The organism is Streptococcus sp. cx1, from assembly GCF_052384325.1.
Classification (GTDB): domain Bacteria; phylum Bacillota; class Bacilli; order Lactobacillales; family Streptococcaceae; genus Streptococcus; species Streptococcus salivarius_G.
On the sequence record NZ_JBQSUN010000005.1, the window covers coordinates 1 to 213,486 of the forward strand.

The 213,486-nt window shown below is 38.8% G+C and carries 211 protein-coding genes, 11 tRNA genes, 4 rRNA genes, 2 other RNA genes, 4 pseudogenes and 1 other annotated feature; of the genes and pseudogenes, 75 read left to right on the forward strand and 157 right to left on the reverse strand.

Translation table 11 applies throughout. The features are described from left to right. From ACT170_RS07185 to rplK, 19 genes are all read right to left on the reverse strand, one after another. A 16S ribosomal RNA gene (locus ACT170_RS07185) occupies positions 1–126 on the reverse strand; the annotation flags it as partial. Between the two features lie 416 nt (positions 127–542). Beyond that, a complete protein-coding gene (gene tgt, locus ACT170_RS07190; RefSeq protein WP_013991220.1) occupies positions 543–1,685 on the reverse strand; it encodes a tRNA guanosine(34) transglycosylase Tgt in 1,143 nt (380 codons plus the stop codon). A 206-nt stretch (positions 1,686–1,891) separates the two neighbouring features. Continuing rightward, positions 1,892–2,026, reverse strand: coding sequence for a 50S ribosomal protein L34 (gene rpmH, locus ACT170_RS07195; RefSeq protein WP_002885866.1), 135 nt, complete (start codon positions 2,024–2,026; stop codon positions 1,892–1,894). A gap of 195 nt (positions 2,027–2,221) precedes the next feature. Next, positions 2,222–2,785, reverse strand: coding sequence for an NAD(P)H-dependent oxidoreductase (locus tag ACT170_RS07200; RefSeq protein ID WP_175063845.1), 564 nt, complete (start codon positions 2,783–2,785; stop codon positions 2,222–2,224). Then, positions 2,782–3,378 (reverse strand): TetR/AcrR family transcriptional regulator, encoded by a 597-nt coding sequence (locus ACT170_RS07205; protein ID WP_084869382.1) that lies wholly within the window; start codon positions 3,376–3,378, stop codon positions 2,782–2,784. The genes ACT170_RS07200 and ACT170_RS07205 overlap by 4 nt, the downstream gene beginning before the upstream one ends. Before the next feature lie 132 nt (positions 3,379–3,510). After that, complete coding sequence (gene jag / locus ACT170_RS07210) at positions 3,511–4,554, reverse strand: RNA-binding cell elongation regulator Jag/EloR (protein ID WP_129852289.1); 1,044 nt, start codon at positions 4,552–4,554, stop codon at positions 3,511–3,513. Positions 4,555–4,565: 11 nt separating this feature from the next. Further along, on the reverse strand, positions 4,566–5,372 hold the full coding sequence (locus ACT170_RS07215; RefSeq protein ID WP_037605452.1) for a membrane protein insertase YidC: 807 nt from the start codon (positions 5,370–5,372) through the stop codon (positions 4,566–4,568). Between the two features lie 115 nt (positions 5,373–5,487). After that, positions 5,488–5,823 (reverse strand): ribonuclease P protein component, encoded by a 336-nt coding sequence (gene rnpA / locus ACT170_RS07220; protein WP_002891957.1) that lies wholly within the window; start codon positions 5,821–5,823, stop codon positions 5,488–5,490. Between the two features lie 84 nt (positions 5,824–5,907). After that, positions 5,908–7,293 carry an argininosuccinate lyase gene (gene argH / locus ACT170_RS07225; RefSeq protein ID WP_037601513.1) on the reverse strand — a complete coding sequence of 462 codons (1,386 nt, stop codon included), beginning with the start codon at positions 7,291–7,293 and terminating at the stop codon, positions 5,908–5,910. 326 nt (positions 7,294–7,619) lie between these two features. Beyond that, positions 7,620–8,819 carry an argininosuccinate synthase gene (locus tag ACT170_RS07230; RefSeq protein ID WP_002885646.1) on the reverse strand — a complete coding sequence of 400 codons (1,200 nt, stop codon included), beginning with the start codon at positions 8,817–8,819 and terminating at the stop codon, positions 7,620–7,622. A 944-nt stretch (positions 8,820–9,763) separates the two neighbouring features. Continuing rightward, complete coding sequence (locus ACT170_RS07235) at positions 9,764–10,507, reverse strand: response regulator transcription factor (protein ID WP_002885796.1); 744 nt, start codon at positions 10,505–10,507, stop codon at positions 9,764–9,766. 1 nt (position 10,508) lies between these two features. After that, positions 10,509–11,825: a GHKL domain-containing protein gene (locus tag ACT170_RS07240; protein ID WP_410534369.1), complete on the reverse strand. Its 1,317-nt coding sequence runs from the start codon at positions 11,823–11,825 to the stop codon at positions 10,509–10,511. A gap of 23 nt (positions 11,826–11,848) precedes the next feature. Further along, positions 11,849–13,129, reverse strand: coding sequence for a hypothetical protein (locus ACT170_RS07245; RefSeq protein WP_002885700.1), 1,281 nt, complete (start codon positions 13,127–13,129; stop codon positions 11,849–11,851). A gap of 21 nt (positions 13,130–13,150) precedes the next feature. After that, complete coding sequence (locus ACT170_RS07250; RefSeq protein ID WP_002885882.1) at positions 13,151–14,041, reverse strand: hypothetical protein; 891 nt, start codon at positions 14,039–14,041, stop codon at positions 13,151–13,153. Positions 14,042–14,100: 59 nt separating this feature from the next. Further along, a complete protein-coding gene (locus ACT170_RS07255) occupies positions 14,101–15,408 on the reverse strand; it encodes a GHKL domain-containing protein (RefSeq protein ID WP_002885760.1) in 1,308 nt (435 codons plus the stop codon). A 452-nt stretch (positions 15,409–15,860) separates the two neighbouring features. Then, positions 15,861–17,315 carry a glutamate--tRNA ligase gene (gene gltX, locus ACT170_RS07260; protein ID WP_037611119.1) on the reverse strand — a complete coding sequence of 485 codons (1,455 nt, stop codon included), beginning with the start codon at positions 17,313–17,315 and terminating at the stop codon, positions 15,861–15,863. 235 nt (positions 17,316–17,550) lie between these two features. Continuing rightward, entirely contained in the window at positions 17,551–19,521 is a 1,971-nt protein-coding gene (locus ACT170_RS07265) for a peptide ABC transporter substrate-binding protein (RefSeq protein WP_444818162.1), read from the reverse strand. A gap of 179 nt (positions 19,522–19,700) precedes the next feature. Further along, complete coding sequence (rplA, locus tag ACT170_RS07270; RefSeq protein WP_002885800.1) at positions 19,701–20,390, reverse strand: 50S ribosomal protein L1; 690 nt, start codon at positions 20,388–20,390, stop codon at positions 19,701–19,703. Positions 20,391–20,489: 99 nt separating this feature from the next. Further along, positions 20,490–20,915 carry a 50S ribosomal protein L11 gene (rplK, locus tag ACT170_RS07275; RefSeq protein WP_002885648.1) on the reverse strand — a complete coding sequence of 142 codons (426 nt, stop codon included), beginning with the start codon at positions 20,913–20,915 and terminating at the stop codon, positions 20,490–20,492. 171 nt (positions 20,916–21,086) lie between these two features. Between rplK and ACT170_RS07280 the strand changes: the two genes are divergently transcribed. Beyond that, positions 21,087–21,440 carry a DUF3397 domain-containing protein gene (locus ACT170_RS07280; protein ID WP_002885872.1) on the forward strand — a complete coding sequence of 118 codons (354 nt, stop codon included), beginning with the start codon at positions 21,087–21,089 and terminating at the stop codon, positions 21,438–21,440. A 96-nt stretch (positions 21,441–21,536) separates the two neighbouring features. On the opposite strand, the gene ACT170_RS07285 is transcribed toward ACT170_RS07280, so the two are convergent. From ACT170_RS07285 to ACT170_RS07305, 5 genes are all read right to left on the reverse strand, one after another. After that, on the reverse strand, positions 21,537–22,034 hold the full coding sequence (locus ACT170_RS07285; RefSeq protein ID WP_002885818.1) for a beta-class carbonic anhydrase: 498 nt from the start codon (positions 22,032–22,034) through the stop codon (positions 21,537–21,539). A gap of 151 nt (positions 22,035–22,185) precedes the next feature. After that, positions 22,186–22,881 (reverse strand): TIGR00266 family protein, encoded by a 696-nt coding sequence (locus ACT170_RS07290; protein WP_037598509.1) that lies wholly within the window; start codon positions 22,879–22,881, stop codon positions 22,186–22,188. A gap of 88 nt (positions 22,882–22,969) precedes the next feature. Beyond that, positions 22,970–24,331 carry a DNA repair protein RadA gene (radA, locus tag ACT170_RS07295; protein WP_073686093.1) on the reverse strand — a complete coding sequence of 454 codons (1,362 nt, stop codon included), beginning with the start codon at positions 24,329–24,331 and terminating at the stop codon, positions 22,970–22,972. Then, positions 24,328–24,795 carry an isochorismatase family protein gene (locus ACT170_RS07300; protein ID WP_064520944.1) on the reverse strand — a complete coding sequence of 156 codons (468 nt, stop codon included), beginning with the start codon at positions 24,793–24,795 and terminating at the stop codon, positions 24,328–24,330. The genes radA and ACT170_RS07300 overlap by 4 nt, the downstream gene beginning before the upstream one ends. A 10-nt stretch (positions 24,796–24,805) precedes the next feature. Further along, positions 24,806–25,252 (reverse strand): dUTP diphosphatase, encoded by a 447-nt coding sequence (locus ACT170_RS07305; RefSeq protein WP_021144669.1) that lies wholly within the window; start codon positions 25,250–25,252, stop codon positions 24,806–24,808. Positions 25,253–25,459: 207 nt separating this feature from the next. Here ACT170_RS07305 and ACT170_RS07310 point away from each other — a divergent pair, with 207 nt between their 5' ends. The 6 genes from ACT170_RS07310 to galU all read left to right on the forward strand — a co-directional run bounded on the left by ACT170_RS07310 (position 25,460) and on the right by galU (position 30,881). Continuing rightward, positions 25,460–26,062: an NADPH-dependent FMN reductase gene (locus ACT170_RS07310; protein WP_021144670.1), complete on the forward strand. Its 603-nt coding sequence runs from the start codon at positions 25,460–25,462 to the stop codon at positions 26,060–26,062. A gap of 18 nt (positions 26,063–26,080) precedes the next feature. Continuing rightward, positions 26,081–27,331: an NAD(P)H-dependent oxidoreductase gene (locus ACT170_RS07315; protein ID WP_347101252.1), complete on the forward strand. Its 1,251-nt coding sequence runs from the start codon at positions 26,081–26,083 to the stop codon at positions 27,329–27,331. Positions 27,332–27,447: 116 nt separating this feature from the next. After that, positions 27,448–28,239: a formate/nitrite transporter family protein gene (locus ACT170_RS07320; RefSeq protein WP_002885797.1), complete on the forward strand. Its 792-nt coding sequence runs from the start codon at positions 27,448–27,450 to the stop codon at positions 28,237–28,239. Positions 28,240–28,247: 8 nt separating this feature from the next. Next, on the forward strand, positions 28,248–28,808 hold the full coding sequence (locus ACT170_RS07325) for an MptD family putative ECF transporter S component (protein WP_002885657.1): 561 nt from the start codon (positions 28,248–28,250) through the stop codon (positions 28,806–28,808). A gap of 118 nt (positions 28,809–28,926) precedes the next feature. Then, a complete protein-coding gene (locus ACT170_RS07330; RefSeq protein WP_037611126.1) occupies positions 28,927–29,949 on the forward strand; it encodes an NAD(P)H-dependent glycerol-3-phosphate dehydrogenase in 1,023 nt (340 codons plus the stop codon). A gap of 17 nt (positions 29,950–29,966) precedes the next feature. Beyond that, entirely contained in the window at positions 29,967–30,881 is a 915-nt protein-coding gene (gene galU, locus ACT170_RS07335; protein ID WP_084915260.1) for a UTP--glucose-1-phosphate uridylyltransferase GalU, read from the forward strand. A gap of 45 nt (positions 30,882–30,926) precedes the next feature. Here galU and ACT170_RS07340 read toward each other — a convergent pair whose 3' ends face one another. The 7 genes from ACT170_RS07340 to ffs form a co-directional block, all read right to left on the reverse strand. Next, complete coding sequence (locus ACT170_RS07340) at positions 30,927–31,601, reverse strand: rhomboid family intramembrane serine protease (protein ID WP_002885775.1); 675 nt, start codon at positions 31,599–31,601, stop codon at positions 30,927–30,929. Then, entirely contained in the window at positions 31,592–32,119 is a 528-nt protein-coding gene (locus tag ACT170_RS07345) for a 5-formyltetrahydrofolate cyclo-ligase (protein ID WP_038676845.1), read from the reverse strand. Before ACT170_RS07345 ends, ACT170_RS07340 begins: the two co-directional genes overlap by 10 nt. A 68-nt stretch (positions 32,120–32,187) precedes the next feature. Further along, entirely contained in the window at positions 32,188–33,321 is a 1,134-nt protein-coding gene (locus tag ACT170_RS07350; protein ID WP_084915258.1) for an N-acetyldiaminopimelate deacetylase, read from the reverse strand. 76 nt (positions 33,322–33,397) lie between these two features. Continuing rightward, positions 33,398–34,096, reverse strand: coding sequence for a 2,3,4,5-tetrahydropyridine-2,6-dicarboxylate N-acetyltransferase (gene dapD / locus ACT170_RS07355; protein ID WP_048674201.1), 699 nt, complete (start codon positions 34,094–34,096; stop codon positions 33,398–33,400). Between the two features lie 85 nt (positions 34,097–34,181). Beyond that, positions 34,182–34,934 (reverse strand): HAD family hydrolase, encoded by a 753-nt coding sequence (locus ACT170_RS07360; protein WP_048674203.1) that lies wholly within the window; start codon positions 34,932–34,934, stop codon positions 34,182–34,184. A gap of 112 nt (positions 34,935–35,046) precedes the next feature. After that, a complete protein-coding gene (locus tag ACT170_RS07365; protein ID WP_048674205.1) occupies positions 35,047–35,886 on the reverse strand; it encodes a methyltransferase domain-containing protein in 840 nt (279 codons plus the stop codon). 14 nt (positions 35,887–35,900) lie between these two features. After that, an RNA gene (gene ffs, locus ACT170_RS07370) (signal recognition particle sRNA small type) lies at positions 35,901–35,986 on the reverse strand. Positions 35,987–36,307: 321 nt separating this feature from the next. Between ffs and ACT170_RS07375 the strand changes: the two genes are divergently transcribed. From ACT170_RS07375 to ACT170_RS07385, 3 genes are read left to right on the forward strand one after another with little or no spacing between them, the layout of a single operon-like run. Beyond that, positions 36,308–36,466, forward strand: coding sequence for a class IIb bacteriocin, lactobin A/cerein 7B family (locus ACT170_RS07375; protein ID WP_002885650.1), 159 nt, complete (start codon positions 36,308–36,310; stop codon positions 36,464–36,466). A 19-nt stretch (positions 36,467–36,485) separates the two neighbouring features. After that, positions 36,486–36,653, forward strand: coding sequence for a class IIb bacteriocin, lactobin A/cerein 7B family (locus ACT170_RS07380; protein ID WP_002885883.1), 168 nt, complete (start codon positions 36,486–36,488; stop codon positions 36,651–36,653). A 47-nt stretch (positions 36,654–36,700) separates the two neighbouring features. After that, complete coding sequence (locus ACT170_RS07385; protein ID WP_038676855.1) at positions 36,701–36,955, forward strand: hypothetical protein; 255 nt, start codon at positions 36,701–36,703, stop codon at positions 36,953–36,955. Between the two features lie 84 nt (positions 36,956–37,039). On the opposite strand, the gene tadA is transcribed toward ACT170_RS07385, so the two are convergent. The 7 genes from tadA to ACT170_RS07420 all read right to left on the reverse strand — a co-directional run bounded on the left by tadA (position 37,040) and on the right by ACT170_RS07420 (position 41,860). Then, positions 37,040–37,558, reverse strand: coding sequence for a tRNA adenosine(34) deaminase TadA (tadA, locus tag ACT170_RS07390; RefSeq protein ID WP_049553956.1), 519 nt, complete (start codon positions 37,556–37,558; stop codon positions 37,040–37,042). A 761-nt stretch (positions 37,559–38,319) separates the two neighbouring features. Next, positions 38,320–38,712 (reverse strand): single-stranded DNA-binding protein, encoded by a 393-nt coding sequence (locus ACT170_RS07395; protein WP_002885697.1) that lies wholly within the window; start codon positions 38,710–38,712, stop codon positions 38,320–38,322. Between the two features lie 427 nt (positions 38,713–39,139). Beyond that, on the reverse strand, positions 39,140–39,817 hold the full coding sequence (locus ACT170_RS07400; protein WP_070576695.1) for a CPBP family intramembrane glutamic endopeptidase: 678 nt from the start codon (positions 39,815–39,817) through the stop codon (positions 39,140–39,142). A 264-nt stretch (positions 39,818–40,081) separates the two neighbouring features. Continuing rightward, on the reverse strand, positions 40,082–40,705 hold the full coding sequence (gene ytpR / locus ACT170_RS07405; RefSeq protein ID WP_002885779.1) for a YtpR family tRNA-binding protein: 624 nt from the start codon (positions 40,703–40,705) through the stop codon (positions 40,082–40,084). A gap of 31 nt (positions 40,706–40,736) precedes the next feature. Further along, entirely contained in the window at positions 40,737–41,261 is a 525-nt protein-coding gene (locus ACT170_RS07410) for a hypothetical protein (protein ID WP_270282277.1), read from the reverse strand. Between the two features lie 3 nt (positions 41,262–41,264). Next, positions 41,265–41,579, reverse strand: coding sequence for a thioredoxin family protein (locus ACT170_RS07415; RefSeq protein WP_444818163.1), 315 nt, complete (start codon positions 41,577–41,579; stop codon positions 41,265–41,267). Next, entirely contained in the window at positions 41,576–41,860 is a 285-nt protein-coding gene (locus tag ACT170_RS07420) for a DUF4651 domain-containing protein (protein WP_444818164.1), read from the reverse strand. The genes ACT170_RS07415 and ACT170_RS07420 overlap by 4 nt, the downstream gene beginning before the upstream one ends. A gap of 99 nt (positions 41,861–41,959) precedes the next feature. On the opposite strand from ACT170_RS07420, the gene pepA reads away from it, so the two are divergent. Together pepA and proC are read left to right on the forward strand one after the other, a co-directional pair. Next, positions 41,960–43,027 (forward strand): glutamyl aminopeptidase, encoded by a 1,068-nt coding sequence (gene pepA / locus ACT170_RS07425; RefSeq protein ID WP_444818165.1) that lies wholly within the window; start codon positions 41,960–41,962, stop codon positions 43,025–43,027. A 15-nt stretch (positions 43,028–43,042) separates the two neighbouring features. Further along, the gene (gene proC / locus ACT170_RS07430) at positions 43,043–43,813 is read left to right on the forward strand and encodes a pyrroline-5-carboxylate reductase (protein ID WP_444818166.1); all 771 of its coding nucleotides are present in this window, start codon (positions 43,043–43,045) and stop codon (positions 43,811–43,813) included. A gap of 26 nt (positions 43,814–43,839) precedes the next feature. On the opposite strand, the gene ACT170_RS07435 is transcribed toward proC, so the two are convergent. The 17 genes from ACT170_RS07435 to pbp1b all read right to left on the reverse strand — a co-directional run bounded on the left by ACT170_RS07435 (position 43,840) and on the right by pbp1b (position 62,825). Next, a complete protein-coding gene (locus ACT170_RS07435; protein ID WP_444818167.1) occupies positions 43,840–44,502 on the reverse strand; it encodes a lysostaphin resistance A-like protein in 663 nt (220 codons plus the stop codon). A gap of 112 nt (positions 44,503–44,614) precedes the next feature. Beyond that, positions 44,615–45,061: a CAAX protease gene (locus ACT170_RS07440; protein ID WP_444818168.1), complete on the reverse strand. Its 447-nt coding sequence runs from the start codon at positions 45,059–45,061 to the stop codon at positions 44,615–44,617. A gap of 73 nt (positions 45,062–45,134) precedes the next feature. Beyond that, on the reverse strand, positions 45,135–45,791 hold the full coding sequence (locus ACT170_RS07445) for a lysostaphin resistance A-like protein (RefSeq protein WP_444818169.1): 657 nt from the start codon (positions 45,789–45,791) through the stop codon (positions 45,135–45,137). A gap of 11 nt (positions 45,792–45,802) precedes the next feature. Further along, positions 45,803–46,000, reverse strand: coding sequence for a helix-turn-helix transcriptional regulator (locus tag ACT170_RS07450; protein ID WP_444818170.1), 198 nt, complete (start codon positions 45,998–46,000; stop codon positions 45,803–45,805). A gap of 250 nt (positions 46,001–46,250) precedes the next feature. Then, the gene (locus tag ACT170_RS07455) at positions 46,251–47,444 is read right to left on the reverse strand and encodes an acetate kinase (RefSeq protein WP_444818171.1); all 1,194 of its coding nucleotides are present in this window, start codon (positions 47,442–47,444) and stop codon (positions 46,251–46,253) included. A gap of 56 nt (positions 47,445–47,500) precedes the next feature. Next, positions 47,501–48,457 (reverse strand): class I SAM-dependent methyltransferase, encoded by a 957-nt coding sequence (locus ACT170_RS07460; RefSeq protein ID WP_037601477.1) that lies wholly within the window; start codon positions 48,455–48,457, stop codon positions 47,501–47,503. Positions 48,458–48,501: 44 nt separating this feature from the next. Then, positions 48,502–48,819, reverse strand: a complete 318-nt coding sequence (comGG, locus tag ACT170_RS07465) for a competence type IV pilus minor pilin ComGG (RefSeq protein WP_060971590.1) — start codon at positions 48,817–48,819, stop codon at positions 48,502–48,504. Then, positions 48,797–49,234 carry a competence type IV pilus minor pilin ComGF gene (comGF, locus tag ACT170_RS07470; RefSeq protein ID WP_444818172.1) on the reverse strand — a complete coding sequence of 146 codons (438 nt, stop codon included), beginning with the start codon at positions 49,232–49,234 and terminating at the stop codon, positions 48,797–48,799. Before comGF ends, comGG begins: the two co-directional genes overlap by 23 nt. Beyond that, the gene (gene comGE / locus ACT170_RS07475; RefSeq protein WP_444818173.1) at positions 49,221–49,511 is read right to left on the reverse strand and encodes a competence type IV pilus minor pilin ComGE; all 291 of its coding nucleotides are present in this window, start codon (positions 49,509–49,511) and stop codon (positions 49,221–49,223) included. Before comGE ends, comGF begins: the two co-directional genes overlap by 14 nt. After that, positions 49,483–49,911: a competence type IV pilus minor pilin ComGD gene (comGD, locus tag ACT170_RS07480; protein ID WP_444818174.1), complete on the reverse strand. Its 429-nt coding sequence runs from the start codon at positions 49,909–49,911 to the stop codon at positions 49,483–49,485. Before comGD ends, comGE begins: the two co-directional genes overlap by 29 nt. Then, a complete protein-coding gene (comGC, locus tag ACT170_RS07485) occupies positions 49,871–50,197 on the reverse strand; it encodes a competence type IV pilus major pilin ComGC (protein WP_070576715.1) in 327 nt (108 codons plus the stop codon). The genes comGD and comGC overlap by 41 nt, the downstream gene beginning before the upstream one ends. Next, positions 50,194–51,294: a competence type IV pilus assembly protein ComGB gene (comGB, locus tag ACT170_RS07490; RefSeq protein ID WP_444818175.1), complete on the reverse strand. Its 1,101-nt coding sequence runs from the start codon at positions 51,292–51,294 to the stop codon at positions 50,194–50,196. Before comGB ends, comGC begins: the two co-directional genes overlap by 4 nt. After that, the gene (gene comGA, locus ACT170_RS07495) at positions 51,176–52,117 is read right to left on the reverse strand and encodes a competence type IV pilus ATPase ComGA (protein ID WP_002885658.1); all 942 of its coding nucleotides are present in this window, start codon (positions 52,115–52,117) and stop codon (positions 51,176–51,178) included. The genes comGB and comGA overlap by 119 nt, the downstream gene beginning before the upstream one ends. 80 nt (positions 52,118–52,197) lie before the next feature. Next, complete coding sequence (locus ACT170_RS07500; protein ID WP_270282292.1) at positions 52,198–52,560, reverse strand: DUF1033 family protein; 363 nt, start codon at positions 52,558–52,560, stop codon at positions 52,198–52,200. Positions 52,561–52,722: 162 nt separating this feature from the next. Further along, on the reverse strand, positions 52,723–56,361 hold the full coding sequence (rpoC, locus tag ACT170_RS07505) for a DNA-directed RNA polymerase subunit beta' (RefSeq protein WP_002887020.1): 3,639 nt from the start codon (positions 56,359–56,361) through the stop codon (positions 52,723–52,725). A 99-nt stretch (positions 56,362–56,460) separates the two neighbouring features. Further along, positions 56,461–60,042, reverse strand: a complete 3,582-nt coding sequence (gene rpoB, locus ACT170_RS07510) for a DNA-directed RNA polymerase subunit beta (protein ID WP_002885744.1) — start codon at positions 60,040–60,042, stop codon at positions 56,461–56,463. Positions 60,043–60,401: 359 nt separating this feature from the next. Continuing rightward, a complete protein-coding gene (pbp1b, locus tag ACT170_RS07515; protein ID WP_444818176.1) occupies positions 60,402–62,825 on the reverse strand; it encodes a penicillin-binding protein PBP1B in 2,424 nt (807 codons plus the stop codon). 101 nt (positions 62,826–62,926) lie between these two features. Here pbp1b and tyrS point away from each other — a divergent pair, with 101 nt between their 5' ends. Beyond that, positions 62,927–64,183, forward strand: a complete 1,257-nt coding sequence (gene tyrS / locus ACT170_RS07520; RefSeq protein WP_347095249.1) for a tyrosine--tRNA ligase — start codon at positions 62,927–62,929, stop codon at positions 64,181–64,183. Between the two features lie 151 nt (positions 64,184–64,334). Here the strand turns inward: tyrS and ilvC are convergent, their stop codons facing one another. From ilvC to treP, 17 genes and pseudogenes are all read right to left on the reverse strand, one after another. Beyond that, entirely contained in the window at positions 64,335–65,357 is a 1,023-nt protein-coding gene (gene ilvC / locus ACT170_RS07525; RefSeq protein ID WP_002885764.1) for a ketol-acid reductoisomerase, read from the reverse strand. Positions 65,358–65,432: 75 nt separating this feature from the next. After that, positions 65,433–65,909, reverse strand: a complete 477-nt coding sequence (ilvN, locus tag ACT170_RS07530; RefSeq protein ID WP_002887025.1) for an acetolactate synthase small subunit — start codon at positions 65,907–65,909, stop codon at positions 65,433–65,435. Continuing rightward, the gene (locus ACT170_RS07535) at positions 65,902–67,602 is read right to left on the reverse strand and encodes an acetolactate synthase large subunit (protein ID WP_444818177.1); all 1,701 of its coding nucleotides are present in this window, start codon (positions 67,600–67,602) and stop codon (positions 65,902–65,904) included. The genes ilvN and ACT170_RS07535 overlap by 8 nt, the downstream gene beginning before the upstream one ends. 133 nt (positions 67,603–67,735) lie before the next feature. Beyond that, a complete protein-coding gene (ilvD, locus tag ACT170_RS07540) occupies positions 67,736–69,457 on the reverse strand; it encodes a dihydroxy-acid dehydratase (protein ID WP_151404347.1) in 1,722 nt (573 codons plus the stop codon). A gap of 203 nt (positions 69,458–69,660) precedes the next feature. Beyond that, positions 69,661–70,083 carry a hypothetical protein gene (locus ACT170_RS07545; protein WP_444818178.1) on the reverse strand — a complete coding sequence of 141 codons (423 nt, stop codon included), beginning with the start codon at positions 70,081–70,083 and terminating at the stop codon, positions 69,661–69,663. A 31-nt stretch (positions 70,084–70,114) separates the two neighbouring features. Continuing rightward, complete coding sequence (locus tag ACT170_RS07550) at positions 70,115–70,699, reverse strand: hypothetical protein (protein ID WP_444818179.1); 585 nt, start codon at positions 70,697–70,699, stop codon at positions 70,115–70,117. After that, on the reverse strand, positions 70,683–71,447 hold the full coding sequence (locus tag ACT170_RS07555) for a hypothetical protein (RefSeq protein ID WP_444818180.1): 765 nt from the start codon (positions 71,445–71,447) through the stop codon (positions 70,683–70,685). The genes ACT170_RS07550 and ACT170_RS07555 overlap by 17 nt, the downstream gene beginning before the upstream one ends. A gap of 401 nt (positions 71,448–71,848) precedes the next feature. Beyond that, the gene (locus tag ACT170_RS07560) at positions 71,849–73,516 is read right to left on the reverse strand and encodes a DAK2 domain-containing protein (protein ID WP_014635125.1); all 1,668 of its coding nucleotides are present in this window, start codon (positions 73,514–73,516) and stop codon (positions 71,849–71,851) included. Then, a complete protein-coding gene (locus ACT170_RS07565; RefSeq protein ID WP_002885694.1) occupies positions 73,516–73,881 on the reverse strand; it encodes an Asp23/Gls24 family envelope stress response protein in 366 nt (121 codons plus the stop codon). Before ACT170_RS07565 ends, ACT170_RS07560 begins: the two co-directional genes overlap by 1 nt. A 111-nt stretch (positions 73,882–73,992) precedes the next feature. Beyond that, the gene (locus ACT170_RS07570) at positions 73,993–75,279 is read right to left on the reverse strand and encodes an MATE family efflux transporter (RefSeq protein WP_073689512.1); all 1,287 of its coding nucleotides are present in this window, start codon (positions 75,277–75,279) and stop codon (positions 73,993–73,995) included. 60 nt (positions 75,280–75,339) lie between these two features. Further along, positions 75,340–76,824: a threonine synthase gene (gene thrC / locus ACT170_RS07575; RefSeq protein ID WP_064523535.1), complete on the reverse strand. Its 1,485-nt coding sequence runs from the start codon at positions 76,822–76,824 to the stop codon at positions 75,340–75,342. 159 nt (positions 76,825–76,983) lie between these two features. Then, a complete protein-coding gene (locus ACT170_RS07580) occupies positions 76,984–77,961 on the reverse strand; it encodes a hypothetical protein (protein ID WP_444818181.1) in 978 nt (325 codons plus the stop codon). 25 nt (positions 77,962–77,986) lie between these two features. Further along, entirely contained in the window at positions 77,987–78,832 is an 846-nt protein-coding gene (locus tag ACT170_RS07585) for a hypothetical protein (protein ID WP_444818182.1), read from the reverse strand. 160 nt (positions 78,833–78,992) lie between these two features. Next, positions 78,993–81,605 (reverse strand): annotated as a pseudogene (gene adhE, locus ACT170_RS07590) (bifunctional acetaldehyde-CoA/alcohol dehydrogenase); the annotation flags it as partial. Positions 81,606–81,720: 115 nt separating this feature from the next. Further along, positions 81,721–83,616, reverse strand: coding sequence for a M13 family metallopeptidase (locus tag ACT170_RS07595; protein ID WP_444818183.1), 1,896 nt, complete (start codon positions 83,614–83,616; stop codon positions 81,721–81,723). An 81-nt stretch (positions 83,617–83,697) separates the two neighbouring features. Further along, positions 83,698–85,323 carry an alpha,alpha-phosphotrehalase gene (treC, locus tag ACT170_RS07600; protein WP_444818184.1) on the reverse strand — a complete coding sequence of 542 codons (1,626 nt, stop codon included), beginning with the start codon at positions 85,321–85,323 and terminating at the stop codon, positions 83,698–83,700. Positions 85,324–85,377: 54 nt separating this feature from the next. Then, entirely contained in the window at positions 85,378–87,327 is a 1,950-nt protein-coding gene (gene treP / locus ACT170_RS07605) for a PTS system trehalose-specific EIIBC component (RefSeq protein WP_048790854.1), read from the reverse strand. A 156-nt stretch (positions 87,328–87,483) separates the two neighbouring features. On the opposite strand from treP, the gene treR reads away from it, so the two are divergent. Then, positions 87,484–88,194 (forward strand): trehalose operon repressor, encoded by a 711-nt coding sequence (gene treR / locus ACT170_RS07610; RefSeq protein ID WP_048790853.1) that lies wholly within the window; start codon positions 87,484–87,486, stop codon positions 88,192–88,194. Positions 88,195–88,247: 53 nt separating this feature from the next. Here treR and ACT170_RS07615 read toward each other — a convergent pair whose 3' ends face one another. From ACT170_RS07615 to ACT170_RS07840, 46 genes are all read right to left on the reverse strand, one after another. Continuing rightward, entirely contained in the window at positions 88,248–88,808 is a 561-nt protein-coding gene (locus ACT170_RS07615) for a TIGR01440 family protein (RefSeq protein WP_048790852.1), read from the reverse strand. Between the two features lie 15 nt (positions 88,809–88,823). Then, positions 88,824–89,162 carry a hypothetical protein gene (locus tag ACT170_RS07620; RefSeq protein ID WP_080978435.1) on the reverse strand — a complete coding sequence of 113 codons (339 nt, stop codon included), beginning with the start codon at positions 89,160–89,162 and terminating at the stop codon, positions 88,824–88,826. Positions 89,163–89,194: 32 nt separating this feature from the next. Then, positions 89,195–89,551 (reverse strand): hypothetical protein, encoded by a 357-nt coding sequence (locus ACT170_RS07625; protein ID WP_021144704.1) that lies wholly within the window; start codon positions 89,549–89,551, stop codon positions 89,195–89,197. 300 nt (positions 89,552–89,851) lie between these two features. After that, complete coding sequence (locus ACT170_RS07630; RefSeq protein ID WP_002887043.1) at positions 89,852–90,733, reverse strand: class II fructose-bisphosphate aldolase; 882 nt, start codon at positions 90,731–90,733, stop codon at positions 89,852–89,854. A gap of 145 nt (positions 90,734–90,878) precedes the next feature. After that, positions 90,879–90,964 (reverse strand) — tRNA-Leu (locus ACT170_RS07635). 191 nt (positions 90,965–91,155) lie between these two features. Continuing rightward, on the reverse strand, positions 91,156–92,451 hold the full coding sequence (locus tag ACT170_RS07640; protein WP_048790851.1) for a glutamyl-tRNA synthetase: 1,296 nt from the start codon (positions 92,449–92,451) through the stop codon (positions 91,156–91,158). A gap of 249 nt (positions 92,452–92,700) precedes the next feature. Beyond that, the gene (gene rplQ / locus ACT170_RS07645; protein WP_002885709.1) at positions 92,701–93,087 is read right to left on the reverse strand and encodes a 50S ribosomal protein L17; all 387 of its coding nucleotides are present in this window, start codon (positions 93,085–93,087) and stop codon (positions 92,701–92,703) included. A gap of 17 nt (positions 93,088–93,104) precedes the next feature. Then, positions 93,105–94,043: a DNA-directed RNA polymerase subunit alpha gene (locus ACT170_RS07650; protein ID WP_002885793.1), complete on the reverse strand. Its 939-nt coding sequence runs from the start codon at positions 94,041–94,043 to the stop codon at positions 93,105–93,107. 48 nt (positions 94,044–94,091) lie between these two features. Further along, the gene (gene rpsK, locus ACT170_RS07655; protein WP_002885718.1) at positions 94,092–94,475 is read right to left on the reverse strand and encodes a 30S ribosomal protein S11; all 384 of its coding nucleotides are present in this window, start codon (positions 94,473–94,475) and stop codon (positions 94,092–94,094) included. 26 nt (positions 94,476–94,501) lie between these two features. Further along, complete coding sequence (rpsM, locus tag ACT170_RS07660) at positions 94,502–94,867, reverse strand: 30S ribosomal protein S13 (RefSeq protein WP_002885820.1); 366 nt, start codon at positions 94,865–94,867, stop codon at positions 94,502–94,504. 17 nt (positions 94,868–94,884) lie between these two features. Next, on the reverse strand, positions 94,885–95,001 hold the full coding sequence (rpmJ, locus tag ACT170_RS07665) for a 50S ribosomal protein L36 (protein WP_000868345.1): 117 nt from the start codon (positions 94,999–95,001) through the stop codon (positions 94,885–94,887). Between the two features lie 25 nt (positions 95,002–95,026). Continuing rightward, entirely contained in the window at positions 95,027–95,245 is a 219-nt protein-coding gene (gene infA, locus ACT170_RS07670; protein WP_001040189.1) for a translation initiation factor IF-1, read from the reverse strand. A gap of 117 nt (positions 95,246–95,362) precedes the next feature. Next, a complete protein-coding gene (locus ACT170_RS07675; protein ID WP_073949444.1) occupies positions 95,363–96,001 on the reverse strand; it encodes an adenylate kinase in 639 nt (212 codons plus the stop codon). A 131-nt stretch (positions 96,002–96,132) separates the two neighbouring features. After that, positions 96,133–97,428, reverse strand: coding sequence for a preprotein translocase subunit SecY (gene secY, locus ACT170_RS07680; RefSeq protein WP_002892081.1), 1,296 nt, complete (start codon positions 97,426–97,428; stop codon positions 96,133–96,135). 16 nt (positions 97,429–97,444) lie between these two features. Continuing rightward, positions 97,445–97,885 (reverse strand): 50S ribosomal protein L15, encoded by a 441-nt coding sequence (gene rplO, locus ACT170_RS07685; RefSeq protein WP_002885849.1) that lies wholly within the window; start codon positions 97,883–97,885, stop codon positions 97,445–97,447. Between the two features lie 127 nt (positions 97,886–98,012). Further along, complete coding sequence (gene rpmD / locus ACT170_RS07690; RefSeq protein ID WP_002885773.1) at positions 98,013–98,195, reverse strand: 50S ribosomal protein L30; 183 nt, start codon at positions 98,193–98,195, stop codon at positions 98,013–98,015. A gap of 14 nt (positions 98,196–98,209) precedes the next feature. After that, on the reverse strand, positions 98,210–98,704 hold the full coding sequence (gene rpsE / locus ACT170_RS07695; protein ID WP_002885626.1) for a 30S ribosomal protein S5: 495 nt from the start codon (positions 98,702–98,704) through the stop codon (positions 98,210–98,212). Between the two features lie 18 nt (positions 98,705–98,722). Next, positions 98,723–99,079 (reverse strand): 50S ribosomal protein L18, encoded by a 357-nt coding sequence (rplR, locus tag ACT170_RS07700; RefSeq protein ID WP_002885810.1) that lies wholly within the window; start codon positions 99,077–99,079, stop codon positions 98,723–98,725. A gap of 89 nt (positions 99,080–99,168) precedes the next feature. After that, a complete protein-coding gene (gene rplF / locus ACT170_RS07705; RefSeq protein ID WP_002887056.1) occupies positions 99,169–99,705 on the reverse strand; it encodes a 50S ribosomal protein L6 in 537 nt (178 codons plus the stop codon). A gap of 126 nt (positions 99,706–99,831) precedes the next feature. Next, the gene (gene rpsH / locus ACT170_RS07710; RefSeq protein ID WP_002885642.1) at positions 99,832–100,230 is read right to left on the reverse strand and encodes a 30S ribosomal protein S8; all 399 of its coding nucleotides are present in this window, start codon (positions 100,228–100,230) and stop codon (positions 99,832–99,834) included. Positions 100,231–100,352: 122 nt separating this feature from the next. Continuing rightward, on the reverse strand, positions 100,353–100,538 hold the full coding sequence (locus tag ACT170_RS07715) for a type Z 30S ribosomal protein S14 (protein ID WP_001085699.1): 186 nt from the start codon (positions 100,536–100,538) through the stop codon (positions 100,353–100,355). A 17-nt stretch (positions 100,539–100,555) separates the two neighbouring features. After that, on the reverse strand, positions 100,556–101,098 hold the full coding sequence (gene rplE / locus ACT170_RS07720; RefSeq protein ID WP_002887058.1) for a 50S ribosomal protein L5: 543 nt from the start codon (positions 101,096–101,098) through the stop codon (positions 100,556–100,558). A gap of 26 nt (positions 101,099–101,124) precedes the next feature. Then, on the reverse strand, positions 101,125–101,430 hold the full coding sequence (gene rplX, locus ACT170_RS07725; protein WP_002885874.1) for a 50S ribosomal protein L24: 306 nt from the start codon (positions 101,428–101,430) through the stop codon (positions 101,125–101,127). Positions 101,431–101,510: 80 nt separating this feature from the next. Further along, a complete protein-coding gene (gene rplN / locus ACT170_RS07730; protein ID WP_002885711.1) occupies positions 101,511–101,879 on the reverse strand; it encodes a 50S ribosomal protein L14 in 369 nt (122 codons plus the stop codon). Positions 101,880–101,903: 24 nt separating this feature from the next. Next, a complete protein-coding gene (rpsQ, locus tag ACT170_RS07735) occupies positions 101,904–102,164 on the reverse strand; it encodes a 30S ribosomal protein S17 (protein WP_002885836.1) in 261 nt (86 codons plus the stop codon). A gap of 27 nt (positions 102,165–102,191) precedes the next feature. Further along, positions 102,192–102,398, reverse strand: coding sequence for a 50S ribosomal protein L29 (rpmC, locus tag ACT170_RS07740; RefSeq protein WP_002885754.1), 207 nt, complete (start codon positions 102,396–102,398; stop codon positions 102,192–102,194). Between the two features lie 9 nt (positions 102,399–102,407). After that, a complete protein-coding gene (gene rplP, locus ACT170_RS07745) occupies positions 102,408–102,821 on the reverse strand; it encodes a 50S ribosomal protein L16 (protein WP_000960950.1) in 414 nt (137 codons plus the stop codon). A gap of 3 nt (positions 102,822–102,824) precedes the next feature. Further along, a complete protein-coding gene (rpsC, locus tag ACT170_RS07750; RefSeq protein ID WP_002885727.1) occupies positions 102,825–103,478 on the reverse strand; it encodes a 30S ribosomal protein S3 in 654 nt (217 codons plus the stop codon). A 12-nt stretch (positions 103,479–103,490) separates the two neighbouring features. Further along, positions 103,491–103,835 carry a 50S ribosomal protein L22 gene (gene rplV, locus ACT170_RS07755; protein ID WP_002887063.1) on the reverse strand — a complete coding sequence of 115 codons (345 nt, stop codon included), beginning with the start codon at positions 103,833–103,835 and terminating at the stop codon, positions 103,491–103,493. Positions 103,836–103,850: 15 nt separating this feature from the next. After that, positions 103,851–104,129 (reverse strand): 30S ribosomal protein S19, encoded by a 279-nt coding sequence (gene rpsS, locus ACT170_RS07760; RefSeq protein ID WP_000533765.1) that lies wholly within the window; start codon positions 104,127–104,129, stop codon positions 103,851–103,853. Between the two features lie 93 nt (positions 104,130–104,222). Then, on the reverse strand, positions 104,223–105,056 hold the full coding sequence (gene rplB, locus ACT170_RS07765; protein WP_002887065.1) for a 50S ribosomal protein L2: 834 nt from the start codon (positions 105,054–105,056) through the stop codon (positions 104,223–104,225). A 17-nt stretch (positions 105,057–105,073) separates the two neighbouring features. After that, positions 105,074–105,370 (reverse strand): 50S ribosomal protein L23, encoded by a 297-nt coding sequence (locus ACT170_RS07770; protein WP_002887066.1) that lies wholly within the window; start codon positions 105,368–105,370, stop codon positions 105,074–105,076. Continuing rightward, on the reverse strand, positions 105,370–105,993 hold the full coding sequence (gene rplD / locus ACT170_RS07775; RefSeq protein WP_014635142.1) for a 50S ribosomal protein L4: 624 nt from the start codon (positions 105,991–105,993) through the stop codon (positions 105,370–105,372). Before rplD ends, ACT170_RS07770 begins: the two co-directional genes overlap by 1 nt. A 24-nt stretch (positions 105,994–106,017) precedes the next feature. Continuing rightward, on the reverse strand, positions 106,018–106,644 hold the full coding sequence (rplC, locus tag ACT170_RS07780) for a 50S ribosomal protein L3 (RefSeq protein ID WP_002885755.1): 627 nt from the start codon (positions 106,642–106,644) through the stop codon (positions 106,018–106,020). Positions 106,645–106,758: 114 nt separating this feature from the next. Next, positions 106,759–107,067, reverse strand: coding sequence for a 30S ribosomal protein S10 (rpsJ, locus tag ACT170_RS07785; RefSeq protein WP_002885653.1), 309 nt, complete (start codon positions 107,065–107,067; stop codon positions 106,759–106,761). A 243-nt stretch (positions 107,068–107,310) separates the two neighbouring features. Further along, entirely contained in the window at positions 107,311–108,312 is a 1,002-nt protein-coding gene (gene ruvB / locus ACT170_RS07790) for a Holliday junction branch migration DNA helicase RuvB (RefSeq protein WP_002887068.1), read from the reverse strand. An 80-nt stretch (positions 108,313–108,392) separates the two neighbouring features. Beyond that, complete coding sequence (locus ACT170_RS07795; protein ID WP_038676887.1) at positions 108,393–110,216, reverse strand: acyltransferase family protein; 1,824 nt, start codon at positions 110,214–110,216, stop codon at positions 108,393–108,395. Next, positions 110,213–110,623 carry a membrane protein gene (locus tag ACT170_RS07800; protein ID WP_002885750.1) on the reverse strand — a complete coding sequence of 137 codons (411 nt, stop codon included), beginning with the start codon at positions 110,621–110,623 and terminating at the stop codon, positions 110,213–110,215. Before ACT170_RS07800 ends, ACT170_RS07795 begins: the two co-directional genes overlap by 4 nt. Further along, on the reverse strand, positions 110,620–111,054 hold the full coding sequence (locus ACT170_RS07805) for a low molecular weight protein-tyrosine-phosphatase (protein WP_014635146.1): 435 nt from the start codon (positions 111,052–111,054) through the stop codon (positions 110,620–110,622). The genes ACT170_RS07800 and ACT170_RS07805 overlap by 4 nt, the downstream gene beginning before the upstream one ends. Before the next feature lie 275 nt (positions 111,055–111,329). Further along, the gene (locus tag ACT170_RS07810) at positions 111,330–112,622 is read right to left on the reverse strand and encodes an adenylosuccinate synthase (protein ID WP_014632520.1); all 1,293 of its coding nucleotides are present in this window, start codon (positions 112,620–112,622) and stop codon (positions 111,330–111,332) included. A 235-nt stretch (positions 112,623–112,857) separates the two neighbouring features. After that, positions 112,858–113,364: a DNA topology modulation protein gene (locus ACT170_RS07815; RefSeq protein WP_049528623.1), complete on the reverse strand. Its 507-nt coding sequence runs from the start codon at positions 113,362–113,364 to the stop codon at positions 112,858–112,860. 498 nt (positions 113,365–113,862) lie between these two features. After that, positions 113,863–115,008, reverse strand: a complete 1,146-nt coding sequence (locus ACT170_RS07820) for a low temperature requirement protein A (RefSeq protein WP_021152654.1) — start codon at positions 115,006–115,008, stop codon at positions 113,863–113,865. Between the two features lie 214 nt (positions 115,009–115,222). Continuing rightward, positions 115,223–115,639, reverse strand: a complete 417-nt coding sequence (locus ACT170_RS07825; RefSeq protein ID WP_071788307.1) for a helix-turn-helix domain-containing protein — start codon at positions 115,637–115,639, stop codon at positions 115,223–115,225. Between the two features lie 28 nt (positions 115,640–115,667). Next, the gene (locus ACT170_RS07830; protein ID WP_002916827.1) at positions 115,668–116,273 is read right to left on the reverse strand and encodes a DUF1269 domain-containing protein; all 606 of its coding nucleotides are present in this window, start codon (positions 116,271–116,273) and stop codon (positions 115,668–115,670) included. 686 nt (positions 116,274–116,959) lie between these two features. Then, on the reverse strand, positions 116,960–117,475 hold the full coding sequence (locus ACT170_RS07835) for an HdeD family acid-resistance protein (RefSeq protein WP_003004261.1): 516 nt from the start codon (positions 117,473–117,475) through the stop codon (positions 116,960–116,962). A gap of 223 nt (positions 117,476–117,698) precedes the next feature. Next, positions 117,699–118,211, reverse strand: coding sequence for a helix-turn-helix domain-containing protein (locus ACT170_RS07840; protein ID WP_002919839.1), 513 nt, complete (start codon positions 118,209–118,211; stop codon positions 117,699–117,701). 438 nt (positions 118,212–118,649) lie between these two features. On the opposite strand from ACT170_RS07840, the gene ACT170_RS07845 reads away from it, so the two are divergent. The 3 genes from ACT170_RS07845 to ACT170_RS07855 are packed head-to-tail and all read left to right on the forward strand — an operon-like array spanning position 118,650 to position 120,968. Beyond that, on the forward strand, positions 118,650–119,627 hold the full coding sequence (locus ACT170_RS07845) for a hypothetical protein (protein ID WP_002927018.1): 978 nt from the start codon (positions 118,650–118,652) through the stop codon (positions 119,625–119,627). 11 nt (positions 119,628–119,638) lie between these two features. Next, positions 119,639–119,827: a DUF3173 domain-containing protein gene (locus ACT170_RS07850; RefSeq protein WP_000369785.1), complete on the forward strand. Its 189-nt coding sequence runs from the start codon at positions 119,639–119,641 to the stop codon at positions 119,825–119,827. Position 119,828: 1 nt separating this feature from the next. Beyond that, on the forward strand, positions 119,829–120,968 hold the full coding sequence (locus ACT170_RS07855; protein WP_444818185.1) for a tyrosine-type recombinase/integrase: 1,140 nt from the start codon (positions 119,829–119,831) through the stop codon (positions 120,966–120,968). Between the two features lie 86 nt (positions 120,969–121,054). On the opposite strand, the gene ACT170_RS07860 is transcribed toward ACT170_RS07855, so the two are convergent. The 3 genes from ACT170_RS07860 to ACT170_RS07870 all read right to left on the reverse strand — a co-directional run bounded on the left by ACT170_RS07860 (position 121,055) and on the right by ACT170_RS07870 (position 122,678). Next, positions 121,055–121,127, reverse strand: a tRNA-Lys gene (locus ACT170_RS07860). A 1-nt stretch (position 121,128) separates the two neighbouring features. Beyond that, a non-coding RNA gene (ssrS, locus tag ACT170_RS07865) (6S RNA) lies at positions 121,129–121,323 on the reverse strand. A gap of 86 nt (positions 121,324–121,409) precedes the next feature. Continuing rightward, a complete protein-coding gene (locus tag ACT170_RS07870) occupies positions 121,410–122,678 on the reverse strand; it encodes a replication-associated recombination protein A (protein WP_410536698.1) in 1,269 nt (422 codons plus the stop codon). 169 nt (positions 122,679–122,847) lie between these two features. On the opposite strand from ACT170_RS07870, the gene rpmB reads away from it, so the two are divergent. The 9 genes from rpmB to nrdG all read left to right on the forward strand — a co-directional run bounded on the left by rpmB (position 122,848) and on the right by nrdG (position 129,754). Further along, complete coding sequence (gene rpmB / locus ACT170_RS07875; protein WP_002885786.1) at positions 122,848–123,036, forward strand: 50S ribosomal protein L28; 189 nt, start codon at positions 122,848–122,850, stop codon at positions 123,034–123,036. A gap of 126 nt (positions 123,037–123,162) precedes the next feature. After that, entirely contained in the window at positions 123,163–123,429 is a 267-nt protein-coding gene (locus tag ACT170_RS07880; protein ID WP_002885737.1) for an IreB family regulatory phosphoprotein, read from the forward strand. After that, positions 123,429–123,848: a Holliday junction resolvase RuvX gene (ruvX, locus tag ACT170_RS07885; protein ID WP_022496180.1), complete on the forward strand. Its 420-nt coding sequence runs from the start codon at positions 123,429–123,431 to the stop codon at positions 123,846–123,848. Before ACT170_RS07880 ends, ruvX begins: the two co-directional genes overlap by 1 nt. Positions 123,849–123,953: 105 nt before the next feature. Then, positions 123,954–124,259, forward strand: coding sequence for a DUF1292 domain-containing protein (locus tag ACT170_RS07890; RefSeq protein WP_002887079.1), 306 nt, complete (start codon positions 123,954–123,956; stop codon positions 124,257–124,259). A gap of 212 nt (positions 124,260–124,471) precedes the next feature. Further along, positions 124,472–126,118, forward strand: a complete 1,647-nt coding sequence (locus ACT170_RS07895) for a hypothetical protein (protein ID WP_038676894.1) — start codon at positions 124,472–124,474, stop codon at positions 126,116–126,118. A 98-nt stretch (positions 126,119–126,216) separates the two neighbouring features. Then, entirely contained in the window at positions 126,217–128,421 is a 2,205-nt protein-coding gene (gene nrdD, locus ACT170_RS07900; RefSeq protein WP_002885751.1) for an anaerobic ribonucleoside-triphosphate reductase, read from the forward strand. Positions 128,422–128,510: 89 nt separating this feature from the next. Further along, positions 128,511–128,642 carry a hypothetical protein gene (locus ACT170_RS07905; RefSeq protein WP_002885877.1) on the forward strand — a complete coding sequence of 44 codons (132 nt, stop codon included), beginning with the start codon at positions 128,511–128,513 and terminating at the stop codon, positions 128,640–128,642. A gap of 1 nt (position 128,643) precedes the next feature. Continuing rightward, complete coding sequence (locus ACT170_RS07910; protein ID WP_444818186.1) at positions 128,644–129,144, forward strand: GNAT family N-acetyltransferase; 501 nt, start codon at positions 128,644–128,646, stop codon at positions 129,142–129,144. A 4-nt stretch (positions 129,145–129,148) separates the two neighbouring features. Continuing rightward, the gene (nrdG, locus tag ACT170_RS07915) at positions 129,149–129,754 is read left to right on the forward strand and encodes an anaerobic ribonucleoside-triphosphate reductase activating protein (RefSeq protein WP_002885801.1); all 606 of its coding nucleotides are present in this window, start codon (positions 129,149–129,151) and stop codon (positions 129,752–129,754) included. A 28-nt stretch (positions 129,755–129,782) separates the two neighbouring features. On the opposite strand, the gene yaaA (ACT170_RS07920) is transcribed toward nrdG, so the two are convergent. From yaaA (ACT170_RS07920) to ACT170_RS07955, 8 genes are all read right to left on the reverse strand, one after another. Then, positions 129,783–130,514: a peroxide stress protein YaaA gene (gene yaaA, locus ACT170_RS07920; RefSeq protein WP_410536694.1), complete on the reverse strand. Its 732-nt coding sequence runs from the start codon at positions 130,512–130,514 to the stop codon at positions 129,783–129,785. 86 nt (positions 130,515–130,600) lie between these two features. Then, positions 130,601–131,542, reverse strand: a complete 942-nt coding sequence (locus tag ACT170_RS07925; RefSeq protein WP_002885781.1) for a YitT family protein — start codon at positions 131,540–131,542, stop codon at positions 130,601–130,603. After that, positions 131,535–133,286 (reverse strand): aspartate--tRNA ligase, encoded by a 1,752-nt coding sequence (gene aspS / locus ACT170_RS07930; protein ID WP_002885629.1) that lies wholly within the window; start codon positions 133,284–133,286, stop codon positions 131,535–131,537. Before aspS ends, ACT170_RS07925 begins: the two co-directional genes overlap by 8 nt. 109 nt (positions 133,287–133,395) lie before the next feature. Then, positions 133,396–133,818 carry a hypothetical protein gene (locus ACT170_RS07935; RefSeq protein WP_002885776.1) on the reverse strand — a complete coding sequence of 141 codons (423 nt, stop codon included), beginning with the start codon at positions 133,816–133,818 and terminating at the stop codon, positions 133,396–133,398. Between the two features lie 7 nt (positions 133,819–133,825). Then, complete coding sequence (gene hisS / locus ACT170_RS07940) at positions 133,826–135,106, reverse strand: histidine--tRNA ligase (protein ID WP_002885861.1); 1,281 nt, start codon at positions 135,104–135,106, stop codon at positions 133,826–133,828. 152 nt (positions 135,107–135,258) lie between these two features. Further along, positions 135,259–135,489: a hypothetical protein gene (locus ACT170_RS07945; RefSeq protein ID WP_080611024.1), complete on the reverse strand. Its 231-nt coding sequence runs from the start codon at positions 135,487–135,489 to the stop codon at positions 135,259–135,261. A gap of 62 nt (positions 135,490–135,551) precedes the next feature. Continuing rightward, the gene (locus ACT170_RS07950; protein WP_444818187.1) at positions 135,552–136,619 is read right to left on the reverse strand and encodes a PTS transporter subunit EIIC; all 1,068 of its coding nucleotides are present in this window, start codon (positions 136,617–136,619) and stop codon (positions 135,552–135,554) included. A 65-nt stretch (positions 136,620–136,684) separates the two neighbouring features. Beyond that, positions 136,685–137,797, reverse strand: a complete 1,113-nt coding sequence (locus tag ACT170_RS07955) for a vitamin B12 independent methionine synthase (RefSeq protein ID WP_002885813.1) — start codon at positions 137,795–137,797, stop codon at positions 136,685–136,687. Between the two features lie 230 nt (positions 137,798–138,027). Between ACT170_RS07955 and rpmF the strand changes: the two genes are divergently transcribed. The 11 genes and pseudogenes from rpmF to ACT170_RS08010 all read left to right on the forward strand — a co-directional run bounded on the left by rpmF (position 138,028) and on the right by ACT170_RS08010 (position 150,310). Then, positions 138,028–138,210: a 50S ribosomal protein L32 gene (gene rpmF, locus ACT170_RS07960; RefSeq protein ID WP_002885630.1), complete on the forward strand. Its 183-nt coding sequence runs from the start codon at positions 138,028–138,030 to the stop codon at positions 138,208–138,210. A gap of 15 nt (positions 138,211–138,225) precedes the next feature. Then, positions 138,226–138,375 (forward strand): 50S ribosomal protein L33, encoded by a 150-nt coding sequence (gene rpmG / locus ACT170_RS07965; protein WP_002262412.1) that lies wholly within the window; start codon positions 138,226–138,228, stop codon positions 138,373–138,375. 388 nt (positions 138,376–138,763) lie between these two features. Then, positions 138,764–140,269, forward strand: a complete 1,506-nt coding sequence (locus ACT170_RS07970; RefSeq protein WP_444818188.1) for a serine/threonine-protein kinase — start codon at positions 138,764–138,766, stop codon at positions 140,267–140,269. Positions 140,270–140,621: 352 nt separating this feature from the next. Then, positions 140,622–142,055, forward strand: a pseudogene (locus tag ACT170_RS07975) (IS1182 family transposase). 827 nt (positions 142,056–142,882) lie between these two features. Then, the gene (locus ACT170_RS07980; protein WP_129852299.1) at positions 142,883–143,113 is read left to right on the forward strand and encodes a hypothetical protein; all 231 of its coding nucleotides are present in this window, start codon (positions 142,883–142,885) and stop codon (positions 143,111–143,113) included. Further along, complete coding sequence (locus tag ACT170_RS07985) at positions 143,061–143,669, forward strand: DeoR/GlpR family DNA-binding transcription regulator (RefSeq protein ID WP_037620461.1); 609 nt, start codon at positions 143,061–143,063, stop codon at positions 143,667–143,669. The genes ACT170_RS07980 and ACT170_RS07985 overlap by 53 nt, the downstream gene beginning before the upstream one ends. Positions 143,670–143,698: 29 nt before the next feature. Then, positions 143,699–143,932: pseudogene (locus ACT170_RS07990) on the forward strand (PfkB family carbohydrate kinase); the annotation flags it as partial. Positions 143,933–143,953: 21 nt separating this feature from the next. Beyond that, positions 143,954–144,991 (forward strand): sensor domain-containing diguanylate cyclase, encoded by a 1,038-nt coding sequence (locus ACT170_RS07995; RefSeq protein ID WP_014635176.1) that lies wholly within the window; start codon positions 143,954–143,956, stop codon positions 144,989–144,991. A 102-nt stretch (positions 144,992–145,093) separates the two neighbouring features. Further along, positions 145,094–146,158: a bifunctional glycosyltransferase family 2/GtrA family protein gene (locus tag ACT170_RS08000; protein ID WP_037601258.1), complete on the forward strand. Its 1,065-nt coding sequence runs from the start codon at positions 145,094–145,096 to the stop codon at positions 146,156–146,158. Next, entirely contained in the window at positions 146,148–148,373 is a 2,226-nt protein-coding gene (locus ACT170_RS08005) for a glycosyltransferase family 2 protein (RefSeq protein ID WP_444818189.1), read from the forward strand. The genes ACT170_RS08000 and ACT170_RS08005 overlap by 11 nt, the downstream gene beginning before the upstream one ends. Further along, positions 148,370–150,310, forward strand: coding sequence for a hypothetical protein (locus tag ACT170_RS08010; protein WP_195187459.1), 1,941 nt, complete (start codon positions 148,370–148,372; stop codon positions 150,308–150,310). The genes ACT170_RS08005 and ACT170_RS08010 overlap by 4 nt, the downstream gene beginning before the upstream one ends. A 112-nt stretch (positions 150,311–150,422) precedes the next feature. On the opposite strand, the pseudogene ACT170_RS08015 reads toward ACT170_RS08010, so the two are convergent. Further along, a pseudogene (locus ACT170_RS08015) lies at positions 150,423–150,614 on the reverse strand (DNA polymerase); the annotation flags it as partial. A 328-nt stretch (positions 150,615–150,942) separates the two neighbouring features. Between ACT170_RS08015 and ACT170_RS08020 the strand changes: the two are divergent. The 3 genes from ACT170_RS08020 to ACT170_RS08030 all read left to right on the forward strand — a co-directional run bounded on the left by ACT170_RS08020 (position 150,943) and on the right by ACT170_RS08030 (position 153,142). Further along, entirely contained in the window at positions 150,943–151,875 is a 933-nt protein-coding gene (locus ACT170_RS08020; RefSeq protein ID WP_444818190.1) for a hypothetical protein, read from the forward strand. A gap of 1 nt (position 151,876) precedes the next feature. Beyond that, positions 151,877–152,143, forward strand: a complete 267-nt coding sequence (locus ACT170_RS08025) for a hypothetical protein (protein WP_444818191.1) — start codon at positions 151,877–151,879, stop codon at positions 152,141–152,143. Positions 152,144–152,641: 498 nt separating this feature from the next. After that, positions 152,642–153,142 carry a hypothetical protein gene (locus tag ACT170_RS08030; protein ID WP_444818192.1) on the forward strand — a complete coding sequence of 167 codons (501 nt, stop codon included), beginning with the start codon at positions 152,642–152,644 and terminating at the stop codon, positions 153,140–153,142. A gap of 235 nt (positions 153,143–153,377) precedes the next feature. On the opposite strand, the gene ACT170_RS08035 is transcribed toward ACT170_RS08030, so the two are convergent. Next, positions 153,378–153,986, reverse strand: a complete 609-nt coding sequence (locus ACT170_RS08035) for an NUDIX hydrolase (RefSeq protein WP_014635184.1) — start codon at positions 153,984–153,986, stop codon at positions 153,378–153,380. 162 nt (positions 153,987–154,148) lie between these two features. Between ACT170_RS08035 and ACT170_RS08040 the strand changes: the two genes are divergently transcribed. From ACT170_RS08040 to ACT170_RS08050, 3 genes are read left to right on the forward strand one after another with little or no spacing between them, the layout of a single operon-like run. Continuing rightward, positions 154,149–154,475, forward strand: a complete 327-nt coding sequence (locus ACT170_RS08040) for a PadR family transcriptional regulator (RefSeq protein WP_014632494.1) — start codon at positions 154,149–154,151, stop codon at positions 154,473–154,475. Beyond that, complete coding sequence (locus ACT170_RS08045) at positions 154,462–155,046, forward strand: DUF1700 domain-containing protein (RefSeq protein ID WP_014635185.1); 585 nt, start codon at positions 154,462–154,464, stop codon at positions 155,044–155,046. The genes ACT170_RS08040 and ACT170_RS08045 overlap by 14 nt, the downstream gene beginning before the upstream one ends. Then, a complete protein-coding gene (locus ACT170_RS08050; protein ID WP_080568076.1) occupies positions 155,043–155,888 on the forward strand; it encodes a DUF4097 family beta strand repeat-containing protein in 846 nt (281 codons plus the stop codon). The genes ACT170_RS08045 and ACT170_RS08050 overlap by 4 nt, the downstream gene beginning before the upstream one ends. A gap of 37 nt (positions 155,889–155,925) precedes the next feature. Here ACT170_RS08050 and ACT170_RS08055 read toward each other — a convergent pair whose 3' ends face one another. Further along, complete coding sequence (locus ACT170_RS08055; protein ID WP_014635187.1) at positions 155,926–158,295, reverse strand: YhgE/Pip domain-containing protein; 2,370 nt, start codon at positions 158,293–158,295, stop codon at positions 155,926–155,928. Positions 158,296–158,423: 128 nt separating this feature from the next. Here ACT170_RS08055 and ACT170_RS08060 point away from each other — a divergent pair, with 128 nt between their 5' ends. Next, positions 158,424–158,963, forward strand: a complete 540-nt coding sequence (locus tag ACT170_RS08060; protein WP_048790837.1) for a TetR/AcrR family transcriptional regulator — start codon at positions 158,424–158,426, stop codon at positions 158,961–158,963. A 76-nt stretch (positions 158,964–159,039) separates the two neighbouring features. Here the strand turns inward: ACT170_RS08060 and ACT170_RS08065 are convergent, their stop codons facing one another. After that, entirely contained in the window at positions 159,040–159,402 is a 363-nt protein-coding gene (locus tag ACT170_RS08065; protein WP_021144746.1) for a DUF1304 domain-containing protein, read from the reverse strand. A 115-nt stretch (positions 159,403–159,517) separates the two neighbouring features. On the opposite strand from ACT170_RS08065, the gene ACT170_RS08070 reads away from it, so the two are divergent. Beyond that, complete coding sequence (locus ACT170_RS08070) at positions 159,518–159,706, forward strand: hypothetical protein (RefSeq protein WP_002885644.1); 189 nt, start codon at positions 159,518–159,520, stop codon at positions 159,704–159,706. A 214-nt stretch (positions 159,707–159,920) separates the two neighbouring features. Here the strand turns inward: ACT170_RS08070 and rpsD are convergent, their stop codons facing one another. The 18 genes from rpsD to yfmF form a co-directional block, all read right to left on the reverse strand. After that, a complete protein-coding gene (gene rpsD / locus ACT170_RS08075) occupies positions 159,921–160,532 on the reverse strand; it encodes a 30S ribosomal protein S4 (protein ID WP_002885833.1) in 612 nt (203 codons plus the stop codon). 198 nt (positions 160,533–160,730) lie between these two features. Further along, entirely contained in the window at positions 160,731–161,033 is a 303-nt protein-coding gene (locus tag ACT170_RS08080; protein ID WP_002885699.1) for a Veg family protein, read from the reverse strand. Between the two features lie 29 nt (positions 161,034–161,062). After that, complete coding sequence (gene dnaB / locus ACT170_RS08085) at positions 161,063–162,424, reverse strand: replicative DNA helicase (RefSeq protein ID WP_002885809.1); 1,362 nt, start codon at positions 162,422–162,424, stop codon at positions 161,063–161,065. 43 nt (positions 162,425–162,467) lie between these two features. Further along, entirely contained in the window at positions 162,468–162,926 is a 459-nt protein-coding gene (rplI, locus tag ACT170_RS08090) for a 50S ribosomal protein L9 (RefSeq protein ID WP_002885729.1), read from the reverse strand. A 1-nt stretch (position 162,927) separates the two neighbouring features. After that, a complete protein-coding gene (locus ACT170_RS08095; RefSeq protein WP_013991330.1) occupies positions 162,928–164,892 on the reverse strand; it encodes a DHH family phosphoesterase in 1,965 nt (654 codons plus the stop codon). A gap of 73 nt (positions 164,893–164,965) precedes the next feature. Further along, positions 164,966–166,867, reverse strand: coding sequence for a tRNA uridine-5-carboxymethylaminomethyl(34) synthesis enzyme MnmG (mnmG, locus tag ACT170_RS08100; protein ID WP_048790838.1), 1,902 nt, complete (start codon positions 166,865–166,867; stop codon positions 164,966–164,968). Between the two features lie 181 nt (positions 166,868–167,048). Beyond that, complete coding sequence (locus ACT170_RS08105; RefSeq protein ID WP_021144748.1) at positions 167,049–167,660, reverse strand: MarC family protein; 612 nt, start codon at positions 167,658–167,660, stop codon at positions 167,049–167,051. A 19-nt stretch (positions 167,661–167,679) separates the two neighbouring features. Beyond that, a complete protein-coding gene (gene mnmA / locus ACT170_RS08110) occupies positions 167,680–168,801 on the reverse strand; it encodes a tRNA 2-thiouridine(34) synthase MnmA (RefSeq protein WP_021144749.1) in 1,122 nt (373 codons plus the stop codon). A 144-nt stretch (positions 168,802–168,945) separates the two neighbouring features. Further along, complete coding sequence (locus tag ACT170_RS08115) at positions 168,946–170,655, reverse strand: hypothetical protein (protein ID WP_444818195.1); 1,710 nt, start codon at positions 170,653–170,655, stop codon at positions 168,946–168,948. 135 nt (positions 170,656–170,790) lie between these two features. After that, the gene (locus tag ACT170_RS08120) at positions 170,791–171,489 is read right to left on the reverse strand and encodes a transglycosylase SLT domain-containing protein (RefSeq protein ID WP_021144751.1); all 699 of its coding nucleotides are present in this window, start codon (positions 171,487–171,489) and stop codon (positions 170,791–170,793) included. Positions 171,490–171,672: 183 nt separating this feature from the next. Beyond that, positions 171,673–172,245: a LysM peptidoglycan-binding domain-containing protein gene (locus tag ACT170_RS08125; RefSeq protein ID WP_021144752.1), complete on the reverse strand. Its 573-nt coding sequence runs from the start codon at positions 172,243–172,245 to the stop codon at positions 171,673–171,675. Between the two features lie 300 nt (positions 172,246–172,545). After that, a complete protein-coding gene (locus tag ACT170_RS08130; RefSeq protein WP_048790840.1) occupies positions 172,546–173,340 on the reverse strand; it encodes an energy-coupling factor transporter transmembrane component T family protein in 795 nt (264 codons plus the stop codon). After that, entirely contained in the window at positions 173,333–174,175 is an 843-nt protein-coding gene (locus tag ACT170_RS08135) for an energy-coupling factor transporter ATPase (protein WP_002885654.1), read from the reverse strand. Before ACT170_RS08135 ends, ACT170_RS08130 begins: the two co-directional genes overlap by 8 nt. Then, complete coding sequence (locus tag ACT170_RS08140) at positions 174,151–174,981, reverse strand: energy-coupling factor ABC transporter ATP-binding protein (protein ID WP_002885731.1); 831 nt, start codon at positions 174,979–174,981, stop codon at positions 174,151–174,153. Before ACT170_RS08140 ends, ACT170_RS08135 begins: the two co-directional genes overlap by 25 nt. 12 nt (positions 174,982–174,993) lie before the next feature. Continuing rightward, the gene (gene pgsA, locus ACT170_RS08145; RefSeq protein ID WP_002885640.1) at positions 174,994–175,536 is read right to left on the reverse strand and encodes a CDP-diacylglycerol--glycerol-3-phosphate 3-phosphatidyltransferase; all 543 of its coding nucleotides are present in this window, start codon (positions 175,534–175,536) and stop codon (positions 174,994–174,996) included. Positions 175,537–175,548: 12 nt separating this feature from the next. Beyond that, positions 175,549–176,406, reverse strand: coding sequence for a helix-turn-helix domain-containing protein (locus ACT170_RS08150; RefSeq protein WP_444818193.1), 858 nt, complete (start codon positions 176,404–176,406; stop codon positions 175,549–175,551). A 58-nt stretch (positions 176,407–176,464) separates the two neighbouring features. Then, on the reverse strand, positions 176,465–177,742 hold the full coding sequence (yfmH, locus tag ACT170_RS08155) for an EF-P 5-aminopentanol modification-associated protein YfmH (protein WP_444818194.1): 1,278 nt from the start codon (positions 177,740–177,742) through the stop codon (positions 176,465–176,467). A 1-nt stretch (position 177,743) separates the two neighbouring features. Next, the gene (yfmF, locus tag ACT170_RS08160) at positions 177,744–178,994 is read right to left on the reverse strand and encodes an EF-P 5-aminopentanol modification-associated protein YfmF (protein ID WP_021144760.1); all 1,251 of its coding nucleotides are present in this window, start codon (positions 178,992–178,994) and stop codon (positions 177,744–177,746) included. Positions 178,995–179,071: 77 nt separating this feature from the next. Here yfmF and yaaA (ACT170_RS08165) point away from each other — a divergent pair, with 77 nt between their 5' ends. Both yaaA (ACT170_RS08165) and recF read left to right on the forward strand, forming a co-directional pair. Further along, complete coding sequence (yaaA, locus tag ACT170_RS08165; protein ID WP_021144761.1) at positions 179,072–179,449, forward strand: S4 domain-containing protein YaaA; 378 nt, start codon at positions 179,072–179,074, stop codon at positions 179,447–179,449. A 2-nt stretch (positions 179,450–179,451) separates the two neighbouring features. Further along, a complete protein-coding gene (gene recF / locus ACT170_RS08170) occupies positions 179,452–180,552 on the forward strand; it encodes a DNA replication/repair protein RecF (RefSeq protein ID WP_048790844.1) in 1,101 nt (366 codons plus the stop codon). A 181-nt stretch (positions 180,553–180,733) separates the two neighbouring features. Here the strand turns inward: recF and guaB are convergent, their stop codons facing one another. After that, positions 180,734–182,215: an IMP dehydrogenase gene (gene guaB / locus ACT170_RS08175; protein WP_013991341.1), complete on the reverse strand. Its 1,482-nt coding sequence runs from the start codon at positions 182,213–182,215 to the stop codon at positions 180,734–180,736. Between the two features lie 178 nt (positions 182,216–182,393). Then, a complete protein-coding gene (gene trpS / locus ACT170_RS08180; protein WP_002883969.1) occupies positions 182,394–183,416 on the reverse strand; it encodes a tryptophan--tRNA ligase in 1,023 nt (340 codons plus the stop codon). Between the two features lie 44 nt (positions 183,417–183,460). After that, positions 183,461–183,699: a binding site (T-box leader), on the reverse strand. Positions 183,700–183,843: 144 nt separating this feature from the next. On the opposite strand from trpS, the gene ACT170_RS08185 reads away from it, so the two are divergent. The 3 genes from ACT170_RS08185 (at position 183,844) to ACT170_RS08195 (ending at position 189,049) form a co-directional block, all read left to right on the forward strand. Then, on the forward strand, positions 183,844–184,716 hold the full coding sequence (locus ACT170_RS08185) for a YitT family protein (protein WP_045772059.1): 873 nt from the start codon (positions 183,844–183,846) through the stop codon (positions 184,714–184,716). Positions 184,717–184,782: 66 nt separating this feature from the next. Then, the gene (locus ACT170_RS08190) at positions 184,783–186,405 is read left to right on the forward strand and encodes an ABC-F family ATP-binding cassette domain-containing protein (RefSeq protein ID WP_014632476.1); all 1,623 of its coding nucleotides are present in this window, start codon (positions 184,783–184,785) and stop codon (positions 186,403–186,405) included. Between the two features lie 49 nt (positions 186,406–186,454). Beyond that, entirely contained in the window at positions 186,455–189,049 is a 2,595-nt protein-coding gene (locus ACT170_RS08195; protein ID WP_104021434.1) for a YfhO family protein, read from the forward strand. A 101-nt stretch (positions 189,050–189,150) separates the two neighbouring features. On the opposite strand, the gene ACT170_RS08200 is transcribed toward ACT170_RS08195, so the two are convergent. After that, positions 189,151–189,224, reverse strand: a tRNA-Asn gene (locus ACT170_RS08200). Between the two features lie 22 nt (positions 189,225–189,246). Beyond that, positions 189,247–189,318, reverse strand: a tRNA-Glu gene (locus tag ACT170_RS08205). A 186-nt stretch (positions 189,319–189,504) separates the two neighbouring features. Here ACT170_RS08205 and ACT170_RS08210 point away from each other — a divergent pair. Further along, positions 189,505–189,578, forward strand: a tRNA-Arg gene (locus ACT170_RS08210). A gap of 24 nt (positions 189,579–189,602) precedes the next feature. On the opposite strand, the gene ACT170_RS08215 is transcribed toward ACT170_RS08210, so the two are convergent. Both ACT170_RS08215 and rlmH read right to left on the reverse strand, forming a co-directional pair. Beyond that, entirely contained in the window at positions 189,603–190,286 is a 684-nt protein-coding gene (locus ACT170_RS08215; RefSeq protein WP_073687258.1) for a YoaK family protein, read from the reverse strand. Between the two features lie 15 nt (positions 190,287–190,301). Beyond that, complete coding sequence (gene rlmH / locus ACT170_RS08220) at positions 190,302–190,781, reverse strand: 23S rRNA (pseudouridine(1915)-N(3))-methyltransferase RlmH (RefSeq protein ID WP_022495861.1); 480 nt, start codon at positions 190,779–190,781, stop codon at positions 190,302–190,304. Positions 190,782–190,986: 205 nt separating this feature from the next. Here rlmH and ACT170_RS08225 point away from each other — a divergent pair, with 205 nt between their 5' ends. The 24 genes from ACT170_RS08225 (at position 190,987) to ACT170_RS08340 (ending at position 213,482) form a co-directional block, all read left to right on the forward strand. Further along, entirely contained in the window at positions 190,987–192,222 is a 1,236-nt protein-coding gene (locus tag ACT170_RS08225; protein ID WP_037611167.1) for a S1C family serine protease, read from the forward strand. A gap of 66 nt (positions 192,223–192,288) precedes the next feature. Further along, positions 192,289–193,056 carry a ParB/RepB/Spo0J family partition protein gene (locus tag ACT170_RS08230; RefSeq protein WP_118189715.1) on the forward strand — a complete coding sequence of 256 codons (768 nt, stop codon included), beginning with the start codon at positions 192,289–192,291 and terminating at the stop codon, positions 193,054–193,056. Between the two features lie 238 nt (positions 193,057–193,294). Then, positions 193,295–194,659, forward strand: coding sequence for a chromosomal replication initiator protein DnaA (dnaA, locus tag ACT170_RS08235; RefSeq protein WP_049553505.1), 1,365 nt, complete (start codon positions 193,295–193,297; stop codon positions 194,657–194,659). 154 nt (positions 194,660–194,813) lie between these two features. Continuing rightward, on the forward strand, positions 194,814–195,950 hold the full coding sequence (gene dnaN / locus ACT170_RS08240) for a DNA polymerase III subunit beta (protein ID WP_014633747.1): 1,137 nt from the start codon (positions 194,814–194,816) through the stop codon (positions 195,948–195,950). A 51-nt stretch (positions 195,951–196,001) separates the two neighbouring features. Next, positions 196,002–196,193, forward strand: a complete 192-nt coding sequence (locus ACT170_RS08245) for a DUF951 domain-containing protein (protein ID WP_002886272.1) — start codon at positions 196,002–196,004, stop codon at positions 196,191–196,193. A 209-nt stretch (positions 196,194–196,402) separates the two neighbouring features. Beyond that, on the forward strand, positions 196,403–197,518 hold the full coding sequence (gene ychF / locus ACT170_RS08250; RefSeq protein ID WP_002883967.1) for a redox-regulated ATPase YchF: 1,116 nt from the start codon (positions 196,403–196,405) through the stop codon (positions 197,516–197,518). Positions 197,519–197,590: 72 nt separating this feature from the next. Next, the gene (gene pth / locus ACT170_RS08255) at positions 197,591–198,160 is read left to right on the forward strand and encodes an aminoacyl-tRNA hydrolase (RefSeq protein WP_013989873.1); all 570 of its coding nucleotides are present in this window, start codon (positions 197,591–197,593) and stop codon (positions 198,158–198,160) included. Beyond that, the gene (mfd, locus tag ACT170_RS08260; protein ID WP_059749056.1) at positions 198,153–201,659 is read left to right on the forward strand and encodes a transcription-repair coupling factor; all 3,507 of its coding nucleotides are present in this window, start codon (positions 198,153–198,155) and stop codon (positions 201,657–201,659) included. Before pth ends, mfd begins: the two co-directional genes overlap by 8 nt. Before the next feature lie 185 nt (positions 201,660–201,844). Beyond that, positions 201,845–202,120: an RNA-binding S4 domain-containing protein gene (locus ACT170_RS08265; RefSeq protein ID WP_002883975.1), complete on the forward strand. Its 276-nt coding sequence runs from the start codon at positions 201,845–201,847 to the stop codon at positions 202,118–202,120. Beyond that, the gene (locus tag ACT170_RS08270) at positions 202,104–202,475 is read left to right on the forward strand and encodes an FtsB family cell division protein (protein WP_002886276.1); all 372 of its coding nucleotides are present in this window, start codon (positions 202,104–202,106) and stop codon (positions 202,473–202,475) included. The genes ACT170_RS08265 and ACT170_RS08270 overlap by 17 nt, the downstream gene beginning before the upstream one ends. Continuing rightward, positions 202,475–202,606, forward strand: coding sequence for an SP_0009 family protein (locus tag ACT170_RS08275; RefSeq protein ID WP_021144772.1), 132 nt, complete (start codon positions 202,475–202,477; stop codon positions 202,604–202,606). Before ACT170_RS08270 ends, ACT170_RS08275 begins: the two co-directional genes overlap by 1 nt. Then, complete coding sequence (locus ACT170_RS08280; RefSeq protein WP_021144773.1) at positions 202,603–203,895, forward strand: serine hydrolase; 1,293 nt, start codon at positions 202,603–202,605, stop codon at positions 203,893–203,895. The genes ACT170_RS08275 and ACT170_RS08280 overlap by 4 nt, the downstream gene beginning before the upstream one ends. Continuing rightward, positions 203,895–205,160 carry a tRNA lysidine(34) synthetase TilS gene (tilS, locus tag ACT170_RS08285; protein WP_021144774.1) on the forward strand — a complete coding sequence of 422 codons (1,266 nt, stop codon included), beginning with the start codon at positions 203,895–203,897 and terminating at the stop codon, positions 205,158–205,160. Before ACT170_RS08280 ends, tilS begins: the two co-directional genes overlap by 1 nt. Before the next feature lie 81 nt (positions 205,161–205,241). After that, the gene (gene hpt / locus ACT170_RS08290) at positions 205,242–205,784 is read left to right on the forward strand and encodes a hypoxanthine phosphoribosyltransferase (RefSeq protein WP_002883962.1); all 543 of its coding nucleotides are present in this window, start codon (positions 205,242–205,244) and stop codon (positions 205,782–205,784) included. A gap of 19 nt (positions 205,785–205,803) precedes the next feature. Further along, on the forward strand, positions 205,804–207,783 hold the full coding sequence (ftsH, locus tag ACT170_RS08295) for an ATP-dependent zinc metalloprotease FtsH (RefSeq protein WP_002883966.1): 1,980 nt from the start codon (positions 205,804–205,806) through the stop codon (positions 207,781–207,783). 363 nt (positions 207,784–208,146) lie between these two features. Beyond that, a 16S ribosomal RNA gene (locus ACT170_RS08300) occupies positions 208,147–209,694 on the forward strand. Positions 209,695–209,748: 54 nt separating this feature from the next. Beyond that, positions 209,749–209,821: transfer RNA gene (locus ACT170_RS08305), tRNA-Ala, on the forward strand. Between the two features lie 146 nt (positions 209,822–209,967). After that, positions 209,968–212,867, forward strand: a 23S ribosomal RNA gene (locus tag ACT170_RS08310). A gap of 83 nt (positions 212,868–212,950) precedes the next feature. Beyond that, positions 212,951–213,066, forward strand: a 5S ribosomal RNA gene (rrf, locus tag ACT170_RS08315). Positions 213,067–213,071: 5 nt separating this feature from the next. Then, a tRNA-Val gene (locus tag ACT170_RS08320) sits at positions 213,072–213,144 on the forward strand. Between the two features lie 2 nt (positions 213,145–213,146). Further along, positions 213,147–213,219: transfer RNA gene (locus ACT170_RS08325), tRNA-Asp, on the forward strand. Positions 213,220–213,237: 18 nt separating this feature from the next. Beyond that, a tRNA-Lys gene (locus ACT170_RS08330) sits at positions 213,238–213,310 on the forward strand. Between the two features lie 5 nt (positions 213,311–213,315). Next, positions 213,316–213,397: transfer RNA gene (locus ACT170_RS08335), tRNA-Leu, on the forward strand. A gap of 12 nt (positions 213,398–213,409) precedes the next feature. Beyond that, a tRNA-Thr gene (locus tag ACT170_RS08340) sits at positions 213,410–213,482 on the forward strand. Positions 213,483–213,486: the final 4 nt, after the last annotated feature.

Below are 213,486 nucleotides of genomic sequence, written 5' to 3' on the forward strand. Positions count from 1 at the left end.
CCTACGCGTTACTCACCCGTTCGCAACTCATCCAAGAAGAGCAAGCTCCTCTCTTCAGCGTTCTACTTGCATGTATTAGGCACGCCGCCAGCGTTCGTCCTGAGCCAGGATCAAACTCTCATTAAAAATTTTAATAATTGTTCGAGCGTTAACTCATTACCGTCGTCTGACGATTTATTCTTGTAAATTGACAGGTTATAATTCTTCTATCATAACCCTGCACTTGGTTTCTTATTCAGTTCTCAAAGGTCTTTGTCTCTCTTAAGACAACTTCTATATTCTAGCAAATCTAGAATGCCTTGTCAACACTTTTTTTGAAGTTTTTTTCACTTCTCGTGTCTGCTGTCTCTCGCGAAACAGCTTATTTATAATATCATCTCTGACCTGTCTTGTCAATAACTTTTTTAAAGTTTTGGAACCTTTTCAAGTTTGTGGCAAGTCAGTTAAGACAACTTTTATATCTTATCACCCAAATCAATACTTGTCAATAGATTTTTGAAAAAAATAAAGCAGTACAATTATGTACTGCTAAATTAAGTTATTTAAAAATTTCTTTTACTTGACTTGTAACCATACTTTTCTATAAAGTCTTGGCGGAACTCTAGTAAATTGTCATCTATAATAGCTTGTCGTACCTTGGCCATTAAATTTACCAAGAAGTAGAGATTATGATAACTAGTCAGGCGAATTCCAAACGTTTCATCTGCTTTCAACAAATGTCTCACATAAGCACGTGTGTAATTCTTACATGTATAACAATCACACTCAGGATCTATAGGGCTAAAATCTTCTGCATACGCCGCATTTTTAACCACGAGACGTCCTTGACTCGTCATACAAGTTCCGTTACGAGCAATTCGTGTTGGGAGGACACAATCATACATGTCAACACCACGAATAACACCGTCAATCAAACTATCTGGTGCCCCTACCCCCATAAGATAACGTGGTTTATTCTCAGGAAGTAAAGGCACGGTAAAGTCTAGAACTGCATTCATCTCTTCATGAGTTTCTCCTACTGCAAGACCTCCAATTGAATAACCTGGAAAATCCATGGAAACCAAATCCTGTGCAGATTGTCTACGAAGATCTTCAAAACCTGCTCCCTGTACGATTCCAAAAAGACCTTGGTCATGTGGACGACGATGTGCCTTCAGCCCTCGTTCTGCCCAACGACTTGTACGTTCAATAGAATTTTTCACATAGTCGTATGGTTGGTAAAATTGAGGGCATTCGTCAAAACTCATCATAATATCTGAACCGAGATTGTTCTGAATCGAGATTGCTTTTTCAGGAGATAAAAACATCTTACTTCCATTAAGGTGATTTTTAAATGTCACACCTTCTTCCGAGATGTTTCGTTTTTCGGCCAATGAATATACTTGGAAACCACCGCTATCTGTAAGAATCGCTTGGTCCCAATTCATGAATTTATGGAGTCCTCCAGCTTTAGCAACGAGCTCATCACCCGGTCTTAGCCATAAATGATAGGTATTGGCCAAAATAATCCCTGAACCCATCTGTTTTAATTCTTCAGGAGATTGCGTTTTTACTGTAGCTTGGGTACCTACAGGCATAAACATCGGTGTTGGAAAAGTTCCATGAGGCGTGATAATTTCCCCCAGGCGTGCTCCTGTGTGTTTTTCTTTCTTTATAAGACGATATTTAATAGGAAAATCAGTCATTTATACTCCTTACATTAGGAAAAACAGTCCTAAGTATTTTTTAGTCAGTGGTCATTATTCACAACCGCTTTAGTTTATCAAAAATTACAAGAATTGTCAGCTTTATATTTTCAAACTTTGGTTGAATAACATCAAACATCAACACTTTCATTTATAGCAAAAAACAAAAAGCAACAGTCTCGAGCACTGTTGCTTTCAATAATGTCTTAAGCTGAAAGAACTTTACGTCCTTTACGACGACGAGCTGCAAGAACACGACGTCCGTTTTTAGTTGACATACGGTGACGGAATCCGTGTTTACGTTGACGACGGATTTTACTTGGTTGATAAGTACGTTTCACGTTGAATACCTCCTGATAGATTTTCGTATTCGTTTAGCCGGCTATTTTTGATCAGTTACTAAACATACCATACTATTTTATAGCAATAGCTTAATCTTGTCAAGAATTACTTAGATATTAATTTCATTATATCTTTGAACTCCTAAGGCTAGTGATAACTGTAAACTACAATGCCGTTCCTATATCATCGCTTGCTCATAACCTTCTTGCTATTTTAGCTATTTTCTTGAGTACCTCTTTTCGCTTATGGTCACTCATATACTCAACAGGTGAAACCTGGGTAACTTTGACCGGTTTAATACCACAAGGTTTTAGGACTTGAAATTTTAGGACTTTGCTATAATCTTGAACTAAAGGTAGAACTATCTTTGGTGTATTGTGGGTTGTAATAATCCAAGCTTTCCCAGTCAATTTACCATCCAATCCACGGGGTGTATTTTCATAGGCAAAGCCAGCAACAAAAACGCGTTCAATAAATCCTTTCAAGATAGCTGGCATGCCGCTCCACCAAGTTGGAAAAATAAAAATCAACTGATCTGCCCAAGTTATTAAATCTCGATAGCCTTTCATAGCTACATCGTGCGCTAAGTCTCTTCTCCTATATGTTGTATCAAAACGTAAAACAGGATCGAACATTTCTTTATACAAATCTAGAATCTTTAACTCATGTTTAGACGATAAATTTTCTTTAACAGTCTCTAGTATAGAGGCATTGTAGCTCTTGTCGTTTGGGTGGGCGTAGATAATTAAGGTTTTCATTGTTTAGCTCCTTTAACATAGATGTCTAACATAGTACTAACAGTCTCTTCAATAGTGTTACTATTGAAATTATCACCAATAGGACTCCTTACCAAAACGGCTAATCCAGTAATAAAACTCCAGATATGAACTAATATTTCTGCCTCACTACCAGAAATATTCATGTTACTTTTCAGCTTCAGAACCACACTCTTAAAGTGCTCAAACCCTGGTAAATGGGCATTAACAGAGATACTGTCCCGAGTGAGCTCCATATAATTGAAAGGAAACTTAATAAACAAGGCCTCAAAACTATTTGTTTCTTTTTGAGCAAATTCCACAAAATTACAGCCCATTAATACTAATTGACCTCTTACATCAAGCGAAGAGTCTACCCCTTGTGTCAAACACTTCAAAAAGATCTCAGATAAACGCTCTAAAACTACCTGAAGATAGACATCCTTATTTTCAAAGTGCTTATAGGGCGCTCCATGGGTGACCCCACATCTTTGAGCCACTGTTCGGATAGATAGTTGATCAACACCTCTTGTTCTTATTTCCTCGACTCCAGTTTCGATTAACTTTTCCTTCAATTCAGCAGTATTACGTTTCATTTTGACTCCTATTTCCATCTAAGTAGACAGCGACTACCTTTTAAATAAAGTATACACCGTCTACTTTTTATTGTCAAAAAAAACCAGCCTTCAAATAAGACTAGCTTCTGTAAGCAATAAACGCTATTTTAACTATACTTTTGTCACAACAACGTAACGATTAGGATCGTCTCCTTCTGAGTGACTTTCAACACCTTCAATTTGAGAAAGTGCCTTATGGATAATTTTTCGTTCGCTATTCGTCATTGGATCCATAACGTACTCTCGACCTGTTTCTTTTACTTTAGCCGCCGTTTTTTCTGCTAGATCAATCAAAGTCTCTGTGCGTTGCTCCAAATAATCACGAACATTAAGAACAACACTAAAACGTTTAGAATGACGATCGTGCAAATAATTTTGCGCTAAAAGTTGCAAAGACTTGAGAACCTTGCCATGATAACCGATAACACGACCAGGTTGGTCTGTTTCAATCTGAATGATAATATTGCGACGATTGTGACTAACCTCTAGACTAGCATCAACATCCATTTCATAGATAATTTTTTCGAGGTAAGATAAAACATCATCTGCAGCCCCTTGAATATCTTCTAAATTATTTTCAGAAGACTCATCTGAACTAAACTCAGAGGACACTAAAGAACTGAAAGCCCCTTCAGAAGTCCCCGAAGTTTGAACTTGAGTAACCGGTTCTAGTTGGGGTTCAAGCGAATTTGCCATAGATTCTGTCGCACCCTCTTCTGATAACTCACGTTTAACAGATAGCGGAATAATTGTTGCCTTTGGTTGCTCCTGTTTCTTATCTGGCAACTCTTCATCAAGAGTCTCTGTAGAAACTGGTTGCTTTAAGTCTTCATGTGCAATTTCCTTATTATCTGAAACCGTAACGAGTTTTGTCACTTTATTGAAAGCAATCGTTTCGTCTTTGGGACTTGCGACAGAATCGTCTAATTGTTTTACAGCATCGGGAGCCACTTTAACGGTGTTTTGATCTGCTTCGTGAGCTATCTTTTCATTTATTGGTTCAACACTAACTCGAGCTGGTTTCTTTCCGAACCCTAGAAAACCTTTTTTCTCACGAGAAATCACCTTAATATGAGCCTTCATACGGGGTAAATTAAGATCTTTCAAACCTTTTTCGATAGCTTGTTCGACTGTTCGTCCAGAATAGACAACCATAATAAGCCTCCTTATTTACGTTTATGCGCCTTTTTCTTGGCACGACGAATCTTAGCTTTACGTTCTTTTTCTTCCGCTTCCAAACGATTACGTTCTTCAATGATTTTAAACGGATTATTAAAAACCAAAATCTGAACAACTTGGAAGGCGTTCGAAACTGCCCAGTAAAGTGCTACCCCTGAAGAAATCTGAGTTCCAAACCAGAAAATAAAGATTGGAAGCATGATATTCATAACAAGAAGCATTGCACTACGATCTTTAGCTGCCTTATTTGTCAACCAAGTTGAAAGGAAGGTGAAAGCAGCCGCCAAAATCGGAAGAATAAAGTAAGGATCTTTCTGACCTAGGTCAACCCAGAGGAATGTTCCTTCTCGCAACTCTGGCACTCGCGTGAGCGCTCCATAAAGAGCCATCAAAATAGGAAATTGGATCAAGAGAGGAACGAAGCTTGCGTAAGGATTTACACCATGCTCTTTATAAAGATCTTGTTGTGCATAAGCAAGAGCTTCACGATTCTCGCGTCCAGGATACTCACTCTGCAAGCGACGTAACTCTGGCTGCAACTCTTGTAGTTCACGGCTTGACTTAATTTGGCGATTATAAAGAGGAATCATTACAGCACGAATTAAAATCGTGAAAATAATAATACCTAATCCAATAGAACCACCAAATGAGAGCCCTTGAATAGCCTTCCCAAACATTAAAATAAGACGTTCCCAAAGGCCTGTGGAGTGACTTGTAACATCACTTCGTCCACACGCGGACAAAAGCAAGAGAGCTCCTGCACCTAAAACAGATATATTAAGTTTTTTCTTCACTAAAAACTCCTTTTTAATACGATAAAGAACTGCTTCGCTTCCATTCATTAAGAGTATCTCAAAAATCAGGAGTGATTTTAGTTTATCCTACAATGTAAAGAAGCAAAATAATTTTTTAGTCCTTATATAACTTTGCTATTTTTAAGACATGAACGAGATTGCTATAAATGTCTTGATAACTTAAGTCTTCGACACCTTTACGAGCAATAACGACAAAATCTTGATGTTCTAACTGAGATGACATGTCCATCAGTGCATGTCGTAGACGACGTTTTACCCGATTCCGAGTAACCGCATTACCAAGACGCTTACTGACTGACAAACCCACTCTAAAATGAGGCAGATCACGATCCAGACAGTAGACAACAAATTTCCGATTAGCAACACTGTGCCCTGCATCAAATAATGCTTTAAAGTCTTTCTCTTTCTTAACGCGATAAGATTTTTTCAAAATGCGACTCCAAACTCAAAATTAGTACTATTATATCATAAATAGCAAAAAAGCCCAAAACCTTATGGTTAGGGCCTTAGAGACTTATTTTTTTAGAGCTTTTTGAGCTTCTTTGATTTGCCATTTAACCTGGTCAAAACCAGTTCCACCAAGGGAATGACGACGTTCAACAGCTGTATGAGATTTAAGTGTCTCATAGATGTCCTCTTCAATTAAATCTGAAACTTCTTGATAACGTTCGAGAGGAACATCTTGAAGGTAATAACCAGCTTTGGTACACTCAAGGACAAGTTTTCCAACAATCTCATGTGCTTCACGGAATGGTAGGCCTTTAGATGCAAGATAATCAGCCAACTCTGTAGCATTTGAAAAATCTTTCTCTGTTGACTCTGCCATATGTTTGTCGTTAACAGTCATTGTATTGAGCATGCCTGCGAGAATATCAATAGCGACAGTAATCGTCTCTACCGTATCAAACATACCCTCTTTATCTTCCTGGAGATCTTTATTGTAGGCCAAAGGTAATGACTTCATCACGGTCAACAATCCAATCAAGTTGCCATAGACACGACCTGATTTCCCACGAATTAGTTCTGCCATATCTGGGTTTTTCTTTTGAGGCATAATGGAAGAGCCTGTTGAAAAAGTATCAGATAGAGTTACAAACTTAAACTCGTTAGAACACCAGTTAATGATTTCTTCACAAATACGTGTCATATGCATCATGAGAATACTTGAGTTTGACAAGAATTCGAGAATAAAGTCACGATCGGAAACAGCATCCAAGGAATTGCTATATGGTTTTGCAAAGCCCATTAAGTCAGATGTCATATTACGATCAATTGGGAAAGTTGTTCCGGCTAGAGCAGCAGCTCCGAGTGGAGAGATATCCGTATGCTTGATATTAAATTCAAAACGTTCGGCATCACGTGTAAACATGTTGTAATAAGCCATCAAGTGGTGACCAAAAGAAATCGGTTGTGCATGCTGCAAGTGGGTGTAGCCTGGCATAATCGTGTAGGTATGTTTGTCTGCTAGATTGACCAAAGTACCACGTAAATTATCAAGCTTCTCAATAACTTCCACTAGTTTGGCTTTTAGATACAAGTGCATATCCGTTGCCACTTGGTCGTTACGTGAACGTGCTGTATGAAGTTTTCCTGCTACTGGTCCAATTTTAGCCGTTAAAAGACTCTCCATATTCATATGGATATCTTCATTGGAAACATCAAATTCTAGTTTACCAGCCTTATATTCCTCAAGCAGTTCTTCCAAGCCCTGTTTAATTTGCAATGCTTCCTCTTTGGTAATAATTCCTGTCTCACCAAGCATCGTAACATGGGCAATAGACCCTTTCAAATCAAACTCTGCCATCTTTTGGTCAAATGAGATTGAAGCACCAAATTCTTCTACCCATTTTTCAAGACTAGCTTCGAACCGACCGCCCCATAGTTTATGATTTTCTGCCATAGTTTTATTTTGAAGATTACCCCACACTGGGATAATCTTCCATCCTTTCTTAATACTTATAACAAGCAACGACCTCTTTGGTCACAATAACTTAAATGAAAAAAGCTAGATAGTATTTGTCTAGCTTAATTTGTCTCTCTGGACACTTGTTTTCCTAAAACCCGATCTCTGTCGTAGTTTATTTAGGCTCGTGACGCCTCTCAGAACGCCTTAACGATAATAATATAAGTTATAAGAAAAGAGTATCAGATGTGGCTCTCTGTCCACTTTTATCTGATAAGAAGCGTTTTTCTTCTAATAGCCTACTTTTCTTATGTAATCTGTCATTAATTGTCAAATGGATGGTTAACTTGTGAATTAACCTGAGTTGGAAGACCCCAAAGCTTGATAAATCCAATTGCAGCATCCTGATCAAAGCTGTCAGCTGATGTGTAAGTAGCCAAGTTTTCATCATACAATGAATTAGCTGATTGACGTGCTACTACTTGAGCATGCCCTTTGTAAAGCTTAACTTTAGCGATACCATTAACAACTTTTTGTGTTTCCTTAATATAAGCAATGATAGCTTGTGTTGCTGGGCTAAACCACAAAGCATTGTAGATAAGGTTTGACAATTCATTTTCAAGAATTGGTTTAAAGTGAGAAACTTCACGTACCAAAGTTAAGTCCTCAATTTCTTTATGAGCTGTCAAAAGGGCGATAGCTCCTGGACATTCATAAATTTCACGAGATTTGATACCTACAAGACGGTTCTCAACGTGGTCGATACGTCCGACGCCATGCTTACCAGCAATAACATTCATTTCTTGGATAAGGTCAGCCAATTTCATTTCTTTACCGTTAAGAGCAACTGGTTTCCCTTCTTTAAAGGTTACATCGACATATTCAGCTTCATCTGGCGCAGACTCTGGTGAATTGGTAATCCCAAAAGCTTCTTCTGGAGCTTGATTCCAAGGATTTTCAAGAACACCACACTCGTTAGCACGTCCCCAAAGGTTTTGATCGACTGAGTAAGGATTATCAAGGTCTGCTGGAACTGGAACACCATTAGCCTTAGCATACTCAATTTCTTCCTCACGAGACCACTTCCATTCACGTACTGGCGCTACTACTTTAAGACTTGGGTCTAGGGCAGCAATGGCAACTTCGAAACGAACTTGGTCATTACCTTTACCAGTACAACCGTGAGCGATAGTCGTTGCTCCTGTTTTATGAGCAATCTCAACCAATTTTTTAGCAATGATTGGACGACTAAGTGCTGAAACCAAAGGATATTTTTGTTCATAGTAAGCGTGAGCTTGAAGTGCTGGAAGCACATAATCTTCAGCAAACTCATCTTTAACATCAAGCACGTATGACTCGACAGCTCCAACTGTCAAAGCTTTGTCATGGATAAACTCAAGGTCTTTACCTTCACCGACGTCCATACAAACGGCGATAACATCGTAATCTTTTTTAAGCCATGTAATAGCGACTGAGGTATCAAGACCTCCCGAATAGGCAAGAATAACTTTCTCTTTTGACATAATATTTTTCTCTTTTCTTATATTTTCTTGTGGTTGCTATCTCTATCAACCTTACGAGATTAATTATATTGCATATTTATTCACTTGTCAACACTTTTTTGTTATTTTTTTATATTTATTTAGTTTTTATTTGTTTTTACTTATTCTTTTGACCTAAAAAGTGCTTAATTCTTAATTTTTATTCAATTTTATGCAAGAAGTAATGAAAAATAAAAAACACTTTTGAAACTATACAAATAGATTCAAAAGCATCTTTAACTATTTATCTTCTAAAATGCCAAAAGGCCTGTACAAAGTACAGACCTTTTGAACAACAGCATCATCGGTAGAGAACACAACAGCAATTTTAGATAGAATGAATGAGGGAAATTATTATGTTTAAGGGACTAACTTAAACCATACATTCTTCTTGCTCTCTAACCTTGATTACATTATAGCATGCAATCCCCAAATGTATATCTTCATTTCCTAAAATGTCGAATTTCACTCACAGAATGTATTTTTTTATCCTAATCTGTACTAATGCCCTTAAAAACAAAAAAACGGCTTGATTTCTCAAGCCTATTAATTTCTATAAAAAAGATATGTAATTGGACGAGCGGCCAATAAAAAATGGGGATTAGGAAAAAGTTATATAAAAGTACATTATTTATTTTCATAAAGTGTATGTAGATTTCAATAAGATTGACGATGTCTCATTTCCGAATCACATATCTTGATTATATATTAACTTTTTTCAATTTAATTGTCTATACGATTTCATAGAATGTCGTTTTTTCATCCTGAACTGCATTTTTTTTAGTCATTTTTTTATAAATCTCTAAATTTTATCACTAAAGGACATCTATTTTGTGTTTTTACAGAATTTGTTCACTCATAAGATAATCAATCACCTATGAAATAAACACATGCTTTTTTAGACTAAAAAGAACATTAGTCATCGACTAATGTTCTTTTACCTCTGACCATTTTTTAAGCAGAGCCTTCATTTTCAAACGTGAAACTGGACAAGAATCACCATTTTCAAAATAAATCATCAACTGAGTCTTATCAATACGAGATATGTTATCCAAATTAACTAAAAAGGAGCGATGACAAGAAAAGAGTTTTTTATTTACCGAAGTAATATCTCCAAGATTGGCATAAAACTCCAAACGCTCTGTTTTAGTAATCAGCATCACCTTATGAGGTGTCACAGCAGTCGCAAAATAATAAATATCTCTCATAGGGACTTGGATCCGAGACTGAGCGGTTTCAAACACAAAAATCTCATCATCATCCACATCTCCAACTTTTTGGTTCACAAAAGTCAATGTTTGTTTTAGTTGTTGTTTGAACTCTGCATTAGAAACTGTCTTATCAATGAAATCTAGTGCAGAAACCTTGTATTTAAAACTAATCGGTGCAAACTCTGAGTGAGTTGTTACAAAAATAATAACTGCATTAGCATCTTGTTGACGAATTTCTGAGGCAACTTCTAGCCCCTTCTTTCGCTCACCATCAATATCGATATCTAAAAGGAAAACCTGATGGTTGCCCTTTTCATTGATACTGGACAATAGTTTGTGAGGTTTAGAAAAAACTTCAAGTTTTCGTACGGAAAACGTGCCCTCTGAAACCAATTCTCTGATGATGTCACTAATACGTGTTTGCTGCATTAAGTCATCTTCTAAAATGTATATATTCATATTAGGGCCTCATTTCTAGTATTTGCATCATTTTATGATTCTGACTACGGACAGAGAAGGACGTGTTCGGATAACGTTCCAAAATATCTTGAACAGCATTAACACCTATACCACCCTCAGGATGAGAAAGCTGGGTACTCATCATTGAAAGTGGCACTTGCTCTTCTGCAATTGTACTTTCAATAATAAAACTCTGGCAATCCTCTTCATCAAAATAGGCCAGACTAATAAAACCTTCACTGGCTTTACGAGCACCATCAATAGCATTATCCATGAGGTGACCCAAAACAACAGCTAAATCTAAATCAGTTAGATAGTTATTAATCACTGGATCTGGAATCTCTGCATGAATATTGAGGCGATGCATCTGAGCTTCATGATATTTTGATGAAAGTAGACTATGAATACTTGGATTTTGGATATTATCCAAATCAGTGACCTGAGTTGAAAAACTATGCTGATCTCGATTGACATAAAGATCAACCAAATCTTTTTTATAAGAACGAATATCCCCTGTTCTTTCAATATCTCTCAGATTATTAAGTAGGAAATTATAGTTAGAGCGAACATGCATCAAGTCTCTATACAAACCTTCTACCCTAGTATTCTCACGCTTCAAATCATCAAGATAGTTAGCCTGCTTCATCGCTAAATCCTGCTCTATTTTCTCCTTAGCAAACTGGTTTACAGCACCAAGTACAAAGAGGAGTAAGTAGAGATATCCCATTACTAATGGCAACCTAAATCTACTCTCAAGATGTAACTCTGGAAAATAAGTATCAAATGTCGACACTAAAAAGATAACTAAATAATAAAGCAAAAGAAGCATGTTGACCAAACCCAGACGGTTCTTTTTTTCTTGTTGGGCAGCAACTTTCAAGATATCTGTAAAATCTAGACGTAAAATAAAATCTACTATTCTGACCGTCAACATGACGAAGGAAAGTGGTACCATAGACCACCAAATATTAGTGTTTAAAGTATCAACAGTTATGCCAAGTATCGGTGGAAAGAAGAAAGTAGCCAAAAAACGTCTTGCCAAATCGACTAGTACCACTGGGTAAAAACCTAGAAAAAAGCGCTCTACGGAGGTGACACTTTTATTCAATTGGTAACTAAATGTCAATGTTACAATGGCTACTAAGGGAGGTACTATGCCTATATAGCGTCCAATGAGTTGTCCCCAAATGCATAGAGCAACATCAAATAACAAATAAAGTATACGATTTTTAAGATTAGTGTTTTGTCCACCAATACGTAAGTAGATATCCCAAATAATGATAAACATCAAAATTTGAAATAGGATGTTACCCAGCATAGTTATCCCTCTCCTTTCTACGATTATAGTCCTACCGTGACAATTTGATAGGTTTTAAATAATTCTTTTTTATTTGTTAAACCGATACCGTTTGACCAGCAAAACTGGGCAAAATCACGACTAATAGCCAGACTACCATCGAGTTTCGGATCAGCTTCCTGATTGGTATTCTCAAGAATAAAGCTGAGATTACCATGCTCATTCTGTTGAATAAGGAAACCAATATCTGTCTCCGGCTCCTTGGCCCAAAGTTTTTCAGCTAAATTCATGCAACGTTCTAAAACTCTAATAAGAACTGCAATATTTAAATTGTTAGGATAAGCATCAACATTGACATCCAGCCTAACGGTGATACCTTTTTGTTCCAAAGGAATGATTTGGTTTACAATCCAACTTCTTAATACCGGATAAGGAATCTCAAACAGAGGGGCCAACTTATCATTTAAGTCCAAATTATCAAGTTTAAGATGATTCAAATGCTCATGATAAACGGATAAAACCTCTGATAATTGATTTTTAGCCAATGGGGTCTCAAGAGCTACCAAAAGACTCTCAAAATCTTTTTCAATAGGTTTTACTTTTGTAAAAAGATCCTCAATATGTTTATTATAGACTTCCAAGTTATAGACATAAGTCTCCACAGCTTCCTTACTACGTTCTCTGACAAATTTATGAGAGTAGCGATTCAAGGTTGTTACCATTAGGAGATAAACTGCCATCGCAATAAAAATTGGCCCTCCCACATCACTACCTGTTGATACCAAAAGAGTACTACAAATAATGTAGAGTGCAAAGGTCAGATCAACGGCTATCAACAGACGTTCACGACCACGTGAATAAATCAATTCCTTGACCTTATCAACATCTGAACTGGAAAGATAATTGATATAGAGAAAGAATGGGTAAATCATCACATAAGATAACAATTTAAGCAAGAAGTTTTCTTGAATCTCACCCAAGGTCATATTTGTGAACAGATTATTGAATACATAAAATGGGGTAAAAGTCGCAAATAAATCTGTAAAAAGAACCGAGAAGGCTCCAAAAAAGAGGCTTGCCCAGAGCGTCAAACGATGTTCCCGCCGTTCCTTTAAGGCCAAAGCTAAAAAGATAACAACTTGATAATAGAAGCCATCACCTTTACCAAGTGATACCACTATACCTAAGAGACTTAAACAAAATACTTTCCAGTAAGCTAATGTGCTCCTTGTTAGTTTTTTATAAATAAACCAGGTAATATGAAAACTAATAATCTGAATAATACTATTTTCAAGGGATACCATGGTCCAAAGCTGTAAGTTCATGATAATATTTCCTGTTTATACTCAAGAGACATTTTCGTCATCTTCTTCAATGAGTTCTTGACCTGCCTTTTTCAAAATATCCTGATAGGTTTGTTCAATAAGGTCAAAATCCCCACTATCAATACTTGTCTGCATACTAATGAGTATGTTTTCATAATCATGTTTAAACGAACGTACACTCTTATAGGCAGTTTCGATTTTTTCATTATAAGCTTCCAGACTCCTCAAGTGCTCCTCTTGTTCTCTGAGAATTTTGCTATCTCGTACGTCTTTACCGTAGGAAACAAAACGAACAAGAATATACATGTGTATAAGGAAACCAACCCAAATATAAATTTGAGGGTAACCTGGGAGGTAGGTCTGACTCAGAAGCAAGGAGAATATCTCCTGTTTAAAGAGGATAAGCAGATAACTGATAATTAAAATAAGATCAACTTGCAAGAGCATGCTCTTATATTTATCCTGCAAGTCCTGATAGGGTTCCTGGAAGAAGCTATCTAAACCGAACATTTTTTGCAAACCTAGAAAGAAGGGAAGAACAACACTATCTACAGCTAGGATTCCTAAATGGTTTGGAACCAACTCGACCGGCTTATTAAAGAAAACTCGGAAAAGATAAAAACTAAAGAAACTTGTAATCAAAGTCCAAAAGACAGGGGCAAAGAAAGCATAAAAATACTTTTCTTCTCGTAGAGCCTGAGGTTTTTCAAGAAAAATAAAGACTAGGAGATAAATTGCATCTGGAATATCAATTTGCCATAGCACCTTGGCTAACCACTTAACGGCAGTTACTACGATTACATAAGGAATGTAACGGTAAGTAAAAACATCTAGATAAGCCATTCTAGCTAAAATCACAAGATGTGAAACGACAACAACCAAAGCAATAAGGCCATCAATCGCAAGTTGCATATGCTTTTCCCCTTTCTATTTCCCTTATCCTATTCCCCACAAATAGTATCTTTGATTTATCAATTATCCTGAAAAGAGAGGACCTGTGTAAAATGATGGTCACAACTACGAGTCTCAAGATTTACTTTTGGATAGCGATTAAGTATATCTGCGACCTTAGACAAACCAAGCCCTCGGCCTTCACCTTTGCTAGAAACCCCTTCATCAAAAATCCTTGACACAGGAATACGTTCTTCTCTGGTTGTATTGTCAATAACCAAGATAAGATAACCTTGATTTTTAAAGAAAGATATAGTTAAAGTAGGATCTTCAGAATCCACCGCCGACTCAATAGCATTATTTAAGAAGACAGAAGAAATCACAACCAAATCTAAGGCCTCTATCTGAGTTGACGATATGACATCTGGCAACTCCAAGTTAACCTTAATTCCTAAGTTCTCTGCCTCAAGCACTTTAGCAGAAAAGAGACTCTTGAGAGATGTGATTTCTAAGTTGATCAAACGTGATAATTCATAATTTGATAACGTTAAGCTATTACCAGATTTCTCTAAAAGTTCTGCATACTCTTGTTTCAAAGCAGGTAAGTCTCGACGTTGGATACTAACCTCCATTGTTTTAAGCCCTTCGAGATAATCCTTCTTCACCTGAGAAATATCATTATAGAGTTTTTCTAAACGGTGGCTATATTCTTCTAAACTTTCCTCGTGTCTAGCCATTTCTTCAGCCAACTGATCCTTCACTCTTCTCTTAGAATAAATATTAAGCTGAGCAAAGAGCAAAATAAAGAGGATGGAGTAGACAACCGTAATACTGCCTGCTAAATAAATAAAGAGGCCTGTGTAAGGAAAGATGTTACTAGCATAGAAAATAATTAAAGATAAAATAATATAAGCCAGAGTCACCCCAACCAATAAGCGTTGTCTAACTTGGTAAGTATGGTTATTTCCCATAACATTGAGAGCACCAAAGTCAATAAAGAACACTTTGACAATCAGATGAAAAATTGGGTAAATCAAGAGATAAGACAAAGCAATGAGTACTGGGGTGTCTTTGACCTGTAAATAATTAATTTGAAAAATCCATGGGAAAAAATAAAGTTGAAGCAGTTTCGAGGTGACTTCAACAAAAACCCACGGCAAAAAGGTGAAAAGAAAAGAATTCTTTTCACTACTTGATATTTTATTTAAGAAAAGATAGCAGAACAAAAGTGCTAAGAGCGACCCTGTAATGCCTCCAACAAATAGAGAGAGCAAGAGACTCCCTGCGATAAACCAGCATTTACTCTTCCAAGTTTTGAGCAAACCTGACATATCGTGACTAACAATTAAAATAGCCAATAGACGTAGAACCGTAAATAAAACGATCATCTCTAGACTCCCCCCTTCCTTTCAAAATCAACCTACTTTATTGTAACATAAATATATAATTTAGCGTCACTCCTATTAGAAAAAGCTAAAAATATAAAGCTATTTTTTCCTGATTGAGAACAATCTAACATCAGACGACCCCACATATCCCTTACTTTTCATAAACATAAAAAAGAGCTTAGAAAAACCAAGCTCTTCAACTGACTCATTACCTCTTTTTATGGGTACATGCCGATAACGTAGTAGAAATACCAACCAAATCTTCTCATAATGCTCACTCCTCCCTAATTTTTATTACCAATCTATTATAAAACTAATTTAAAGTTTTGAAAATGATGATATGGTTACGAAATATCATCATTATATTACAAAAGTAGGATTAGCAATTATCATATAATCATTGACATATCGCTTATGTGCATTCGAAAACCCAACAATTGTTGGGTTTGTTTTTATAGTGTTGCAAGAACTTGATCAATATGTTTGATTGACTTTTCACGTCCGAGCAAGAAAATAGTATCTGGCAATTCTGGACCGTGCATTTCTCCTGAAACAGCAATACGAATTGGCATGAAGAGATTTTTCCCTTTGATTCCTGTTTCTTTTTGAACAGCCTTAATTTGTGGGAAAATATTTTCAACAACAAACTCATCATCAGACATAGCTTCAAGTTTGGCTTTAAAGGCTTTAAGTACTGTTGGTACTGTTTCACCAGCCATAACTTCTTTTTCAGCCTCTGTCAATTCTGGGAAATCTTCAAAGAAGAGATCTGTAAGAGGGACAATTTCTTCTGCTGCTGTCATTTGTGGTTTGTAGAGTTCCACTAATTTTTCAGCTTTATCTGTCAAACGACCAGCTTCTTCCAAGAAAGGTTTGCAAAGAGCAAAGACCTTATCGAAATCTGCATTCTTAATGTAGTCGTTACTCATCCAGTCCAATTTTTTCTGGTCAAAGGCCGCTGGTGACTTGCTTAGACGGTTTTCATCAAAAAGTTTAATGAGTTCTTCACGAGAAAAGATTTCGTCTTCACCGCCAGGATTCCAACCAAGAAGAGCAATGAAGTTAAAGACTGCTTCTGGAAGGTAACCTTTTTTACGGTAATCTTCGATAAATTGAAGGGTGTTAGTATCACGTTTAGACAACTTCTTACCAGTTTCAGAATTGATGATAAGGGTCATGTGTCCAAACTCAGGGGCTTCCCAACCAAGAGCTTCATAAACCATAAGTTGTTTTGGTGTATTGGCAATATGGTCATCTCCACGGATAACGTGTGAAATTTGCATATCATGGTCATCAACAACTACCGCAAAGTTGTAAGTTGGGTATCCATCTTTCTTCTGGATAACCCAATCACCACCGATATTACCACCTTCAAATTCGATATCTCCCTTAACGATATCATGCCATTTATAAATCCCTGACTCATTAACCGCCAAACGAACTGTAGGTACAATACCTGCCGCTTCACGTTCTGCGATGTAGGCAGCTTTTTCTTCTTCAGTCATGCCAAGGAACTCGTTAATGTAACGAGGAGTTTCACCAGCTGCTTCTTGACGTTCACGCTCTGCAGCTAACTCTTCTTCAGTTACGTATGACTTATAGGCTTTACCTTCTGCCAAAAGTTGATCAATATATTTTTGGTAAAGCGGTAAACGTTCTGATTGACGATAGTTTTCGTGTGTTTCAGGACTTTCATCCCAGTCAATTCCCAACCAACGCAAGTTATCAAGCTGTGAACGCTCACCATCTTCAACGTGACGTTTACGGTCAGTATCTTCAATACGGATAATGAATGTACCTCCATGATGACGTGCATAAAGGTAGTTAAACAATGCTGTACGAGCATTACCAATGTGTAGAAGCCCTGTTGGACTTGGTGCGTAACGAACGCGGATATCTTTAGCCAAGATAAATCTCCTTTTTTTGTTCCATTCTTCAGTCTTTGGATACCTATTAAGCCTAAAGTCCCTTCCTTAGGACTAACTTAAGATGATAAGTACCAGTAGGCAACTCTATCCCCCAAACTTTCCAAATAAAAATCTAGAAGCGAGTACCAATCTTTCTTATTATATCACAATCTAGGGGTGGTTCGAGAAATTTTGTTAAAAAAACGACTACCTAAAGGTAGACGTTTTCAATAGATTACTTAACGTGTTTGGCAAGATCTTTTTGAGCTTTGTCATTAGATTTCGCTTTTTCTTTAAGCCAATCTTTATAAGCTGAATCATATTGTTTCTTAGTCACAATATCATCTTGAGATTTAAGATACTTGAAGTAGTATGTAGAACCTTTATCACCGGCTTGAGCATAAGCTCCTGAGAATGGCTTAATACGAGAAACTACAGCGGCTGCACCGTTATAAGTAGTCGTTGGGATATAAAGTGCACTATCCGTCAACCATGCCTGAGCTTTTGCATATTTTTCATAACGAGCCGTCAAGTCTGTTGTTTCCTTAGAAGCATCATCAACCAATTGGTCATATTCTTTAAGACCTACTTTTTCAACCGCTTGACTATTTGGATCGTCATAACCCATGAAAGATTTAGTATTTTCACTATTTGTAGTCTTCAAAACATCAAGATAAGTTGATGGATCAAGGTAATCAGGCTCCCAAGCCACACCTACTGACAAATCCCAATCCTCTGCCGCTGCATTTGAAGCAGAGTAGGTAATGTTATAGAAATCATCAGTTGACAATTGGTGAAGATCAAGTACAACATTATCTTTTCCAAGAGCTGATTCAATAGATTGTTTAAGTGACTGCACTTGGTTCACAAAGATTTTATTTGACTGATTGACAGGAACATCCAAATGGATTGGGAACTGAACCCCTTCTGCTTGAAGAGCTTCTTTGGCTTTAGCAAATTCAGCCTTAGCTTTTTCTGGATTATAAAGACCATCTTGACTATCTGCAAGATTCACACCAGACCACTCATCACCATAAGCTGGAAGTTGATCCATTACCATTGTTCCGAAATCCTTACCATCTGCTTGAACAAAGTCTGGTTTAACATAGATATTACGAACGGCAGTACTACCACCCTCTTTACCGTTAAGTTGTGCGGCGTAATTTGTACGGTCAATGGCAAAACCTAATGCTTGACGGAAATCTTTGTTAAGAAGAGCTGTCTTAGTTGATGTCTTTTGTTGATCATTTTCTTTAGATGTATGGTCATAAGTTTGACGATCGATATTAATACCGACACCTTCTACAGCTGCTCCAGGTTGTGTATAGAAAATATTGTCTTTGTACTGTTTTTCAACTTTAGAATAGTTTGAGCTAGTTGGGTATAGACGAGCTAAGTTATAGACTCCATCAGTGAAGTTACGTTCCAAGGATTCTTGGTCTGTACCATCATCGTAAGTCAATTTAACTGTATCAAAATAGACATTATCCTTATCCCAGTAGTTTTCATTCTTGGTGAACTCAATAGAAGATTTCGTTGTCAAAGATTTAAGAAGATATGGACCGTTATAAAGAATAGATGTTGGGTCTGTTGACTTACCAAAGTCTTTACCTTTAGATTTCAAGAAATCTTCATTAACAGGCCAAGTAACAGAGTAGGTCAATTTTGAATTCCAGTAAGGTTCTGGTTGGCTAAGCGTATATTGCAAAGTGTAATCATCAACTGCTTTGATACCAACATTTGAGAAGTCCTTGTTGGCACCTGAAAGGTAATCATTCAAGCCCTTAACTGAGTTTTGTAGCAAATAAATCGCTTCAGAATTAGTATCAGCAGCATGCTTAAGACCTGTTACAAAGTCTTTAGCTGTTACATTGGCATATTCTTCACCATCTGAAGTGTACCATTTGACACCCTTACGAATCTTGTAAGTATATGTCAAACCATCTTGAGAAACAGACCAGTTTTCAGCGACAGAAGGTTTTAGATTCCCATATTGGTCATTTTCAAACAAACCATCAACACCGTTACTAACGGCTGTCGTCATGTTTTTCTTATTTGTAGAAACATAGTCTAGGGTTGCAGGATCGCCACCGTAAACATAATTATAAGTCTTACCAGACGTCTTACTTGATGACGAGCAAGCCGTTAAAACACCTACAGATAACAGGCCTACGGTTGCTAGTAAAAATACCTTACTCTTTTTCATTCATTGCCTCCTTAATTCGCAACGTAAAAAGTTCAAAATCAATAATTATGTGTATACGCTTAAATTATACCATAAATTCGAAAAAGCAGCACTACTTTCTGAATATTTTTTATTTTCTACTCAAATTTCGTGTCTAGAGTAAGAAAAAAACCTATCCGAAGATAGGTTTTTTACTACTCTTACAATGAGTTAGGATCAACTTTGATACCAGCACCTTGTGTAGTAGTGATTGAAAGGTTTGTGATGTAAGTACCTTTCGCTGTAGCTGGTTTAGCTTTTTGGATTGCATCGTTAAATGCTTTGAAGTTTTCAACCAATTTTTCAGTTTCGAATGAAACTTTACCGATGATAGCTTGTACGTTACCTGCTTTATCAGCACGGTAAGTGATTTTACCACCTTTAGACTCTTCAACTGCTTTAGCAACGTCCATAGTTACTGTACCAGTTTTAGGGTTTGGCATCAAGTTACGTGGTCCAAGGACACGTCCAAGACGACCAACGATTGCCATCATATCTGGTGTTGCAACAACAACGTCAAAGTCAAGCCATCCACCGTTGATTTTAGCAACGAGTTCGTCTTCACCAACGAAGTCAGCACCTGCTGCTTTAGCTTCTTCAGCTTTAGCACCACGAGCAAATACAAGAACGCGTTGAGTTTTACCAGTACCGTTTGGCAATACCATTGCTCCACGGATTTGTTGGTCAGCTTTCTTAACGTCGATGTTAAGGTTGTATGATACTTCAACAGTAGCATCGAATTTTGCGAAGTTAGTTTCTTGTGCAAGAGCTACAGCTTCTTCTACGCTGTAAGCTTTTGTGCTGTCGATTTTCTCAAGAGCAGCACGCATTTGTTTGCTTTTTTTAGCCATGTTAATTATTTCTCCTTGTGTAATGTGGTCATAACGACTTTCATCTTCCACGTCACTCAGCGAAGTGAGACGACGTCTGTGGTTTTCTTGTTAACTGAATTAGTCAGTAACAGTGAATCCCATTGAACGTGCAGTACCTTCGATCATACGCATAGCTGATTCGATGTTTGCAGCGTTCAAGTCAGGCATTTTAGTTTCAGCAATTTCTTGTACTTGTGCACGAGTTACTGAAGCAACTTTAACTGAGTTTGGAGTACCTGAACCTTTTTCAACACCTGCAGCTTTTTTCAAAAGAACAGCAGCTGGTGGTGTTTTAGTGATGAAATCAAATGATTTATCTTCATACACAGAGATAACAACTGGGATGATCATACCAGCTTGATCAGCTGTACGAGCGTTAAACTCTTTAGTGAATCCCATGATGTTGATTCCGGCTTGACCAAGAGCTGGTCCAACTGGTGGAGCTGGAGTCGCTTTACCAGCAGGAATCTGAAGTTTTACGATGTTTTCGACTTTTTTAGCCATTTTGTAATTTCCTCCTATTGTGGTTTTGGCGGTAAGTAAGTTTTGTTACCTCCCACAAGTATGTTTTTACATACCTTATCTATTATACAGAAATTCTTTTTAGATGCAAGAATTTCTTATTAAGTTTAGGAAAAAATTTACATAAAGGACTTTTCGAGGTAAAATAGACTTATGATTCTATATAAATTCTTTGCTATAGCTTTTTTGATTTTAACACCTATCTTTGCTTTTATCATCCACCGATTCTTTAGTTTAAAATACCTCGGGCTTAATTTTGCTGACCTTACCTTCCCACTTTATTTTATTGAGGTGGTTGCTGTGTCAGCCCGTTTCTTCACCCATAGCTTTCTGCCTTACATCACTATCTTATTATCCTTGGCGGCTATAATTATCACAATTCAGATGCTAAGAAAAACACAATCTTTCAAGTTTAAACGTTTTCTTAAGTTATTCTGGCGTATCAGCTTTTTTATCACCAGTCTTTTCTATTTAGGGACTGTGATTCTCATTTTTATCGTTTCTTAAAAACTAGATTAACTCAGCATTTATATTTTATGCTGAGTTTTTTTTATGTCAAACCATGAAAAAAGCAGGCAATCATGCCTGCTAAACTTTTCGGTATTAGGGATGAACTTGAGTCATTCGACCAGTATCTACATCATAAACCGCACCGGAGATGATAACATCCTCAGGGATAAGCGGTGACTGACGAAGAATAGCCATATCTTCACGAACACTCTCTTCTACATCTGTGAATGGAAGAAAATCTTGATCAGAAACATCAACACCAAGTTCTTTATTGAGATAGGCGGTAAACTCATCGTTCTTAAAGGTCTGAGCACCACAATCTGTATGGTGAAGAACTACGATTTCTCGTGTCCCCATCTGTTGTTGAGAAATGACCAAAGAACGAATCATATCTTCCGTCACACGACCACCCGCATTACGTAAAATATGAGCGTCACCTAGGGCCAACCCCAAAGCCTGAGCAACGTGAAGGCGTGAATCCATACAAGTCACAATAGCCACCTTAGTCTTTGGTTTCAAGGGAAGATGGGCTGTCCCGTGGAGGTCAACATAGGCTTTGTTGGCATTGAGAAAGTTTTCAAAATAAGACATAATAACTCACTTTCTAATGAAGAAAATAATTTGACTATCAAATTATTTACACACTATCTTATCATCTTTTTATTAACTTGTCAGCTATTGAGTTCGCAACATAAAAAAGGAGAATAAATGCTAACAAGCATCCATCCTCCTTCAATTTATATTATGAACGTTTTGGCAAGTATCTATTAAGCAAGCCTGCAAAGGTTTGAAGATTGAGACTTTGAACATAAATTTCACCTGTTCCTCTAAAGGTATTCACAACACCCTCTCCTGTCCCAATAGACTGCCAGAAACCATTTTCCAGGTGAATATTATAATCAAGTGTCTGACTCCAGGCAACGACATGAGCATTATCAATAGTCACTTCTTGATTGTTTAGCTCAATTTTTTTAATAGAGCCATAAGCATTTGCCAAGAGAGTTCCTTGGCCTTGGGTAGTCATTACAAAGAAACCACCCTGACCACCAAAAAGAGCCTTACCAACAGACTGAAGCTCCATTGTATAGTAAGCTGTGCCATCAAGTGCTAGAAAGGCACCGTCGTTTAGTCGGTACTGTTTTTCACCTAAATAAAGTGGAATCACTTGACCTGGAGAATCAGGGGCCAAGGCTATATAGCCGTTATTGGACTGCGAGACAACCTGAGTAATAAAGCTACTTTCGCCCGAAACCATTGAACGCCCAACTGCTTTTACAAAGCGACCTAAACCTGATCCACTGGCATTTAATTTGGTACTCAGTGTCACATTCGGTGTGTGATATACCATACTGCCACGCTGGATAAAGACTGTTTCACCTTGATTAAGAGATAACTCTACTAGCGGGAATTGCATATTGCTGTCTGTAAAAAATTGCATAATAAATACCTCCCTATTCTTAAGAAAAGTATAGCATCGAACAGGTACTTTTGCAAGCGCTTCCAAACACTTGTTTTGAGGCCTCTTTTTAAGAAAAGACTTTTTTGAGTACTTCTCCTACCGTCGTGACCCCAATAACCTGGATACCTTCTGGAATCTTCATGCCATGAAGCGAATTTTTAGGAGCATAAATCTTAGTAAAACCTAATTTAGCAGCCTCATTAATACGCTGTTCAATGCGAGTTACTCGGCGAATCTCTCCAGTCAACCCAATTTCTCCTATAAAAGCTTCTTGTGGATTGGTTGGAAGCTCCTTGTAACTAGAAGCAATCGCAACGGCTACAGCAAGGTCAATAGCTGGCTCGTCTAATTTGACACCACCAGCCGATTTGAGATAGGCATCTTGATTTTGGAGAAGAAGGCCACAACGTTTCTCTAAAACAGCCATAATGAGGCTGACACGGTTAAAGTCCAGTCCCGTCGTTGTCCGCTTGGCATTACCAAAGACGGTTGGTGTCACCAAGGCTTGAACTTCAGCTAAGATAGGTCTGCTACCTTCCATTGTCACAACAATGGCAGAACCTGTAGCACCGTCTAGGCGTTCCTCTAAGAAAACCTGGCTAGGATTTAGCACCTCTACCAAACCACCAGACTGCATCTCAAAAATCCCAATCTCATTGGTTGAACCAAAACGGTTTTTGACTGCTCGTAAAATACGGAAGGTATGATGACGTTCCCCCTCAAAATAGAGCACAGTATCCACCATGTGTTCCAACATACGTGGTCCAGCCAGCTGTCCCTCCTTGGTCACATGCCCAACAATAAATGTGGCAATGTTATTGGTTTTGGCAATCTGCATGAGTTCAGCAGTGACTTCACGAACCTGAGATACAGAACCTTGAACGCCAGAAATCTCTGGACTCATAATGGTCTGAATAGAGTCGATAATGAGGAAATCGGGTTTTATGGCCTCTACTTGACTGCGAACGGCTTGCATATTGGTCTCAGCATACAGATAAAATTCGTTATCAATATCGCCTAAACGTTCACTCCGCAATTTGATTTGCTCGGCAGATTCTTCTCCAGATACATAGAGGACTGTTCCCTTGTTAGCCAGTTGCGTTGACACCTGTAAGAGAAGGGTTGATTTCCCTATCCCTGGATCTCCTCCAATAAGAACCAGACTGCCCGGAACCACACCGCCACCTAAAACACGGTTAAACTCGTCCATATCAGTCTTTATGCGGGCATAATTGATTGAGGATACTTCTTTTAATTTAGTTGGTTTAGACTTTTCACCCGTCAAACTGACACGGGCATTTTTTACCTCCTGCACCTCAACCTCTTCTTCAAAAGAGGACCAAGAAGAACAGTTGGGACAGCGCCCTAGATATTTGGGTGAATTGTAGCCACATTCTCGACAAACAAAAGTTGATTTTTTCTTTGCTATGATAATTCTCCTTCTACGATTACTCCGACAGAATGCCACTTATGCAATGTTTTTGTAAATTTCTTCTGGTTGGCAACTCCGACAGCGGACAAATCGACAGAAACCTGATAATTCTCCTTGACAGCTGCCAAAATGGAAGCCTTGACACAGCCATTGCCATCTACCCCTATAAACTCTATGCTTTTAGCACCATTTCCCTCTAAAAAATCTTTTAAATCTGAATTAGTAAAGCAAGAAGCCCGACGCTTCTCAAAGATACGAGAAGATACAAGCAGCAAGCCGGTCGCAAATTTCTTCTTTCTATCTTTTCTCTCCCAGAAAAAACGATTGAGAATATAGATAACCCGGTCGCTAGGATAGCTAGCAATTTTGTCATTTACAGCTACAATCAGTTCTTCATGATATGCTTTTCCTACAGCAACATAATCTGACTGCATATCGATTACTAACAAATAATCTGCCACTTTGCTTCCTCTACTGTCCAGTCGATCCAAAGCCACCTGTACGAACACCATCAGCTTCGTCTCCATCTACAATCAAGAAGGGCATAAAGACACCTTGAACGATGCGTTCGCCAACTTCAAGAGTCACGGGCTGATTAGTAATATTTTTCATCTGGGCGAAGATATGACCTTCATTTCCTGGATTTCCATAGTAATCGCCGTCAATAACGCCAACTGAGTTAATCAAGACCAGACCTTTTTTGCGAGGGTTTGATGAACGGTCATAGAGATAGAGAACCTCACCAGGTTGCATGTAAGCCTTAACACCTGTTGGGACGAGAACAATTTCCCCAGGAGCAATGACAATGTTCTCTGCCACCTTTAAGTCATAACCTGCAGCATGGGCTGTCTCACGTTTTGGAAGCAATTCCTGATTGTTATAGGTTGATACGAGTTCAAATCCACGAATTTTTGTCATTATTTTTCCTTTCGATACATCTATTGACTAGTATTTGTATAAACTAGCCATGCTAGCTTCAGACTTTTAAATCTATCCTATTATAATCTATTCGAAATAAGATGACAAAGGTAATAGTCTAATCACTTTCTCATTAAACGAAGATTGACTTTTAACCAGGAAAACGCTAACATAGTACTAGATATAATACTTTTAAGGAGAATTGTCATGAAATTCATCGGACTTGTTGGTACGAATTCAAAACGTTCAACTAATAGACAATTATTGCAATATATTCAGAAACATTTTGCAGATAAGGCAGACATCGAACTTGTTGAAATCAAAGACCTTCCTATCTTTAACAAACCCGCTAACAAGAAATTGCCAGAAAGTGTCCTTGAAATCGTTAAAAAAATCGATGAAGCTGATGGTGTTATTATTGGAACACCTGAGTATGACCACTCAATTCCTGCCGTTCTCATGAACGCTTTAGCTTGGGTATCATACGGCGTTTTCCCTCTTTTGAATAAGCCAGTTATGATTACAGGGGCATCTTACGGAACACTCGGGGCTTCTCGTGCACAGTTACAACTTCGTCAAATCTTGAATGCTCCAGAAATCAAAGCTAATGTGCTTCCAGACGAATTCTTACTTTCACATTCCCTACAAGCTTTTGATAGCAATGGTGATTTAGTCGACCTTGATGTCATCAAAAAACTAGATGCTATTTTCGATGACTTCCGTCTCTACGTCAAAATTACTGGTAAACTCTCACATGCTACAGAGTTGCTACATAAAGAAGCTGAAGACTTCGACTGGGAAAGCCTATAGGACAGGAGAATAGAAACTATGAAATTTGTTGGACTCGTTGGAGCAAATTATGACCAATCATATAACCGTAAACTGCTCGAATTTATCAGAAGACATTTTAAAATAAAATTTGAACTTGAAGTTTTGGAAATTGATGAAGTTCCTATGTTTAACCAAGATGAAAAATGGGATGACAGCTTCCAACTTCGCTTACTTAATAACAAAATTACACGCGCTGACGGTGTTATCATTGCAACACCTGAACATAACCACACTATCTCTGCAGCACTTAAGTCAGTTTTAGAGTGGCTCTCATTCGAAGTGCACCCTTTTGAAAACAAGCCTGTAATGATTGTTGGTGCTTCTTACTACGACCAAGGAACTTCACGTGCCCAAGTGCATTTGCGTAAAATCCTTGAAGCACCTGGTGTCAATGCCTATACACTTCCAGGTAATGAATTCTTGCTTGGAAAGGCTAAAGAAGCCTTTGACCTTGAGGGTAACATTACTAACGAAGGTACTATTAACTTCCTTGAACAATGCTTAGATAATTTCATCCAATATGTAGGAGTGGTTTCTAAATTGAAAAAACCAAAACCAATCGAACCTGAAGACTTGGATTGTAACAACCCAATCGCTACAACTGTTACTGAGGTCGACCCTGATGATCCTGAATGGGTAGAAAAAGTAGCTGAAATTACTGGTGCGGTATCTGGCGATACCTACGTAAAATTGGACCACGGTATTTTGACAGTTAATCAAATTGACATGTTCCTCAAGGCAATGCCGTTTGAATTGACCTATGCCGATGATAATAACCAGTTCCTCTACTACAATAACGCCCATCAAGATCCTGACACTATGTTTGCCAAACGTGTGCCACCTCAATCTGGTAGCCGTATGTCAACTGTTCACGGCTCACTTCCACCAGCTCGTATGAAAAATGTAGAATGGGTTATCGGTACACTTCGTAATGGTAACCAAGAATACGTTCGTACGATTGTTCCAGGGTCACCTGAAGGAGTTATCAATACGCATAACTATCAGGCTATGTACTATGATGATGGTTCTTATGCAGGAATCAATGAAATCGTCTTTAACTTTAAACCATGGCTTGACTGGTATCTCGAAACAACTGGTCAACGCCTTGTCGGAGGAAGCGGTCCTTTTGCACCAGCTGCAGCTAGTCATGGCGGTAGCGACGCCACATCTGGTGCATCAGATGCGGGTGGTCATGGTGGCGACGCAGCCCCAGCCGCAGATGCAACATCTGGAGCATCCTCATATTAAGACTTGGAAAAGTTGGGACAACTGTCCTGACTTTTTTTCATGGTCATCTTAGATTCATTTTCACTCGAGTTTGCGCATTTGCCATGCTCCAAGCCACACATTTTAGAGGTAAACCTATGTCTCAATTTCAAGAAAAAGTATTCGCTGCTTGTGCTAAAAAAGAAGCTCTCTTTGACGAAAGTCTGGGGCGCTATGCCTTGCGTTCTATGCTTGCAGGAGCTTATCTTACCATGTCGACTGCTGTAGGAATTATTGGTGCGGATGTTATCGCAACAGGTATTCCAGCCCTTTCTCGTTTTGTCTTTGCCTTTATCTTTGCCATCGGACTGGTCTTCGTTCTCATATTCAATGGAGAGTTGGCTACTTCAAACATGATGTTCCTGACCAGTGGTGCCTATTATGGTAAAATCAAATGGAGCAAGGTGTGTACCATCCTCCTCTACTGTACCTTCTTTAATTTTGTCGGTGCCCTTATCTTGGCCTGGTTCTTCAACCAATCCTTCTCTTTCCAACATTTGACTGACAAGAGTTTCTTAGTTACTGCTGTCTCAACCAAGCTTGGAAAAACAGATTGGATGAACTTTACAGAAGGTATTACAGCTAATATGTTTGTTAATATTGCCATCTTGGGCTACATGCTCCTCAAAGAAGAATCTGCTAAAATTTTCATTGCGCTATCAGCTATCTTTATGTTTGTGTTTTTGATTAATGAACACTTGATTGCGAACTTTGCTTCTTTCATGTTGCTCGGTTTCAACGGTGTGCGTGATGCTGTGGATAATTTCACTTTAGCAAATATTCTACGTCAGTGGGTAGTCGTTTTCTTCGGCAACTGGATTGGCGGAGGTATTTTCATTGGTTTGGCATACTCTTGGCTCAATAAAACTAAAACACCTCACATTGATTAGGAGACCACATGCGTCAAAAAACATTCATCAAACAAACCAGCCTAGCTATTCTACTGTATTTTATTTGCCTAGCCCTTGCAGTTGCCATTGATTTAATCTTTTTCAAAGTCAAAAATATGTATCATACACCTGCCTTAGCGGCTATCTTTGCAGGCTGGGTCTACTTGGGGCTTATCAGAAAGACAAAACAATTTGGAGCGATTACCTGTCTGGGTATCTTTATATCCCTCTTCTTCTTTGCCTCTGGGCACTTTGTTCTAGCCTTTCTTCCTAGCTTTCTGGCTGGCCTTGTCGCTGACTTTCTAGCTAAGAAAGGGAACTATGAGAATAGTAAACTTAATTTACTTTCCTATATGATCTTTTCCCTAGGGAACTTAGCACCCATTATCACCATGTGGCTTGCGCCCAAAGCTTATATCGCACAGCTCCTAGCCAAAGGGAAAACTCAAGATTATGTAAATCAAGTTATGGTTCCCTTTACAGCCAGTCATGTCTTAATCCTGATTGGAGGAACGCTCATGGCTGCTCTCATTGGGGGCTACATTGCCCAAAATTGGCTGAAAAAATAAATAGCCATCAGCCCTCCTAACAGAGAGTACAAGACAAACATGCTTTTCTTATGTTATAATGAGAAAGAATACAGTCTTTTTCTACTTTGTTAGAAAGGACCTAAAGGGAGACCTAATGATGAAAAAACAAAAAATCGCTGTCTTGGGCCCTGGTTCATGGGGAACTGCCCTTGCTCAGGTACTCAACGACAACGGACACGAGGTCCGTATTTGGGGAAACATCCCTGAACAAATTGATGAAATTAACGAGAAACACACCAATACCCGCTACTTCAAGGATGTGGTTTTGGATGAAAACATTAAAGCCTACAAAGAGCTATCTGAAGCCCTAGATGGTGTCGACGCTGTTCTCTTTGTTGTTCCAACCAAGGTCACTCGCTTAGTTGCTAAGCAAGTTGCTGAACTTTTGGACCACGAAGTTGTTGTCATGCATGCTTCAAAAGGTTTAGAACCTGGAACACACGAACGTCTTTCAACAATCCTTGAAGAAGAGATTCCTAAGGAACTTCGTAGTGAGATTGTTGTCGTATCTGGTCCAAGCCACGCTGAAGAAACTATTGTTCGCGATATCACTTTGATTACAGCAGCATCTAAGGATCTTGAAGCGGCACGCTATGTCCAAGGTATTTTCAGCAATAGCTACTTCCGCCTCTACACCAATTCAGATGTGATTGGTGTTGAAACAGCTGGTGCTCTTAAAAACATTATCGCGGTAGGTGCTGGTGCCCTCCACGGTATGGGATATGGGGACAATGCTAAGGCAGCCGTTATTACTCGTGGCCTTGCGGAAATTACTCGTCTTGGTGTGAAACTTGGGGCTGATCCTTTGACTTACAGCGGTCTATCTGGGGTTGGTGACCTTATTGTTACAGGAACCTCTATCCATTCACGTAACTGGCGTGCTGGGGATGCGCTCGGTCGTGGAGAAAAGCTAGAAGACATTGAACGTAACATGGGAATGGTTATCGAAGGTATTTCAACCACAAAGGTTGCCTATGAAATCGCCCAAGAACTCGGCGTCTACATGCCAATAACAACAGCAATCTACAAATCTATCTATGAGGGTGCTGATATCAAGGAATCTATTCTCAATATGATGTCCAACGAATTGCGCTCTGAAAATGAATGGGATAAAAAATAAAAATCTGAGGAGTTCTCATGAAGAATCAAAAAGTTAGAAAAGCTATCATCCCCGCTGCAGGACTCGGAACACGCTTTTTACCAGCTACTAAGGCCTTGGCCAAAGAAATGTTGCCAATCGTTGACAAACCAACCATCCAATTTATCGTTGAAGAAGCCCTCAAATCAGGTATCGAAGATATCTTGGTGGTTACTGGTAAGTCAAAACGTTCTATCGAAGACCACTTTGATTCAAACTTCGAGTTAGAATACAACTTGGAACAAAAAGGTAAGACAGACCTGTTGAAATTGGTTAATGACACCACTGCTATTAACCTCCACTTTATCCGCCAAAGCCACCCACGTGGCCTTGGAGATGCTGTTCTTCAAGCCAAAGCATTTGTCGGAAATGAGCCATTCGTTGTCATGCTTGGTGACGACCTCATGGATATCACTAATGACAAAGCAGTACCTTTGACTAAGCAGCTCATTAACGATTATGAGGAAACACACGCATCAACCATTGCAGTTATGCCTGTACCTCACGAGGAAGTGTCTTCTTATGGTGTCATCGCCCCTCAAGGCAAAGGCGAAAATGGACGTTATAGTGTTGAAACTTTCGTTGAAAAACCAAATCCAGAGGATGCACCAAGTGATCTTGCTATCATCGGGCGTTACCTTCTAACACCTGAAATTTTCGGTATTTTGGAAACTCAAGAACCAGGTGCTGGAAATGAAGTCCAATTGACTGATGCTATCGATACACTTAACAAGACACAACGCGTCTTTGCCCGCGAATTTACGGGAAACCGTTATGATGTCGGTGACAAATTCGGATTCATGAAAACATCTATCGATTACGCACTTAAACATCCTCAAGTTAAAGATGACCTCAAGCAATACCTCATTGACTTGGGCCACAAACTTGAAGGCAAAGCAGCTAAAAAAGACTAATATAAAAACCATCGAACATGACATTCGATGGTTTTTTCATATAATTTAAAAATAAGTGAATCCTAGAAGAATCAGCAATAGTAACATGTAGGTTAAAAGGGCTGTAGAACGCCAACCTTTACTAAATAAGCGGCTTTCAACCTTGTTGGCCAAAAAGATCGCCGCAAGAGCACCTCCAACTAAACCACCGAGATGGCCTGTAATCCCAACACTAGGTGTAAACAGGTTGAAAATTAAGTTAATGACAATCAAAGCCAAGTAATTGCGACCTAACTGATTAAGCAAAGGACTATGACTATAATAGCCAAGAATCACAACAGCCGCAAAAAGTCCAAACAAGGATGTCGAAGCACCAGCTGCAATAACATTAGGCGTAAAAAGTAAGGTAAAGGCATTTCCCATAACACCAGCCAACAAATAGAGCCCTAGAAAACGTAGAGTCCCAAAAATCTGCTCAGCCATTTTCCCCATAAAGTAAAGGGCAAGCATATTAAATAGAAAATGCTCAACACCTATATGCACAAAAATCGGTGTTACAAGACGCCAGAGGTTCAGTGGGCTGTACTGAACAAAAGCACCGTACATGGCCCCCATCTTAAAGAGGCTCAAAGGTGAGGTCGCTTGAAAGCCATTTAAGAGATATTGACAGATGAAAGTCAGCGTCGTAAGCCCCAACAATAGATAGGTTGCTGGGTATTTCTTCCACTCATTTACTTGCATGTAACAACCTCCTTAACAGGAATATCATAGCTATCTGGTTGAAAATCATGTTTCTGGCAAGGATAAACCGTACTAACGGTCTCCCCTTCAAAATCAGACAAATAGCGGTCATAGTAACCTGCTCCGTAACCAATGCGATAGCCTTCATCATTGAAAACTACTCCTGGCACATGAATTAAATCAATCTCTGATTTTTCCACAGCCAAATCAGACACAGGTTCCATCAAGCCAAAAGAGGTTGCAACAAGATTATCTGGATCATAATCCACAAAAATCATTCGACCTTGTTTATATGTTTTAGGAATCAAAAGTCGTTTACCATCCTTTAAAGCCTGATTGATTAAAAGACCGGTATCATATTCATGAGGAAAAGACAAATAAGTCGCAATCACCTGGGCATCTTTATAAGCAGGTAAGGCAATCAATTGCTCCAAAAGATATTGATCTATCTTAGCCTTAGTCTCAGGATCTTGTGAAGTTAACTGAGCCAAGACTGTTTTTCTAAGTTCATTTTTCATAGGTTTATCATATCAAAAAAGCTACCAAAAGTCAGACTTGGTAGATTTTTTAGCTGTATCAACTATGGTTAGGCTTCTGCCTTGTGTTTAAGGAATTTTCCAATTTCAGCCACTGCAAAAGCGAGGGCATCTTCATTTGGACTCATCTTAGGATGGTGAAGTACATATGGCGTGTCAATTCCCAACCAGAACATGACACCAGGAACCTTACTAAGCAAATAACCAAAGTCCTCTCCAGTCATAGCTGGTGGACAATCAATCAGGTTAACCTCTGGGCTAGCATCAAAGAAAGCCATCAACTCTTTGGCCAAGGCTGGATTATTTTCCACAGGAAGATAACCACCTTGTTTCAACATGATATCCACTTCCATACCAAAGCTAGCTGCCACGCCCTCTGCAATCTGGCGCACGCGCTTCTGGATAAGGAGACTCATTTCCTGAGTAAGGGTACGAATAGTTCCATAAACCTCTGCAGTTTCAGCGATAACATTGTTAGTAGTTCCTGCATGGAAAGAACCAAAGGTAACTACCCCACCCTGGATAGGGTCAACATTACGACTGACAATTGTTTGCACCTGAGTAATAAAGTAAGAAGCTGCTACAAGGGCATCATTGGCCTCATGTGGAAAGGCCGCATGTCCACCTTTCCCCTTGAAAGTAACGAGGACTTCACAAGTCCCAGCAAAAAGGGTGCTTGTGTTAGTCGCAATATCACCTACCTTGAAATCTGGACGGACGTGGAGGCCATAGAACTCATCTGGCAACCAGTCTCCAAAGGCACCGTCCTCATACATAAGCATACCACCAGCTTCATTTTCTTCAGCCGGCTGGAAGAGGAAGAGCATGTTATTTTTAGGCTTTACTTGAAGCATCTGGTCCAAAAGACCAAGCGCTGTAGTCATGTGCATATCGTGTCCACAAGCATGCATACGACCTTCATGAGTAGACTTGAAGTCAAGACCTGTTTCCTCTACGATTGGGAGACCATCAATATCTGTACGCCAACCAATAGTTTTTTCAGGAGCATGCCCGTGAAGATAGACAAGGATCCCTGTACGCCAAGTACGTTGCTCCACAAAGTCCTTACCTTCAGTCATTTCAGCAATACGCTCTAAGAGATAAGCCTGAGTTTTAAATTCTTCCAAACCAATTTCAGGAATTTGGTGAAGGTCTCGTCTGATTTTAATTAAATCAAGTGTCATGTTTTTATCCTTTTTATTGTCTTATTTTATAGAGAATCTAGAAATAGAGGCCTTACAGGCCTCTACTATCAATATGTTATAAGTTACGCAAAGCGTCTTCGAGTGCTGTTTTTTGTTGTGTTTTTTCATCAATTTCCTTGATGATACGAGCTGGAACACCAGCTACAACCACATTTTCAGGAACATCTTGAGTAACGATAGCTCCAGCAGCAACGACTGAACCGTTACCAACTTGAACACCTTCAATAACAACAGCATTAGCACCAACAAGAACGTTATCACCGATACGAACTGGGTCTGCTGAAGCTGGTTCAATCACACCAGCAAGGACTGCACCCGCACCGATATGGCTGTTTTTACCAACAGTAGCACGACCACCAAGGATAGCACCCATATCAATCATAGTACCAGCACCAATTTCAGCACCGATATTGATTACAGCACCCATCATAACGACAGCATTGTCTTCGATAGTTACTTGGTCTCGGATAATAGCACCTGGTTCAATACGTGCATTAAGGTGACGTTTATCAAGCAGTGGAACAGCTGAGTTACGGCCATCTTGTTCCACAACATAGTCCTTGTTTTCAGTCAAATTCGCAAGAAGTGGTTCGATATCTTTCCAGTCTCCGAAAAGAATGTTACCAAGTTTAGTGACAGAAGCTGGAACAGTAGTTGCCAATTCCCCTTCAAAAGTTACTTTAACATTCGTTTTCTTTTCAGCATTACCGATAAAAGCAATAATTTCTTGTGCAGACATTTTTTGTGCAGTCATGAGATTCTCCATTCACATAAAGTTAGGAATTATTATACCAAAAATTCTGATAATTGTCTTTGCTTTTGCCAAATAGAGTGTATTTTTATGTAAAATTGGTCTTTAGAGTCTCTATATCAGTAATCACTCGGTCTGGCTTGATTGGGGAATTCTCCAGTTCTCGACGAGAATAAGGGAAGGTATTGAGCAAGATACTATCGATCCCAACTGCTTCAGCCACAGCAATATCAGTCGTCAAGTCATTTCCAATCATGACAGTCTCAGACGGGTTTAACCCATGATCATCCAAAACTTGCTTTAAAAATTCAGGTTGTGGCTTACAGATACCGGCATCCGAAGACAAGTAAATAGCATCAAAATAAGGTCTTAACGCCATTAGGTCAATCTCAGCGTTAGTAAAGGCTGCTTGAGCATTAGACAAGAGATAAATCCGACAGCCCTGCTCTTTTAGAAAGGCTAGCACCTCCTTGGTATGGGGATAAGCCGTCACATGTTTGCGAGATAAGACGCGAAAGACCATTGCTATCAATTGTCCCCAATCTTCCGGCTGATTAGAACTACTAGACTGAGGCCGAGCATCTACATAAAGCTGGTTAAAAATGTGGGCTAAATCAATTTCTGGATAAGCAACTCCTTTGAGATCTATTAACTCCTTACGGGCCTGATCCACGCGCTTAGCATAAGCCTTTTTAAGAGTCTCGCCCTCATAAGCCGCTCCATAAGCCTGATATAGTTGGCATAGTTTATCCCATAACACAGGATCCTTCTCATCGGTTAGGATATCAACCAAGGTACCATAAAAATCAAAAATGTAGTTCTTATAGGCTCTATTTTTCATCGCTTTTTACCCATTACTGAAACTTTCTTACTTATTGCTCTCATCATACTCCTTTTAGGAAGACCAAACAAGCTAACTGAGACATTTCCCATCAAAAAAATCCCAACGATTGTTAGGATTGCTTATCATCTCTAATACGGCCAATCAGCAGTTCTCCCGCAACGGTTAATTGCGTCACTGAAGTCAAGTCCAAAGTATCCTTATTGGCATGGAAGAAAAGAGGTGTCATCTCGGCAAATGTTTGAACATGCTCTGATGGCATAGACCAAGTCTTAGCAATCGTCACACGCTCCAAAAGGTCGCAGGACTCTTGAAAATGTTCCAGAACATCCTGGTTCGAATAAGCCTGCACCTCCGGTAACAATTGGCGAAACTCTTTAAGATGATCCTCATGAGGAATAACCTTAAAAATCAAGCCATGGTCAGACAAAAGTCGTCCAAATTCTTGATAATTAGCTGGCGAAAAGATATCTAAAATCACATCGATACTGTGTTCACGTAAAGGCAATTGAGCCAAATCGCCAACAAACCAAGCTACATTTTTATGAGGATTTTGACGAGCCGCAAGAAGGATAGAATCCTTAGACAAATCAAAGGCCATGAAATCCTTGTCAAACTCTTGAGCCAACTGACGGCTATAATAGCCCTCACCACAGGCAACATCTAGAACGTGCGAGTGTTCAGGAAGGTCACGCAAGCGCTCTGAAATCACCTCCAGGATAGGATCGTAATAGCCTGCCGCAAGAATCTGACTCCTCTTTTCAAAAGAAGCCATATCATAGTTCTTATCTCCCTTAGTCTGTCTCAAAAAATTGACAAAGCCCTGCTTGGCGATATTAAAGGTATGCCTATTCTGACAAACCAAGCTAGACAAATCCAAATGCATTGGCGCTTGACAGATAGGACAAGCAAAAAGACTCTCTTGATCTTTAAAAACACTAAATTTGGCCATAAATCCTCCTCGACACAAAAAAAGAGCACACACCTGAAATCGCTTAGGGCTGCTGGATTCCTCCCCTGACCCGCTTCACGCACAGATGTTGCTCCGAAAAATATTATACCATAAATTGCAGTGATTGCAAGTAGAGAACTTATGATAAGACTAGCTAGACCTATCCCCTATCAATCCCTATTATTTCCTTCGGTCAGTCTAAACTTCGATAAAACATAAGACTTACCATGGTGACATTTATGTCACTACTTTTTTATTTCTCGACACCTTATAATAAATCCATAGCTTGAGGAAAGCACCAAAAGCTAGTGACATGGCTGACTTTATTTAAAGGAGAAGTCATGTTTAACATACCTCTTAACTCGTGGTGAGAGGGTATGAGATTTAAAAACTCACCAAAAATAAAAAAAGGAGAATGACAGTGATTAACAAAGAAATGAAGGCAGCTGACCTAGCCTCAGTAACAGGAGGCGGATGGAAGACTAACCTTGCCATTGGAGGGCTCTGCCTAGCTTCAGGACCTATTGGAACTATGGTATGCCTTGGAGCCTACAATGGCTACATGGACTCTGCGCGATAAAAGAAAGGACATATGAACAATGACTAAGACCATTAACAATCGTAAAAACATGACTACTCAAGAACTTGAAGCTGTATCAGGTGGAGTGGTTCCTTGGGCCGCTATTTCTGTTGGCATTGCTGCTGCAAAACTGACTTATGACCTTAGCTATGCTGCAGGTAAGTCTTTCTATAACCTCACCCACTAACTAACAGAACTCAGCTGACATCTCAAAGATTTTGAGGATGATAACTCATGAAACATACAAAAAATCAAACAAATGATACTACTGCTAATCAATCACCTAAAACGAATAACTATTTACTCGTAAAAATAGCTTTAGCTGGAATTATCGGTAGCCTACTTCTGATACTCCTAATCAACCTTATCTTTCATGTACGATTAGGAACACCAATTATTGATGCTAATTTGAAGTCCGCTTTTGGTACTCTGATCCTCTTTATGCCTATTTTTCTTTTGACAAGAGAGAAAGAAAAAAATAAAGCATAGAAAGAGTGACCTAAATTGCCTTCAGGAAAACAAAAACTCATCTTCCATTAAAAAGTGCAAGGCCAAAGGGCCTTGCACTTTTGTTTACATATCTTGCCTTGTTTCCAATTTAGCCAATCGTTTGGCTTCTTTTTTACGTTCACGACTCTGACGGAAAAAGTCTTGCATAATCTTAGCACACTCTTCCTCCATGACACCAGTCTCTACTTCTACGCGATGGTTGAGGCGCTCGTCTCTTAGGATATCGTAAAGGCTACCCGCACCACCAAACTTTTGATTGCTTGCTCCATAGATAACTTTAGGAATACGAGCCAAGCCAATTGCCCCACTACACATTACACAGGGTTCGATGGTTACAAAGAGGGTACAATCTAACAAACGCCAATTGCCCACAGTCCTATTAGCCTCCTGAATAGCCATGACCTCCGCATGCATGATAGCTTGATTGAGCTCCTCACGTGCATTGTGCCCACGACCTAAGACTTCTCCATCTTTAACGATGACACATCCAATTGGAATCTCTGCTTTATCTAGAGATTTTTCGGCCTCCTTAAGAGCTTCAGACATAAAAAAATCTTTCTCTTCTTGGGTAAAGTCAAGCATTAGTGTCACTCCCGTTCCAAGATTTGCGAGACAATATCTCGCCTAGTCCTTCTATTATAGCATAAGAATGATATTCCCTTTCTAAAGGACACAAAAAAAGCTAAGACGAATCATCCTAGCTTCAAACACATTAGTCTGGTGAGTCTTAGGAATCACACCAATGTGTTCCCCCAAGGCTAGACGAAAAGTCAACGACCGCTTAACATCCTAATTCATATGTCAGTCGGAGTGTCATAGTCAATTGTCTGTGAAATCATTATATAGGCCTAAGGCCTCACAACGATAAACAAAAATGCAACTGTCTCAAACAATTGCAAGGATAGCGTTATAGTTGTGATATTTCACACTTTCCTTCCAAACAAATAATGCCTACTATAAAAGTAACTTTTATAGCTTTTTCCTTACCCATCTATAGTTTATCATGAAACCTCTATCATTTAATTTAAAAATCGGTAATAAAACAATGATATGCATTAGAAATAACTGTTAATTGTATGCATTGTTTTGAATATTTTGCTTAACATTTAAAACGTTGATATATCAACATTTTAAGGCTTCCTAAACTATTTTTTCTAGTCTATCTACACTATTAAACACCTATCATCCTAAGTCTTATCTAATTTTACTGTTTATTAGTCTAACAAGTGTTTAATATTTCGTCTCCAGCAATTCTTCAAAACAAGGTATGGAACAAGATCATGATTTTTTTGGAGTGATTGCTTCAAAGATAGAAGACTTAAATAGCTAGTCCAAAGGATAAACTAAAAGGGAAGTTCTTCTTCTAAAACGAGGTCAGCCAAGTCATTGTCAGGATTATTTTCCCTAACAGCACGCTGAGCACGACTCTCCAGAAGTTGGAAAGAGGAACAAAGCACCTCAGTAACGTAATGGGTTTGGCCATCCTTATCGTACTTACGGGTACGAAGCTCACCATCAAGAGAAATTAAACTCCCCTTGCTAGCATAAGAGGCTAAGGTCTCAGCCAAACGCCCCCAGACAACCACTGTAATAAAGTCAGCCTCACGCTCACCATTTTGCGTCTTATAGCGACGATTAACCGCAACTGTGACACGTGTAAAAGACCTATCACTAGCAGTCTTAACCATTTCAGGAGTAGCTGTCAAACGTCCAATTAAAATAACTTTGTTATACATTTTTTTACCTCCACCTATCTATTCGTAAGAGGAAGTAAAAAAAGTGACAGATTTTGAAAAAACAAGAATAAAAATAAGATATATATCACATTATTGACTTCAATTAAATAGAAAAAAGTAAAATCTATTCGGTTGAAAAGCAGGATGAGTTCTGCAATAAATGTACTTGTCACTAAATATTAGACATCTGAAGATGAGCTGAGCTACTAGCAAAGGAAGTAGGAAGCTTGGTATGAGCTGTCGATTCAAAGAACAGTTATTGCCATACAAACTTGTCATTAGTTTACTTACTCAAATCATCCTCTGCTAACCCAGAGTTACCACTTAAAATAATTTTAACACTCCGTTTTGAAATTGTTTTATTGATAGAAGAGAGACGAGAGTCCTTTGCCTTTTTCTTTGTAAGCTGAAATAGTTTGGAATCCACTTATTGCATACTACCAATGACCAATACTATAAAAGATAAAATATTTCCTAGCACATGAACCATCAAGGGATAGTAAATATTTCCTTTTTCATTCACATAAATAATTGAAAGGGCTACTCCGCCACCTAAGTAACCAACTGCACTGACCCACTCTGATAAAGACAAACTGTGCATATGGGTAAAGGCGAAAACAAATCCTACCACACAAATGCTTAGCCAGCTTGGCAAATGTCTCTGTAAACAATGCAATAAATTTTGACGGAAAAAGAGTTCTTCCACCAAAGGTCCAATGATACAGGCGAAAACTACTATCAGTAGTGGTTGTTCTTTAAAGGTGCTTTGTATATTAGCCTCGTTTAGTCCTTGTTCACTTAGTCCCAAAACCTGCCTCAATATTGCCGATAGTAGTCCAAAGAAAATGGTCACCAGGACAAGTAAGAGCCAGCCTTTTAAAACCCCCAAGAAAAATTTTCTTTTAGAACTTCTGACCTCTTCCCACTTTTTGAGCAATTCAGACTTAAATAGGAAGCAACCATACAAAAACATGATGGTATAAACTAAATAGGTCGTTAAAGAAGAAGGTAAGGGAGCATCAAATACTCGTATACCATCAAAAACAAAAAGGACTGTATAGAGAATCATAAAAACAAGGACTCCCTTATGTTTGTTGTAAGTCATTGAACTTTCCTTTCTTTTATAATCATCACCAAATCTGAGTCTGACAGATAAATAAAACACAACTTGATTAATAAACTTGAAGCCACATTTTTTAGATAATTGCTCGGATAAAGTTGTTTTGGCAAATAATAGAGATTGAGAGCAATACTATTATATTTTGATGATGAACTTGGTAAGTATAAAGAGGTTCTCGAAAATTTTGAACCATTTGCCAGGATGAGCTCTCCTGAAAAAAAGCGGCTTACTTACCGCTTCTTGTCTTATTTACCCTTTCCAGTGTTTGGCTGGATCAAAAGCCTCGCCGACTACTGCTGAATCATCAAGTTCAATAATCCCACGTTTTTGTGGCGCATTTGGAAGGGCCAACTCACGTGGGGCACACATCATACCATAACTATCTTCACCACGAAGTTTTCCTGGGAAGATAAGGGCACCACTAGGCATCATAGCACCAGGGAGGGCTACGATAGTTTTAAGACCAAGCGCTGCATTTGGTGCTCCTGCTACGATTTGGACCTTCTTATCACCGATGTTCACTTGGCAGATGTTAAGATGGTCACTGTCTGGATGTGCAACCATTTCATCAATTTGTCCAACCACAAAAACTGGACCTTGTGTATTTTCCAAACGCTCTTCAAAGCCCTCTTTAGCCAATTCCTCGTTCAAAACAGCTACATCTTGGTCTGACAAGAAAACTTGACCGTTACCTTCGATATCAATGAGGCTTGATGCTTCAAAAATATTCCAAGCAAGAGTCTTGCCTGTTTCATCAGCTGTGACACGCGCCACCTTACCTTTACGTTCTACGCTACGTTTGATGTCTTTAGTATCTTCCAAGATAACCAACAAAACGTCGCCAACTTGTTCCTTATTGTATGCAAAAATCATGGGTTCTCCTTCAATAGTTCTTTTATAGATTTTAAAATCGACTGACATGCCAAGAATCGTCATTACTACCATAGCGATAACTAATCTTGTCAATTTTCCAGTCACTCTCTGTTAATTTTACGATAAATTGTTTATGGTACCAAAAATCATTCCCATAGGAAAATTCGAGAAACATCTTAGCCTTACTCTTCATAATAAACTTAACTCGACAGGGCTCTAACACAAAATCATAGGTGCCTGGAGAACCAAAAGAAGCTGAAAAACCTCTTTTATAACAGTTATCAGTCAAGTGTTTTTGAGCTAAAGGAGTCAACTTCACTTTAAATTCATCAAATAACTCCATTTCTCCAGGAATAGTTTGATGTGTAGGAAGATTATTTTCCTTTTTGTAGGTGTTTATTTCTTGGTGTTTTAGGAAGATATCACTTTCAATTTTGGAATGCTCTACTAAAACTTGGCATAATTCTTCGATGATCCTCTCATTTTTTTCTGTCAGATACTTTTCTTTGGTTTCTGAAATATCAAGAGAGATATTAGGAAAGTGATTGATTTTCATCTTTTAAATCTCCGACAAAAAGGCATTGATTTCTTCTTTGGTTTTACGAGCTTTATTGACCAAGCGCCCCAATTCCTGACCTTTCTGAGTCACAACAAAACTTGGGATACCAAAAATATTCCAAGTTTGTGCCAAAGCCATATAATCATCACGATTAACACGCACAAAGGTCATATCTGGATGGAGGGCTTCGATGTCAGGCATAACGGGATAAATGAACTGGCAGTCTGGACACCAATCGGCGGTGAAAAAGAAAACCACCTTTTGATTACTTTCAACATAGCTTGCCAGTTCTTCAAGATTCTTAGGAATAATCATGCCTGCTCCTCCTCATAGGTCAAGATATCCTCTGCATAAACAAAGCTATAGGCACGTCCATCCTCTAAGACGACACCTCCTGTAAGCCCTGGATTTTCCTTTTCAGTGGGATTTGTATAAAGGACTGCGATAGTCCCCAAGTGAGATAATTCTTGTCTAATATCTTGGATTAATGCAGCCTGCTTCATTTCTGCACGTGACTGTCTATATTTCTCTGCCATTGCCAAAAGACCTAAAGCTCCTACGCCTCCAGCAAACAAGGCCAATGTTTTACGTTTCATATGAAACATTTTACCATATTTTTAGACGAATGGGGAGAGGCTACCTATCTCTTAAGAATCGTGCTAAAATAGTAGCAAGTACTACTCAAGGAGGATTTTATGACTACCCTATTTGACAAGATTAAAGAAGTAACTGAACTCAGTGCCACTTCAGGATTTGAAGCGCCAGTACGCGACTACCTTCGCCAAAATATTACACCACTCGTAGATGAGGTCCAAACAGATGGTCTCGGTGGTATTTTCGGTATCAAACATAGCCAGGCGGAAAATGCCCCTAAGGTGCTCGTGGCTGCCCATATGGACGAAGTTGGGTTTATGATTAAGGAAATCAAGGCAGACGGGACTTTCCGTGTCGTCGAACTTGGCGGTTGGAACCCACTGGTTGTCAGCTCACAACGCTTCACCCTACACACTCGTGATGGCCGTATCTATCCTGTCATCTCAGGTTCGGTGCCACCTCATTTCTTACGTGCTAGTGGCGGGACTTCAAGTCTTCCTAGTGTCTCTGATATCGTCTTTGATGCTGGTTTTGCCAACCAAGAAGAAGCTACTGCCTACGGTGTTTTCCCAGGTGATATCATCATTCCTGAATCAGAAACGATTCTCACAGCCAATCAAAAAAATGTGATTTCTAAAGCTTGGGACAACCGTTATGGTGTTCTCATGATTCGTGAACTCTTGGAAAACGTTAAAGATCAAGAACTCAATAATACTCTAATTGCTGGTGCCAACGTTCAAGAAGAAGTTGGTTTACGTGGTGCCCATGTTTCTACCACTAAATTTGATCCTGAAGTTTTCTTTGCCGTGGACTGTTCTCCTGCAGGTGATATCTATGGTAATCAAGGTAAGGTAGGTGATGGTACCCTTATTCGTTTCTTCGACCCAGGTCACATCATGTTGCCAAATATGAAAGATTTCCTTTTGACTACAGCTGAAGAAGCTGGTATCAAATACCAATACTACTGTGCTGCAGGTGGAACAGATGCTGGTGCCGCTCACTTGCAAAATGCTGGTGTCCCATCAACAACTATCGGTGTTTGTGCCCGTTATATCCACTCGCACCAAACCCTTTATGCGATGGATGACTTCCTAGAAGCACAGGCCTTCTTACAAGCTATTGTTAAGAAGTTGGATCGTTCAACAGTGGATTTGATTAAAAACTACTAAGACAAGGAGTAACCCATGATTATTGGTTTTATTGGCGTTGGAAAGATGGCGACAGCCATTATCAACGGCCTAAATACAAGCTCACATCGTATCATTATTTCAGGGTCTTCCTTGGCTCGTTCACGCCAAATTGCAGAGGAACTAGAGGTTGAAGCTGCTGCTTCCCATCAAGAATTGTTGGATAATGCTGACTTAGTCATTCTTGGCATCAAACCTCAAATGTTTGATAAGGTACTAACTGACCTCAATTTCCATCAACCTATCATGAGTATGGCTGCTGGAGTGACCTTAGAACGCCTTGCTTCCCTCACCAGTCCAGACCTTCCTCTTATTCGTATCATGCCGAACCTTAATGCTCAAATTCTCAAAAGCACTACTGGTCTTTGTACTAATGATAAGGTATCCGAGGACCTTTTGGCAGTTGCCAAGGAAATCACAGACAGTTTTGGAACCACTGTTGAATTGGCTGAGAAGGACTTTGATACCTTCACTGCCCTAGCTGGCTCTAGTCCGGCCTATATCGCCCTCTTTATCGAGGCTCTGGCTAAGGCTGGCGTCAAAAATGGCCTAAGTAAGCAGGTCGCTCTGACCATTGCCACACAGACGGTTCTAGCTACCGCTGAAAATCTCAGTCTTGGTAGCGACAGCCCACATGATCTTATTGACAAGATCTGTAGCCCTGGTGGGACCACTATCGCTGGTCTCATGGACCTTGAGCGTACAGGCCTCACCCATAGTGTAGTTTCAAGTATTGATACAACCATTGCTAAAGCTAAGAAACTATAAGAAAAAAGCTCGGAATCTTCCGAGCTTTATTTGATATATGGCGCTAAAAATTGCAAGAGTAACAACATTGAAACCGCAATACTATTGTTAATAATATGCGCCATGATACAGTATTCTAACTTTTGAAACTTACGATATGCTATCCCAAGGGCGAACCCCATACCTGCATATACAATCCAAACACCGATGCTATTAGGCATATGAACAAGGCCAAAAAGTAAACTACTAACGATCAAGCCAACAATAGAATCTGGATTAAAGACACGTCCCATGAGGAGCCCTCGAAAAACCAGCTCTTCCACAATCGGTGCCATAATTACCGTAAACGTTATGAGGAGGAAGGGATTCATATGGGCATTTTCTATGGCGGCCTGATTGGTGCTATTACTAACACCTTCCATCATCATGACCATAGAACCAATCCTAGTAACGATATAAATACCTAGGTAGGTCAAGCCAATCATCCCCCAGGCCTTCAGGGAAGAAAGGGCCTTAAAGCCTTCGAAAAGCCCAAGACGTTTTCCTAAGAAAAGAGCTCCTGCGCTCATGAGAAGCAAGACAAAAATTAAGAGACAGACTAACCTGGTATCTTTGACACCTAAATAGATGGTTGGAACTTGATCAATAATTAGTATTAGGAAAGCTAGTAAAAAATAGAGAAAGCGTTTGAGAATTGACTCTTTGTTCATGAGAAGCCACCTCTTTTCATCATTTATTTGTATCCTTATTATAATACAACGTAACTTATTTGACAAGATAATAAGCGAACGAGAGGTGAATTTTTCAAGATAATATGGGCTCTCATCCTATTTTAGATAGAATGAGACGAATAAGGGCAAATCCCAATACTAAGCCATAGAGCAAGATAGATAAGACTGTAACATAGGGCAACTGAATATTGACAAAGGCATATAGGGCGATTAAAGCAAAGATAAGCAAAAACTCTAGAATCAGAGTTGCGACTGCTGACGCCATTAAAATCTGTTTATTTCGCTCATCGTAAGCTACAATATACATCCGATGAAGACGTTTTGGATGGGTAAGTGTCGCAAAATAATAGATTGACAAGGCATAAACCCCAATGGTAAGTCCCAATACTAAGCCTAGAGCATAATCACTAAGACTGTTAGAGCGAACAACAAACAATCCCAAAACACCCAAAGACAAAAAAGAGCAGGCTACTCGTGTAATGTATTTCTTAAATTCGGCCTCTGTTTTTCTCTTTCCTAATAACATTTTTATTAACATATCTTAATACTCCCTTCATTATTCTTTATAAGAGCAATATAAATTTTTTCAATGATAACCTTAAACATTCACCTTAAACGAAAAGAATGAGTAGTACAACTATGCTATTGTTTAAGATATGGACCCCCATACTGTACTCGATATGCTTAGTCTTATAATATGTTATCGCAAGACCAGCTGACATAATACCATAGATGATAATTGTCTGAAGCGTAAATGCTGAGTGACCAGCCATAAAGAGAAGACTGGAAATAACAAGACCCGTCTTAAAGTATTTTCCAAAGAGCACCTTGGCTAAGAGTCCCCTAAAAATGATTTCTTCCATAATCGGAATAATAAAACCGGCGACTACTAGGTAAAGATAGAATGGTACATGAATAAATATCTTATTTAAAGCATCTTGATTTTCCATAGTCGCATTGTGTGTTAACTGACCAACAAAATACCCTAGAATATCACCTAGGAAAAAGATGACGAGATTAAGAGAAGCAATCGCAACGAGACGTCTCCAATTAATCTCTTTAAGCGATAAGAGTTTAAATCTATAAGCAATCACGATAAAAATAGCCAAACTCCCTAATGCCCAAACACCGTAACCTATTTGCTCCACAAGTGAAAACTTACCATCCTGAGTAAGTAGCGGGAAAGCACCTAATAGTGTTAAATCTAAGATTAGTAGAGTGAGCGCTAAAACAATAACACCAATTTTCTTCATTACTTGTTTAAACATATCTTTTCTCCTTAATCTTCCTCAAAAATAAAGACTTCTTCAATAGTCTTTCCAAAATACCTAGCAATTTTAAAAGCTAGTTCCAACGACGCATTATAGCGACCTTTTTCGAGTGAAATGATGGTCTGCCTCGTGACTCCTATCTCATCTGCTAACTCTGCCTGACTAATCTTATTAGCCTTACGAAGTTCCTGAATTTTTGTTTCCATGTGGTACCTCAACTTTATCGTTTATTCTCAAATGGTTAAACTCCTTGCTTTTCTTTGTTAAGTTAACTTTACATGTATAGTATAGTCTACTTTACATATTTTGTAAAGCCTCTTTTACATTTTTTGTAAAGTTTTCTTTACTTATTGAATTACACATATATAGCCATAGGCGAATGATTCTGTCAGAGCATTCAAAAAAGCTGGCCAATCACTCAGCCAACTTTTCTGGTCTTATCAAATTTTTGATAACTTATTTAGTTTTAAGGCGCTCAACATCACGCGCAATCACCAACTCTTCATCTGTTGGGATAACAAATACTTTAACAGCTGACTCTGCTGTTGTAATGTCGCCTACATGTCCGAAGACATTCTTTTCAGGATCCACTTCAATACCAAACCAAGTGAGACCATCCAAAACTGAAGCGCGAACTTCTGCAGAGTTTTCACCAATACCTGCTGTAAAGACGATAGCATCCGCTCCGTTCAACACACCGAAGTATTGAGCGATGTATTTACGCAAACGATCCACATAAAGATCATAGGCCAAGGCACATTTTTCATCGCCAGCATTCTTACCAGTAATGATATCACGCATATCACTTGATTTTTCAGAAATACCAAGAAGACCTGATTCCTTATTAAAGACGTGACGGATACGCTCAGCATCTGCCATTTCAGGCTCACGGTCGATAACAAATGGAATAATCGCAGGGTCAAGATCCCCAGTACGTGTTCCCATCATAACGCCACCAAGTGGTGTCAACCCCATTGACGTGTCTACTGATTTACCACCATCAACGGCAGTAATTGAAACACCATTTCCCACATGGGCTGTGATAATCTTAGTTTCTTCAATTGGCTTACCTAACAACTTAGCTGCTTCTTGAGAAACATATTGGTGGCTAGTTCCGTGTGCTCCATACTTACGGACTTGGTAGTCTGTATAGTAACGATTAGGCACTGGATAACGGTAGGCCACTTCCGGCATAGACGTATGGAAGGCTGTATCAAAAACAGCAACACTCGTAATATCTGGGAGGAGCTCCTTAAAGGCCCGAATCCCTGAAGCTGCACCTGGATTGTGCAAAGGTGCTAAGGCTGACAATTCTTCAATCTTAGCCAAGGCATCTTCATCCACCAAGCTTGATTCTTTGAAATATTCTCCACCAGCAACCACACGGTGACCAACACCTGTAATTTCATCATAGCTCTTGATAATATCAAAACGAATCAAATCATCAAGCAAGATTTTTACTGCCTGAACATGGTCAGCAATATCTAGGGTTTGCGATTCTGAACGGTCATCAAATTTTACTGTTGAAACAGAATCTTTCAAGCCGATACGTTCAATCAAACCCTTAGCAAGAACAACTTCATCTGGCATCTCATATAGTTGCCATTTCAAGCTTGAGCTTCCTGCATTAATTGCTATTGTTTTTGTCATAAGCCACCTCTTTGTAAAACGCTTTCAATAATATAGTCCTATTCTAACATGTTTTGCTAGAAAATGGAATTATCTGATTTCCATTTTTGGAAATTATCTGTGAAATCCTTGAGGATCTCTGGATTTTGCAAATCGCTAAGTGGATAAACGAAGGTCTCTGGAGCATTTTCAGTTTGTTTTTTAAGCACGAAGATAGACTTCATGTTATGTTTATTGCCAAAAGCTGCTTCTGGAAGAGTGATAACGGCAATAATATCAGCATATCCTGATAGCCATTTCTTAAGCAAGTCACTTTGTGGGCTTGTCAAAAGATTAGTTGGTGCCAAAAGAATAGCAATACCATCTTTCTTCAGGTACTTGAGTGATTGCTCCATGAGAAGGTGATGGGCATAGGTGTGTTCACCAGTTGCTGCAACCTTGAAACGACTCGCAATCTCATCATTTGGGTAATAACCAACAGGTAGGTCACTAATAATAACATCACTCTCTTTGAGAATGTGTGGTCGAACAGCATCTTCTTGGATGTAAACTGCACTTGAATTCACCACATCAGCAATACTAGCTGACAAATCGATAAGGAGATCGTCAACTTCCATTCCCATATAATTAAGGGTTTTCTGACTATTATTTAGAAGGGTTTCAGCTAAGTTTCCTGTCCCTGAACCAATCTCTAAAATATCTAATTGGTCGTCCTTGGTCAAACCTTCGAGTAGGTAAAGAATGATAAATCCAATAGCATCTGGTGTAAATTGGTGATTGGCTTGTAAAGCTTCCAATTGCCCTAGTTTGATAAACAAGAACTGAAAAGCACGACGCCACTCCTCTTTACTTAGATCAAGAGCACGTAATTTCTCGTTGTTTTTGATGATGACTTCATTAGCTACCTCAGCCCCCAAATAATAGGAATTTTGCTCAATAAGTGCATCGTAAGCATGGGTTCCAAGATCATTTTCAATGGTTTGGACATTTTCTAACAACAGCTCAAAAGCTGTCTCAATTGCTTCAAAATTCATGATTTCCTCCGTCCTTATATCATATCAAAAAGGGAAGAGAATTTCTATTTATGCTCCTGTTTCTTCACATAACGATAGGTCTTGATTTGGCCTTTACTGGCAACTCTAACAATCACTTGTTTGTCCTTAACCTCGTAGGTCGTAGTTCCCTGAGAAAAACTAAAAGCACCTGCTTCCTTGTCCACTAAGTCCATGGTCATTTCTGCCATGAGACGACTTTGACTGGAGGTCATTTGCGCTTGATTTTGTCTAGAGCTAGCAACCACCCGCTCCAGATAAACATGAAGAAGAAGTGTGAAAATGCCAGCCATAAAAAGAGCGTAAAGAAGAACGCCTCCCCTAACCTGTTTTTTCAAAAGCATAAACAAAACTCCTTTGTAGCCCATTTTTTAGAGTCACTTGGATGGTGACTATCTGGTTATTTTGACTTATCGTACTAGATTTCACATTGAAAAGCATGGGTTGGTAACCTCGACCGTCAGCATTTGTTTTTCGAAAATCATAGGCACTTGAAAGACCAAAAGCCAAGTCTTGATTATCCTGCTTGACATAGAGTTTGTTCCCCTCTACCTTGACCAACTGACAACCTTCTAATTCTGCCTCCATTTGTTGAACAAATAAAAGCCAGTCTTGGTTTTCTTGTTGCTTGACCTGCTTAACATTGCTCACCAATACTGTGGTCAGACCTTGATAAACTTGAATTGAACCAGCAATCACCAACAAGGCTACTAGACATTCCAAGAGGGTAAAGGCGCGGACCTTACTATTTAGAGACATAAATAATCTCCTTTCCTGATTCATAAACCGCGATACCTTGCTTGCTACGTTTTACTGTCACTGTGATACCATTTAAGGTCAACTGATCCTGTTTGGTCTGAACTGCCATGGTTGCCACACTCAAAACCTCCTGTTGGTGGAGATTCCTAGCCATTAACCTACGATTGGTATTGATTTGACCTAATATAAGACCACTGACAAGTACTAAAACAGCCATTGCTACCAGACTTTCGATAAGAATATAGCCTCTAAGAGACCGTCTTTTTATATTTACCACTGCCCATGTTAAGCTGATAGGTCACCACCTCCTTATCACTTGAAAAACGAATCTTGGTGAGGCTTGAGTTACCTCCTTTGGCATCAAACACTAGCGTCTGCCCCTTATCCAGATGAATATTTTTAGGAATCACAAAACTGGATTTTCCGTTACTGATTTTATCCTTGGTCAACTGCAATTCAACATTGGACCCTGCCGTCGCTGCCAAGCGCTGACTATCTCGGTATAGGTACTCAAAGCGCAGATAAAAAAGGTTAGTTTCAACCTGTTGAAAAATACCTGTCACTGACCCTGACAAACTCAGAGTGAGAAAGGCAACCACTGCTAGTGTCACCAGACTCTCCAACAAGGTGAAGGCTCTAATTGGCCACTGAGCGGCTTTCGCCACCATGTTTCGCATAGTAATCATTGTATGAATCTGCCTGTTTTTGCGTGATTTGACCTTCTGAAACAAGAGCTGCTAAGCTAGCTGTCTTGTTATTCTTCATTTCATAAAGTTCTGCTTGAGAATCCACGACCTTGACCACAGCCGCATTTCCAGTCTCTTTAACAGAATCCTTCTGCTTACTCAAGTTAGGAACAAAAAGCAAGAGGAGAATACTGATAATGAGAAGCACGACTAGCATTTCAATTAGCGTAAAAGCTCGTAGTTTAACGGCATTCAATTTTTTAAACATCATTTTCATGACATCATTCCTTCCATATTTTGATACATTGGTAATAGCATGGCTGCATAGATCATTACAATCACGACAGCAACAATAATAAAAATGAGGGGTTGCACAAAGGTTGTTGCCTTATTAAGACGGTTAAAGAAAGCCTGCCAAACCTCTTCAGCATAGACTTCTAACTCATAGCCCAACCTAGCATTAGCCTCACCATAAGCAATAATCAAGGATAGTTCCTTAGTGAAAAAAGGGTGAGTAGCAATACGGTCAGGAAAACTCTGTCCTAGCATCAAGGCCTCTTCTAAATCAGCCCCTAGCTCACGAAAGAGCTTGGACTTTTGCTCTTGCATAAGAGAAACCAAATCTAACAGGTCAATGCCTTGTCCTAAGAGATTTCCCCATTCCCTAGCATAATAGGCGGTCGTATATAGCCTGACAGTTTGGCCTATGAAAGGGATTTTTGCCATTCGTCGATAAAAGACAAGGGCTGGCTGGTGTTTGACCCATAGATAAAGGATTAAGCTTAATACAAGAAGTCCACACAAACTCACAAAGAAGAGCTGGGGAAAGATTTGAACCAACTGTACAGCCCAATTATCCTTACCATCACCCTCTAACAGTTGAGGTAAAAGATAATTTTTAAGTCCTAACATAATCAGAATCAGGAAACCCAGGAGTAGAATAGGGTAGGTCGCTACCTCCATGAGTTTCTTACGAACCTTGGTCATGCGAAGCATGTAGGTTTCAATCTTGGTTAAACTCCCTAGAAGATTACCGTGCTTATCAGCAAGGGCAATCTGAGTAACAATATTGTCCGAAAAACCCACTGACGCAAACATCTGGTCTAGCCTGTCACCTCGCATTAAGCTTGCTTTCATAAGAAATAATGACGATTCTTTCAACAAGTGACTTCGCTCCAAAAAGGCTACGATTTCAGTTAGAGTAAACCCTGCCTTTAGAAGTTGTTTGAAAAGCTGGATAACCTTGACTTGCTGATTAATCTTTAATTTTTTCCCCTTGGATATCCCCTTCAGTGAGATATCCTTGTTGAACCAAGCCTTCCAACTGTTGGTTCCAGCTGGTTGACGAATGGCTTTGGAAATTTTCACTGGCAAAATCAATCACACCTCCTCCCTTAATCAAACGCATATAGGCAATCCCTTGAAGAGCATTATCCAACTCAGACTTATCTACACCGAGGTCCAGAAGACGCTCATAAACACCTGCCACACTCTTTGCGTGAATAGTTGAAAGAACAGTCACTCCTGTCAGACTAGCTCTAATAACCGCTCGAGCAGTCTCCTTATCTCGAATTTCTCCAATAATCAAAACATCCGGGCGGTGACGTAGTGATAGCTTAATCAAATTATCATAGGTCATGTCAATTGCCTGATTTACCTGGAGTTGCAAGACATTATCCTGTTTAATTTCCACAGGATCTTCAATCGAAATCACCTGCTGTCCCTTAAAACGCTCCTGAACCAATTCATGCATAAGCGTAGTCTTTCCAGAACCTACGGGACCTGCAAAGAGATACAAGCCACGATAATCCAAAGCATCCATAATCGGCTGGATTCCTTGATTCCAATACACCAATTCTCGACGTTCGGAATGTAGGACACGAATAACTAAACTTTCTAAGCCGCGATAATCCCCAACGGTTGATAAACGCAGAGAAACCCTTTGACCATCACCACAATCATAGTCACAGGAACCTAGTTGACTCCTACGCTTCTCACCCACCATCATTCCCGCCACAAATTTAAAGTGACCAATAAGACTAGCCATGAAATCAGGCCGATATACATCAATTAATCTCCTTTCCTGGCCAACTCGCATATAGAGCTCATAATTATCCTGACGTGGAATGACATAGATGTCTTGAGCCCCACAACTATCAGCATTTTTGATCATTTCCTTAGCAAATTCTGTTACCATAAGGACCTCCTCATAAACCTATTCGTAAAAAGTTTAAGAAAATGAAAAGAAGCCCGAAAAAATTCGAGCTTCTACATTGTTTAACGTTTAAGTTTACAGTGGGCATGATTTGGAAGGTCATTTCGCTTTTCATATCCCGGACGGTACTTTTCCTCAGGAATTTCCTGCCAATCATCCAAAAGAGCAATCGATTGATAGACCTGCAGGTATTCGTCACACTCCTCACACCAGTGTTTATCCTCTTGGTCCCAAAAAGCAGTCATGACACTACTACGGCTGATATAACTTGGCAAGGTTTCTTCCATCGCAAACCAAAGTTTTTTATAGTACTTGAGGGCATCATAAAAATTTTCAAATTCCTTAGTACTGATGATATCTTCTTGCCAGCCTTCTAAGAACCACCACGGTTCCAAATCCCCTTTCATTTCAACTACTTGGTACATTTTTCTTTCTCACTTCATCTTTGGTGTCCTTATTATACAAAATTTTCTGGAAAAGATAAAAAAAATGGTCTTATATTTTATATTTATCAAAAATTGAAGAAATTCTAGTCATATAAATACGAAAAGAACTCACAATGAATTGTGAGTTCTTTTGATTTCGTATTAGTCTTCAGATGATTCCACAATTGCTTCATCAACAGCAATATTTTCAATAACTTCAACTTCGTTAACTGAAAGTGGTTCAATGTTACGGTAACGAGCCATACCTGTACCAGCAGGAATAGTCTTACCAATGATAACATTTTCTTTAAGACCAAGGAGATGGTCTTTCTTACCACGGATAGCTGCATCTGTAAGCACACGTGTTGTTTCTTGGAAGGAAGCCGCTGACAAGAATGAATTTGTTTCAAGTGAGGCTTTCGTAATACCAAGAAGAACTGGACGAGATGTTGCAGGAACACCACCAGAGATAACAATATCCTTGTTAGCATCTGTGAAGTCAGAAATGTCCATAAGTGTACCTGGAAGGAGATCTGTATCACCTGGATCCATAACACGTACTTTACGAAGCATTTGACGAACCATTACTTCGACGTGTTTGTCACCGATTTCTACCCCTTGGCTACGGTAAACTTTTTGTACTTCTGCAAGAAGATAAGTTTCAACTGACAAGGTATCACGCACTTCAAGGAGACGTTTAGGTTGGATTGACCCTTCTGTCAAGGCTGCACCACGGTGTACTTCGTCACCCACTTCAACTTTCATACGAGCTGTAAATGGAACAACGTATTCACCCATTCCAGTCTTACCTTGAACGAAGACTTTCTTAGTACGTGTTGCGGCATCTTCTTCGATTTCAATAACAGTACCTTTAACTTCAGTGATAACCGCTTCCCCTTTAGGGTTACGTGCTTCAAAGATTTCCTGGATACGTGGAAGACCCTGTGTGATATCGGTGTTTGAGGCTACCCCACCGGTGTGGAAGGTACGCATAGTAAGCTGTGTACCAGGTTCCCCGATAGATTGAGCGGCGATAGTACCAACTGCTTCACCAACTTCAACCGCATCACCTGTTGCCAAGTTGATACCGTAACAGTGACGGCAGACACCGTGACGTGTGTTACATGTAAAGACTGAACGGATAGTTACTTCTTCAACACCAGCATTGACAATAGCAGCAGCCATGTCTTCAGTAATCAAAGTATCTGGACCTACGATTACTTCACCTGTTGTAGGATTCTTAACTGATTTCTTAGTGTAACGACCTTGAAGACGTTCTTCAAGTGTTTCCGTAACTTCTTTACCGTCAGTAATCGCACGGATGAGAAGACCACGGTCTGTTCCACAGTCATCTTCACGGATGATAACATCTTGGGCAACGTCAACCAAACGACGAGTAAGGTAACCTGAGTCGGCTGTCTTAAGGGCCGTATCGGTCATACCTTTACGCGCACCGTGAGTAGAGAAGAACATTTCCAAAACGCTCAAACCTTCACGGAAGTTTGAAAGTATAGGCAATTCCATGATACGTCCGTTAGGCGCGGCCATCAAACCACGCATACCGGCAAGTTGAGAGAAGTTAGAGATGTTACCACGAGCTCCTGAGTCCATCATCATAACGATTGGGTTCTTAGGATCTTGTGTCTCAATCAGACGTTTTTCAAGTGCTTCTTTCGCTTCACGCCATGTTGTTGTAACAGCAACATAACGGTCATCATCTGTCATCAAACCACGACGGAAGGCCTTGTTAATTTCTTCAACACGATGGTGAGCAGCATCGATAATTTCTTGTTTGTTATCGATAACTGGGATATCGGCGATACCCACTGTCAAACCAGCAAGTGTTGAGTGGTAGTAACCAAGGTCTTTCAAACGGTCAAGGAAGGCTGATGTTTCAGTCGTACGAAGACGTTTGAAGGTTTCAGCGATGATGTTACCAAGATTTTTCTTCTTGAATGGCGCATTAATTTCCAAACTATCAATAACTGTTTGGATATCTTGACCTGGTTCAAGGAAGTACTTATCTGGTGTACTATCTGTCAAGTTCTCATTTGTTGTTTCTTGAAGATATGGAATTTCTGCTGGAATGATTGAGTTAAAGAGAATCTTACCAACAGTTGTAACCAAAATCTTGTGAAGTTGGTTTTCTTTCCAAGGTTTATCAGGCATGCTGTCTACTGCGATACCGACACGGCTATGCAAGTGAACATAACCATTACGATAAGCCATAACCGCCTCATCAATATCCTTGAAGACCATACCTTCACCCTCACGGCCTTCTTCTTCCATAGTCAAGTAGTAGTTACCAAGAACCATATCCTGAGATGGCGTTACGACCGGTTTACCGTCTTTAGGGTTAAGGATGTGTTCAGCCGCAAGAAGGAGCAAACGTGCTTCAGCTTGAGCTTCTTCAGACAATGGAACGTGGATGGCCATTTGGTCACCGTCAAAGTCGGCATTGTAGGCCTCACATACCAGTGGGTGAAGACGAAGGGCCTTACCATCAATCAAGACAGGTTCGAAGGCCTGGATACCCAAACGGTGGAGGGTAGGTGCGCGGTTAAGAAGTACTGGGTGTTCCTTGATAACATCTTCAAGAATATCCCAAATACGTTCGTCACCACGTTCAACCATACGTTTAGCGGCTTTCACGTTACCTGCGTATTCACGCGCAACGATTTCACGCATCACAAATGGTTTGAAAAGTTCGATGGCCATCAAACGTGGCACACCACATTGGTACATTTTAAGTGTTGGACCAACGGCGATAACGGAACGTCCAGAGAAGTCAACACGTTTACCAAGCAAGTTTTGGCGGAAACGACCTTGTTTACCTTTAAGCATGTGGCTCAAAGATTTAAGTGGACGACTACCTGGTCCAGTGATTGGACGACCACGACGTCCATTATCGATAAGGGCATCTACCGCTTCTTGCAACATACGTTTTTCGTTTTGCACGATGATACCTGGGGCATTCAATTCAAGCAAACGAGCCAAACGGTTGTTACGGTTGATAACACGACGATAAAGATCGTTCAAGTCAGATGCCGCAAAACGTCCACCATCCAATTGAACCATTGGACGAAGGTCTGGTGGCAATACTGGCAAGATGTTAAGAACCATCCATTCTGGTTTGTTACCAGACTTATAGAAGGCATCAAGAACGTCCAAACGACGAACAGCTTTAACACGTTTTTGACCAGTTGCTGTCTTCAACTCTTCTTTGAGTTCAGCAATTTCAGCTTCCAAATCCACTTGTTTCAAGAGATCTTGGATAGCTTCTGCACCCATTTTAGCGACAAATGAACCATGTCCATACTCTTGCAATTTTTCACGATATTCACGTTCTGTCAAGAGAGATTTTGGTTCAAGTGGTGTTTCCTTTGGATCGATAACCACGTAAGCTGCGAAGTAGATAACTTCTTCAAGCGCACGAGGACTCATATCCAAAGTCAATCCCATACGAGAAGGGATTCCCTTGAAGTACCAGATGTGTGATACTGGTGCTTTCAACTCGATGTGACCCATACGTTCACGACGAACCTTAGCACGTGTTACTTCAACACCACAGCGGTCACAAACGATACCTTTATAACGGATACGTTTGTATTTTCCACACGCACATTCCCAGTCTTTAGTAGGACCAAAGATCACTTCGTCGAAGAGACCTTCGCGTTCTGGTTTGAGCGTACGGTAGTTGATTGTTTCAGGTTTCTTAACTTCACCATAAGACCATGAACGGACCTTAGTTGGTGAAGCTAGTGTGATTTGCATACTTTTAAATCGATTTACGTCAACCACTAGTATTACCTTTCTTTTGTTCTATTGACAATAGCAGCGCTATTCTCACCTTTATCAGCTACCTTAGCAGAGAGTGTGAACTCCCTCTCTAAAGCTTATTTATTCTGTTTTATCTGAAGCTTCTTCTTTAGCTTTTTCTAATTCAGCAGCTTCTTTGGCTTGTTGTACACGTGCTTTTTCAAGATCATCAACGTGCATGACATCGTCGTCTTCACCTTCATCAAGATCACGCAATTCAACTTCGTAGTCATCCTCATCAAGGACACGCATATCAAGACCAAGTGATTGCAATTCTTTAACAAGTACTCGGAATGATTCTGGTACACCTGGTTTTGGAATTGGTTTACCTTTAGTGATAGCTTCATAGGCTTTCAAACGTCCGTTAACGTCATCTGACTTGTAAGTCAAGATTTCTTGAAGGATATTTGATGCACCATAAGCTTCAAGGGCCCAAACCTCCATCTCACCGAAACGTTGTCCACCAAATTGTGCTTTACCACCAAGAGGTTGTTGGGTAACAAGTGAGTAAGGACCAACTGAACGGGCGTGAAGTTTATCATCAACCATGTGGTGAAGTTTGATCATGTACATGACACCAACTGACACACGGTTATCAAATGGTTCACCTGTGCGTCCATCGTAAAGGATTGTCTTAGCATCACTATCCATACCTGCTTCACGAACAGTATCCCAGAGGTCTTCTGAGCTTGCCCCGTCAAAGACTGGTGTTGCGATGTGGATACCCAAGTTACGAGCAGCCATACCAAGGTGAAGTTCCATAACCTGACCGATGTTCATACGTGATGGCACCCCAAGAGGGTTCAACATGATATCAACTGGTGTACCGTCTGGAAGGTAAGGCATGTCTTCAACAGGAACAATACGAGAAACAACCCCTTTGTTACCGTGACGACCGGCCATCTTATCTCCGACCTTGATCTTACGTTTTTGTGCGATGTAAACACGAACAAGCATGTTAACACCTGATTGCAATTCATCACCGTTTGCACGTGTGAAGATTTTAACATCACGAACGACACCATCACCACCGTGAGGTACACGGAGTGATGTATCACGTACTTCACGAGATTTATCACCAAAGATAGCATGGAGAAGGCGTTCTTCAGCAGAAAGGTCTTTTTCACCCTTAGGTGTTACCTTACCAACAAGAATGTCACCTTCTTTAACCTCAGCACCGATACGGATAATACCCATTTCGTCAAGGTCTTTGAGGGCTTCTTCACCAACGTTTGGCAATTCACGTGTAATTTCTTCAGGCCCAAGCTTTGTATCACGTGTTTCTGATTCGAATTCTTCCAAGTGAACAGATGTATAAACGTCATCTTTCACAAGACGCTCACTCATGATAACGGCATCCTCGAAGTTGTAACCTTCCCATGTCATGTATGCGACAATAGGGTTTTGACCGAGGGCCATTTCTCCACCTTCCATAGATGGACCGTCAGCGATAAAGTCACCTTTTTCAACAATATCGCCAACCTTAACCAAAGTACGTTGGTTGTAGGCAGTACCTGAGTTTGAACGACGGAATTTTTGAATAGTATAAACATCAAGAGAACCATCTTCACGACGAACTTCAACTTTATCAGCATCAGAGTAAACAACTTTACCGTCGTGTTGAGCAATAACTGCAGCTCCTGAATCATGGGCAGCTTGATATTCCATACCAGTACCAACATAAGGTGCTTTAGGATCAATCAAAGGCACAGCCTGACGTTGCATGTTGGCACCCATGAGGGCACGGTTAGAGTCATCGTTTTCCAAGAAAGGAATACATGCTGTCGCAACGGCAACTACCTGTTTAGGAGAAACATCCACGAAATCTACAAGGTGTGATGGGTACTCTTGGTTATTACCTTGGTGACGACCCATAACGATTTCTTCTGCAAATGTTCCATCTTCGTTCAATTTAGAGTTAGCCTGAGCAACTGTGTACTCATCTTCTTCATCAGCAGTCAACCAAACCACTTCGTTGGTTACTTTACCAGTTGCACGGTCAACCTTACGATATGGTGTTTGAATGAAACCGTACTTGTTAAGGTGTCCATATGAAGACAAGTTATTGATCAAACCGATGTTAGGTCCTTCAGGTGTTTCAATTGGACACATACGACCGTAGTGCGTGTAGTGCACGTCACGAACTTCATATCCAGCACGGTCACGTGTCAAACCACCAGGTCCCAAGGCTGACAAACGACGTTTGTGTGACAACTCTGACAATGGGTTGTGTTGGTCCATGAACTGTGACAACTGTGAAGAACCGAAGAATTCTTTAACAGCAGCAGTTACAGGGCGAATATTGATGATTTGTTGTGGTGTCAAGACTTCGTTATCTTGAACTGACATACGCTCACGTACGTTACGTTCCATACGAGCCAAACCAATACGAAATTGGTTAGCAAGCAATTCACCAACCGCACGGATACGACGGTTACCAAGGTGGTCGATATCGTCTACTTTACCGATACCTTCAGCAAGGTTGAGGAAGTAGCTCATTTCAGCCAAGATATCCGCTGTTGTCAAAGCACGAACTTTATCATCTGGGTTGGCATTACCAACAATTGTAACCACACGATCTGGATCATTTGGTGCAACAACCTTGAATTTTTGAAGAACAACAGGTTCTGTAACCACCGCATAATCGTTTGGTGTGTATACAAATTTGTTCAAATCACCATCCAAGTATTCTGCGATTGAATCAATCACATCACGTGTCATTTCGGTACCAGCTTCAACAAGGATTTCACCTGTTTCAGGATCTACCAAGTTTTCAGCAATTGTTTGTCCCAAAAGACGTGTCTTGATGTTAAGTTTTTTATTGACTTTGTAACGACCAACAGCAGCCAAGTCATAACGACGTGGATCAAAGAAACGAGCTACAAGCAAGCTACGTGAGCTGTCGGCAGTTTTTGGTTCACCTGGACGAAGACGTTCATAAATTTCTTTAAGCGCTTCATCAGTACGTGAATCTGCTGGGTTTTTGTGGATATCTTTTTCAATGGTATTACGAACCAACTCGCTATCACCAAAGATATCAACAATTTCGTCATCACCTGAGAATCCAAGCGCACGCACAAGCGTTGTGAATGGAATCTTACGTGTACGGTCGATACGAGTGTAGGCAATGTCTTTTGAATCTGTTTCAAGCTCAAGCCATGCCCCACGGTTAGGGATAACTGTTGATCCATAACCCACTTTACCGTTTTTATCAACCTTATCGTTAAAGTAAACACCAGGTGAGCGCACCAACTGAGAAACGATAATACGTTCACCACCATTGATGATGAAAGTACCCATCTCAGTCATAATAGGGAAATCTCCGAAGAAGACTTCCTGAGTTTTGATTTCACCAGTTTCTTTGTTAATAAGACGGAAAGTCACAAAGATAGGTGCTGAGTATGATGCATCGTGGATACGAGCTTCTTCAAGTGTATACTTAGGCTCTTTCAATTCGTAACCAACGAATTCCAATTCCATAGTGTCTGTGAAGTTTGAGATAGGAAGTACATCCTCAAAAACCTCTTTAAGACCAGTATCCAAGAATTCTTTGAATGAATCCGTTTGGATTTCAATCAAGTTTGGTAAATCAAGAACTTCTTTGATTCTTGAAAAACTACGACGGGTACGATGTTTCCCGTATTGAACGTCATGTCCTGCCAAGTCTTCTACTCCTTTTCTACATTCGAGACCTGCTTTGCAAGTCGTGCACTTTAAATATTTGTCTTCTGCCTTGTTCAGTTGCTTGTCCCATTAACAAGTGATTAAACACTAACATCCACTTATCTGATTAAGGATAAGCAAAAAACTTAGTCTGTTAATTTTTAGAACCTTTAAATATGCGTTACAACACTTGAAAATCCTAAAAATAAGCACAAAAATAGCAGCTAAATCTGACCGAAAAAACGTTGATTTAACTGCTGTATCTCTTGATTGGACAATATTTCAACCAAGTAAGACGACAAATAGTTGCCTTTATTATACCTAATTTTTTACTTTTTTGCAAGTTTTCTTGGGAATTCCTAATGCCCTCCAAGAATGCTAGACCAGGCTTTTTGATAGTCACTGTCAGTTCCACCAATAGCAAATTTGTAGGTTGTATCTCCAGGCCCATTTTTAGCCCAATAAGTATCAACCATTTCACCACTTACAGAAACATTACGACCATTGACAGACACTGTTGCTGGTTTAAGACCTGTTGATTTGAGCACACTTGCCTTAATAGCACTTGAATCGATATTAAACTTATCTCCCGTTTTAAAAATACCTGGATTGGCATTGTAGATGGCGGAAGTTAAACGAGCCATATATTGCGCATTGTAGGTGTAACCCGTTTTAGAATTGGTTGGTGTATTATTGTCATAACCAGCCCAACCACCAAGAGTAATACCAGGCGTTGAGACGATCAACCAAGCATCCGCAAAGTTATCTGTCGTTCCTGTTTTACCCATCCAGTCAGCTGAGGCAGCTGCACCATTGACATTTTTCAATTCAGAATGAAATTGAGTTGTCGCTCCCTTAACCACAACTTCCTTGAGCAGGTTATCCATGATGCTAGCCGTAGCTCTTGAAAAGACTTGAACCCCTTCAGATTTATGCTGATAGATAACTTCGCCAGTCCGGTCAGTAATACTATCAATCATATGACCCTTCTCATAGACGCCACCATTTGAAAGCATTTGATAGGCATTTACTTGCTGGGCAACCGTGGTTTCAATTCCCCCGCCAAGAGGTAAACTCTCGATATTGTAGTTAGCAATCTTATAACCCATCTTGGTCATGTAACCCTCAACGTCAACATCATGACGTTGAAGCATTTGATATGTCCAAAAGGCTGGAATGTTCCACGAGGTATTGAGTGCCTCTTGTAGGTTCATCATAGCTGTACCCTTATCACCATCATGGAGAATAGGCGTTCCACCCGTAAAATTAGTTGGGTAGTTAGAAAGGATACTTGAGCTACCCATCAAACCTTGATCAATAGCAATTCCATAAGCAATAATAGGCTTAATAGATGAGCCTGGGGAGCGTGCCGTATCAAAGGCATGGTTATTTTGATTATTTTCGTAACTACGACCACCAACAAATCCTAGAATTGCTCCAGTCGCATTATCCATGAGCACATTTCCGACTTCAACTCCACTATTTCCACCTTGGTCGAGGAGGCCACCATATTGAGTCGCAGCATCTTGCATCGCATTATAAACTGCATTATCAATAGTTGTCTTAACGCTGTAGCCACCGGTTTGTAGCTCTTGTAGGGCCCTCTCACGATAGCTTTCCTTGGTCTTATCATTTTTCAAATCTTGACTCGATACCTTGTCACGTTTAACGAGATAATCATACATGACATCCTGAGCCTCAGACATGACAGAATAGTACAAATAGTCATGACTTACGGCATCAGACTTCTCACCAGCCTTGAAATCTTTAGTGATATCATAATCCTTATAGCTTTCATACTGCGACTTATCTAGATAGCCACCGCGATAAAGATTGTAGAGTACATCTTGCTGACGTGCTAAGCCATAAGAAAGATCCTCTGCATTTTTTAATTGACCGTCAGCTGTATAAGGTGAGTAGACAATCGGGCTCTGTGGCAAACCTGCCAGATAGGCCGCCTGAGGAACTGTCAAATCCGCTGCAGATACCCCAAAGATACCTTGAGCAGCCTCCTCAATACCAGCAATATTTTTCCCCTTGTTGTTACGTCCAAAAGGAGAAACATTCAGATAATCGGTTAAAATTTCATTTTTAGAAGCGCGACGCTCCAATTGTAAGGCATAGATAATCTCTGCCGCCTTACGTTTAAAGGTTGGCGCATCGCCTGTTACCTGTTGCTTGATTAACTGCTGCGTTAGCGTCGAACCACCACTTGAAGAGCCAACCCCCAAAACTGATGACACCAAAGCCCTAAAAACTGCCTTTGGTACAACACCCTTATGCTTTTTAAAATTTTCATCCTCAGTCGCAATGATGGCATTTTTGACATTGTTAGAAATCGCATCACTCTCAATAGGTGTTCTCAGCAAGTCAGTATCAATATCCGCAATCTTCTTGGAATCGGAATAGCTCATCGAAGATACCAAACTAACCTCACTAATCTGATTCAACAAGGTTTTGTCCTTAATCGACGGAACAGACTCAATTTGACTCCCCAGATAACCCAAACCAATTCCTGCACCGAATAAGGTAAGAACGATAATAACCACATAAAAGAAATCAGACAAGAGCTTTAAGGTTTTTAAGAAAACATCACCCATGTCTAAGAGTGTCATCCCATCCTCAGGCGACTTCCGTGCTTGCTTACGATTCCACTTAGATCCAGTCGTAGCTTTCCTTTCTTTAAAAGATTTATCTCCTCTTTTAGACCTAGAACCAGCAAACCTTGTACGAATAGTCTGCCCTAGTCGCCTAAAATAATTTATTATTTTTTCAAAATTCATAGAAATACCTCAAAGCCTATTATAACAAACTTTGACAAAGCTTGCATAGGCCTACTTTCTTTTGGTATAATGGTGCAGAATATACTTTACTGGAGAATATCATGACAATTTTTGAAGAACTAAAAGCACGTGGCTTGATTTTTCAAACCACAGATGAAGAAGCCCTTGTAAAAGCCTTTGAAGAGGGACCAGTCTCATACTACACTGGTTATGACCCAACAGCAGACAGTCTCCACCTTGGACACCTTGTAGCTATCCTTACAAGTCGCCGACTTCAATTGGCTGGACACAAACCTTACGCCCTCGTTGGTGGTGCAACAGGTTTGATTGGTGACCCATCATTTAAAGATGCTGAACGTAGCCTGCAAACCAAAGAAACCGTTGAAGGTTGGGTTGAAAAAATCCAAGGACAACTCTCTCGTTTCCTTGATTTTGAAAATGGTGACAACAAGGCTGTTATGGTCAACAACTATGACTGGTTTGGTTCAGTCAGCTTCATTGATTTCTTGCGTGACGTAGGTAAATACTTCACAGTTAACTACATGATGAGTAAGGAATCTGTTAAGAAACGTATCGAAACAGGTATCTCTTACACTGAGTTTGCCTACCAAATCATGCAAGGTTACGATTTCTATGAACTCAATGATAAATATGGCGTAACCCTCCAAATTGGTGGTTCTGACCAATGGGGTAACATGACAGCAGGTACTGAGCTCTTGCGTCGTAAAGCAGATAAATCTGGACACGTCATCACTGTACCACTTATCACAGATTCAACTGGTAAAAAATTCGGTAAATCAGAAGGTAACGCTGTCTGGCTTGATGCTACTAAAACAACCCCTTACGAAATGTACCAATTCTGGCTCAACGTTATGGATGATGACGCCGTTCGCTTCTTGAAGATTTTCACTTTCTTGTCACTTGAAGAAATCGAAGAAATCGGTAAAGAATTTGATCAAGCTCGTCACCAACGCTTGGCACAAAAGGTTTTGGCTCGTGAAGTTGTGACCTTGGTACACGGTAAAGAAGCCTACGAACAAGCTGTTCACATCACTGAACAACTCTTCGCTGGTAATCTTAAAGCTCTCTCAGCACGTGACCTCAAAGTTGCTCTCCACGGTGTGCCAACCTATGAAATTTCAGCAGACGAAAATCTTAACATCGTTGAACTTCTCGTCAATGCCAAGATTTCTCCATCTAAACGCCAAGCACGTGAAGATGTCCAAAATGGCGCTATCTACATCAACGGTGAACGTGTACAAGACTTGGATTACACTCTCTCAGACACAGATAAAATTGATAATGAAATTACTGTTGTCCGTCGTGGTAAGAAGAAAAACTTTGTCTTGACTTACTAATTTATAGCTATTCTCACTCCTTAATGGAGTGAGGTTTTTTTTGTTGCACTATATTTTACAATTTATCTACCAAAAAAGAGCAGTCGGATTACCAACCACTCTCTTCAGAACACAAAAAACCAGCACTAGGCTGGTTTTCGAGACTATCACATTAGTTATAGATTTTGAATGCGTCGTCGTCGTTTTGACCAACGAATGGCATTGCTTTACGCAATTCAGCACCAACTTTTTCGATTTCAAGGTTAGCAGCTTCTTCACGGTAAGCAGTAAGTTTTGGACGTCCAGCCTTGTAGTCGTTAACGAAGTCGTTAGCGAATTTACCATTTTGGATGTCAGCAAGAACTGCTTTCATATTTTCTTTCACTTGTTCAGTGATAACACGTGGACCTGATACGTAGTCACCGAATTCAGCAGTGTTTGAAATTGATTGACGCATTTTCTTGAATCCACCTTCGTAGATCAAGTCAACGATCAATTTCATTTCGTGAAGCACTTCAAAGTAAGCCAATTCTGGAGCATATCCAGCTTCAGTCAAGACTTCAAAACCAGCTTCGATAAGGGCAGTCAAACCACCACAAAGAACTGCTTGTTCACCAAACAAATCTTCTTCAGTTTCTTCTTTGTATGTTGTTTCAAGAAGACCAACACGTGCTGCACCAACACCTTTACACCAGTCCATAGCGATGTCTTTAGCGTTACCTGTAGCATCTTGGTATACTGCGTAAAGTGCAGGAACACCAAAACCTTCTTCAAATGTACGACGTACCAAGTGACCTGGTCCTTTAGGAGCACACATGAAAACATCAACATCTTTAGGAACTTTGATGAATTCGAAGTGGATGTTAAATCCGTGTGCGAAACCAACAGCATTACCAGCTTCAAGGTTTGGAGCAATTTCTGCTTCGTAAAGTTCTTGTTGGATTTCGTCTGGAGCCAAGATCATGATAACATCAGCCAATTTAGTTGCTTCTGCTACTGTGTAAGTATCAAAACCATCTTCTTTAGCTTTATCAAATGATTTACCTGGACGAACACCGATGATCACATCGTGACCTGTATCACGCAAGTTTTGTGCATGCGCATGACCTTGTGAACCGTAACCGATAACGGCGATTTTTTTACCGTCAAGTGCTGCTACTTTTACGTCTTTTTCATATTCCATTTGAACTGCCATAGTAATATGTCTCTTTTCTAAAAAAATATTTTATTGCCTTTTTAAGGCTGGGTTAACAAATTTAAGTTGGATTTTTTAATCACGGGTAAATCCAGTAGCACCCGTACGAGCGATATTCTTGATTCCGTAAGGACGAATAACTCGTAAAAGCGCCTCGCTCTTTTCAGCATCACCAGTCATCTGGATAGTGATAGAGCTTGGTGCCACGTCAACCACCGAAGCACGGAAAGGTTGAATAATCGCCAAGATTTCAGCACGTTTAGAGGTTGGTGCTGATACCTTAACTAGGATAACTTCACGTTCCAAGTGTGGCTGATCCGTGATATCACGGATGCGAATCACATCAATCTGACGATTAAGCTGTTTGATGATTTGTTCCACTTCATTTTGAGAATTCACATCAATAATAATCGTAATACGTGAAACGTTAGGATCCTCAGAAGCTCCTACAGAGATACTTTCAATGTTAACTTGACGTCGTGAAAGAACACCTGTGAAGCGGTTAAGGACACCCGAACGGTTCTGAAGTTTAGCTGTTAACATTCTACGCATTGAACTTCACCCCCAACATTTCGTGATTACTCTTACCGGCCGGAACGATCGGCAAGACATGCTCTTTACGAGAGATATCCACCTCGATGAACATTGGCACGTCTTCCTTGATAACTTCCAAATCCTGATCAATTGTCTCTGGATTATCAAACTTGTAAGACTTAATGCCGTAAGCTTGAGCCATCAATTGGAAATCTGGAAGGGTATCAAAGACAGACTCTGATGTACGCCCTTCGTAGAAGGACTCTTGCCATTGACGTACCATACCAAGTGAGTGGTTATTCAACATAACAACCTTGATTGGCACCTTGTAAATATTTAAGATAGCCAATTCTTGATTCGTCATTTGGAAACCACCATCACCAACAAAGAGGATAACTTCTTTATCAGGATTAGCAATTTTAGCACCAATTGCTGCTGGGACACCGAATCCCATTGTTCCAAGACCACCTGAGGTCACCAATTGACGCTCATTTTGGTATGGATAATACTGAGCTGTCCACATTTGATGTTGACCAACGTCAGTAACAACAACCGCGTCACCCTTAGTCAATTCACCGATACGCTCGATAACTGCCTGAGGCTGTACCATACGTTCTTTCTTATCGTAAGAACGTACACGCTCTTTGTCTTTTGTAACTTTTTCAATCCATTTTTCAGTGTTATTCTTAACCACTGGTTCTGCTAAGAGCATTTCAAGAGCTTGCTTGGCATCACCAACAACTGGAAGGTCCACTGCAATAATTTTACCAATCTCAGCTGGATCTACATCAATATGGACAACCTTGGCATTCTTAGCAAATGTTTTAGGATTACCTGTCAAACGGTCATCAAAACGACAACCAATGGCAATCATAAAGTCAGCATCGGTCATAGCAATGTTAGCTGCATATGAACCGTGCATACCACCCATACCCAAGAAGAGGGGGTGACTAGTAGCAATTGTCCCTTGACCTAAAAGACTTGTAACAACTGGGATTTTGTAGCGTTCTGCAAAAGCAACTAGCTCCTTAGCAGATTCAGAATAAGACACGCCACCTCCAGCTACAATAACCGGCTTCTTAGCTTTACCCAACTGCTTCAAGATTTTCTTGATTTGCATTTCGTTTGGTCTTAGCGTCGGTTGGTAACTTGGAAGATTAATTTCAGGATCGTTGATGAAGGCTGTTTCCTTAGCTACGACATCTTTAGGGAGGTCGATAACAACTGGACCAGGTCGGCCAGTTGTTGCAATATGAACCGCTTCCCTAATAATACGAGGAATATCAGCTGTATCGCGAATCTGATAATTATATTTTGTAATCGGCATGGTAATTCCGACAATGTCAGCCTCTTGGAAGGCATCCTTACCAATACCTGGTATTGCGACCTGACCAGTAAAGACTAGGAGAGGTACGCTATCACTCATAGCATCTGCAATCCCTGTAATAGCATTAGTGGCACCAGGACCACTCGTTACAAGAGCAACACCGAGTTTACCAGTTGATTTGGCATAACCTTCAGCTTCGTGCAGACTTCCTTGCTCATGACGAGATAAGATATGATTAATCTTGTCATTTTTGTAAATAGCATCATACAAAGGAAGAACCGCTCCGCCAGGATATCCAAAGATAGTTGAAATCCCAAGTTCAAGAAGTGTATCTAGAATTAAATCAGCACCAGAGCGTGCTTCTTCAAGTTCAATTTTCTTCACATGGACCTCCTTTAGTAGTTGTTTTTTTCGAATTGTCTAAAAATTCAAAACCTTGTATACTATGATAACATTTTTAACCAAATTTGCAAGGGTTTCGGAGAAAAATATCACAAACTCTTCGGAAAGAATGTTCTTAGTTTTTTTCTTGTGCTTGACGTTCTGCTTTACGTTCTTCGAATTCTTCGTCACTCATCAAAGTTCCGCCGACATTAGCTGATTTAGCAAAGGCTGTATAGCGACGCAACCAACCACTTGAAATTTTTGATTTGAAAGGTTTCAAATGTTTGCGACGTTCTTCAAGGGTTGCATCATCGACAAGCAAATCAAGGGTACGATTTGGTAGGTCAATCACGATTTCATCGCCATCTTCGATTAGGGCGATATTACCACCCTCTGCTGCTTCTGGAGAAACGTGACCAATAGCAATACCACGAGTAGCTCCTGAGAAACGACCATCCGTAATCAGTGCCACATCCTTACCTAGACCGCGTCCGACAATCTTAGAAGTTGGCGCAAGCATCTCTGGCATACCAGGTCCACCCTGAGGACCTTCGTAACGAATGACAACGACATGGCCCTTCTTAACTGTTCCATTATCAATCAACTCAAGGGCCTGATCTTGTGAATCACAACAAATAGCTTTACCGCGGAAAGTTTTAACAGACGGATCTACACCACCGACCTTGATAACAGCTCCATCCTGAGCAATATTACCGTAAAGGATAGACAAACCACCAACTGGTGAGATAGGATGCTCAATTGGATGGATAATTTCTTCATTCTTGATTTCAGCACCAGCTACGTTTTCTTTCAAAGTTTTACCAGTAACTGTAATACGCTCACCCTTAATGGCTCCTTTTTTAATCAACTGATTGATAATGGCTGGAACACCACCAGCTTCGTGCACATCATGCATAGTGTAAACACTTGAAGGTGCAATTTTAGAGAGATAAGGTGTCTTCTTGGCAATTTCGTTAATGTCCTTAAGGTCATAGTCAATACCGGCCTCACGCGCAATAGCAAGAGTATGAAGAACAGTATTGGTTGAACCACCCATGGCCATATCTAGAGCAAACGCATCATCGATAGCTTCTTTGGTCACAATATCACGTGGGCGAACATTATTTTTGATGTTATCCATCAATTTTGTGGCTGCTTGACGAACCAATTCACGACGTTCATCTGAAACGGCTAGGATAGTACCGTTACCTGGAAGGGCAAGGCCCAAAACTTCCATCAAACAGTTCATTGAGTTAGCGGTAAACATTCCTGAACATGAACCACAAGTTGGACAAGCATTTTTCTCCAAATAATCGAGCTCATCCATGCTCATATCACCAGCCTGATAAGTACCTACTGCTTCAAACAAACTTGAGAGAGTCGCTTGATGACCAGTCATGTCAACGCCACCCTTCATAGGTCCACCAGAACAAAATACTGCTGGCACATTAGTACGCATAGCCGCCAAAATCATCCCTGGTGTAATCTTATCACAGTTAGGAATGTAGAAAACCCCGTCAAACCAGTGGGCATTAATAACTGTTTCTGCAGAATCGGCAATCAATTCACGAGATGGAAGACTGTAACGCATCCCAATATGCCCCATGGCAATCCCATCATCCACACCAATGGTATTAAACTCAAAAGGAATACCGCCAGCCTCACGGATAGCTTCCTTGGCAATATCTGCTAATTCACGCAAGTGAACATGCCCTGGAACAATGTCAATATAAGAGTTACAAATAGCAATGAAGGGCTTTCGCATATCCTTGGCAGATTTAACTTGCCCAGTCGCATACAAAAGTCCGCGTGCTGGTGCCTTATCAACACCAACTTTGATCATATCACTTCTCATGATGTTACCTTCAATCTATAAAATTTCTTACAACATATGTTACCACTTTGGAAAGTAATGTCAAGAAATTTTCAGAATATTCCTGTAATTTCGAAAAAACGTTCCTGCTGTATCGAAACCGACAAAACAAAAAGGAGGACCTAAGTATCCCCCCCAATATATGTTAGCTATTATATCTCACTAAAGTTGATAATAGTCTAAAATTAATTACTTTTTTCAGGAATAAAATTCCTTCTATCCTTTTCACTTTCTTCAATTAAGTCTTCAAAAGACATCGGTTTAACTGGACTATCTTTAAACGTAGTTATTTCTTCTAAATATGATAACAGTTCTTTTAGAAAACCAATGTATACCAAAAAAATACTCTCATTTGTTAATTTCTCAACCTCAAAAATAATCGAAGCTCTCAAATTTACATCCCTAAAAAGAATATCGGATTCTAAATACTCTTCAACATTGATTTCAATTTCTAAGATACATCTTTTTGTTTCTTCAAATTTCTTACTTACTCCAAAATTAATTGAAATATCACTTTCTTGGATTACTCTCAACGTTTCTTTTTCATCAGAGATATCTGGAAAATAATTATTAAAGTTGATACTCTCAATTTTTTTTATTTCACTCAAGGGGTCCTCCTGTTCTAAGATTCTTCAAAGTCTAACAAACGTTCAATGTTGATACTTCTACACTTGTAAAATCTGCATCATCAAGAGTATTTATACTATCTATGCAATTCGTATTTTTTTTGTTTATCTCCATAGTCTGATTGAAATTGTACTGTTCTACTAAATCCTTTCTCTCTTTTAATCTCTTTAATTGATACTGTATGCACTCATCATTGGGAAGACTCCCATCTAACATACAATTAGGCATAGGTATCTTATCAGCTACATCACTAATAGTTCCCACCTTTTTGCGAGGAAAAATTTTTTGACCTATCTGTCCCACTCTTTCTTTATCTTTGGATTCATCTAACACATCGTAAATAGAAAGTTTCCCTTCTAAAAGCTTAATTATACTATCGAAGTTAGTCTCTGATTTCATAACTTCTAGCACTTTCGCTCTCTTTCCGTTTCTTTTTACATACCTATCTTGTAAAACATAAAAAAGGTAGAGCCTCTCGCCCATACTAGTTGTAAACATAATGGGTCTATCTAATGTAAATAACTTATAAAACTCTGCACTGTTTGTTTGAGTTGTTATTACATTTAAAAAATTGAGGGCTTTATTTTCTAAGTTCATAAACTAAATCCTCCTCATCTACTGGAATATCATAAATTTTTATATCCTTAGTAATTTCGTTAAAATTCGGTTCAATACCTTTCTTTAGCCATCCATAATGTAAACATATACATCCAGGCTCGTTGACTTTCGGTTTCTGATCCTCTTTATATATGCCGAAATCAATATTTAGCACAAAAAAGAAATTAAAACGTCCCAACAACTTTAAATTATACTTACACTTCAAAAGTTGTAACTTACTTCTTATCACTTGTACATCTGAAATCAACTTTTGTTCTTCATCAAACATTCTAAAAAAAGATGTCGTTCGATTTCCGGATTTATTTTCTTTAATATACTCCTTTTTGCCATCTTTATTAAAATTTATTTTTAATTTATCAATAGCCTCTTGGGGTATATATGGTTTTAAAAAAACACTCACATTCTCATGCTTATGTTTTTCAAAAATATCCTTATACTTGTTAACCCACTTATTAGGTAATAGAAACATTCCCTTCTCTCGAACATAATCACTATAAGGAAATTCAAAGGATTCCGTTTCCTCCATATAACAATCAAAATCATCAAATTCATCAATGTCTTCTGATTTCTCTTCTTCGGCTAATAAAGTATCTATATCTAGTTTTTCATCTATAAATCGTATCGCTACTTCTAAACTATTACCTTCACAATAATTTTCTAAGTTCAGATTAATAATTTCGAATTCAGTACTATATTCTGTTTCAGTTCTTAGCTGTAAATCCGTCATTATAACTCCCCATACATAAGAATAAACCAATCATACATCATTATAAATCTTTTTTAGCGCTTTATCAACTCCTATTTACCTTCATCCCTCTTTGATTAGGTCATCTGACTTTACCGAAACGTTCTTTTCCCAAATACAAATATATAAAATATTCTCATATCAATATATTAATAAAGATTCTAGGGGTCTAGAATACATACTATTTCTCTACCTAGTTATATCTCTTAATGCAGCTCCTCTACTTTACTTCTTCAAAATAACCGTAATATCCAACCGATATTTTCCTTTACAAGTAGTTTAAAAGAATCACAAAAATATAACATCTAGCATATCTCTAATAACTTTTTGGAGAAATAAGCTAAAAAGGAAGCCCTAAGACTTCCTTTTTGTTTATTTTTAAATTATTCAACACTGAAGAGGTATGGATAAACTGGTTGGTCTCCTTGGAAGATTTCAACTTCGATATCTTCGTGAGCCTCTTCCAATTTTTCCGCAAGTGCTTGAGCTTGTTCTTGATTACCTTCTTCGCCGACGTAAATCATAACAATTTCACTATCTTCGTCAATCATCTTGTCAAAGGTGTCAAGAAGGGCTTGGTCCATATCTGGTGTAGACACAAGGATCTTACCATCCACCATACCAAGGATATCATTTTCATGAATCTCAAGACCATCAATAGTTGTGTCACGTACTGCCAAAGTCACGCTACCACTTGTAACATCTGAAAGACTAGCTGTCATCGCTTCAACATTAGCTTCGATACTTTGGCTAGGGTCGAAAGCAAGCAAGCTTGTAAAGCCTTGTGGTACTGTACGTGTTTCAACAACTGCAGCATTAACATCTACTACTTCAGCGGCTGATTGTGCTGCCATAAAGATGTTTTTATTATTTGGCAAGATGATAACATTCTTAGCATTAACCTGCTCAATAGCCTTAACAATATCTTCTGTTGATGGGTTCATTGTTTGACCACCTGAAATCACATAGTCAACACCTTGTGATTTGAAGATATCTGCAAGTCCATCTCCAGCAACAACTGCAATAAGGGCAAAATCTTTAGGAGCAGAAGGTGCAGCTTGGATAGCTTCTTCTTTTTGAACTTGTGCATCGTGTTGGTTACGCATGTTGTCAACCTTAACTTTGACAAGAGCCCCATATTTAAGACCTTCTTGCATGACAAGACCTGGATCCTCTGTATGGACGTGAACTTTTACAATTTCATCGTCGTTAACAACAAGGAGAGAATCCCCAAGGTTACTCAAGTAATTTTGGAACTCTTCATAGTCAAAGTCTTTCACATAAGTCGGACCTTGTTTGAGACCAATCATGATTTCCGTACAGTAACCGAAGGTAATGTCTTCTGTTGCAACATGACCAGCAACTGACTTATGGTGTTCTGCATTAATCATCTCTGTCATCGTAGCAGGTGTCGCTTGGAAGTCCTCTGAAGCGATATACTCACCTGTGAGGGCTGACAAGAAACCTTCATAAATGAAGACCAAACCTTGACCACCTGAGTCTACCACACCAACTTCTTTCAAAACTGGAAGCATCTCTGGTGTCTTAGCCAAGGCAGCCTTAGCTCCATCGAGAGCTGCACGCATAACCTCAACAGCATCATTCGTAGATTCAGCTTTCTTAATCGCTGCTGAGGCTGCACCACGTGATACTGTAAGGATTGTTCCTTCGACAGGTTTCATAACTGCTTTATAGGCAACTTCAACACCTGCTTGGAAGGCATGAGCTAGATCTTGGCCGTCAAGTTCCGTTTTATCCTTGATACTTTGACCAAATCCACGGAACAATTGTGACGTGATAACACCCGAGTTACCACGGGCACCCATCAAAAGACCTTTAGATAAAATCTGACCAACTTCACCAACTGTTGAAGCTGATTGATCTGCGACAGCTTTGGCTCCGTTATCCATAGTCATTCCCATGTTTGTTCCAGTATCTCCATCTGGTACTGGGAAGACATTGAGTGAATTCACATATTCTGCTTGCTTACCTAGACGTGTTGCTGCCGCTTGGACCATCTCCTGAAGCAAGCTTGTTGTAATTTTAGACACTAGTTTTCTCCTACGACTTTAATATTTTGAACGTAAACATTTACTGTTTCAGCCTTGATACCGAGTTGATTCTCAAGATTAAATTTCACACGTTCTTGAATATTTTTTGAAACCTCACTAATCTTAACACCGTAACTCATAACAGTGTAAACATCCACAGTGATACCTGCATCAGTAGATTTCACGACAACTCCTTTTGCGTAGTTTTCCTTTCCAAGAAGTGCTTGAAAATTATCTCGGATAGCACTCTTACTTGCCATACCGACAACGCCAAAAATTTCTGTTGCTGAACCGCCAACTACTGTTGCGATGACATCATCTGACAATTCGATTTGACCATCTTTTGTATTGATTTTTACAGTCATAATTACTACCTCAAAAAGTTTTTATCAGCTTATTTTACCATATTCGAGCTTACTTGTAAAAAATAAGAAGAAGATGCCCTTTGAATAAGAGTATCTCCTCAATATTTATCATTAAAACTTTCTCTTTATGAGATAACGACGGTACATCACATAGAGGAAGACCGCACGCCATACATTATCAACAACGGTTGCAATCCAAACACCCGCAAGACCCATTCCCAGACTCACCCCAAGAAAATATCCTGAGAAAATTCGGATAATCCACATCCCAATAGTTGTCGCATAGAAAGGCATCTTAGCCTTACCCAGACCTTGCCAAACTGCAGTGTAGACTAGAGTCGCCGAAGTCACAGGATTCCCAAGGAAAGAATAAAGAATAACTACCTGACTAGCCGCAATAGCTGCTTTATTATCTGTAAAGAGACCTGATAATCCTTGTCCAAAAAGCAAGATACCCCCTGAAACCAGAACCATCAAGAAGGTTGAAATCCAATAAGACTCTCGTATAATACGCTTCATCTGCGCCTTATCCCCTCGTCCCAGACTATTAGCAACCAAGATAACTGTAGCTGTGGCGACTCCCATACCAGGCATATAGTTAAACTGAGTGAGGTTTTCACCAATGGCGTTACCACCGACAACGGCTGTACCAAAGGTAACAATAATAGCCACAATGACCACATCTCCAGCACGCATCATCAGTCGTTCACCTGCTGCTGGCAGAGCAATTCCCAACAACTCCCTGTTGAAAGGTTTGGTAACTTCAAGCTGCTTCACATCCAGTTTCATCGCTTGCCACAGTATCACTGTCCCAACCAGACGAGAAAAAACCGTAGCCGTTGCGACCCCAATAATCCCCCAATGTCCCACAAAGATAGCTAAAGAAGATAAAATAGCATTAAGGACATTAGTTAAAAGACTGACGACCATGGAAATACGAGGCCGTCCCTTGGCCCGTAGTATGTTACCAAAAGTAGTCATTAAGGCTAGGAAAACCACTCCTCCACCGACAAGAGCAAGGTAGAGACTACCAGCCTGAGTTACAGATTGCTCAGTACCTAAAAGATTAAGAATGGCCCCACCACCAAAAATGGAAAGTAAACCAAGAATGAGACTAAGAGCAAGGGTAATAATAATAGCATCCCAGGTGTCTCGGTTAGTCGCTTTAACATCTCCCTTCCCTAGACTTCTAGCAATGACACTGGCACTTGAGGCTCCTAGAGCAATGAAGATAGCTTGGTAAATCGTGATTATATTATTGGCTACGGAAACCCCTGATATGGCGACAATACCAACCTGAGCCACTAGGTAAGAATCGACAACCCCCATCAACATTTGTAGAAGGTTTTCGGCCATAGCAGGCAAGGCTATGTTTAGAATTTTCTTTGTTTCTGTCATAATATTCTCTTCTATATTGATAAAAATAGGGCTGATTTCTCAGCTCCTATTTTTTTATTCTTATACACCAAGATAGCTTTCAACTGCTTTTTGCATATCAGCTGCCGCAACAACTGTTTTATGGCGAACTTCCGCATGTTCAAGTCCATCTACAGCAGCTGGGATAGCTACACCTGAAAGTTGGTGCAAATCTTCCACTGCTTTGAAATCATCCCCACTGTCTTTACCAGTGACAGCTGAAATAGCCACACGTGGGAATTTATATGGGCTAGCTGTTGAAGCGATAACTGTAGGGGTGTGGTCATCTGTCTTTTGAACATATGCTTCGTAAACAGCTGAGGCAACCGCTGTATGAGGATCTTCGATATACTTGTTTTCATCATAGACACGTTTGATTTCAGCAGCTGTTTCATCCTCAGTTGCAAAACCTGCTGCAAACAAATCAAGAATATCTTTATCTGCACCAGCCAAAGTATACTCGCCCTTAGTCACAAGTGCATCCATGAGCTCTTTAGTCTTAGCAGCATCATTACCAAGAAGGTGGAAAATCAAGCGTTCCAAGTTAGAAGATACCAAGATATCCATAGAAGGACTTGTCGTTACCTTGAAATCACGTTTCTTGTCATAAGTACCCGTTGCGAAGAAGTCTGTGAGGACGTTATTTTCATTAGAGGCACAGATTAATTTGCCAACCGGAACACCAATCTGACGTGCATAATAAGCCGCCAAGATATTACCAAAGTTTCCTGTTGGTACTGTGAAGTTAACCTTATCTCCGTTTTGGATATGACCTGCCTTAACCAACTGCGCATAGGCATATACATAGTAAACCACTTGTGGTACCAAACGACCGACGTTCATTGAGTTAGCTGATGAGAATTGCGTATGATGAGCCAACAATTTCTCACGCAAGTCAACATCATTAAACATACGTTTCACATCGGTTTGGGCATCATCAAAGTTACCATCAATGGCAATAACGTGAGTGTTAGCTCCTGTTTGAGTGGTCATTTGCAATTCTTGGATTTTTGAAACACCGTCTTTTGGATAAAAGACAATAATTTCAGTTCCAGGAACATCTGCAAAACCAGCCATAGCAGCCTTACCAGTATCACCTGATGTCGCTGTCAAGATAACAATCTTATTATCAACACCTTGCTTTTTAGCTGATGTTGTTAGCAAGTAAGGCAAGATTGAAAGGGCCATATCTTTGAAAGCGATAGTAGAACCATGGAAAAGTTCAAGGTTGTAGTGGTTCTTAAGTTTAACTACTGGTGCAATAGCAGCTGTATCAAACTTGTCGTCATAAGCATTTGTGATACAGTAATCTAATTCCTCTTCCGTAAAATCATCCAAGAAAGCTGACAAGACCAATTTAGCAACTTCTTGGTAAGAAGCGTCTTTCAATTGATCAAAGTCCAAAGCAACCTCAGGTGTTGACAATGGTGTGAACAAGCCACCATCTGTTGCCAAACCTTGAAGAATAGCTTGACTAGCAGTTACTTTATTATTTTCGTCACGTGTTGATTGGTATACAAGTGTCATGGTAAATCCTCTTTTTAGATAGTCTGTGGCTCTATTGTAGCATAATTGTCAGAATATTTCTACACGTATTGTGACTTGTGAGAAAATCATTCGGATATCACCTTATTCTCTTCCCTCAAAGACATGAAAAAATCCGGAATAGCGATTCCGGATGTCATTTTAAAATTTATCTTTGGTGTCATTCTTAGTTGAGAAAGTAATATCTTTTGATTTACCATCACCAGTGAGCGTTACTTTCTTGTCTTTTTTAGTCACTTTTAGCTCTTGACCTTTTTTCACATTGAGACCATCGATATCAACATCTTTGTTGACAGAAGTAACAGTCATCTTATGCCCCAAGCGACTAACCTTCCCTTTGAAAAGGGTTGTTGTTGTTTCGCCTGTCTTCGAATCATACTTTTGACCATTATCTTTCGCAGCTTTTTCAAGAGCTTCATCAAGTTCTTTTTCTATGGTTTCCTCACTATAATAGTTTTCAAAAGAATCTCCATAGAAGGCTTTAAATAAATCTCCAAAGGCTGAGAAGGACTTCTGAACCCTCTCACGATAGTCCTTGATATAGGTTTTCTTATCAAAAGTATAGCTAGCAGTCACCTTGGCATTGCTACCTTTTACTTTCATGGTTACAGCAGTATCTTTAAAGTACTTTTCAAGCTCCTTACTATCCAAGTCTGTCAAACTTTCAGACATGCTTGAGCTATACTCTCTACCTAGAGAACTACTGTACCATTTGCCATCAATATTACCTGTCACATAACGGTAAGTCATAAAGCCACCGATACATAAGAAGACAAGGACTACTGCTGACAAAACTGAGACTAGGATGCGTTTTTTCTTTTTGGGATCCATTGGTTTTTTAGGAGCCAAATTTGCCATAGCTGCTTGTCCTTCTGGAAAAGCAACCGTAGAAGGTGCAGTTGCTGTTACTACTGGTGCCGTTTCAGTTGGTAGAGGACTAGTACTTGTCTCGACGATTTCTGCCTCAACCTTAATAGGTTCAGTAGTAGCTGCATCTTCAGTTTTAGCCGGTGCTTCATTAACAAACTCCCCAGCTTTCAAAGCATCCGCCATTTCCTGAATACTCGGCTTGCGTCCGTTTACCGTTTCAAAATAGTCCAACCATTCTGCTCTTGTCATTTATATTCCTCTTTAATTTCCTTTTTTATTTATTTTTTGTAAAGCTAATGTCACCAAATTCACTGTGTGCCTTAATAGTAAAGCCTCCATTGTTAGTCGTATAATCTAATACATCACCTTTTTTAAAAGCATCTGAATCTCCAGCCTTATCCACAGTGATTGTTTGCTCCCAACGGTTAATATCACCCGTAAAAGCAGTTGTTGTGACACGACCGGTTTTGGCATCGTAGGTATAACTCTTTGGAAGTTCTTTCTTCACTGTCTCATCAAACTGTTTATAGTAGTCTTTTTCTGACAATGAATAACTATCAAAAACCTCCGAGAACTCCTCGCCGTACTGACCTTTCAATTCAGTAACTCTACTCTGGTAAGCCTGATAAAGACCTTTACGATTGTAAACAAAGCTCACTTTTAAGTGAGCCTTATTGTCAGTAATACTCATTGCTGTATTGATATCGGTGATAAGATCTTGACCTTGTAGTAAAGCATTACTAACTTTATTCTTAGTATTAGCAGTATCTTTCAGAGTGGCTAACATTTTCTCACTAAAGGTTGGGCTTGTCCAATCGCCCTCAATGCTTGCGGCTCGATAACGGTATCCCATCACGAGACAAACAATCAAAAGTATGGTGAGTATCGCTGCAATCACACCTGATACCATCCCCACAATATTCTTTGAGGTTACTGGCTCCTTTGATTCTTTTACTTGTTGACTAGGATTGAATTGAACACTCACCATCCTATCAGCATTAAACTCTTTAAACTTATTAGTCGCTCTATTCCCTGCTGCAGAAGCCACTGGTGGCCTCAATTCACGAGACTTGAGAGGATGTGCTGTTTCACCCAAACTAAGCCCTTCTTCTTTTGTCATAGGAATCTCCTTATCTCGCTGTAAGGTTATTATAACAATTCTTAAAGCGTTTTTCTATCTTATTCGGGAAAGTCCTTTATTTTTAATTTGGATAAACACTCTAATATAGAAGGTTTCTAGCAAAAAAAGTAGCCCCTATAGAGCTACTTTAGTCTATCGCTTATCCTTTATAATCAAAGGCAATTTCGATGATTTCTTTCAATTCTGAAATAAGTGGTTCTTTCGGATTAGCTGTTGTACATTGGTCTTCATAAGCATGTTCGGCCAAAGTATAGGCAGTGTCTTGAAGAAGTTTCTTAGTAACACCTTGTCCCTTCCAGTTCATGGCAATACCAACGGCAATACCCAATTCGTATACTTTTTGTGCCAAAACTTCAACCAATTCAGCATCTGATTGCTTGTCAGTACCCCATCCCATAAAACGAGCGATATCTGCGTAATCTTTGTCTGCACGGAAGTAGTCATATTTAGGGAACATAGCGTGTTTTTGAGGATCACGACCGTTGTAACGGATAACGTGAGGCATCAAAATCGCATTAGTACGTCCGTGTGGAATGTCAAACATAGGACCAACCTTATGCGCTAGTGAGTGGTTGATACCAAGGAAGGCATTGGCGAAGGCCATACCAGCCATTGTTGACGCATTATGCATTTTTTCACGTGATTCTTCATCACCAAAGCGGTAAGAATGTTCAAGATTTTCAAAAACAAGTTTAATCGCTTGAAGTGAAAGTCCACGTGTATAGTCGCTAGCCATTACTGATACGTAAGACTCAATAGCGTGAGTCAAAACGTCCATACCTGTATCTGCTGTAACACTAGCAGGCACACTCATAACTAAAGCAGGGTCAACGATGGCAATATCTGGAGTCAAAGCGTAATCTGCCAATGGATACTTGATATGAGTTTCACTATCAGTGATAACCGCAAATGACGTTACTTCTGAACCTGTCCCTGAAGTTGTTGGGATACAGATGAATTGTGTCTTCTGAGCGTAAGGAATCTTGTAGGTACGTTTACGGATATCCAAGAATTTTTGTTTAGCGCCGAAGAAGCTTACATCTGGGTGTTCAAAGAACATCCACATAGCCTTAGCAGCATCCATTGCAGAACCACCACCAAGAGCGATGATTACATCTGGTTGGAAGTCTACAAAACGTTCCAATCCTTTATAAACCGTATTAGTAGATGGGTTTGGCTCAACGTCTGAGAAGACATCTACTGCTGGTCTGTGGCGGTTAAGTTCCAATTGGCGTTTAACCAAGTCAGCGTAACCAAACTGAACCATACCAGGGTCACAAACCAACATCACGCGGTCAGCTTCAATGTGACGCAAGTAAGTTATTGAATCTTTTTCGAAGAAGATTTTTGGTGGGACGCGAAACCATTGCATGTTATTGCGGCGCTTTGACAATGTCTTGACATTCAAGAGGTCAAATGAGCTAACATTGTGTGAAACTGAGTTATGACCGTGTGAACCACAACCAAGAGTCAATGATGGAATCATGTTATTGTAGATATTACCGATACCACCTTCAGCTGATGGGCTATTTACCAATACACGGCAGGCTTTCATGCTAATACCAAATTGGAGTTGAAGGTCTTCATTTTCAGTATGGATAACAGCTGTATGTCCGAGACCTCCCAAATTGAGCATGCCTTCTGCTTTTTTGAATCCATCTTCAACGCCATCAGATTTGATAAGGGCAAGTACTGGAGACAATTTTTCTAAGGCAAGTGGGTGTTCCATTGTTGCATCTGGAATTTCTGCCAAAAGCATTTTTGTACCTGCAGGAACTTTAAGGCCAGCTTTTTCAGCAATTTCAATAGCTGAGTGACCTACAATGGCACCATTTACAGCTGTACGCGCTTCATTAAGAACGACTTTTTCCAATTTAGCAATGTCAGCTTTTTTAGAAATGATGACACATTGATGTGCTTCAAATTCAGCCTTAACTTCGTCATAAATAGCTACATCAACGATAGCTGCTTGTTCAGACGCACAAATCATACCATTATCAAAAGTTTTTGAAACGATGATATCGTTGACCGCACGTTTAACCTTAGCATCAGCAGCGATATAAGATGGGACGTTTCCGGCTCCTACACCAAGCGCTGGTTTACCAGTTGAATAAGCAGCCTTAACCATACCAGGTCCACCAGTCGCAAGTACTGTGGCAATCTTAGGATGGTTCATCAAAAGACCAGTTGCTTCGATAGATGGCTCTTCAATCCACTGGATGCAGTCCTTAGGTGCACCTGCTTCAATAGCTGCATCACGAACAATACGAGCAGCCTCTGCAGATGATTTCTGAGCTGATGGGTGGAAGGCAAAGATGATAGAGTTACGTGTCTTAAGAGCAATGAGGGCTTTGAAAATGGTTGTTGAAGTTGGGTTAGTTGTTGGTGTAACCCCACAGATAACACCAACCGGCTCAGCGATAGAAACCAAACCTTGTTCTTTATCTTCAGCAATAACGCCTACAGTTTTGTCATATTTAATACTATTCCAAATGTATTCAGAAGCATACATGTTCTTGATGGCTTTATCTTCGTAAATACCGCGCCCTGTTTCATCAACGGCCAATTTAGCCAAATACATGTGTTTATCTAGAGCAGCAATCGCAGCTTGGTGAACAATATGGTCCACTTGCTCCTGCGTAAAGTTAGCCATAGCATCAAGGGCTTCAACCCCTTTTGTTGCCAATTCATCTATTACTGTTTGAACATCTTTAGTTTGTTTAGTCATATGAAACTCCTTTGAATACTTGTTAAAAACTTCACAAGCTTTAACACAAGTATATTATAGCGTTTTCTAGTCGCCATGTAAACCCTTACAACGATAAAAATAAAGAAATCCGTCCATTTTTGGACAGATTTCATCATTATTACCAAATAATCACGCGGTCTTCTGGGGCACGCCACATGCCGTCGCCCTCTTTAACGTCAAATTCCTTGTGGAATTCGTCGAAGTTGCTCACGATAACATTGGTGCGCCATTTGGCTGGAGCATGCACATCCACGCTAGCTAACATTTGCATGTATTCTTCACGTGCTTTCATACGCCAGATTGTCGCAAAATTAACAAAGAATTCATGAACTGAAAAATCCTTATCTCGTTTAGCTGCTTCTAAGGCACAGGCTACACCACCGAGGTCAGCAACATTCTCAGAAACAGTCAATTTACCATTGACCTTGGCACCATAAGAGTCCAAGCCCTCAAACTGATCCACAATCTTGTCAGTACGTTCCTTAAAGGCTGCATAGTCCTCTTCAGTCCACCAATTCTTAAGACTACCGTTCTCATCAAAGGAAGCACCATTTGTATCAAAGGCATGGGAAATCTCATGAGCAATGACAGCACCAATACCACCGTAGTTGGCTGATGACGATTGGTGAAGGTCATAGAAAGGTGCTTGAAGGATAGCTGCTGGGAAAACAATTTGGTTCTGCTGTGGATCATAGTAAGCATTAACCATGTGGGCAGGCATATGCCACTCACTACGATCAACAGGTTGATTCCACTTGCTCCAACTATGTGCAACTGAAATTTCGACTAACTTCTGTGCATTCTCAACAAGTGATAAGTTTTCATCAATAATCTTCTTATCATATGTCTCAGGTAGTTTTTCTGGATAACCGATATGAGGTGTGATGACATTGAGTTTCGTAATAGCCTTTTCACGTGTCTCAGGAGCCAACCAATCTGCTGTTTGAAGGCGTGATTTATAAACATCAATCATGGTTGCCACTTTGGCTTCAACGTCTGCTTTTGCTTCTGGTGAGAATTTTTCACCTGCATACCATAGTCCTAGAGCTTGATTGTAAGGGCCTTGTGCCAAATAGAAGGCAGCCTTTTTCTTTTCCATGGCTTGTGGTGTTCCTGAAAGCGCACGACCATATTTTCCAGCCAAGACACGAAGCTCGTCTGTCAAATAGGCATTCCAGGATGTAGCAGCATCAATAAGTAGAACTGCCTTTAATAATTCCCAGTTGGCTTCTGAATAGTATTCCGCCGCAAATTCTGTCCAGAAGCGCTCTTGAGGAACTATAACCTTATCAGGTACTTGACCCAAGATTTCTGTGAAGATGTTATCAAGTGGGAGTTCTGGTGCTAGCTTGGTAAAATCTGCCCAATCATATGGGTGGTAGAGCTCTACATACTCTGAAGATTCTTCGCGCGAAAGGACATACTTGGCCAACTTAGCATCAAGGGCGATAACCTTATCCAAGATATCTTTGATTTCCTCAGCTGTAAAGCCATATTTTTCCAAGAGTTCTTCTTGCGTCTCACGCCAAATTTCTAAAAGCTCCTTACCCTTCTCATTATCCTCCGTATAATAGGTCGTATCAGGCAAAATAATACCTGGTGCGTCAGCCCAGAGAACATTTAATTGAGCATTCATAAAATCCGGAGACACACCGAAAGGAAACTCATTAGGTTTACCGGCCATCTCGTAGTCAGCAATTTTCGAAGCAAATTCTGAAAATGACGAGAGTTGCTTGTATTCTTCAATCAAAGGCTTAACAGGCTCGATACCCACTGCCTCACGTTTGTCAAAGTCCGCAGCCATACGGTGAAACTTAATAAAATTTTGTAGAATGGCATTGTCAGGAACATTCTCTCCTGCCAACCATTGATCAGTTGTTTCAAGCATGAGGTCTTCAATTTCATCTGCTAAATCTGAGAAACCACCTGTACGTGGTTTGTCATCTGGAATCACTGCTGTCTTTTCCCACTCACCATTAATCGCATGGTAAAAATCATCTTGTAAGCGTGTCATTACACTTCCTCCATCAACATTAAAAGTGCTTTCATTATAACAAAATTCCCCAGCAAAAGCATTTACTGAGGAAAGTTTGGCTTATTTAACTAAGATTGCTAGGGTTTGATAAGGCTTAAGAATTACCTTTTCAGCAAGCTCTGCATCGGCATAGTTGGACAAGAGCACGCGCCCTGTTTGGTAGTCTTCTGGAATCGCTACTTCGACTTCACTTCCATAGAAATGATTGAGTACCAAAAGTTTTTGACCGTCTAAATGACGTTCAAAAGCGTAGATTTGTTGACTATCTTCCAGTGCTGGCAAGTAGCTACCTTCTGAAATAATCGGCATTTCTTTGCGCAAGCGAATCAATTCTTTATAGAAGGTAAAGATTGGTCCGTCGATTTCATTTTCAACGTTAATGTCTTTGTAAGATTTACCAGCTTTCAACCATGGAGTGCCTGTTGAAAAACCTGCATTTTCAGAAGCATCCCATTGCATAGGCGTACGTGAATTATCACGGGATTTGGCTTGAATGATTTGGAAGGCCTGCTCAGGTGACTTACCTTGATCCAAAAGCATCTGGTAAGCATTGATGGACTCGACATCCACATAATCTGCCATCGAATCATAGTCTGGATCAATCATGCCGATTTCTTCGCCCATATAGATATAAGGGGTCCCACGTGACAAGTTAATGCTAGCTGCGAGCATGGTCGCTCCTTCATTGCGGAAGTTCTTGATATCTACAAAGCGATTCAAGGCACGAGGTTGGTCATGGTTATTCCAGAAAAGGGCACTCCAACCACCACGTTCACTCATTTCCTTGCCCCAGGTATGATAGAGACGTTTAAGTTCTTCAAAATCAAATGAAGTAATGGTCCATTTTTGACCATCTTCATAGTCGACTTTCAGATGATGGAAGTTAAAGGCCATAGACAACTCGTGGCGCTCCGGTGCTGAATACAAAACACAGTTGTCAATGGTTGTCGATGACATCTCTCCAACTGTCATAAAGCTATCATCAGAACCAAATGTCGCTTCATTCATCATACGAAGATAGTCATGGACAATTGGTTTATCCGTATAAGCTGGTTTCCCTTCATTTTCAGGGCAATCCACCAAGACCTCATCTTTCCCAATCAAATTGATTACATCGAAACGGAATCCTTTGACGCCCTTGTCACGCCAGAAGTTGACCACTTTGAACAACTCCTTGCGGACATTGGGATTTCGCCAATTGAGGTCTGCCTGTGTTTCATCAAAGAGGTGAAGATAGTATTTCCCTGTATCTCCAAAAGGAGCCCAGGCAGAACCACCAAATTTAGATAACCAATCGGTTGGTTGGTCCTGAATGAAGAAGAAATCTTGGTAATACTTGTCACCAGCCAATGCTTTTTGGAACCACTCATGCTCCGTTGAGCAATGGTTAAGCACCATGTCTAGCATGAAGTCAATCTTGTGCTCTTTAGCGACACGGACCATTTCTTCAAAATCAGCCATATCCCCAAAGACAGGGTTGACGGCTGTGTAGTCTGAAATATCGTAACCATTGTCACGTTGTGGGCTTGGATAGAAAGGATTGAGCCAAACCATATCCACGCCCAACTCTGCTAGATAAGGAATCTTTTCAATGATTCCTCTGAAATCACCGATTCCTTTTCCTGTCGTGTCCTTATATGATTTTGGATAAATTTGGTATACGACCTTTGTTTTATCTAATGCCATTTATTTAACCTCTTTTTTATCAAAGGGTGGACCGTAACGTTTCCACCCCTTAGCTTATTTTGTTCGATGAGCGATCATGAGAACTTCACCACGTTTGATATCACGTGGAAGATCCCCTTCTACGTCTGCTTGGAAATCATCTTGATTTGTAATGATTACTGGAGTCTCAGTGACCAAACCAGCTTCTTTGATAACATCCATATCAAAGCTAATCAATTGTTGACCAACAACAACTTTATCACCTTGTTCAACATGAGCCTTAAAACCTTTTCCGTCAAGACTAACCGTATCCATACCAATGTGCATTAGCATTTCAACACCTTCTTCAGAAACAATGCCGACTGCGTGCTTAGTTGGGAAGAGTACTGTCACTGTACCATTTACTGGTGAAACCAATTCGCCTTGGCTTGGTTCAATCACGACACCTTGACCCATTACACCTGATGAGAAGACTGGGTCTGTGGCTTGACTAAGTGGTTTAACTTGGCCAGCAAGTGGGCTAACAACCTCTGCTGACTCAGCAAGAACCGTTGGTCGTACCAAACCTTCTGAAGCTTCTTTAAGCGCTTCTTGTGCATGCCCATCTTCCTCTGTTTTCGTTAAAAATCCAGTTTTGTGGAAGAGGAATGTCAATACCATAGCAACTACAATATCAACAATCATAATAATCGCAAAGATTGCCCAATATTGAGGTTTAATTGAGAGGATTGCTGGAAGACCACCGATACCAATAGAGTTTGCTTGAACTCCAAAAACCGCTGAAAGCAAGCCTGACAAGGCAGACGCAGACATACCTGCTACTAATGGATAGACATACTTAACGTTAACACCAAAAAGTGCTGGTTCAGTAACACCAAGATAAGCTGAAATAGTTGCCGGAAGTGAAATTTGTGCTTCACGTTCATCGTGACGTTTAATAAAGTAGTAAGCAAATACTGCTGAACCCTGTGCAATGTTAGAGAGAGCAATCATTGGCCATAAACCAGTACCACCAGCAGTACGCACCAACTCAAGGTCAATCGCATTAGTCATATGGTGAAGACCAGTGATAACAAATGGTGCATAGATGGCACCAAAGATTGCACCGAAGAGCCATTTAACAGGACCAGTCAAACCGGCCAATACCACACCTGAGATAAGGCCTCCAAGCCACCAACCAATTGGACCAAGAACAGCGTAAGAAAGGATAACTGCTGGAACCAATGACAAGAGTGGTACAAAAATCATTGAGATAACTTCTGGAATGTATTTACGCCAGAAAATTTCAAGGTAAGAAAGTGTTAAACCAGCCAAGAGGGCAGGAATAACTTGTCCTTGGTAACCAACTTTTTCAAAACCAAGGATAAAGTGTGGAATATCTCCTGCAGCCTTGTGAGCCGCATATTCATAGGCACTAAGCAAGCTAGGATGAACCAAGCAAATCCCAAGTACAATACCAAGAATTTGACTTGTCCCCATCTTACGAGAGACAGACCATGTGATACCTACTGGCAAGAAACCAAAGATAGCACCACTGATGACTGAAACAATTTCATTAACACCTTCCCAGAATTTCGAGACCTCAACAATTGTTTTACCACCTAGATTACTGAATTGGATACTACCCAAGACATTTTGCAGACCAAGAAGAAGCCCCCCAACAATCAAAGCTGGAATCAAAGGCGTAAAGATCTCCGCCAAGGTTGTCATAACACGCTGAACTGGGTTTTGGTTTCTCTTGGCAGCTGATTTAGCAGCTTCTTTAGAAACACCTTCAATCCCTGATACAGCAGTGAAATCGTTATAAAAGATTGGTACATCATTACCAATGATAACTTGGAATTGACCTGCATTGGTGAAAGTCCCCTTAACAGCAGGAATGGCTTCGATTGTTTTCACATCTGCCTTCTTGTCATCACCAAGAACGAAACGCATGCGCGTCGCACAGTGAGTAACAGCAGTCACATTTTCTTTACCACCGATTGCAGTAAGCAGATCTTTTGCTTCTTGTTCAAATTTACCCATTTGAATCTCCTTTTCTTTTTTGACAATATCTATTTGACTTGATAAACTGATTGTAAACGATTACAAATTTGTCTGCAAGTGTTCCGGGATTTTTTTAACATATTTTTGTAAAAAAACATCGGTTGTATGTTTTTTTACCTACAAATGAGGAGAAAGATGAAAAAATATCAGATTATTTATAAGGATTTAGAAAAAGCTATCCATGAGCAAAAGTATCAAGTGGGAGACTTCCTCCCCACTGAGCAAGAACTGGTTCAATCTTACCAGGTTAGTCGAGACACTATACGAAAGGCGTTAACCTTACTCGTTGAAGAAGGCTTGGTCAAAAAAATTCATGGCTCTGGTTCTCAGGTTATTAACCAGGAACAAATCAACTTTCCTGTATCTGACCTTACTAGTTACCAAGAACTAATAGAACAACAAGGCCTTAATTCGCAAACCAACGTTATTTCTCTGGATAAAATCATCGTTGATTCCAAACTCTCAGAAAGAACTGGTTTTTCTAATAGCCGACAGATCTGGCGTGTTGTTCGTCAAAGAGTCGTTGGTAGCTGTGCCTCTGTTATAGATATTGATTACCTAGACGCCAGCCTTGTTCCGCAACTAAACCGTAGCATTGCTGAATACTCTATTTACGACTACATTGAGAATCAACTCAACCTTAGCATTTCCCACGCCTTTAAAGAAATCACTATCGATAACGCTACCGATCAAGATAAGATTCTTATCGACCTAGGTAAGGACCAGCACGTCGTCTGTGTCCGTTCAAAAGTTTATTTAAACAATGGAAAACAGTTCCAATTTACGGAAAGTCGCCACAAACTTGAAAAATTCAAATTTGTTGATTATGCCAAGCGCCATCATTAAAACGAAAAGCTCAGCTAACAGAAAAAGTATCGGACAAGAATGTCCGATACTTTTTAGTTTTTACGAATAGGATCTGCTAGATACTCCGCACGAGCGCCACCAATTAACTTAGGACGACTCGCCAAAGCAGTCACATGGGCACCGCCTAATTCTGGAATAATCGGACGAAGAGGAACTTGGATCCTCTTCACATGCATACCAATAGAGGTATCCCCAATATCAATACCAGCCTGAGCGACAATTTCCTCCACCTCAACAGGATCCTTCATATAGTCGAAAGCAGCCAGCTGACCACTTCCCCCAGCGTGCAAGGTAGGAAGAACATTAACAATTTCCAAATCTTTAGCCATGGCAAGCTCACGCTCGACAACCAAAGCACGATTCAAATGTTCACAGCCCTGAACAGCCAAATAAATCCCTTTAGGTTCCAAAACCTCAAGAATAGTTTTCACAATTCGTTGACCAATTTCGCGGCTAGAGGCTTTGCCGATAGTCCCACCAGCAACCTCACTGGAAGACAGGCCCAAGACAAAGATAGCTCCTCTCCCAATAGCTGAACGTTCAACAATATCTTCTACAAGCACACGTGTCTTCTCTTCTAAATCTAGCAACATCACAACAGCCCTCCTTTAGACAACAGCTGTATTCAGGATTCGCACAATAAGATAGTACAGAATCACAAAAAAGACAAGGAAAAATGCCCCTAATAATAATAACTGCCTACGACGTTTCTTACTTAGGTCCCAGGAGAAACCAAATCCCATCAAAAAAGGACCAACACTATAACTTAGCATAAACCATAAATCTACACGTGTTATATGCCAAAAAGAAGAAATAAAGGCCGCCAAACCTATTAAGGATAAGATCCAAGAATAGTCCCAACGATCTGGTTTAGCAAAAGCCAAGCCTATTAAGAAGCAGCCCAAGGCAGGCATGATAATAAATGATAGGGTCATAAAATAAAACATGCCATTATTATAGCATGTTTTACAGTTTCATGTTAGTGGCGGTTAATAACACCATAAGCAATAGTGAATGCAATAGCAGCAATACCTACAACGATTGCCATGATAGCCCAAAAAATAGTCATCGCACGGCGTCCCTTACGATTGTTAAAAGGAAGTCCCCAACCAATCATGATAACACCTAGCAATCCAAGCCAGATTTTATAAGTGATAACAATCGCCGAATCAAAATAGGCAAAAGCAACCAAACCTAAACCTAGCAAAGAAATCAAATAAGACCACTTACCCTTCAAAAATGAAGGCAAGGCCCAACCAAATAACACTAAACCTAGTAGAGCAAGAGCTCCACCACCAAAAAATACAGGTACAATATAATTATCAAACATATTCATATTATAGCATATCTTAAAAAGTTAGGAAATAGAATCTATCAACCAAAGCCATATCCACTCTTTAAAATTGTTTACTCTCAATCACAGATTGATTGGCAGATACTAACTATTTATTTTAGTACAAAAAAACAAGATCCGAAAAGGACCTTGTTTTAATAAACTAATTAAGCTTTGTTTGCGCTACTTCTATAATCAAAACGAACTGAAATTTAGAAATCGGGGGCAAAATGGGGGCAAAACACAAGAAAAAGGCTTGCCCACATTGGACAAACCCTTTATTTTCAAGCTTATATAGTCTAATTAAGCTTTGTTTGCTGAACCGAATACGTCGATACGTTCTTCAACAGCTTCTGTAATAGCTTCGAAACCTGGTTTCAAGAATTTACGTGGGTCGAAGAGTTTCTTCTTGTCGTATTCTGCTTCATTTGCTTCGTATTCAGCAACAAATTTACGTGTTGCGTTAGCAAATGCGATTTGACATTCAGTGTTAACGTTAACTTTAGCAACACCAAGTTTGATAGCTGCTTGGATTTGATCGTCAGGAATACCTGATCCACCGTGCAATACGATTGGGAAGTTAGGAACAGCTTCTGTCAATTTTTGCAAGTGGTCAAGGTGAAGTCCGCTCCAGTTTTCTGGGTAAGGACCGTGGATGTTACCGATACCTGCTGCAAGGAAGTCGATACCAGTTGCAACCATAGCTTTAGCATCTTCGATTGGTGCCAATTCACCATCACCGATGATACCATCTTCTTCACCACCGATTGTACCAACTTCAGCTTCAACTGATACACCGTTAGCGTGTGCAAATTCAACAACTTTAGCTGCTTTTTCAAGGTTTTCTTCAACTGGAAGGTGTGAACCGTCAAACATAACTGAAGTGTAACCTACACGGATACATTCCAAAGCATCATTGTAGTGACCGTGGTCAAGGTGAATAGCAACTGGTACAGTGATACCCATTGATTCAACCAATTCTTCGATGAGAACTTTACACAATTTGTAACCACCCATGTACTTAGCTGCACCCATAGAAGTTTGGATAAGTACTGGAGCTTGTTTAGCTTCTGCTGCACGCAAGATAGCTTGAGTCCACTCAAGGTTGTTTGTGTTAAATCCACCAACTGCGTAACCATTATCACGAGCTGCTTGGACAAATTTTTCTGCTGAAACGATTGCCATTATAAAGGCCTCCTATATTTTTTTGGGTTTGAACCCGTTTACAAGTTTATTCTATCACAATTAGACTCAAAAAACTAGCTTTTCTACAATTTGTAAGCGTTTTGATTTTTTAATACAAAAAAACCAGTCATCTGACTGGTTACTCTGCGGAAAGAGGGACTTGAACCCTCACGACCTAAAGCGGTCACAGGATCCTTAGTCCTGCGCGTCTGCCAATTCCGCCATTTCCGCTAACAACATTAGTTATTATATCAAGATTGACAACTCGTGTCAATACTTTTTTTGAAAGTTTTTATAACTTTCTCTTGTCTCTTTCGAAACAACTACTATATAATACCATTTATTGTTTACTGACGTCAATACTTTTTTGCCTTTTTTTAAATTTTTTAGCAAAAGTTATCTATTATATCTTTTATCAAAGGTTAAGCTAAACTCTTATTCAGTTTATCTAATTTCTCTCTAAGGGGAGCTAAGTAGACTTCTTCTCCAAAACCACGCGATTTTAAGCCATCCTCAGCACAAGCCAATAACGATTCTGTCAAAGGTAAAATCATTTTGAGGTCCGTAGCAGAAATATCCTTTTTCGAAAATAAACGACGAATTTTAGGAAAATCATAGTCAAATGCTTCAAAAAAAGATGCGTCATTCAAAATATTTTCTAGATTTTCCAAATTGACTAAAAGACCAAGGTGAAAAGCTGCTGGTGCAAAGGTTGATGAGAAAGGTTGGGTACAAACACTGCGAAACTCAATCGTCCCTCGTGTCGTTAAATCTTGGAATTGATAAGAACGGTGAGTCTTAAAATCTTCCTCACTTGGCTCAATAGTGACTACTTCGCCATGAATAGAGTGTGCTTTGACAGATGACGTACTTAGATAGTCTTTAGCACGTATTGGTTCAAAATAGTAGGTTTCATCACCACGCTTAGCAGTAAAAATGGCCGTCTCAGACAAGTAAGAAAAATAGTGATCTTCGCTCTTAAACACCTTGGGAAATACCCCTGCATTTTCCTCAAAAACACCATGCATGGAATTCTCCCAGAAAACATCACGAGAAAGCGCTAAATCCCAATCTGAGCCCCAAAATTCAGAGTTTGCCAATAATACTGCTTTGGGTCCCTCTATTTGATTAAAAGCATTTAAAACCCTTAAATAGGACGTTTTTGAAACATCTAACTGTACCTGACTCCCACAGATGAAAGAACCATATTCTGGATAATCATGAAAGAAAGGATCGTTCTTTGCTTTAGATAACTCGAGAAAATCCATAAGCATCTCATAACGAGGAGATTTAACAGGTCTGTTGTCATTTTTTGCCCAGTTTGGATTCACTCCCCAACCTTGCAACTCATGATTATGATTCTGAAGATAAGGTTGAATTATACCGAGGTAAGTATCCAAACGTTCCTCAACCTCAGAGATTCTTTCAGCCTTTGCAAAAGCAAACTCAATCGTATTGTAGGAGACTTCAAAAAGAATCATATCTCCAGAAGCTTTATCGATAAGCTGAATGGGATTATTATCAGAATCATACTTATCAGCTTGAAAATCAAAATTATCTAAGAGATAGACTAGTAACTGTTTTGTAAGAGAGACATCTGTAGCATTACCACTCAAATTAACAACTGGGTATTCCAACTCAATCCCCACAAATAATTCCGGTTGCTCCTTAATTGGCTCATAATACCTTTGCTTAAGCAGTTCCTTGGCTGTTGTCAAAATAATGTCCCCCTTTTTGAAATAAGCTTATTCCATTATATCAAAATATTCAGACGATTTATAGCCCAAAAAAACGCCTGCTTACGAAAAATAACAGTATTACCTTTCGTAAACAAGCGTTACATGCTTATTTATTCCCATTTTTATGATGAGTGTTCCCGCTAGGCGTTTGCCCAGCGGTAGACCAGAGCTAGACTAAGAAAAGCTAAGCTATTCCATCATCATAACACTCAACAAAATTGATAAAAATTAAACAAGTTCGATGATTGCCATTGGGGCAGCATCGCCACGACGTGGTTCTGTTTTAAGGATACGAGTGTATCCACCGTTACGTTCAGCATAACGAGGTGCGATTTCTGAGAAAAGTTTTTGAAGAGCAGTTGTTGATGTATATTTATCAGTTGCTTCATCATAGCTTTCAGATGCAATTTCGTTACGTACAAATGCAGCTGCTTGACGACGTGCGTGCAAATCACCACGTTTACCAAGAGTGATCATTTTTTCAACTGTTTTACGGATTTCTTTAGCACGTGCTTCAGTTGTAACGATTGCTTCGTTAATGATAAGATCTGTAGTCAAATCACGAAGAACCGCTTTACGTTGTGAGCTTGTGCGTCCAAGTTTACGGTAAGCCATGTTATCCTCCTATATTATTATTTATCGTTTTTGAGTCCAAGTCCAAGATCAGCCAACTTAACTTTGACTTCTTCAAGAGATTTACGACCTAGGTTACGGACTTTCATCATTTCAGGCTCAGTTTTTTCTGTCAAATCATGAACGGTATTAATACCGGCACGTTTCAAACAGTTATATGAGCGTACAGACAAATCAAGTTCTTCGATGGTACGGTCAAGCACCTTTTCATCGTTCACTTTTTCAGTTTCTTTCATTACATCAGTGGCTTTAGCAACGTCAGTAAGGTCAGTAAACAAGTTCAAGTGTTCAATCAAAACGCGAGCCGAGAGACCGAGGGCATCTTCAGGGATGATTGTTCCGTTTGTCATGATTTCGATTGTCAATTTATCAAAACCATCATTGCTACCTACACGGGCAGGTTCAACTTGATAATTGACTTTCTTCACTGGTGTGTAGATTGAATCTACAGCCAATGTTCCCACTGGTGCATCATCTTTCTTGTTTTCATCTGCTGGAACATAACCACGGTTTGTAGCTACAGTCATAGTCGCTTTCAAAGAAGCGCCGTCAGCGATAGTGAAAAGATAATGATCAGGGTTAACAATTTCAATGTCGCTATCAGTCAAGATGTCTCCAGCAGTAACTTCAGCTGGACCTTGGACATCAAGTTCAATTGTCTTTTCGTCTTCGACGTAAGATTTTACAGCAAGTCCTTTAATATTAAGGATGATTTGCATCACGTCTTCACGGACGCCTGGTACGGTATCAAATTCGTGGAGTACTCCATCAATCTTAATTGATGTTACGGCAGCACCTGGAAGTGATGACAAAAGTACACGACGAAGAGAGTTACCCAAAGTTGTACCATAACCACGTTCTAGTGGTTCGATGACAAATTTGCCGTAATCTTTATTTTCATCAATTTTTGTTATTATTGGTTTTTCAAACTCAATCATTTATTATACTCCCTCGAAACGAACCTTGTGTACTATTGTTATTAAAGATTACACACGACGACGTTTTGGAGGACGACAACCATTATGTGGTACAGGTGTTACATCACGGATTGCTGTTACTTCAAGACCTGCAGCAGCAAGAGCACGGATAGCAGACTCACGACCTGAACCAGGACCTTTAACAGTTACTTCAACTGTTTTAAGACCATGTTCTTGTGCAGATTTAGCAGCAGCTTCTGAAGCCATTTGTGCAGCAAATGGTGTAGATTTACGAGAACCTTTGAAACCAAGAGCACCAGCTGATGACCATGCTACAGCGTTACCATGCACATCTGTAATCATAACAATAGTGTTATTGAAAGTAGCGTGAATGTGAGCAATACCAGATTCGATATTCTTTTTCACACGACGTTTACGTGTTGGTTTAGCCAATGTTTTTACCTCCTATTTTATTTTAATTATTTTTTCTTACCTGCAATCGCAACAGCTTTCCCTTTACGAGTGCGGGCATTGTTTTTAGTGTTTTGTCCACGGACAGGAAGTCCACGACGGTGACGGATACCACGGTATGAACCGATTTCCATCAAACGTTTGATGTTAAGGTTAACTTCACGACGAAGGTCACCTTCAACTTTGATTGCATCCACTTCGCGACGGATAGCGTCTTCTTGATCGTTTGTCAAATCTTTAACGCGGATGTCTTCAGAAACGCCTGCAGCAGCCAAGATTTTCTTAGATGTTGCAAGTCCGATACCGTATACGTAAGTAAGTGAAATTACTACACGTTTATCGTTTGGAATGTCAACTCCAGCAATACGAGCCATGATTTCTCCTTTCTATATTATCCTTGACGTTGTTTGTGTTTTGGATTTGTTGGACAAATTACCATAACACGACCGTTACGACGAATAACTTTACAGTATTCGCAAATTGGTTTAACCGATGGTCTTACCTTCATGTTTTAATCCCTCCAATTATTTCGATTATTTAAAGCGGTATGTGATGCGTCCACGTGTCAAATCATAAGGACTCATTTCAACAGTCACACGGTCACCGACCAAAATACGAATGTAGTTTTTACGGATTTTACCAGAAACTGTCGCCAAAATTTGGTGTCCATTTTCCAATTCAACAGTAAACATAGCATTAGGCATAGTTTCTACAACTTTACCTTCAATTTCAATCACGTCTTCTTTTGCCACGCAAAAGTACCCCCTAAAATTTCGATTTGATTTCCTCTGAGCACAGAGGTAACAATTATAAGTCAGACTAAAGTATTATAACATGCTTAAGTCTGATACGCAAGTAAGATTATATAATTATTTAATTGCTGCAATCGCTTTTTTAACATCAGCGAATACATCGTCGATATCTTGATTACCTTGAATATCTGATACAAGACCAAGCTCACGGTAATGTGCAATAATTGGCTCACCTTGAGCAATGTTTACGTCAAGACGACGTTTAACAGTTTCAGGCTTGTCATCTTCACGTTGGTAATAGTCTTCTTCCTTGTAGTCAGCTGGTGGGTTGAATACTTTATGGTAAGTTTCACCTGTTTCGCGGTGAATAATACGACCACTCAAGCGTTCAAGAAGGCAAGATGGATCCACTTCGATATTGATTACTCCCTCAAGCTTCAAACCAAGATCAACCAAGATTTGATCCAAGGCATGAGCTTGTTCGATCGTGCGAGGAAAACCATCCAAAAGGAATCCTTTTTCCTTAATGTCGTCTTGAGCTAAACGCTCTTTAACGATTCCGTTTGTTACTTCATCTGGTACCAATTCACCTTTATCGATGAATGATTTTGCCAAAGTTCCCATTTCTGTTTGGTTAGCCATAGCAGCACGGAACATATCACCAGTTGAGATGTGAGCTACACCAAATTCCTCAACAATTTTTGCAGCTTGAGTCCCTTTACCAGCACCTGGTAGACCCATAATTAAAAGATTCATCTTACGAACTCCTTATTTTTGTTTTCAAATAACTCTATCAAGGTTTTAACACATTGGTAGAGTTATCAAAAAACAAAAGAGAAGGGACAGAAAGTAACCTTTCTTTCCCTCTCAATTGTTCATGAGAAGACTTAGTCTTCAAGATTCATAAATCCAACGTACTGACGTTTCAATAGGTAACCTTCGAGTTGTTTCATACCTTCGATACCAGTTGAAATCAAGATCAAGAGAGATGTACCACCAAGCGCGATCGAGCTTGTAAGGTGCATAAACTGTTGAGCCGCAATTGGAGCCAATGAAATAAACGCGAGAAATACAGCCCCGATTGTTGCCAATCTCTTAAGCAATGAAGACATGTACTTTTCAGTCTCACGACCTGGACGAACACTAGGAATGTAAGATCCATTCTTTTGAAGATTTTCAGCAGTTTTTTCAGGATTTACTTGGACAAATGTGTAGAAGAATGAGAATAAGATAATCAATATCGCGTAAGTAATCATTCCACTAGGTGTATTATACGAGAGTAGTCCTTGTAAGTGTGATAACCATGTAACCTTCGAGAAGAATGGAAGAATAGTACTAGGAATTGTTGTAATCGAGCTAGCAAAGATAACGGGAATAACACCAGCTGGATTTACTTTCAATGGAAGGTAAGAACTCGTTGGAGCCCCCTGAACCAATTTAGTATATTGAATTGGAATTTGATATTCTGCCTGTTGAACAAATGTCGTAAAGAAGACAATCGCCAAACCTACCACAATTAACAAAGCAACTATGATATATGAACGAGTCAATTCTCCTGAACGAACATTGACAAAGAAATCCTCGTAAATCGTTGAGAACATTTTTGGAATAGAAGCAATGATCCCTGAAAAGATAATCATTGACACACCATTACCAAAACCTTTATCTGTGATTTGTTCACCAAGCCATGTCACAATTATGCTACCAGCAGTTAGAATTGTCCCAATCAATAGGTAGGTTGAAACATTTGGTGTTTTAACCAATGAAATTGATGAGAGAGTATTAAAACTTGCTGTAATACCAATCGATTGAACAAAGGCTAAAACAAGAGTAATATAGCGAGTCGCTTGGTTCAATTTACGACGACCAACTTCCCCTTGTTTGCCCCACTCCACAAATTTCGGATAGATATCCATCTGCAAAAGTTGGACGATGATTGATGCTGTAATGTAAGGACTAACCCCCATCGAGAAGATTGAGAAGTTATTCATGGCATTACCAGACACCAAGTTAAGCATGTTCAAGAAAGGTAAATCACTTAATTGTTTCAAACTTTCCGCATTGATACCAGGAACTGTTACATGAGTCCCTACACGAAAAACGAAAATAATGAAGATTGTAAATAAAATCTTATTACGAACGTTTTTGACTTTCAATGCGTCTTTTAATAGTTTAAAGAACATAATGAGTTACCCCTCATTAGATGACTTCGATTGAACCACCTTTAGCAGTGATAGCTGCTTCAGCAGATTTTGAGAATTTAGCTGCTTTAACAGTCAATTTCTTAGTCAATTCGCCGTTACCAAGAACTTTAACGCCTGATTTTTCAGCACGAACGATTCCAGCTTCTTTAAGAACTGCTGGAGTTACTTCTGTACCATCTTCAAAGACGTTCAATTGATCAAGGTTTACAAGTGCATATTCTTTAGCGTTGATGTTAGTGAATCCGCGTTTTGGAAGACGACGGAACAATGGAGTTTGTCCACCTTCAAATCCTGGACGTACGCCACCACCGCTACGAGCTTTTTGACCTTTTTGACCACGGCCTGAAGTTTTACCGTTACCAGATGAAGTACCACGACCTACACGGTTGCGGACTTTACGAGAACCTTCAGCAGGTTTCAATTCATGAAGTTTCATTATTTTTTTCTCCTCTTTTTGTAAAATGCTAGCGCCTCTAACCAAGTAAGGTAGCTTGATTAGAAACTCGCCTATACATGAAGTTCAGTTTAAGTCGCAAGGTAACCCTCACGACTTAAATCAATTTTTATTTAACGTCTTCTACAGTTACCAAGTGAGATACTGCGTTGACCATACCACGGATAGCAGCGTTGTCTTCTTTAACAACTGAGCTATTCAATTTACCAAGTCCAAGAGCAACAACTGTTTTACGTTGTTCTGGTTTGCGTCCGATTGGAGACTTAGTCAAAGTAATTTTAATTTGAGCCATTGTTATCTCCTTTCTTATGCCAAGTCAGATACTGAGATGCCACGAAGAGCCGCAACTTCTTCAGCACGTTTAAGTTGTTTCAATCCTTCAACAGTCGCACGAACGATGTTGATTGGAGTGTTTGAACCGAGTGATTTAGATGTTACATCAGCAACACCAGCCAATTCGATGACGGCACGAACTGCACCACCAGCGGCAACCCCAGCCCCTTCAACAGCTGGTTTCAACAATACTTTCGCTCCACCAAATTCTGAACGAACTTCGTGAGGAATAGTTGTACCAACCATAGGAACTTCGATAAGGTTTTTCTTAGCTGCTTCAACTGCTTTACGGATAGCTTCTGGAACCTCTTGAGATTTACCAGTACCAAATCCTACGCGACCATTACGGTCACCAACAACAACAAGAGCAGCAAAACGCATGTTGCGTCCACCTTTTACAACTTTAGTAACACGGTTGATAGCAACTACGCGTTCTTCAAGTTCTACTGCATTATCTTTAAATGCCATTATTAAGTGTCCTCCCTATTAGAATTTCAATCCGTTTTCACGAGCTGAGTCAGCCAAAGCTTTAACACGTCCGTGATAGAGATATCCACCGCGGTCAAACACCACTTCAGAAATACCTTTAGCTACTGCGCGTTCAGCAACAAGTTTACCGACAACAACGGCTTGTTCTGTTTTAGTTCCTTTAGAAACTTCTTTATCAAGAGTTGATGCACTTGCGAGCGTTACACCCGCTACGTCATCAATAACTTGAGCGTAGATGCCTGTATTAGAACGGAAAATGTTCAAACGTGGGCGATCAGCAGTTCCAGAGAGTTTTCCGCGAACGCGACGGTGGCGTTTTTGGCGGAGTTTGTTTTTATCTGGTTTCGAAATCACAATTTTCACCTCTTAATTATAATGCTAGCTCATGAGAGCTTTTGGTAAAGAGACAATCCACAAAGAATTGCCATAAGGATAAAATCCTATTATTTACCAGTTTTACCTTCTTTACGACGTACGTATTCACCAACGTAACGGATACCTTTACCTTTGTAAGGTTCTGGTGAACGAAGGCTACGGATGTAAGCTGCTGTTTGACCAACAACTTCTTTGTTAATACCACTTACAACGATTGAAGTTGCAGATGGTACTTCAAAAGTAATACCCTCTGGAGCTTCAACCTCGTCTTGGTGAGATTTACCAACTGAAAGAACAAGTTTTGTTCCTTGGAGTTGCGCACGATATCCGACACCGCGCATTTCAAGTTCTTTTTTGAAACCTTCAGAAACACCAACAACCATGTTGTTCAAGTTTGCACGTGAAGTACCGTGGATTGTTTTGTTTTCTTTTGAGTCGTTTGGACGGTGAAGTGTAACTTCATTGCCTTCAACTTTGATTTCAATGTTTTTGTTAAACTCACGAGTGAGTTCGCCTTTAGGTCCTTTAACAGTAACAACGTTATCGTTGTTTGTTACTTCAACACCAGCAGGCAAAGTAATAACTTTATTACCAATACGTGACATAGTATTTAATTCTCCTGTTAGATTATCAAGCCACAAAGTGACTAGTTTTCACGGGGATGAGTTTCATAGAATATAATCAACGAAACTCGCACAAATCATTTGAGATAAGTGCTTAGTATCAGCTTCTTACCAAACGTAAGCGATAACTTCTCCACCAACGTTCTTTTGACGAGCTTCTTTATCAGTCAAAAGACCTTCTGAAGTAGAGATGATCGCGATTCCAAGTCCGTTAAGAACTTTAGGAACATCTTCACGTTTAGAGTAAACACGAAGACCTGGTTTAGAAATACGTTTCAAGTTAGTGATAACACGTTCACCGTTTTGTCCGTATTTCAAGAATACGCGGATGATACCTTGTTTGTCATCTTCGATAACTTCAACATTTTTTACGAAACCTTCACGTTTAAGGATTTCAGCGATACCTTTTTTAATGTTTGATGCAGGTACTTCAAGTACTTCGTGTTTAGCTTGGTTAGCGTTACGAATACGTGTCAAGAAATCTGCAATTGGGTCAGTCATAACCATTTTATATTTTCTCCTCTTACTAGTAGTTTGAATAATTCACTTGCTAGTTAATGATTGAGCTAGGCTCAGATTGTGTTAAATACATTCAAATTAGGTGAAACTAACTTAAATGTACCATGTTTTTACCAAGAAGCTTTGGTAACACCTGGAATTTGACCTTTGTAAGCCAATTCACGGAAGCAAACACGGCAAAGTTTAAATTTGCGATAAACTGAGTGTGGACGTCCACAACGTTCGCAACGAGTGTAAGCTTGCGTAGAGAACTTCGCAGGGCGTTTGTTCTTAGCAATCATTGATTTTTTAGCCAATTTATTTACCTCCTAGATTATTTTGCAAAAGGCATTCCAAGGCCTTTAAGCAATTCACGACCTTCTTCGTCAGTGTTAGCAGTAGTTACGATAACGATATCCATACCACGTACTTTATCAACATCGTCGAAGTTGATTTCTGGGAAGATAAGTTGTTCTTTAACACCAAGTGTGTAGTTACCACGTCCATCGAATGATTTAGTTGGAACACCATGGAAGTCACGAACACGTGGAAGTGATACTGATACCAATTTATCCAAGAATTCGTACATGCGTTCACCACGAAGGGTAACTTTAGCACCGATCGCTACACCTTCACGAAGACGGAAGCCAGCGATTGATTTCTTAGCTTTAGTAATCAATGGTTTTTGACCTGAAATAAGTGCCAACTCAGCAGCAGCTTTTTCAAGAGTTTTAGCGTTGTTTACAGCTTCACCAACACCCATGTTGATAACGATTTTATCAACTTTTGGCACAGCCATAACTGAAGAATAATTGAATTTTTCAGTCAAAGCTGGAATTACTTCGTTAGTGTATTTTTCTTTAAGACGGTTAGCCATTTAATACTTTCTCCTTTCCTTCGTGATTAGTCAAGCACTTCGCCTGATTTTTTGTTGTAACGAACTTTTTTGCCGTCAACAACTTTGTAACCTACACGTCCAGCTACACCGTTCTTGTCAAGAACTTGAACGTTTGAAGCGTGGATTGGTGCTTCTTTTTCCACAATAGCACCTTGAGGGTTTTCAGCTGATGGTTTTTGGTGTTTTTTGATGATTGCAACACCTTCAACAACAACTTTGTTTACTTTTGGAAGAGCTTTAAGAACTACTGCTTCAGTTCCTTTGTCTTTACCAGCAATAACGCGAACTTTATCGCCTTTTTTTACAAACATTTGAGTATTTCTCCTATTATTTCTTACGCCCTAATGGGCACCCTGAACATTTCAGGGGACTAAGTTTGTGTTAATTCAGATTAAAGTACTTCTGGCGCCAAAGATACGATACGCATGTATCCACCTTCACGCAATTCACGTGCAACAGGGCCAAAGATACGAGTTCCACGAGGAGTTTTGTCATCGCGGATGATTACTGCAGCGTTGTCATCAAACTTGATGTATGAACCGTCTGGACGGCGAGCACCAGTTTTTGTACGAACGATAACAGCTTTAACAACATCACCTTTTTTAACAGCTCCACCTGGTGTAGCTTGTTTAACAGTTGCAACGATAACGTCGCCGATGTTAGCGAATTTACGTCCTGAACCACCAAGAACTTTGATAGTCAAGATTTCACGAGCACCGCTATTATCAGCAACTTTTAAGCGACTTTCTTGTTGAATCATTTCAATTGTCTCCTTTTAGTTTTATTAGATAATAACAGCTTCTTCCACAACTTCTACAAGACGGAAGCGTTTTGTAGCTGAAAGTGGGCGAGTTTCCATGATACGAACGATATCGCCTTCTTTAGCAACGTTGTTTTCATCATGTGCTTTGTATTTTTTAGAATAGTTGATACGTTTACCATAGACTGGGTGGTTACGTTTAGTTTCAACTACAACTGTGATTGTTTTATCCATCTTGTCAGATACTACGCGTCCAACAAGGGTTTTACGTTGATTACGTTCCATTATTAGAATTGCTCCTTTCCCAATCTATTATTTGATTTCAGATTGCACAGTTTTAACACGTGCAATTTGTTTTTTCACTTCGTTCAAACGGGCAGTTTGATCAAGTTGACCTGCTGCAGCTTGGAAACGAAGGTCGAAAAGTTCTTTCTTAAGTTCGTTTTCTTTTTTAGCAAGCTCTTCTTGAGACAAGCCACGAAGCTCAGCAACAAACTTTTTGATTTCTTCAAGTTTCATGTCTTCTCCTTATTCTGCTTCACGTTTCACGAATTTACATTTAACTGGCAATTTGTGGCTAGCAAGACGAAGCGCTTCACGTGCAACTTCTTCAGAAACACCTGCGATTTCGAACATTACTTTACCACGTTTAACTGGTGCTACCCAACCTTCAGGTGCCCCTTTACCAGAACCCATACGTACACCGATAGCTTTAGCAGTGTATGATTTGTGTGGGAAGATCTTAATCCAAACCTTACCACCACGTTTCATGTAACGAGTCATGGCAATACGAGCAGCCTCGATTTGACGGTTTGTAATCCAGTGGCTAGTTGTAGCTTGAAGACCGTATTCACCGAATGATACTTCTTTACCACCTTTAGCCTCACCGCGCATTTTTCCACGGAATTCACGACGGTGTTTAACACGTTTAGGTACTAACATTTGTTATTTGCCTCCTTTAGTGTTTTTACGAGCTGGAAGAACTTCTCCACGGTAGATCCAAACTTTAACACCAAGTTTACCGTAAGTTGTGTCAGCTTCTTCCCAAGCGTAATCGATATCAGCGCGAAGTGTGTGAAGTGGAACTGTACCTTCAGAGTATCCTTCTGCACGGGCGATATCTGCACCGTTCAAACGACCTGATACTTGAGTTTTGATTCCTTTAGCTCCAGCACGCATTGCACGTTGGATAGCTTGTTTTTGTGCACGACGGAAAGCAACACGTTGCTCAAGTTGGCGAGCAATTGTTTCACCAACAAGGTGAGCGTCCAAATCAGGTTTCTTGATTTCAACGATGTTGATGTGTACTTGTTTTCCAGTCAATTTGTTAAGTTGAGCGCGAAGAGCGTCAACGTTTGATCCACCTTTACCGATAACCATACCTGGTTTTGCAGTGTGAAGTGAAACAATAACTTTGTTTACAGCACGTTCGATTTCAATAGTTGAAACTGAAGCGTCTGCAAGTTCTTTTTGAATGAATTTGCGGATTGCCAAATCTTCGTGAAGGTAATCTGCGTATTCTTTTTCAGCATACCATTTCGCATCCCAGTCACGGATGATCCCGACACGCATACCAATTGGATGTACTTTTTGACCCACGAGTTTACCTCCTTATTTTTCTGACACAACTACTGTTACGTGAGTTGTGCGTTTGTTGATTGGTGAAGCTGAACCTTTCGCACGTGGACGGAAACGTTTCATTGTTGGTCCTTCGTTTGCGAATGTTTCAGATACTACCAAGTTAGCTTTTTCCAAACCAAAGTTGTTTTCTGCGTTAGCGATAGCAGAGTTAAGAGTTTTCTCAACAATGCGAGCTGCTTTGTTTGGAGTGAATTTCAAGATTGCGATTGCATCAGCAACGTTCTTACCACGGATAAGATCAAGAACAAGACGTGTTTTACGAGGTGAAACACGCACTGTACGAGCCATTGCTTTAGCTGAAGTAATTTCTGCCATTGTGTCCTCCTCCTATTAACGACGTGTTTTCTTATCGTCAGCTGCGTGACCTTTGTAAGTACGAGTTGGTGCAAATTCACCAAGTTTGTGACCTACCATGTCTTCTTGGATGTAAACAGGAACGTGTTTACGTCCATCATAAACTGCGATAGTGTATCCGATGAAACTTGGGAAAATCGTTGAACGACGTGACCAAGTTTTAATTACTTTTTTCTTTTCGTCATTTGCTTGAGCTTCAACTTTTTTCATCAAATGCTCATCGACGAAAGGTCCTTTTTTAAGACTACGTCCCATTTTGTAGTTTTCTCCTTTAAATTGAATGTACCACAGCGGCTTGCACTAAGAAATGCTACCGAGTTGGCGGATGTTATGTGCTAAGCGACTAAATTATTTTTCGTTACGACGACGAACGATAAGTTTGTCAGATTTAGCTTTCTTGTTACGAGTTTTAAGACCAAGCGCAGGTTTACCCCATGGAGTAGATGGCGCTTTACGTCCAACTGGTGCTTTACCTTCACCACCACCGTGTGGGTGGTCGTTAGGGTTCATTACAGAACCACGAACTGTTGGGCGAATACCCTTCCAGCGATTACGGCCGGCTTTACCAAGGTTGATAAGTGATTGTTGTTCGTTACCTACAGTACCGATAGTTGCACGACATGTACCAAGAACCATACGAACTTCACCTGATTGAAGACGAACAAGTACGTATTTACCTTCTTGACCCAAAACTTGAGCAGAAGCACCAGCGGCACGGATAAGTTCAGCACCTTTACCTGGTTGAAGCTCGATGTTGTGGATAACTGTACCAACTGGGATGTTTGCAAGTGGAAGAGCGTTACCAATCTTGATATCCGCATCTGGACCTGAAACGATACGTTGACCTACTTCAAGACCTTTAGGTGCGATGATGTAAGCTTTAACCCCGTCAGTGTAGTGTACAAGAGCGATGTTTGCAGTACGGTTTGGATCATACTCAATTGTTTTAACAACTGCTTCAACGCCATCTTTGTTACGTTTGAAGTCAATCAAACGGTAGTGACGTTTGTGTCCGCCACCTTGGTGACGTACAGTGATACGACCGTTGTTGTTACGACCAGCTTTGTTCTTAAGAGAAACAAGCAATGATTTTTCAGGAGTGCTTGTAGTGATTTCTGCGAAATCCAAAGAAGTCATGTTACGACGGCCATTTGTCGTTGGTTTATAAACTTTAATACCCACGTTAATTTCTCCTTTGATTATTCAGCTTCAGCTGCAAACAACTCGATTGCTTTAGAATCAGCTGTAAGAGTGATGATAGCTTTTTTAGTTTTTGAAGTGAAACCAGTGTAACGTCCAACACGTTTTTGTTTTGGTTTAACAGTTACAGTGTTCACGCTAGCAACTTTAACACCTTCAAATGCAGCTTCAACTGCTTGTTTGATCAAGAGTTTGTGTGCACGTGTATCAACTTCGAAAGTGTATTTTCCTGCTTCAAGAGCAATCATAGATTTCTCAGTGATAACAGGTTTTTTGATTACGTCATACAAATTCATTATGCAAGAACCTCCTCGATTGATGAGATAGCTTCTTTAGTAACAAGAAGTTTATCTGCGTTTACGATGTCAAGTACACTTGCAGTTGCAGGAGTTGCAACAGTTACGTTTGCAAGGTTACGTGCTGAAAGTTCAGCAAATTTGTTTCCTTCTTCAACGATAACAAGTACTTTAGAATCGATGCTAAGAGCTGAAAGAACGTTTGCGAATTCAACAGTTTTTGGAGCTGCAAATGAAAGAGCTTCAACTGCTACAAATTTATCTTCTGCAACTTTAGCTGAGTAAACAGATTTCAATGCAAGGCGACGAACTTTTTGTGGAAGTTTGTATCCGTATGAACGTGGAGTTGGTCCGAAGACAACACCACCACCACGCCATTGTGGTGAGCGGATAGAACCTTGACGAGCACGTCCAGTTCCTTTTTGACGCCATGGTTTACGTCCACCACCTGATACTGCTGAACGGTTTTTAACCGCGTGAGTACCTTGGCGAAGGCTAGCACGTTGGCTGATTACGACATCAAATACTACTGATTCGTTTGGTTCGATACCGAAGATAGCGTCGTTAAGTTCAACTGTGCTAACTTCTTTACCAGTTTGGTCAAATAGTTTTACGTTTGCCATTTTTAACTGATTTCTCCTTTCTTATTATTTAGCAGCTTTAACTGCTGATTTGATAGTGATAAGAGATTTCTTAGCACCTGGTACGTTACCTTTGATAAGGATAACGTTTTTCTCTGGGATAACTTGTACAACTTCAAGGTTTTGAATTGTCACACGGTTGCCACCCATACGTCCTGCCAAGTGTTTGTTTTTGAAAACACGGTTAGGCGCAACAGGTCCCATTGAACCTGGACGACGGTGGTAACGAGAACCGTGAGCCATAGGTCCGCGTGATTGACCGTGGCGTTTGATAACACCTTGGAAACCTTTACCTTTTGAAGTACCAGTTACGTCAACAACATCTCCAGCTTCGAATGTGTCAACAGTGATTTCTGATCCAACTTCCAAGCCTTCAATGTTTTTGAATTCACGAATGAAGCGCTTAGGAGCTGTGTTAGCTTTCGCTACGTGGCCTTTGGCAGGTTTGTTGCTCAATACTTCGCGTTTGTCGTCAAAACCAACTTGAACTGCTTCGTAACCGTCTGTTTCAACAGTTTTAACTTGAAGCACAACGTTTGGAGTAGCTTCGATGACAGTAACAGGGATAAATTCACCTGCTTCAGTGAAGATTTGAGTCATTCCCACTTTTTTCCCTAAGATTCCTTTTGTCATGAGAAAATATTTCCTTTACTTTATTGTTTTTTCAAAAAGTTTTTTATGAGCGTTTTTTATGCTCAAAAAAGTTTTTAACGAGCGTTTTTTATGCTCAATGAATCAAGCTTTAAATTAAAGTTTGATTTCTACGTTCACACCACTTGGAAGATCAAGTTTCATCAAAGCGTCAACTGTTTTTTGAGTTGGGTTGATGATGTCGATAAGACGTTTGTGTGTACGCATTTCAAATTGTTCGCGAGAATCTTTATATTTGTGAGTCGCACGAATAATTGTGTAGAGACTACGTTCAGTTGGAAGTGGAACTGGCCCAGCAACTGTCGCACCTGTGCGAGTTGCAGTTTCTACGATTTTTTCAGCCGCTGTATCAAGCGTACGGTGTTCGTAAGCTTTCAAACGGATACGAATTTTTTTGTTTGCCATTTTTTCTCCTCTTTCGTCTATTTAAGATAATAGGCTAGCTCCTCAAGAAAACCAACACGGATTGCGTGGCAGTGCAACCAGGCGTGTCGCAACCTCTTGTATCATAGCTAAGCGCTGTATTTACAGCACCATAATATAATAACAAAAGAACCTACTCATTGCAAGGGATTTTTTTAGTTTTTTTCTTTTTCTTTATTTTATTTTTTGCCTAAACAAAAAAATCCATCTTCGATGGATTTTTTATCAACTTTCTTGAGTGTAGTCGTACCCCATATGTTCATAGGCTTTAACCGTTGCAACACGACCTGTTCGTGTACGCATAATGAATCCTTTTTGAATTAGGTAGGGTTCATACATATCTTCTACCGTTTCTCGCTCTTCTGCAATATTCACCGACAAGGTACCTAGACCAACCGGTCCCCCACCATACATTTCAATCATGGTGCGGAGAATTTTTTGGTCGACATAATCTAGTCCTTCATGGTCCACATCCAACATAGTCAACGCCTTGTCTGCAATCTTATCATCAATGATGCCATCACCCATAATTTGTGCATAGTCTCTCACGCGCTTAAGTAGGCGGTTAGCAATACGAGGCGTCCCACGGCTACGACGTGCTAGCTCTAGAGCAGCTTCAGGTGTTATAGTCATGTCAAAGATTTCTGAAGTACGTTCAATAATTTCCTTCAAATCTGGTAGCTCATAATATTCCATATGACCATTAATCCCAAAGCGAGCCCTCAATGGATTTGACAACATACCTGCTCGAGTAGTTGCACCTACTAATGTGAAAGGTGGTAACTCTAGATGGACACTACGACTTGTTTCGCCTGCACCAATCATGATATCAATGTAGTAATCTTCCATAGCACTATAAAGAACTTCTTCCACTGCCATAGGCATCCGGTGAATCTCATCAATAAATAAGATATCACCTGGCTCCAAGTCATTGAGTATGGCAACTAAATCACCAGCCTTTTCAATTGCTGGCCCAGACGTCTGCTTTAAATTAACGCCCATCTCATTAGCTATCACAAAAGCCATGGTTGTTTTCCCCAAACCTGGAGGACCAAACAAAAGAGTATGATCTAGTGCTTCATCACGAAGTTTAGCTGCCTCTATAAAAATCTTTAATTGGTCTTTAACCTTATCTTGACCAATATATTCCTTAAAGTACTGAGGACGAAGGGTACGCTCAACATACTCTTCATCTCCTAGTAAATCATTATCTAATATTCTTGCCATAGGCTTATTTTAGCACAAAACAAAAAATGCAGTCAAAATTTGTCCATAAAAAAGAAGACAAGACTTGTCTTCTCTCTTAATTATTTCTTACCACCCTTAACTGGTGCCTTATCAGCTTTCTCTATAGCTTCTTTAATTGTCTTAGTATAGAGTTTAGCGCCACGGTTAATTGAGTCGCTATCAGATCCAAAGTGAACCCCATCTGTACCATTCCAGATAGAAATATTTTCTTTAGCCACTTGATACCAGTCAGCAACTGTCACAAAGTCATATTTCTCCGCCATCTCTAACTCATACTTACGTAACTGAAGCAAAGATTGAGCCTCGTTACCAGATTTACTTCCATTATATGGTGTTACAAAGATAATATGGTGACCCTTAGGTAAATTCTTGATGATTTTATTAATAACGCCTTTATAGTCGTCAATCTCATTAACACCACCAGCAATGACAACATCCTTAGCAAGAGCATTACTATCCGCGTAATCTTTAAGCAAATCGTTGATTGTTGATAGGTTACGACTGACTACTGCATCTATAGCGACATTATCAATACTTGATTCCAGCTGATCTTTTGATCTAAGAGCTACGGAGTCCCCTAAAACTGTCACTCCCTTATTCACACCAAATGAAGTAGCCTGACTGTTCTCCGCATTTGTACGCGTTAATTTCATTTTAGTCTGAGCTTGCGACAACCCATTAGCTTCTAAATCTTTCTCAAAGTTCCCTACAGCCGGCGCAAAGAGAGAAATAAGCACTGTAATTAAGGTAAGACCACTAAATACATAAAGCACAATATGTCGGTACGGCGTCAAGTCTAAGTCTATTCCAAAGAGACTGGCCTTTCTTCCTGCAATAAATGGCTCTATTATATAGTAGGAAAGTGTCGCAAAAACAATTGACAGAATCGTTGTCAGAATGACTGCAATAATATTATTGGTCAATTGACTAAAGATAATATATAGTGGCCAGTGAAAAAGATAGACACTATAGCTGATTTCTGCCAGATAACTAATAAGAGCAGGCTCTGATTTTCCAGGCAATTTCTCATGGAGGACACGGGCAGAGTAAATCATAACAGCCGTGAACAAACTAGCCAAAACAAAACCAAATAGGTAGGTGATGCGTTCCTCAAAATGAAGGACTAAGCCCAACAATACGAGCAAGGCAAAACTTCCTGCCATATAAAGGACTGTCTTTTTCAGAGTCCAAAGACGTATATTTTTCTTGAACCTAGCGGTCGTTTCATACACACCTGAAAGTGTCGCAAAGAGAGAACCTAGGAAGAATGGATAGGCATGCGTAATTGATGAGAAATATAAGCGAGAAAAACTATCAACAAAGAAAGCACTAATAAACATTGATAGGAAGCTCACCATAAAGCAGGCAAGAGATACCATAAAGACTAGGCCTCTAAATTGATTTTGGTGTTTGACACGCTTAGCTAGGAACCAAAGCAAGGCACCCCAAAGAATATAATAGTGAACCTCAATAGCCAGACTCCATGTATGGAGGTAAATATGCTGGTTAAACTGGTTCTCGTAATTTCCTCCAGTCAGAATCTCATAATAGTTAGTTACAAAACCGATAACAGAGGTAATTTGACGTCCAATACCTGCAATAAAATCATTTCGAACCAAGAGTGCCAAAGGGGTACAGATAAGCACCATCAACACAAGTGGCGGTACTATCCGGTAGAAGCGTCGTCGCATAAAACCAAGGTAATCAATGCGATGCGTCCGAGATACCTCATCGATCAAAAGCGCTGTAATCAAATACCCTGAGAAGGTAAAGAAGACATCAACACCGATGAAGCCCCCAGGAAGAACACTTGGGAAGAAATGATAGATCAGAACCAAAAATAGTCCTGTCACACGAATATAAGAAAACCAGTTAATTCTCATCCTTTAAAAATCCCCTGTTTAAATTTCCCTTTGTAGGTAACCTTATTTTCAGTAGTCAATTTTCCTTGGCCATCGGCTTGGCCAGACTTGAACTCACCTTGATAAATCCAACCCTCATGAGATTTGAAGGTTCCTTGACCATTAAAGGAACCATTCTTAAATTCTCCTGTGTAGGTATCACCATTGTCATAGGTCAAAGTTCCTTGACCATTCAAACGGTGGTTCTGCATCTGACCTTTATAGGTAATCTTAGTCCCATCAATCTTGATAGAATGTTGCGTTTTTATAGTCACCAAAAACAAGGACAGGGCACATAAAATAATAACCCCTACTGTGATACGCTCAAATTGATTTCGGTCAATATCAATATTTTTAAAATCAAAATCCTTTAGTTGTTTAAAATTCATTGTCTATCCTTAATCCACTGTAACCAATCTCGACAACCTGCAGTTACCAATTTGTATGTTTCTTCAAAGTCACCTGTATACCATGGGTCCGGAACTCCACCAGGTCTGAAAAGCTTGATTTTATCGTCATAACGCCCTGCAGATATCTGTAGAAGATCCTCAACATTTGACTCATCCATTCCCACAACTAAATCAAAGAACTCAAAATCGGCCTGACTAATCTGTTGTGAGCCCTTGGAAGAGTCAAAAGAAATAGCATATTTCCTTAAAATCTTTTGGGTTCCTTGATGAACTGGATTTCCATGCTCCCATGAAGATGTCGCGCGACTTTCGATATGCAAAGACTTTTCTTGGTCCAGCTCTTTCATCACAAATTCTGCCATTGGGCTACGACAAATATTCCCCAGACAAACAAATACAATCTTATTCATTATTCACCTCTTGCCCCAAACTATTAAAAGATCTGCTCACTTATTTTCTTCGTCAAAATTATGAACACACTTTTAAATCATGAAAGTAGGTTCTCATTAATTTTCATTTAATCAATCCATATTATACCGAAAAACTAATCAAATAGAAAGGTTTCTTTCCTAATCATATCGAAAAATTAGTAACCTTTTTTAACAGTTGCAATATTCCTATTAATCTATATATTTAAGGCGTGAGAAAAGAGAACCTAGTTTCCTAGATTCTCTTTTTGTTGGCTTTAGATATTTGACCAAACACTTTCAAGGATGTTTGTTTGTTCACGTCCTGGTCCTACAGAGAAAGTAGAGATACGTACACCTACCAATTCACCAACACGACGAACATAATTACGAGCATTTTCAGGAAGCTCATCTAAACTACGGCAACCTGTGATGTCTTCTTCCCAACCTGGCAATTCTTCATAGATTGGTTTGCAACGTTTCAGTTGCTCAAGACTAGCTGGGTAGTGATCAATACGCTCACCATCAAGGTCATAAGCTACACAAATTTTTACAGTGTCAAGACCTGAGAGAACATCGATACAGTTCAAGCTGAGGTTTGTGATACCTGATACACGACGGCTATGGCGCATCACCACTGAGTCAAACCATCCTACACGACGTGGACGTCCAGTTGTTGTTCCATATTCATGACCAACTTCACGGATGCGTTCACCCACTTCATCAAATAACTCAGTTGGGAAAGGACCATCACCAACACGACTCGTATAGGCCTTACATACACCAACTACCTTATTAATTTTAGATGGACCAACACCAGAACCGATTGTAACACCACCCGCAACTGGGTTTGATGACGTTACAAATGGGTAAGTACCTTGGTCAATATCAAGCATAACCCCTTGAGCTCCTTCAAAGAGGACACGTTTACCTGCATCAAGAGCATCATTCAAGATAACGGATGTATCTGTGACATATTGCTTAATTTGTTGTCCGTAAGCGTAGTATTCTTCAAAAATCTCATCGAATGATAATTCTTCAGCTTCATACATCTTACTGAAAAGACGGTTTTTCTCAGCTAAGTTCGTTTTCAAACGATCAGCAAAAATTTCTTTGTCCAAAAGGTCTGCAATACGGATACCTACACGCGCAGCCTTATCCATATAGGCAGGACCAATACCTTTGTTAGTTGTACCAATCTTATTGTCACCTTTGGCGGCTTCTTGCAGTTGATCAAGTTTAATATGGTACGGCAAAATAACGTGTGCGCGGTCAGAAATACGAAGGCTCTCTGTTGACACACCTTCTGCATGAAGATATTCCAACTCTTTGACAAGTGATTTAGGATTGACCACTACACCGTTCCCGATAACAGAGATTTTCTCTGGGAAGAAAATACCTGATGGAATCAAGTGCAATTTAAATTTCTTACCATCGATAACAATCGTGTGACCTGCATTGTCTCCACCTTGATAACGTGCGATCACTTCGGCATCTTGACTTAGGAAATCTGTAATTTTCCCTTTACCTTCATCACCCCACTGGGTACCCACAACAACTACTGATGTCATATTATTTTGATAACGGACAGCTCCACCTTTACGAGGCTGTCCCCACCTTTCTTGAAAAACTTCACGGTGGGAATTTCACCCACAAGTTTTGCGTTACAGTTTATTATAGCAGAAAAAAGTCTATTTGTTCAACGTTGAAAGCACTTCTTACAAAATATTCTGACAGTTATAGCTAAGATTGCAACTAGTTATTTACTATATCTTTTTAACCTTGCTTCTTATGTATAACTATCAGCTATTTAACCTGCTTCATATAATCATTTAACTGCCTTTGATTCTTTAAAATAATTGTCTTGTCAGAATAATTTTTAACAACTGCATTATATCGCTCTACATATTTTTTAGAACGTCCGTCTAATAAAATCCATTTCACAAATGCAAAATCAAATTTTTCATTACAGCCTTCTGCCATGCTAGGACGTGTCTTTCCCCTATATGTTAAATAACGCCTAAATGCCCGATAGAGGCAATTAACTCTGTTAAAGTTGAAATAGACAATACAGTCAGCTTCTCTCATACGTTCTTCATAAAGACAGGCCGAGTAATTCCCTTCAATAATCCAATCACTTTGTAGCATAAATGTTGATATATTGCCGGTCATTTCATCAACTGTTCGCTCTTGCCAATTTGATGTGAAATGAATTTTATCTAAATGAAGTACCTCACAATTGTAGTGTTGACCTAAAAAATTTGCCAAAGTCGACTTTCCAGAACCACTATAGCCAATGATTGCAATTTTCAACTCATGTCTCCTTTTTCATTTCTGTTTCTTGACTATTATCATAACACAAAGCATATATTTAGAAGAAATTATCATTGGGAACAACTCTCGTTTAGACAAACAAGCATGTAAAGTTCTGTTTAAAGTGAGTTCTTTCTTAGAAAAATAAAAAAGAGACTTATAAGCAAGTCTCTTTCCGATATTAAGATACCCCCTACATGAATTTGTAAGAACTTTTCATATTGAAAATAAACAAAAATGTTGAAATATAGCTGATTTTAGGGAAATACTTTTAGGTGTTTTCAATGTCAGGATTTAAAAATGGGGCAAAAGTGGGGCAAAAACGAATGACTCACATTTGGTTTGAAAATCTATAATACCTAATGATTATGCCATACTAGATATATAGTGTTGTTATAAATAAATGTCAGTGCGAGTTCAAATCGGAGGATAAAATGGAAAAACAAATTAATGAAAAAAAAGCCTTGGTTCCCAAAGCTTTTTTATGTTATAAACTCATTAAAAGAACCCCCAGTTAGATTTGGAATATTTTTTATTCTGTGTCACATAAAAATAAATAAAATGAATGGCTATAGCTAGAGCGAAGATGGTTGCAATACTCAGCACTATTGTAGGATTCGAAGCGAAAACCAAAGAGAGAATCAAGGCAGCCAGATAGAGTGTCGCTTGAGCACAGTAGTAACTTCTCGAATAGCGAAGATAGTTTTTGTTATAGGGCCCATTTGCTAGGACAGCAGCTTGGAAGAGGCCAATTCCGATATAAAAGAAGCTGATTGCAACGAGAAGATTAGCCTCAGGATTCAGAAGAAAACCCATCGAAACTGTCATCAACATAAGCCCAATGAAAATAGGATAGTGACTATAAATTATAAATAATCCCTTTTGATTGGATCCTTCGTCAATAGCATGGTCAAATTCACCAAAATAAAACAAGAACAGAGAAAGCATGATAACGAAATTAAGAACCGAATATATCGAGAAATTCTCAACTGTAAAGAAGTTAACTAGCCCAATAACCATCTCTCCAAACGTAATAATGACAAGAAGGGAGACGCGCTCGATTAAATGGGGAAGATTTACTTGGAAATGCTCATCTTTAGTAATCAAGAAAATTGGCACAATAAATGTTAGCAGAATACTAGCAATAAAGATATAGACTCCAACGTAAATAGGAAAAAGAGCTGCCAGATAGACTCCTAAGCTTTGTAGACCTGTCAACCATAGAAAACCTTTGATACTTTCCCGATCAGCACTATCGGTTGATCCTCTAAAAAACTGAACCAAATATTGAAAAAATAAGGTAAGGGTTAATGTGCCAACAGCCCAACAGGTATGATAGTACCATTGTTGCCAATTGTATCCAATCATATTGGATATAAAGAGCATAAGTCCCATGTTGATAAACATGATTACCATGTTAAATAACGAGTTTGTTCCATAGCGATTGGTATAAATGGTTTGAATCATCCAGGAATTGATGATAACCATGACAGAGATGAAGAAATCAAGTAAAGAGTCCCAAGCCAAAACACCGTTATGAATAGGGTGAATTAAAGCAGTTGCTTTTGAAATTGCAAAAACAAACACTAGGTCATAAAATAGTTCTGAAAATTCTACACGTTTATGCTTAATAAGAGTTGCCATCTTAAGACCTTTCTATTCTAGAAGTACAATTTATTATAACAGAAAATGGTAATGAGAGAAAAGGAGATGCTTAAATAACTTCATGTGACGCGAATTGTCAAAACCTTGGAGCACATTTACCTCATGTACCAACTCACAGGCAGAGTGTTTGATGATTGATAATGAAGAATAAGATTTTACAATAGAAAAGCGAGGATATCCTCGCTTTTTTTATTTAATCTAATAGCTCCTTATTTTCAATTAAGAGCTCTAGTGGAGATTTATCTCTTGCTTCAATAAAACCAGGTTCATATTGGGTATGAAGTGTTCTTTTCTGAGAAGTTGGATCAATATACAACTCTTTTCCATCTTCTGTGTATAGTTGGTTGCCTCTTGTTAGGTAAAGTAAATCCTCTAAGTACTGTCCATCAGTATGTAGGAAATGCTCGATGTATTTGACAGCTTTTAAGATTTCACTTACTTTATCAGAGTATTCATTAGATTCAAGAACACTCTTTTCTAACTCAATCTCTTTACTCGTTCCAAAGAGTTGGGTTGGAGTTGCATTAAAATATTCTGCTATCTTATCCAAATTTGCAAAGGTAGGATAGCTTTTTTGTTTTTCGTAATCAGAGATGGACTGTTTACCGATTCCTAATTACCTCAGTCTCTTCAGTCTGTTAATTTTTTTTCGAAAATTTCTCTTTAATATTAGCTTTCAATTTATCAAATTTTTCACGACGAGCTTCTTTTTTATCCGCAATTAAGCGAGCTTTAGCTTGATGCTCTAAATCTTCTTGAATTTTGAGAGCTGACTCTATTTCTGCCGCAACAGTAGCGACATCCCACCTAGCAATGTGAACCTGATACTTTTCAAAAATAGAATTTAAAACAGATTCATCATTTTCTTGTACAAGTGCAATAATAGCTACTTCGCCATTTGTCAACTTATTACTAACGGTTGTAATTAATACCGAATTGGCCAATTCTTTGTCTGAACCAACGGAGGCGCCAATTGCTCCACCAGCAGCAAAACCAAAGAGAACACCTAGTGGTCCACCTAAAATTCCGATTAAACTACCAATTAATCCGCCTTCGAAATAATCATCTCCTAGGGAATCCATCAAATCAAAGCTATCTTTGACGTTAACAACACCATTTTCAGCTTTTACAATTGAAGCCTGAGCTAATTTTGTATTTTCAGTTTGACCAAACTGTTTTAATTCTGAAAAGGCCTGAAAGGCTTCACTTTCAATATCAAAAATTGAGACAACAACATTTTCCATGGGCTTACACTCCTTTATTACTTTATAGAGATAGAATAAAATCTCCTATATTTAGTAGTACAAAATACTGCTACACAAGGTGAATTATAGCATACAATAATCTTTTATGTAATATACAATATTTTACAAAGAGATTGAGGTTTTATTACAAAACTTATATTCTATAAATTAGACAACTTTAAAATTTTGATTAAAAAAAGATTTGGATAGAGCTGTTGGTAGACTTAGGAAATTTTAAGAACATGCATTAGTTAAACTCAAAATACAAGAAAAGCCTAAAAAGACTATACTGTAAGTGACAAAACAAAACAGGAGGATAGTCCAAATGAGCCACTTACATTAGTCCTGTGAAATACAGAACTAAATCCTTCACTTAAATTACTTGTCTAACTTTTTGGGATCAGTACAAACAGTGCTTTTTTTGTTGAAATCGCAAAGAATCTAAGCTTTCTTTTTGCAGATAACATTCGCTCTTTTATTTTCGGTATGATTGAGTCGATGCCCCGTTCTCGACCGGTTATTATTGCAACTTATCGAATGCTAGAGCACTATGCCATCACTTTTTGGAAGAATACTTGGAGCAATTCTACGCAGAATGGAATGCGAAAAAGTGATAATTAAAGAGACGAAAAAGCTGAGAATATGATTTCCCAGCTTTTTTGAATGCGATAGAAATAGCAACTAGACTATTTACGAAAGGCCTCAATAATGTAGGTGAAGCCAGTAACTAAAAATGAAAAGGCAATGACATAAACGACAAAGACACCTGTAGCCACTGGATTGAACAGAATCACTAGACCTAGTAAAAATTCAAGCAAGGCTACCCACATGATATTGCTACCAATAATAGGGAAAATCAATCTTAGACGATTGCCTTTAAAGAAAGCAATAATGGCTTCTACAATTAACCAAATTCCTACAATGGTCGGAATGACGACCGGCAGGGTCACAAAGCCATAAGCAACGAGGTAAAGAGCTAAGAGAAGACTAACAAATCCTTGGAAAAGATAAACAGGTGAGCGAAGCTCTTTTGGTGCAGAGAAATAGCCTAAAATAGCTGCTATAGAAGAAACCAGTAAACCAAATGAAATCCACCAGCTGTAAGCAACAAGATTAGCTACTGGGTTTGTAAATAGGAAAAGTCCTAAAAGGACAAAAACAACTCCTGCAAGGAATAGCAGTAAACGATTAGAAAATTTCATTTCAATACCCTCTATATAGTATAGTATAGTTTGCTAATAAAACTATTGTACTTATTTTTATAGAAAATGTCAATAAAATAAATAAACAATTTGGAAGTTTCAGTCTGACTTACAAAAAGAAAAGGAGTTTTCACTCCTTTTCACAGATTGAAGACAAAGTCCTTATAAAAGTGTCTTCTAAAGATTTTAACTTCAATCTGAAGCGAGGTTATCCTCGCTTTTTCTATTTATCAAACAATTCCTTATTTTCAATTAAGAGTTCTAGTGGAGATTTATCCCTTGCTACAATAAAACCAGGTTCATATTGGTTATGAAGTGTTCTTTTCTGAGAAGTTGGATCAATATACAACTCATCTCCATCTTCTGTGTATAGTTGGTTGCCTCTTGTTAAGTAAAGTAAATCCTCTAAGTACTGTCCATCAGTTTCTAGAAAATCTTCGATGTATTTGACAGCTTTTAAAATCTCACTTACTTTATCAGAGTATTCATTAGATTCAAGAACACTCTTTTCTAACTCAATCTCTTTACTCGTTCCAAAGAGTTGGGTTGGAGTTGCATTAAAATATTCTGCTATCTTATCCAAATTTGCAAAGGTAGGATAGCTTTTTTGTTTTTCGTAATCAGAGATGGACTGTTTACCAATTCCTAAATCTTCAGCTAGTTGAGTTTGACTTACTCCTTTTTCTATGCGTAGGCGTGCCAAATTGGGTCCAAAATTTTGAATAATAAAGGTCATGGAAAACTCCTATTCTTTTATTTTTAACTTATTTTATCACCTATAAACTTACAAATCAAGTTTTTAGTTGACTATTTAAAATATTTTTTATAAAATATATTTATAACTTATAAATAAGTTATAAATAATACAAAAAATAGCTCGTAAGTTTAGGGACAGTGAGTGAGGAGGAAGTTGAGGATGAGACGATGACTTATGACTATTCGAAGCCTTAGAGCTAGAAATTGTGTGGACAAGGACAAGGGCGAGCCTGACGGGAAGTCAGGCGAAGTCCCGAAGACTGCCGTCCAGACAATTTCTAGCCAAGCAAAAGTTGGCTATTCTAACAGCCAGCAAAAAGGTACACTTAGGACAACGTCCAAAGAACGACGGAACGAGCAAACGTTGATTTGACGGTGTTTCTGAGACCTAAAAAATCTAAAAGAAGGGGGGACAATTTTGTTGGTTTCTTTACAAGATTTAAGAAGCATTCAAGAACGATGTGATGTAGGAGAATTAGTACAGCGACTAGATGTCAGTATTGATAGATTAACGGTTATCTGGGATACAGACACTGGTTCCCTAAGACGAATTTTCAAAAATCTGAAACAGGCAATAAGTACAAGAGTTGACGCATTTGAAATACATGATAACGTGCGAGATGATGTCTTTGCTTTAGCTAAGGATCTTAATGAGTATGATTCAATCAATATTATATTTTTTCAATTATCCACTTATGGAGGTGAACAATTGATTCGGATTGATTTCAATCCTAACACTTTAAAAGAATTTGATGGAATGAAAGTATGGAGGCAATTAATGTACTTTGCCAGATTGAATTCATTGACGGTACGTTTGTCTCGTTTTGATTTGGCATTTGACATTTTCAACAGGCCTGAAATCGTTAATTTGCAACATATTAAAGGTGGTGTTACACATAAGGTCTTCTATGGTCGAGGGGGCGAATTAGAGACGAAATATTGGGGTTCTAGCGGTAGTAATGTACAAGTTAGGTTATATGATAAGAATAAAGAAATCATTGCTCACAAGCGAGAAGAGAAGCTAGATTTGGATGTGAATCCGTTTTGGTGGAGACTAGAGTTCCAACTCAGAACCAAAGCGATTGGTGAGGAGATGGTCCAAGATATTATGAGTAGACTTGATAATTTCGGGTTTTATAAGCTAGATCATATTCGAGTGGATCAAAGAGCCTTTACAATTATCTTTCTCAACAATCCTGAACTGTTATCATTAGCTTTTCCAAATTTAAAATCAGACAGCATCAAAAAGAAAAAAACAAGAGTCCGCAAACTATTGAGAGAAGAAACGAACCAATTTGCGGAAGAATTAAAAGAAGTATTAATACAGAATCTCCCTAAATTAAATGCAGAATTACAACTACTTGTAGGCGAGTTTCTGAATTTAGAAAATAAATAAGGAGGATAACTATGGACAATAATTTAATTAGTAACAAAGAATTAATTGAAATGGGCTATCGCCCTCATACAGCGAATGATATCATTCATCAGGCAAGAGAATTACTTGTCTCACGAGGCTATACATTTTATAATCGCAAACGTTTGATGGTTGTTCCAAAAAGTGTTGTAAATGAGATTCTAGGAACTGAGGTGGCGTAATATGGCAAGTGTTCGTTATCGAAAGCGAGGAGATAGTAATTTATGGACCTATGAAATTCGTAGCGAAGGGAAAACTGTTGTTCATAATAGCGGTTTTAAAACAAAAAAACTTGCAGAGTCAGAAGCTGAACCGATTCTGCAAGAACTTCGTTTAGGAAAAAGAATTTCTAGAGATATTTCTCTTGTAGATCTGTATCAAGAATGGCTTGAACTAAAAATTCTACCGAGTAGTAGGTCGGAAGAGACAAAGAAAAAATATCTTCTCCGTAAAAACACAATTGAAAGATTATTTGGAAATAAAAAAGTCACTCAAATTCGTGCGAGTGAATACCAAAGAATTATGAATAAGTATGGACAAACAGTTGGTAGAAATTTTCTTGGTAGATTGAATACTGGGATTCATCAGAGCATCCAAATGGCAATTGCAGACAAAGTTCTAATAGATGATTTTACACAACATGTCGAGTTATTTTCATCCAAAGAACAACAGATGACAGAAGAGAAATATTTGCATACAGAAAAGGACTATCTGGATTTACTTTTAGCAGTAAAGAGAAAATTTGATTACCAACGATCAATTGTTCCTTATATCGTCTATTTTCTATTAAAAACAGGGATGAGGTTTGGAGAGTTAATAGCGTTAACTTGGAATGAAGTTGACTTTGACAGAGGACTGTTAAAAACATATAGAAGGTTTAATACCCTTTCTCATAAATTTGTCCCTTCAAAAAACAAAACGTCTATTCGTATGGTACCGATAGACGAAGAATGTATTAAGATATTACAAGTCCTAAAAATTGAACAAGAGAAGGCTAATAAAGAGCTAGGTATCAAGAACAGGTATAAAATGATTTTTCAGCATTATGGATATATTCATATGGTACCAGATATTGCTAGTGTCAATAAAGCTTTGAGTGTTCTTTTAAATGAATTAGATATTTATCCAATTATCACGACAAAAGGAGCACGTCATACCTATGGAAGTTACCTCTGGCACAAAGGATTTGACCTTGGGGTTATTGCAAAAATTCTAGGGCATAGAGATATTTCAATGTTAGTAGAAGTATATGGACACACTTTAGAGGAGAAAATTTTTGAGGAATTTAATCAAATCAAAGATGTCTGGAAAGATTGCTCATAAAAAAATATGGGGCAAATGATGGGGCAAATCAGTTATAGACAAGCAAAAAAGCCTTTTAAATCAAGGCTTTTTCTTCTGTATTTCTATGCCCCCTACAGGGCTCGAACCTGTGACCCATGGATTAAGAGTCCACTGCTCTACCAACTGAGCTAAGGAGGCTGGATGCTGTATTGGTACCGATGATCCACCGTTTGTATTGAACCCGCGACGTAAAAAAGCAGGTGGGCGACTCGCTACTAACTTCAGTTGCTTCTGGGTGAGCCAGCCTGCACACTGTTAATAGACCTCTGTCTCCCGATAATACAAAAATTAGTCGGTCAACACTTATATGTGGATTCGTATACCACAGCAATTTCTATGTTTTTATAATACCACTTTTGAAAATTATTGCAAGAGGAAAAATCAATTTTTTTGCAATCGTTTTCGTTGATTCCTCTCGTATTACCTAGATAACTTATCGATCCGTTCTTTATTAGCTCCAAGAGCTCTTTCATATTTCCCGGTTTCATTGGGTTGGAAATAATTCACACCTCTTAATTTATCCGGAAGATATTGTTGTTTGACCCACTTTTCAGGATAAGCATGGGGATACTTGTAATCTTGTGCATTGCCCAGTTCCTTGCTTCCAGCATAGTGTCCATCTCTCAAATGACGAGGAATAGGTAAATTCCCTGATTTTCTAAGGTCTGCCAAGGCAGCATCCATAGCCATATAAGCCGAATTCGACTTAGGAGATAAAGCTAAGTCAACAACTACATTGGCAATCAAAATACGCGCCTCTGGGAAACCTACTTTCTGTGCAGCTTCCAAAGCTGTAACCGTGTGAACTTGCGCATCAGGATTAGCTAAACCAATATCCTCGTACGCAATCACAGTCAAGCGTCGTGCTAGACTAGGGAGATCTCCTGCTTCAACCAAACGTGCTGCATAGTGAAGACTGGCATTAACATCAGAGCCTCGAATAGATTTTTGCAAAGCAGAAAGTACATCATAGTGTCCATCACCGTCTTTATCCATGGTGATATAGCTACGTTGTAAACTATTTTCCACTGTATCTAAAGTAATATGGCGAAACCCATCTTCTGAAGCTGGCGTCGACATGACAGCTAAATCTAAGGAATTATAAGCCGAACGTAAATCACCATTAGTAGCCGTAGCAATAAAATCTAGAGCATCCTCATCTAACTGGACATCAAAGTCAAAGCCACGCTCCTTGTCCTCTAGAACACCTAGTATAGCTTCCTTAATATCCTCGTTAGAGAGTGGTTCCAACTCAAATATTTGTACACGACTACGGATGGCTGGTGTGACAGAAAAAAACGGATTCTCCGTTGTAGCCCCAATCATGATAATATTACCATTCTCTAAGAGTGGCAATAAAAAGTCTTGTTTAGCTTTATCCAAACGATGAATCTCATCTAGAAGCAGAACTAAGCCACCTGAAAATTTAGCCTCTTCCGCAATTTCCTGTAGGCGTTTCTTGCTATCAACAGTAGCATTAAAGGTTCTAAAAGCAAATTTTGTTGTTCCTGCAATAGCACTAGCTATTGAGGTCTTCCCGATTCCTGGTGGCCCGTAGAGAATCATTGACGACAGCATATTCGCTTCTACCATACGGCGAATAATTTTACCTTCACCAACCAAATGCTTCTGACCAATCACCTCTGAAATTGTACGTGGACGCATGCGTAGAGCAAGATTATCTGGCATCTTCTCTCCTTTTTTAACTGATTTTTTCTTATTATAATAAGCATATACTATTTTGTTATAAAAAGAAATTATAAATAGTTCTTGTCAAACCTAAATTCTTATGATAGAATGTTTTGGTATGTGGTGCTAGCACATCCGTAATAAATTCTACCTAGGAGGAAAACACGAAATGGCTAAAGTATGTTACTTTACAGGACGTAAAACTGTTTCTGGAAACAACCGTTCACACGCTATGAACAAAACTAAACGTGCCGTTAAACCTAACCTTCAAAAAGTTACTATCCTTGTTGATGGTAAACCTAAAAAAGTTTGGGCTTCAGCTCGTGCGCTTAAATCTGGTAAAGTTGAACGCGTTTAATCTTATTGGATATTAAGAGAGATGGCTTCAGTCGTCTCTTTTTTTGTTCATCGTCTTTCCCTTTTGGCTATACTTATGTTATAATAAAGAACTAACAGATAATTCTTATAGAAAGAAGGTGTCAGTATGGGATTTACAGATGAAACTGTTCGTTTCAACCTAGACGACGGTAGCAAAGATGAAATCAGTAATACTTTGACAAATGTCTACCGTTCGTTAGCTGAGAAAGGTTATAATCCTATCAACCAAATCGTCGGTTATGTTCTGAGCGGTGACCCTGCTTATGTTCCGCGTTATAATGACGCCCGTAACCAGATTCGTAAATACGAACGTGATGAAATCGTTGAAGAACTCGTTCGCTATTATCTTAAAGGAAATGGAATTGACCTCTAATGCGAGTAATGGGACTTGATGTTGGCTCAAAAACAGTAGGAGTTGCGATTAGTGATCCCCTCGGTTTTACAGCCCAAGGCGTTGAAATTATTAAAATTGACGAGGAGGCTGAAGAGTTTGGTTTCGACCGACTAGGCGAGCTCGTTAAAGAATATAAGGTAGAAAAATTTGTTGTTGGTCTTCCTAAAAATATGAATAACACTGAAGGACCACGTGTTGAGGCAAGCAAAGCCTATGGTTACAAAATCAAGGAAATCTTTGGAATTCCTGTAGATTACCAAGACGAACGCTTGACAACTGTTCAAGCCGAGCGTATGTTGGTTGAACAAGCAGATATCAGCCGTGGTAAACGTAAAAAAGTTATTGATAAATTAGCTGCCCAACTTATTCTACAAAACTACCTCGATCGAATGTTTTAAGAAAGTGTAATAGAGACCTAATAGTCAAGTGACAATCTAGTAAACTGCCAAGCAATATACTAGATTTCCTCACTATTCAGTGCTCTCTACAAAAAGGAGAACAATATGTCACACAATCACGACCACAACCATGATCATGAAGTCATCACTTTAGTAGACGAACAAGGAAATGAAACACTTTTTGAAATCTTGTTGACTATTGATGGACGCGAAGAATTTGGTAAAAACTATGTTCTTTTGGTACCAGCTGGTGCTGAAGAAGATGCTAATGGAGAAATTGAAATCCAAGCATACTCATTCACTGAAAATGAAGACGGTACTGAAGGCGACCTTCAACCAATCCCTGAAGATTCAGATGCTGAATGGGATATGATTGAAGAAGTTTTCAATAGCTTCATCGATGAAAACTAAAAAATAATCAATGCCATAGGCAAAGAAATGACTTGTTAAAAAGAGATTGGGATATTGTATCTCAGTCTCTTTTTTAGATATTTTTTTCTTAAATGTAAGAAATTAGAGGAAAATTGACTAAATGGTATTATCTGATATACTTTAAATAAGACAATTAGGGGATAAGACCCTTTTATTTATAACTATCCAAATGTCAACAAAGGAGTTTAATTGTGAGTCCATACAACGAAGACAATACTTTAGATTCAAGTGGCTACCAAGGTTATCATCGAAGCCACCATCAATCTCATATACAAGATAATCAATCCGAAAAGATTGAAGTGACAATTCAGGGACATACAGAAGAATCAAATTCGTCTCAAATAGAGAAAAAAACTAAGATTTCACTTCCATGGAAGCATAGAGGCCATATCCTGATTCTCAGTTTGATTTTGAGTATTTTTAGTATATCAGTTCCCTGCTTTACAGACTTTGCCAATAATATACAGTCTCAAAACCTTTACATTGCAAAAATGTTTGCCAATGGTAGCTTACCCTACTCTGACTTTTTTGCGACAGGCGGCTTCTTTTATTACTTACTAGTTTCTCTGGCTTTCCGTTTAGGATCAACTCTTTGGCTGATTCCTATTCAATTCCTTACCTACTATCTTTCTGGAAGTTACCTTTACAAGACTGTCATGCACATGACAAACAAGAAGGAAATTGCCACTCTAATTAGTATTATTTTCTATGTCACTAATGGAACACTTGGTTTTGGTGGTCTCTACCCTATCCAATTTGCTATGCCTTTTGTCCTAGGTGCCATCTTCTTCTTAACTCGTTACTTTGCGGGTCACAGTCGTGATGAAGCCTTTATTCTTTACGGCTTCGCTGGCACTGCGGGAGCTCTTTTTGAAGCTCGAACTCTTATTTTCTGGATATTGTCACTTGTGACAATCTTCGTTTACAACCTTGTCAACAAACACTTTGCTCGTGGTTTTTATCAAGTTCTTTGTATTATTTTTGGTAACATTCTAGTATTGTATCTATGTCTTTACTTTATCCTAAATTTACAAATTACATCGGACTATATTAACCAAGTTTTGGTTTACAACTTTACACAACTCGCTGTAGAAAAAAATGACTTTCTACTTACGTTAGCTTACCAAAGTTTTGCTGTTATAGGCTCTGGATTACTTGTTGGTGCACTGACTACAAGCAACCACCTTCTTGGCGATGCTAAAGATAAGAGCATCAAGTGGGTACTACTCCTTAGTTTTATCTTTACAGTAGTTTACAGCTTGTTCTCTCAAAGCTTTGGGCTTTACAGTATTCTCAACATCGTACCTTATGGTCTAGTCTTGACAGCACTTTCTTTAGATGATGCTATTAAAAAGAGAGCAGAGCGAACTTCTCACCGACGTCGTAATGGTAACCAGATTCACACACTTAAAGTTTTTGGTATCTTCCTTAGTCGTAATTACTTCTTACCTATTGCAGTCTTTGCATTTGCTTTCGCGATGCCAATCATTATATTCCTATTTAATTTAGGAAATAATACTGAACGTAGTACTGTTGCAAATTACCTCGCTAAAAATACTAAGAAGGATGAAACTATCTACGTTTACGATTCATCAGCAAAAATTTATTTGGAAAGCGGTCGTAAAGCAGCCTCACAATTTGTTCTTCCAGAACTTAACACAGCTAAATCTAGTCATCAGAAAGCTCTCTCAGATACTATTATCCAAGATTCAGCACAATATATCGTTGTCCAACAAGATACACAACTACCTTCTGATGTTAAATCTACACTTTCAAAAAACTATAAAAAAGCCCCTGTAAAAGGCGTTGAACGATACACTGTTTACGTCCTAAAATAGGTCAAAAAATCAATATATAGTGGTTGAGATAAAAATATACCACAATATATTGATTTTTTTTTGCCTAGTGCTATAATTAGTAGCGAGGTGATTTTTAGATGATTACATTAGAAAAAGAAAAGGTTACAATCAACCCTGATATCAAAGTCATCAAACGTGATGGTCGTATGGTTGTCTTTGATTCAAGTAAAATATATGAGGCTATCCTAAAAGCAAGTGAAGCTATTACACCTATCACACCCTTGATTGAAGCAAAGTTGGAGGGAATTGCCAACCGTATTGTTGCTGAAATCAATGACCGCTTCACTCAAAATATCAAAATATATGAAATCCAAAGCATAGTAGAGCACGAGTTACTCGAAGCTAACGAATATGCTATCGCTCAAGAATATATCAACTATCGTACCAAACGTGATTTTGAGCGTTCTCAGGCTACTGACATCAATTTCACCATTAGTAAACTTGTTAATAAAGACCAGGCTGTTGTTCACGAAAATGCTAATAAAGATAGCGATCTTTACAATACGCAACGTGATTTAACCGCAGGAATTGTCGGAAAATCTGTAGGACTTAAGATGCTTCCTCCACACGTAGCAAATGCTCATCAAAAGGGAGATATCCATTTCCACGATTTAGACTACAGCCCTTACACACCTATGACCAACTGTTGTTTGATTGACTTCAAAGGCATGTTGGCAAATGGTTTTAAAATTGGTAACGCTGAAGTTGAAAGTCCTAAATCCATTCAAACTGCAACAGCACAAATTTCACAAATCATCGCAAATGTTGCCTCTAGTCAATATGGTGGCTGTACTGCAGACCGTATCGATGAGTTTTTAGCTCCTTACGCAGAACTTAACTACAAAAAACACTTAGCTGATGCTAAAGAGTGGGTAGCTGAAGAAAAACGTGAAGACTATGCACGCGCCAAAACGCGTAAAGATATCTACGATGCTATGCAATCTCTTGAATACGAGATTAATACGCTTTTCACTTCGAATGGACAAACTCCCTTTACCTCTCTCGGTTTCGGTTTAGGGACAAACTGGTTTGAGCGTGAAATCCAAAAGGCTATCCTACAAGTTCGTATTTTAGGACTTGGCTCCGAACACCGTACAGCCATTTTCCCTAAACTCATTTTTACCTTAAAACGTGGACTTAACTTAGAGCCTAGCTCACCTAACTACGATATTAAGCAACTAGCTCTTGAATGTGCAACAAAGCGTATGTATCCAGATGTCTTATCATATGACAAAATCGTTGAATTGACAGGTTCCTTTAAGGCTCCTATGGGATGTCGTTCCTTCCTACAAGGGTGGAAGGATGAAAATGGTGTTGAAGTTAATTCTGGACGAATGAATCTGGGTGTTGTAACCCTTAATCTTCCTAGAATTGCCCTAGAATCTAAGGGAGACCAAGACAAATTTTGGGAAATTTTTGAAGAAAGAATGGGAATTGCCAAAGATGCACTCGTCTACCGAGTTGAACGTGTCAAAGAAGCTACACCTGCTAATGCACCTATCCTTTATCAGTATGGGGCATTTGGCCAACGTTTAGGTAAATTCGACAATGTAGATCAACTCTTCAAACATCGTCGTGCAACTGTATCACTTGGCTATATTGGGCTTTATGAAGTAGCATCTGTTTTTTATGGTAGTGACTGGGAGACTAATCCAGAAGCCAAAGCGTTCACGTTAGATATCGTTAAATCTATGAAAAATGCTTGTGAAAGTTGGTCTGACGAATATGATTATCATTTCTCTGTTTATTCAACACCATCAGAGAGTTTGACGGATCGTTTCTGTCGTTTGGATACTGAAAAGTTCGGTGTCGTGACTGATATCACAGATAAAGAGTATTACACCAACTCTTTCCACTACGATGTTCGTAAAAATCCAACACCATTTGAAAAATTAGAATTCGAAAAAGCATACCCAGAAGCTGGCGCAACTGGTGGATTCATCCATTACTGCGAATATCCAGTCCTCCAGCAAAATCCAAAGGCACTCGAGGCTGTCTGGGACTTTGCTTATGACCGTGTCGGTTACCTCGGAACGAATACTCCAATTGATAAATGCTACAAGTGTGACTTTGAAGGGGACTTCACCCCAACAGAACGTGGATTCATGTGTCCTAACTGTGGCAACACAGATCCTAAAACAGTTGATGTTGTCAAACGTACTTGCGGCTATCTAGGAAACCCACAGGCACGCCCAATGGTTAAAGGACGCCACAAAGAAATCTCTGCTCGGGTCAAACACATGAACGGTTCAACCATAAAATATGAAGGTAAACACCTTTAATAAGACCTAGAATACATTATAATAAACTAGAAGCAGCTGGATGATACCTTCCAACTGCTTTGCTTATTTCATTTTTAGAAAGGAATATAATGGGAAAATATCAATTAGATTATAAAGGTATGCAACAAGTGGAACGTTACCACGAAAAAAATGCAACCGTCAAAAACGATAAAAAAGCACGTGTCCAAGCCCTTTTGAAAAAAGCTGGAAAGAAGAAATAATATGATCTTACGCCGACCGAGTCAAACAGATAAAGAAGCTATCTTAGAGATGATGGCTGAATTTGAAAGGGAGCAATCTGCTCATGATGGTGGATTTTGGAACCCCGACAATTTTGTTTATGAAGAGTGGCTGAAAGAAAATATTCAAGCGGAAGCGGGACTCAATATTCCTGAAAACTGGGTTCCTGCTATCCAGCTGGTTAGTTTTGACGAAGCGGATCATGCTCTTGGTTTCCTCAACCTTCGTCTCCGATTAAATGACTACTTACTAGAAAAAGGGGGCCATATTGGCTACTCTATCCGTCCATCCAAACGAGGAAAGGGTTATGCGAAAGAATCACTCCGTCAAGGCTTACAAGTAGCTAAAGACAAGAATATTCATCGTGCTCTGGTCACTTGTAGTATCAAGAATCCTGCTAGTCGAGCTGTTATATTAGCCAACGGTGGCCAGTTGAAGGACATTCGCCATGAAACTGAGCGCTATTGGATAGATTTGGAGTAGAATCATGACATGGAATACACCAAAACCACAGGAATGGAAGTCTGAAGAACTTAGCCAAGGACGTATTATTGACTACAAAGCTTTTAATTTCGTTGATGGTGAAGGCGTGCGTAACTCCCTTTACGTCTCTGGTTGCATGTTTCATTGCGAGGGATGCTATAACGCTGCCACCTGGTCCTTTAAGGCAGGAATTCCCTATACTAAAGAACTTGAAGAACAAATCATGAGGGATCTAGCTCAACCTTACGTACAAGGTCTCACGCTACTTGGTGGTGAACCCTTCCTAAACACAGGAATTCTCATTCCCCTAGTCAAACGCATTCGTGAGGAACTCCCGGAAAAAGATATCTGGTCTTGGACTGGTTATACTTGGGAGGAGTTGATGCTTGAAACTCCTGATAAACTAGAACTTCTTCAACTCGTTGACATTCTCGTTGACGGCCGCTTTGACATCACTAAAAAGAACCTTATGCTCCAGTTTCGAGGATCATCTAATCAACGTATTATTGATGTCAAAAAATCTCTTAATCAAGGAGAAGTCGTTATTTGGGACAAGCTAAATGACGGTCAAACGAACTATGAACAAGTCGATCGTAAAGATATGCTATAAAAAAGTCTGAGCTTATAACTCAGACTTTTTATGCAATTTTAACAAAAACTAGCTCATTATTAGAGGATAAATCCTCACGATAATTAAACTCATCAAAAGACAATTTTCGTAAATCATTAATCGTTTGACAATTCTCCTCCATAACAGCTGTCAAAAAAGCCCCTCTTGCCTTTTTGGAAATCGTAGAGTGAGTCTTAAGAACCCCATTGCGGTCTTCCATAAAACTAACCATGAATAACTGCTTACGAAGAGTTGGACTAAAAACATCCTCGAATTCACTTGAAAGCAAAGAAACAACCGGAACTTGACTCTCCTCTAAAAATTGATCATATTCAGCACGCCAATAGTTTTTTAAGGACTGACCATCAACCTTAATCTTCGTATGAAAGTCATGACGATGTTCTTGAATCGGGTAAAAAGCGGGAATGATTCCATAAAAAGAAGATGTGATAAATACTTGTTGGTCTAAGAATTCTTTTTCACATGTGGATAAGTCACTACGTTTGATGTGACGATACATCAGTCCATTAAAAAGCTCGATAGCCGGATAGGTTTTCGCTTCTCCCGATAAAATCGCAGCCCAGCGCTGCTTTTCTTTCTCAGCCTGCTCAGGCTTTATTTTATAAGCTGTGGATAATTCATCTGTGGACAATTTTGCCATTTCAGTTAGGATAGCCGCACTCTTTTCGGATAATTTTTGAGACGAAACTTCCTTACTGGCCTTCATTTCTTTTGCGGTTGGAATTAAAAATCTAATCATACTGATATTGTAAAGTCAAGCAGGCATTTCGTCAAGAATTCTCTCCAACAAAAAAGAAGCTAACGTTCGTCAACTTCCTTTTTTTGTTAGTCATCTAAATCAACAAAACGACCTAGAATATGTACATTTTCTGCGATGGAGACAAAGGCTTTGGGATCTGCCTTTCTCATATAATGCTTGAAGTCAGTATACTCTTCACGCGTAATAATCGCCAGTAATACTGCTTTCTTTTCGTGATTATAAGTCCCTTCCGCATCATTAATCAGCGTTACTCCACGGTGGAGTTTCTTCTGAATCATCCTTACAACTGGGTCAGGATTACTTGTGACAATCATAGCCTGCATTTTCTTTTGTTTTGTGAAAATCGCATCTGTAACTCGACTAGAAACAAAAATAGTCACCATTGAATAAAGAGCATATTTCCAACCAAAAAGAATGCCCGCAAAAACCATGATAATTCCATTGACAATCAAGGAGATATTACCAACATCACGACCTGTTTTCTTACGAATAGTGAGGCTAACGATATCCGTCCCCCCACTAGAGATACGTGATTTTAAACCGAAACCAATCCCCGTACCCATGACCAAACCACCAAAGATAGCATTGATCAAAGGATCCTCTGTCAAGGTTACATGTGGCATCACCTGAATAAAAAGGGAGCTCATCGTTACTGTAATGAAGGTAAAGATTGTAAATTTATGGCCAATCTTGTACCAAGCCATAATCAAGAGAGGGATATTAATCGCATAGAAAGTCAATGATACTGGTATCTCAAAGCCCAAAGTTCTAACACTCAATGCCGATAAAACCTGTGCCAAACCTGTTGCTCCACTGGAGTAAACATGTCCAGGTTGAAAAAAGAAATTAACGGCGATTGACGATAAGAGACCATAAAGTAAAGAAGCTGAGACTTTTTCAGTATATTTTTCACGGGAAATACTACGTACAGCCTGCAAAACGCCCATTTTCTTCGCAGACTTTTTCGCTACAAATTTAACATGTTTATGAAGAGGTGCTTTATTCATTTTCTAAATCTACATGAAGGGCAAGTTCTTCCAACTGTTTATCAGCCACAAGACTTGGGGCCTGAGTCATAGGATCTGATGCCTTATTATTTTTAGGGAAGGCAATCACTTCACGGATATTATCTTTACCTGCAAGAAGCATAACAAAACGGTCAAGACCGATAGCCAAACCACCATGTGGTGGGAAACCATAGTCCATAGCTTCAAGAAGGAATCCAAATTGCTCATAGGCTGATTCTTCAGAGAAACCAAGGGCTTTCAACATACGTTCCTGTAGGTCTTTATGATTGATACGTAGACTTCCTCCACCAAGCTCATAACCATTCAAGACAATATCATAAGCTACAGCACGTACCTTGGAAAGATCTCCTTCAAGCTCTGCTGCAGAATCTTCTGTTGGCAAAGTAAATGGGTGGTGAGCAGACATATAGCGTCCTTCTTCTTCAGACCACTCAAACATTGGCCAATCGACAACCCAAAGGAAGTTGAACTTAGTGTTGTCAATCATGTCAAGTTCTTTAGCAATTTGATTACGCAAAGCACCAAGTGTGTTATTAGCGATTTCAAGTGTATCTGCTACAAAAAGAACTAGATCATTCTCTTCAAGGTGTAAAGCATCTGTCAATTTATCTTCAATACTTGTCAAGAATTTAGCAACTGGACCTGCTAGAGCTCCGTCAGTCATCTTAACCCAAGCAAGACCTTTAGCGCCAAATTGTTTGGCAAACTCTGTCAACTTGTCAATACTTTTACGTGAGTATTTGTCTGCATTTCCTTTGACAACAATTGCCTTAACAGCTGGCGCTTCAGCAAACACTTTGAAGTCTACACCCTTGACAACCTCTGTCAAGTCTTGTAAAAGCATGTCAAAGCGTGTATCTGGCTTGTCAGAACCATAGTTATTCATGGCATCATCGTAAGACATGCGTGGGAATGGTAGTGTAACTTCAATTCCTTTAGTTTCTTTCATAACCTTAGCAATCAATCCTTCTGTAATATCTTGGATTTCTTGCTCATTAAGGAATGACGTTTCCAAGTCAACTTGTGTAAACTCAGGTTGACGGTCTCCACGCAAATCTTCATCACGGAAACACTTAACAATTTGATAATAACGGTCAAAACCAGCATTCATCAATAATTGTTTAGTGATTTGAGGACTTTGCGGAAGAGCATAAAAGTGACCTTGGCTAACACGGCTTGGAACCAAGTAATCACGAGCACCTTCTGGTGTAGATTTTGTCAACATTGGTGTTTCAACATCGATAAATTCCAAGTCATCAAGATAATTACGGATGGCGTGAGTTACTTTTGCACGGAGCTTAAAGTTTTCCAACATCTCTGGACGACGAAGATCCAAATAGCGGTAACGCATACGTGTATCATCACTAGCCTCAACACCATCTTTGATTTCAAATGGTGTTGTTTTGGCAGTATTAAGGACTTTAAGGTCTTCAACTTTAAGTTCGACAGCACCTGTAGGCAAGTTATCATTAGCTTGTTCACGCGCTTCAACAGTTCCTGTTACTTCAATAACAAATTCGCTACGCAAGCTTTCAGCTGTTTCAACAACATTAGCATCCGCATTTTCAGGGTTAACAACCAACTGCATCAAACCTTCACGGTCACGAAGATCGATGAAAATCAAACCTCCGAGGTTACGACGGCGAGATACCCAACCTTTCAAAGTAATAGTAGTTCCGATGTGTTCACTACGAACACGTCCGGCATACATAGAACGTTCCATAAATACACTTCTTTCGTTAATTTTTTAGTCTTAACTATTATAGCAAAAAGCCCATCAAAACCCCACCCATTTCAGGTTAGAATTTTAATAGACTTTCTTTTTTATAAAACTATTTGCCAAATTGTTTCAACAAATCACTAGTATCCACGTAATCCTCAGCAAACTCTTCAAAATCTTCAAAACGATAATCGGCTGTTTCTAAGTCAAGTAAACTATTCCAACGGAATCCGTAAACATCTTCAATGATAACACTAAGTTCATCAGTTTCCTCGTCTACCTGCCATCCCAAATAACGTTCCTGGGTTTCAAAACTCAAGACCACATCTTGACAATCCTGACGCCAAACTTGACCAAGTAATTGCTGACACATCGCATGATCACTTGCAGGCTCATCATTAAACCAAGTAATATCATGTTTATCAAGAAAGGCAATCAACTGCCAAAACTGTTGTTGGAAACGAATGGGCATACTGCGATCAAAAGCCAAACTGAACTTTTCACTCCGTTTGAGCATATCAACTATACTAACCATACGCCCTCTACTTTTCTAACTGTTCGAGGACTGCAGCAAAGTTTTTAGTTAGCTCTTCGAAACTTACAGTAACTTCCTCACGAGTAGCATTATTTTTGACATTAACCTGACCTGACTCCACTTCACTCTCACCTAATGTGATAACCGTCTTGGCCTTGAAGGTATCTGCTGACTTAAATTGTGCCTTAATCTTACGTCCAAGATAATCACGTTCAGCCTTAAATCCTTGATAGCGGATAGCTTGAACTAACTCAAGAGCTTTGCCATTGGCACCTGAACCAAGTACTGCAATGTAAACATCCAGATTTTCTTCCACCGGAAGCTCAATACCTTGTTTATCAAGAACCAAAAGCAAGCGTTCTAAACCAAGTCCAAAACCAAAACCAGCTGTTTCTGGACCACCGAAGTATTCAACCAAACTATCGTAACGACCGCCTGCACAAATTGTCAATTCAGACTTATCAATAGTGGTAATAAATTCAAAAATCGTGTGGTTGTAGTAATCAAGACCACGTACCATATTAGTATCAATCACGTAAGGAATGTTAAGACTATCAAGCATGGTACGTACTTCGTCAAAGTGCGCTTGACTTTCTTCATCTAAATAATCAAGGATAGATGGAGCATTTTCAACGGCAACCTTATCTTCTTTTTCTTTTGAATCGAGTACTCGCAAAGGATTTTCATCCAAACGACGTTGACTATCTTTTGACAAACTTTCACGCATTGGTGTCAAATAGTCAATCAAGGCCTGACGATAAGCCAGACGACTCTCAGTATTTCCAAGGCTATTCAAATGAAGGGTAACATCCTTAATGCCAAGCGTATTAAAGAGTTGGTAGGCCATAGCAATGGTTTCAACATCTGTTGCAGGATTTTTTGATCCAAAGCACTCTACACCTAGTTGGTGGAACTCGCGCAAGCGTCCTGCTTGAGGACGTTCATAACGGAACATTGATCCAATATAATAAACTTTAACAGGTTTTTGGACCTCTGGCGCAAAGAGTTTGTTTTCTACATAAGAGCGTACAACCGGTGCTGTTCCTTCTGGACGAAGTGTAATATGACGGTCTCCCTTATCATGAAAATCATACATTTCCTTAGTAACGATGTCAGTTGTATCACCTACTGAACGTGAAATGACCTCGTAATGTTCAAACATAGGTGTACGAATTTCACCATAATTGTATTTCTTAAATGTTTCACGTGCAACATTTTCTACGTACTGCCATTTGGCACTATCCGCAGGTAAAATATCCTGCGTTCCCTTAGGCTTTTGAAGTTTCATAATGATGATACAGGCCTCAGATAGACCTGCCCTCCTTTTCCGTTATTACAGATATAATCACTCTATTCTATCATAATTTATATAGCTTTTGGGAAATGGTGGAGGATTTTTCAACGTAAGAAAGAAACAGACCTCTCGGCCTGCCACAATCATTAATCTTCCTTATAAAGAATGAAGGTCACAATGAAAGATACCACAACAGAAATTACAAGACCTGCAATAGCTGTGTAAAAATATTTAAGTATATCTTCACCAATATACGCAGCAATCGTCAAGATACCCGGGGAACCACCCGCAAAATTTCTCGCACCTAAAATACCAAGGAAGAAGCCACCTACTCCCCCTGCAACAATAGATCCTATAAGGGCTGCTTTATTTTGCAAAGTTACCCCATAAAGAGCCGGTTCCGTAATCCCACAAATCGCAGTAATCCCAGCAGATGAAGCTAGAGCTTTTTATTGGTATCCTTAGTTTTTAAAGCAATAGCAAGAGCTGCTCCACCCTGAGCCACATTTGAAGCCAAAGCACCTGGCTGTGCAATCGTATCATAACCAATAGTCATACGGTTATTGATTCCAATGGATACTAAGCCATAGTGAGTTCCTGTTGTAACCATTAACGGGAAGGTTGCTCCTACAATTGTCGGAACAACCCATGGGCCAAAGTTTTCCAACCACTTAAAGAAGTCACCCAACCAGTTACCAATGACAGCACCAATTGGACCTAAAATCAAAAGTGTTACGATTGCAGTAATTAAGGTCGTAATCATAGGAACCAAGAAAAACTTCACAGCCTTTGGTGAAATTTTAATCGCAAAGCGCTCCACGTCACTCATAAACCAAACTGCCAAAATAACAGGGATAACCGTTGATGAGTAAGAAGTTAATGTAAGAGGAATACTAAAGAAAGAGACGCCATGACCTGATTCCTTGGCAGTTGTCACAATCTGAGTAAAAGTTGGGTGTAATAAAATAGCACCAATCAACATCCCCAATTGAGCATTCGTCTTAAACTGTCGAGCTGCTGAGGCACCTAAAAATACAGGTAAGAAATAAAATCCAGCATCGCCAATAAAATTAAGAACTTGATAGTTAACATCATCTACAGCTACTACCTTAAAGACAACCAAAAGGGACAAAACGGCCTTGATCATCCCTGCTGCTGTAATTACTGGTAAGATTGGGGTGAAAATCCCAGAAATAAGAGCTAAAAAGCTTTGAAGAGGAGTTCTATCTTGTTTTTCCGATGATTCCTTAGATACTTCATCCAGATCCAATAAACCTTCTAAAGCGCGGTATACATTTGGTACATCACTCCCAACAACAACTTGATACTGGCCACCACTCTTAGCCAAACTCACCACACTATCGATAGCTTTAACAGCCTCATCATCAGCTTTAGAATCATCTGCTAAGGTAAAACGTAAACGTGTCGCACAATGGGTTAGATTCTGAACGTTCTCCTTTCCTCCTACAGCTTCTAAAATTTTCTGTCCTATCTCTTTATAATCCATGACACATCCTTTCTATATTCATAAAAATAGAGAACAAGCTGAGCCTGTCCTCTGCATTTTTTCTATTATGACCAAACTTTATCAGTAATTGTTTTAATCAATTGCAATTTATTCCACTCATCTTGCTCAGTCAAGATATTACCTTCTTCAGTTGAGGCAAAACCACATTGAGTTGAGATACCAAGGTTCTTAAGTGGTACAAGTTCAGCCGCTTCATGGATACGAGCAATGACAGCATCTACATCTTCCAAAGCTGGATCCTTAGAAGTAATCACACCAAGTACCAATTCAACATGATCACGGTTATTCCAAATCGTTGGAAGTGGTGCGAAGCTACCTGAACGCGCATCATCGTATTCCAAGAAGAAGATATCATAGTTCAATTGACCAAGATATTTAGCGACTGAATCATAGCCACCTTCAAAAAGATAAGTTGACTTAAAGTTCCCACGACAAATGTGAGTAGCCAAAGTCAAATCTTCTGGAAGACCTTCCAAAGCTTTATTGATAGTGTATACATCATCCTCAGCAATTTTTGCCAACTCAGCTGTTTTCTCAGGATTATTTTTTTCATTCTCAAACTGTTGAATCAAATAACCCCAAGTCGTATCATCCAATTGTACATAACGTGCACCCAAATCGTAGAAATGTTGGATGGTATCATGGTAAGCTTTAGCCAAATCATCAAGGAAATCTGTCCATGAATCATAGTAATCAGCATAAAGATCACTACGGTGGTCACGGTTAATGATGAGTGATGGACTTGGAATAGTTACTTTTGGAGTAATTCCTTCAGGAGTCACTGATTTAAGATATTCAAAGTCACGATAGAAAGGATGATTAGGATTTTCAGCAATTTTACCATTGATACGAACGTTAGTTGTACGTGTCTTAGCTCCATGGAATTTATATGAATCCTCTTGTTGGTAAGCTTCAAAACCAGTTAGGTTCCATAGGAAGTCAAGGTGCCACCAAGAACGACCAAATTCACCATCAGAAACGACTTGAAGGCCATTTTCTACCTCATGATGAACCAATTCCTTAACCAATTCATCTTGTACTTTCAACAATTCCTCTTGCGAAATCTCACCATTGGCAAATTTTTCACGTGCTTCTTTTAAAGCTTGTGGACGAAGGTAAGAACCAACATGATCAAAATGATAATGAACTTTACTCATAGTTATTTACTCCTTTTTATTCTTTCATTTAATGTAATAATAAGCCTATTCTAGCACTTGCTGTTATAGCTGTGAAATATGTATTTACTATCACATTGTATAGTTTTTAACTATATATTTTCTTGAGAAGTTTTTTGTCAAGTAACTTTACTTTACAAAAAAGATATGTTATTCTGTTATAGTTGATTTAAAATCAAGAACATAAATATTAATTCGGAGGAAATAAAGAAATGGCAGTACCTGCACGTCACACTTCAAAAGCGAAGAAAAACAAACGTCGTACACACTACAAATTGACTGCTCCATCAGTACAATTTGACGAAACAACTGGAGATTACTCACGTTCACACCGTGTATCACTTAAAGGATACTACAAAGGACGTAAAATCGCTAAAGCTAACGCAGCTAAATAATAGAAGGGAGATACCATGCGCGTAAATATTACACTTGAACACAAAGAATCTGGTGAACGCTTGTACCTTACTTCAAAAAACAAACGTAACACTCCAGACCGTCTTCAATTGAAAAAATACTCACCAAAATTGCGTAAACACGTAATCTTTACTGAGGTAAAATAAGGATTCAATACGAATCAATACAAAAGAAAAACGCTGATTTCAAGCGTTTTTTCTTTTTGTCAATTGCAGTTTATTGCACTGTATTTCAATTCAAACTCTACCTTTTTCTCTACCTTTTTATCGTAAAATCTGATTGGACACGGTTTGTGTCCAAGTGATTTATAAATAGCTTTATATCAACCTTTAGCAAGGTTGTACAACTTATTCATAAAAAATAAATAGATCTGATTGAATGAGATCTTTCATTTTTCTGTCAATTAAGCAAATTAAATTGACCAAATAAATTGTTGATATATAAAAAATTAAGTAAGTGTATTACAAAGATAGTCTTCTTTATTTATAGTGCTATAATGAATCTATTAGCTTATTTATGATAGAGGTATCGTTATTGATCAATCCAGAATTTTACAAAACACTTGCAAAAATATTCTGTGGGGATGAAACAGAATTATTTACCTATAAAACTGGCCCACAGTTAGTAGACTTTTTTAATAGCTATTTCGGTTTTAGTGATGTTTACCGTCAAGGGTTCCCAACAAGATGGGTTTATGTAAATGATAAATTACTAAGTTTCTCTGAAACTGGTAAACTTGATCTTTTTTTCAGCATTATATTGAGCAAACAATATCTTTTAACAGAACGTCAAAAAGGTGAAGTTGATTCTTTAGAATACCAACAAAAGGTTTTAACGGAATTAAATAAAGTCTGCTCAATTTATTCATTGTATTTGTCAAAAAAAGGCAATGAATTCTTCTTAGTAGAAACCGATCAAGATTTAGTAGCAATCGGAAAAGGTGGATTTGCAGATATTTTTCTACAAAAATCTACAGGATTAGTATTAAAAAAATTAAATGAAGACTCGGTTAGACATGAATCGCTAAGAAGTCGATTTCGTAGAGAGTTTGAAATTACAAAATCATGTTCAGATATTGAAAGTATTATAAATGTATATGACTTTAATATCGATAATTATTCCTACACAATGGAAAAAGCGGATTTTACTTTAGCTAATTATATTAAAGAAAGCGAATTACCAGATGAATCAAAATTTAATATTTTACGGCAAATACTTCACACTATATCTCTAGTGCATAAACGAGGAATTTTGCACAGGGATCTAAGCCCTACTAATATTTTCTTCATAAACGGAATAATAAAAGTAGCGGATTTTGGTTTAGGAAAAAATATTAACATCTTAACCTCGCATCAAACTATAGATACCGCATCTTTTGGACAGCTTTTTTATTGTGCACCAGAACAACTAACTCTTCTAAAAGAGGCTGACAAAAGTAGTGATGTATACTCTCTCGGGAGAATTATCAATTTTGTTATGACTGGAGATCCTAATAATTTTTCGCATACCCTGCGTTCAATCAGTACAAAAGCTACCAATATCGATCCTAATTATAGGTATGAAAATGCAACAGATATGTTGAACGGGTTGAATTCATGGTTAAGAATAAGAAGTCATGAATCTTTTAAAGAAAAAATCTGGGAAAAAATTAATCAAGGTATTTTTGATAACGACATAGAAAACTATATTTATGAAATGTCAGAAAAAGATCTCTGCCTATCTTGTATCAATAAAGGAACTCGCTTTACCGAATGCTTACTTAGCTTTATGAATTTGGATGACTCTCACGCAACTTATATAATTCAGAAGATTGATTCTAACTATGTGCAATATATCAAACGATTTGAAGATGCAGACCCTTTTGCTAGCCTAGCTTATGAAATTTTAAAAGGACATTTTTCTTATAATGTTAACGAAGTGGCTGCTTATATATTAAAATACGTAGCTTATGACATTATTCGTTTCAATGCACAACATAAGATAGAAAGGTTAATTAACAAAGGGGTAGAACCATTAATCGAGACAATACTAGAAAGATAAAAAATGTCAGAATAAAGTGTAACTGTCCGAAAAATATGTCTTTTCCCGAAAGTTTATTATTTGCTGTTATAATAGACATGCAAAACTTGTTCCAAGAATTTTTTAGGCTTGTTATCATCATAAATACTGATTTTAAGGGATTTAACTACTAGTAAACTTAACAACTTTTATATATTTTACACAATATAGGACAGTAAATGGACAGTGACAGCATAATTGAAGAGTGAACAAAAAGAGGTATAAAAATACCTCTTTCAGATTGAAGACAAAGTCCTCAGAAGTTATACTTCTGGGGACTTTTCTTGCTTCGAAGGAGTATAATAAAAGAAAAGGTATTTGATGAGGTACTCCTATGTTTCACAAAGATAATCCTGAATACAATCGTCGTCAAGTAGGTTTATATACTCTTGATGAACTTGTGCCTAAAGACCATTTTTTAAGAAAAGTTGAAGAAACGATTGATTTTACTTTTATTTATGATCTTGTCGAAGATAGTTATTTCTCCGATAATGGTCGTCCTAGTCTAGACCCTGTCCTGTTAGTTAAGATTCCTTTGATTCAATGTTTTTATGGCATTCGTTCTATGCGCCAAACCATCAAGGACATCGAGGTGAATACGGCTTATCGTTGGTTTCTTGGCTTATCTCTGGACGATAAGGTGCCACATTTTACAACTTACGGTAAGAACTATAGCCGACGCTTTCAAAATAAAGAATTATTAGCACACATTTTTAGTCATGTGCTTCATCAAGTTTTGGAGGCTGGGCTTATTGATCCCTCAGAAATCTTCATCGATGGGACACATATCAAGGCAGCTGCTAATAATCATAAGTACAAAAATGTTGTCGTTAATCAAAAAGCTAAATTCATGAGTGAACAACTGGACATTGAAATTAATTTAGACAGGAAGAAACATGCAAAAAAGGCGAGGCCAAACCTAAGAAACAATCAACGACAGACCCAGATAGTGGTTGGTTTCACAAGGGAGAACACAAGGAAGTCTTCGCTTATAATGCTCAGGTAGCTTGTGATAAACATGGTTGGGCCTTGGCTTATACAGTTGAAGCAGGTAACATCCATGATAGTCAGGCCTTTCCTGTTCTTTTCGCCAAGTTAGAACCCTTCTCCCCTGAATTCATTATTGCGAATTCAGGCTACAAAACACCTAGTATTGCCAAGTTTCTTTTAGAAAAAGAGATTACGCCAGTATTCCCTTACACTAGGCCAAGAGGTAAGAGAGGCTTTCTACGTCCTAGAGACTTTGTCTATGACGAGCATTTTGACTGCTATCTTTGTCCAGAGAACCAGGTATTAACTTACCGTACAACGACACGTGAAGGTTATAGAGAATATAAAAGTAATCCCGAAATTTGTAAGACCTGTCCCTTGTTAGCGATTTGTACTGAAAGTCGCCAGCACCAAAAAGTTGTTGTGCGTCATATTTGGAAAGATGCCTTAGAAATCTGTGAAGATATCCGTCATCAAAGTGGGATGAAGGAACGGTACCAACACCGGAAAGAAACGATAGAACGTTTATTCGGAACAGCTAAAGAATATCATAACTTGCGTTATACCAGAGAAAAAGGAAAGTCCAAAATGGAAGATAAGGTTGGGCTTACTTTAGCATGTCTAAATATCAAAAAATTGGTAAAAATGATGGTAGGGAAGACCCGTTATTTTATCCAAATACCTCAATATTATTGGATTATGGGAGAATTAAGTGTGAATATAAAAAAAGACAAACATCAAAAACGATGTTTGTCTTCATTCTGAATCAGAATTTTAATAGGAATTCTGATTTTTTTATGCAAATCCATTTAAAAGCCAAAGGGTGTTTAATTATTATTTATTAAAATATAGATAAATATCATTTGATTAGTATTTGTTAAGTAGGAGTGCTTAATTCAAACGACATCATTATAATGCTTATCACATACATTAAAATAATAAAAAATTGAAAGAAGGTTGAAAAATAAAAATAACATGCTATAATTATAGCGTCTATATGAATAGGGAACATGGGTAGTAGTAACTCGAAGCCAACCTGTTTGTAATATTTTGACTCTTTTGGGGAGAGTTGAATGATTACTTGTTGGTACTTGGTGCTATGTGATATGGTATTGGGATAGGGTTATCATACCGATGTTTTGATTTGTAAGATGGGGATAGAGCGTAAGTAAAGGGGACGCTCTTTAAAATGGGGAGAAGTTTTTATGAAATATATGTAAATTAGCAATACTGCTGGATTCAAAAACACTTTTATTAGCAAAGCGTTTTTTCTCCTGCAGTTTTTTTATTTATTAAATAGTGTATTTTTAAATTCGGGGGAGAAGACTAGAAAATCTCAAAACAATTGATATCCTTGGGTGATATGAGTTGCCTTTTGTCTTAACTTTTTGAATTTTATAAGTAATGATAGTCTTTTAATTGAGACCTTTTTCTTTATCTACTTTACATCATTTGCAAAACAAGACCAATAGCGAGGGCATTCCCTTTAATGCTTTTGGAGAAAGGATAACTCATTTTCCTTTTTATTGGGGATAATAAAGTGATAATGTAGAATCTTATTTGTCAATATTATATTGATTTCGTATAGGTCATAGGGGGGATCATATGGGAAAATTAAATATTATGGTTGTCTTTGGGACAAGACCAGAGGCAATTAAGATGGCGCCGTTAATTCTTGAGTTGAAAAAACATCAAGAAACCATTAATACTATTACAGTAGTCACAGCTCAACATCGTCAAATGCTTGACCAGGTTTTGGAGACTTTTGAAATAGTTCCTGATTATGATTTGGATATCATGGGAAAAAAATCAATCACTTCAGGAAATTACTTCTAAAATTTTGGCTAATTTTGATCCAGTTGTTAAGAAAGAACAACCTGATTTGGTTTTAGTTCATGGTGATACTACAACAACTTTTGCTGCTGGATTGGTTGCATTTTACAATAAAGTAAGTATTGGTCACGTTGAGGCTGGGCTTAGAACTTATGACAAATATTCACCATATCCAGAGGAAATGAATCGTCAGGTGACGGTTGTGACTAATTCTATCCATCATGCTGTTAAGCTGGTAGATCTCGGTATTAGTACTAGGATTATTGGTGGTAAGGTTAAACATTCAACAGATGCCTCTATTGGAAGTACAGCTCTGGAACAAATCAGACAACTGAATTTTGATTGTGCTTTCATTGGTGCTAATGGAGTTGATGCCAATTATTTCACAATGCCAGATATGGAAGAGGCGGTCATTAAACGAACAGTGATAGCTAATGCGCAAAAAGCCTATGTTCTAGCTGATGCTTCTAAACTTGGTCAGGTTACCTATGCTAAGGTAGCCGAGGTTGAGAAAGTAACCATAATCACAAATGCTTCGGAAGAAGGGCTCCTTAAATAATTAAAAGAAAAAACGAGGGTTATTGAAGTATGATTTATACTGTGACGCTAAACCCATCAATCGACTTCATTGTTCGTATCGACAAGGTAGAGATTGGTGAAGTTAACCGTATAGAGAGTGATGATAAATTCGCTGGCGGTAAGGGTATTAATGTCAGCCGTATTCTACAACGTTTAGGAATTGACAATACTGCTACGGGCTTCATCGGTGGTTTTACAGGACGTTTTGTTACAGACAGTTTGGATGCTGAAGGTATTAAAACTACTTAGAATGGTGAGACTGTAATGGTATTAGGAAAAGTAAGTGATTTTTTAATCAAGCATCAAAGATTGTTAACATACTTAAGTATTTTTGCTGCGTTAATGTTATTAATGCGCTTAGTGTATGATGATGTTTTGATTGACCATGATAATCCCATCGTTTTAGCAATCTTTATAGGAATACTAGTTCTTTGGACCCTAGCATCTTACCTTAATCGAAGACAGCATATGCTATCCCACTTTATCTTACAGAGTTCGAAACTTATTAACGTCTATGCTGTAGACTTAGATTATCGTTTTATTGCGGTTAATAAGAATGATATTCGGCTCATGGAAGAAATCTTTTATTTCACTCCCAAAATTGGTGACTTTCCAATGAATTATCTTAATAGTGAAGATGCTGCGCGTTTAAAAGCAAATGTTGATCGTGCGAAAAAGGGTGAAACATTTATATTTATGGATACTATTAAGACAGGCGACAAAACGCTTTACTGGCAAAATATGTATTCTCCCATTTATAACAATCGCCAAAAAGTGATTGGTGTTTTTTGTTTTGTTCTTGATGTTACAGAGCAGAGACTTCATGAACTTGAAATACAGAGGATGGCATACGAAGATGTTTTAACACGGGTTCATAATCGACGATATATTGAGCTTGCTTTTGAGGAATGTCTGACACGTAAAGAAGAACAAATTACGGTTATTATATCTGATTTGGATAAATTCAAGGAAGCAAATGATACCTTTGGACATGCTACGGGAGATAAGATTCTAATTGAATTTGGTGATATTTTAACGAAGATAATGCCTGAAAGTGCTGTAATAGCAAGGTTAGGTGGAGATGAATTTGCGGTTTTACTCCCTGGAGTTTCTGAAAATCAAGCTGAATTTTTAATAAAACTTGTTCAAGCAGAAATGACTCTCAAAGATATGGGGATTACAGCATCTTTAGGTGCTTATACGGACTCTTATCAATCACATAAAAACTTCGTTGATTTTTTTGCAATAGCTGATAAGAAAATGTACGAAAATAAAAGTCAGAAAGGAAAATCAAATGTTTGACATTATTCTAGTCGATGACGGTAGTGGAGCTGATTTTGCACCGTTATTTGCAATAGCTGATAAGAAAATGTACGAAAATAAAAGTCAGAAAGGAGAACGTCGATGATGTTTCAAGATGTTGTTATTGTCATTCCTGCCTATGAACCTGATGACCGTTTGTTGGAACTTTTGAAAAATATTCGGGATAAGGAAAATCAAATGTTTGACATTATTCTAGTCGATGACGGTAGTGGAGCTGATTTTGCACCGTTATTTGCAATAGCGCAGAGTAACTATGCTTGTCATTTGCAAAGACACGCTGATAATAAAGGAAAAGGTCGTGCTTTAAAAACGGCTATTTCATATATTTTGGACAATTTTCCTAATGCCAAAGGAATTGTGACGATTGATTCTGATGGTCAACATACCTACGAAGACATGATGAAATGTTTGGCTGAATTTTTGCAACATCCTGATAGTTTGGTGCTGGGTGTTAGAACATTTGAAAAATCTGTTCCTTTACGTAGTAAATTTGGAAATTTATTGACAAGAGACGTCTTGGGGGCTATGACAGGTATGAACGTTTCTGATACGCAAACGGGGCTTCGTGTGATTCCTATGTCATGGTTGCCAAAACTCTTAACCGTGGAGGGTGAACGGTATGAATTTGAGATGAATATGTTACTTGAGGCAAAAGAGGACAATATTCTGATTTGTGAAGTTGGCATTGCAACGATTTATTTGGATGAAAATCAGTCGTCGCATTTTGATGCGATTCGTGACTCGATTAGAATTTACAAGGTTTTCTTCAAGTACATTTTTTCAGCATTGTTTTCCTTCTTGGTTGATATTGTTGCTTTTACGATTTTAATTTCTTTGTTTAATGGATTGAGTTTTAGTGCGGTGACGTTAGCTTCGATTTTAGCGCGTGCGATATCATCTGTTGTTAATTTCACCTTGAATCATAAGGTGGTCTTTAAACGAGGTCAATCAAATAGTGCGATAAAATACTTCACTTTGGTGGTAGTACAGATTGTTTTGTCAAGTTTATTGGTAACAGTTCTAGGAAATGCCTTGACGACGCTGCCAATTTCATTGGTGAAGATTTTAGTTGACGGTACACTTTTCTTTGTCAGTTATTTTGTGCAAAAACATTTGATTTTTAGTGGAGGTGAGAATGAAGACTAGTAAGAGGATACTCTATTTCGTTGCATTTGTAACGACTGTCTTTTATTTAACTTGGCGTTTGGTGGCGACTATTCCGTGGCATGATTCATGGTTTGCGCTGATCTTTGGGATTTTATTGTGGGGAAGTGAGGTAGTTTCAGCCATTACAGGCTACATTCTCATTTGGAATAAGCAAAAGGACTTTGAGCTTGAAAAGCCTGAGATTGCTAAGGAGCGTTACCCAGATGTGGATGTTTTGATTGCAACGCATAATGAGGATCCAGAGTTGCTTTATAAGACGATTAATGCCTGCACTTTTATGGAATATCCTGATAAGTCTAAGGTGCATATCTACGTCTGTGATGATACCAATCGTCTAGAAGTTGCCAAATTGGCTGATGAGCTTGGTGTTGGTTATTTTGGTTTAGCGGATAATAAAGATGCCAAATCAGGAAACTACAATAATGCTTTACGTCAGACGTCATCACCTTTGGTGGCGACATTTGATGCGGATATGATTCCTTATCGTGAATTCCTGTTGGAAACTGTGCCTTATTTTGTTGAACAAGTTGAGGCTTATGAAAATGGTGACGATTATGATAAGTTAAAAGTTGGTTTGATTCAAACGCCACAAAGTTTTTACAATGCTGATATTTTCCAATTTAACTTGTTTTCAGAATCAACCTTACCAAACGAACAAGATTTCTTTTCCAAAGAAATTAATGTTTGCAATAATTCGCACGGTGCAGCGGTTTATACGGGGTCTAATACGCTTATTTTCCGCAAGGCGATTGAAGATGTTGGTGGTTTTCCGACAGATACCATTACGGAGGATTTCGAGCTAGGTGTTCGGATGAATGCGGCTGGTTATGTAAATTATTCGACGAAAAGTCCAATGGCTAGCGGGTTAACGCCAACAGATTTGAAGAGTGTCATCAAACAGCGCACGCGCTGGGGACGTGGCGTTATTCGCAGTAGCTACAATATGAATATCTTCTTTAATCCCAAATTGACAAAGGGGCAAAGAATTGTTTATATTAATGGCTATCTTTATTGGTGGTCTTTCTTTAGACGGTTATTGTATATCTTGGCACCGATTTTATATACGGTTTTCCATGTGCGTGTGGTGGTGTCAAATATCTGGCTACTGTTCCTATTCTGGTTGCCAAGTTACGCATTGACACACTTGTCAATGCGAGAAGTCTCAAAACAATACCGAACACAGGTTTGGGGAGAAATTGTGGAAACGATTTTTGCTCCGTATTTGTTTATTCCCATGATGTTGGAGTCCTTTGGCATTAGCGATAAAAAATTTAAGGTGACACGTAAGGGAAATGATACGTCGTGGACGTTGTACCTTTATGCGCTTCCTTATCTTGTTTTATGGGGATTAGCCGTTTATGGTTTGGTGACTTTTAACTATGGAAAATTTGGTTCAGAGCTTTTTTATGGAAGTATTATCAGTTTTTGGTTGACTTATCATATCATCAATTTGACCTTTGCGATTTTCTGTGCGCTTGGTCGTCCGATTTATCGCTCAAGTGAGCGTTTTACTGTTGATGAAGCTATGGTTATTGAGGTTGATGATGATTCTTACCAAGTGAGAGTCTGTGATATTTCAGAAACGGGGATTTCATTCTATACGGATTTACCATTGTATTTGCCGAAAGAAAAAGAACTGACGCTTAATTTGCAATCACGTGATTACCATGCGAGGGTAAAAGGTCATGTTGTTCGTGTTTTTGCGATTGATAATGGTTGGCGCTACGGCGTTCAATTTTCAGAAATTCCTGAAGCTGATAAGCGCGAATTTTATCAGTACATTTATGACCGCATTAATCACAATCTTCCGAAGGAAAAAGACCCTTGGATGACAACATGGGATGATTTATTTGAGAACTTTAGTCAACGTTTCCAAAATAATGAACGTCCTGTTTCAGCCTATGACCAAGTAGCTTTTCCGAAAGTTCGTGTTAATGAAGAGGTTCAGGTTGCTGGAAAAAAATGCCAGCTTAGAAAGACAGATTATTATTACATGACATTTTCTGGAAAATTGACAAATCCTAAAAAAGAACCGAATGTCGCATTTACCTACAAAGATTTGCCAATTCAGTTGACTTTTGTGTCCTATGATATTGATAGAGACGAATCGCTTTATCGAGTTACCAATTTAGCGGATTTGGATAGCTTACCTGCTTTTAAAGCCTTAGCAAATGAATGGAGAGGGAGAGTATGATTAGTATTGCTAGATTACTGTTGTTCTTTGTGATTACCATGGGGTACAATGCCTTTTTCCGTAATACTGTGAAGATGAATCGCAGTCTGACATGGGTGTTTACATTTTCAGTCATTACATTGGTATTGTACCTTGGTAGTTTGTTAGGCTTTATGTTGCAGACCGTGTATGCCATTTCTGTTTTGGGCTGTCTTTTGAGTCTTTATTATCTTTGGGCGGTATGGAAAAAGAAATATCGCTTTAGGAGACTTGATTATATTGCGCTTGGAATGATGGCTTATTTGCTTTTGTTTGGAATAACGCTCTGGCATTCACCGCTTTTACATTATGATAATTTTACGCATTGGGCAACGATTGTAAAATTTTTCCATATCAATAATGCATTGCCAACACAGCAGGATACGATTATTAGCTATTATACCTATCCTGTTGGAAGTTCACTTTTCATTTATTTTTTCACGACTATCGTAGGCTTTTCAGAAGGTAGTATGTTGGTCGGGCAATTCTTCTTGATTGCTTCCAGTCTTTATGCCATGTTTGCGGCACTTCGTGATGATCGACGTGTCTTAATGGTTAGCATGATTTTTGCTTCGTTTGCTGTTTTTAATACGTTCAACGTTGCTATTCGATTAAATAATTTGCTGGTTGATTTTCTGCTTCCGGCCTTGGCCTTGGCAGCCATAGCAGGTTGTTTTGTCTATCGTAATCGTTTCTGGTTTTTGTCGCTAAATACGGCGGTAATTCTTGGATTATTAAGTATCGTCAAAGTAAGTGGACTTTTCTTTGTCGCTCTCGTTTTAGTAGTTTATGTGGTTTGTATTGTGCGTTTACTTGTTCGTAAAAGAGCACGTTTAAAAGCACTAGTGCTGCTCATAATGACCTTGCTAGTCAGCTGTCTTCCTTTTGTTATTTGGCAAAAGCATGTGACGGATAATTTCCCAAATGCCTCAAGTGCCAAGCATGCGGTGTCCATGTCAGAACTTGGTCAGGTATTGACTGGAAATCTGTCAGGCGTCCCACAAAAAATTATCACTCTTTTTGTCAAATCGGTGTTTACGTTTGACAGTTTGGCAAGCAATGGAATTTTGATAATCAATCTGATTATGCTGATTGCCTTTATTGTGATTGGCATTCGTTTGAAATATAAGAAATTTGTCTTGTTGACTTGGGGATTTGTTGATATTTCGATTGTGACTTACTATATTGGCATTTTACTCATGTATCTGACAGCAATGCCGACTGATGAAGCGTTAGAATTAGCAGGATTTGAGCGCTATGCTTCGAGCATCGTTATCTTTGCTTTTGGTTGTTTGACCATGGCTTTAGCATGGGTAATGGACAAGTGTCTGTATGAAAAAATCATTAGTAAACGTAATGCTAGGTCTTACAAGAGCTTATTTAATAAACACTTGTACCAATACGCGAGCCTTGTTTTGACAGTTTATGCCATTGGAATGTTCTTGTCAGAAAATAATAGCATTGTTTACAATAACAATCAGGAAACAAACGAGGTCGTAAAAGAAATTCATCAGTTTACTGGAAGTCAGAGTAATTCGTCAACGGATAGAATTTTGGTTGTAACAGCAGATAAGGAGAATGTAGATAATTATTTTGTCCAATATGCTAGTCGTTATTATCTGTGGGATGTCAATGTTGATGCCAGAGAAAATTTTGTGACGGCTGACCAAGAATTTTTAGATTTAATGGCATCATACAGCGACAGCGCAACAAGTTATTACCTCGGCAATGAAAATATCGATACTAGAGATGGTTCCAATTTAACAGACGATGACTTTATTGCACTCTTAAAAACGTATGACGAAGTCTTGATTTTAGATGACCATTATACGTTTAATGCCTTGACGAAAAAACTATTTGGTCGGACATATTCCCCAGGATTGTATAAAGTATCAGATATTCTTGCTGGAAAAGGGTAAGTTTTCTAGCTTTATCAAGCATAAGTCTTGATATTTCAAATAAAATATTCTATTATAACAAAAAATATGTAGAAGGAGGCGGAGTTTGTGACTTCGCCTCTTGTAGTGCTCAAAAGACTTTCTTGAACATTGGAGAGGAAGCTAAGATAAGTCCGTTTGAATTATCTGCTCTACTCATCACACAAAGCGAGGTCCTTAAAAGATACAATCCACGTTCCACACACTCAACACTAGCATAGAAAGATCTCATATCCACAAAAGCAATATCAGATTTTGGTTCTCGTGAACAATCAAAATAGCCCATTATCTATCTCTTTTATAGTTGTTTTCCCAATATTCCCTTTCACCTTTTCCTATGCCTTCTGGTAGTTGCTTCAAACATTGTCCCATACTTTGATATTTAACAATTTCAGTTATTTCAGCCAAAGAAAGTCGATGAGATGCTCTGCTAAAGTCCGTATCGAAGTAATCAACCTCTTCTATTTCAACTAAAATCTCATAATTTTGACCAAGATAATATTTAATTTCAGACGGTACTAACTTCTCTGATTCTTACTGAAGTAAAATAATTGAATTAAAAACCATGAAAATAAGATTTTCATGGTTTTTCTATTACTCAAAGAGGATCTCCTATGACAAAAATAGAAACATTTAGATGGCGTATGTGGCATGTTTATCTCCTTATTTTTATAACCATTCTACTTACAGGTACATTCGTTCGATATGGTTATAGACTTCAAGCCGATTATTCTTTAGACGATAGACTTTACGACTATACTAACAAAAAAGTTACTGTAACATCCTTTCAAAACGTCAAAATAGGAAACTTTAACGTTTTAGGTGTTAAGTTTGGAAATGAGAAAGCACTGGAGAGAAGTCAATTAGTCGTCGGTCGCACCTATCTAGCCTTCCAAGAATCTAGGTATAAAGCATCTAAACACAAGAAGGACCCTAAAAATTATGATATTATTCACTTTTATCAGCTTGGTAAAGATACTGGAAAAGGATACACTATTAATGTACTAGATCTTGCTAAGAAACTAGGATATGATGATCCCGGTTCCATGGATAATACCATGTTCTCCGATGGTAGGAATGAGTTTATGAAATTTTCATCCTATGACAACGAAAAAGTATTCTATCTCAATTTACGCACCCATAAGGCAACTAAAACCAAACCAGCAAAAGTCAGTCAATACTACGGATTTGCTAAACCTTACCGCTATCTCCTTTCAAAGGATAATTTTTCTATAGGTCATAAAGATGATCCCCTCACTATCAACTCCATGCCCCTTATCTGGACCAAAGAAAGAAATTTTGCTGATTACAAAGATCAAGACGATAACGAATACAGTGACCAATCGCTCAAAAAAAGATTCAGCCTAATTATCGTAACAACTGATTCACTTAATTTGGATGATGCCATTAAACTCCAAAAAGAGTTAACACCAGATAAGGAGGATATCTATTGGTATTTTACAAGTACTGATACAACGACTGGACACCCTGAGCAAGTTAAAAGTCAAAAAGATTACAACCTACTAGTTAAGGAGAGTCATAACTAATATGGTAAAAAATAACTTCAAATACCTTAAAATTACTATGCCCTTGATTTTATTATTGACCATGATTGCTATCTTTTTCTATTACAATGCTCAAGAAAATATTAAAGGGTTTTATAAAACTCGTGGATTTCAAGGAAAGGTGCAAATAACTGGTATCGGATGGGCAGATAAAATTACTTATCGTATGAATAAAGAAGATGAGGTTAAACATTACCTGATTTTCCATATTATTATCAAGAGACCATTAATAACAAAAAAGAACATGTAAATACTCAACTTCCTCTCCATATTCAAGATTTACTCTATCCTTACATTGCCAGCCCAACAGAAAGCGACTCAGATTTTAATCGCCAAAATAGTGAATATAAGATTTTACCTGATGAAAGAGAATATGGGGACGACTTTATTAAAAAGTCTATTAAAATCAACCCTAGAAATCAAAAATTTATCAATGATATCTCTAAAGCTTTAAGTACCGAGAAAGATTTAAAAAATATTATTGTTCAGATAGAACCTGTACCATACACGACGCTCTATACTTATGAGAGGGGACATTCTAAAGCGCTAGGTGGCTATTATGATTTTTCACTTAAAGATGCTCTACGAAACAAACAACTTACTGTCCAATTGAGTTTTCCTTCTGCTTCCACGACTAAAGAAATTGACTTACATTCTCAATTAGAACAGGTACTTAAAAACTCTGAACTACCAGATGGATGGTATATCTTAAATCAAAATAACGACTTTCCAAAAGAGGTACATATTGATGACAATCAAATTAGAATTAACTAAAGAAAGAACTCAGAGAGAATTATCTGAGGAAGAATGGGCTTTCCCTATTTGGAGATGGGCGGCTTTCTCACTATTTGACACCCTAATCCTAGTTAGTCCCTTGACCAGAGGATTGGTCTATCCCAGGGAGAGTGATTCTCGTTTTTACCTAGGTAAATCATTGGGTAACTTGATGCTAGACGATACACAACGCTTCATCTTTATTATTATCATCTTAACTCTGTTACTACCTGCTTTTGCCTTAATCGTAGAAAGCCTATTATTCTCAAAAGGATATCCTCTACTTTCAATAATATGTAGCTGTCTAATTTTTGTTAGTGCAACGGTCCTATTTGTCTATAGTCTCAGTATTGTCCCAGATTTTTGGAGCTTTACAATTTATAGTTATATGCTTTACCTTCTCTTCAACATAGGTAACTCCCTCAGAAAAATCAATAGAATCATCAATCTTAGGCAGAATAACACCAAAGCATAACAGCCTCTATCTACATAATACTCCCCTTTTAGTATAGGAATGACACAAATGAAACAAAAAAATCTTGTCTACTCTGAAGTTGACCACCTAGCTAAAAGCTTCCATATTAATTTTGAAAATCATTTTAGGAATACTCTAGACCCCTGTCTCAGAAATAAATTTCACTCCTTTTGTAGCAAATAAACAATTTAATTAATAGTAAAAAGATCAACATATTACCGTTGATCTTTTATTTTTACTCTAAATCTTTCAGAATATCTGTAAATCTGTGTGTAAACATAGCTGTCATCCCCCATATATTTTCTGTCAAGTTTCTGTAAAAAGGAATATGACGTTCACTATACCCAAAATTGTATTTTTCTCTATTTTTTACCAAGAAAAATGGGAAATCTTTTGCATCACTCAAGGTAGAAATCACTTTATAATAAATCGGATTCTCTGTCAACAACGTGTCAACATAGATTGTAAACAACCGTTTCACCTCTTCATTTGGATGAATATCCTCCCAATTTTCTATATTTATCTTTCCAACAAAGCAATGGATGGTTCTCCCCTGATGAATCAGATAATCAATCTCTCCCCAAATGTCAATTTGATCAGGAAATAAGTTTAATTCCTCACAAGTTTCTCGTATAGCAGCTTCTTGAAAAGTCTCACCTTCTTCGACACGGCCACCAGGAAAAGAAACCTCACCTGGTTGAGAAATATGCTCACTTCGTACTTGGTAAAGGATTTGATACTTATCAGTTTTTACATCATATATCAAGGGTAAAAGCACTGCATAGCGTCCTTTCTCCCCTAGTGGCTTTGGCTCGTAATGAGCTAGTTTATCTTTAATAGTCATAAGAACTCCTTGACTTCATATTATCATAAAAAATAAGTTATCCCTATTATATAAATTTTTTATATATAAAATATTGACATATCTTTCTAAAAGAGATACACTCAATGTGTAAAATAATTATATATAATTTTTATACATATCCTAAAAGCAAAGGAGCACATTATGTATTTTCCAACATCGTCAATCCTGATAGAGTTCCTAATACTAGCTATTATAGATAGAGAAGACTCTTATGGCTATGAAATTAGTCAAACCATTAAGCTTGTGGCTAATATCAAGGAGTCAACACTTTATCCTATTCTAAAAAAGCTTGAAAAAGCAGGCTATATGACCACTTATAGCCAAGCATATCAAGGGCGTAAACGTAAATATTACAGTATTACCCAAGAGGGAAAAAATCATCTTCAATTTCTTAATGAAGAATGGTTAACCTATAAAGAAACCCTCGATGGTATTGTAGAAGGGAGATTAAGACATGACAAGGACTGAATATATAGCCAAATTAACAAAATATCTACGAAAATTACCACAAAAGGACTATGAAGAGGCTCTCGAATATTTCATGGAATATTTTGAAGAGGCTGGACCTGAAAATGAAGCTCAGGTTATTGCAGAATTGGGTACACCTAAGGAAGCAGCACATGAAGTCATTAGTCGTCTTCTAGACGAAAAGATTATTGAGGAAAAGAGTAGCTTACGTAATAAAACAACTATCCTCTGGATTGCGATTCTAGCTGTTTTAGCCAGTCCAGTCGCCTTACCAATTCTACTATTCTTCCTAGCTATGCTATTGACACTTCTTGTGGTTATTTTTGCAGTTATAGTGACTGCCTTAGCTCTTACTTTTGCCTTACTCATTAGTGGTATTTACACTTTCTTTACAAGCTTCTCTCTCTTAAATGTTTCACTAGCTTCAACACTGTTTGGAGTGGGTCTAGGTCTATTGATGTTTGGAGGAGCACTCTTACTGCTTTTGATTTCATTTGAAATCTGTAAACTTATTGTAAAGCTAATTACCCTATTGATTAAATGGCTCATCAAGAAAGGAAGAAAATCATGAAAACTTGGAAAAAGATTGTCCTCGGAGTGTCTCTTATCTCTCTATTTTTAGGAGGAGGATTAGTAGCTTGGGGTTATAGCCAAGGTGGCTTAACAGATTTACAAAATAAAACTATAAGTGAGCAAGATTATGTCAAGAAAGAAGTTAAGGACTTCAATAAAATTGATATTAAAAGTAGTAGCTACAATGTGCTTATAAAAAATGGTGAAGTTGACAAAGCAACGCTTTCTTACTACCAAAAAACAAAAAATCCAATTGACACATCTGTAAAGGATGGTCAATTGACTATCAATGATAACAACTCTGAATTAGATTCGACTTCTAACAAACATATTAACTTTTTCGGATTAAAAGATTTAGTAAGGCTTTCTACTCTCAACAAGGAAGTCAGAAATAAAACCATTGTCATTACACTCCCTAAAAAACAAACGATTGATTTTTTAAAGGTTGATTTAGCAACTGGAAATCTAGATTTAAGTAATAGCACCATCAAACAAGCAGACATCAATCTAAATGTAGGGGACCTAACTTTTACTAAAATGATTGTCAGCAACCTAAAAGCTAATCTTGATGTTGGTAGTGTTGATAGTGATCATACACTTTTTACTAACTCAGATTTATCTATTGCAATGGGAGATTACTCTGGAGATAACCTGATTTTCAATGGTCACAATAAACTTGATGTTACATCCGGTGATATTGAAATAGTTCTTAAAGATTACACGCTCAATGTTCAAGCCGATAGTCATTCAGGAGAGGTGGACATCACAAATAACCTTAAGATTTCAAAGGATAACACACTAACTATTACCTCAGACCTCGGTGATATAACTGTTGAATAACATAAAAAGCCAGCTCACATTAGAGCCGGCCTTTAGTTTATTCATTTTCAGACTTTGGTCTATAAATAATAATACCTACAACTACAAAAATAAGTAAGAAAATGAATAACATACGTACTTGATCTGAGATCTGTCCTGTCATTGAAATAGTTTGACGAAGACCTGATACGGAGTAGGACATTGGTAAGAATGGTTGGACGACCTTAAAGAACTTAGGACTAAGTTCAATTGGATAAGTTCCTGCACTAGAACCTAGCTGCAAAAGGAGCATAATCATAGAAGCAAATGCACCATATCTATCATCCCAACCCACAAGAGCTGTAACGAGCGCCATTAAAGTCCATGCTGCAAGGAGAATCATACCAAATGTAGCTAATGGATGATTTGGTTCAACTCCCACAAATCGAATGGCAATATAAAGGGCAATTGCAGCCATAGTCGTAATGATACCATTGATAAAGAACTTATTCTTAGCCCAATCAAAACGGCTCGTAAAGTTTCTTCCTGTCAAGCTCTTAGCAAAGATAACATTAGTTGAAAGAGCGACAACCATAAGAGAAACAGAAATCATATATGGAGCCATCCCCACACCATTAGTGTCAACCTTATCCTTATCAGTTTTCTTCTCTTTAAGCGGAGCACTAACCATTTTTGCATTGTCTGAGTTTACAGAAACAAGAGATAGTTGCTGATTAGCCTTATTTAATGAATCAGACAATGTGGAAAGGTTAGTTGACAAACTTGTCAACCCATTTGTTAAGGTATTTCCTCCAGTTGCTAATTGTTGAGCTCCTGTATTGAGAGCATTTGTACCACTCTGAAGAGTAGCAAAACCAGTCATTAAACTACTACTGTTAGCATCTAGAGTTTGAGCACCACTGGCAATCGTTGACACAGCACCAGTATAAGTTGACAAACCATTTGAAAGTGCGCTTGCACCTGTTGCTAGAGTACTTTGAGCGGTTGACACACCTGATGCCACTTGAGTTGCTCCTGGTGATAATTGATTAACAAGTACTGAATTGACATTAGCAATATTAGCTTGCATTGATGATACCGTTGATGAAGCTACAGGGAGAAGAGCATTCGCCGAACTTGCAATGCCTGAAATAGACGTTTGTAGAGAAGCCAAACTACTTGAATCGCCGCTACTAGTTGTTGTCGTACCTGTCAAGCTAGATAAAGCAGTTGACATACTTGACACATCAGATGCAATAGTTGAAGCGTAACTACTAGCTGTAGATCCTGCATTACTAATTGCCGATGTAATCTCTGCTTGTTGATCTGCAGTCAAGCTTTGATAAGCAGCTGTTCCTTGTACCGCAGCCAAATCATTTGCTTTATCAGTTGCACTAGCTGTAGCTATAGAGCTAGCTGCAGAAGAAATATTTGAAAGATAAGTCGCTATTGAACTTGTATCTACTGATGTTGTTGATGTTCCACTTGGTAATGATGTGTTACTTACCGCTGTATTAAGATTTTGAATTGCTGTATTTAAATCAGTTAAATTAGTTGATAGGGTTGACAACTGTGCTTGCTGTTCTTCGGATAAACTTGTTGCTGTGGCCATTTGACTGAGCGCTGTTGACAACGAATCTGCACCTGTAACTAAGGTATTCATGGCCTCTGCTCCTGATACAAATTGACCTGCAGCAGAATTAACAGCCTCAGAGTTCGCATTTAACTGTGACAAAGCGCCTGACAAAGTTGACACACCTGAAGTATAGGCAGACGCGCCTGAACTCAAGGTATCAACACCTGTAGCCAATGTTTGTGTAGATCCAGCAAGAGTTCCTAAGCCATTTGATAAGGTCTGACTCCCAGACTGAAGTGCGCCTGCACCTGCATATAATTGACTAGCCCCATTCGCTGCAGTTCCCATACCACCCTGAAGTTGAGACATACTCCTAAAGACAGCTCCAACATAAGTTGATGTAATATTTTTAGAAACAGTATCCTTCAACTTAGACATGGCAGAATCGCTCATTTTTGAAGAAACGAAGCTATGTCCTGCTGTTGTTTGATAAGAAATTTCCAGTTTCTTGGGATCATTTGTCAAAAGACTTGCTGCATTACTTGAGAGGTTTTCTGGAAAAGTGATTACCATATAGTAATCACCATCCTCAATCCCTTTTTGGGCTTCATTTTCAGTCACAAAGTGATAGTCTAGATTTTTGTTTTTAGACATATTGTCTACCATATCATGACCAATATTCAGAGTCTTATTCTGGAAACTAGCACTCTTATCTTTGTTCACTACTGCCACTGGTAAGTGTTTGACATTACCATAAGGATTCCACATAGAAGACAAAAAGATTAGATTATATAAAGCAGGTATCAATGAGACACCAATAATAGTTATCCAGAGCTTTGGACTTTTAAGAAGAGCCTTTAATTCTGCTAACATATTTCTCCTTTTTAGACATTGTGTTTATTTTTATGATATAATCAATTATAAACTCATTTACCTGAAAATCAATGTTAAACAATCGCTTTTTGGACACATAGTCTAAAAGTGTATAAAAGGAGATTTGTATGTCAAAAGATCAAAGACGCGCGCAAACAAAAAAAGCTCTTTTAGATGCTTTAGTAATATGTCTTGAAGACCAAGATTTCAATGATATTACTACCATTCGTCTGGTTCAAACAGCAGGGATTAGCCGTTCGAGTTTTTATACCCACTACAAAGATAAGTATGAAATGATTGATAGTTATCAGAAAGAGCTTTTCCACAAGCTAGAGTATATCTTCGATAAATATGAAGGAAAGAAAGAGGGAGCCTTTCTCGAAATCTTTGAATTTCTCACTCGTGAAAAGCTCCTATCAGCTCTATTGTCTACCAATGGATCAAAAGAAATTCAAGATTTTCTGATACATAAACTTCAGCGTATGATAGCTGAGGACTTCATTGATCCCACTGCTGAAGAAAGAGCTCTCAAAGGATTCGAGAAAGACTATGCCAGTATTTATTTTGCGCATGCTATTTTTGGCGCTGGTCAAGCCTGGATAAATAAAGGAAAAAAAGAATCACCTCAAGAAATGACAGACTTTCTTCTACGATTTATTCCACAATAAAATAACTTCAAAAGCATAAAAAAGCTGCAAACCATTTCAATAGTTAAAGCAGCTTTTTTCTTTTACAATAAAATCCTTAAAATAAGGAAATGATAAGTGAAAGCAAGGTCAAAATTACGGGTCCGCCTTGCGTTAAAATAATTTTCTTATTGGCAGTTATAGCACCATAAATAGCAGCAAAGAAAACATTGAGTACAAAAACAGTTACAAGTAGCTGACTATTTGTAAAAATTCCATACAAGAGGAATACAGCAATCAAACCATTGTAAATCCCTTGATTTTTAAATAAGTTTGTAACAGAATCACGTTGAAGCTCTTCTTTGCTCATATTGAAAACACGACTAGTCGTGTCTGAATGTGTCGCAAAAGTTTCCAAATACATGATATAGAGATGCTCCAAAGCAACAATCCCAGCTAAAATTAGTGTAATAATAGACATAGTAGCCTCCTTCTTAAGTAACTTTGACAGTATATCAAAAGTAAACCTTTAAAACAACATGCATGCTTCATACAATTCGAAATATGGTAAAATAAAGAATGAAAGAGAGGTTCTTATGACAAAGACAGAAGTAATCCAACGTCTCCAAAAAGATCTGGGAATTCCCAGATTTCAGGCTTATATAGAGGATAAAGATTACTCCGAAGAGGAGTACGACCAACTAAAAAAAGATTTTGAAGCCTATTTCACTAACTACGTTTCAAATGTTTCAGCAGATTTTGAAGGCGGATTGGATAATAAATAATTTATACCTCAAAATCATCTATCATCATATTACGAATCCCCAGTCACTTGTACTAGACTAGGGACTTTTTTTATTAGAAAACAAAAAAGCCGTCTCATTCTATGAGATGGCCATGGAATCAATCTAGCAAATATCTAAGCAAACCCAGAAATCAACGATTTAAGATAAACAAAAAGCCCATAACAACGGGCTTTTTGCAAAATGAATCTTAAAATTAAAGCATTTTGTTGTAGAATTCAACGACAAGTGCTTCGTTGATTTCTGGGTTGATTTCATCACGTTCTGGAAGACGTGTCAATGAACCTTCAAGTTTTTCAGCATCGAATGATACAAATGCTGGACGTCCGATAGTAGCTTCTACTGCTTCAAGGATAGCAGGAACTTTAGCTGATTTTTCACGAACTGAGATTACTTGACCAACTTCAACGCGGTATGATGGGATATCAACACGTTTACCGTCAACAAGGATGTGACCGTGGTTTACGAATTGACGTGCTTGACGACGAGTAGTTGCAAGACCGAGACGGTAAACAACGTTGTCAAGACGACGTTCCAAAAGAACCATAAAGTTGAAACCAAGTGTTCCACCTTTAACTTTAGTAGCTTGTACGAACAAGTTACGGAATTGTTTTTCACCCAAACCGTATGAGAAACGAAGTTTTTGTTTCTCAGCCAATTGCAAACCGTACTCTGAAAGTTTTGAACGGTTGTTTGGACCGTGTTGACCTGGTACGTAGTTACGACGTGCCAATTCTTTACCTGTGCCTGTAAGTGAGAAACCAAGGCGACGTGATTGTTTCCATGATGGACCTGTATAACGTGACATTAATAATGTCCTCCTATAAAAAAATATTTTTAGGAAATAACGTTTTAGATAAACCTGATTCGTTCAGAAAGACTTCGCCCAAACAGCAAAGGTTACTTTTCTAGCCGACTTCCTGTTGACGAGCTTCATTTTATCCTGCTATTATTTCACATACTTTACTATTTTACCACGAAAAAAAGCCCAAGTAAAGGCTTTTTCTTATTTATTTTCGATTTCAGCTTGTTCCTCAGGACTCAAATAACGAATGAGAGTCTTCTCAGTCAAAATATCTGAATAAGTGTAAGATTCAACATAACTATTATTAATAGCTCCTGCTTGAGAACTGAAGTCTTGATATTCAACAATAAACAATGATGGATAAACTTCTGTCAATCGACCAATTTTATTCTTTTCACGTTTACGTCCATTCTCTAGGGTCAATTCTACTAGCTGACCTTCATGTGACTTAATAGCTTCCTTGATGTTTTTCATCTTAGCAACATCTGCAAATGCATCACTCATATGTATGTATATCTCCTTAAATCTGAAAATTATGATTCCTCAAACTGAGCAATCGATGAAAATTTATTGTATTCTTTTTGGAATAGTAACTTGACTGTTCCACGCGCACCAGCACGGTTTTTTTCTAGGATAACTTCGATGGTATTATCTTCAATCGCATTCTCTGGTTCTTCACCTTCTTTTCGGTAGTAATCATCACGATATAAGAAGGCTACAATATCGGCATCCTGCTCGATAGATCCTGACTCACGAATATCAGACAAGACTGGACGTTTATCCTGACGTTGTTCAACCCCACGAGATAACTGACTCAAGGCAATTACAGGAACTTTAAGCTCCTTGGCCAGAATTTTTAACTGTCTTGAAATATCTGAAACCTCTTGTTGGCGATTTTCTGGTCGCGTCCCTGTAATCAACTGCAAATAGTCGATCACAATAAGACCGAGACCACCCTCTACTTCTTGTGACAATTTACGGGACCGTGCACGAATCTCAGTAATCTTTATACCCGGGGTATCATCTATATAAATAGGTGCCTCAGCCAATGCCCCTTGAGCAATCATCACATTATTCCAATCTTGCTCTGTCAATTGACCTGTACGTAAAGCATGGGAATCAATCATCCCTTCAGCTGCCAACATACGATCAACCAAGCTTTCTGCCCCCATCTCTAGTGAAAAGACTGCAACAGCTTTATTTTGCTTGGTGCCAACATTCTGAGCAATGTTCAACACAAAGGCCGTTTTACCAACTGCGGGACGAGCTGCTAAAATAATTAATTGATCAGGGTGTAAACCTGTTGTAATCTTGTCAAGGTCACGGAAACCTGTTGGTAACCCAGTAACATCTGATGTTTGCTGTGAACGCATCTCCAAAGTATTAAAATTGACATCAAGAACTTCAGATATTTTGCGGAAACCACTACGATTGCTATGCTCTGAGACATCAACTAAGGCTTTCTCAGCATTCGCAATAATTTCATCAGATTCAGTTGCACCCTCATATGCTTGGTTGACAGTCTCTGTCAATCTATTTATAATACGGCGAAGCATGGCTTTCTCAGCCACAATCTTAGCATAATACTCAGCATTTGCGGATGTTGGGACACTATTGACCAAATCTACAAGATAAGAAATACCCCCTATATTTTGGAGGTCATCTTGGTCATCTAGAATGGTGCGTACTGTCGTGGCATCAATGGCATCATTTCGATCCGACAGCGTTACCATTGCTTTAAAAATGACACGATGGGAATACTTGTAAAAGTCGTCTGCTTCGATAAACTCTCGAACTGTAATCAACTTTTCCGGGTTAATGAAAATAGCCCCTAGAACAGACTGTTCCGCTACTAAATCATGAGGTTGCACTCGTAATTCTTGAGCTTCTGCCACAATTATTCCCTCCTTTACAAGATTTACTTATAGTGTCAACGAATTACTCAGCACTATTTTTGATGTTAAGTTTAATTTGTGCACTCACTTCTTTATGAAGCTTTACAGGAACCTCAATTAGACCAATCGCACGAATAGGATGTTCAAGTTCAATATGGCGTTTATCAACTTTAATACCAAATTGTTTTTGAAGTCCTTCTGCAATCTTTTTGGCTGTAATTGAACCAAAAGTACGTCCGTCTGGTCCGACCTTCTCAGTAAATTGAAGACGATTTTCTTCTTTTTCAAGTTGCTCTTTAACTTGCTTCGCTTCAGCCAACAACTCTGCTGCATGTTTTTCTTCAGATTTTTGCTTACCTTTCAACTCACCGATAGCTTGGTTTGTCGCTTCCTTGGCAAGATTCTTTTTAATCAAGAAGTTTTGAGCGTAACCTGATGGTACTTCTTTAATTTCGCCTTTTTTACCTTTACCTTTAACGTCTTGTAAGAAAATAACTTTCATTTTAGTCCTCCTTGGGAGCCAATTCTCCCATAATAGTTTCAATCAATTTATTTTTTGCTTGAGCAACACTACAGTCTCGCAATTGGCAGGCCGCTAAGTTGAAATGGCCTCCACCACCCATTTTCTCCATAATACGTTGTACATTAATCGTTTTATGGCTTCGAGCAGATATATTCACAGTAGAATCACTGGTCCTAGCGACAACAAAAGTTGCTTCGATACCTGCCATGGCAAGCATCGTATCTGCTGCCTTAGAAATCACAACATTATTATAACATTTAGGATTATCACCTGAGGCAACAATGATATCATCTGTAATACGTTCACCTGCTAGAATTAGCTCATTGATACGTCGATACTCTTCAAAATCAGTGGCAGAAATCGTTTGGATTTCTCCACTATCACTTCCTAAACTACGCAGATAAGAGGCGACATCAAAGGTTCGACTAGTCACACGAGTTGAGAAATTTTTAGTATCCAACATGATACCTGCCATAAGGATAGAGGCTTGGATTTTACTTAAACGTTCTGGGGCACCTTGGAATTGCAATAACTCCGTAACCAATTCACAGGCTGAGCTCGCCCCACTTTCAATAAAGGTCAAAACAGCATTTTCAGGAAAATCATCATCTCGACGGTGATGGTCTACAACAATAACTTCATTAAATCGATCATAAAAATCCTTAGATAAGGTTAAATTGATTTTAGAATGGTCAACCATAATTAACAACGAATGTTGGTTGACTAACTCTTCGGCCTCTGAAAGTGTAATAAGAGGTGACTGACCATCTTCTTTTAGCCGTTCGACTGCACGCTCAATATCTGCATTCATAGCCGTATCATCGTAAACAGCATAGCTTTTTCGAACAATTTGACTGGCAAAATGAGCCATACCGACCGTTGCCCCTAGAGCATCCATATCGAGATTCTTATGTCCGACAACAAACACTTTTTCGACTGTTTTCAACTTATCAGAGATTGCAGTCATCATAGCCCTTGTTCTTGTACGAGAACGTTTTACTGTTGAAACAGAACCTCCTCCAAAATAAAGAAGTTCCTTGTGATCATCGTTTTCCTTGACAACAGCTTGATCTCCACCGCGAACTAGTGCGATATTCAGATTCTGCAAGGCAACCTGACCGATTTGATCATGCTTAAGCGTACCAAATGAAATTCCCATGCTCAAAGTCAGTGGTAAACCACGCTCCTGAGCCTGCTGACGGAAATCATCCAAGACAGAAAACTTTTGATCCATGAATTCTGTCAAAACACTGTAGTTGGTGAAGAAGTAAAAACGATCACCTTCAATACGTCGATAATGAATATGCTTGGCCTTAGCAAACTCAGAAATAAACCCTGCCACGAATGTGTTGATTTTTGAAACATCGGCATCGGGTAAACTTCCCGTCACATCGTCGTAGTTATCAACTGAAATAATCCCGATAACAGGACGAGTCATATTTGGATCAGCATTTTCATCTTGATCATAAACATTGTCAATAAAATATGTCAACTTATTGTCAAAATCCACAAAAGCGGCATATTTATTGTCACCAACGGTTATCACATTCGAAGGTGAACCCTTTCGTTTCTGGGAAATAAAATCCGCAATCAACTGCTTATTGAAATTTCCATTTTCATCCGAAAGTACTAGCTTCGCATAGGGGTTGAACCATTCAATATGATCGTTCTCATCAAAAGTAATAACCCCAACAGGCATCTTTCCGAGAAGGGTCTTCAAAGAATCTTCAACATCCTGATTCAGTTCATCTAATTGCTCTATTTCTAAGGACTCATATGTTGTCTTTTGGTAATGCAATAAGGCAACAACTACTACCATAATAATAAAAAGCGCAAAAATGAGTGCAGACTCCGATTTTAGTACGCGAACAAAAATAGTAGCAATTCCAAAAAGAATTAGCCCAATCATTACAAGATGAATCGTTGCAAAGTGAAATCTTTTCATATAAAACCTCTTAATCTAACAATTATAACATAAAAAAGCCTTAATTAAAAGGCTTTTAAACGTGTTAGCACCGTTAGTCTACTTTCCTGCGGGCCTTATTATTACCTTCAAGATAAACCATCAGAATTGAGATATCTGCTGGGTTGACCCCTGAAATACGACTCGCTTGACCAATGGTCTCAGGATTGATTTTCTTAAATTTTTGACGAGCTTCGGTAGCGATGGAATCAATAGCATCCCAATCAATATTTTTTGGAATCCTCTTTTCTTCCATACGCTTCATCTTAGCTACTTGATCCAAAGCTTTATTAATATAACCTTCATACTTGATTTCGGTCTCAAGCAACTCTACTATCTTCGCGTCCAAATCTTCTACAGCTGGACCTACAAACTGAGTAGCTGTGGCGTAATCAATCTCTGGTCTACGCATAAACTCTTTAGCTGTCATGGCATCTGTCAATGGCTTAAAGCCTAGAGCTTGAATTTTTTCATTCGTTTCTTTAATAGGTTTTAATTTTTCTTTTGACAAACGTGTCAACTCGCTGTCAAACTGATTTTTCTTAATTTCAAAGATACGCCAACGTTCATCGTCAACCAAACCAACTTCTCGACCAATAGGTGTCAAGCGCATGTCAGCATTATCATGACGTAATATGAGACGATACTCTGCGCGTGATGTCAATAAACGATATGGCTCCAAAGTTCCTTTCGTGACAAGATCGTCAATCATTACACCAATATAGGCATCACTACGTTTGAGAATAAGTTCAGGTTTACCTTGAACTTTAAGAGCCGCATTGATACCAGCAACTAGACCTTGACCTGCTGCCTCCTCGTATCCAGAAGTTCCGTTGGTCTGTCCTGCTGTAAAGAGACCTGAAATCAACTTCGTTTCAAGTGTTGCACGTAGTTGATGAGGGAGCACGATATCATATTCAATCGCATAACCAGTTCGCATCATCTCTGCCTTTTCGAGACCTTTAATTGAGTGAATCAACTCTTTTTGAACATCTTCTGGCAGACTAGTTGACAGGCCTTGCACATAGACTTCCTCAGTCTCTCTTCCTTCAGGTTCAAGGAAAAGTTGATGGCGATTCTTATCGGCAAATCGGACAATTTTATCTTCGATTGATGGACAATAACGAGGTCCCACCCCCTTGACAATACCTGAAAACATTGGGGCACGGTGTAAATTGTTATTGATAATATCGTGGCTCTCTTGATTCGTATAAGTTAGCCAACAAGGAATTTGATCCTGAAGATAATCTTCATCCTTCGACAAGAATGAAAAATGATTCGGCTTTTCGTCACCTGGTTGAATTTCAGTTTCTTCATAATTAATTGATGATGCCTTGACACGAGGAGGGGTACCTGTTTTAAATCTTCCTATTTCAAGGCCAAGATCCCTCAAGTTATCTGCCAATGTAACAGATGCAAGACTATTATTAGGACCTGAAGAATATTTGAGCTCACCTAGGATAATTTCACCACGCAAAGCTGTTCCTGTTGTGACAACAACCGCTTTAGCTCCATATTTTTGATTTGTGGCTGTTCTGACACCAACTACCTTACCATCTTCAACAAGAATTTCATCAACCATGGACTGACGGAGAGTCAGGTTTTCCTGACGCTCAACTGTATGCTTCATTGTCATAGCATACAAGGCTTTATCGGCTTGTGCACGTAAAGCTCTGACAGCAGGTCCCTTACCGGTATTCAACATTTTCATCTGAATATAAGTTTTATCAATATTTTTACCCATCTCTCCACCAAGGGCATCAATCTCACGGACAACAATTCCCTTGGCCGATCCCCCAATGGAAGGATTACATGGCATAAAAGCCAGCATCTCTAGGTTAATAGTCGCTAATAAAACCTTACATCCCATGCGGGCTGCAGCTAAGCTAGCTTCCACACCAGCGTGACCAGCACCAACAACAATTACATCAAAATTTTCATCAAACTCGTAAGACATTTTTTAGATTTATGCAGTGATTTACAATCAACTGCCCATCCTTTCTTTGTTTTTTTCCTACAAAAATAGCCAAAACTCCAGAAAACTGTACGCAAAAACGCACAATTCTCATGAGCTTTGACCATCATGACTATTGTTAAAGTTATTTTATCAAATCAAATCGTTTTGTCAATGAAAATCACTATTTAATCAAGGTCTGCACACTGACGATAATCATCTGTATACCTATTGAGAATAGTAAAAGTCCCATCATTTTCGTGATAATTTTCATCAAATTTTCTCCCAAGAAGCCTGCAATTTGTTTTGCACTTCTTAACAGGAGATAAGTGATGACACATAGTAGAGCAAAAGCAACTACGGTTATCAGTTGATTCTGCAAACCTCCATTAGCCAGACTTAAAGCAGTTGTAATTGTACCTGGTCCCGCAAAAAGTGGCATTGCAAGAGGAGAAATAGCAATAGACATTGGATCTGAATTTACTGCTTGCTGCTCCATTCCTTTATAGCTGGGTGAATGATTACCATTAATCATATGATAACCGATAACGGCCACTAATATTCCACCAGCAATTCTGAAAGAAACAATTGTAATTCCAAATACTTTAAAAATGAAATCTCCTGAAAAGATAAAAACAGTTATAATAACAAAGGCAATCAAAAGACTCCTAAAAGCAATTTTTCGTGAAATTTTTTGACTATCATCTGCTACTAAAGCCATGTAAGCAGGAAGATTTGAAATTGGGTTCATTATAGCGAAAAATGCCATAAATGCATAAAAAAATTGAGAACTCATCGTTTTTACTTAACTCCAGTTAGATATACTGACAAACTTTTCCGTCTTTATACGCTTGGTCAATAATACCGCCGCCCAAACATTCCTGACCATCATAGAAAACAACGGCTTGACCTGGTGTAATAGCACGCTGAGGTTCAGCAAAAATCACCTCTGCTTTATCACCTTTAACCTTTACAGTAACTTTACTATCAGGTTGACGATAACGGAATTTTGCTGTACATTCCATTTCAAATTCTTCTGGCATATCTCGAGTAAAGTGAATCATTGAAGCGTCAAGAGAAGTTGACATCAAGGACTCATGGTGGAAACCTTGACCCACGTAAAGAATATTTTTAGAAAGATCTTTTCCTACTACAAACCAAGGAGCATTATCTCCACCTTTTTGGCCACCAATACCCATACCACCACGTTGACCAATGGTATAATACATGAGTCCATTGTGTTCACCCATATCACGACCATCGACAGTCATCATACGACCTTTTTGAGCTGGTAAGTATTGACTAAGAAACTCTTTAAAGTTTTTCTCACCAATAAAACATATTCCTGTTGAATCTTTTTTATTGGCTGTTGCAAGACCTGCACGTTCAGCAATCTCACGAACTTCTGGTTTTTGTAGATGTCCTAAAGGAAACATCGTTTTCTGCAACTGCTCTTGCGAAAGTTGACTAAGGAAGTAGGTTTGATCTTTATTGTTATCTGCACCACGCAACATATGGAAAATGCCATCTTCATCGCGAACAACTTGAGCGTAATGTCCTGTAGCCACATAATCCGCTCCCAATGTCATCGCATAATCTAAGAAAGCCTTAAACTTGATTTCCTTATTACACATAACGTCTGGATTAGGGGTACGGCCTGCACGGTACTCTGCTAAGAAATACTCAAATACACGATCCCAGTACTCTTTTTCAAAGTTGACAGAGTAATAGGGGATACCAATCTGATCAGCTACTGCTGCTACATCTTTATAATCTTCGGTTGCTGTACACACACCAAATTCATCTGTGTCATCCCAGTTTTTCATGAAAACACCGATTACATCATAACCTTGCTCTTTTAAAAGTAAGGCTGTTACTGATGAATCAACGCCACCACTCATACCGACAACAACACGTGTTTTTGAATTATCAGTCATAGATAACTCCTCCCATCAAATAAAAATTAACATAGACTTGAAGGGTCTAGTTATTCAAATATCGATTTGAAGGTCGATTTTGAAGCGTAAAAGCACGCAAGCTTAATTATATCATGATTAAAGAATAATGCAAAAAGGTTACCACTAGGCAACCTTTTTGATACTTATTTTCGTGTAAAGCCACTGTAAACCTATTACTCCCAAGACTATTATTGGAATCAATAACGCTACAAATAGCCATCCTGGCTCCTTATAACTTAACACAAGTTTATTCTGTCCTTCTTGTGATGAAACGGTCGGTGTACCAATCGTTGACAAGCTATAGTCATCCTTGTCTAGTTCTTTACCATTTAGTGTCAAGATAGAATCTTTATAGACAACTATCGGTAGATTCTGTTTCTCCCCTTCAGCAGCCTGCCAAGTTAATACAAGATAACCATCTTCGAGTAGCTTTTCTGCCTTCTGATTCGTAACGATATTTTCGTAATAAAGATCATAAGTGTTCTGCTTACCTATTGTCCCATAAATAGGTACGTAATCTGGTGTGGGTTTGACAACTAAATTTAAAAACTCTGACAAGTCACTGTCATTCATGGTAAGACTTATCGTCTGATAATCTCCTTCAACGTAAGTATGTTTAACAATGGAAATAAGTTCACCATCTTGTGCCGCAGTTTTTACACGATCGGTAGTATCCATCATATTCTGAATGAGACCAACACCCGCAAAGGCAAAGAGTAAAACAGCAATACTTTTTCGCCAGTTTACAAATCGCGTGACCGTTAACCCCGTAATTGCTAAAAGTAAAATGGTAGCAGGAACAAAGAACCTAAATGGAAATTGGATCAGTTCAGCAAATGTATTTCCATTTTCTACTAGATACTGCCACGGAAAAAGACCTGTCGACAAGAAGAAAAAGACAAAATAAATAAAATGCAGTATTTTTTTCCATCTAGCAAATTTCTTCCAATTCAAAACAGCGTAAAGAAACTGTAAAATGAGTAACACCATTAATGAAATTGGGGTATATAGCCAGTATCTTGCTGTCCCATCTATCCCATTCTTACCAATTTCTCTATTTATAAATGGATCTAGGAGATGATTAGTCCCTCTCAAATATAGGAGTACTAACCAGACATTGACAGTCAGTAAGAGGAACAGAATGACTGCTATAAGGACTTGTACGAAGGTTTCCTTTTTCTTAGCTATAGGAGACTTTACAAAAGTGTAAAGATAAAAAGGAAGATACATCATCACTAATATCAAAGCACTGAGTACGTGAACCTGAAAAATCAATGCCATAGATAAGGCAAGTCTAATTGGTTCTACTTTTTGATAAAAGACATAGTGAATTGCTGGAATAAAACAAAAAGGTAGTAAAGCTGCTCCCCAACTAGAGAAACCCTGTCGCATCGTCCAGTATTGGATAGAGAATGTTGTCGCATAGAGTAAACCTAGTGACAAGGAAATTGTTGTCTTAACTTTACACTGCTTGAGCAAGGCATACATTGAGGACTCGGCTAGTATATGTAGTAATACCCTTGACACAATCTGATAACGAAACCAAGTGCCACTTATTAAAATAAGCCCTCCTTGTAAATAGGCAAAAAAAGGACCGTAAAGAGCATTGACAATGCGGCCTGACTGTTGGAATCCATATAAAGATAAAAAGTAAGAAAGGTTACCATTTTTTAGTTGCATAGCAGCTTCATAGAACCTGTTATAGTGAAAGATGGAATCTGAACCTAAAATGACTTTTCTTGTAAATAGTTGTGGTGTAACCAATAACACAGCAAAAGCTATAATAATAAGAGAAACCCACAACTTTTCTCTTAATTTAAAAATTTGTTTCATTGCTATACCTTTCATTCCTATTATAACAAAAAGGCCATGCCCTACCTAGTAATAACAAAAGCTCTATAAAACAGATTTCCTACATCCAAATTAAAAAGCTGAGAGTATGCTCCCAACTTCTATTAATATTTAATATTAGTAATTCCAAGCTGACAAACCTTGTGCATTATAGGCATTCAAGGCTGATTGAATTTGATCCTCAACTGTTGCAGTAGAGCCCCATCCAGGCATTGTTTGAAAAAGACCTGATGCACCTGAACCATTTGCTGCAGTATGATCACCATTTGACTCACGCGCAATAATAGACTCCCAAGTTGACTGAGGAACACCAGTAGCTGCTGCCATCTGTGCCGCCGCATAAGAACCAACTTCTCCTGCAGTGTTCCCATTTGAGAGAACAACTGACCCGCTACCAGTTGCAGCAACCGAAGGAGCTGTTCCAGTATTTTGAGTCGACGTAGTATCAGTATTTGTTGAAGCAGCGCTTGTAGTAGCAGTATCTGACTGAGACTTTTCAGCTGCTTCTACCGATTCTCCTGTTGTTTCTGACTGAGGCTTACTTTCTTCAACCTTTTCTTTATTAGCTTTATTCTCTTTACTTGAGCTAATTTCTGTTGATTTAACTAAATCTGCTGTCGATTCTGACGTTGTTGATGCTGTTGAAGGTGCTGGGGTAACAGAATCTGAAAATGCATTAACCAACCCTTTATTAATTAGTGTAGACAGTGATACTGCCAAAATGACAATAAAACTTGTTACAATTGCCACTGGTACCGCCAATGATTTCTTCGCTGCTAATTTGATACGGCGTCCCTTATAACTTTTTTTAAACATAAATCCCTCCTAGTTAATTCTAGTTACATTCATCATAACTTAGTAATATTACTGCCGATTATTTGTATTATGTCTAATGTTACAATGATTTATCATTTTAATAAAAAAATGCCAAAAATCTGGCATTTTTCCCTTATTTGTATGAGGTTTGACTAGTTTTCCTCATAAGTCAGTAATAATGATTTAGTACCAACCATTAGCATTCCAGAAAGCAAGAGCTGCTGTCCATGAACCATAACGGCTTGCGACATAATTATCTGCTACCTTCTCTTGATTTTCAGGAGATAAGTCTCCGTTCAAATATGATGATGCTAATTGGTAACGTCCATAATATTGCCCATTTTGAGCTGTATAGCTACCGCTTGACTCACGTTGAGCGATTTCTTCTTTGGCAGCTGCCTCTGAAGAAGAAAGATTTGTATTGGTTGCTTGAGTATCTTCACTTTGTGTAGACTCTGTTGATTGTGTTGATTCAACAGCTGCTTCTGTTGTAGCTGAAGGTTCTGTAGTCTCTTCAGTTGTTTCATTAATTGTTAAGTTTTGACCAATAGAAATCTTATTGGCGTCTTGAATACCGTTTTTTGAAACGATTTCATCTACGGTCGTACCATTCTTCTTAGCAATAGCTGAAAGAGTATCGCCTTTTTGAACCGTGTAAGTTTCTGCATTAGCTAAAGCTGTTGCTCCAAGTGTCGCTACTGTAACAAGTCCAAAAAGACCTAATTTTTTAGTGTTAGATGTATTCTTTTTTTGCATGATGATGCTCCTTTATCTATTTATAGTCCAATCCATATTAGTCAAAGATTTTAAGTTATTTTATTGTTTATGACTAATGGGTAAATCAACTGGCTTATTCTATATAGGGATTTTTCAATCCAGATTAAGCTGAAGAACTATAACCATGTATCTATGATACCTTGGAAATATAACATCCCCTTGTTAGGGATATTAAAAATATTACAAGTAGGTTGGGATTAGACGAAAAAAGAACGCCTACGTGGGCGTCCATCTAAAACTTCTAGGTCTTAAGACCTAGTTTTTATTTATCTCAACGAATTAACTCTTAAGATAAAAAAGCATTAATCCTAAAGATAAAATAGCAATAATTGATAAGGTATCTCGACCATTCCATGAAAGTCGACGATATTTTATTCGTCCTTCACCACCTTGATAGCCTCGTGCTTCCATAGCAATCGCCAGAGCATCTGCTCGTTTAAAGCTTGATGCAAACAAAGGAATTAAAATAGGTATTATTGACCGTACCTTTTGAATAATATTTCCTTCACCAAAATCAACACCACGCGCCTTTTGAGCATTCATAATACGAGTCGTATCATCCATCAAAGTTGGTACAAAACGTAGACTCAAAGATAGCATTAAACCAATTTCATGTGCTGGCACTTTGAAAACAGTAAGAGGTTTTAAAAGTGATTCAACTGCATCAGATAAACTTAAAGGTGTTGTCGTTAGAGTAAGTAGGGTGGAAAAACTAATAATGAGGATAAATCTAAGGAATATCATCCAACCTTGATTTAAACCGACTTCCGTAATCTTTAAAAAGCCGATAGACCAAAGCACACTCCCTTTTGTATTGAAGAAAACTTGAAATAGGGTAGAAAATAAAATAATCCAAATCATTGGTTTGATTCCACCTAAAAAGAAACCAAGTTTTATTTTAGACAAGAAAACCAAGAAAAGTGTAAATAAAGTTATTACAGCATAAGTTAAGGGATTATTAGCCCAAAAGATAATAACAATATAAATCAGCATGGCTAATAATTTACTTCTAGGGTCTAATCGGTGTATAAAAGAGTCCCCAACAATATAACGTCCAATAATTAACTTATCCATGCGACACCACCTCTACGAATTCCTCGATTGTAATAGGGAGACTTTCAAAGTGATAACCTTTTTCTTGTAGCTGTAGCGCAAACTCCGTTATTTTAGGAACACCTAACTGCTTTTCTTTAAGAAAAGTAACCTTTTGAAAAACATCTTTAGGAGCTCCCGACAACACTAGTTGCCCTTTTTCCATAACATTCACAGCTGTTGCATAATCAGCAACATCATCCATCAAGTGAGTTACTAAAACAATCGTCATTCCAGAAAGATGTAACTCCTTAAAGAGAGACATCAATTCCTTCCGGCCCTGTGGATCTAGACCGGCAGTCGGTTCATCCAGCACTAGAATATCTGGTTGCATAGCTAGAATCCCTGCGATGGCAACACGTCGCATTTGTCCCCCTGATAAATCAAAAGGATTCTGTCCATGAAACTCTTCCGGGAGTCCAACTAATTTTAGACTTTCAATAGCACGTTGTTCTGCTTCTTCCTTAGAAACTCCGAAATTTTGAGGTCCAAAGGCAACATCTTCTAAAACAGTCTCTGCAAATAACTGACTTTCTGGAAATTGAAAAACTAAACCTACCTTCTTACGAACTGGTTTTATGTCCTTATTCTTTGATTGACTGGTTATGATAGTGTCATCAACGTGAACCTGACCACTAGTGGGTAAATAAAGGCCATTCAAGAGCTGCATAATAGTAGATTTACCACTTCCTGTATGTCCAATAAAGGCCGTATATGAACCATCATTTATCGTCGTCGTCATATCAAAAAGGGCACGCCCCTCAAAAGGAGTACCCGCTTGATAGATATAACTTACATTTTCGAGAGAGATTCCCATAGTTGTTCTACCAATTCCTTTTCTGTCAGATAGTCTTCACAATCTATCAGACCTTTATTTCTTAGCTTTTGAGTTAATAATGCACTAAAAGGGATATCTAAACCTAAGTCAACTAACTCTGAGCCTCTACTAAATAGTTCACGAGGACTTGAAACAGACTCCACTTTACCTTTTTTCAAAACCAAAACACGGTCACTCAAAGCGACCTCATCGAGATCATGAGTAATTGATAAAACAGTCATTCCGTATTCTTTACGAATAGCTTTAATAGATTGAATCAATTCCTGGCGACCTTCCGGGTCAAGCATGCTAGTTGCCTCATCCAAAATCAAAATAGATGGTCTCATAGCTACAATACCTGCGATAGCCACACGTTGTTTTTGGCCTCCAGATAATCTAGCTGGCTCTCTATCCTTAAATTCTGACATTCCCACAAATTCCAGAGCCTCTTGAACTCTTGAAGCCATTTCTTCATAGGGAACACCTTTATTTTCAAGACCGAAAGCAACATCATCTTCAACAGTTGCCCCAACAAATTGATTGTCTGGATTTTGAAAGACCATGCCAATCTTATCACGGATATCCCAGACATTGTCTTCTGTTAATTCTTGACCATCAACAATAATCTGCCCAGACTCTGCCACTAATAGTCCGTCAATAAGACGTGCTGTCGTGGATTTTCCAGAACCATTATGCCCTACAATGGATAACCATTCCCCACGTTTCACGTGAAACGATACATCATCAAGAATATAGGATGGTTGATCTTGATGATATTTAAACTTTAAATTTTTTATTTCAATCATTGATTTATCGTACTATTTGAAAGTATCCTTAAATAAGAAACCTGCACCTTTGAAATAATCATAGCCTGAGTAAATTGTAAAGAACAAAGCAATATAAAGCATAATTGTTCCTACAAAATGCAGATGACACAATAATAGAATAATAGATAACATCTGGGTCACTGTCTTAATCTTACCAGGCATAGCTGCAGCGAGAACTGTACCACCGTTCTCCACTAATAAAAGACGAAGACCTGTGACTGCAAGCTCACGACAGATAATAACTGAAACCACCCAGGCTGGCGCTTGATTAATACCGACTAACATAATAAATGCTGACATCACTAGCATCTTATCTGCCAATGGATCTGCAAATTTCCCGAAATTAGTAACAACATGCCATTTTCGTGCCAAATAGCCATCTAAATAATCTGTAATACTGGCAATAGCGAAGACAACCGCAGCAGCAATATGCATGACATTACTTGACGCAAGTGATGTCATCAGTAAAAAGATAGGAATCAAAACAATTCTAGCAAGTGTCAATAAATTAGGTAAATTTTCTTTTTTAAACATTTCTTCTCGATTCTATTGGATTCTTAATGTGAGGTAGCTAGGTGTATTTTTATCTAATTGAGATAAATCAAGTGACTCCCCATTTACCTTTAGAGTTACTTTTGAAGATTGAGCAATAATAATTTGAGTTGGTTTAGTTTTATCAGAAAAATCTAAAGAGTATTTTGAATTTTTCGTTTTTGAAAGGAGGTAACTCTCTGAAGTATCTGAGTTATCTACTGAAAACCATGTGTTATCACTATCTTTTGATAACTCCACATCTAAAACTACTGAAGAATTTACATTGGAGAAATCAACCATTAGTTGATTGCCTTGAGTTGTCGTTGTAACATTTGCCCCCGAAACGGTAACCTCAGAAATGCTTCGTGACGATTTAGCCTTACTAGCCGTTGACAGATGATTAACTGTAGAGATAGTATTTGGTTTTATCACCTGAGGTTGATTAGAAAGATGTCTAATAATAATATAACCTACTGAGCAGATGATAAGTAACGAAACCGCACTAAGCATTAGTAAAGGTAGATAGTTAGACTTTCTTTTTTCTTCACGTTTATGCTTTAAAAAGCGTGACATGGGAGCTTTAGTAGCTAAGGTATCTTCCTTACGTTCAACTGGTTTCTTCTCTTTTTTTAGTTTTTGCTCATTCTGTCTCTGCTCCTCAAACAGACGTTGTCCATCTAAACCAACCGAAGTGGCATACTTTTCAAGCGCCTCTTGCTGAATGTCCTCTGGCAAAGCTTTAAGTTGATCCATTTCCATAGCCAGAAGAAACTGGGCTTCTACTCCAGAAATTTTTTCTACATCATACAAACTTAATTCCTTTTTTATACGCGCTGCACGTAATTGCTCACCTAGAGAGTGTAACTTCATTTTTCCCCTTTCTAATATTCTTCTTTGTTTTCGTGTCTCTATTATAGCAAATAATCACTTATTTAGGGAAGACAACAAAATCGGTAATCTCCATATTTGAGAGATAGTGATTCAAAAAATCCTTCAACTCCTTGGAAGTAATGCTCATCAGTTCCTGACCAAAATCAAAGTATGTTTTATCATTCTCAAAATAAGCTAAATATTGGCTTCCTAAATTCTGGATATTGTCTAGACTACGTAAAAATTCACCATACAAAGCTTTCTTTTGTAAATCCAATGCTTCTTCCGTCAACAATTGTTTTTTATCTGCCGATGTCATCACCTGACGAATTAAACTTGACATACGGATCGGTTCTGCAGTGTCCATAGTCATAATGACAAATGAATATCGATTAGATACCTCGTATTCAATTGACACAGACTCGTCTATTTTTCCTTCAGCATACCAATTTTGATAATAAGGAGACGTCCAGCCAAACAGTAAATTGAACAATAACTGTACCAGTATGTTTTCTCTCATACGATTATCAGTAAAAGGAACACTCTTAAAACCAATGGCTAGTTTTGAGATGAATATCTCCATTTGAAGACTATCTAATTTTTGGATATCTGACTCAATGAGGTGCTTTTCTTTCTCGACTATTCTCTCAGGTGGTGTAAACTTACTTTGTTTTTCATTGACAAAAGTGTAAATATTTTCAACATCAAAATCGCCCACTAAGACGAGATGACAGTTTGCTGGTCTGTAAAAGCAATCAAAATTATCTTTTAAGTCCTTTACAGTAATTTCTTCAATGCTATCAACACTTCCAGCAATGTCTTGACCTAATATAGTATTAGGATACAAACTTTGTAAACAACCTAGATAAACTCTGTAGTCAGGATCATCCTGATACATATTTATTTCTTGTTCAATAATTCTTTTTTCATGGTTGACAGCATCTTCAGAACTTGTAAAGCTCGATGTAAAGTTTAATAAAAGCTCTAAAGACTCCTCAAAGTTATCTAGGGTAGAAAAATAATATGTTGTCTTCTCCAAGGTTGTAAAAGCATTGACATCAGCTCCAAGCTTGACAAAATCCAACGTCACATCCCTTCCCTGCTCATCCTCAAATAGCTTATGTTCAAGAAAATGAGCAATACCTGCAGGGTAAGATTGTAACTCACCATCAATATAGAAGTGATTATCTAGCGCCCCAAAATTTGTTGACAAAAGGGCGGCTTTTTCTACAAATCCTTTTTTCTTAATGATTGATAAAGACATACCACTATCTAAAATTGCTGAATAAACTTCTTCATCAATTTTTTGATAATAACGTTTCTTCAAAGCAGCCATTCTAAGACACTCCTTCTAAAAAGAACAAACTCTGTAGCTTAACTTGACGCGCTACACGGCAAACATCTTTTTTAGTAACCTTCTCAATCTCATCTAACCAATTCTCCAATGAAAGACTTTTATCGCCAAAAATCACCTTATTAAAACGTTGTTCCACTAATGTTAAGGCATGATCTTCAGAGAGTAGGGCATTCATTCGTATGATTTTTTTGGTTTGATTCAGGAGAGAACTTGAAAAACGTCCTAATTTAATGTAATTCAATTCTCTACTAATTCCTCGCATAGCCTGATTTCTATTAGATTTTTCAATTCCAGCGTAAACTTCCAGTAAACCTGTAAAGATATCAAATTGGCTACTAATTGAATAAGCTAAGCCTTCCTTTTCTCTAAGTGTTGTAAATAAAGCTGAATGGGCAAATTCACCAAACATGGCATTGAATACAATTAAAGCAAAGTAATCTTTATCTCCATATTGACACTGAAATTGGTACCCTAGCTGTAAAATAGATTGACTACTCTGTCTCGGTTCTATCTTTTCTCTCACAACATTGACATAACGTTGACTATAGCTAAACTGTAAATCAACTTGACGTCCTTCCAAAGGAAAACGATGTAAAGCTTGGAGTACTTGATAATCATCAAATTCTCCAACCATAAAGATATCAATACGATCTCTTGTCAACATGCTTTGAAATTCTTGATAAGCTGTAAACGAGGTTTCTGCTTCAACAAGTTCTACTTGACCATATTTGGGAACTTTCAATCCCTCGTTTACAAAATAAAGCTCTCTTCCCTTAACTTCACTGTAATAGTAATTATTCTCTGTGTCAACATCCAGGTAGGTCATTAAATTTTGTTTTTCTATGTCAAATACTTTATTTTGGTATTGAGCTACTCTTGACAGCGGCTTGTAAAGACACTCTTTCAAAAATCCTAGCACTTCCAAAAACAATCCATCATTCGTAGGGATAAAGGCATCTTTCAGATATGTCAACTCGATGTCAACACTATGTGTCAATCCTTTAGTTGACACTCTAGTTGACAACTGTGTTCCATAAAGAAAAGCTAGTCTCTCTTTAAAAGACTGTACTGTTGGATACGTCTGATTGGCTGTAGCTAACATTTGTGAAACTAGGGCTCGTTTAGCAATTGTTTGTTTATTCAAAGAACCTGTCATTCGAAAAACAATACGATTAGTTTTATATTTTTGTGTTGGAATGAAGTGTACATAGACACCATCAGCAATTTTCATTGATAACCTCTAAAAAGTTTATGCTTCCAATTATACCATTTTTATGCTATCTTATCTCAAGAGAAAGTTGAGGTACTATGGAATATAAATTATTTGATGAATACATCACACTGCAGGCACTTTTAAAAGAATTAAGTATCATTCATAGTGGCGGAGCTATAAAAGGTTTCTTGGCTAAGAATACCGTTTTATTCAACGGTGAGGATGAACAACGTCGTGGAAAAAAACTTCGTTATGGAGATGTTATTACCATTCCGTCTGAGGAAATTGAAATAACGATTGTAGCTCCAACGACAAATGAAATTGAAGAACATCAAAAAGAAGTCGCTGAAAAAGCACGTGTTGCTGCCATTGTTAAAAAAATGAATCAGGATAATAAAAAGAAACAAAAAGCACATCCGTCAAAAGAAAGCAATAAAACTAAACGAAAACCCGTTCGTTTCCCAGGAACCTAACTATGTGGCTCGAAAAAATTGATATTCAACACTTTAGAAATTATACTGAAGCCTCTGTGAGCTTCTCACCTCATCTCAATATTTTTCTTGGTCGCAATGCCCAAGGAAAAACAAATATTCTTGAGGCCATCTATTTTCTAGCATTGACACGTAGTCATCGGACCCGTTCAGATAAAGAACTGATTCAATTTCAACAAAATACTCTCAAACTGAACGGCATCGTGCATCGTCATAGTGGGAAGCTACCTCTGGAAATCAGTTTATCTAATAAAGGACGCATAACAAAGGTTAACCACCTCAAACAAGCTAAATTATCCGATTATATCGGTCACATGACTGTGGTGCTATTTGCTCCTGAGGATTTACAACTTGTAAAAGGATCTCCAAGCCTGAGACGTAAATTTATAGATATTGATTTAGGACAGATTAAGCCTGTTTATCTCTCAGACTTATCAAGTTATAATCATGTACTCAAACAACGTAATGCCTATCTCAAATCTACTGACAATGTAGACATTAATTTCCTCTCAGTGTTAGATGAACAGCTTTCCGATTTTGGAGCACGAGTTATCGAACATAGACTAGAATTTATCAAGCAATTAGAGGAGGAGGCAGATAGACATCATAGTAACCTCTCAAATCAGATAGAGTGCCTTAAAATCTCCTACGAATCTAATATCCCACTGGAAAATAACAAAGTTATTCGCGAATCATTTTTAACCACGTTAAAGCAAAATCACAAAAGAGATATCTTCAAAAAGAACACTGGTGTTGGTCCACATAGGGATGATTTGACATTTTACATCAATGACATGAACGCATCTTTCGGCAGTCAGGGGCAGCAACGTAGCCTCATTCTTTCTTTAAAAATGGCTGAGATTGCTCTGATAAAAAAAGTAACAGGTGAATTTCCTATTCTTCTCCTCGATGATGTCATGAGTGAGCTTGACAACCACCGTCAACTTAAACTGTTAGAAAGTATTGACGAAGAGGTTCAAACCTTCATGACGACAACTTCACTTGATCATCTGAGTAACCTACCACCTGATTTAAAGACCTTCTTAGTCAAGAATGGTAATATTTATGAAAAACAAGTCGATTAAATGACTTGTTTTTCTTTTTTTTGGTAATTGACAGATGTGACAAGTATCATCCAATAAGTTGTAAATCCTTTCAACATAAATCCTTTATTAACAACTACACTCACGTAAATACGTTGTAAACTTATTGTAAATATCTCTGTAAACAAAAAGTACTTATCTGAGATAAGTACTTTTATGTTTATTAATGAGCTGAGTAGTTAGGCGCCTCGTTGGTAATTTGAACATCGTGAGGGTGACTTTCAATAAGTCCTGCACCTGACATTTCAACAAATTGAGCTTTGTCATGTAAAGCCTGGATATCTTCTGCACCTGTATAACCCATACCTGCACGGATACCGCCAATCAATTGGAATACGATATCAGCAGCAGAACCTTTATAAGCTACACGGCCTTCAATTCCTTCTGGAACAAGTTTATTCGCTTCATTAACTGCACCTTGGAAGTAACGATCGCTTGATCCCTTCTTCATCGCTGCAATTGATCCCATACCACGATATGATTTATATTTACGACCTTGGAAAATCTCAGTTTCACCTGGTGCTTCATCAGTACCAGCAAACATAGAACCAAGCATTACAGCATTACCACCTGCTGCAAGAGCTTTTACAATATCACCTGAGTATTTGATACCACCATCAGCAATGATTGTTTTTCCGTATTCACGCGCAACACTTGCAGCATCGTAAATAGCAGTGACTTGAGGAACACCTACACCCGCAACCACACGTGTTGTACAAATAGAACCTGGTCCGATACCTACTTTAACGACATCAACACCTGCTTCATAAAGTGCACGCGCACCTTCAGCTGTTGCAATATTTCCTGCAATCAAAGTACGATCTGGGAAGTGGGCACGAATTTCAGCAATTTTACGAAGAACACCTGCTGAATGACCATGTGCAGTATCAATGACAATAGCATCTGCGCCTGCTTCAAAGAGAGCTTCTGCACGTTCAAAGGTATCAGAAGTAACCCCTACAGCACCTGCTACCAAAAGACGACCGAATTCATCCTTAGCTGCATTAGGAAACTCGATAACTTTTTCGATATCCTTAATAGTAATGAGTCCTGACAAACGACCTTCTTCATCAACTAGAGGTAGCTTTTCAATACGATGCTCATGAAGAATACTTTCAGCTGTTTCAAGATCTGTTCCAACTGGAGCAGTGACCAATTTTTCAGAAGTCATGTGTTCTGAAATTGGAGTATCGTAATTAGAGATAAAACGCATATCACGGTTTGTGATAATACCAACCAATTTACGATTTTCAAGTGTCTCAACAATTGGAACCCCTGAAATACGGTAACGTTGCATCAACTCTTCAGCTTCAGCAACTTTATTTTCAGGCGTTAAGAAGAATGGATCAATAATGACACCATTTTCAGAGCGTTTTACTTTTCGAACTTCTTCAGCTTGTTCCGCAATAGACATATTTTTGTGAATGACACCCAAACCACCTGCACGAGCAATTGAGATAGCCATCTTACTATCTGTGACCGTATCCATGGCTGCAGTGATAATTGGGATATTTAATGTCAAATTTTTAGCCAATTTCGTCTTCAAGTTGACGTTGTTTGGTAGAACATGACTTTCCGCAGGAATAAGCAATACGTCATCAAAAGTGTAACCTTTTTTCAAGAATTTAGTGTCCCAATTTGACATTATAATCGTCCTCTTTTCTCAAAGTTTGGAGGTACAGAAACCCCAGTCTATTTTTTAATTGATAATATCATATCATGCTAAAATGATTTGTCAACAGATTTCGCATAAGATTCTAAGAAAACCTTTTTCCAAATAAAAATAGGGCTCCAGATTATCTTGAGTCCCTACTTTTTATTTCTTAGAAATAATTAATTCCCATTGCTTCTTTTACTTCTGCCAATGTTTGTCCAGCAACTTCACGCGCTGCTTGACTACCTTTTTCAAGCATACGGAAAACTTCTCCCATATCCTTGGCATACTCTAAACGACGTTCACGAATTGGAGCTAACTCACGTTCTAAGATTTCTAGAAGATAACGTTTTGTCTTCACATCTCCTAAACCACCTCGTTGATAATGTTCTTTCATTTCAGCAATTGTAGTAGCATCCTCTTCGCGACCAAAGATATCAAGATAATGGAAAACCATATTACCTTCAATTTGGCCTGGATCTTCCACACGAATATGATTTGGATCCGTATACATGCTCATGACTTTTTTACGAACAGTGTCCTCATCATCTGAAAGGAAGATACCATTACCCAAGGATTTAGACATCTTAGCATTACCGTCTAGACCTGGAAGGCGTCCTGCAGCTTCATTTTCAGGGTAGATCCCCTCTGGCTCAACCAAAATATCACAATTATAAGTATGATTGAAGCTACGTGCAATTTCACGTGTCTGCTCAATCATTGGCTTTTGGTCATTACCTACAGGAACATAATTTGCTTTAAAGGCCGTGATATCAGCTGCCTGAGAAATTGGATAAACTAGAAATCCTGTTGGAATCGATTCTCCGAAGCCTTTTTGAGCAATTTCCGTCTTAACCGTTGGGTTACGCTCTAAACGTGCCAATGAAACTAGGTTCATGTAATACATAGTCAACTCAGCCAACTCAGGAATCTGACTTTGAATGAAAATAGTTGACTTCGCTGGATCCAAACCTACAGAGAGATAATCTAAAGCAACATTCCCAATTGATTCTTTGATGATCTCTGACTCTTTTGCGTGATCCGTAAGAGCTTGCTGATCAGCCAAGAAGACAAACATGTTATATTTATCTTCGTTTTGTAAAAGGACACGATTTTTTAAACTACCAACATAGTGTCCAAGATGAAGTTTCCCTGTTGGACGGTCTCCTGTTAAAATAATAGGTTTCGTCATATTATTACCTCTCTAAATACAAAAAATCCCCACGCAAAAATATGCGTGAGGGCGTTAATCACTTATGATACGCGGTACCACCTCAATTGACAACTCTTTTAAAGTTATCATCTCAAGCCTTCTCAATAAAGAAGTTGCACGGTAAGGGGTGCCAAGCCTAACGTTTATGTGTTCACGTTAATAATTAATTCTCTTCAGCCCATTCATTCTACCTTCATACTGGTTTGCAGCTACCACCAGCTCTCTATAAAAAAGGTAAGAATTACTCTTCTGATGACTATTATTCTACATTGTTTTATCTATTTTTGTCAAGGTTATGTTTCCAGTTTCACGTGAAACACAACCTCATATTCAACCAAAATAGTCATTACTTGACGGAAATTTAAAAAGACTTGATAATAGGAATATCATATCTAGGAGATAATATATGAAACGTCGAATAATAGACATACTTTTAGTTACAATCGGTTCTTTTATAGCTGCTGTCGGCTATAACTCACTTTTAGTTAAGAATAATATTGCTTCGGGTGGTGTCGGAGGGCTAGCCATTAGTTTAAATGCCCTTTTTGGCTGGAATAATGCTAACTTCGTCTTAGCAACAACCATCCCTTTGTTAATTTTATGTTGGTTCTTTCTTGGCCGCGAAGTTCTCCTAAAAACCTTCTATGGGTCTCTTGTCTTCCCAATGTTTATTAAATTAACTGAGGGCTTACCTACACTCACCAAACAACCTTTGTTGGCTGCTATTTTTGGTGGAATTGTATTAGGGTTAGGATTGGGAATAGTTTTTTATGGAAATTCCTCAACTGGGGGAACTGGAATTATCACACAAATCCTTAATAAATATACGCCACTCCCACTAGGGATGGTACTCCTTATTGTTGATGGAATCATTGTCGCCATCAGTGCCATCGCCTTTCCTCCTGATACTGTGATGTACTCCATTCTTTCACTTGGAGTTGTTTCTCTTACAATTGATAAAATGATGGTCGGACTCAATTCATCGCGGAATCTTCTAATTATTTCGCAAAATAGTGAACAAATCCTAAATTACATCACTAAAGTTGCTGATCGAGGCGCAACAAAAATTCCAGTTCTTGGTGGACATACCGGACATGCACAAAATATGATTATGACTACCTTGTCAACTCATGAGGTTCCAAAAGTCCAAGAAGAAATCCAAAAAATAGATGAAACTGCCTTTATCGTCATTGTTCCTGCTTCTACAGTTATGGGACGTGGATTTAGCCTCCAAAAAGATTACCAAAGAGTTCCAAATGACTTTATCAATCCCTTGTAAAATCGATTGAAATAAAGTCTAATTTCTCGTAAAATAGTAGTTAAGAATAAAAATAAAGGATATTATATGCTTACTGTATCAGATGTATCGCTTCGTTTTAGCGATCGTAAACTTTTTGATGATGTTAACATTGCCTTCACACCAGGTAATACTTATGGTCTTATCGGTGCTAATGGTGCTGGTAAATCTACTTTTTTGAAAATTTTAGCTGGTGATATCGAACCAACAACAGGACACATCTCTCTTGGTCCTGATGAACGTCTTTCTGTCCTTCGTCAGAACCACTTTGACTATGAAGAAGAACGCGTTATCGATGTTGTTATCATGGGTAATGAACGCCTCTACGATATCATGAAAGAAAAAGATGCCATCTACATGAAAGAAGATTTTTCAGATGAAGATGGTGTCCGTGCTGCTGAATTAGAAGGACTCTTTGCTGAATTAGGTGGTTGGGAAGCTGAAAGCGAAGCCTCACAATTGCTTCAGAATCTAAATATCTCAGAAGACCTTCACTATCAAAACATGAGTGAATTGGCTAATGGTGACAAGGTCAAGGTTCTCCTTGCAAAAGCACTCTTTGGTAAACCTGATGTACTTCTTCTTGACGAACCTACCAATGGTCTTGATATCCAGTCAATCTCTTGGCTTGAAGATTTCTTGATTGATTTTGAAAATACGGTCATTGTCGTATCCCATGACCGTCACTTCTTGAATAAGGTATGTACGCATATGGCCGATCTTGACTTTGGTAAAATCAAACTCTATGTCGGTAACTATGACTTCTGGAAACAATCTTCAGAATTGGCTGCACGCTTGCAGGCTGACCGTAATGCCAAAGCAGAAGAAAAAATTAAGGAACTTCAAGAATTCGTTGCTCGTTTCTCTGCCAACGCTTCAAAATCTAAACAAGCGACTTCTCGTAAGAAAATGCTTGATAAAATTGAGCTAGAAGAAATCGTCCCATCAAGTCGTAAATACCCATTCATCAATTTCAAAGCAGAGCGTGAAATCGGTAATGACCTTCTAACAGTTGAAAATCTCACTGTTAAGATGGATGGTGAGACTATTCTTGACAACATTAGTTTCATCTTGCGACCAGGAGATAAGACTGCCATCATCGGTCAAAACGATATTCAAACAACTGCATTGATTCGTGCTCTTGCCGGTGATATTGACTATGAAGGTACAATCAAATGGGGTGTTACTACTAGCCGTTCTTACCTTCCAAAAGACAATTCTAAAGACTTTGCATCCGGTGAATCAATTCTCGAATGGCTCCGTCAATTTGCCGAAAAAGGTGAAGATGACGATACCTTCTTGCGTGGATTCCTTGGGCGTATGCTCTTCTCAGGGGATGAGGTTAATAAATCTGTTAGTGTTCTCTCAGGGGGAGAAAAGGTACGTGTCATGCTTTCTAAACTCATGCTTTTGAAATCTAACGTCCTTCTTCTAGATGATCCTACTAATCACTTGGATTTGGAATCAATCTCAAGTCTGAATGATGGCGTCCGTGACTTCAAAGAGTCTGTTATCTTTGCCAGTCATGACCATGAATTTATTCAAACAATAGCGAACCACATCGTAGTTGTTTCTAAAAATGGGGTTATTGACCGTATTGATGAAACTTATGATGAGTTCCTTGAAAATGAAGAAGTGCAAGCTAAAGTCAAAGCACTATGGGCTGATTAAACTATAAAAAGATGCAGGTTGGGATATCCCAACCTGTATTAGTATCATTATGACAAATAAAAAATACCATACGACTTTATTATTTTATCTGGCTGCTTTTTTCTTGCCAGTACTAATCATGATAGGGGTGCTGTATAGCCAAAAAATCTATCCTGGTAGTGAGCGGACTATTTTAACAAGTGATGGTTTTCATCAGTATGTGATTTTTGCAACTGGACTTCGGAATATACTTCATGGAGATGGGAGCCTCTTTTACACCTTTACAAGTGGTCTAGGGCTTAATTTCTATGCTCTAACAAGCTATTACCTAGGTTCTTTCTTGTCTCCACTTTACTATTTCTTTACTGTCAACCAAATGGCCGATGCTTTTTATTATATAACACTACTTAAATTCGGGCTTATTGGGTTATCAGGAGCTTTTAGTTTTAAGCGGCTCTTTACAAAAGTGTCAAGAAGTTTCATCCTATGTCTTTCTACAGGATTTTCTTTGATGAGCTTCGCTACCAGTCAGTTAGAAATTAATACCTGGCTAGATGCCTTTATTCTAGCACCTCTAATCATATTAGGTTTACACCTCTTACTAAGATTCAATAAACGGGGCTTATACTTTTTTAGCCTAACCTGCCTTTTTATCCAAAATTACTATTTTGGTTATATGATGGCTATTTTCCTAACCTTTTACACCATAGTACAATTGATAACTATCAAGGGATGGAAGAGTAAGATTCTTCATTTCATAGACTTTGGAATTGTTTCTATACTTGCTGGTTTAAGTAGTGCTGTCATGCTACTACCAACACTACTTGACTTGACCACACATGGTGAAAGGTTTACAGGCGCGTCAAGTTTATTGACAGAGTCCACCTATTATTTTGACTTCTTTGCGAAAAATCTCGTTGGAGTTTACGATACTACTAAATTTGGATCAATACCTATGATCTATGTGGGAATCTTACCTTTGATTCTTTTTCTACTTTTCTTTATTAGTAGGGAAGTCAAGCTATCATTACGTATAGGTTATCTCCTATTAGTAGCTTTCTTTATCGCTAGCTTCTACTTACAGCCTCTTGATTTATTTTGGCAAGGAATGCATGCACCCAACATGTTTCTCCATCGCTATTCTTGGCTCCTATCTCTCCTAATTGTTCTTTTGGCAGGAGAAACACTCAACCGAATAAAATACTTTTCTTTTAAAAGACTCCTCCTATCTTTCTTAGGATTGAGTACCGCTTACTTACTAACTTGGATTTTCCAATCTCACTATAGCTTTATTGAATCAGTCTCCTGGCTATTAAGCCTAGCATTTCTTCTAGCCTATGCCATTCTATTTATTAGCTATTTTAGACAGCAAATTCCTGGGAGTGTTTTTCGCTGTTTCACCTTCTTATTCTGCATTTTTGAGCTTGCATTAAGTACTTACTATGTTGTTGGAGCTCTGGGAAATGAGTGGGTATTCCCAACTCGTGAAGGCTACCTACGAAATATGTCTGCTATTACAAAACTAGTTTCAGATACTAAGCAAGCAAATAAGACTTTTTACCGTACTGAAAGGTTAGAGGCTCAAACTGGTAACGACAGTATGAAATTCAACTATAATGGTATCTCTCAGTTCTCATCCATTCGAAATACTGCTTCAAGCTCAACACTCGATAGGTTAGGCTTCAAATCTGAAGGGACTAATTTAAACCTACGTTACCAAAATAACACCATTATCGCTGATAGTCTCTTCGGAATAAAATATAATTTATCGAACTTTGACCTTAATAAGTATGGTTTTAATCACGTAACTTCTGAAAAAACAATAGGGCTTTATCAAAATAATAATGCAAGCCAGCTTGCTATCTTAACTGATGGCATTTACAAGAATATTGACTTCACTGTCAATACGCTTGACAATCAAACTAGCTTGCTAAATGCTCTATCTGGACTCAACTTAAACTATTTTAAACGAGCTCCATCTCAACTATTTGATAAAGATGCTAAGTCTTTGAATCAGCGCGTGGCTAAAAACGTTAGCAACTCGAATATAGATTTTGTTACAATAACCTATCGAGTCATCGCTCCACCACATAGTCAACTCTATGTTAGTATTCCTAATATTTCTTGGTCCGATGACAATAACCACTCTCTGTCAATTACTGTAAATGGTATGACAAGGAATCAAGTTACTGATAATACTTTTGATTTCTTCGATCTTGGCTACTTTGAAACAGAATCAATGGTTACCATCAAACTTAGTTTTCCTGGCAATAAAGCAATATCCTTTGATAATCCTAGTTTTTATGCCCTTGATACTCAAAACTATCAGATAGCTATGGATACTATTAATGAACGTGATAGTAAGGTTACGACGTCAAATAATAAAGTGTTCGTTGATTATAGTAGTAAAACGAATGCCTCACTATTCTTCACCATTCCATACGATAAGGGGTGGACAGCGACCATAAACCATAAAAAAGTTAAGATTCAACGAGCCCAAAAGGGGTTCATGAAAGTTGATGTCCCTAGTGGGAAAGGTGAAGTTGTTCTAACCTTCATTCCCTATGGTCTTAAGACAGGTTTATTGATTAGTCTATTGGCAAGTATCATATTTTGTTGCTACGCTTATTTCATCAGAAAAATAACCGTTATTCAAAACTGCTGATTATCTTAAATAAAATTAAATAGGTTTGGAACAATTGTTCCAGACCTATTTATCTTTGGGTACAAAAAAACTCAAGCTATACAACTTGAGGTGTCTTATCACTCCGCCAGTAGGACTCGAACCTACGACATCATGATTAACAGTCATGCGCTACTACCAACTGAGCTATGGCGGATAAAACTGCTAAGTAGCAAAAATAGTCCGTACGGGATTCGAACCCGTGTTACCGCCGTGAAAAGGCGGTGTCTTAACCCCTTGACCAACGGACCAAGTTCTGAGATTTTTATCTCGTTAATACTCTTATTATTATATCAGAGTATTCGATTTTGTCTATACTTTTTTTCAAAAAAAATATTAAATTTTGCTAAATTTATTCGAATTTTACGTTAGTTTTTATCTTGCTTTTACAAAGTATTGACATGTTGCTATATATTTTGTAAACTAATAGAGTTATTGGTCCCATAGCTCAGCTGGATAGAGCATTCGCCTTCTAAGCGAACGGTCGCAGGTTCGAATCCTGCTGGGATCAGATAAAAAACGCAATCTAGAATCTCTAGTTGCGTTTTTCTTTTGCCTCGATAAATAGAAAGTAATTTAAAACAAACAAGGGAAGCAAAGTCGTATATAGGCTGTATTCATGTAAATATTGAGCAAACCAAGTTGAGGCTGCAACTCCTACCATAAATGTAAAGATGATAATAGTAGTGTAAGAAGCTTGTTTAAGCACTTTGGGATCCCCCTCGTCAATAGCCCTAGCAACGGTTAAAGAGGTATTCGTAATATTACCAGTCATCATGAAGGAAGCATAATTTACCCCTCTAACACGCTTAAAAATACCTACTTGAAGAGAGGCAAAAAATGCCAAGCCTGCAATCGTAATAGTAGAATCAACGTAAGGTGTAATAATGGCGAGAATAGTCATCAAGAGAAAGGCAAGTCTAATCGCTTGCAAATGCCATCCCCATTTATGGTTAATGAGCCACCTCTTAACAAAAAAAACAAAAAACTGACCTAAAACAAAGAAAAAAATAGGTATCACATAGCTGAAAGCTCTTGCAATATGCCCCTCAACAAGATGAATAACCAAATAAAGAAGATTACCAGTCTGAATACTTGCAAATCGTCCGTCTTGAGTATTGTAAGTATAGGCATCAATAAAGCCCCCTATATAACTTACTAGAGTTGCTACCCTTAATCCTTCAAAAACACGATAGGAGCGTTTTTTCATTCTGAACATGTCTGTTTCCTTCTTCTACTTATGGTAAGGACTTCCCTGCTGAATCATGAATGCGCGATAAATTTGTTCTACTAATACAAGGCGCATAAGCTGATGAGGGAACGTTAAGAGACCAAAACTCATTAATTGATTAGCCCTCTTTTTCACTGTAGGAGAGAGTCCCAAACTTCCCCCTATAATAAAAGTAATATCTGAATAGCCTCTAAGAGTCGCTTGCTCTAACTCTTTAGCAAATTGCTCCGAGGGAAATTGTTTTCCTTCAATAGCTAAGGCAATGACATAATCACGATCACCTACTTTAGCCAAGATACGCTGCCCCTCTTTGTCTAGGATAGCTTTATTTTCAGATTCGCTTGCATTATCTGGTGTCTTTTCATCCGTTAATTCTATAGACTCAAATTTTGTAAAGCGTCCTAGTCGTTTGACATACTCCGCAATGCCATCTTTCAAATATTTTTCTTTCAATTTTCCAACGGTAATCAATTTAACTTTCATAGGCTTATTATAGCACATATCCACAATCTTTTAACACCTTATCCACACCTTTTTACTGTTAAGAATCTTTAGTTATCCCTATAAAATAGCTTCTTATCTACACTTTTTGAAACTTATCCACAGACTGTTGATAACTGTTTTTTAAAATCACTTTATGATATAATTAAGCTTACTTTGATATGTTTATCAAAAAGGAGGACTAAACGTGAAAAAATTTAACTGGAAAAAAATAGTAGCGCCGATTGCAATGCTTGTTATTGGCTTACTAGGTGGTTTACTAGGTGCCTTTATCCTACTAACAGCAGCAGGGGTATCTTTTACCAATTCAACAGATACAGGTGTTAAAACAGCTAAGACCGTATACAATAATACAACAGATACAACTAAAGCTGTTAAGAAAGTACAAAATGCCGTTGTTTCTGTCATCAATTACCAAGAAGGGTCATCTTCAGATTCTCTAAATGAACTTTATGGCCGTATCTTTGGTGGAGATGATAGTTCTGACTCTAACCAAGACAAATCAAAAGATTCTGATGGGTTGCAAGTCGCTGGTGAAGGTTCTGGAGTCATCTATAAAAAAGATGGGAAAGAGGCCTACATCGTAACCAACAACCACGTTGTCGATGGCGCTAAAAAACTTGAAATCATGCTTTCAGATGGATCAAAAATTACTGGTGAACTCGTTGGTAAAGATACTTACTCTGACCTAGCAGTTGTCAAAGTTTCTTCAGATAAAATTAAAACCGTAGCGGAATTTGCAGACTCAAACTCTCTCACAGTCGGTGAGAAGGCAATTGCTATCGGTAGCCCACTTGGTACCGAATACGCCAACTCAGTAACAGAGGGAATCGTTTCTAGCCTTAGCCGTACCGTAACTATGCAAAACGACAATGGTGAAACTGTTTCAACAAATGCTATCCAAACGGATGCTGCCATTAACCCTGGTAACTCAGGTGGTGCCTTAGTCAATATCGAAGGACAAGTTATCGGTATTAACTCAAGTAAAATTTCATCAACGTCAGCAGTCGCTGGTAGCGCCGTTGAAGGTATGGGATTTGCCATTCCATCAAACGATGTTGTCGAGATTATCAATCAATTGGAAAAAGACGGTAAAGTTACACGACCAGCCCTAGGAATCTCAATGGCCGATCTTAATAGCCTTTCTAGCAGTGCAACTTCTAAATTAGATTTACCAGATGATGTGAAATCTGGAGTGGTAGTCGGCAGCGTTCAAAAAGGTATGCCAGCTGACGGTAAACTTCAAGAAAATGATGTTATCACTGAAATTGACGGTAAGGAAATCAGCTCAAAAACTGATATTCAAACCAATCTTTACAGCCATAGTATCGGAGATACAATCAAGGTAACCTTCTATCGTGGTAAAGAGAAGAAAACTGAAGAACTTAAATTAACAAAATCTACAGAAGACTTGTCTGACTAAGTCATTGACAAATCTGTCAAAAGACCTTTACAATAATGTAAAGGTCTTTTTTTGGAAAGGAACAACATGCAAGAACAACTCAAAGCTTTACCTATTAGTGACATCTATCCCAATCCTTTTCAACCTCGTATAGAGTTCTCTGATGAAGAATTAGCGGAGCTAAGCCAATCAATCTCAGAAAATGGACTGATACAGCCAATCATTGTCCGAAAATCAGATATTATTGGTTATGAACTAATTGCTGGGGAAAGACGTTTACGTGCCTGTAAACGTCTAGGAATGACAGAAATCCCTGCAGTTGTAAAGGAAGTTACAGATCAAGAAAGCCGTAAACAAGCTATTATTGAAAATTTACAACGATCGAATCTCAATCCCATTGAAGAAGCAAAGGCCTATCGTAGTTTAATTAATGAGCTAGCTTATAGTCACGAGGAACTGGCGAAAGCTATGGGAAAATCCAGACCCTATATCAGTAACTCTCTCAGACTCCTCCAACTTCCCCAAGAGATACAGACGAGTATCGAAAATGGCAAACTGAGTCAAGGACATGCTAGAGCACTTTTAGCTGTTGAGGATACAAAAAAGCAATTAACTATCTATCATCAAGTCCTTACTGAAAAATGGTCCGTTCGTACCCTGGAAAAAAGACTTCAAGAACTTCCTAAAAAACAAAAATCAAAAAAAGATATTCATATAAAAGATAAAGAAAAAGAACTGGAAAAATCACTTGGTCTCCCCGTTACTCTTCGTTATCACAAAAATCACTCTGGAACTATTCAGATCCACTTTTCGACGGAAGAAGATTTTAACAGAATTATCAACAAGCTTATTTGACCTGTGAATTGAGGAGAAAAAAGAAACAAACTTATCCACATCATAAAATGGTTGCCCTCCCTTTATTTGAGAGGGTTTCTTTTTTTATTCACAACTTGTGGATAACTCTTGTGCACAATGTGAATTGTCTTTTTTTCCTTGTGGATAACTTAGGGAACTTTTATCTTCGGACCTGTGGAAAACTTTTTTGTTTTATGATAGAATCAGAGAACAAGAATAAAGAAGGAGAATTGATGGAATGACCGAAAAAGAGCATTTTTTTTGGAATAAGCTCTTAGAGCTGGCCAAAGAGGAACTAACACAAGCCACTTTTGATTATTATGTCCTAGATACCAAGCTCATCAAAGTTCAAGATAACGTTGCTACAATTCTGCTTGAGGAAGTCAAAAAGCTATTCTGGGAAAAGAATATGCAATCTTTCATTTTGATGGCTGGTTTTGAAGCCTATAATAGTGAAATCAAAGTTGAGTACGTCTTTGACGAAGCACTCTTAAACGAGGCAAATTCAACTGTAACAAACAATGACTTTGGCAATAAAAAGGAACAGCAAACACCTGCTCTTCCTACATTGGACTCTGACTTGAATAGTAAGTACACCTTTGATAATTTTATTCAGGGGGATGAAAACCGTTGGTCAGTTGCTGCATCTTTAGCTGTAGCTGATTCACCAGGAGCTACGTATAACCCTCTATTTATTTATGGAGGACCTGGTCTCGGAAAAACTCACTTACTCAATGCCATTGGTAACAAGGTCTTACATGATAATCCTCAAGCACGTATCAAATACATTACTGCAGAGAATTTCATTAATGAATTTGTTGTCCATATCCGTTTAGATAAAATGGATGAACTAAAACTTAAATACCGTCATCTGGACGTTCTCTTAATTGATGATATTCAATCATTGGCTAAAAAATCAACGCAAGCCACTCAAGAGGAATTTTTCAATACTTTCAATGTCCTTCACAATAATAATAAACAAATTGTCCTGACCAGCGACCGTAATCCAGATCAATTGAACGAGATGGAAGAGCGTCTTGTCACGCGCTTTAAATGGGGGTTAACCGTCAACATCACACCACCTGACTTTGAAACGCGAGTGGCCATTCTTACTAATAAGATTATGGACTATGATTATCATTTTCCTCCTGAAACAATTGAGTATTTAGCTGGCCAATTTGATTCAAATGTCCGTGACTTAGAAGGAGCCTTAAAAGATATTAGCTTAGTTGCCAATGTTCGCCAGTTAGATACTATCACAGTTGAAGTAGCTGCTGAAGCCATTCGCGCACGTAAAATGGATGGTCCTAAGTTAACTCTTATTCCGATTGAGGATATCCAAACTGAGGTAGGAAAATTTTATAATGTCACTGTAAAAGAGATCAAGGCAACTAAACGAACACAAAATATTGTCTTGGCACGTCAGGTAGCCATGTATCTTGCGCGTGAAATGACTGATAACTCCCTTCCAAAAATTGGAAAAGAATTTGGCGGAAGAGATCACTCAACTGTCTTACATGCATACAATAAAATCAAAAATATGATTGCTCAAGATGACAGTTTACGCATTGAAATTGATACCATCAAAAACAAGATAAAATGACACTTGTGGATAACTATTAAAAATTATCCAAACTTTTCCACAGGCTGTGCACAAGTTTAAAGCCTTGATAAAACTATGTTTTGTAGACTTATGCACAGTGTCCACAAGACCTACTACTACTACTAAAATAATACTAATAAAATAAAGGAGCATCATGATTCAATTTGCGATTAATAAAGCTTATTTCTTACAAGCACTTCATACAACTCGCCGTGCTATTTCTTCTAAAAATGCTATCCCAATTCTATCAACGATTAAAATCGAAGTTACCAAAGATGGTATCTATTTGACAGGATCAAATGGGCAAATCTCAATTGAAAATAGTATCTCAGTTTCAGAAGAAAATGCAGGCCTATTAATTACGCAGCCAGGTAGTATCCTTTTGGAAGCAAACTTTTTCATTAATGTTGTCTCAAGCTTGCCTGATGTTACCCTTACTTTTGAAGAAATCGAACAATACCAAGTTTTACTGAAAAGTGGTAAATCAGAAATTACCTTGAAAGGGAAAGATGTCGAACAATATCCCCGTATTCAGGAAGTTGATAGCTTGACGCCATTACTCATGGACACAAAAGTGTTAAAATCTATCATTGCTGAAACTTCATTCGCAGCAAGCACACAAGAAAGTCGTCCAATTTTAACTGGGGTTCACTTTGTTCTTTCAAATCATAAAGATCTCAAAGCTGTAGCAACAGACTCTCACCGAATGAGCCAACGTCAACTTGTTTTGGAGCATTCTGCGGATAACTTTGATGTTGTAATCCCAAGTCGCTCACTTAAAGAATTATCGGCAGTCTTTAGCGATGATATTGAAAACTTAGAGGTTTTCTTCTCAGCAAATCAAATTCTATTCCGTAGTGAAACAATTTCTTTCTATACACGTCTACTTGAAGGAAATTATCCAGACACGAATCGTCTCTTGTCTGATTCATTTGAAACAGAAGTTGTTTTCGAGACTGCTAGCCTTCGTTCTGCTATGGAACGTTCATATTTGATTTCTAATGCTAGTCAAAGTGGTACCGTCAAACTCGAAATCATCAATGGCAGTGTCAGTGCCCATGTTAATTCACCAGAAGTCGGAAAGGTGAATGAGGATATTGATGTGCAAGATGTTTCTGGTAGTGATTTGGTCATTAGTTTCAACCCAACCTACCTAATAGATGCTTTGAAAGCTCTTAAGAGTGAGACTGTCCGTGTACGTTTCATTTCACCGGTGCGTCCATTTACTTTGACGCCAGCAGATGACAGTGAGAATTTTATTCAATTGATTACACCTGTAAGAACAAACTAAAATCGAAAAAGTTATCCACTGTGGATAACTTTTTTACTAGAGAGGGAGTTTATGTACCAAATTGGAAGTTTAGTTGAAATGAAAAAACCACATGCTTGTACCATAAAAGCAACAGGAAAAAAAGCTAATGAATGGGAAGTGACCCGTCTTGGAGCTGACATTAAGATTCGTTGTACGAATTGTGATCATGTGGTTATGATGAGTCGTCATGATTTCGAAAAGAAACTTAAGAAGGTTTTATAACAGACATTGGGGAGTCTATATAATGAGGTTCTTGTGTTAAGAAAATTAGTTTACTAGCAATATAAAAACTTTCTAGAGTCCCTAATTATCTTCTTTATAGCATTCTTTGCCTTGCTTTCCTTTTTATGATTCTCAAAGGGAAGTTGCCTATTTTTAACAATTTTTGTGTTATAATTAACTGAATTACTTTTTTATGGAGAAATAAATTAATGGCTTTAACAGCAGGTATCGTTGGTTTGCCAAACGTTGGTAAATCAACTCTTTTCAATGCAATTACAAAAGCGGGTGCGGAAGCTGCTAACTATCCTTTCGCGACAATTGATCCAAACGTCGGAATGGTTGAGGTACCAGACGAGCGTTTGACGAAACTGACTGAACTTATTACCCCTAAAAAGACAGTTCCAACCACATTTGAGTTCACAGATATTGCGGGTATCGTAAAAGGAGCATCAAAGGGTGAAGGTCTTGGAAATAAGTTCTTGGCGAACATTCGTGAAGTAGATGCTATTGTCCATGTCGTTCGTGCTTTCGATGATGAAAATGTTATGCGTGAACAAGGGCGTGAGGATGCCTTTGTAGATCCTATGGCCGATATCGATACAATCAACCTAGAATTGATTTTGGCTGACCTTGAATCAATTAACAAACGTTATGCGCGTGTCGAAAAAATTGCGCGTACACAAAAAGATAAAGATTCTGTGGCAGAGTTTAATATTCTTCAAAAGATTAAACCTGTTCTAGAAGATGGTAAGTCTGCACGTACGATTGATTTTACTGAGGAAGAGCAAAAAATTGTTAAGGGACTCTTCCTCTTGACAACAAAACCAGTACTTTATGTGGCTAACGTTGATGAAGACCAAGTCGCAAATCCTGATGATATTGATTATGTCAAACAAATTCGTGAGTTTGCAGCGACTGAAAATGCAGAAGTAGTTGTTATCTCGGCACGTGTTGAGGAAGAAATTTCTGAATTGGATGATGAAGACAAAGAAATGTTCTTGGAAGACCTTGGTTTGACAGAATCAGGAGTTGATAAACTGACACGCGCAGCCTATCACTTGCTTGGTCTTGGAACTTACTTTACTGCTGGTGAGAAAGAAGTACGTGCTTGGACCTTTAAACGCGGCATCAAGGCTCCACAAGCAGCAGGAATTATCCACTCTGACTTCGAGAAAGGCTTTATCCGTGCTGTAACCATGTCTTACGATGATCTCATTAAATATGGTTCTGAGAAAGCTGTTAAGGAAGCTGGTCGCCTTCGTGAAGAAGGAAAAGAATATGTTGTCCAAGATGGCGATATTATGGAATTCCGTTTCAACGTTTAGAAAATAAAAAATAGTGCACAAGGCTGAAAAGTATTTTTCAGTCCTTTTGCTGTTTATCAAAGAGGAGAAATAATGACAAAATTAGTAGTTGGCTTGGGAAATCCTGGTTCAAAATACCATGAGACACGTCACAATGTTGGTTTTATGGCTATTGACCTAATGGCTAAGGAACTGGGATTAACCTTTTCTGAAGAAAAGACCTTTAAGGCTGAAGTGGCTTCGACCTTTTTAAACGGTGAAAAGGTTTATTTTGTGAAACCAACGACCTTTATGAATCTATCTGGTCTAGCTGTTAGAGCATTGCTAGCTTATTACAATATTCCCATGGAGGATTTTATCGTTATTTACGATGACTTAGATATGGAAGTTGGGAAACTGCGCTTTCGTCAAAAAGGTTCAGCAGGTGGTCATAATGGGATTAAATCTATTATTGCTGAAACTGGCACTCAAGAATTTGACCGTATAAAAATTGGTATTGGTCGCCCACAGAAAGGAATGACGGTCGTTAATCATGTCCTTGGAAAATTTAGTGAAGATGATTATGCCACAATTTTACTGACTTTAGACAAGGTAGAGACGGCCCTCAATCATTACCTTAAAACCAATGATTTCGAAGACACCATGAGGCGTTATAATGGCTAATACCCTATTAGATCTTTTTGAGAAGAATCCTCAATTGCTTGAGTGGCGTGATAAAGTAACTTTATTGAGTAGACAGTTGGTTATGGGATTTTCTGGTTCCAGCAAGGCAGTTGTCATGGCATCTGCCCTTTCTGAGCAGGTTCCTAAGATTCTAATCGTTACTTCAACACAAAATGAAGCTGAGCAACTAACAGGAGATTTGTCAGCTATCTTAGGAGAGGATAAGGTTTATTCTTTTTTTGCAGATGATGTAGTAGCTGCAGAGTTTATCTTCGCTTCTCCAGAAAAGACCCATTCTCGTCTCGAAAGTCTTAATTTTTTAATAGATAAAGAGGCCAGTGGGGTTTTGGTCACGAGTTTAGTTGGGACTAAGTTACATTTGCCTAACCCTAAGGTTTATAAAGACTCTCGTATTAACTTAGCACTAGGGGAAGAACATGATTTAGAGGCTCTCAGTAAGCATCTGACTCATATTGGATACCAAAGGGTAGAGCAGGTTCTCTCACCTGGTGAGTTTAGTCGTAGGGGCGATATTTTAGATATCTATGAACTGACTGCAGAACTCCCCTACCGTTTAGAATTTTTTGGAGACGAGATTGATGGTATTCGTCAGTTTGATAGCGATAGTCAAAAATCTTTAGACAATTTAGAGCATGTTATCGTATCTCCGGCAGATGATATTATCTTAACAAGAGAAGATTACCAACGTGCTGAGAAGGCCCTAGAAAGTGCGGTCTCGAAGGCAGAAGGTCCTCATAAAGCTTACCTTGAGGAAGTTCTGTCAGTTACGATTGATGGTTACCGTCATAAAGATTTACGTAAGTTTTTGTCTCTCTTTTATGATAAAGCTTACACCTTATTTGACTACCTTCCAAAGGGAACTCCTGTATTCATTGATGATTTTCAAAAGATAGTGGACCGCCATGGACGTCTTGAGTTGGAAGTGGCTAATCTTTTAACTGAGGATCTTCATCAGGGCAAGTCTCTGAGTCATCTAAATTACTTAGTGGATTCATTTAAGACTTTACGTAACTATCAGCCAGCTAGTTTCTTTTCGAATTTTCATAAGGGATTGGGAAATCTTAAATTTGATAAGTTGTATCAATTCACGCAATACCCTATGCAAGAGTTCTTTAACCAGTTCCCACTTCTAGTTGATGAAATACATCGCTATACCAAGAATAAGGCAACAGTTATTTTACAAGTGGGGTCTGAGAAGCAGCTCAAATCTTTGAAGGAAACCTTGGAAGAATATGATTTAGATTTACCCCTTAGTAGTTTTGGAGATTTGATCCCTCATAAGCCTCAGTTAGTCTTAGGAAACTTATCCAATGGTTTTTACTTTGCGGATGAAAAGCTTGTTCTTGTCACTGAACGTGAGATTTTTCATAAAAAAGTAAAACGTCGTGCGCGTGCCAGTCACGTTTCCAATGCAGAGCGTCTCAAAGATTACAATGAACTTGAAAAAGGTGATTATGTTGTACACCAGACTCATGGTATCGGTCAATTTAAAGGTATTGAGACTATTGAGATTAAAGGGGTGCATCGTGACTACTTGACCATCCAATATCAGGATGCTGCAACAATTTCTCTACCTGTTGAGCAGATTGAGAGTCTCTCTAAGTATGTATCAGCGGACGGAAAAGAGCCTAAAATTAATAAACTCAATGATGGGCGTTTTCAAAAGACTAAACAAAAAGTAAGCAAGCAAGTAGAGGATATTGCCGATGATCTCTTAAAACTTTATGCTGAGCGTAGTCAACTTAAAGGTTTTGCTTTTTCACCAGATGATGATAACCAAAGGGATTTCGAAGATGATTTTACCTATGCTGAGACAGAGGATCAATTGCGTTCTATCAAGGAAATTAAGGCAGACATGGAGTCAGACAAACCCATGGATCGTCTCTTGGTTGGTGATGTTGGTTTTGGTAAGACAGAGGTAGCTATGCGTGCTGCCTTCAAGGCGGTCAATGATGGAAAGCAAGTTGCTATCCTAGTTCCTACAACAGTTCTTGCCCACCAGCATTATTTGAATTTTAAAGAACGTTTTGAAAATCATGCTGTTGAGGTAGATGAACTCAGTCGTTTTAGAAGTAAAAAAGAGCAAAATGAGACTATTGAAAATTTAGCTAAAGGGCGTATTGATATTATTATCGGTACCCACCGCCTGCTGTCCAAAGATGTTAAGTTTTCTGACTTAGGCTTGCTAGTAATTGATGAAGAACAACGTTTTGGCGTGAAGCATAAAGAGAAACTTAAGGAGTTGAAGGCTAGGGTTGATGTACTTACGCTAACTGCGACACCTATTCCTCGTACGCTTCATATGTCTATGTTAGGTATTCGTGATTTGTCGATTATTGAGACAGCACCTACCAACCGTTATCCAGTTCAAACTTATGTTATGGAAACCAATCCTGGTCTTATTCGAGAAGCGATATTAAGAGAGATGGACCGAGGCGGCCAGATTTTTTATGTTTATAATCGTGTTGAAACCATTGATCAAAAAGTTTCTGAACTACATGAGCTAGTCCCTGAAGCACGTATCGGATTTGTTCATGGTCAGATGAGTGAGGTTATGTTGGAGAATACCCTCTTGGATTTCTTGAATGGTGATTACGATGTTTTGGTAGCAACGACCATTATCGAGACAGGGATTGATATCTCCAACGTTAATACGCTCTTTATTGAGAATGCAGATCATATGGGCTTATCTACTCTTTATCAGTTGAGAGGTCGTGTGGGGCGTAGTAATCGAATTGCTTATGCCTATCTCATGTATCGTCCTGACAAAGTGTTGACGGAAGTTTCTGAGAAGCGATTGGATGCTATTAAGGGATTTACAGAACTGGGATCAGGTTTCAAAATTGCCATGCGTGATTTATCAATTCGTGGTGCCGGGAACATTCTTGGTGCTTCTCAAAGTGGTTTCATCGACTCAGTCGGATTCGAAATGTACTCGCAACTCTTGGAAGAGGCTATCAATAAACGTCAAGGTAAAACTCAAGTTCGCCGTAAAGGAAATGCAGAGTTCAATCTTCAGATTGATGCTTACCTCCCTTCTGACTATATTTCTGACGAGCGCCAAAAAATTGAAATTTATAAGCGTATTCGAGAAATTGAGAATCAGAAAGACTATCAAGACCTTCAAGATGAGCTTATTGACCGCTTTGGAGAATATCCAGACCAAGTTGCCTATCTCATTGAGATTGGTCTGGTTAAGGCCTATTTGGATGCTGCCTTTGCAGAATTAGTCGAGCGTAAGAACGATACTATTATTGTTCGTTTCGAAAAAGCCTCTCTTAAATTCTTCTTGACTCAAGACTATTTCGAAGCCATCTCTAAAACGCATTTAAAAGCAAAAATCAGTGATAACCAAGGGAAAGTAGAGATTACTTTTGATGTTCGTAACAAGAAAGACTATGAGATTCTTGAAGAATTAAAAATTTTTGGACAGACATTTATGGAAATCAAAGAACGTAAAGAAAAAAAAGAAGCTTAAGGAAAGTTTAAGTAAGTCTCTCTATACTATAAAATATCCTAAAACTTTTCTTTTTCATAAATCTCCTGAGAGGGTCGACTAGTGTCGATTCTCTTATTTTTGTACTTGAAAAGGCTTTAGTCACCTATTTTCTCAAAAAAATGCTATCATAGAAGAGATATCCTAACGAAAAGGAAACAGTAACATTGAGATTAGACAAATATTTAAAAGTATCACGAATTATCAAACGCCGTCCAGTTGCTAAAGAAGTAGCTGATAAAGGACGTATAAAAGTAAATGGAGTACTCGCTAAGTCATCTACAGATTTAAAAATTGGTGACCAAGTGGAAGTTCGTTTTGGAAATAAACTTTTAACTGTCCGTGTTTTAGAAATGAAAGACAGTACTAAAAAAGAAGATGCGGCAAAAATGTACGAGATTATAAGTGAAACAAGGATTGAAGCAGATGAGCAAGAAGCCTAATATTGTACAGCTTACGAACGATTACATTGATAATGCCAATCAAGAGCAACGATTAGAGCGTGCCGAACACGAACAAAGGAATCGCTTTATGGGGTGGATTCTTTTTGTGGTTGTTTTACTCTTTATCTTGCCAACCTATAATCTGGTTGAGACCTATATGAATATCAAACAGCAAGAGAAGGAAGTCTTGTCGCTTCAGAAAGACTATGATAAATTGTCGGATCAGACAAAGGAACGAAAGGATTTGGCTAAGAAACTTAAGGATGATGCTTTCGCCGAGAAATATGCGCGTGCTAAGTACTATTATTCACGTGAAGGAGAGTCAATCTATCCTGTACCAAGCTTATTACCCTAATGAAAGATTTACTAAAAACTGTAGAAACTTTTTTAACCTATTCAGAAGCCAAGTTAGAGGAACTATCAGAAAAAAATCAGCAACTTAAAATGGAATTACCGAGGAAAGAGGAGGTGAAGAAGCAAGCATGAAAAAGCTCTTAATAGCTGCAACTGTTGTGCTTGTATCTTCTAGCCCCCTAGTCTTACTTCCTATGGAGAAGGAGCTAACTCTGACCCAAAAACAGGTCCAAAAATTGACTCAAAATACTACAGCTAGTTTGGCTCAATTTAAACAGATTCCTAAAAATCCAAGAACGATAACAACTATCCTAACTTATAAGAACAAGGATTTAACAGAATTTAAAACCAGTATCCAAGCGGATACCAAACTATCAATTTCTGCTATTTTTTGGAATGCTAAAGGTGAGCCTGTTTTCCAACTTCAAGATGGTGATTATGTAGCCGCTAGTCAGAAATCAATTGTAGACGACAGTATCTATAATGAAAAACCAGTAGATATGACCTTATGGACTAAAGATGGTTTAACGGTATACAAAGAACCTTACGTTTTAGGAACTGAAAAAGCTGACTCCAAACTCGCTAGTTTTAAACCCATTAAGGTTAGCCAAGCAGCTCAGACGCATGCAGGGACCTACTATTTGGTAGACGGTGAGGGGTGGATCAACGCTTCTGATTTATCAACGACTGACAATCGCATCGAGGCTGTTCAAAAAGTCCTTAATGAGAAGTATAACAATCAAGAGCGCATCTCAGTTTATGTTAAACAGCTTGATACGGACCGAGTAGCTGCTATCAATGACGAAAAAAGCATGTATGCAGCAAGCGTAGCCAAGCTTGGAGTACTCTATTATGCACAGGAACGTCTGTCTCAAAAAAAATTATCATTATCAGATGAGTATCAATATACCGCAGCTGTGAATGGTTTTCCAGGTGCCTATGATCCAGATGGTTCTGGAAAGATTAGTAAGATACCTGATGATAAGAATTATAGCTTGGAAAATCTGTTAAAGGCTGTAGCCCAAAACTCAGATAATGTAGCGACAAATATATTAGGTTATTATGTAACCAATCAGTATGACAAGGCCTTCCAAAAATCAGTAGATAAAGCCGCAGCGACTTCGTGGAATATGGATAAAAAGGAGTTGACTGCTAGAGCCGCAGGTACTTTGATGGAGGCTGTTTATAGACAAAATGGAGATATTATCAATTATCTTTCAAGTACGGACTATGATGGCGAACGTATTTCCAAAAACATTGATGTGCCTGTCGCTCATAAAATTGGTGATGCCTACGACTTTAAACATGACGTCGCTATTGTTTATGCAGATTCTCCCTTTATTCTATCGATTTTTACGGATAAAGAGGGCTATGACAAAATCACCTCAATTGCAGATGATGTTTATGGAATTTTAAAATAATGACACAAAAATTGTTGCAAATGATGCAAGCCAAGGGTTATTTTAACCAGCACAAGAAAATTTTAGTAGCAGTATCAGGTGGAGCAGACTCTATGAGTTTGCTGCACTTTTTGTATAACCATCAAAAAGATTTGGATATTCAGTTGGGGATTGCTCACGTTAACCATAAACAACGACAAGAGTCGGAGCATGAAGAAGCGTATTTACGTCATTGGGCAGAGGAACATAAGGTCCCTTTTCACTATAGTGCCTTCTCAGGAAAGTTTTCAGAAAATGCTGCCCGTACCTTTCGCTATGAGTTTTTTAAGCGGGTCATGAAAGATTATGATTACTCTGCTCTTGTAACAGCCCATCATGCAGATGATCAAGCAGAGACGATTTTTATGAGACTGTTGAGAGGAAGTCGTTTAAGACACCTGACAGGAATTTCAGCTATCAGACCATTTGGCACTGGTCAGATTATTCGTCCCTTTTTGCATCTTACGAAAGATCAGCTTCCCGTAACTTTCCATTTTGAAGATAGGAGTAATACGTCATTAGCCTATCTTCGGAATCGCATCAGACTATCCTATCTTCCTACCTTATCTCAGGAAAATCCTAAATTTAAGGAGCACCTTTGTCTTTTAGCCGAGGAGATTGGTCTTATGAAGCAAGCTTTAGGGGAGTTAACAAAGGATATTACTATCACTGATTTATCTGTTTTTCAGCAACAGTCAGATCCTGTCCAGCTCTTTCTTTTTCAGAACTATTTAGATACCTTTCCTGATTTACAGCTTTCTAAAGGCCAATTTAATCAATTGATAAGTTATCTAAGAAAAAATGGTTCAGGGAAGATACCCCTAAAAAATGGTTACGAACTAATAAAAACACAGACTTCTTTCCTAATAAGGAAAGAAGAGGCTATCTCTTTATCCCCTCCTTGTCTCTTAGAATTTGGAAAATCTGTTGAGTTTGAGGATTACACCTTGACTTTTTCAGAATTCAATGACGTTTCTAACTCAGATACTATTAGTATTTGGTCAGATTCCCCAATACTGATTCGTCATAGAAAAGAAGGCGATAAGATTGACCTTGGTAGTCACCATAAAAAATTAAGACGACTGTTTATAGACAATAAGATTTTAGAGAAGGATCGTCAAAAAGCCATTATAGGAGAACAAGATGGTCAGATTATTTTTCTTTATGTTGCTGGGCGTCTCTATTTGAAAAAAAGACCTGAAAATGCTATACTTTATGGCACTGTAGTCATTTATAAGAATTTCTAATCAAATACCATGTTCAAATAACGATGATTGAAGTAAAAGTGGTATAATAACAGAATATTGACTTCGAGAAAGGGAACCCAAATGTTAGAAAAAGACATTAAAAAAGTCCTCTTTTCCCAAGAGGATATCGTAGCTAAAACTAAAGAACTAGGACAACAATTGACAGAGGATTATGCGGGGAAAAATCCTTTACTAGTCTGTGTTTTGAAAGGTGCTGTTCCATTTATGGCAGAACTTATCAAACATATCGATACCCATATTGAGATGGACTTTATGGTCGTTTCAAGTTATGGTGGTGGAACTGTCAGCAGTGGTGAAGTAAAGATTCTTAAAGATGTTGACACTAATGTTGAAGGACGAGACATCATCTTTATTGAAGATATCATTGACACAGGTCGTACGCTCCTTTATCTTCGAGATATGTTCAAGTACCGTAAAGCCAATTCAGTCAAAATCGCAACTCTTTTTGATAAACCAGAAGGTCGTGTTGTTGATATTGAGGCAGATTACGTATGTTACGATGTTCCTAATGAATTTATCGTTGGTTTCGGACTAGACTATGATGAAAAATACCGTAACCTCCCTTATGTCGGTGTCCTAAAAGAAGAAATTTATACAAAATAAGTAAAGGTCTAATTAATTTATGAATAATAAAAATAATAATGGCTTCTTACGGAACGCTTTTCTCTACATCATAGTTATTATTGCGGTTGTAACCGGAGTACAATACTTTGCAGGAGGAAGCCAAAGCCCAAGTCAACAATTGTCTTACACACAGTTGGTTAAGAAAATTGAAGATGGTAAGGTAAAATCTATCACTTATCAGCCAGACGGTAGTATCATTGAAGTTAAAGGTAGCTACAAAAAGGCCGAAAAGGTTGATACTGATCTTAGTCTACCATTTTTAGGTAGTGCATCATCAGAGACACGTAGCTTTACATCGACTGTGCTGCAGAATGAAACAACCATGCAGAAATTGCAGTCAGCATCAGAAGCAGCTGATGTTAATGTTAAAATGATACGTGAAAGTTCAAGTGGTGCTTGGATTTCATATCTTTTTAGTTACCTACCTTTGATTGGGATTGCTATTTTCTTCCTTTTCATGATGAACCAAGGTGGTAACCGCGGTGCAATGAATTTTGGCCGCAACCGTGCTAAGACTCAATCAAAAGAGAATATTAAAGTTCGTTTCACAGATGTGGCTGGTGCAGAAGAAGAAAAAGAAGAACTTGTAGAAGTCGTAGATTTCCTCAAAAATCCACGTAAATATAAAGCACTTGGTGCACGTATCCCTAAGGGTGTTCTCCTTGAAGGCCCTCCAGGGACAGGTAAAACTCTGCTTGCTAAAGCTGTTGCTGGTGAAGCAGATGTTCCTTTCTTTAGTATCTCAGGTTCTGATTTCGTAGAGATGTTTGTCGGTGTCGGAGCAAGTCGTGTTCGTAGTCTTTTTGAAGACGCTAAGAAGGCCGAACGTGCTATTATCTTTATTGATGAAATCGATGCGGTTGGCCGTCGTCGTGGTACTGGAATGGGTGGCGGTAACGACGAACGTGAACAAACCCTTAACCAACTGTTGATAGAAATGGATGGTTTTGATGGAAATGAGAATATCATTGTCATTGCTGCAACCAACCGCAGTGATGTTCTTGATCCAGCCCTCCTACGTCCAGGACGTTTTGACCGTAAAGTTCTTGTTGGTCGCCCAGATGTAAAAGGCCGAGAAGCTATCTTGAAAGTCCATGCCAAGAATAAACCATTGGCTGAAGATGTTGACCTTAAAGTTGTTGCTCAACAAACTCCAGGTTTTGTTGGAGCTGACTTAGAAAATGTCTTGAATGAAGCAGCCCTAGTTGCTGCACGACGTAGTAAGACTAGAATTGATGCTAGTGATATCGACGAAGCAGAGGATCGTGTTATTGCTGGACCATCTAAGAAAGACCGCCAAGTTTCAGAACACGAACGTAAAGTTGTGGCTTACCATGAAGCAGGTCATACAATTGTTGGTTTAACACTTTCTAGCGCTCGTGATGTTCACAAGGTTACTATTGTTCCACGAGGCCGCGCAGGTGGTTATATGATTTCTCTACCAAAAGAGGATCAGATGTTGTCATCTAAAGATGAGCTAAAAGAACAATTGGCAGGACTTATGGGTGGACGTGTTGCAGAAGAAATTATTTTCAACGTTCAAACCTCAGGCGCTTCAAATGACTTTGAGCAAGCAACACAGTTAGCACGTGCAATGGTTACTGAATATGGTATGAGCGAAAAACTTGGACCAGTCCAATATGAAGGTAATCATGCGATGAATCCAGGACAATTTACGACAGATAAGTCTTACTCAGCTCATACAGCTCAACTTATTGACGAAGAAATTCGATCACTTTTAGTTGAAGCACATGACAAAGCAGCTGAAATTATCAATGCAAACCGAGAAACACATGCACTCATTGCAGAAGCTTTGCTTAAGTATGAAACACTTGATGCTGCACAAATCAAGTCAATTTATGAGACTGGTAAGATGCCGGAGGATTCTCTTGGAGATTCAGAAGAAGATAATCATGCCCTATCTTACGATGAAGTCAAAGAAAGAATTGAAAATAAAAATAAAGATGAAGAAGAGTAAGGAGTTTTACTCTTCTTTTTTTAGATAAATCGAGAGAAGAAGTACTATTAGAAAGTATTATAAAAAAAAGAAAATTAAAATCAATGCAAATTATTGACAAGACAGGTCAGAGATGATATTATAAATAAGCTGTTTCGCGAGAGACAGCAGACACGAGAAGTGAAAAAAACTTCAAAAAAAGTGTTGACAAGGCATTCTAGATTTGCTAGAATATAGAAGTTGTCTTAAGAGAGACAAAGACCTTTGAGAACTGAATAAGAAACCAAGTGCAGGGTTATGATAGAAGAATTATAACCTGTCAATTTACAAGAATAAATCGTCAGACGACGGTAATGAGTTAACGCTCGAACAATTATTAAAATTTTTAATGAGAGTTTGATCCTGGCTCAGGACGAACGCTGGCGGCGTGCCTAATACATGCAAGTAGAACGCTGAAGAGAGGAGCTTGCTCTTCTTGGATGAGTTGCGAACGGGTGAGTAACGCGTAGGTAACCTGCCTTGTAGCGGGGGATAACTATTGGAAACGATAGCTAATACCGCATAACAATGGATGACACATGTCATTTATTTGAAAGGGGCAATTGCTCCACTACAAGATGGACCTGCGTTGTATTAGCTAGTAGGTGAGGTAACGGCTCACCTAGGCGACGATACATAGCCGACCTGAGAGGGTGATCGGCCACACTGGGACTGAGACACGGCCCAGACTCCTACGGGAGGCAGCAGTAGGGAATCTTCGGCAATGGGGGCAACCCTGACCGAGCAACGCCGCGTGAGTGAAGAAGGTTTTCGGATCGTAAAGCTCTGTTGTAAGTCAAGAACGAGTGTGAGAGTGGAAAGTTCACACTGTGACGGTAGCTTACCAGAAAGGGACGGCTAACTACGTGCCAGCAGCCGCGGTAATACGTAGGTCCCGAGCGTTGTCCGGATTTATTGGGCGTAAAGCGAGCGCAGGCGGTTTGATAAGTCTGAAGTTAAAGGCTGTGGCTCAACCATAGTTCGCTTTGGAAACTGTCAAACTTGAGTGCAGAAGGGGAGAGTGGAATTCCATGTGTAGCGGTGAAATGCGTAGATATATGGAGGAACACCGGTGGCGAAAGCGGCTCTCTGGTCTGTAACTGACGCTGAGGCTCGAAAGCGTGGGGAGCGAACAGGATTAGATACCCTGGTAGTCCACGCCGTAAACGATGAGTGCTAGGTGTTGGATCCTTTCCGGGATTCAGTGCCGCAGCTAACGCATTAAGCACTCCGCCTGGGGAGTACGACCGCAAGGTTGAAACTCAAAGGAATTGACGGGGGCCCGCACAAGCGGTGGAGCATGTGGTTTAATTCGAAGCAACGCGAAGAACCTTACCAGGTCTTGACATCCCGATGCTATTTCTAGAGATAGAAAGTTACTTCGGTACATCGGTGACAGGTGGTGCATGGTTGTCGTCAGCTCGTGTCGTGAGATGTTGGGTTAAGTCCCGCAACGAGCGCAACCCCTATTGTTAGTTGCCATCATTCAGTTGGGCACTCTAGCGAGACTGCCGGTAATAAACCGGAGGAAGGTGGGGATGACGTCAAATCATCATGCCCCTTATGACCTGGGCTACACACGTGCTACAATGGTTGGTACAACGAGTTGCGAGTCGGTGACGGCAAGCTAATCTCTTAAAGCCAATCTCAGTTCGGATTGTAGGCTGCAACTCGCCTACATGAAGTCGGAATCGCTAGTAATCGCGGATCAGCACGCCGCGGTGAATACGTTCCCGGGCCTTGTACACACCGCCCGTCACACCACGAGAGTTTGTAACACCCGAAGTCGGTGAGGTAACCTTTTGGAGCCAGCCGCCTAAGGTGGGATAGATGATTGGGGTGAAGTCGTAACAAGGTAGCCGTATCGGAAGGTGCGGCTGGATCACCTCCTTTCTAAGGAAAAACGGAATGTACTTGAGTTTCTTATTTAGTTTTGAGAGGTCTTGTGGGGCCTTAGCTCAGCTGGGAGAGCGCCTGCTTTGCACGCAGGAGGTCAGCGGTTCGATCCCGCTAGGCTCCATTGAATCGAAAGATTCAAGTATTGTCCATTGAAAATTGAATATCTATATCAAATTCCATATGTAATTAATTACATATAGATAGTAACAAGAAAATAAACCGAAACGCTGTGAATATTTAATGAGTTAGGTCGAAAGACCAAAATAAGGTTAAGTTAATAAGGGCGCACGGTGGATGCCTTGGCACTAGAAGCCGATGAAGGACGTGACTAACGACGAAATGCTTTGGGGAGCTGTAAGTGAGCAATGATCCAGAGATGTCCGAATGGGGGAACCCGGCAGGTAATGCCTGTCACTCATTACTGTTAAGGTAATGTAGAGGAAGACGCAGTGAACTGAAACATCTAAGTAGCTGCAGGAAGAGAAAGCAAAAGCGATTGCCTTAGTAGCGGCGAGCGAAACGGCAAGAGGGCAAACCGAAGAGTTTACTCTTCGGGGTTGTAGGACTGCAACGTGGACTTAAAGATTATAGAAGAACTACCTGGGAAGGTAGGCCAAAGAGAGTAATAGCCTCGTATTCGAAATAGTCTTTATACCTAGCAGTATCCTGAGTACGGCGAGACACGAGAAATCTCGTCGGAATCTGGGAGGACCATCTCCCAACCCTAAATACTCTCTAGTGACCGATAGTGAACCAGTACCGTGAGGGAAAGGTGAAAAGCACCCCGGGAGGGGAGTGAAATAGAACCTGAAACCGTGTGCCTACAACAAGTTCGAGCCCGTTAATGGGTGAGAGCGTGCCTTTTGTAGAATGAACCGGCGAGTTACGATATGATGCGAGGTTAAGTTGAAGAGACGGAGCCGTAGGGAAACCGAGTCTTAATAGGGCGCATTAGTATCATGTCGTAGACCCGAAACCATGTGACCTACCCATGAGCAGGTTGAAGGTGAGGTAAAACTCACTGGAGGACCGAACCAGGGCACGTTGAAAAGTGCTTGGATGACTTGTGGGTAGCGGAGAAATTCCAAACGAACTTGGAGATAGCTGGTTCTCTCCGAAATAGCTTTAGGGCTAGCGTCGATGTTAAGTCTCTTGGAGGTAGAGCACTGTTTGGGTGAGGGGTCCATCCCGGATTACCAATCTCAGATAAACTCCGAATGCCAACGAGATATAATCGGCAGTCAGACTGCGAGTGCTAAGATCCGTAGTCGAAAGGGAAACAGCCCAGACCACCAGCTAAGGTCCCAAAATATATGTTAAGTGGAAAAGGATGTGGGGTTGCACAGACAACTAGGATGTTAGCTTAGAAGCAGCTATTCATTCAAAGAGTGCGTAATAGCTCACTAGTCGAGTGACCCTGCGCCGAAAATGTACCGGGGCTAAAACATATTACCGAAGCTGTGGATACCTTTATAGGTATGGTAGGAGAGCGTTCTATGTGCGAAGAAGGTGTACCGTGAGGAGTGCTGGAGCGCATAGAAGTGAGAATGCCGGTATGAGTAGCGAAAGACAGGTGAGAATCCTGTCCACCGTAAGACTAAGGTTTCCAGGGGAAGGCTCGTCCGCCCTGGGTTAGTCGGGACCTAAGGAGAGACCGAAAGGTGTATCCGATGGACAACAGGTTGATATTCCTGTACTAGAGTATATAGTGATGGAGGGACGCAGTAGGCTAACTAAACCAGACGATTGGAAGTGTCTGGCCAAGCAGTGAGGTGTGATATGAGTCAAATGCTTATATCTATAACATTGAGCTGTGATGGGGAGCGAAGTTTAGTAGCGAAGTTAGTGATGTCACACTGCCGAGAAAAGCTTCTAGCGTTAATTATACTCTACCCGTACCGCAAACCGACACAGGTAGTCGAGGCGAGTAGCCTCAGGTGAGCGAGAGAACTCTCGTTAAGGAACTCGGCAAAATGGCCCCGTAACTTCGGGAGAAGGGGCGCTGACTTATGGTCAGCCGCAGTGAATAGGCCCAAGCAACTGTTTATCAAAAACACAGCTCTCTGCTAAATCGTAAGATGATGTATAGGGGGTGACGCCTGCCCGGTGCTGGAAGGTTAAGAGGAGTGCTTAGCAATAGCGAAGGTATGAATTGAAGCCCCAGTAAACGGCGGCCGTAACTATAACGGTCCTAAGGTAGCGAAATTCCTTGTCGGGTAAGTTCCGACCCGCACGAAAGGCGTAATGATTTGGGCACTGTCTCAACGAGAGACTCGGTGAAATTTTAGTACCTGTGAAGATGCAGGTTACCCGCGACAGGACGGAAAGACCCCATGGAGCTTTACTGCAGTTTGATATTGAGTATCTGTACCACATGTACAGGATAGGTAGGAGCCTATGACCTCGGGACGCCAGTTTCGAGTGAGGCGTTGTTGGGATACTACCCTTGTGTTATGGCTACTCTAACCCAGATAGGTTATCCCTATCGGAGACAGTGTCTGACGGGCAGTTTGACTGGGGCGGTCGCCTCCTAAAAGGTAACGGAGGCGCCCAAAGGTTCCCTCAGAATGGTTGGAAATCATTCGCAGAGTGTAAAGGTATAAGGGAGCTTGACTGCGAGAGCTACAACTCGAGCAGGGACGAAAGTCGGGCTTAGTGATCCGGTGGTTCCGCATGGAAGGGCCATCGCTCAACGGATAAAAGCTACCCTGGGGATAACAGGCTTATCTCCCCCAAGAGTTCACATCGACGGGGAGGTTTGGCACCTCGATGTCGGCTCGTCGCATCCTGGGGCTGTAGTCGGTCCCAAGGGTTGGGCTGTTCGCCCATTAAAGCGGCACGCGAGCTGGGTTCAGAACGTCGTGAGACAGTTCGGTCCCTATCCGTCGCGGGCGTAGGAAATTTGAGAGGATCTGCTCCTAGTACGAGAGGACCAGAGTGGACTTACCGCTGGTGTACCAGTTGTTCTGCCAAGAGCATCGCTGGGTAGCTATGTAGGGAAGGGATAAACGCTGAAAGCATCTAAGTGTGAAGCCCACCTCAAGATGAGATTTCCCATGATTTTATATCAGTAAGAGCCCTGAGAGATGATCAGGTTGATAGGTTAGAAGTGGAAGTGTGGTGACACATGTAGCGGACTAATACTAATAGCTCGAGGACTTATCCAAAGAAAGTAACTGAGACATATTGACAACGATTTGGTTTCTTGATACAGTATAGATATTCAATTTTGAGTTGAGAATACTCAGAGTTAAGTGACGATAGCCTAGGAGATACACCTGTTCCCATGCCGAACACAGAAGTTAAGCCCTAGTACGCCTGATGTAGTTGGGGGTTGCCCCCTGTTAGATATGGTAGTCGCTTAGCGCATAGGGAGTTTAGCTCAGCTGGGAGAGCATCTGCCTTACAAGCAGAGGGTCAGCGGTTCGATCCCGTTAACTCCCATAGGTCCCGTGGTGTAGCGGTTATCACGTCGCCCTGTCACGGCGAAGATCGCGGGTTCGATTCCCGTCGGGACCGTCAAGTAGAAATATTTGAGACTCGTTAGCTCAGTTGGTAGAGCAATTGACTTTTAATCAATGGGTCACTGGTTCGAGCCCAGTACGGGTCATATATGCGGGTGTGGCGGAATTGGCAGACGCACCAGATTTAGGATCTGGCGCTTAACGGCGTGGGGGTTCAAGTCCCTTCACCCGCATTAGAAAAGTTAGCCGGCTTAGCTCAGTTGGTAGAGCATCTGATTTGTAATCAGAGGGTCGCGTGTTCAAGTCATGTAGCCGGCATAAA

Bases quoted from the DNA above. Each gene is read 5' to 3' on its own strand.
- tgt (WP_013991220.1), bottom strand. From the start codon at position 1,685: ATGACTGATTTTCCTATTAAATATCGTCTTATAAAGAAAGAAAAACAC.
- ACT170_RS07200 (WP_175063845.1), bottom strand. From the start codon at position 2,785: ATGAAAACCTTAATTATCTACGCCCACCCAAACGACAAGAGCTACAAT.
- ACT170_RS07205 (WP_084869382.1), bottom strand. From the start codon at position 3,378: ATGAAACGTAATACTGCTGAATTGAAGGAAAAGTTAATCGAAACTGGA.
- jag (WP_129852289.1), bottom strand. From the start codon at position 4,554: ATGGTTGTCTATTCTGGACGAACAGTCGAACAAGCTATCGAAAAAGGT.
- argH (WP_037601513.1), bottom strand. From the start codon at position 7,293: ATGGCAGAAAATCATAAACTATGGGGCGGTCGGTTCGAAGCTAGTCTT.
- ACT170_RS07230 (WP_002885646.1), bottom strand. From the start codon at position 8,819: ATGTCAAAAGAGAAAGTTATTCTTGCCTATTCGGGAGGTCTTGATACC.
- ACT170_RS07235 (WP_002885796.1), bottom strand. From the start codon at position 10,507: ATGAATATATACATTTTAGAAGATGACTTAATGCAGCAAACACGTATT.
- ACT170_RS07240 (WP_410534369.1), bottom strand. From the start codon at position 11,825: ATGCTGGGTAACATCCTATTTCAAATTTTGATGTTTATCATTATTTGG.
- ACT170_RS07245 (WP_002885700.1), bottom strand. From the start codon at position 13,129: ATGAACTTACAGCTTTGGACCATGGTATCCCTTGAAAATAGTATTATT.
- ACT170_RS07250 (WP_002885882.1), bottom strand. From the start codon at position 14,041: ATGCAACTTGCGATTGATGGCCTTATTGCTTTGGTTGTTGTCGTTTCA.
- ACT170_RS07255 (WP_002885760.1), bottom strand. From the start codon at position 15,408: ATGATCGTTTTATTTACGGTTCTACGTCTATTGGCTATTTTAATTGTT.
- ACT170_RS07265 (WP_444818162.1), bottom strand. From the start codon at position 19,521: ATGAAAAAGAGTAAGGTATTTTTACTAGCAACCGTAGGCCTGTTATCT.
- rplA (WP_002885800.1), bottom strand. From the start codon at position 20,390: ATGGCTAAAAAAAGCAAACAAATGCGTGCTGCTCTTGAGAAAATCGAC.
- rplK (WP_002885648.1), bottom strand. From the start codon at position 20,915: ATGGCTAAAAAAGTCGAAAACATCGTAAAACTTCAGATTCCTGCTGGT.
- ACT170_RS07280 (WP_002885872.1), top strand. From the start codon at position 21,087: ATGATTCTATATAAATTCTTTGCTATAGCTTTTTTGATTTTAACACCT.
- ACT170_RS07285 (WP_002885818.1), bottom strand. From the start codon at position 22,034: ATGTCTTATTTTGAAAACTTTCTCAATGCCAACAAAGCCTATGTTGAC.
- ACT170_RS07290 (WP_037598509.1), bottom strand. From the start codon at position 22,881: ATGCAATTTTTTACAGACAGCAATATGCAATTCCCGCTAGTAGAGTTA.
- ACT170_RS07305 (WP_021144669.1), bottom strand. From the start codon at position 25,252: ATGACAAAAATTCGTGGATTTGAACTCGTATCAACCTATAACAATCAG.
- ACT170_RS07310 (WP_021144670.1), top strand. From the start codon at position 25,460: ATGAAATTCATCGGACTTGTTGGTACGAATTCAAAACGTTCAACTAAT.
- ACT170_RS07315 (WP_347101252.1), top strand. From the start codon at position 26,081: ATGAAATTTGTTGGACTCGTTGGAGCAAATTATGACCAATCATATAAC.
- ACT170_RS07320 (WP_002885797.1), top strand. From the start codon at position 27,448: ATGTCTCAATTTCAAGAAAAAGTATTCGCTGCTTGTGCTAAAAAAGAA.
- ACT170_RS07325 (WP_002885657.1), top strand. From the start codon at position 28,248: ATGCGTCAAAAAACATTCATCAAACAAACCAGCCTAGCTATTCTACTG.
- ACT170_RS07330 (WP_037611126.1), top strand. From the start codon at position 28,927: ATGAAAAAACAAAAAATCGCTGTCTTGGGCCCTGGTTCATGGGGAACT.
- galU (WP_084915260.1), top strand. From the start codon at position 29,967: ATGAAGAATCAAAAAGTTAGAAAAGCTATCATCCCCGCTGCAGGACTC.
- ACT170_RS07340 (WP_002885775.1), bottom strand. From the start codon at position 31,601: ATGCAAGTAAATGAGTGGAAGAAATACCCAGCAACCTATCTATTGTTG.
- ACT170_RS07345 (WP_038676845.1), bottom strand. From the start codon at position 32,119: ATGAAAAATGAACTTAGAAAAACAGTCTTGGCTCAGTTAACTTCACAA.
- ACT170_RS07350 (WP_084915258.1), bottom strand. From the start codon at position 33,321: ATGACACTTGATTTAATTAAAATCAGACGAGACCTTCACCAAATTCCT.
- dapD (WP_048674201.1), bottom strand. From the start codon at position 34,096: ATGACTGCACAAAAAATGTCTGCACAAGAAATTATTGCTTTTATCGGT.
- ACT170_RS07360 (WP_048674203.1), bottom strand. From the start codon at position 34,934: ATGAAAAATAGAGCCTATAAGAACTACATTTTTGATTTTTATGGTACC.
- ACT170_RS07365 (WP_048674205.1), bottom strand. From the start codon at position 35,886: ATGGCCAAATTTAGTGTTTTTAAAGATCAAGAGAGTCTTTTTGCTTGT.
- ACT170_RS07380 (WP_002885883.1), top strand. From the start codon at position 36,486: ATGACTAAGACCATTAACAATCGTAAAAACATGACTACTCAAGAACTT.
- ACT170_RS07385 (WP_038676855.1), top strand. From the start codon at position 36,701: ATGAAACATACAAAAAATCAAACAAATGATACTACTGCTAATCAATCA.
- tadA (WP_049553956.1), bottom strand. From the start codon at position 37,558: ATGCTTGACTTTACCCAAGAAGAGAAAGATTTTTTTATGTCTGAAGCT.
- ACT170_RS07395 (WP_002885697.1), bottom strand. From the start codon at position 38,712: ATGTATAACAAAGTTATTTTAATTGGACGTTTGACAGCTACTCCTGAA.
- ACT170_RS07400 (WP_070576695.1), bottom strand. From the start codon at position 39,817: ATGACTTACAACAAACATAAGGGAGTCCTTGTTTTTATGATTCTCTAT.
- ytpR (WP_002885779.1), bottom strand. From the start codon at position 40,705: ATGATTTTTGCATACAATAAGGAACAAGTTGGCGACGTTTTGTTGGTT.
- ACT170_RS07410 (WP_270282277.1), bottom strand. From the start codon at position 41,261: ATGAAAATCAATCACTTTCCTAATATCTCTCTTGATATTTCAGAAACC.
- ACT170_RS07415 (WP_444818163.1), bottom strand. From the start codon at position 41,579: ATGATTATTCCTAAGAATCTTGAAGAACTGGCAAGCTATGTTGAAAGT.
- ACT170_RS07420 (WP_444818164.1), bottom strand. From the start codon at position 41,860: ATGAAACGTAAAACATTGGCCTTGTTTGCTGGAGGCGTAGGAGCTTTA.
- pepA (WP_444818165.1), top strand. From the start codon at position 41,960: ATGACTACCCTATTTGACAAGATTAAAGAAGTAACTGAACTCAGTGCC.
- proC (WP_444818166.1), top strand. From the start codon at position 43,043: ATGATTATTGGTTTTATTGGCGTTGGAAAGATGGCGACAGCCATTATC.
- ACT170_RS07435 (WP_444818167.1), bottom strand. From the start codon at position 44,502: ATGAACAAAGAGTCAATTCTCAAACGCTTTCTCTATTTTTTACTAGCT.
- ACT170_RS07440 (WP_444818168.1), bottom strand. From the start codon at position 45,061: ATGTTAATAAAAATGTTATTAGGAAAGAGAAAAACAGAGGCCGAATTT.
- ACT170_RS07445 (WP_444818169.1), bottom strand. From the start codon at position 45,791: ATGTTTAAACAAGTAATGAAGAAAATTGGTGTTATTGTTTTAGCGCTC.
- ACT170_RS07450 (WP_444818170.1), bottom strand. From the start codon at position 46,000: ATGGAAACAAAAATTCAGGAACTTCGTAAGGCTAATAAGATTAGTCAG.
- ACT170_RS07455 (WP_444818171.1), bottom strand. From the start codon at position 47,444: ATGACAAAAACAATAGCAATTAATGCAGGAAGCTCAAGCTTGAAATGG.
- ACT170_RS07460 (WP_037601477.1), bottom strand. From the start codon at position 48,457: ATGAATTTTGAAGCAATTGAGACAGCTTTTGAGCTGTTGTTAGAAAAT.
- comGG (WP_060971590.1), bottom strand. From the start codon at position 48,819: ATGCTTTTGAAAAAACAGGTTAGGGGAGGCGTTCTTCTTTACGCTCTT.
- comGF (WP_444818172.1), bottom strand. From the start codon at position 49,234: ATGTCTCTAAATAGTAAGGTCCGCGCCTTTACCCTCTTGGAATGTCTA.
- comGD (WP_444818174.1), bottom strand. From the start codon at position 49,911: ATGCGAAACATGGTGGCGAAAGCCGCTCAGTGGCCAATTAGAGCCTTC.
- comGC (WP_070576715.1), bottom strand. From the start codon at position 50,197: ATGAAAATGATGTTTAAAAAATTGAATGCCGTTAAACTACGAGCTTTT.
- comGA (WP_002885658.1), bottom strand. From the start codon at position 52,117: ATGGTAACAGAATTTGCTAAGGAAATGATCAAAAATGCTGATAGTTGT.
- ACT170_RS07500 (WP_270282292.1), bottom strand. From the start codon at position 52,560: ATGTACCAAGTAGTTGAAATGAAAGGGGATTTGGAACCGTGGTGGTTC.
- pbp1b (WP_444818176.1), bottom strand. From the start codon at position 62,825: ATGAATTTTGAAAAAATAATAAATTATTTTAGGCGACTAGGGCAGACT.
- tyrS (WP_347095249.1), top strand. From the start codon at position 62,927: ATGACAATTTTTGAAGAACTAAAAGCACGTGGCTTGATTTTTCAAACC.
- ilvC (WP_002885764.1), bottom strand. From the start codon at position 65,357: ATGGCAGTTCAAATGGAATATGAAAAAGACGTAAAAGTAGCAGCACTT.
- ilvN (WP_002887025.1), bottom strand. From the start codon at position 65,909: ATGCGTAGAATGTTAACAGCTAAACTTCAGAACCGTTCGGGTGTCCTT.
- ilvD (WP_151404347.1), bottom strand. From the start codon at position 69,457: ATGAGAAGTGATATGATCAAAGTTGGTGTTGATAAGGCACCAGCACGC.
- ACT170_RS07550 (WP_444818179.1), bottom strand. From the start codon at position 70,699: ATGAACTTAGAAAATAAAGCCCTCAATTTTTTAAATGTAATAACAACT.
- ACT170_RS07555 (WP_444818180.1), bottom strand. From the start codon at position 71,447: ATGACGGATTTACAGCTAAGAACTGAAACAGAATATAGTACTGAATTC.
- ACT170_RS07565 (WP_002885694.1), bottom strand. From the start codon at position 73,881: ATGACTGTAAAAATCAATACAAAAGATGGTCAAATCGAATTGTCAGAT.
- ACT170_RS07570 (WP_073689512.1), bottom strand. From the start codon at position 75,279: ATGACAGAAACAAAGAAAATTCTAAACATAGCCTTGCCTGCTATGGCC.
- thrC (WP_064523535.1), bottom strand. From the start codon at position 76,824: ATGACACTTGTATACCAATCAACACGTGACGAAAATAATAAAGTAACT.
- ACT170_RS07580 (WP_444818181.1), bottom strand. From the start codon at position 77,961: ATGACAAGAGCAGAATGGTTGGACTATTTTGAAACGGTAAACGGACGC.
- ACT170_RS07585 (WP_444818182.1), bottom strand. From the start codon at position 78,832: ATGACAAAAGAAGAAGGGCTTAGTTTGGGTGAAACAGCACATCCTCTC.
- ACT170_RS07595 (WP_444818183.1), bottom strand. From the start codon at position 83,616: ATGACACGCTTACAAGATGATTTTTACCATGCGATTAATGGTGAGTGG.
- treC (WP_444818184.1), bottom strand. From the start codon at position 85,323: ATGGCATTAGATAAAACAAAGGTCGTATACCAAATTTATCCAAAATCA.
- treP (WP_048790854.1), bottom strand. From the start codon at position 87,327: ATGGGTAAATTTGAACAAGAAGCAAAAGATCTGCTTACTGCAATCGGT.
- treR (WP_048790853.1), top strand. From the start codon at position 87,484: ATGAAAAAATATCAGATTATTTATAAGGATTTAGAAAAAGCTATCCAT.
- ACT170_RS07615 (WP_048790852.1), bottom strand. From the start codon at position 88,808: ATGTTGCTAGATTTAGAAGAGAAGACACGTGTGCTTGTAGAAGATATT.
- ACT170_RS07620 (WP_080978435.1), bottom strand. From the start codon at position 89,162: ATGTTTTATTTTATGACCCTATCATTTATTATCATGCCTGCCTTGGGC.
- ACT170_RS07625 (WP_021144704.1), bottom strand. From the start codon at position 89,551: ATGAATATGTTTGATAATTATATTGTACCTGTATTTTTTGGTGGTGGA.
- ACT170_RS07630 (WP_002887043.1), bottom strand. From the start codon at position 90,733: ATGGCAATCGTTTCAGCAGAAAAATTTGTCCAAGCAGCTCGTGATAAT.
- rplQ (WP_002885709.1), bottom strand. From the start codon at position 93,087: ATGGCTTACCGTAAACTTGGACGCACAAGCTCACAACGTAAAGCGGTT.
- ACT170_RS07650 (WP_002885793.1), bottom strand. From the start codon at position 94,043: ATGATTGAGTTTGAAAAACCAATAATAACAAAAATTGATGAAAATAAA.
- rpsM (WP_002885820.1), bottom strand. From the start codon at position 94,867: ATGGCTCGTATTGCTGGAGTTGACATTCCAAACGATAAACGTGTAGTA.
- rpmJ (WP_000868345.1), bottom strand. From the start codon at position 95,001: ATGAAGGTAAGACCATCGGTTAAACCAATTTGCGAATACTGTAAAGTT.
- ACT170_RS07675 (WP_073949444.1), bottom strand. From the start codon at position 96,001: ATGAATCTTTTAATTATGGGTCTACCAGGTGCTGGTAAAGGGACTCAA.
- secY (WP_002892081.1), bottom strand. From the start codon at position 97,428: ATGTTCTTTAAACTATTAAAAGACGCATTGAAAGTCAAAAACGTTCGT.
- rplO (WP_002885849.1), bottom strand. From the start codon at position 97,885: ATGAAACTTCATGAATTGAAACCTGCTGAAGGTTCTCGTAAAGTCCGC.
- rpmD (WP_002885773.1), bottom strand. From the start codon at position 98,195: ATGGCTCAAATTAAAATTACTTTGACTAAGTCTCCAATCGGACGCAAA.
- rpsE (WP_002885626.1), bottom strand. From the start codon at position 98,704: ATGGCATTTAAAGATAATGCAGTAGAACTTGAAGAACGCGTAGTTGCT.
- rplF (WP_002887056.1), bottom strand. From the start codon at position 99,705: ATGTCACGTATTGGTAATAAAGTTATTACTTTGCCTGCTGGTGTTGAA.
- rpsH (WP_002885642.1), bottom strand. From the start codon at position 100,230: ATGGTTATGACTGACCCAATTGCAGATTTCTTGACACGTATTCGTAAC.
- rplE (WP_002887058.1), bottom strand. From the start codon at position 101,098: ATGGCTAACCGTCTTAAAGAAAAATACACTAACGAAGTAATTCCAGCT.
- rplX (WP_002885874.1), bottom strand. From the start codon at position 101,430: ATGTTTGTAAAAAAAGGCGATAAAGTTCGCGTTATTGCTGGTAAAGAC.
- rplN (WP_002885711.1), bottom strand. From the start codon at position 101,879: ATGATTCAACAAGAAAGTCGCTTAAAAGTTGCTGATAATAGCGGTGCT.
- rpsQ (WP_002885836.1), bottom strand. From the start codon at position 102,164: ATGGAACGTAATCAACGTAAAACCCTTGTTGGACGCGTAGTATCTGAC.
- rpmC (WP_002885754.1), bottom strand. From the start codon at position 102,398: ATGAAACTTGAAGAAATCAAAAAGTTTGTTGCTGAGCTTCGTGGCTTG.
- rplP (WP_000960950.1), bottom strand. From the start codon at position 102,821: ATGTTAGTACCTAAACGTGTTAAACACCGTCGTGAATTCCGTGGAAAA.
- rplV (WP_002887063.1), bottom strand. From the start codon at position 103,835: ATGGCAGAAATTACTTCAGCTAAAGCAATGGCTCGTACAGTGCGTGTT.
- rpsS (WP_000533765.1), bottom strand. From the start codon at position 104,129: ATGGGACGTAGTCTTAAAAAAGGACCTTTCGTCGATGAGCATTTGATG.
- ACT170_RS07770 (WP_002887066.1), bottom strand. From the start codon at position 105,370: ATGAATTTGTATGACGTAATCAAAAAACCTGTTATCACTGAGAAATCT.
- rplD (WP_014635142.1), bottom strand. From the start codon at position 105,993: ATGGCAAACGTAAAACTATTTGACCAAACTGGTAAAGAAGTTAGCACA.
- rplC (WP_002885755.1), bottom strand. From the start codon at position 106,644: ATGACAAAAGGAATCTTAGGGAAAAAAGTGGGAATGACTCAAATCTTC.
- rpsJ (WP_002885653.1), bottom strand. From the start codon at position 107,067: ATGGCAAACAAAAAAATTCGTATCCGTTTGAAAGCTTACGAACACCGT.
- ruvB (WP_002887068.1), bottom strand. From the start codon at position 108,312: ATGGCAAGAATATTAGATAATGATTTACTAGGAGATGAAGAGTATGTT.
- ACT170_RS07795 (WP_038676887.1), bottom strand. From the start codon at position 110,216: ATGAGAATTAACTGGTTTTCTTATATTCGTGTGACAGGACTATTTTTG.
- ACT170_RS07800 (WP_002885750.1), bottom strand. From the start codon at position 110,623: ATGAATTTTAAACAACTAAAGGATTTTGATTTTAAAAATATTGATATT.
- ACT170_RS07805 (WP_014635146.1), bottom strand. From the start codon at position 111,054: ATGAATAAGATTGTATTTGTTTGTCTGGGGAATATTTGTCGTAGCCCA.
- ACT170_RS07810 (WP_014632520.1), bottom strand. From the start codon at position 112,622: ATGACATCAGTAGTTGTTGTGGGTACCCAGTGGGGTGATGAAGGTAAA.
- ACT170_RS07820 (WP_021152654.1), bottom strand. From the start codon at position 115,008: ATGGCAACTCTTATTAAGCATAAACGTGTAGAATTTTCAGAACTATTT.
- ACT170_RS07830 (WP_002916827.1), bottom strand. From the start codon at position 116,273: ATGGAAAATGTTGTTGTCTCAATTTTTGATATTGAAAGTGAAGCCTTT.
- ACT170_RS07835 (WP_003004261.1), bottom strand. From the start codon at position 117,475: ATGAAATTTTCTAATCGTTTACTGCTATTCCTTGCAGGAGTTGTTTTT.
- ACT170_RS07840 (WP_002919839.1), bottom strand. From the start codon at position 118,211: ATGACCTTTATTATTCAAAATTTTGGACCCAATTTGGCACGCCTACGC.
- ACT170_RS07850 (WP_000369785.1), top strand. From the start codon at position 119,639: ATGGACAATAATTTAATTAGTAACAAAGAATTAATTGAAATGGGCTAT.
- ACT170_RS07855 (WP_444818185.1), top strand. From the start codon at position 119,829: ATGGCAAGTGTTCGTTATCGAAAGCGAGGAGATAGTAATTTATGGACC.
- ACT170_RS07870 (WP_410536698.1), bottom strand. From the start codon at position 122,678: ATGCCAGATAATCTTGCTCTACGCATGCGTCCACGTACAATTTCAGAG.
- rpmB (WP_002885786.1), top strand. From the start codon at position 122,848: ATGGCTAAAGTATGTTACTTTACAGGACGTAAAACTGTTTCTGGAAAC.
- ACT170_RS07880 (WP_002885737.1), top strand. From the start codon at position 123,163: ATGGGATTTACAGATGAAACTGTTCGTTTCAACCTAGACGACGGTAGC.
- ruvX (WP_022496180.1), top strand. From the start codon at position 123,429: ATGCGAGTAATGGGACTTGATGTTGGCTCAAAAACAGTAGGAGTTGCG.
- ACT170_RS07890 (WP_002887079.1), top strand. From the start codon at position 123,954: ATGTCACACAATCACGACCACAACCATGATCATGAAGTCATCACTTTA.
- nrdD (WP_002885751.1), top strand. From the start codon at position 126,217: ATGATTACATTAGAAAAAGAAAAGGTTACAATCAACCCTGATATCAAA.
- ACT170_RS07905 (WP_002885877.1), top strand. From the start codon at position 128,511: ATGGGAAAATATCAATTAGATTATAAAGGTATGCAACAAGTGGAACGT.
- ACT170_RS07910 (WP_444818186.1), top strand. From the start codon at position 128,644: ATGATCTTACGCCGACCGAGTCAAACAGATAAAGAAGCTATCTTAGAG.
- nrdG (WP_002885801.1), top strand. From the start codon at position 129,149: ATGACATGGAATACACCAAAACCACAGGAATGGAAGTCTGAAGAACTT.
- yaaA (WP_410536694.1), bottom strand. From the start codon at position 130,514: ATGATTAGATTTTTAATTCCAACCGCAAAAGAAATGAAGGCCAGTAAG.
- ACT170_RS07925 (WP_002885781.1), bottom strand. From the start codon at position 131,542: ATGAATAAAGCACCTCTTCATAAACATGTTAAATTTGTAGCGAAAAAG.
- aspS (WP_002885629.1), bottom strand. From the start codon at position 133,286: ATGGAACGTTCTATGTATGCCGGACGTGTTCGTAGTGAACACATCGGA.
- ACT170_RS07935 (WP_002885776.1), bottom strand. From the start codon at position 133,818: ATGGTTAGTATAGTTGATATGCTCAAACGGAGTGAAAAGTTCAGTTTG.
- hisS (WP_002885861.1), bottom strand. From the start codon at position 135,106: ATGAAACTTCAAAAGCCTAAGGGAACGCAGGATATTTTACCTGCGGAT.
- ACT170_RS07950 (WP_444818187.1), bottom strand. From the start codon at position 136,619: ATGGATTATAAAGAGATAGGACAGAAAATTTTAGAAGCTGTAGGAGGA.
- ACT170_RS07955 (WP_002885813.1), bottom strand. From the start codon at position 137,797: ATGAGTAAAGTTCATTATCATTTTGATCATGTTGGTTCTTACCTTCGT.
- rpmF (WP_002885630.1), top strand. From the start codon at position 138,028: ATGGCAGTACCTGCACGTCACACTTCAAAAGCGAAGAAAAACAAACGT.
- rpmG (WP_002262412.1), top strand. From the start codon at position 138,226: ATGCGCGTAAATATTACACTTGAACACAAAGAATCTGGTGAACGCTTG.
- ACT170_RS07980 (WP_129852299.1), top strand. From the start codon at position 142,883: ATGGGAAAATTAAATATTATGGTTGTCTTTGGGACAAGACCAGAGGCA.
- ACT170_RS07985 (WP_037620461.1), top strand. From the start codon at position 143,061: ATGATTTGGATATCATGGGAAAAAAATCAATCACTTCAGGAAATTACT.
- ACT170_RS07995 (WP_014635176.1), top strand. From the start codon at position 143,954: ATGGTATTAGGAAAAGTAAGTGATTTTTTAATCAAGCATCAAAGATTG.
- ACT170_RS08000 (WP_037601258.1), top strand. From the start codon at position 145,094: ATGATGTTTCAAGATGTTGTTATTGTCATTCCTGCCTATGAACCTGAT.
- ACT170_RS08005 (WP_444818189.1), top strand. From the start codon at position 146,148: ATGAAGACTAGTAAGAGGATACTCTATTTCGTTGCATTTGTAACGACT.
- ACT170_RS08010 (WP_195187459.1), top strand. From the start codon at position 148,370: ATGATTAGTATTGCTAGATTACTGTTGTTCTTTGTGATTACCATGGGG.
- ACT170_RS08020 (WP_444818190.1), top strand. From the start codon at position 150,943: ATGACAAAAATAGAAACATTTAGATGGCGTATGTGGCATGTTTATCTC.
- ACT170_RS08025 (WP_444818191.1), top strand. From the start codon at position 151,877: ATGGTAAAAAATAACTTCAAATACCTTAAAATTACTATGCCCTTGATT.
- ACT170_RS08030 (WP_444818192.1), top strand. From the start codon at position 152,642: ATGACAATCAAATTAGAATTAACTAAAGAAAGAACTCAGAGAGAATTA.
- ACT170_RS08035 (WP_014635184.1), bottom strand. From the start codon at position 153,986: ATGACTATTAAAGATAAACTAGCTCATTACGAGCCAAAGCCACTAGGG.
- ACT170_RS08040 (WP_014632494.1), top strand. From the start codon at position 154,149: ATGTATTTTCCAACATCGTCAATCCTGATAGAGTTCCTAATACTAGCT.
- ACT170_RS08045 (WP_014635185.1), top strand. From the start codon at position 154,462: ATGACAAGGACTGAATATATAGCCAAATTAACAAAATATCTACGAAAA.
- ACT170_RS08050 (WP_080568076.1), top strand. From the start codon at position 155,043: ATGAAAACTTGGAAAAAGATTGTCCTCGGAGTGTCTCTTATCTCTCTA.
- ACT170_RS08055 (WP_014635187.1), bottom strand. From the start codon at position 158,295: ATGTTAGCAGAATTAAAGGCTCTTCTTAAAAGTCCAAAGCTCTGGATA.
- ACT170_RS08060 (WP_048790837.1), top strand. From the start codon at position 158,424: ATGTCAAAAGATCAAAGACGCGCGCAAACAAAAAAAGCTCTTTTAGAT.
- ACT170_RS08065 (WP_021144746.1), bottom strand. From the start codon at position 159,402: ATGTCTATTATTACACTAATTTTAGCTGGGATTGTTGCTTTGGAGCAT.
- ACT170_RS08070 (WP_002885644.1), top strand. From the start codon at position 159,518: ATGACAAAGACAGAAGTAATCCAACGTCTCCAAAAAGATCTGGGAATT.
- rpsD (WP_002885833.1), bottom strand. From the start codon at position 160,532: ATGTCACGTTATACAGGTCCATCATGGAAACAATCACGTCGCCTTGGT.
- ACT170_RS08080 (WP_002885699.1), bottom strand. From the start codon at position 161,033: ATGAGTGATGCATTTGCAGATGTTGCTAAGATGAAAAACATCAAGGAA.
- rplI (WP_002885729.1), bottom strand. From the start codon at position 162,926: ATGAAAGTTATTTTCTTACAAGACGTTAAAGGTAAAGGTAAAAAAGGC.
- ACT170_RS08095 (WP_013991330.1), bottom strand. From the start codon at position 164,892: ATGAAAAGATTTCACTTTGCAACGATTCATCTTGTAATGATTGGGCTA.
- mnmG (WP_048790838.1), bottom strand. From the start codon at position 166,867: ATGTCTTACGAGTTTGATGAAAATTTTGATGTAATTGTTGTTGGTGCT.
- ACT170_RS08105 (WP_021144748.1), bottom strand. From the start codon at position 167,660: ATGAGTTCTCAATTTTTTTATGCATTTATGGCATTTTTCGCTATAATG.
- mnmA (WP_021144749.1), bottom strand. From the start codon at position 168,801: ATGACTGATAATTCAAAAACACGTGTTGTTGTCGGTATGAGTGGTGGC.
- ACT170_RS08115 (WP_444818195.1), bottom strand. From the start codon at position 170,655: ATGAAACAAATTTTTAAATTAAGAGAAAAGTTGTGGGTTTCTCTTATT.
- ACT170_RS08120 (WP_021144751.1), bottom strand. From the start codon at position 171,489: ATGTTTAAAAAAAGTTATAAGGGACGCCGTATCAAATTAGCAGCGAAG.
- ACT170_RS08125 (WP_021144752.1), bottom strand. From the start codon at position 172,245: ATGCAAAAAAAGAATACATCTAACACTAAAAAATTAGGTCTTTTTGGA.
- ACT170_RS08130 (WP_048790840.1), bottom strand. From the start codon at position 173,340: ATGGATAAGTTAATTATTGGACGTTATATTGTTGGGGACTCTTTTATA.
- ACT170_RS08135 (WP_002885654.1), bottom strand. From the start codon at position 174,175: ATGGGAATCTCTCTCGAAAATGTAAGTTATATCTATCAAGCGGGTACT.
- ACT170_RS08140 (WP_002885731.1), bottom strand. From the start codon at position 174,981: ATGATTGAAATAAAAAATTTAAAGTTTAAATATCATCAAGATCAACCA.
- pgsA (WP_002885640.1), bottom strand. From the start codon at position 175,536: ATGTTTAAAAAAGAAAATTTACCTAATTTATTGACACTTGCTAGAATT.
- ACT170_RS08150 (WP_444818193.1), bottom strand. From the start codon at position 176,406: ATGAAGTTACACTCTCTAGGTGAGCAATTACGTGCAGCGCGTATAAAA.
- yfmH (WP_444818194.1), bottom strand. From the start codon at position 177,742: ATGGCTGCTTTGAAGAAACGTTATTATCAAAAAATTGATGAAGAAGTT.
- yfmF (WP_021144760.1), bottom strand. From the start codon at position 178,994: ATGAAAATTGCTGATGGTGTCTATGTACACTTCATTCCAACACAAAAA.
- yaaA (WP_021144761.1), top strand. From the start codon at position 179,072: ATGGAATATAAATTATTTGATGAATACATCACACTGCAGGCACTTTTA.
- recF (WP_048790844.1), top strand. From the start codon at position 179,452: ATGTGGCTCGAAAAAATTGATATTCAACACTTTAGAAATTATACTGAA.
- guaB (WP_013991341.1), bottom strand. From the start codon at position 182,215: ATGTCAAATTGGGACACTAAATTCTTGAAAAAAGGTTACACTTTTGAT.
- trpS (WP_002883969.1), bottom strand. From the start codon at position 183,416: ATGACGAAACCTATTATTTTAACAGGAGACCGTCCAACAGGGAAACTT.
- ACT170_RS08185 (WP_045772059.1), top strand. From the start codon at position 183,844: ATGAAACGTCGAATAATAGACATACTTTTAGTTACAATCGGTTCTTTT.
- ACT170_RS08190 (WP_014632476.1), top strand. From the start codon at position 184,783: ATGCTTACTGTATCAGATGTATCGCTTCGTTTTAGCGATCGTAAACTT.
- ACT170_RS08195 (WP_104021434.1), top strand. From the start codon at position 186,455: ATGACAAATAAAAAATACCATACGACTTTATTATTTTATCTGGCTGCT.
- ACT170_RS08215 (WP_073687258.1), bottom strand. From the start codon at position 190,286: ATGTTCAGAATGAAAAAACGCTCCTATCGTGTTTTTGAAGGATTAAGG.
- rlmH (WP_022495861.1), bottom strand. From the start codon at position 190,781: ATGAAAGTTAAATTGATTACCGTTGGAAAATTGAAAGAAAAATATTTG.
- ACT170_RS08230 (WP_118189715.1), top strand. From the start codon at position 192,289: ATGCAAGAACAACTCAAAGCTTTACCTATTAGTGACATCTATCCCAAT.
- dnaA (WP_049553505.1), top strand. From the start codon at position 193,295: ATGACCGAAAAAGAGCATTTTTTTTGGAATAAGCTCTTAGAGCTGGCC.
- dnaN (WP_014633747.1), top strand. From the start codon at position 194,814: ATGATTCAATTTGCGATTAATAAAGCTTATTTCTTACAAGCACTTCAT.
- ACT170_RS08245 (WP_002886272.1), top strand. From the start codon at position 196,002: ATGTACCAAATTGGAAGTTTAGTTGAAATGAAAAAACCACATGCTTGT.
- ychF (WP_002883967.1), top strand. From the start codon at position 196,403: ATGGCTTTAACAGCAGGTATCGTTGGTTTGCCAAACGTTGGTAAATCA.
- pth (WP_013989873.1), top strand. From the start codon at position 197,591: ATGACAAAATTAGTAGTTGGCTTGGGAAATCCTGGTTCAAAATACCAT.
- mfd (WP_059749056.1), top strand. From the start codon at position 198,153: ATGGCTAATACCCTATTAGATCTTTTTGAGAAGAATCCTCAATTGCTT.
- ACT170_RS08270 (WP_002886276.1), top strand. From the start codon at position 202,104: ATGAGCAAGAAGCCTAATATTGTACAGCTTACGAACGATTACATTGAT.
- ACT170_RS08275 (WP_021144772.1), top strand. From the start codon at position 202,475: ATGAAAGATTTACTAAAAACTGTAGAAACTTTTTTAACCTATTCAGAA.
- ACT170_RS08280 (WP_021144773.1), top strand. From the start codon at position 202,603: ATGAAAAAGCTCTTAATAGCTGCAACTGTTGTGCTTGTATCTTCTAGC.
- tilS (WP_021144774.1), top strand. From the start codon at position 203,895: ATGACACAAAAATTGTTGCAAATGATGCAAGCCAAGGGTTATTTTAAC.
- hpt (WP_002883962.1), top strand. From the start codon at position 205,242: ATGTTAGAAAAAGACATTAAAAAAGTCCTCTTTTCCCAAGAGGATATC.
- ftsH (WP_002883966.1), top strand. From the start codon at position 205,804: ATGAATAATAAAAATAATAATGGCTTCTTACGGAACGCTTTTCTCTAC.